207 protein-coding genes, 7 tRNA genes, 3 rRNA genes, 1 pseudogene and 1 riboswitch (1 of these 219 cut by a window edge) are annotated in these 229,066 nt (G+C 56.7%); of the genes and pseudogenes, 97 read left to right on the top strand and 121 right to left on the bottom strand.

Annotated features, from left to right (window positions below; all coding sequences use genetic code 11):
• The 6 genes from aceB to G7090_RS01065 all read right to left on the bottom strand — a co-directional run.
• A protein-coding gene (gene aceB, locus G7090_RS01090) for a malate synthase A (protein ID WP_166181251.1) crosses the window boundary here: on the bottom strand, positions 1 to 336 show its 5' portion. The gene continues 1,266 nt to the left of window position 1, outside the view; only the first 336 of its 1,602 coding nucleotides appear in the window; the start codon lies at positions 334 to 336; the stop codon falls past the left edge of the window.
• A gap of 269 nt (positions 337 to 605) precedes the next feature.
• Positions 606 to 1,535: a homoserine O-succinyltransferase gene (metA, locus tag G7090_RS01085; protein WP_106993899.1), complete on the bottom strand. Its 930-nt coding sequence runs from the start codon at positions 1,533 to 1,535 to the stop codon at positions 606 to 608.
• A 242-nt stretch (positions 1,536 to 1,777) separates the two neighbouring features.
• Positions 1,778 to 1,893: ribosomal RNA gene (gene rrf, locus G7090_RS01080) — 5S ribosomal RNA — on the bottom strand.
• Positions 1,894 to 1,989: 96 nt separating this feature from the next.
• A 23S ribosomal RNA gene (locus tag G7090_RS01075) occupies positions 1,990 to 4,896 on the bottom strand.
• A gap of 219 nt (positions 4,897 to 5,115) precedes the next feature.
• Positions 5,116 to 5,191 (bottom strand) — tRNA-Glu (locus G7090_RS01070).
• Positions 5,192 to 5,277: 86 nt separating this feature from the next.
• Positions 5,278 to 6,817: ribosomal RNA gene (locus G7090_RS01065) — 16S ribosomal RNA — on the bottom strand.
• The 16S, 23S and 5S rRNA genes sit together here with 1 tRNA gene alongside, the layout of an rRNA operon.
• 560 nt (positions 6,818 to 7,377) lie before the next feature.
• On the opposite strand from G7090_RS01065, the gene purH reads away from it, so the two are divergent.
• Together purH and purD are read left to right on the top strand one after the other, a co-directional pair.
• Positions 7,378 to 8,967 (top strand): bifunctional phosphoribosylaminoimidazolecarboxamide formyltransferase/IMP cyclohydrolase, encoded by a 1,590-nt coding sequence (gene purH / locus G7090_RS01060; protein WP_166181248.1) that lies wholly within the window; start codon positions 7,378 to 7,380, stop codon positions 8,965 to 8,967.
• Between the two features lie 15 nt (positions 8,968 to 8,982).
• A complete protein-coding gene (gene purD / locus G7090_RS01055; RefSeq protein ID WP_166181246.1) occupies positions 8,983 to 10,275 on the top strand; it encodes a phosphoribosylamine--glycine ligase in 1,293 nt (430 codons plus the stop codon).
• A 58-nt stretch (positions 10,276 to 10,333) separates the two neighbouring features.
• Here the strand turns inward: purD and G7090_RS01050 are convergent, their stop codons facing one another.
• From G7090_RS01050 to nudC, 6 genes are all read right to left on the bottom strand, one after another.
• Positions 10,334 to 11,026, bottom strand: coding sequence for a DUF1481 domain-containing protein (locus G7090_RS01050; protein ID WP_106996059.1), 693 nt, complete (start codon positions 11,024 to 11,026; stop codon positions 10,334 to 10,336).
• Positions 11,027 to 11,037: 11 nt separating this feature from the next.
• The gene (gene hupA, locus G7090_RS01045; protein WP_032615913.1) at positions 11,038 to 11,310 is read right to left on the bottom strand and encodes a nucleoid-associated protein HU-alpha; all 273 of its coding nucleotides are present in this window, start codon (positions 11,308 to 11,310) and stop codon (positions 11,038 to 11,040) included.
• A 186-nt stretch (positions 11,311 to 11,496) separates the two neighbouring features.
• Positions 11,497 to 12,087 (bottom strand): YjaG family protein, encoded by a 591-nt coding sequence (locus G7090_RS01040; RefSeq protein ID WP_106996058.1) that lies wholly within the window; start codon positions 12,085 to 12,087, stop codon positions 11,497 to 11,499.
• Between the two features lie 41 nt (positions 12,088 to 12,128).
• The gene (nfi, locus tag G7090_RS01035; protein WP_106996057.1) at positions 12,129 to 12,800 is read right to left on the bottom strand and encodes a deoxyribonuclease V; all 672 of its coding nucleotides are present in this window, start codon (positions 12,798 to 12,800) and stop codon (positions 12,129 to 12,131) included.
• A gap of 9 nt (positions 12,801 to 12,809) precedes the next feature.
• A complete protein-coding gene (hemE, locus tag G7090_RS01030; protein ID WP_166181244.1) occupies positions 12,810 to 13,874 on the bottom strand; it encodes a uroporphyrinogen decarboxylase in 1,065 nt (354 codons plus the stop codon).
• A gap of 42 nt (positions 13,875 to 13,916) precedes the next feature.
• Complete coding sequence (nudC, locus tag G7090_RS01025) at positions 13,917 to 14,690, bottom strand: NAD(+) diphosphatase (RefSeq protein ID WP_166181242.1); 774 nt, start codon at positions 14,688 to 14,690, stop codon at positions 13,917 to 13,919.
• Between the two features lie 95 nt (positions 14,691 to 14,785).
• On the opposite strand from nudC, the gene rsd reads away from it, so the two are divergent.
• The 9 genes from rsd to G7090_RS00980 all read left to right on the top strand — a co-directional run bounded on the left by rsd (position 14,786) and on the right by G7090_RS00980 (position 21,804).
• A complete protein-coding gene (gene rsd, locus G7090_RS01020; protein WP_166181240.1) occupies positions 14,786 to 15,283 on the top strand; it encodes a sigma D regulator in 498 nt (165 codons plus the stop codon).
• A gap of 53 nt (positions 15,284 to 15,336) precedes the next feature.
• Positions 15,337 to 15,445, top strand: a riboswitch (TPP riboswitch).
• Between the two features lie 76 nt (positions 15,446 to 15,521).
• Entirely contained in the window at positions 15,522 to 17,417 is a 1,896-nt protein-coding gene (gene thiC, locus G7090_RS01015; protein ID WP_166181238.1) for a phosphomethylpyrimidine synthase ThiC, read from the top strand.
• Positions 17,417 to 18,052 carry a thiamine phosphate synthase gene (gene thiE, locus G7090_RS01010; RefSeq protein WP_166181236.1) on the top strand — a complete coding sequence of 212 codons (636 nt, stop codon included), beginning with the start codon at positions 17,417 to 17,419 and terminating at the stop codon, positions 18,050 to 18,052. The genes thiC and thiE overlap by 1 nt, the downstream gene beginning before the upstream one ends.
• Positions 18,045 to 18,800, top strand: a complete 756-nt coding sequence (locus G7090_RS01005; protein ID WP_166181234.1) for a HesA/MoeB/ThiF family protein — start codon at positions 18,045 to 18,047, stop codon at positions 18,798 to 18,800. Before thiE ends, G7090_RS01005 begins: the two co-directional genes overlap by 8 nt.
• Complete coding sequence (thiS, locus tag G7090_RS01000) at positions 18,784 to 18,984, top strand: sulfur carrier protein ThiS (protein ID WP_166181232.1); 201 nt, start codon at positions 18,784 to 18,786, stop codon at positions 18,982 to 18,984. Before G7090_RS01005 ends, thiS begins: the two co-directional genes overlap by 17 nt.
• 1 nt (position 18,985) lies before the next feature.
• Entirely contained in the window at positions 18,986 to 19,756 is a 771-nt protein-coding gene (gene thiG / locus G7090_RS00995; protein ID WP_166181230.1) for a thiazole synthase, read from the top strand.
• Positions 19,753 to 20,886, top strand: a complete 1,134-nt coding sequence (gene thiH / locus G7090_RS00990) for a 2-iminoacetate synthase ThiH (RefSeq protein WP_166181227.1) — start codon at positions 19,753 to 19,755, stop codon at positions 20,884 to 20,886. The genes thiG and thiH overlap by 4 nt, the downstream gene beginning before the upstream one ends.
• A gap of 291 nt (positions 20,887 to 21,177) precedes the next feature.
• Positions 21,178 to 21,483 (top strand): PTS sugar transporter subunit IIB, encoded by a 306-nt coding sequence (locus G7090_RS00985; RefSeq protein WP_039028885.1) that lies wholly within the window; start codon positions 21,178 to 21,180, stop codon positions 21,481 to 21,483.
• Positions 21,484 to 21,486: 3 nt separating this feature from the next.
• Positions 21,487 to 21,804 (top strand): PTS lactose/cellobiose transporter subunit IIA, encoded by a 318-nt coding sequence (locus tag G7090_RS00980; RefSeq protein ID WP_032615888.1) that lies wholly within the window; start codon positions 21,487 to 21,489, stop codon positions 21,802 to 21,804.
• A gap of 157 nt (positions 21,805 to 21,961) precedes the next feature.
• Here the strand turns inward: G7090_RS00980 and rpoC are convergent, their stop codons facing one another.
• From rpoC to G7090_RS00915, 13 genes are all read right to left on the bottom strand, one after another.
• Positions 21,962 to 26,185 (bottom strand): DNA-directed RNA polymerase subunit beta', encoded by a 4,224-nt coding sequence (gene rpoC / locus G7090_RS00975; protein ID WP_106996046.1) that lies wholly within the window; start codon positions 26,183 to 26,185, stop codon positions 21,962 to 21,964.
• A 76-nt stretch (positions 26,186 to 26,261) separates the two neighbouring features.
• Positions 26,262 to 30,290: a DNA-directed RNA polymerase subunit beta gene (rpoB, locus tag G7090_RS00970; RefSeq protein ID WP_106996045.1), complete on the bottom strand. Its 4,029-nt coding sequence runs from the start codon at positions 30,288 to 30,290 to the stop codon at positions 26,262 to 26,264.
• A 317-nt stretch (positions 30,291 to 30,607) separates the two neighbouring features.
• Complete coding sequence (gene rplL / locus G7090_RS00965; RefSeq protein ID WP_106996044.1) at positions 30,608 to 30,973, bottom strand: 50S ribosomal protein L7/L12; 366 nt, start codon at positions 30,971 to 30,973, stop codon at positions 30,608 to 30,610.
• Positions 30,974 to 31,039: 66 nt separating this feature from the next.
• Positions 31,040 to 31,537: a 50S ribosomal protein L10 gene (rplJ, locus tag G7090_RS00960; RefSeq protein WP_166181225.1), complete on the bottom strand. Its 498-nt coding sequence runs from the start codon at positions 31,535 to 31,537 to the stop codon at positions 31,040 to 31,042.
• 291 nt (positions 31,538 to 31,828) lie between these two features.
• Entirely contained in the window at positions 31,829 to 32,533 is a 705-nt protein-coding gene (rplA, locus tag G7090_RS00955; RefSeq protein ID WP_006176745.1) for a 50S ribosomal protein L1, read from the bottom strand.
• A gap of 3 nt (positions 32,534 to 32,536) precedes the next feature.
• Entirely contained in the window at positions 32,537 to 32,965 is a 429-nt protein-coding gene (gene rplK / locus G7090_RS00950) for a 50S ribosomal protein L11 (protein WP_032615878.1), read from the bottom strand.
• A 156-nt stretch (positions 32,966 to 33,121) separates the two neighbouring features.
• A complete protein-coding gene (gene nusG, locus G7090_RS00945; RefSeq protein ID WP_106996043.1) occupies positions 33,122 to 33,667 on the bottom strand; it encodes a transcription termination/antitermination protein NusG in 546 nt (181 codons plus the stop codon).
• A 1-nt stretch (position 33,668) separates the two neighbouring features.
• Positions 33,669 to 34,052: a preprotein translocase subunit SecE gene (secE, locus tag G7090_RS00940; RefSeq protein WP_003862342.1), complete on the bottom strand. Its 384-nt coding sequence runs from the start codon at positions 34,050 to 34,052 to the stop codon at positions 33,669 to 33,671.
• A 231-nt stretch (positions 34,053 to 34,283) separates the two neighbouring features.
• Positions 34,284 to 35,468, bottom strand: a complete 1,185-nt coding sequence (gene tuf / locus G7090_RS00935) for an elongation factor Tu (RefSeq protein ID WP_166181223.1) — start codon at positions 35,466 to 35,468, stop codon at positions 34,284 to 34,286.
• A gap of 118 nt (positions 35,469 to 35,586) precedes the next feature.
• A tRNA-Thr gene (locus tag G7090_RS00930) sits at positions 35,587 to 35,662 on the bottom strand.
• Between the two features lie 6 nt (positions 35,663 to 35,668).
• A tRNA-Gly gene (locus G7090_RS00925) sits at positions 35,669 to 35,743 on the bottom strand.
• Between the two features lie 117 nt (positions 35,744 to 35,860).
• A tRNA-Tyr gene (locus G7090_RS00920) sits at positions 35,861 to 35,945 on the bottom strand.
• An 8-nt stretch (positions 35,946 to 35,953) separates the two neighbouring features.
• Positions 35,954 to 36,029 (bottom strand) — tRNA-Thr (locus G7090_RS00915).
• 336 nt (positions 36,030 to 36,365) lie between these two features.
• Here G7090_RS00915 and coaA point away from each other — a divergent pair.
• Positions 36,366 to 37,316, top strand: coding sequence for a type I pantothenate kinase (gene coaA / locus G7090_RS00910; protein ID WP_106995519.1), 951 nt, complete (start codon positions 36,366 to 36,368; stop codon positions 37,314 to 37,316).
• A 52-nt stretch (positions 37,317 to 37,368) separates the two neighbouring features.
• On the opposite strand, the gene dppF is transcribed toward coaA, so the two are convergent.
• The 9 genes from dppF to G7090_RS00865 all read right to left on the bottom strand — a co-directional run bounded on the left by dppF (position 37,369) and on the right by G7090_RS00865 (position 47,970).
• Complete coding sequence (gene dppF / locus G7090_RS00905; protein ID WP_106995518.1) at positions 37,369 to 38,382, bottom strand: dipeptide ABC transporter ATP-binding subunit DppF; 1,014 nt, start codon at positions 38,380 to 38,382, stop codon at positions 37,369 to 37,371.
• Positions 38,379 to 39,362, bottom strand: a complete 984-nt coding sequence (gene dppD, locus G7090_RS00900; RefSeq protein WP_106995517.1) for a dipeptide ABC transporter ATP-binding protein — start codon at positions 39,360 to 39,362, stop codon at positions 38,379 to 38,381. The genes dppF and dppD overlap by 4 nt, the downstream gene beginning before the upstream one ends.
• 10 nt (positions 39,363 to 39,372) lie before the next feature.
• Complete coding sequence (gene dppC / locus G7090_RS00895; protein ID WP_106995516.1) at positions 39,373 to 40,275, bottom strand: dipeptide ABC transporter permease DppC; 903 nt, start codon at positions 40,273 to 40,275, stop codon at positions 39,373 to 39,375.
• Between the two features lie 9 nt (positions 40,276 to 40,284).
• Positions 40,285 to 41,304, bottom strand: a complete 1,020-nt coding sequence (gene dppB / locus G7090_RS00890) for a dipeptide ABC transporter permease DppB (protein WP_166181221.1) — start codon at positions 41,302 to 41,304, stop codon at positions 40,285 to 40,287.
• Positions 41,305 to 41,481: 177 nt separating this feature from the next.
• On the bottom strand, positions 41,482 to 43,089 hold the full coding sequence (dppA, locus tag G7090_RS00885; RefSeq protein WP_106995514.1) for a dipeptide ABC transporter periplasmic-binding protein DppA: 1,608 nt from the start codon (positions 43,087 to 43,089) through the stop codon (positions 41,482 to 41,484).
• Between the two features lie 646 nt (positions 43,090 to 43,735).
• Positions 43,736 to 43,812 (bottom strand) — tRNA-Pro (locus tag G7090_RS00880).
• Positions 43,813 to 43,903: 91 nt separating this feature from the next.
• Positions 43,904 to 45,595, bottom strand: a complete 1,692-nt coding sequence (eptB, locus tag G7090_RS00875; RefSeq protein WP_106995512.1) for a kdo(2)-lipid A phosphoethanolamine 7''-transferase — start codon at positions 45,593 to 45,595, stop codon at positions 43,904 to 43,906.
• Between the two features lie 265 nt (positions 45,596 to 45,860).
• Positions 45,861 to 47,063, bottom strand: a complete 1,203-nt coding sequence (locus G7090_RS00870) for an MFS transporter (protein ID WP_106995511.1) — start codon at positions 47,061 to 47,063, stop codon at positions 45,861 to 45,863.
• Between the two features lie 205 nt (positions 47,064 to 47,268).
• Positions 47,269 to 47,970 (bottom strand): autotransporter domain-containing protein, encoded by a 702-nt coding sequence (locus G7090_RS00865; protein ID WP_106995510.1) that lies wholly within the window; start codon positions 47,968 to 47,970, stop codon positions 47,269 to 47,271.
• A gap of 180 nt (positions 47,971 to 48,150) precedes the next feature.
• On the opposite strand from G7090_RS00865, the gene tag reads away from it, so the two are divergent.
• Both tag and G7090_RS00855 read left to right on the top strand, forming a co-directional pair.
• The gene (tag, locus tag G7090_RS00860) at positions 48,151 to 48,732 is read left to right on the top strand and encodes a DNA-3-methyladenine glycosylase I (protein ID WP_106995509.1); all 582 of its coding nucleotides are present in this window, start codon (positions 48,151 to 48,153) and stop codon (positions 48,730 to 48,732) included.
• Positions 48,710 to 49,156 carry an N-acetyltransferase gene (locus G7090_RS00855; protein ID WP_106995508.1) on the top strand — a complete coding sequence of 149 codons (447 nt, stop codon included), beginning with the start codon at positions 48,710 to 48,712 and terminating at the stop codon, positions 49,154 to 49,156. The genes tag and G7090_RS00855 overlap by 23 nt, the downstream gene beginning before the upstream one ends.
• On the opposite strand, the gene G7090_RS00850 is transcribed toward G7090_RS00855, so the two are convergent.
• Positions 49,119 to 51,446, bottom strand: coding sequence for a molybdopterin guanine dinucleotide-containing S/N-oxide reductase (locus tag G7090_RS00850; RefSeq protein WP_166181219.1), 2,328 nt, complete (start codon positions 51,444 to 51,446; stop codon positions 49,119 to 49,121). The two genes, G7090_RS00855 and G7090_RS00850, sit on opposite strands and share 38 nt — an antisense overlap.
• A gap of 168 nt (positions 51,447 to 51,614) precedes the next feature.
• Between G7090_RS00850 and G7090_RS00845 the strand changes: the two genes are divergently transcribed.
• The 6 genes from G7090_RS00845 to ghrB all read left to right on the top strand — a co-directional run bounded on the left by G7090_RS00845 (position 51,615) and on the right by ghrB (position 57,648).
• Positions 51,615 to 52,277, top strand: a complete 663-nt coding sequence (locus G7090_RS00845) for an OmpA family lipoprotein (RefSeq protein WP_106995506.1) — start codon at positions 51,615 to 51,617, stop codon at positions 52,275 to 52,277.
• 169 nt (positions 52,278 to 52,446) lie between these two features.
• On the top strand, positions 52,447 to 53,463 hold the full coding sequence (locus G7090_RS00840; RefSeq protein ID WP_166181217.1) for a substrate-binding domain-containing protein: 1,017 nt from the start codon (positions 52,447 to 52,449) through the stop codon (positions 53,461 to 53,463).
• Between the two features lie 101 nt (positions 53,464 to 53,564).
• Positions 53,565 to 54,314, top strand: a complete 750-nt coding sequence (locus G7090_RS00835; protein ID WP_166181215.1) for a sugar phosphate isomerase/epimerase — start codon at positions 53,565 to 53,567, stop codon at positions 54,312 to 54,314.
• Positions 54,315 to 54,318: 4 nt separating this feature from the next.
• A complete protein-coding gene (locus G7090_RS00830) occupies positions 54,319 to 55,257 on the top strand; it encodes a sugar kinase (protein WP_166181213.1) in 939 nt (312 codons plus the stop codon).
• A gap of 108 nt (positions 55,258 to 55,365) precedes the next feature.
• Positions 55,366 to 56,646 carry an MFS transporter gene (locus tag G7090_RS00825; RefSeq protein WP_166181211.1) on the top strand — a complete coding sequence of 427 codons (1,281 nt, stop codon included), beginning with the start codon at positions 55,366 to 55,368 and terminating at the stop codon, positions 56,644 to 56,646.
• A 27-nt stretch (positions 56,647 to 56,673) separates the two neighbouring features.
• Positions 56,674 to 57,648, top strand: a complete 975-nt coding sequence (gene ghrB, locus G7090_RS00820; RefSeq protein ID WP_166181208.1) for a glyoxylate/hydroxypyruvate reductase GhrB — start codon at positions 56,674 to 56,676, stop codon at positions 57,646 to 57,648.
• Between the two features lie 55 nt (positions 57,649 to 57,703).
• On the opposite strand, the gene cspA is transcribed toward ghrB, so the two are convergent.
• Positions 57,704 to 57,916 (bottom strand): RNA chaperone/antiterminator CspA, encoded by a 213-nt coding sequence (gene cspA, locus G7090_RS00815; RefSeq protein ID WP_032615822.1) that lies wholly within the window; start codon positions 57,914 to 57,916, stop codon positions 57,704 to 57,706.
• Between the two features lie 269 nt (positions 57,917 to 58,185).
• Positions 58,186 to 58,896 carry a DUF3053 domain-containing protein gene (locus tag G7090_RS00810; RefSeq protein ID WP_166181206.1) on the bottom strand — a complete coding sequence of 237 codons (711 nt, stop codon included), beginning with the start codon at positions 58,894 to 58,896 and terminating at the stop codon, positions 58,186 to 58,188.
• Positions 58,897 to 59,227: 331 nt separating this feature from the next.
• On the opposite strand from G7090_RS00810, the gene G7090_RS00805 reads away from it, so the two are divergent.
• A complete protein-coding gene (locus G7090_RS00805) occupies positions 59,228 to 59,518 on the top strand; it encodes an HTH-type transcriptional regulator (protein WP_106995499.1) in 291 nt (96 codons plus the stop codon).
• Between the two features lie 41 nt (positions 59,519 to 59,559).
• Here the strand turns inward: G7090_RS00805 and G7090_RS00800 are convergent, their stop codons facing one another.
• The 4 genes from G7090_RS00800 to G7090_RS00785 form a co-directional block, all read right to left on the bottom strand.
• Positions 59,560 to 61,179: an ABC-F family ATP-binding cassette domain-containing protein gene (locus G7090_RS00800; RefSeq protein WP_166181204.1), complete on the bottom strand. Its 1,620-nt coding sequence runs from the start codon at positions 61,177 to 61,179 to the stop codon at positions 59,560 to 59,562.
• A 254-nt stretch (positions 61,180 to 61,433) separates the two neighbouring features.
• On the bottom strand, positions 61,434 to 63,503 hold the full coding sequence (gene glyS, locus G7090_RS00795; RefSeq protein WP_166181202.1) for a glycine--tRNA ligase subunit beta: 2,070 nt from the start codon (positions 63,501 to 63,503) through the stop codon (positions 61,434 to 61,436).
• Between the two features lie 9 nt (positions 63,504 to 63,512).
• Positions 63,513 to 64,424, bottom strand: a complete 912-nt coding sequence (gene glyQ / locus G7090_RS00790) for a glycine--tRNA ligase subunit alpha (protein WP_003860141.1) — start codon at positions 64,422 to 64,424, stop codon at positions 63,513 to 63,515.
• 159 nt (positions 64,425 to 64,583) lie between these two features.
• Positions 64,584 to 64,871 (bottom strand): YsaB family lipoprotein, encoded by a 288-nt coding sequence (locus G7090_RS00785; RefSeq protein WP_371811847.1) that lies wholly within the window; start codon positions 64,869 to 64,871, stop codon positions 64,584 to 64,586.
• Between the two features lie 198 nt (positions 64,872 to 65,069).
• On the opposite strand from G7090_RS00785, the gene G7090_RS00780 reads away from it, so the two are divergent.
• The gene (locus tag G7090_RS00780) at positions 65,070 to 66,065 is read left to right on the top strand and encodes an acyltransferase (RefSeq protein ID WP_106995495.1); all 996 of its coding nucleotides are present in this window, start codon (positions 65,070 to 65,072) and stop codon (positions 66,063 to 66,065) included.
• 79 nt (positions 66,066 to 66,144) lie between these two features.
• Here the strand turns inward: G7090_RS00780 and xylB are convergent, their stop codons facing one another.
• Positions 66,145 to 67,599 (bottom strand): xylulokinase, encoded by a 1,455-nt coding sequence (gene xylB, locus G7090_RS00775; RefSeq protein ID WP_166181198.1) that lies wholly within the window; start codon positions 67,597 to 67,599, stop codon positions 66,145 to 66,147.
• A 58-nt stretch (positions 67,600 to 67,657) separates the two neighbouring features.
• Complete coding sequence (gene xylA, locus G7090_RS00770; RefSeq protein WP_106995493.1) at positions 67,658 to 68,980, bottom strand: xylose isomerase; 1,323 nt, start codon at positions 68,978 to 68,980, stop codon at positions 67,658 to 67,660.
• Positions 68,981 to 69,352: 372 nt separating this feature from the next.
• Here xylA and xylF point away from each other — a divergent pair, with 372 nt between their 5' ends.
• The 4 genes from xylF (at position 69,353) to xylR (ending at position 74,338) form a co-directional block, all read left to right on the top strand.
• Positions 69,353 to 70,345, top strand: coding sequence for a D-xylose ABC transporter substrate-binding protein (gene xylF / locus G7090_RS00765; protein ID WP_106995492.1), 993 nt, complete (start codon positions 69,353 to 69,355; stop codon positions 70,343 to 70,345).
• 71 nt (positions 70,346 to 70,416) lie between these two features.
• Positions 70,417 to 71,958 (top strand): xylose ABC transporter ATP-binding protein, encoded by a 1,542-nt coding sequence (locus G7090_RS00760; protein ID WP_166181196.1) that lies wholly within the window; start codon positions 70,417 to 70,419, stop codon positions 71,956 to 71,958.
• Positions 71,936 to 73,117: a xylose ABC transporter permease XylH gene (xylH, locus tag G7090_RS00755; RefSeq protein ID WP_166181194.1), complete on the top strand. Its 1,182-nt coding sequence runs from the start codon at positions 71,936 to 71,938 to the stop codon at positions 73,115 to 73,117. The genes G7090_RS00760 and xylH overlap by 23 nt, the downstream gene beginning before the upstream one ends.
• Before the next feature lie 42 nt (positions 73,118 to 73,159).
• Positions 73,160 to 74,338, top strand: a complete 1,179-nt coding sequence (gene xylR, locus G7090_RS00750) for a D-xylose utilization transcriptional activator XylR (protein ID WP_106995489.1) — start codon at positions 73,160 to 73,162, stop codon at positions 74,336 to 74,338.
• A gap of 37 nt (positions 74,339 to 74,375) precedes the next feature.
• Here xylR and G7090_RS00745 read toward each other — a convergent pair whose 3' ends face one another.
• Positions 74,376 to 75,200, bottom strand: a complete 825-nt coding sequence (locus G7090_RS00745; protein ID WP_106995488.1) for a protein bax — start codon at positions 75,198 to 75,200, stop codon at positions 74,376 to 74,378.
• A gap of 313 nt (positions 75,201 to 75,513) precedes the next feature.
• Between G7090_RS00745 and G7090_RS00740 the strand changes: the two genes are divergently transcribed.
• Together G7090_RS00740 and avtA are read left to right on the top strand one after the other, a co-directional pair.
• Positions 75,514 to 77,544: an alpha-amylase gene (locus G7090_RS00740; RefSeq protein ID WP_166181192.1), complete on the top strand. Its 2,031-nt coding sequence runs from the start codon at positions 75,514 to 75,516 to the stop codon at positions 77,542 to 77,544.
• A 176-nt stretch (positions 77,545 to 77,720) separates the two neighbouring features.
• The gene (avtA, locus tag G7090_RS00735; protein WP_166181190.1) at positions 77,721 to 78,977 is read left to right on the top strand and encodes a valine--pyruvate transaminase; all 1,257 of its coding nucleotides are present in this window, start codon (positions 77,721 to 77,723) and stop codon (positions 78,975 to 78,977) included.
• Positions 78,978 to 78,981: 4 nt separating this feature from the next.
• Here the strand turns inward: avtA and G7090_RS00730 are convergent, their stop codons facing one another.
• Positions 78,982 to 79,452, bottom strand: coding sequence for a 4Fe-4S binding protein (locus G7090_RS00730; RefSeq protein ID WP_166181188.1), 471 nt, complete (start codon positions 79,450 to 79,452; stop codon positions 78,982 to 78,984).
• Between the two features lie 127 nt (positions 79,453 to 79,579).
• On the bottom strand, positions 79,580 to 80,398 hold the full coding sequence (locus tag G7090_RS00725) for a helix-turn-helix domain-containing protein (RefSeq protein ID WP_166181186.1): 819 nt from the start codon (positions 80,396 to 80,398) through the stop codon (positions 79,580 to 79,582).
• A gap of 226 nt (positions 80,399 to 80,624) precedes the next feature.
• Here G7090_RS00725 and G7090_RS00720 point away from each other — a divergent pair, with 226 nt between their 5' ends.
• On the top strand, positions 80,625 to 82,025 hold the full coding sequence (locus G7090_RS00720) for an MFS transporter (RefSeq protein WP_166181184.1): 1,401 nt from the start codon (positions 80,625 to 80,627) through the stop codon (positions 82,023 to 82,025).
• A 10-nt stretch (positions 82,026 to 82,035) separates the two neighbouring features.
• Positions 82,036 to 83,991, top strand: a complete 1,956-nt coding sequence (locus G7090_RS00715) for a glycoside hydrolase family 127 protein (RefSeq protein ID WP_166185048.1) — start codon at positions 82,036 to 82,038, stop codon at positions 83,989 to 83,991.
• Positions 83,992 to 84,042: 51 nt separating this feature from the next.
• Here the strand turns inward: G7090_RS00715 and G7090_RS00710 are convergent, their stop codons facing one another.
• The gene (locus G7090_RS00710; protein ID WP_166181182.1) at positions 84,043 to 84,783 is read right to left on the bottom strand and encodes a MipA/OmpV family protein; all 741 of its coding nucleotides are present in this window, start codon (positions 84,781 to 84,783) and stop codon (positions 84,043 to 84,045) included.
• Positions 84,784 to 84,902: 119 nt separating this feature from the next.
• On the opposite strand from G7090_RS00710, the gene G7090_RS00705 reads away from it, so the two are divergent.
• Complete coding sequence (locus G7090_RS00705; protein ID WP_166181180.1) at positions 84,903 to 85,865, top strand: LysR family transcriptional regulator; 963 nt, start codon at positions 84,903 to 84,905, stop codon at positions 85,863 to 85,865.
• On the opposite strand, the gene aldB is transcribed toward G7090_RS00705, so the two are convergent.
• Entirely contained in the window at positions 85,862 to 87,400 is a 1,539-nt protein-coding gene (gene aldB, locus G7090_RS00700) for an aldehyde dehydrogenase AldB (protein WP_106995478.1), read from the bottom strand. The two genes, G7090_RS00705 and aldB, sit on opposite strands and share 4 nt — an antisense overlap.
• Positions 87,401 to 87,566: 166 nt before the next feature.
• On the opposite strand from aldB, the gene G7090_RS00695 reads away from it, so the two are divergent.
• Positions 87,567 to 88,454 carry an ROK family protein gene (locus tag G7090_RS00695; RefSeq protein ID WP_166181178.1) on the top strand — a complete coding sequence of 296 codons (888 nt, stop codon included), beginning with the start codon at positions 87,567 to 87,569 and terminating at the stop codon, positions 88,452 to 88,454.
• On the opposite strand, the gene selB is transcribed toward G7090_RS00695, so the two are convergent.
• The 5 genes from selB to G7090_RS00670 all read right to left on the bottom strand — a co-directional run bounded on the left by selB (position 88,451) and on the right by G7090_RS00670 (position 93,989).
• Positions 88,451 to 90,307, bottom strand: coding sequence for a selenocysteine-specific translation elongation factor (gene selB / locus G7090_RS00690; protein WP_166181176.1), 1,857 nt, complete (start codon positions 90,305 to 90,307; stop codon positions 88,451 to 88,453). The genes G7090_RS00695 and selB overlap by 4 nt on opposite strands.
• Positions 90,304 to 91,689, bottom strand: a complete 1,386-nt coding sequence (selA, locus tag G7090_RS00685; RefSeq protein ID WP_166181174.1) for an L-seryl-tRNA(Sec) selenium transferase — start codon at positions 91,687 to 91,689, stop codon at positions 90,304 to 90,306. The genes selB and selA overlap by 4 nt, the downstream gene beginning before the upstream one ends.
• A gap of 102 nt (positions 91,690 to 91,791) precedes the next feature.
• A complete protein-coding gene (locus G7090_RS00680) occupies positions 91,792 to 92,400 on the bottom strand; it encodes a glutathione S-transferase (RefSeq protein ID WP_166181172.1) in 609 nt (202 codons plus the stop codon).
• A 93-nt stretch (positions 92,401 to 92,493) separates the two neighbouring features.
• Positions 92,494 to 93,630, bottom strand: coding sequence for an HlyD family secretion protein (locus tag G7090_RS00675; protein ID WP_106995473.1), 1,137 nt, complete (start codon positions 93,628 to 93,630; stop codon positions 92,494 to 92,496).
• Between the two features lie 2 nt (positions 93,631 to 93,632).
• Positions 93,633 to 93,989: a DUF3302 domain-containing protein gene (locus tag G7090_RS00670; protein WP_166181170.1), complete on the bottom strand. Its 357-nt coding sequence runs from the start codon at positions 93,987 to 93,989 to the stop codon at positions 93,633 to 93,635.
• A 660-nt stretch (positions 93,990 to 94,649) separates the two neighbouring features.
• Here G7090_RS00670 and G7090_RS00665 point away from each other — a divergent pair.
• The 8 genes from G7090_RS00665 to trmL all read left to right on the top strand — a co-directional run bounded on the left by G7090_RS00665 (position 94,650) and on the right by trmL (position 103,281).
• Positions 94,650 to 96,563 (top strand): PTS mannitol transporter subunit IICBA, encoded by a 1,914-nt coding sequence (locus G7090_RS00665; protein ID WP_106995471.1) that lies wholly within the window; start codon positions 94,650 to 94,652, stop codon positions 96,561 to 96,563.
• 108 nt (positions 96,564 to 96,671) lie between these two features.
• A complete protein-coding gene (mtlD, locus tag G7090_RS00660; protein ID WP_166181168.1) occupies positions 96,672 to 97,820 on the top strand; it encodes a mannitol-1-phosphate 5-dehydrogenase in 1,149 nt (382 codons plus the stop codon).
• Complete coding sequence (gene mtlR, locus G7090_RS00655; protein WP_106995469.1) at positions 97,817 to 98,407, top strand: mannitol operon repressor MtlR; 591 nt, start codon at positions 97,817 to 97,819, stop codon at positions 98,405 to 98,407. The genes mtlD and mtlR overlap by 4 nt, the downstream gene beginning before the upstream one ends.
• Before the next feature lie 59 nt (positions 98,408 to 98,466).
• The gene (locus tag G7090_RS00650; RefSeq protein WP_106995468.1) at positions 98,467 to 98,829 is read left to right on the top strand and encodes a YibL family ribosome-associated protein; all 363 of its coding nucleotides are present in this window, start codon (positions 98,467 to 98,469) and stop codon (positions 98,827 to 98,829) included.
• A gap of 270 nt (positions 98,830 to 99,099) precedes the next feature.
• Positions 99,100 to 100,755 carry an L-lactate permease gene (gene lldP / locus G7090_RS00645; protein WP_166181166.1) on the top strand — a complete coding sequence of 552 codons (1,656 nt, stop codon included), beginning with the start codon at positions 99,100 to 99,102 and terminating at the stop codon, positions 100,753 to 100,755.
• The gene (gene lldR, locus G7090_RS00640; protein ID WP_166181164.1) at positions 100,752 to 101,525 is read left to right on the top strand and encodes a transcriptional regulator LldR; all 774 of its coding nucleotides are present in this window, start codon (positions 100,752 to 100,754) and stop codon (positions 101,523 to 101,525) included. Before lldP ends, lldR begins: the two co-directional genes overlap by 4 nt.
• Entirely contained in the window at positions 101,522 to 102,709 is a 1,188-nt protein-coding gene (gene lldD / locus G7090_RS00635) for an FMN-dependent L-lactate dehydrogenase LldD (RefSeq protein WP_166181162.1), read from the top strand. Before lldR ends, lldD begins: the two co-directional genes overlap by 4 nt.
• A 101-nt stretch (positions 102,710 to 102,810) precedes the next feature.
• A complete protein-coding gene (gene trmL / locus G7090_RS00630) occupies positions 102,811 to 103,281 on the top strand; it encodes a tRNA (uridine(34)/cytosine(34)/5-carboxymethylaminomethyluridine(34)-2'-O)-methyltransferase TrmL (RefSeq protein ID WP_106995463.1) in 471 nt (156 codons plus the stop codon).
• 38 nt (positions 103,282 to 103,319) lie between these two features.
• Here the strand turns inward: trmL and cysE are convergent, their stop codons facing one another.
• The 5 genes from cysE to G7090_RS00605 form a co-directional block, all read right to left on the bottom strand.
• Positions 103,320 to 104,138: a serine O-acetyltransferase gene (cysE, locus tag G7090_RS00625; RefSeq protein ID WP_106995462.1), complete on the bottom strand. Its 819-nt coding sequence runs from the start codon at positions 104,136 to 104,138 to the stop codon at positions 103,320 to 103,322.
• 79 nt (positions 104,139 to 104,217) lie between these two features.
• On the bottom strand, positions 104,218 to 105,237 hold the full coding sequence (gene gpsA, locus G7090_RS00620) for an NAD(P)H-dependent glycerol-3-phosphate dehydrogenase (RefSeq protein WP_106995461.1): 1,020 nt from the start codon (positions 105,235 to 105,237) through the stop codon (positions 104,218 to 104,220).
• Positions 105,237 to 105,704 (bottom strand): protein-export chaperone SecB, encoded by a 468-nt coding sequence (secB, locus tag G7090_RS00615; protein WP_166181160.1) that lies wholly within the window; start codon positions 105,702 to 105,704, stop codon positions 105,237 to 105,239. The genes gpsA and secB overlap by 1 nt, the downstream gene beginning before the upstream one ends.
• Before the next feature lie 32 nt (positions 105,705 to 105,736).
• Positions 105,737 to 105,988, bottom strand: a complete 252-nt coding sequence (gene grxC, locus G7090_RS00610) for a glutaredoxin 3 (RefSeq protein WP_032615744.1) — start codon at positions 105,986 to 105,988, stop codon at positions 105,737 to 105,739.
• A gap of 14 nt (positions 105,989 to 106,002) precedes the next feature.
• Complete coding sequence (locus G7090_RS00605; RefSeq protein WP_106995459.1) at positions 106,003 to 106,434, bottom strand: rhodanese-like domain-containing protein; 432 nt, start codon at positions 106,432 to 106,434, stop codon at positions 106,003 to 106,005.
• Positions 106,435 to 106,682: 248 nt separating this feature from the next.
• Between G7090_RS00605 and gpmM the strand changes: the two genes are divergently transcribed.
• From gpmM to G7090_RS00590, 3 genes are read left to right on the top strand one after another with little or no spacing between them, the layout of a single operon-like run.
• The gene (gene gpmM / locus G7090_RS00600) at positions 106,683 to 108,230 is read left to right on the top strand and encodes a 2,3-bisphosphoglycerate-independent phosphoglycerate mutase (RefSeq protein ID WP_166181158.1); all 1,548 of its coding nucleotides are present in this window, start codon (positions 106,683 to 106,685) and stop codon (positions 108,228 to 108,230) included.
• Between the two features lie 33 nt (positions 108,231 to 108,263).
• Positions 108,264 to 109,523 carry a murein hydrolase activator EnvC gene (gene envC / locus G7090_RS00595; protein WP_242685391.1) on the top strand — a complete coding sequence of 420 codons (1,260 nt, stop codon included), beginning with the start codon at positions 108,264 to 108,266 and terminating at the stop codon, positions 109,521 to 109,523.
• A gap of 3 nt (positions 109,524 to 109,526) precedes the next feature.
• The gene (locus G7090_RS00590) at positions 109,527 to 110,471 is read left to right on the top strand and encodes a divergent polysaccharide deacetylase family protein (protein WP_166181156.1); all 945 of its coding nucleotides are present in this window, start codon (positions 109,527 to 109,529) and stop codon (positions 110,469 to 110,471) included.
• A gap of 8 nt (positions 110,472 to 110,479) precedes the next feature.
• Here G7090_RS00590 and G7090_RS00585 read toward each other — a convergent pair whose 3' ends face one another.
• The 3 genes from G7090_RS00585 to kbl all read right to left on the bottom strand — a co-directional run bounded on the left by G7090_RS00585 (position 110,480) and on the right by kbl (position 113,651).
• The gene (locus G7090_RS00585; RefSeq protein ID WP_166181154.1) at positions 110,480 to 111,280 is read right to left on the bottom strand and encodes a glycosyltransferase family 2 protein; all 801 of its coding nucleotides are present in this window, start codon (positions 111,278 to 111,280) and stop codon (positions 110,480 to 110,482) included.
• A 139-nt stretch (positions 111,281 to 111,419) separates the two neighbouring features.
• Entirely contained in the window at positions 111,420 to 112,445 is a 1,026-nt protein-coding gene (gene tdh / locus G7090_RS00580; protein WP_106995454.1) for an L-threonine 3-dehydrogenase, read from the bottom strand.
• 9 nt (positions 112,446 to 112,454) lie between these two features.
• Positions 112,455 to 113,651: a glycine C-acetyltransferase gene (gene kbl, locus G7090_RS00575; RefSeq protein WP_106995453.1), complete on the bottom strand. Its 1,197-nt coding sequence runs from the start codon at positions 113,649 to 113,651 to the stop codon at positions 112,455 to 112,457.
• A 215-nt stretch (positions 113,652 to 113,866) separates the two neighbouring features.
• On the opposite strand from kbl, the gene rfaD reads away from it, so the two are divergent.
• From rfaD to G7090_RS00550, 5 genes are all read left to right on the top strand, one after another.
• Positions 113,867 to 114,847 (top strand): ADP-glyceromanno-heptose 6-epimerase, encoded by a 981-nt coding sequence (rfaD, locus tag G7090_RS00570; protein WP_166181152.1) that lies wholly within the window; start codon positions 113,867 to 113,869, stop codon positions 114,845 to 114,847.
• Between the two features lie 79 nt (positions 114,848 to 114,926).
• Positions 114,927 to 115,973 (top strand): ADP-heptose--LPS heptosyltransferase RfaF, encoded by a 1,047-nt coding sequence (gene rfaF, locus G7090_RS00565; RefSeq protein ID WP_166181150.1) that lies wholly within the window; start codon positions 114,927 to 114,929, stop codon positions 115,971 to 115,973.
• 3 nt (positions 115,974 to 115,976) lie between these two features.
• The gene (gene rfaC / locus G7090_RS00560; RefSeq protein WP_166181148.1) at positions 115,977 to 116,963 is read left to right on the top strand and encodes a lipopolysaccharide heptosyltransferase RfaC; all 987 of its coding nucleotides are present in this window, start codon (positions 115,977 to 115,979) and stop codon (positions 116,961 to 116,963) included.
• Positions 116,956 to 118,059 carry a putative lipopolysaccharide heptosyltransferase III gene (gene rfaQ, locus G7090_RS00555; RefSeq protein WP_166181146.1) on the top strand — a complete coding sequence of 368 codons (1,104 nt, stop codon included), beginning with the start codon at positions 116,956 to 116,958 and terminating at the stop codon, positions 118,057 to 118,059. Before rfaC ends, rfaQ begins: the two co-directional genes overlap by 8 nt.
• Positions 118,056 to 119,165 carry a glycosyltransferase family 4 protein gene (locus G7090_RS00550; RefSeq protein WP_166181144.1) on the top strand — a complete coding sequence of 370 codons (1,110 nt, stop codon included), beginning with the start codon at positions 118,056 to 118,058 and terminating at the stop codon, positions 119,163 to 119,165. Before rfaQ ends, G7090_RS00550 begins: the two co-directional genes overlap by 4 nt.
• On the opposite strand, the gene G7090_RS00545 is transcribed toward G7090_RS00550, so the two are convergent.
• On the bottom strand, positions 119,144 to 120,247 hold the full coding sequence (locus G7090_RS00545; protein ID WP_166181142.1) for a glycosyltransferase family 4 protein: 1,104 nt from the start codon (positions 120,245 to 120,247) through the stop codon (positions 119,144 to 119,146). The genes G7090_RS00550 and G7090_RS00545 overlap by 22 nt on opposite strands.
• A gap of 257 nt (positions 120,248 to 120,504) precedes the next feature.
• On the opposite strand from G7090_RS00545, the gene G7090_RS00540 reads away from it, so the two are divergent.
• From G7090_RS00540 to coaD, 7 genes are all read left to right on the top strand, one after another.
• Positions 120,505 to 121,875, top strand: coding sequence for an O-antigen ligase (locus tag G7090_RS00540; RefSeq protein WP_166181140.1), 1,371 nt, complete (start codon positions 120,505 to 120,507; stop codon positions 121,873 to 121,875).
• A 124-nt stretch (positions 121,876 to 121,999) separates the two neighbouring features.
• Entirely contained in the window at positions 122,000 to 122,983 is a 984-nt protein-coding gene (locus tag G7090_RS00535; RefSeq protein ID WP_166181138.1) for a glycosyltransferase, read from the top strand.
• Positions 122,984 to 122,991: 8 nt separating this feature from the next.
• Positions 122,992 to 123,963 (top strand): glycosyltransferase, encoded by a 972-nt coding sequence (locus tag G7090_RS00530; RefSeq protein ID WP_166181135.1) that lies wholly within the window; start codon positions 122,992 to 122,994, stop codon positions 123,961 to 123,963.
• Between the two features lie 18 nt (positions 123,964 to 123,981).
• A complete protein-coding gene (locus G7090_RS00525) occupies positions 123,982 to 125,616 on the top strand; it encodes a sulfatase-like hydrolase/transferase (RefSeq protein ID WP_166181133.1) in 1,635 nt (544 codons plus the stop codon).
• Between the two features lie 153 nt (positions 125,617 to 125,769).
• Complete coding sequence (waaA, locus tag G7090_RS00520) at positions 125,770 to 127,044, top strand: lipid IV(A) 3-deoxy-D-manno-octulosonic acid transferase (protein ID WP_166181131.1); 1,275 nt, start codon at positions 125,770 to 125,772, stop codon at positions 127,042 to 127,044.
• The gene (locus G7090_RS00515) at positions 127,044 to 127,814 is read left to right on the top strand and encodes a glycosyltransferase family 2 protein (protein ID WP_166181129.1); all 771 of its coding nucleotides are present in this window, start codon (positions 127,044 to 127,046) and stop codon (positions 127,812 to 127,814) included. Before waaA ends, G7090_RS00515 begins: the two co-directional genes overlap by 1 nt.
• 3 nt (positions 127,815 to 127,817) lie before the next feature.
• Positions 127,818 to 128,297 carry a pantetheine-phosphate adenylyltransferase gene (coaD, locus tag G7090_RS00510; RefSeq protein ID WP_077226466.1) on the top strand — a complete coding sequence of 160 codons (480 nt, stop codon included), beginning with the start codon at positions 127,818 to 127,820 and terminating at the stop codon, positions 128,295 to 128,297.
• A gap of 46 nt (positions 128,298 to 128,343) precedes the next feature.
• Here the strand turns inward: coaD and mutM are convergent, their stop codons facing one another.
• The 4 genes from mutM to radC all read right to left on the bottom strand — a co-directional run bounded on the left by mutM (position 128,344) and on the right by radC (position 130,534).
• A complete protein-coding gene (gene mutM / locus G7090_RS00505) occupies positions 128,344 to 129,153 on the bottom strand; it encodes a bifunctional DNA-formamidopyrimidine glycosylase/DNA-(apurinic or apyrimidinic site) lyase (RefSeq protein ID WP_166181127.1) in 810 nt (269 codons plus the stop codon).
• A gap of 72 nt (positions 129,154 to 129,225) precedes the next feature.
• Entirely contained in the window at positions 129,226 to 129,393 is a 168-nt protein-coding gene (gene rpmG / locus G7090_RS00500; protein ID WP_003024094.1) for a 50S ribosomal protein L33, read from the bottom strand.
• Between the two features lie 22 nt (positions 129,394 to 129,415).
• Positions 129,416 to 129,652 (bottom strand): 50S ribosomal protein L28, encoded by a 237-nt coding sequence (rpmB, locus tag G7090_RS00495; protein WP_002436699.1) that lies wholly within the window; start codon positions 129,650 to 129,652, stop codon positions 129,416 to 129,418.
• Between the two features lie 216 nt (positions 129,653 to 129,868).
• Positions 129,869 to 130,534: a DNA repair protein RadC gene (gene radC / locus G7090_RS00490; RefSeq protein WP_166181125.1), complete on the bottom strand. Its 666-nt coding sequence runs from the start codon at positions 130,532 to 130,534 to the stop codon at positions 129,869 to 129,871.
• A 174-nt stretch (positions 130,535 to 130,708) separates the two neighbouring features.
• Between radC and coaBC the strand changes: the two genes are divergently transcribed.
• The 3 genes from coaBC (at position 130,709) to slmA (ending at position 133,070) form a co-directional block, all read left to right on the top strand.
• Entirely contained in the window at positions 130,709 to 131,920 is a 1,212-nt protein-coding gene (gene coaBC / locus G7090_RS00485; RefSeq protein ID WP_166185045.1) for a bifunctional phosphopantothenoylcysteine decarboxylase/phosphopantothenate--cysteine ligase CoaBC, read from the top strand.
• On the top strand, positions 131,898 to 132,356 hold the full coding sequence (gene dut, locus G7090_RS00480) for a dUTP diphosphatase (protein ID WP_032615705.1): 459 nt from the start codon (positions 131,898 to 131,900) through the stop codon (positions 132,354 to 132,356). Before coaBC ends, dut begins: the two co-directional genes overlap by 23 nt.
• Before the next feature lie 117 nt (positions 132,357 to 132,473).
• Complete coding sequence (gene slmA, locus G7090_RS00475) at positions 132,474 to 133,070, top strand: nucleoid occlusion factor SlmA (RefSeq protein ID WP_106995437.1); 597 nt, start codon at positions 132,474 to 132,476, stop codon at positions 133,068 to 133,070.
• A gap of 49 nt (positions 133,071 to 133,119) precedes the next feature.
• On the opposite strand, the gene pyrE is transcribed toward slmA, so the two are convergent.
• Both pyrE and rph read right to left on the bottom strand, forming a co-directional pair.
• Entirely contained in the window at positions 133,120 to 133,761 is a 642-nt protein-coding gene (gene pyrE, locus G7090_RS00470) for an orotate phosphoribosyltransferase (protein ID WP_166181122.1), read from the bottom strand.
• 70 nt (positions 133,762 to 133,831) lie between these two features.
• Positions 133,832 to 134,548 carry a ribonuclease PH gene (gene rph / locus G7090_RS00465; protein WP_106995435.1) on the bottom strand — a complete coding sequence of 239 codons (717 nt, stop codon included), beginning with the start codon at positions 134,546 to 134,548 and terminating at the stop codon, positions 133,832 to 133,834.
• A gap of 124 nt (positions 134,549 to 134,672) precedes the next feature.
• On the opposite strand from rph, the gene G7090_RS00460 reads away from it, so the two are divergent.
• From G7090_RS00460 to G7090_RS00450, 3 genes are all read left to right on the top strand, one after another.
• The gene (locus tag G7090_RS00460) at positions 134,673 to 135,536 is read left to right on the top strand and encodes a YicC/YloC family endoribonuclease (RefSeq protein ID WP_106995434.1); all 864 of its coding nucleotides are present in this window, start codon (positions 134,673 to 134,675) and stop codon (positions 135,534 to 135,536) included.
• 174 nt (positions 135,537 to 135,710) lie between these two features.
• Entirely contained in the window at positions 135,711 to 137,648 is a 1,938-nt protein-coding gene (locus G7090_RS00455; protein ID WP_166181120.1) for an acyltransferase family protein, read from the top strand.
• Between the two features lie 165 nt (positions 137,649 to 137,813).
• Positions 137,814 to 138,431, top strand: coding sequence for a trimeric intracellular cation channel family protein (locus G7090_RS00450; RefSeq protein ID WP_106995520.1), 618 nt, complete (start codon positions 137,814 to 137,816; stop codon positions 138,429 to 138,431).
• Here the strand turns inward: G7090_RS00450 and ligB are convergent.
• Positions 138,428 to 140,098 (bottom strand): NAD-dependent DNA ligase LigB, encoded by a 1,671-nt coding sequence (gene ligB / locus G7090_RS00445; protein ID WP_166181118.1) that lies wholly within the window; start codon positions 140,096 to 140,098, stop codon positions 138,428 to 138,430. The genes G7090_RS00450 and ligB overlap by 4 nt on opposite strands.
• 251 nt (positions 140,099 to 140,349) lie before the next feature.
• On the opposite strand from ligB, the gene gmk reads away from it, so the two are divergent.
• Genes gmk through recG form a run of 5 tightly spaced genes read left to right on the top strand, consistent with a single transcriptional unit; the run spans position 140,350 to position 146,212 of the window.
• Positions 140,350 to 140,973 carry a guanylate kinase gene (gene gmk / locus G7090_RS00440; protein ID WP_166181116.1) on the top strand — a complete coding sequence of 208 codons (624 nt, stop codon included), beginning with the start codon at positions 140,350 to 140,352 and terminating at the stop codon, positions 140,971 to 140,973.
• 54 nt (positions 140,974 to 141,027) lie between these two features.
• Complete coding sequence (gene rpoZ / locus G7090_RS00435; RefSeq protein ID WP_032615688.1) at positions 141,028 to 141,303, top strand: DNA-directed RNA polymerase subunit omega; 276 nt, start codon at positions 141,028 to 141,030, stop codon at positions 141,301 to 141,303.
• A gap of 19 nt (positions 141,304 to 141,322) precedes the next feature.
• A complete protein-coding gene (gene spoT / locus G7090_RS00430) occupies positions 141,323 to 143,437 on the top strand; it encodes a bifunctional GTP diphosphokinase/guanosine-3',5'-bis pyrophosphate 3'-pyrophosphohydrolase (RefSeq protein WP_106995430.1) in 2,115 nt (704 codons plus the stop codon).
• 4 nt (positions 143,438 to 143,441) lie between these two features.
• Entirely contained in the window at positions 143,442 to 144,131 is a 690-nt protein-coding gene (gene trmH / locus G7090_RS00425; RefSeq protein ID WP_166181113.1) for a tRNA (guanosine(18)-2'-O)-methyltransferase TrmH, read from the top strand.
• A gap of 2 nt (positions 144,132 to 144,133) precedes the next feature.
• Positions 144,134 to 146,212 (top strand): ATP-dependent DNA helicase RecG, encoded by a 2,079-nt coding sequence (gene recG, locus G7090_RS00420; RefSeq protein ID WP_166181111.1) that lies wholly within the window; start codon positions 144,134 to 144,136, stop codon positions 146,210 to 146,212.
• Here the strand turns inward: recG and gltS are convergent, their stop codons facing one another.
• Entirely contained in the window at positions 146,213 to 147,415 is a 1,203-nt protein-coding gene (gltS, locus tag G7090_RS00415; RefSeq protein WP_166181109.1) for a sodium/glutamate symporter, read from the bottom strand.
• 223 nt (positions 147,416 to 147,638) lie between these two features.
• Here gltS and G7090_RS00410 point away from each other — a divergent pair, with 223 nt between their 5' ends.
• The gene (locus tag G7090_RS00410; protein ID WP_166181107.1) at positions 147,639 to 149,030 is read left to right on the top strand and encodes an NCS2 family protein; all 1,392 of its coding nucleotides are present in this window, start codon (positions 147,639 to 147,641) and stop codon (positions 149,028 to 149,030) included.
• A 118-nt stretch (positions 149,031 to 149,148) separates the two neighbouring features.
• The gene (locus G7090_RS00405) at positions 149,149 to 150,861 is read left to right on the top strand and encodes an AsmA family protein (RefSeq protein ID WP_166181105.1); all 1,713 of its coding nucleotides are present in this window, start codon (positions 149,149 to 149,151) and stop codon (positions 150,859 to 150,861) included.
• A gap of 92 nt (positions 150,862 to 150,953) precedes the next feature.
• On the opposite strand, the gene yicI is transcribed toward G7090_RS00405, so the two are convergent.
• Positions 150,954 to 153,272, bottom strand: coding sequence for an alpha-xylosidase (yicI, locus tag G7090_RS00400; protein ID WP_166181103.1), 2,319 nt, complete (start codon positions 153,270 to 153,272; stop codon positions 150,954 to 150,956).
• A 12-nt stretch (positions 153,273 to 153,284) separates the two neighbouring features.
• Positions 153,285 to 154,679, bottom strand: coding sequence for a glycoside-pentoside-hexuronide family transporter (locus G7090_RS00395; protein ID WP_166181101.1), 1,395 nt, complete (start codon positions 154,677 to 154,679; stop codon positions 153,285 to 153,287).
• Positions 154,680 to 154,962: 283 nt separating this feature from the next.
• Between G7090_RS00395 and G7090_RS00390 the strand changes: the two genes are divergently transcribed.
• The 3 genes from G7090_RS00390 to G7090_RS00380 all read left to right on the top strand — a co-directional run bounded on the left by G7090_RS00390 (position 154,963) and on the right by G7090_RS00380 (position 156,718).
• Positions 154,963 to 155,057, top strand: a tRNA-Sec gene (locus G7090_RS00390).
• Between the two features lie 222 nt (positions 155,058 to 155,279).
• Positions 155,280 to 155,837 carry a TIR domain-containing protein gene (locus tag G7090_RS00385; RefSeq protein WP_166181099.1) on the top strand — a complete coding sequence of 186 codons (558 nt, stop codon included), beginning with the start codon at positions 155,280 to 155,282 and terminating at the stop codon, positions 155,835 to 155,837.
• A gap of 44 nt (positions 155,838 to 155,881) precedes the next feature.
• Positions 155,882 to 156,718, top strand: coding sequence for a macro domain-containing protein (locus G7090_RS00380; protein WP_166181097.1), 837 nt, complete (start codon positions 155,882 to 155,884; stop codon positions 156,716 to 156,718).
• A gap of 2 nt (positions 156,719 to 156,720) precedes the next feature.
• On the opposite strand, the gene G7090_RS00375 is transcribed toward G7090_RS00380, so the two are convergent.
• Positions 156,721 to 156,912, bottom strand: a complete 192-nt coding sequence (locus tag G7090_RS00375; protein ID WP_166181094.1) for a toxin-antitoxin system HicB family antitoxin — start codon at positions 156,910 to 156,912, stop codon at positions 156,721 to 156,723.
• A gap of 125 nt (positions 156,913 to 157,037) precedes the next feature.
• Here G7090_RS00375 and G7090_RS00370 point away from each other — a divergent pair, with 125 nt between their 5' ends.
• On the top strand, positions 157,038 to 157,325 hold the full coding sequence (locus tag G7090_RS00370; RefSeq protein WP_166181091.1) for a SymE family type I addiction module toxin: 288 nt from the start codon (positions 157,038 to 157,040) through the stop codon (positions 157,323 to 157,325).
• Positions 157,326 to 157,445: 120 nt separating this feature from the next.
• On the opposite strand, the gene G7090_RS00365 is transcribed toward G7090_RS00370, so the two are convergent.
• The gene (locus tag G7090_RS00365; RefSeq protein ID WP_166181087.1) at positions 157,446 to 157,883 is read right to left on the bottom strand and encodes an acetyltransferase; all 438 of its coding nucleotides are present in this window, start codon (positions 157,881 to 157,883) and stop codon (positions 157,446 to 157,448) included.
• A gap of 103 nt (positions 157,884 to 157,986) precedes the next feature.
• On the opposite strand from G7090_RS00365, the gene G7090_RS00360 reads away from it, so the two are divergent.
• Positions 157,987 to 158,286: a helix-turn-helix domain-containing protein gene (locus tag G7090_RS00360; protein WP_166181084.1), complete on the top strand. Its 300-nt coding sequence runs from the start codon at positions 157,987 to 157,989 to the stop codon at positions 158,284 to 158,286.
• A 76-nt stretch (positions 158,287 to 158,362) separates the two neighbouring features.
• Here the strand turns inward: G7090_RS00360 and G7090_RS00355 are convergent, their stop codons facing one another.
• From G7090_RS00355 to galB, 4 genes are read right to left on the bottom strand one after another with little or no spacing between them, the layout of a single operon-like run.
• Positions 158,363 to 159,232, bottom strand: coding sequence for an NAD(P)-dependent oxidoreductase (locus G7090_RS00355; protein ID WP_166181082.1), 870 nt, complete (start codon positions 159,230 to 159,232; stop codon positions 158,363 to 158,365).
• The gene (locus G7090_RS00350) at positions 159,229 to 160,320 is read right to left on the bottom strand and encodes a 4-oxalomesaconate tautomerase (protein WP_166181080.1); all 1,092 of its coding nucleotides are present in this window, start codon (positions 160,318 to 160,320) and stop codon (positions 159,229 to 159,231) included. The genes G7090_RS00355 and G7090_RS00350 overlap by 4 nt, the downstream gene beginning before the upstream one ends.
• Before the next feature lies 1 nt (position 160,321).
• Positions 160,322 to 161,035: a 4-carboxy-4-hydroxy-2-oxoadipate aldolase/oxaloacetate decarboxylase gene (locus tag G7090_RS00345; RefSeq protein WP_166181078.1), complete on the bottom strand. Its 714-nt coding sequence runs from the start codon at positions 161,033 to 161,035 to the stop codon at positions 160,322 to 160,324.
• Entirely contained in the window at positions 161,032 to 161,772 is a 741-nt protein-coding gene (gene galB, locus G7090_RS00340) for a 4-oxalmesaconate hydratase (RefSeq protein ID WP_166181076.1), read from the bottom strand. Before galB ends, G7090_RS00345 begins: the two co-directional genes overlap by 4 nt.
• Before the next feature lie 127 nt (positions 161,773 to 161,899).
• Here galB and G7090_RS00335 point away from each other — a divergent pair, with 127 nt between their 5' ends.
• Positions 161,900 to 163,117 (top strand): LysR family transcriptional regulator, encoded by a 1,218-nt coding sequence (locus G7090_RS00335; protein WP_166181074.1) that lies wholly within the window; start codon positions 161,900 to 161,902, stop codon positions 163,115 to 163,117.
• Here G7090_RS00335 and G7090_RS00330 read toward each other — a convergent pair.
• The 4 genes from G7090_RS00330 to G7090_RS00315 all read right to left on the bottom strand — a co-directional run bounded on the left by G7090_RS00330 (position 163,114) and on the right by G7090_RS00315 (position 167,532).
• Complete coding sequence (locus G7090_RS00330; protein ID WP_166181072.1) at positions 163,114 to 164,373, bottom strand: gallate dioxygenase; 1,260 nt, start codon at positions 164,371 to 164,373, stop codon at positions 163,114 to 163,116. The two genes, G7090_RS00335 and G7090_RS00330, sit on opposite strands and share 4 nt — an antisense overlap.
• Before the next feature lie 13 nt (positions 164,374 to 164,386).
• A complete protein-coding gene (locus G7090_RS00325; protein WP_166181070.1) occupies positions 164,387 to 165,757 on the bottom strand; it encodes an aromatic acid/H+ symport family MFS transporter in 1,371 nt (456 codons plus the stop codon).
• Between the two features lie 158 nt (positions 165,758 to 165,915).
• The gene (locus G7090_RS00320; RefSeq protein ID WP_166181068.1) at positions 165,916 to 166,932 is read right to left on the bottom strand and encodes a class I SAM-dependent methyltransferase; all 1,017 of its coding nucleotides are present in this window, start codon (positions 166,930 to 166,932) and stop codon (positions 165,916 to 165,918) included.
• Positions 166,933 to 167,007: 75 nt separating this feature from the next.
• The gene (locus G7090_RS00315) at positions 167,008 to 167,532 is read right to left on the bottom strand and encodes a lipocalin family protein (protein ID WP_166181066.1); all 525 of its coding nucleotides are present in this window, start codon (positions 167,530 to 167,532) and stop codon (positions 167,008 to 167,010) included.
• Positions 167,533 to 167,647: 115 nt separating this feature from the next.
• On the opposite strand from G7090_RS00315, the gene G7090_RS00310 reads away from it, so the two are divergent.
• The 4 genes from G7090_RS00310 to G7090_RS00295 all read left to right on the top strand — a co-directional run bounded on the left by G7090_RS00310 (position 167,648) and on the right by G7090_RS00295 (position 171,181).
• On the top strand, positions 167,648 to 168,373 hold the full coding sequence (locus G7090_RS00310; protein ID WP_166181064.1) for a MerR family transcriptional regulator: 726 nt from the start codon (positions 167,648 to 167,650) through the stop codon (positions 168,371 to 168,373).
• Positions 168,374 to 168,472: 99 nt separating this feature from the next.
• Positions 168,473 to 168,886, top strand: coding sequence for a hydroxyisourate hydrolase (uraH, locus tag G7090_RS00305; RefSeq protein ID WP_106995614.1), 414 nt, complete (start codon positions 168,473 to 168,475; stop codon positions 168,884 to 168,886).
• A 102-nt stretch (positions 168,887 to 168,988) separates the two neighbouring features.
• The gene (locus G7090_RS00300; protein WP_166181062.1) at positions 168,989 to 169,948 is read left to right on the top strand and encodes a DUF523 and DUF1722 domain-containing protein; all 960 of its coding nucleotides are present in this window, start codon (positions 168,989 to 168,991) and stop codon (positions 169,946 to 169,948) included.
• Between the two features lie 144 nt (positions 169,949 to 170,092).
• The gene (locus G7090_RS00295; protein WP_166181059.1) at positions 170,093 to 171,181 is read left to right on the top strand and encodes an AAA family ATPase; all 1,089 of its coding nucleotides are present in this window, start codon (positions 170,093 to 170,095) and stop codon (positions 171,179 to 171,181) included.
• Positions 171,182 to 171,189: 8 nt separating this feature from the next.
• Here G7090_RS00295 and G7090_RS00290 read toward each other — a convergent pair whose 3' ends face one another.
• From G7090_RS00290 to G7090_RS00265, 6 genes are all read right to left on the bottom strand, one after another.
• Positions 171,190 to 172,152 carry a GlxA family transcriptional regulator gene (locus G7090_RS00290; RefSeq protein WP_166181057.1) on the bottom strand — a complete coding sequence of 321 codons (963 nt, stop codon included), beginning with the start codon at positions 172,150 to 172,152 and terminating at the stop codon, positions 171,190 to 171,192.
• A gap of 26 nt (positions 172,153 to 172,178) precedes the next feature.
• Entirely contained in the window at positions 172,179 to 172,958 is a 780-nt protein-coding gene (locus G7090_RS00285) for an MBL fold metallo-hydrolase (RefSeq protein ID WP_106995610.1), read from the bottom strand.
• Between the two features lie 138 nt (positions 172,959 to 173,096).
• Entirely contained in the window at positions 173,097 to 173,900 is an 804-nt protein-coding gene (gene nlpA / locus G7090_RS00280) for a lipoprotein NlpA (protein WP_166181054.1), read from the bottom strand.
• Between the two features lie 224 nt (positions 173,901 to 174,124).
• Positions 174,125 to 174,280 carry a PIN domain-containing protein gene (locus tag G7090_RS00275; RefSeq protein ID WP_242685390.1) on the bottom strand — a complete coding sequence of 52 codons (156 nt, stop codon included), beginning with the start codon at positions 174,278 to 174,280 and terminating at the stop codon, positions 174,125 to 174,127.
• Positions 174,281 to 174,291: 11 nt separating this feature from the next.
• Complete coding sequence (locus tag G7090_RS00270; RefSeq protein ID WP_106995605.1) at positions 174,292 to 174,552, bottom strand: antitoxin; 261 nt, start codon at positions 174,550 to 174,552, stop codon at positions 174,292 to 174,294.
• 117 nt (positions 174,553 to 174,669) lie between these two features.
• A complete protein-coding gene (locus tag G7090_RS00265) occupies positions 174,670 to 176,169 on the bottom strand; it encodes an MDR family MFS transporter (RefSeq protein ID WP_106995604.1) in 1,500 nt (499 codons plus the stop codon).
• 78 nt (positions 176,170 to 176,247) lie between these two features.
• Here G7090_RS00265 and G7090_RS00260 point away from each other — a divergent pair, with 78 nt between their 5' ends.
• Positions 176,248 to 176,907 carry a TetR/AcrR family transcriptional regulator gene (locus tag G7090_RS00260; RefSeq protein WP_106995603.1) on the top strand — a complete coding sequence of 220 codons (660 nt, stop codon included), beginning with the start codon at positions 176,248 to 176,250 and terminating at the stop codon, positions 176,905 to 176,907.
• On the opposite strand, the gene G7090_RS00255 is transcribed toward G7090_RS00260, so the two are convergent.
• On the bottom strand, positions 176,904 to 177,323 hold the full coding sequence (locus tag G7090_RS00255) for a GNAT family N-acetyltransferase (RefSeq protein ID WP_166181052.1): 420 nt from the start codon (positions 177,321 to 177,323) through the stop codon (positions 176,904 to 176,906). The two genes, G7090_RS00260 and G7090_RS00255, sit on opposite strands and share 4 nt — an antisense overlap.
• Before the next feature lie 321 nt (positions 177,324 to 177,644).
• On the opposite strand from G7090_RS00255, the gene G7090_RS00250 reads away from it, so the two are divergent.
• Complete coding sequence (locus tag G7090_RS00250; protein WP_106995601.1) at positions 177,645 to 177,941, top strand: YicS family protein; 297 nt, start codon at positions 177,645 to 177,647, stop codon at positions 177,939 to 177,941.
• A gap of 36 nt (positions 177,942 to 177,977) precedes the next feature.
• Here G7090_RS00250 and G7090_RS00245 read toward each other — a convergent pair whose 3' ends face one another.
• Complete coding sequence (locus tag G7090_RS00245) at positions 177,978 to 178,925, bottom strand: LacI family DNA-binding transcriptional regulator (protein ID WP_166181050.1); 948 nt, start codon at positions 178,923 to 178,925, stop codon at positions 177,978 to 177,980.
• Positions 178,926 to 179,219: 294 nt separating this feature from the next.
• On the opposite strand from G7090_RS00245, the gene G7090_RS00240 reads away from it, so the two are divergent.
• The 6 genes from G7090_RS00240 (at position 179,220) to G7090_RS00215 (ending at position 185,199) form a co-directional block, all read left to right on the top strand.
• Positions 179,220 to 179,534, top strand: a complete 315-nt coding sequence (locus tag G7090_RS00240; protein WP_032615638.1) for a PTS sugar transporter subunit IIB — start codon at positions 179,220 to 179,222, stop codon at positions 179,532 to 179,534.
• Positions 179,535 to 179,546: 12 nt separating this feature from the next.
• On the top strand, positions 179,547 to 180,872 hold the full coding sequence (locus G7090_RS00235; RefSeq protein WP_106995599.1) for a PTS sugar transporter subunit IIC: 1,326 nt from the start codon (positions 179,547 to 179,549) through the stop codon (positions 180,870 to 180,872).
• Positions 180,873 to 180,889: 17 nt separating this feature from the next.
• The gene (locus tag G7090_RS00230; protein WP_166181047.1) at positions 180,890 to 182,275 is read left to right on the top strand and encodes a glycoside hydrolase family 1 protein; all 1,386 of its coding nucleotides are present in this window, start codon (positions 180,890 to 180,892) and stop codon (positions 182,273 to 182,275) included.
• An 11-nt stretch (positions 182,276 to 182,286) separates the two neighbouring features.
• On the top strand, positions 182,287 to 182,589 hold the full coding sequence (locus tag G7090_RS00225; RefSeq protein WP_072250852.1) for a PTS lactose/cellobiose transporter subunit IIA: 303 nt from the start codon (positions 182,287 to 182,289) through the stop codon (positions 182,587 to 182,589).
• Positions 182,590 to 182,750: 161 nt separating this feature from the next.
• Positions 182,751 to 184,130, top strand: a complete 1,380-nt coding sequence (locus G7090_RS00220; protein ID WP_166181044.1) for a carbohydrate porin — start codon at positions 182,751 to 182,753, stop codon at positions 184,128 to 184,130.
• A gap of 163 nt (positions 184,131 to 184,293) precedes the next feature.
• Entirely contained in the window at positions 184,294 to 185,199 is a 906-nt protein-coding gene (locus G7090_RS00215; RefSeq protein ID WP_106995596.1) for a DMT family transporter, read from the top strand.
• A 111-nt stretch (positions 185,200 to 185,310) separates the two neighbouring features.
• Here the strand turns inward: G7090_RS00215 and nepI are convergent, their stop codons facing one another.
• Together nepI and G7090_RS00205 are read right to left on the bottom strand one after the other, a co-directional pair.
• A complete protein-coding gene (gene nepI / locus G7090_RS00210) occupies positions 185,311 to 186,501 on the bottom strand; it encodes a purine ribonucleoside efflux pump NepI (RefSeq protein ID WP_106995595.1) in 1,191 nt (396 codons plus the stop codon).
• A 166-nt stretch (positions 186,502 to 186,667) separates the two neighbouring features.
• Positions 186,668 to 187,120 carry a DUF1198 domain-containing protein gene (locus G7090_RS00205; protein ID WP_106995594.1) on the bottom strand — a complete coding sequence of 151 codons (453 nt, stop codon included), beginning with the start codon at positions 187,118 to 187,120 and terminating at the stop codon, positions 186,668 to 186,670.
• Between the two features lie 100 nt (positions 187,121 to 187,220).
• Here G7090_RS00205 and G7090_RS00200 point away from each other — a divergent pair.
• Positions 187,221 to 187,334 (top strand): annotated as a pseudogene (locus G7090_RS00200) (LysR family transcriptional regulator); the annotation flags it as partial.
• An 87-nt stretch (positions 187,335 to 187,421) separates the two neighbouring features.
• Positions 187,422 to 188,222 (top strand): MBL fold metallo-hydrolase, encoded by an 801-nt coding sequence (locus G7090_RS00195; RefSeq protein WP_166181042.1) that lies wholly within the window; start codon positions 187,422 to 187,424, stop codon positions 188,220 to 188,222.
• Positions 188,223 to 188,355: 133 nt separating this feature from the next.
• On the opposite strand, the gene G7090_RS00190 is transcribed toward G7090_RS00195, so the two are convergent.
• The 8 genes from G7090_RS00190 to rbsK all read right to left on the bottom strand — a co-directional run bounded on the left by G7090_RS00190 (position 188,356) and on the right by rbsK (position 197,838).
• A complete protein-coding gene (locus G7090_RS00190; protein WP_166181040.1) occupies positions 188,356 to 189,360 on the bottom strand; it encodes an alpha/beta fold hydrolase in 1,005 nt (334 codons plus the stop codon).
• Positions 189,361 to 189,523: 163 nt separating this feature from the next.
• Entirely contained in the window at positions 189,524 to 190,915 is a 1,392-nt protein-coding gene (gene uhpT / locus G7090_RS00185) for a hexose-6-phosphate:phosphate antiporter (protein ID WP_166181037.1), read from the bottom strand.
• 143 nt (positions 190,916 to 191,058) lie between these two features.
• Entirely contained in the window at positions 191,059 to 192,378 is a 1,320-nt protein-coding gene (locus tag G7090_RS00180; RefSeq protein ID WP_166181035.1) for an MFS transporter, read from the bottom strand.
• Positions 192,371 to 193,876 (bottom strand): signal transduction histidine-protein kinase/phosphatase UhpB, encoded by a 1,506-nt coding sequence (gene uhpB, locus G7090_RS00175; RefSeq protein WP_106995590.1) that lies wholly within the window; start codon positions 193,874 to 193,876, stop codon positions 192,371 to 192,373. The genes G7090_RS00180 and uhpB overlap by 8 nt, the downstream gene beginning before the upstream one ends.
• Positions 193,876 to 194,466, bottom strand: coding sequence for a transcriptional regulator UhpA (uhpA, locus tag G7090_RS00170; RefSeq protein WP_106995589.1), 591 nt, complete (start codon positions 194,464 to 194,466; stop codon positions 193,876 to 193,878). The genes uhpB and uhpA overlap by 1 nt, the downstream gene beginning before the upstream one ends.
• Positions 194,467 to 194,549: 83 nt before the next feature.
• Positions 194,550 to 195,560: an aldose 1-epimerase family protein gene (locus tag G7090_RS00165; protein ID WP_166181033.1), complete on the bottom strand. Its 1,011-nt coding sequence runs from the start codon at positions 195,558 to 195,560 to the stop codon at positions 194,550 to 194,552.
• Positions 195,561 to 195,571: 11 nt separating this feature from the next.
• A complete protein-coding gene (fucP, locus tag G7090_RS00160) occupies positions 195,572 to 196,888 on the bottom strand; it encodes an L-fucose:H+ symporter permease (RefSeq protein ID WP_166181031.1) in 1,317 nt (438 codons plus the stop codon).
• Between the two features lie 29 nt (positions 196,889 to 196,917).
• A complete protein-coding gene (gene rbsK / locus G7090_RS00155; protein WP_106995586.1) occupies positions 196,918 to 197,838 on the bottom strand; it encodes a ribokinase in 921 nt (306 codons plus the stop codon).
• A 322-nt stretch (positions 197,839 to 198,160) separates the two neighbouring features.
• Here rbsK and G7090_RS00150 point away from each other — a divergent pair, with 322 nt between their 5' ends.
• A complete protein-coding gene (locus tag G7090_RS00150) occupies positions 198,161 to 198,952 on the top strand; it encodes a DeoR family transcriptional regulator (protein WP_106995585.1) in 792 nt (263 codons plus the stop codon).
• Between the two features lies 1 nt (position 198,953).
• Here the strand turns inward: G7090_RS00150 and ilvN are convergent, their stop codons facing one another.
• The 3 genes from ilvN to ivbL all read right to left on the bottom strand — a co-directional run bounded on the left by ilvN (position 198,954) and on the right by ivbL (position 201,132).
• Entirely contained in the window at positions 198,954 to 199,241 is a 288-nt protein-coding gene (ilvN, locus tag G7090_RS00145) for an acetolactate synthase small subunit (protein WP_039032259.1), read from the bottom strand.
• A gap of 3 nt (positions 199,242 to 199,244) precedes the next feature.
• Positions 199,245 to 200,933 (bottom strand): acetolactate synthase large subunit, encoded by a 1,689-nt coding sequence (ilvB, locus tag G7090_RS00140; RefSeq protein ID WP_166181029.1) that lies wholly within the window; start codon positions 200,931 to 200,933, stop codon positions 199,245 to 199,247.
• A gap of 100 nt (positions 200,934 to 201,033) precedes the next feature.
• Positions 201,034 to 201,132, bottom strand: coding sequence for an ilvB operon leader peptide IvbL (ivbL, locus tag G7090_RS00135; RefSeq protein WP_106995583.1), 99 nt, complete (start codon positions 201,130 to 201,132; stop codon positions 201,034 to 201,036).
• A gap of 524 nt (positions 201,133 to 201,656) precedes the next feature.
• On the opposite strand from ivbL, the gene tisB reads away from it, so the two are divergent.
• The 4 genes from tisB (at position 201,657) to dsdA (ending at position 204,988) form a co-directional block, all read left to right on the top strand.
• Positions 201,657 to 201,746 carry a type I toxin-antitoxin system toxin TisB gene (tisB, locus tag G7090_RS00130; protein ID WP_039032257.1) on the top strand — a complete coding sequence of 30 codons (90 nt, stop codon included), beginning with the start codon at positions 201,657 to 201,659 and terminating at the stop codon, positions 201,744 to 201,746.
• A 64-nt stretch (positions 201,747 to 201,810) separates the two neighbouring features.
• Positions 201,811 to 202,257: a GNAT family N-acetyltransferase gene (locus G7090_RS00125; RefSeq protein ID WP_166181027.1), complete on the top strand. Its 447-nt coding sequence runs from the start codon at positions 201,811 to 201,813 to the stop codon at positions 202,255 to 202,257.
• Between the two features lie 186 nt (positions 202,258 to 202,443).
• A complete protein-coding gene (gene emrD / locus G7090_RS00120) occupies positions 202,444 to 203,628 on the top strand; it encodes a multidrug efflux MFS transporter EmrD (protein ID WP_166181025.1) in 1,185 nt (394 codons plus the stop codon).
• Between the two features lie 61 nt (positions 203,629 to 203,689).
• Positions 203,690 to 204,988 (top strand): D-serine ammonia-lyase, encoded by a 1,299-nt coding sequence (gene dsdA / locus G7090_RS00115; protein ID WP_166181023.1) that lies wholly within the window; start codon positions 203,690 to 203,692, stop codon positions 204,986 to 204,988.
• On the opposite strand, the gene G7090_RS00110 is transcribed toward dsdA, so the two are convergent.
• From G7090_RS00110 to G7090_RS00095, 4 genes are all read right to left on the bottom strand, one after another.
• Positions 204,985 to 206,097 (bottom strand): anaerobic sulfatase maturase, encoded by a 1,113-nt coding sequence (locus G7090_RS00110; RefSeq protein WP_166181021.1) that lies wholly within the window; start codon positions 206,095 to 206,097, stop codon positions 204,985 to 204,987. The genes dsdA and G7090_RS00110 overlap by 4 nt on opposite strands.
• Positions 206,094 to 206,456, bottom strand: a complete 363-nt coding sequence (locus G7090_RS00105; RefSeq protein ID WP_166181019.1) for a DUF202 domain-containing protein — start codon at positions 206,454 to 206,456, stop codon at positions 206,094 to 206,096. Before G7090_RS00105 ends, G7090_RS00110 begins: the two co-directional genes overlap by 4 nt.
• On the bottom strand, positions 206,446 to 206,793 hold the full coding sequence (locus G7090_RS00100; RefSeq protein ID WP_106995577.1) for a YidH family protein: 348 nt from the start codon (positions 206,791 to 206,793) through the stop codon (positions 206,446 to 206,448). The genes G7090_RS00105 and G7090_RS00100 overlap by 11 nt, the downstream gene beginning before the upstream one ends.
• 181 nt (positions 206,794 to 206,974) lie before the next feature.
• On the bottom strand, positions 206,975 to 208,390 hold the full coding sequence (locus tag G7090_RS00095) for an aryl-sulfate sulfotransferase (RefSeq protein WP_166181017.1): 1,416 nt from the start codon (positions 208,388 to 208,390) through the stop codon (positions 206,975 to 206,977).
• A gap of 474 nt (positions 208,391 to 208,864) precedes the next feature.
• Between G7090_RS00095 and G7090_RS00090 the strand changes: the two genes are divergently transcribed.
• From G7090_RS00090 to G7090_RS00080, 3 genes are read left to right on the top strand one after another with little or no spacing between them, the layout of a single operon-like run.
• Complete coding sequence (locus G7090_RS00090) at positions 208,865 to 210,190, top strand: PTS sugar transporter subunit IIC (RefSeq protein ID WP_166181014.1); 1,326 nt, start codon at positions 208,865 to 208,867, stop codon at positions 210,188 to 210,190.
• A 28-nt stretch (positions 210,191 to 210,218) separates the two neighbouring features.
• Positions 210,219 to 210,542 carry a PTS sugar transporter subunit IIB gene (locus tag G7090_RS00085; RefSeq protein ID WP_106995575.1) on the top strand — a complete coding sequence of 108 codons (324 nt, stop codon included), beginning with the start codon at positions 210,219 to 210,221 and terminating at the stop codon, positions 210,540 to 210,542.
• A 9-nt stretch (positions 210,543 to 210,551) separates the two neighbouring features.
• Complete coding sequence (locus tag G7090_RS00080; protein ID WP_166181011.1) at positions 210,552 to 212,036, top strand: sulfatase; 1,485 nt, start codon at positions 210,552 to 210,554, stop codon at positions 212,034 to 212,036.
• Here G7090_RS00080 and G7090_RS00075 read toward each other — a convergent pair.
• From G7090_RS00075 to ibpA, 3 genes are all read right to left on the bottom strand, one after another.
• Complete coding sequence (locus tag G7090_RS00075; RefSeq protein ID WP_166181009.1) at positions 212,033 to 213,694, bottom strand: putative transporter; 1,662 nt, start codon at positions 213,692 to 213,694, stop codon at positions 212,033 to 212,035. The genes G7090_RS00080 and G7090_RS00075 overlap by 4 nt on opposite strands.
• A gap of 194 nt (positions 213,695 to 213,888) precedes the next feature.
• A complete protein-coding gene (ibpB, locus tag G7090_RS00070; RefSeq protein ID WP_166181007.1) occupies positions 213,889 to 214,317 on the bottom strand; it encodes a small heat shock chaperone IbpB in 429 nt (142 codons plus the stop codon).
• A gap of 137 nt (positions 214,318 to 214,454) precedes the next feature.
• Positions 214,455 to 214,865 (bottom strand): small heat shock chaperone IbpA, encoded by a 411-nt coding sequence (gene ibpA, locus G7090_RS00065; protein WP_106995571.1) that lies wholly within the window; start codon positions 214,863 to 214,865, stop codon positions 214,455 to 214,457.
• A gap of 311 nt (positions 214,866 to 215,176) precedes the next feature.
• Between ibpA and G7090_RS00060 the strand changes: the two genes are divergently transcribed.
• Entirely contained in the window at positions 215,177 to 215,509 is a 333-nt protein-coding gene (locus G7090_RS00060) for a YceK/YidQ family lipoprotein (protein ID WP_166185041.1), read from the top strand.
• Here G7090_RS00060 and G7090_RS00055 read toward each other — a convergent pair whose 3' ends face one another.
• The 11 genes from G7090_RS00055 to dnaA form a co-directional block, all read right to left on the bottom strand.
• Entirely contained in the window at positions 215,510 to 216,736 is a 1,227-nt protein-coding gene (locus G7090_RS00055) for a DUF3748 domain-containing protein (protein ID WP_207630091.1), read from the bottom strand. It abuts the gene before it with no gap.
• 51 nt (positions 216,737 to 216,787) lie between these two features.
• Entirely contained in the window at positions 216,788 to 218,125 is a 1,338-nt protein-coding gene (locus G7090_RS00050) for an MFS transporter (RefSeq protein WP_166181002.1), read from the bottom strand.
• A 179-nt stretch (positions 218,126 to 218,304) separates the two neighbouring features.
• The gene (gene dgoD / locus G7090_RS00045; protein WP_103793431.1) at positions 218,305 to 219,453 is read right to left on the bottom strand and encodes a galactonate dehydratase; all 1,149 of its coding nucleotides are present in this window, start codon (positions 219,451 to 219,453) and stop codon (positions 218,305 to 218,307) included.
• On the bottom strand, positions 219,450 to 220,067 hold the full coding sequence (locus tag G7090_RS00040; protein ID WP_166180999.1) for a 2-dehydro-3-deoxy-6-phosphogalactonate aldolase: 618 nt from the start codon (positions 220,065 to 220,067) through the stop codon (positions 219,450 to 219,452). The genes dgoD and G7090_RS00040 overlap by 4 nt, the downstream gene beginning before the upstream one ends.
• Positions 220,051 to 220,929, bottom strand: a complete 879-nt coding sequence (locus tag G7090_RS00035) for a 2-dehydro-3-deoxygalactonokinase (protein WP_166180997.1) — start codon at positions 220,927 to 220,929, stop codon at positions 220,051 to 220,053. The genes G7090_RS00040 and G7090_RS00035 overlap by 17 nt, the downstream gene beginning before the upstream one ends.
• Entirely contained in the window at positions 220,926 to 221,615 is a 690-nt protein-coding gene (gene dgoR, locus G7090_RS00030) for a D-galactonate utilization transcriptional regulator DgoR (RefSeq protein WP_106995566.1), read from the bottom strand. The genes G7090_RS00035 and dgoR overlap by 4 nt, the downstream gene beginning before the upstream one ends.
• 250 nt (positions 221,616 to 221,865) lie before the next feature.
• Positions 221,866 to 222,678 (bottom strand): sugar-phosphatase, encoded by an 813-nt coding sequence (gene yidA, locus G7090_RS00025; protein WP_166180994.1) that lies wholly within the window; start codon positions 222,676 to 222,678, stop codon positions 221,866 to 221,868.
• Between the two features lie 162 nt (positions 222,679 to 222,840).
• The gene (gene gyrB, locus G7090_RS00020; RefSeq protein WP_166180992.1) at positions 222,841 to 225,255 is read right to left on the bottom strand and encodes a DNA topoisomerase (ATP-hydrolyzing) subunit B; all 2,415 of its coding nucleotides are present in this window, start codon (positions 225,253 to 225,255) and stop codon (positions 222,841 to 222,843) included.
• A gap of 28 nt (positions 225,256 to 225,283) precedes the next feature.
• On the bottom strand, positions 225,284 to 226,357 hold the full coding sequence (recF, locus tag G7090_RS00015) for a DNA replication/repair protein RecF (RefSeq protein WP_106995563.1): 1,074 nt from the start codon (positions 226,355 to 226,357) through the stop codon (positions 225,284 to 225,286).
• Positions 226,357 to 227,460 (bottom strand): DNA polymerase III subunit beta, encoded by a 1,104-nt coding sequence (dnaN, locus tag G7090_RS00010; protein ID WP_106995562.1) that lies wholly within the window; start codon positions 227,458 to 227,460, stop codon positions 226,357 to 226,359. The genes recF and dnaN overlap by 1 nt, the downstream gene beginning before the upstream one ends.
• A gap of 4 nt (positions 227,461 to 227,464) precedes the next feature.
• Complete coding sequence (gene dnaA, locus G7090_RS00005; protein WP_106995561.1) at positions 227,465 to 228,865, bottom strand: chromosomal replication initiator protein DnaA; 1,401 nt, start codon at positions 228,863 to 228,865, stop codon at positions 227,465 to 227,467.
• Positions 228,866 to 229,066 lie beyond the last annotated feature (201 nt).

Here is a 229,066-nt window from a genome sequence, read left to right as displayed (position 1 = left end):
TTTCACATTGGCATTCAGCGCATTGATCACCATTTTGCGCTCTACCGGGCCGGTGATCTCGACGCGTCGGTCCTGCAGATCCTGCGGAATGCCGCGGATCGCCCAGTCACCTTCACGAATGGAATCGGTTTCCGAAATAAAGTCAGGCAGCTTTCCATTATCAATGTCTTGCTGCTGCTGGATACGTGCCGCCAGTAACTTATTGCGTTTTGGCGTGAAGCGGGTCACCAGCTCGGTAAGAAATTCAACGGCATCGGGCGTCAGAACCTGCTGTTCCTGCTCCCCATGCGGTTGGTTAAAGGCCAGTTCATCGATAATGGTTGCCTGTTGATTCATTTTACTGCTCCTCGTCGTTGATCCGAATTCACTTCCCCCACGCGAACGAAGATCGTTGTGTAGTTTTCGTTCAGCAAAATTAAGACTATCTGGATTTATCGTAAAATCAAAAACTATTTCCATTTTTAATTTTAAATGCATGTAATGCATTGATATTGATAAGTTTAAAAATCATTCACCAGGCGGAGGGAATTTCGGAAATAAAAAAGGCACCCGAAGGTGCCTTAACTGGAGAGCTGAAACGCTACAGGATGAGGATCCTCAGAGGATTACTCCAGCGTCGGATTCATGTGGCGCAGATCGTATGGCGTGATCTGGTAGACGTAATAGTTGAGCCAGTTAGTAAACAGCAGATTGCCATGGCTGCGCCAGGTTGCCCGCGGTTTGTTCTGTGGATCGTTTTGCGGGAAATAGTTGTACGGCACGTCCGGGTTCAAACCCGCTTCGACATCACGGAAATATTCGCTCGCCAGGGTGTCGGGATCGTATTCCGGATGGCCGGTGACAAAAGCAATACGCTTGTCTTTGCTGGCGAACAGGTAGGCATCACCCTCTTCGCTCTCGGCGAGGATCTCCAGATCGGTGTAGTCGCGGATCAGTGCAGCCGGGAAATCGGCATAGCGTGAATGAGGGGCCAGGAAGGAATCATCGAAGCCACGCGTCAACAATGCATGGGGATGCAGAATATGGTGCTCATAGACGCCCGACAGTTTTTCGCTACGGGTCTGCTTAGGTATGCCGTAAAGAATATTGAGTGCAGCCTGCACTGCCCAGCAGACAAACAGCGTGGAGGTGACATGATCTTTAGCCCACTCCAGTACCTGTTTGATTTGTGGCCAGTAGGCCACGTCGTTGAACTCTACCAGGCCCAGTGGTGCGCCGGTGACAATCAGGCCATCGAAATTCTCGTCGCGGATATCATCGAAGTTGCAGTAGAAGTTATTGAGATGCTCTGAAGGTGTGTTGCGGGACTCACGCGCATCAATACGCAGCAGCTGAATATCGACCTGCAGCGGGGAGTTAGAGAGCAAACGGAGGAACTGGTTTTCCGTCTCAATCTTCTTTGGCATCAGGTTGAGGATAAGCACCTTCAGAGGACGAATTTCCTGACCTGTAGCGCGCGATGCCTTCATCACAAAGACATTTTCATCACGCAAGAAATTGACGGCTGGTAGCTCGTCCTGCACCCGAATCGGCATAACCTTAAATCCTCAAAGCATACGTATAAACGTTTAGACATCCAGATAGCTGACAATAACCAGGAATCAGGCAAATGTCGAGTCTGCATGTGAAAGGTGAGAAAGTTTCAAGGAAGAGGGTTGGGTGCGGCTGGTGTTGCCCGGTGGCGCTACGCTTACCGGGCCTACAGGCCCCGTAGGCCGGGTAAGGCGCAGACGGCAAAAAACCCCGCACCTTGCGGTACGGGGTTTCTTTAATTGATGCCTGGCAGTTCCCTACTCTCGCATGGGGAGACCCCACACTACCATCGGCGCTACGGCGTTTCACTTCTGAGTTCGGCATGGGGTCAGGTGGGACCACCGCGCTACAGCCGCCAGGCAAATTCTGTTGTTCACCCCGCCCGCAGGCGTGATGAGTAATCTGTATCAGCTGAAAATCGCCTTCTCAAGTCCGCCGAAACAGCTTCGGCGTTGTAAGGTTAAGCCTCACGGTTCATTAGTATCGGTTAGCTCAACGCATCGCTGCGCTTACACACCCGACCTATCAACGTCGTCGTCTTCAACGTTCCTTCAGGACCCTTAAAGGGTCAGGGAGAACTCATCTCGGGGCAAGTTTCGTGCTTAGATGCTTTCAGCACTTATCTTTTCCGCATTTAGCTACCGGGCAGTGCCATTGGCATGACAACCCGAACACCAGTGATGCGTCCACTCCGGTCCTCTCGTACTAGGAGCAGCCCCCCTCAATTCTCCAGCGCCCACGGCAGATAGGGACCGAACTGTCTCACGACGTTCTAAACCCAGCTCGCGTACCACTTTAAACGGCGAACAGCCGTACCCTTGGGACCTACTTCAGCCCCAGGATGTGATGAGCCGACATCGAGGTGCCAAACACCGCCGTCGATATGAACTCTTGGGCGGTATCAGCCTGTTATCCCCGGAGTACCTTTTATCCGTTGAGCGATGGCCCTTCCATACAGAACCACCGGATCACTATGACCTGCTTTCGCACCTGCTCGAGCCGTCACTCTCGCAGTCAAGCTAGCTTATGCCATTGCACTAACCTCCTGATGTCCGACCAGGATTAGCTAACCTTCGTGCTCCTCCGTTACTCTTTAGGAGGAGACCGCCCCAGTCAAACTACCCACCAGACACTGTCCGCAACCCGGATCACGGGTCCACGTTAGAACACCAGCCATTAAAGGGTGGTATTTCAAGGTTGGCTCCACGCAGACTGGCGTCCACGCTTCAAAGCCTCCCACCTATCCTACACATCAAGGACCAGTGTTCAGTGTCAAGCTATAGTAAAGGTTCACGGGGTCTTTCCGTCTTGCCGCGGGTACACTGCATCTTCACAGCGATTTCAATTTCACTGAGTCTCGGGTGGAGACAGCCTGGCCATCATTACGCCATTCGTGCAGGTCGGAACTTACCCGACAAGGAATTTCGCTACCTTAGGACCGTTATAGTTACGGCCGCCGTTTACCGGGGCTTCGATCAAGAGCTTCGCGTTGCCGCTAACCCCATCAATTAACCTTCCGGCACCGGGCAGGCGTCACACCGTATACGTCCACTTTCGTGTTTGCACAGTGCTGTGTTTTTAATAAACAGTTGCAGCCAGCTGGTATCTTCGACTGATTTCAGCTCCACGAGCAAGTCGCTTCACCTACCATCAGCGTGCCTTCTCCCGAAGTTACGGCACCATTTTGCCTAGTTCCTTCACCCGAGTTCTCTCAAGCGCCTTGGTATTCTCTACCTGACCACCTGTGTCGGTTTGGGGTACGATTTGATGTTACCTGATGCTTAGAGGCTTTTCCTGGAAGCAGGGCATTTGTTGCTTCAGCACCGTAGTGCCTCGTCATCACACCTCAGCGTTAACAAGATTCCGGATTTACCTGGAACCTCCGCCTACATGCTTAAACCGGGACAACCGTCGCCCGGCCAACATAGCCTTCTCCGTCCCCCCTTCGCAGTAACACCGAGTACAGGAATATTAACCTGTTTCCCATCGACTACGCCTTTCGGCCTCGCCTTAGGGGTCGACTCACCCTGCCCCGATTAACGTTGGACAGGAACCCTTGGTCTTCCGGCGAGCGGGTTTTTCACCCGCTTTATCGTTACTTATGTCAGCATTCGCACTTCTGATACCTCCAGCAGACCTCACAGTCCACCTTCGACGGCTTACAGAACGCTCCCCTACCCAACAACGCATAAGCGTCGCTGCCGCAGCTTCGGTGCATGGTTTAGCCCCGTTACATCTTCCGCGCAGGCCGACTCGACCAGTGAGCTATTACGCTTTCTTTAAATGATGGCTGCTTCTAAGCCAACATCCTGGCTGTCTGTGCCTTCCCACATCGTTTCCCACTTAACCATGACTTTGGGACCTTAGCTGGCGGTCTGGGTTGTTTCCCTCTTCACGACGGACGTTAGCACCCGCCGTGTGTCTCCCGTGATAACATTCTCCGGTATTCGCAGTTTGCATCGGGTTGGTAAGCCGGGATGGCCCCCTAGCCGAAACAGTGCTCTACCCCCGGAGATGAGTTCACGAGGCGCTACCTAAATAGCTTTCGGGGAGAACCAGCTATCTCCCGGTTTGATTGGCCTTTCACCCCCAGCCACAAGTCATCCGCTAATTTTTCAACATTAGTCGGTTCGGTCCTCCAGTTAGTGTTACCCAACCTTCAACCTGCCCATGGCTAGATCACCGGGTTTCGGGTCTATACCCTGCAACTTAACGCCCAGTTAAGACTCGGTTTCCCTTCGGCTCCCCTATACGGTTAACCTTGCTACAGAATATAAGTCGCTGACCCATTATACAAAAGGTACGCAGTCACCTAACAAGTAGGCTCCCACTGCTTGTACGTACACGGTTTCAGGTTCTTTTTCACTCCCCTCGCCGGGGTTCTTTTCGCCTTTCCCTCACGGTACTGGTTCACTATCGGTCAGTCAGGAGTATTTAGCCTTGGAGGATGGTCCCCCCATATTCAGACAGGATACCACGTGTCCCGCCCTACTCTTCGAGTTCACAGCAGGTGTATCTTCGTGTACGGGAGTATCACCCTGTACCCTGCGACTTTCCAGACGCTTCCACTGACACACATGCTGATTCAGACTCTGGGCTGCTCCCCGTTCGCTCGCCGCTACTGGGGGAATCTCGGTTGATTTCTTTTCCTCAGGGTACTTAGATGTTTCAGTTCCCCTGGTTCGCTTCGTTAAGCTATGTATTCACTTAACGATAGTGCAACGGATTGCACTGGGTTTCCCCATTCGGAAATCGTCGGTTATAACGGTTCATATCACCTTACCGACGCTTATCGCAGATTAGCACGTCCTTCATCGCCTCTGACTGCCTAGGCATCCACCGTGTACGCTTAGTCGCTTAACCTCACAACCCGAAGATGTCTCTTTCGATTCATCATCGTTTTGCGAAAATTTGAGAGACTCGAACACACCTTCCTCTGCTCTTATTACGGAGAGCAGACACAGTGTGTCGTTTCAATTTTCAGCTTGATCCAGATTTTTAAAGAGCAAATATCTCAAACGTAACTCAGAGAGTTAGTTTTGAGATATAAAGGCAGGTGACTTTCACTCACAAACCAGCAAGTGGCGTCCCCTAGGGGATTCGAACCCCTGTTACCGCCGTGAAAGGGCGGTGTCCTGGGCCTCTAGACGAAGGGGACACTAAAGTCTGCTTCGGCAAGACGCCTTGCTTTTTACTTTTCATCAGACAATCTGTGTGAGCACTGCAAAGGCAGATTCTTTAAGGTAAGGAGGTGATCCAACCGCAGGTTCCCCTACGGTTACCTTGTTACGACTTCACCCCAGTCATGAATCACAAAGTGGTAAGCGCCCTCCCGAAGGTTAAGCTACCTACTTCTTTTGCAACCCACTCCCATGGTGTGACGGGCGGTGTGTACAAGGCCCGGGAACGTATTCACCGTAGCATTCTGATCTACGATTACTAGCGATTCCGACTTCATGGAGTCGAGTTGCAGACTCCAATCCGGACTACGACGCACTTTATGAGGTCCGCTTGCTCTCGCGAGGTCGCTTCTCTTTGTATGCGCCATTGTAGCACGTGTGTAGCCCTACTCGTAAGGGCCATGATGACTTGACGTCATCCCCACCTTCCTCCAGTTTATCACTGGCAGTCTCCTTTGAGTTCCCGGCCTAACCGCTGGCAACAAAGGATAAGGGTTGCGCTCGTTGCGGGACTTAACCCAACATTTCACAACACGAGCTGACGACAGCCATGCAGCACCTGTCTCAGAGTTCCCGAAGGCACCAAAGCATCTCTGCTAAGTTCTCTGGATGTCAAGAGTAGGTAAGGTTCTTCGCGTTGCATCGAATTAAACCACATGCTCCACCGCTTGTGCGGGCCCCCGTCAATTCATTTGAGTTTTAACCTTGCGGCCGTACTCCCCAGGCGGTCGACTTAACGCGTTAGCTCCGGAAGCCACTCCTCAAGGGAACAACCTCCAAGTCGACATCGTTTACGGCGTGGACTACCAGGGTATCTAATCCTGTTTGCTCCCCACGCTTTCGCACCTGAGCGTCAGTCTTTGTCCAGGGGGCCGCCTTCGCCACCGGTATTCCTCCAGATCTCTACGCATTTCACCGCTACACCTGGAATTCTACCCCCCTCTACAAGACTCTAGCCTGCCAGTTTCGAATGCAGTTCCCAGGTTGAGCCCGGGGATTTCACATCCGACTTGACAGACCGCCTGCGTGCGCTTTACGCCCAGTAATTCCGATTAACGCTTGCACCCTCCGTATTACCGCGGCTGCTGGCACGGAGTTAGCCGGTGCTTCTTCTGCGAGTAACGTCAATCGATGAGGTTATTAACCTCACCGCCTTCCTCCTCGCTGAAAGTACTTTACAACCCGAAGGCCTTCTTCATACACGCGGCATGGCTGCATCAGGCTTGCGCCCATTGTGCAATATTCCCCACTGCTGCCTCCCGTAGGAGTCTGGACCGTGTCTCAGTTCCAGTGTGGCTGGTCATCCTCTCAGACCAGCTAGGGATCGTCGCCTAGGTGAGCCATTACCCCACCTACTAGCTAATCCCATCTGGGCACATCTGATGGCAAGAGGCCCGAAGGTCCCCCTCTTTGGTCTTGCGACGTTATGCGGTATTAGCTACCGTTTCCAGTAGTTATCCCCCTCCATCAGGCAGTTTCCCAGACATTACTCACCCGTCCGCCACTCGTCACCCGAGAGCAAGCTCTCTGTGCTACCGTTCGACTTGCATGTGTTAGGCCTGCCGCCAGCGTTCAATCTGAGCCATGATCAAACTCTTCAATTTAAGTTTGATGCTCGTGAATTAAACTTCGTAATGAATTACGTATGTTCACTCAGAGACTTTGGTATTCATTTATCGTCTTGCGACGTTAAGAATCCATGTCACTTTGAGTGCCCACACAGATTGTCTGATAAATTGTTAAAGAGCAGTGCAACGCGGCTTTCGCTCACCGTTGCGAGGTGGCGTATATTACGCTTTCCTCTTTCAGAGTCAAGCGTTTATTTTCGCTTTTCTCTTCAACCGACCCGGCTGTTTATGTGAAGTGATTCACATCTGCCGTGTCGATGGAGGCGCATTATAGGGAGTTCTCCCGGAGCCGCAACCCTTAAATGACAGAAAAATGACTGACTGCTGCATTCCCCAGCAAAACCCCGCCTTATACCTGATTACTCACAGACTTATCCACAATGCGACGAAAAAGTGAAAATGTGCGAGCGTTGCGCAAACGTTTTCGTTAAAATGCTCGCGCTAAATAAAGTGGCCCCGCCAGGTGTGTTAGTTGAGTTTTTATGTAGAAAACTCACCTAACGCTCTCTGTAATCGTCAAATCCAGGGGATTTACCATGCAACAACGTCGTCCAGTCCGCCGCGCTCTGCTCAGTGTTTCTGATAAAGCCGGTATCGTCGAATTCGCTCAGGCACTTTCTGCACGTGGTGTGGAGCTGCTGTCCACTGGCGGTACTGCCCGCCTGTTAGCAGAGAAAGGCCTGCCGGTAACCGAAGTGTCCGATTACACCGGTTTCCCGGAAATGATGGATGGACGTGTCAAAACCCTGCACCCGAAAGTTCACGGTGGCATCCTGGGTCGTCGCGGACAGGATGACGGCATTATGGATCAGCACGGGATCGCGCCAATCGATATGGTTGTCGTTAACCTCTATCCATTCGCCCAGACCGTTGCCCGTGAAGGCTGCTCGCTGGAAGACGCCGTAGAGAATATCGATATCGGCGGCCCAACCATGGTGCGCTCCGCCGCCAAGAACCATAAAGATGTCGCCATCGTCGTGAAGAGCAGCGACTACGACGCCATCATTAACGAGATGGATGCCAACGAAGGCTCCCTGAATCTCGAAACCCGTTTTGACCTCGCGATTAAAGCCTTCGAACATACCGCCGCCTACGACAGCATGATTGCCAACTACTTCGGTAGCCTGGTACCTGCCTATCACGGCGAAAGCAGCGAACCATCCGGTCGCTTCTCTCGTACCTTAAACCTGAACTTCATTAAGAAGCAGGATATGCGTTACGGTGAGAACAGCCACCAGCAAGCAGCCTTCTATATAGAAGAAGAGGTAAAAGAAGCCTCCGTTGCAACAGCGCAGCAGGTTCAGGGCAAAGCGCTCTCCTATAACAATATCGCGGACACCGACGCGGCGCTGGAGTGCGTGAAAGAGTTCAGCGAGCCAGCCTGCGTGATCGTCAAGCACGCTAACCCATGCGGCGTGGCGGTCAGCACCTCGATTCTGGATGCTTACGATCGCGCATACAAAACCGACCCGACCTCTGCGTTCGGCGGCATTATCGCCTTCAACCGCGAGCTGGATGCTGAAACCGCTCAGGCAATCATCTCCCGTCAGTTCGTTGAAGTGATTATCGCCCCTTCTGCTACTGAAGAAGCCCTGAAAATCACCGCCGCGAAACAGAACGTGCGCGTGCTGACCTGTGGCCAGTGGGCGGAGCGCGTTCCGGGCCTGGACTTCAAACGTGTGAACGGCGGTCTGCTGGTTCAGGATCGTGACCTGGGTATGGTGACAGAAGCCGACCTGCGCGTGGTCAGCAAGCGTCAGCCGACCGAACAGGAACTGCGTGATGCCCTGTTCTGCTGGAAAGTGGCGAAGTTCGTGAAATCCAACGCCATCGTCTATGCGAAAGAGAACATGACCATCGGGATAGGCGCAGGCCAGATGAGCCGCGTCTACTCCGCGAAAATTGCCGGTATCAAGGCAGGTGATGAAGGGCTGGAAGTGAAAGGTTCTGCCATGGCCTCTGACGCCTTCTTCCCGTTCCGTGACGGTATCGATGCGGCGGCAGCGGTAGGCATCACCTGCGTGATCCAGCCTGGCGGTTCTATCCGCGATGACGAAGTCATTGCCGCGGCTGACGAACACGGCATCGCGATGATCTTCACCGACATGCGTCATTTCCGCCATTAATTCCCGGAGCAGAGAATGAAAGTATTAGTGATTGGTAACGGCGGGCGCGAGCACGCCCTGGCGTGGAAAGCGGCGCAGTCTCCGCAGGTGAAAACCGTCTTCGTGGCCCCGGGTAACGCCGGTACCGCGCTGGAGCCCGCCCTGCAGAACGTCGCCATCGGCGTGACCGATATCCCGGCGCTGCTGAGCTTTGCCCAGAACGAGAAGATCGATCTGACCATCGTCGGCCCGGAAGCGCCGCTGGTGATTGGCGTGGTGGATGCCTTCCGCGCTGCGGGCATGACCATCTTCGGTCCGACCGAAGGTGCCGCCCAGCTGGAAGGCTCTAAAGCCTTCACCAAAGATTTCCTCGCGCGTCACAACATCCCGACCGCGGAATACCAGAACTTCACTGAAGTCGAGCCAGCCCTGGCTTACTTACGTGAAAAAGGTGCCCCGATTGTGATTAAAGCCGACGGTCTGGCTGCCGGTAAAGGGGTGATCGTGGCGATGACCCTCGAAGAAGCCGAAGCCGCGGTTCAGGATATGCTGGCGGGTAACGCTTTTGGCGATGCTGGCCACCGTATCGTGATCGAAGAGTTCCTCGATGGGGAAGAGGCGAGCTTTATCGTGATGGTCGACGGCGAGCACGTGCTGCCGATGGCCACCAGCCAGGACCATAAGCGCGTTGGCGATGCGGATACCGGTCCGAATACCGGTGGGATGGGGGCTTACTCCCCTGCGCCGGTGGTGACCGATGAAGTTCACCAGCGCACCATGGACCGCATCATCTGGCCAACCGTGAAAGGCATGGCAGCGGAAGGCAATACCTACACCGGCTTCCTCTATGCGGGCCTGATGATCGACAAACAGGGCAACCCGAAGGTGATCGAGTTCAACTGCCGCTTTGGCGATCCGGAAACTCAGCCGATCATGCTGCGCATGAAATCCGATCTGGTGGATCTGTGCCTGGCGGCCTGCGAAGGCAAGCTGGACAAGAAAACCTCCGAGTGGGACGAGCGCGCATCGCTGGGCGTGGTAATTGCAGCGGGCGGTTATCCGGGCAACTACAGCACCGGGGATGAAATCCACGGCCTGCCGCTGGAACAGGTAGAAGGCGCGAAGGTGTTCCATGCCGGCACGACGCTGTCTGATGACGATCGCGTGCTGACCAACGGGGGCCGCGTCCTGTGCGCCACCGCGCTGGGTCATACCGTCGCAGAAGCACAGCAGCGTGCCTATGCCCTGATGGCGGACATTCGCTGGAACGGCAGCTTCAGCCGTAGCGATATTGGTTATCGTGCGATTGCGCGGGAGCAAGGGGAGTAGGTTTTCCCCTCACCCTGGCCCTCTCCCCACAGGGGAGAGGGAACCGATCGCGGCCCCATCAAAAGCTTTTCTCTGTCGGCTGCCAGGTACAGAAATCTTCGTTCGCCACCAGCAGCAGTTGTGATCCTTCCGGCGCTTCCAGCCACGCGACGCTCACTTCCATGGAGGAGTGGCTCTGACGGCGTCCGATATGTTCCGTCGCCCAGCTATCAAGATCCGGTTTCAGGGTCTGGCCTTCGCAGGTGGTCACTGTGCCATCGGCATGCCAGCGCCCCTGATGCAGCACTACCCGCCCCTGTCGCAGCGCGTCACTGGTCTGACGAACCTGGTCGGCACGGTAGCGGTAGAGGTCAATTTGGTCGGTTGAGAGTTGCTGCTTATGACCGCCGATTTCGCGCTGCATAAAGCTCAGCTCACCGTGGTCGTCAAAACGCACCCGCACATGCTCGGGCACCTTACTGTAGATATTCACGTCGATAAGGGTAAGCGTATCACCCTGCCAGCTGTACTCGCTGGTCGTGGTACTGCCGCTGTGCCAGGGACTAAAGGCGGAGAGCAGATGGACTTCATCGTCGGTGTCTTTACGCCAGATACGTACCGCACCCTGATTGTCAGCGTAACCGCTGGCAGTAAAAGGCGGCAGAGAGGCGTCATGGCTGCAGGCCGACAGCAAAAGTATGCCTGCCAGCGCCATTGCCTGGCGCCAGACAGACAAAAGGGGCGAAACCGCCCCCTCGATAAAACTGTTCACTGCTACGCGGCTTACTTAACTGCGTCTTTCAGTGCTTTGCCAGATACAAATGCTGGCACGTTAGCTGCAGCGATTTTGATCTCGTTACCGGTCTGCGGGTTGCGGCCAGTACGCTCAGCGCGGTGGTTCACTTTGAAGGTACCGAAACCTACCAGTTGTACAGCATCGCCTTCTTTCAGAGACTCAGTAATAGCAGCCAGGGTGGATTCCAGAGCAGCTTTAGCCTGCACTTTAGACAGATCAGCCTTGTCCGCAATTACATCAATCAGTTGAGTCTTGTTCATAAGTTATCCTTTCAATGTGTTTATCGCTTGCTAAGCATCGAGTGCGACGAAAATGCCAAAAAAGCACTCTCCTGCATACACGCACCGATAGCCACTTTTTTTCGCCCCCCAAATGTAGACCAGACGGGGGGCAGAAGGGAAGAGTACAGGTATGACAAAACAGGCGTAAAATCACGTTTTATTGTTTCACTGGTGAAGATTTATACCAATGTTACTCTCGCCAGCCTCACGCAAGTCTGCACGCAGACCTTTGATCAGCTCGATATCGCGTTCTTCGCACTCTGCCAGCAAACGGAATATTTCCCACTGAATGTCCCATTCCTGCTCAACAGCCGGGTTTAAACGGAGCTCTTCATCGGTCATTTCCCGACCTTCCTGGGTCATCTCCAGCATCGCCACTGACGTAATTGAAGCCTTACTGACTTCGATGGCATGTTCGAGCGTTTCGCCACTCAGGCGCGAGTGAATCAGTTCACTTAATGCCACGCAGGCATCAATCGCCGGATAGACGCCATAGACATCATAGTCATCAGCCGCCGGGATCGCCTCTTCCAGCTTATCGAGCTGAGAATCGAAGTTCACCTTCGCATCTTTGACCGTCAGCGTCTCCCACACCAGATCGAGAATACGGCGATACAGCTGGCCGTCACCAAATTCGGTCTGCTTGCAGAACATGGCGTAGTTCGGGTACATGCGTTCGCACAGACAGGCCATAAAGGTGACATGCTGCCAGCTTTCCAGCTTCTCGAGGCGCAGGTGAATCGGGTTTTGTAACATGATGAAGTCTCGAATCGAAAATTAGCCGCAGTTTACCTGAATCAGCGCTGAATTTCCTGCCATCGAACAAAAGCCGGACGCCCGGAAGCCACCGCATCGGCCCAGCGGGTCGGCTCCGGTAATCGATAGCCTTTCATGCAGCGTTGCACCCACGCCAGGGCGGTGTCGGTACTGACGCGATGGCCGGTGGCGATGAACAGCGGATTACAGCGCGCCTTGCTGCGCCAGACCCAGGCCAGCTGCTCGCCTTTATCCATCAAGGGTGCCAGCGCGCCGGGTTCGGCCGACAGGGGTTCAAACTTACCGCAGAGGCGCTTTTTCGCCACCCCGATGGTCGGGACATCTACCAGCATGCCAAAATGGCTGGCGACGCCGAGACGGCGCGGATGGGAGATCCCGTGGCCATCTACGAACAGCAGATCGGGTCTTCGGGAAAGCTGATCCCACGCCGCCAGCAGCGCGGGATATTCACGAAAAGAGAGGAAGCCGGGGATATAGGGCATGGTGGTGGCAATGCGCGCCACCTGGTACTCCACCAGCTCCAGCCCGGGCCAGGTCAGGAGCACTATCGCCGCCCGCGTCACCTCTCCACCCTGCTCAAACCCGACATCCGCCCCGGCAATCAGCGCGGGTGGGTCTTTATCCAGCCGGTCTTCACGAGAGACCGACGCAGCCAGTTTAAGTTGTTGAGCGCGAAGTGATGCAAGATCCATAACGACTCCTTAGAGGTGATACTGGGCAGAAAGTCGGTGCACCGCCTCCACAAACACGCCTGCATGTTCTGGCGGTACATCCTGATGAATACCGTGCCCCAGGTTAAACACATGGCCCTCGCCCTGACCGAAGCCCGCCAGAATGGTCGCGACTTCTTCTTCAATACGGGCGGCCGGAGCATACAGCATAGACGGATCCATGTTGCCCTGCAGGGCGACTTTGTCTCCTACGCGGCGGCGAGCATCGGCAATATCGGTGGTCCAGTCGAGGCCCAGCGCATCACAACCGGTTGCTGCCAGGGCTTCCAGCCACTGACCACCGCCTTTGGTGAACAGGGTTACCGGCACGCGACGGCCTTCGTTTTCACGCAGCAGGCCATCGACGATTTTATGCATGTAGTAGAGCGAGAATTGCTGATAGTCGCGACCCGTCAGCACGCCACCCCAGGTATCGAAGATCATCACCGACTGGGCGCCCGCTTTGATCTGCGCGTTCAGGTACAGGGTGACGCTTTTCGCCAGCTTATCCAGCAGGGCATGCAGCGCCAGCGGATCGGCATACATCATCTTCTTGATGACGGTAAAGGCTTTGCTGCTGCCGCCTTCGATCATGTAGGTCGCCAGCGTCCACGGGCTGCCGGAGAAGCCGATCAGCGGCACCTCGCCTTTCAGCTCGCGACGAATGGTGCGCACCGCATTCATCACATAACCAAGCTCCTGCTCCGGATCCGGGATCGGCAAGTTGTCGATATCCGCTTTGCTCTTAATCGGCGAGCTAAAGCGCGGGCCTTCGCCGGTCTCAAAGTACAGGCCCAGCCCCATGGCGTCCGGGATGGTCAGGATGTCAGAGAAGAGGATCGCCGCGTCCAGCGGATAGCGGCGCAGCGGCTGAAGGGTCACTTCACAAGCCAGCTCCGCGTTTTTGCACAGCGACATAAAATCGCCCGCCTGCGCGCGCGTGGCTTTGTACTCCGGCAAATAGCGGCCCGCCTGGCGCATCATCCATACCGGGGTGACATCAACGGGTTGGCGCAGCAGCGCACGCAGATAACGATCGTTCTTCAGTTCGGTCATTTTTGCAGTTCCTTAAGCGACTTATCTCCAGTGTAACATGTCTCACACATCGTCAGCCCGACACATTGCCACCGTATCTTCTATCAGCCGGCGCGCCACGGTACCGGGCGGTGGCAGCAGCGGCAAATCGTCGTAGCGATACCAGTCGGCGGACAGCAACTCTTTCGGGTCGATGACGATCTCGCCGCTGTCGTACTCGGCCATAAAGGCGGTCATCAGCGATTGCGGGAACGGCCACGGCTGGGAGGTGACATAGCGCAGGTTCTTCACCTTGATGCCGCTCTCCTCCATCACTTCCCGCGCCACGGCCTGCTCGAGGGTTTCGCCCACTTCGACAAACCCGGCCAGTACGGTATGTACCCCGTTGCGATGACGAGTGTGTTGCGCCAGCAAAATGGAATCATCCCGGCGGATGGCGACGATGATGCACGGGGCGATTTGTGGGTAATAACGTTCGCGGCAATGGCTGCAGAGCATCGCCCACTCGGTTTTGCTCGGGTGCATGGTGTGGCCGCAGTAGCCGCAGAATTTATGCGAGCGATAAAACTCGGCCAACTGCACTGCACGCCCCGCCAGCTGGAACAGGCCAACCTCGAGATCGAGCACCTGGCGCACCGATCCCATATCGTGACGGCGATTTTGTTGGATCAACCACACAGAATCGCCTTTCCACTCACCAATATTTAGTGCGTGTTGCCCCGCAAGATCGAAATTTCCGGCCTCGCCATATGGTAATTCACCACCGGGCAACCATAATTTTTGTTCATGGCTGACTAACCACCAGCCGCGATCCGATTTTTCAATTATACGATCCATATCTATTGCACTACCTTTGCTTCACAGGCATGTTGGTAACATTACTATTACATTTTGGGTGGGCAGCTTTTAATCTTAACCTTGCGGAGTCAAACATGCTAAACCAGCTAGAAAACCTGACAGAGCGCGTTGGCGGAAGTAACAAACTGGTCGATCGCTGGCTGCACGTGCGTAAACATCTGCTTGTTGCCTATTACAATCTCGTTGGCATTAAGCCTGGCAAAGAATCTTATATGCGCCTGAACGAAAAAGCGCTGGATGATTTTTGTCAGAGTCTGGTCGATTACCTTTCTAACGGGCATTTCAATATTTATGAGCGCATTATCCGTGACCTGGAAGGTGATAGCCCGCAGTTAGCCACCACCAGACTCTATCCCCTGCTGGAAGCCAATACTCAGCAAATCATGGATTACTACGACTCCACGCTCGAAAACGCCATCGATCAGGATAACTATCTGGAATTCCAGCAGGCGCTTTCCGATATCGGCGAGGCGCTGGAGCAACGCTTCACCCTGGAAGACAGCCTGATCGCCCTTGCGCTGGATCACAATCTCAAAGCGAGCAACGAAGATAACGTCGCCCGACTGGCTTGAGTTATTTCTCGTTAACGCGTAGTTTACCTTCACTGCTCCCGCTGTAGGGGAGCATATTCTTGTCGGAGTGCCCAGTGCGAAAGCCGGGCTGAGACCGTTAATTCGGGATCCGCGGAACCTGATCAGGTTAAGACCTGCGAAGGGAACAAGAGTCAATTTATTGTATCGCCCAAGGGCGATCCTCTCTTGCTTCATCCGTCGTCTGACAAGCCACTTCCTGAACTTACTGGAACGAGCTATGTCTGCCACAAAAATGACCCGCCGCGAACAGCGCGCACACGCCCAACACTTTATCGACACTCTGGAAGGCACCGCTTTCCCTAACTCGAAACGCATCTATCTGACGGGTTCGCAGGATGATATCCGCGTGCCAATGCGCGAGATCCAGCTCAGCCCGACGCTGATCGGCGGCAGCAAAGAGAACCCGCAGTTTGAAGAGAACGAAGCGGTACCGGTCTACGACACCTCCGGGCCTTATGGCGATCCGGCGATTGCCATTAACGTCCAGCAGGGGCTGGCCAGGGTGCGCCAGCCGTGGATCGACGCCCGTAACGACTGCGAAGCCCTGAACGAGCAAAGCTCGGCCTATACCCGGGAGCGGCTGGCCGACGACGGTCTGGACGAACTGCGCTTCACCGGCCTGCTGACGCCGAAGCGTGCCAGAGCGGGCAAGTGCGTGACCCAGTTGCACTACGCCCGCCAGGGGATCGTGACGCCGGAGATGGAGTTTATCGCCATCCGCGAAAACATGGGCCGCGAGCGCATTCGTGGTGAAGTGCTGCGCCATCAGCATCCGGGCGAAGGCTTTGGTGCCCGCCTGCCGGAGAACATCACCCCGGAATTTGTCCGTGACGAAGTGGCCGCGGGTCGCGCCATTATCCCGGCCAACATCAACCACCCGGAATCAGAGCCGATGATCATCGGGCGTAACTTCCTGGTGAAGGTGAACGCCAACATCGGTAATTCGGCAGTCACCTCCTCCATCGAAGAAGAGGTAGAGAAACTGGTCTGGTCCACCCGCTGGGGTGCGGACACGGTGATGGACCTCTCTACCGGGCGCTATATTCACGAAACCCGCGAGTGGATCCTGCGTAACAGCCCGGTGCCGATCGGGACGGTACCTATCTACCAGGCGCTGGAGAAGGTAAACGGCATTGCGGAAGATCTCACCTGGGAAGCGTTCCGCGATACCCTGCTGGAGCAGGCCGAGCAGGGCGTGGACTACTTCACCATTCATGCAGGCGTGCTGCTGCGCTACGTGCCGATGACCGCTAAACGCCTGACCGGCATCGTCTCCCGCGGCGGGTCGATCATGGCGAAATGGTGCCTCTCCCATCATCAGGAGAACTTCCTGTATAAGCACTTCCGCGAGATCTGCGAAATCTGCGCCGCGTACGACGTCTCCCTGTCGCTGGGCGACGGCTTGCGTCCGGGCTCCATTCGCGACGCCAACGACGAAGCGCAGTTTGCCGAACTCCATACCCTGGGCGAGCTGACCAAAATCGCCTGGGAGTATGACGTCCAGGTGATGATTGAAGGTCCGGGCCACGTACCAATGCAGATGATCCGCCGCAACATGACCGAGGAGCTGGAGCACTGCCACGAAGCGCCGTTCTACACCCTCGGACCGTTGACCACCGATATCGCACCGGGCTATGACCACTTCACCTCCGGGATTGGCGCGGCGATGATCGGCTGGTTTGGCTGCGCCATGCTTTGCTACGTCACGCCGAAAGAGCATCTTGGCCTGCCGAACAAAGAGGATGTCAAACAGGGGCTGATCACCTACAAGATTGCTGCCCATGCCGCCGACCTGGCGAAGGGCCATCCGGGTGCGCAAATCCGCGATAACGCCATGTCGAAAGCGCGCTTCGAATTCCGCTGGGAAGATCAGTTCAACCTCGCCCTCGACCCGTTCACTGCCCGCGCCTATCACGATGAAACCCTGCCCCAGGAGTCGGGCAAAGTGGCGCACTTCTGCTCCATGTGTGGACCGAAATTCTGCTCGATGAAAATCAGCCAGGAGGTGCGCGATTACGCTGCGGCGCAGACCATCGAAGTGGGGATGGCTGACATGTCGGAAACCTTCCGCGCCCGGGGCGGCGAGATCTATCTCAAGAAAGAGGAGGCGTAATGTATCAGCCCAACTTTCCTTCGGTGCCCTTTCGTCTCGGGCTTTATCCGGTGGTCGACAGCGTGGCCTGGATCGAACGTCTGCTTGCTGCGGGCGTAAAAACTATCCAGTTGCGTATCAAGGATAAGCAGGATGATGAGGTGGAGGCCGATATCGTGGCGGCCATTGCCCTGGGGCGTCGCTACGACGCCCGCCTGTTTATCAACGACTACTGGCGGCTGGCGATCAAGCACCAGGCTTACGGTGTGCATCTGGGTCAGGAGGATCTGGAAACCACCGATCTTGCGGCCATTCGCGCCGCCGGATTACGCCTCGGCGTCTCGACCCATGACGACATGGAGATCGACGTGGCGCTGGCGGCGCGTCCCTCCTACATCGCCCTGGGGCACGTTTTCCCCACCCAGACCAAGCAGATGCCTTCCGCCCCTCAGGGGCTGGAGCAGCTGGCCCGGCATATCGAACGCCTGGCGGATTACCCTACCGTCGCCATCGGCGGTATCAGCCTTGAACGCGCCCCGGCGGTGCTGGCGACCGGGGTGGGCAGCATTGCGGTGGTCAGCGCCATCACTCAGGCCGAGGAGTGGCAGGCGGCAACGGCACAGCTACTGCAACTGGCGGGGGTGGGCGATGAATGACCGTGACTTTATGCGCTACAGCCGTCAGATCCTGCTGGAGGATATCGCCATTGACGGGCAGCAGAAGCTGCTCGCCAGCCGGGTGTTACTGATCGGCCTTGGCGGGTTAGGTGCCCCGGCGGCGCTTTACCTGGCCGGGGCCGGGATCGGCACGCTGGTGCTGGCCGACGATGACGAGGTGCATCTGAGTAATTTGCAGCGCCAGATTATGTTTACCACCGACGATATCGCCCTGCCGAAAGCGCAGGTGACGCAGCGCCGCCTGCAGCAACTCAATCCGGATATCCGGCTGATTGCCCTGCAGACTCGCCTGGAAGGCCAAGCCCTGCAGGAGGAGATCGCCCGCGCCGACGTGGTGCTGGATTGCACCGATAACATGGCCACCCGCCAGGCGATCAACGCCGCCTGCGTAATGCTCAACACTCCGCTCATCACCGCCAGCGCCGTCGGCTTTGGCGGGCAGATGATGGTGCTGACGCCGCCCTGGACGCAGGGCTGCTACCGCTGCCTGTGGCCGGAAGACGACGAGCCGCAACGCAACTGCCGCACCGCGGGTATCGTCGGGCCGGTGGTGGGCGTGATGGGAACCTTGCAGGCGCTGGAGGCGATCAAGCTGCTCAGCGGCATCGAGTCCCCGCGCAATGCGCTGCGCCTGTTTGATGCCCGGGCAGGAAGCTGGCGGCAGCTGGCCCTGCAGCGTGCCAGTGGCTGCCAGGTGTGTGGAGGCCAGCATGCGGATCCTGTTTAACGATGAACCGATGCAGTGTGTGGACGACTTAACCGTCGCCACCCTGCTCCACCAGCTGCGCCAGTTAAAACCCGGGGTCGCACTGGCCCTGAATCAACAGATCCTGCCGCGCGAGCAGTGGGATGAACAGCAGGTTCGAGAAGGCGATCAGATCCTGCTCTTTCAGGTGATTGCCGGAGGCTGAAATGTTACGTATTGCGGATAAAAGCTTTGATTCTCATTTATTTACCGGCACCGGCAAGTTCGCCTCGCCGCAGCTGATGGTGGACGCCATTCGTGAGAGCGGCAGCCAGCTGGTGACCCTGGCGATGAAGCGCGTCGACCTGCGCAATCACAATGACGCCATTCTGGCCCCGCTGCTGGCGGCAGGCGTCACTCTGCTACCCAATACTTCCGGGGCCAAAACCGCGGAGGAAGCCGTGTTCGCCGCCCGGCTGGCGCGCGAGGCGCTGGGGACGCACTGGCTCAAGCTGGAGATCCACCCCGATGCCCGCTGGTTGCTGCCCGATCCCATCGAGACGCTGAAAGCGGCGGAGATGCTGGTCAAAGAGGGGTTCACGGTGCTGCCCTACTGCGGGGCCGATCCGGTGCTGTGCAAACGGCTCGAAGAGGCGGGCTGCGCGGCGGTGATGCCACTCGGGGCGCCGATTGGTTCCAACCAGGGGCTGGAGACCCGTGCGATGCTGGAGATCATCATTCAACAGGCGACCGTGCCGGTAGTGGTGGATGCCGGGATCGGCGTGCCCAGCCATGCCGCGCAGGCGCTTGAGATGGGGGCCGATGCGGTGCTGGTTAACACCGCCATTGCGGTTGCGGACGATCCGGTGATGATGGCCCGGGCGTTTCGTCTGGCGGTGGAGGCCGGCGTATTGGCCCGCCAGTCAGGCCCCGGCTCCCGCAGCCTTGAAGCTCAGGCCACCAGCCCGTTAACCGGGTTTCTGGAGGCCTTCTCATGAATACCTTTACCGATCGCTGGCGCCAGCTCAACTGGGACGATATTCGCCTGCGCATCAACAGCAAAACCCCGGCGGACGTTGAGCGCGCCCTGAGTGCCCGGCAGCCGACGCGCGAGGACATGATGGCCCTGCTCTCCCCCGCCGCCAGCGCGTATCTGGAGCCGATGGCCCAGCGTGCCCAGCGCCTGACCCGCCAGCGTTTTGGCAATACGGTGAGCTTTTATGTCCCGCTCTATCTCTCCAACCTGTGCGCCAACGACTGCACCTACTGCGGCTTCTCAATGAGTAATCACATCAAGCGCAAAACGCTGGATGAAAATGAGATTGCCCGGGAGTGTGCCGCGATCCGCGAGATGGGCTTTGAGCATCTGCTGCTGGTTACCGGCGAACACCAGACTAAGGTCGGAATGGACTATTTTCGTCGCCATCTCCCGACCATTCGCCGCCAGTTCGCCTCGTTGCAGATGGAGGTTCAACCCCTGTCAGAGGCCGAGTATGGCGAACTGAAAACGCTGGGACTGGATGGCGTGCTGGTCTATCAGGAGACCTACCACGAGGCGGTGTATGCTCAGCACCACCTGAAAGGAAAAAAGCAGGACTTCTTCTGGCGGCTGGAGACCCCGGATCGGCTGGGTCGCGCCGGGATCGACAAGATCGGCCTCGGGGCATTAACCGGGCTCTCTGACAGCTGGCGGGTCGACAACTTTATGGTGGCGGAACATCTCCTGTGGTTGCAGCAACACTACTGGCAGAGCCGGTATTCCATCTCCTTCCCCCGACTGCGCCCATGTGCTGGTGGGATCCAGCCAGCGTCGATCATGGATGAACGTCAGCTGGTGCAGACCATCTGCGCGTTTCGTCTGCTGGCGCCGGATGTGGAGCTCTCCCTGTCTACCCGGGAGTCGCCAGCGTTTCGCGATCGCGTCATTCCCCTGGCGATCAACAACGTCAGCGCCTTTTCCAAAACTCAGCCCGGCGGTTATGCCGACGACCATCCCGAGCTGGAGCAGTTTGCGCCGCACGATAACCGTCGCCCGGAAGAGGTGGCCGGGGCGCTCAGCCAGCAGGGATTGCAGCCGGTATGGAAAGACTGGGATAGCTGGCTGGGACGCGCCTCGCAGTCAGGCTGAAAGAGAGTGTAAGCCGAAGAAGTTATTACGAGGCTTCACGTAACTTCATCAACGGGCCATTGCCAGCCTGGGTATCTATTTTTTACGCTTATTACGTCAGCAGGGGATGCTGACCAGGGCGGAAAGCTTCTTCCTCGTTTCGCCCTGCCTTCCCTGCTCTGTAACAGTTGTAACCGGTTTCAGAAAATGCGGGTTTCTTTGTGATGACTCACACACAATCGCGGTAACGCGGTTGTCGAAGCGAGCTGCGCGGGATAATTATCAATAAACACATGTACATTGAGGCTGACTATGAAGAACATCGTTTTATGCTGTGCAGCGGGAATGTCCACCAGCATGCTGGTCCAACGCATGAAAGACGCCGCGCAGAAAAAAGGGGTCGAAGTAACCATCAAAGCTGTACCGGTTGCTGAGTTTAAAGATGAAATCGCCGCAGCCGACATTGTGTTGCTTGGCCCGCAGGTCAAATACGAACTCAATAATCTCCAGGCACAGGCAGAACCGCTGGGTAAAAAAGTCGCCGTTATCGACATGATGGATTACGGCATGATGAAAGGCGATGCCGTTCTCGAAAAAGCCCTCAAACTGCTGGAGTGACCCATGGAAGATTTAGAAACCATCATTATGGAGCTGCTGGTGAATGCCGGTGCAGCCCGTAGCTCAGCACTAACCGCATTGCAGATGGCGCGCAAAGGCGATTTTGCCGATGCGGAAAAGGCGATGGAAGAGTCGCGCGAATTTGTTAAGCATGCGCACACCATCCAGACGAAGCTGATTGGTATGGATGAAGGAACCGGCAAGCTGCCGGTTAACCTGATTACCGTTCACTCTCAGGACCACCTGATGAACGCGATGGTGATTCAGGATCTGGCGGGCGACATGATCGAGCTGTATCGCCGGTTGCCGCTGGTGAACTAACACGCCCGGTGGCGCTACGCTTACCGGGCCTACAACGGCCCCGAACCGTAGGCCGGGTAAGCGCAGCGCCACCCGGCAATAGCAGCACCGAACCCCAGCCGGATAAGCGCAAAAAAAAACCCGCCGAAGCGGGTTTTTTTATGGGCTGACGTAACGATTACTCGTTGTCAGAACCGCCCAGGCCTGCGTTCAGCAGCTCTGCCAGGCTGGCAGATGCATCTTCAGCAGTCACCTGTGGTGCCGCAGGGATTTCGCCCGCTGCGCGACGGCGCATACGATCCTGGTGGTACGCATAACCGGTACCGGCCGGGATCAGACGACCCACGATAACGTTCTCTTTCAGACCGCGCAGTTCGTCGCGTTTGCCCGCAACGGCTGCTTCGGTAAGCACACGAGTGGTCTCCTGGAACGATGCCGCGGAGATGAAGGACTCGGTTGCCAGAGACGCTTTGGTGATACCCAGCAGGTCACGTGCGAAGGTCGCACTGAGCTTGCCATTCGATTCCAGATCGCGGTTAGCAATCTTGACGCGAGAGTATTCAACCTGCTCACCTTCGAGGAAGTCGGAGCTACCGGCATTCACGATGGTGGCTTTACGCAGCATCTGACGAACGATAACTTCGATGTGCTTATCGTTGATCTTAACGCCTTGCAGACGGTAAACGTCCTGTACTTCGTTGGTGATGTAACGCGTTACCGCGTGGACGCCACGAAGACGCAGAATGTCGTGCGGTGCTTCCGGACCGTCGGAAACCACGTCACCACGTTCTACACGTTCACCTTCAAACACGTTGAGCTGACGCCATTTTGGAATCATCTCTTCGTACGGATCGCTGCCATCCAGCGGCGTGATCACCAGACGGCGCTTCCCTTTGGTCTCTTTACCGAAGGAAATGATACCGCTGATTTCAGCCAGGATTGCCGGCTCTTTCGGACGACGTGCTTCGAACAGGTCCGCAACGCGTGGCAGACCACCGGTGATATCTTTGGTACCGCTGGATTCCTGAGGAATACGCGCCAGAGCATCACCCGCACCGATCTGAATACCATCTTCCAGCTGAACAATCGCTTTACCTGGCAGGAAGTACTGAGCCGGCATGTCGGTGCCCGGGATCAGAACGTCGTTGCCGTTAGCATCAACGATTTTCAGTGCTGGACGCAGATCTTTACCACCCGCGGTACGTTCTGCAGAATCCAGAACAACCAGGGAAGAGAGACCGGTCAGGTCGTCGGTCTGACGAGTAATCGTCTGGCCATCGATCATATCGGTAAAGCGAATGAAACCAGCCACTTCGGTGATTACCGGCATGGTGTGTGGATCCCAGTTCGCTACGGTTTCGCCGCCAGCAACCTGTTCGCCATCGCCTTTCGCCATAACAGCACCGTAAGGCACTTTATAGCTCTCTTTGGTACGACCGAATTCGTCGATCAGCTTCAGCTCGGTGTTACGGGAAGTCACTACCAGTTTACCGGCAGAGTTTACAACCGACTTCGCGTTGCTGAGCTTGATGCTACCTTTGTTCTTCACCTGGATGCTGGATTCAGCAGCCGCACGAGATGCCGCACCACCGATGTGGAACGTACGCATCGTCAGCTGTGTACCCGGCTCACCGATGGACTGTGCCGCGATAACACCGATCGCTTCACCTTTGTTGATGATGTGGCCACGCGCCAGGTCACGACCATAGCAGTGCGCACAAACACCAAAGTCGGTGTCACAAGATACGACAGAACGTACCTTCACGGAGTCAACAGAGTTCGCTTCCAGCAGGTCACACCAATGCTCGTGCAGCAGCGTGTTGCGTGGAACCAGAATGTCTGCGGTACCCGGCTTCAGAATGTCTTCTGCAGTCACACGGCCCAGAACGCGATCGCGCAGCGGCTCTTTAACATCACCACCCTCGATAACCGGGGTCATGGTGATACCTTCGAGGGTGCCACAATCGTCTTCGGTCACAACCAGATCCTGCGCAACGTCTACCAGACGACGCGTCAGATAACCGGAGTTCGCAGTTTTCAGTGCGGTATCCGCCAGACCTTTACGCGCACCGTGAGTGGAGATGAAGTACTGGAGTACGTTCAGACCTTCACGGAAGTTCGCGGTGATTGGCGTTTCGATGATGGAGCCATCTGGCTTCGCCATCAGACCACGCATACCTGCCAGCTGACGAATCTGTGCTGCAGAACCACGCGCACCGGAGTCGGCCATCATGTAGATGCTGTTGAAGGAAACCTGCTGCTCTTCGACGCCGTCACGGTTAATAACGGTTTCGGTCTGCAGGTTGTCCATCATCGCTTTGGATACACGATCGTTCGCCGCTGCCCAGATATCGATAACTTTGTTATAGCGTTCGCCCGCGGTAACCAGACCAGACTGGAACTGCTCCTGGATCTCAGCAACTTCGGCTTCCGCTTCAGAGATGATCTCGTATTTCTTCTCTGGGATGACCATGTCATCGATACCAACAGAGGCACCTGAACGCGCTGCATAAGCAAAGCCGGTGTACATTGTCTGGTCAGCGAAGATAACGGTCGGCTTCAGGCCCAGGATGCGGTAACAGGTGTTCAGCATCTTGGAGATCGCTTTCTTGCCCAGCGCCTGGTTGACGATGGAGAAAGGCAGACCTTTCGGTACGATCATCCACAGAATCGCACGGCCAACGGTCGTGTCGATCAGGCTGGTTTTCGCAACGAGTTCGCCGTTTTCAGCTTTTTCATACTCGGTGATACGCACTTTTACACGCGCATGCAGAGAGGCCAGGCCAGCGCGATAAATACGCTCAGCTTCTTTAGGGCCAGTCAGCACCATGCCTTCGCCTTTGGCGTTAACACAGTCACGGGTCATGTAGTACAGACCCAGTACAACGTCCTGAGAAGGAACGATAATTGGTTCACCGTTCGCTGGGGACAGGATGTTGTTGGTAGACATCATCAGCGCACGCGCTTCGAGCTGGGCTTCCAGCGTCAGCGGTACGTGTACTGCCATCTGGTCACCATCGAAGTCGGCGTTGTATGCCGCACAAACCAGCGGGTGCAGCTGGATAGCTTTACCTTCGATCAGTACTGGCTCAAAGGCCTGGATACCCAGACGGTGCAGGGTTGGTGCACGGTTCAGCAGTACCGGGTGTTCGCGGATAACTTCGTCCAGGATATCCCAAACGACAGCTTCTTCACGCTCAACCATTTTCTTCGCGGCTTTGATGGTGGTGGCCAGGCCACGCAGTTCCAGCTTGCCGTAAATGAACGGTTTGAACAGCTCCAGTGCCATTTTCTTCGGCAGACCGCACTGATGCAGACGCAGGTATGGACCTACGGTGATTACAGAACGACCGGAGTAGTCAACACGCTTACCGAGCAGGTTCTGACGGAAACGACCCTGTTTACCTTTGATCATGTCGGCCAAAGATTTCAGAGGACGCTTGTTAGAACCGGTGATCGCACGACCGCGACGACCGTTATCCAGCAGGGCATCTACCGCTTCCTGCAGCATACGTTTTTCGTTGCGTACGATGATATCTGGCGCAGCCAGATCCAGCAGACGCTTCAGACGGTTGTTACGGTTAATGACGCGACGATACAGATCGTTCAGGTCAGATGTCGCGAAACGACCACCATCCAGCGGTACCAGCGGACGCAGATCTGGCGGCAGAACCGGCAGAACGGTCAGGATCATCCACTCTGGTTTGTTACCAGACTGAACGAACGCTTCCAGCAGTTTGATACGCTTGGTCAGCTTTTTACGCTTGGTTTCGGAGTTGGTTTCGTTCAGCTCTTCACGCAGAGTTTCACACTCTTGCTCCAGATCCATGCTCTTCAGCAGGGCCTGGATCGCTTCCGCACCCATCTTCGCGTCGAATTCGTCACCGAACTCTTCCAGCGCGTCGAGATACTGTTCTTCGGTCAGGATCTGGTTACGTTCCAGATTGGTCATGCCGCCTTCGATAACGACATAAGATTCGAAGTACAGAACACGTTCGATATCGCGCAGCGGCATATCCAGCAGCAGACCGATACGGGACGGCAGAGATTTCAGGAACCAGATGTGGGCAGTCGGAGACGCCAGCTCAATGTGGCCCATGCGCTCACGACGCACTTTAGTCTGGGTCACTTCAACGCCGCACTTCTCACAGATCACACCACGGTGTTTCAGGCGCTTGTACTTACCGCACAGGCACTCGTAATCTTTTACTGGCCCGAAAATACGCGCACAGAAAAGGCCGTCACGCTCAGGTTTGAACGTACGGTAGTTGATGGTTTCTGGCTTTTTAACTTCACCAAAAGACCATGAACGGATCATGTCTGGCGAGGCCAGAGCAATTTTGATCGCATCAAACTCTTCGGTTTTAGTTTGCGCTTTCAGAAACTTTAATAAGTCTTTCACGGATTTGCTCCCGTCGGAGTTAGCACAATCTGGTGCCGGAAACTACTCCGGCACCAGTGACCTGTTTGAGCGAGAGTTACTCGTCTTCCAGTTCGATGTTGATACCCAGCGAACGAATCTCTTTCAACAGTACGTTGAAGGACTCTGGCATGCCCGGTTCCATCTGATGGTTGCCGTCCACGATGTTTTTATACATCTTGGTACGACCGTTCACGTCATCAGACTTAACGGTGAGCATTTCCTGCAGGGTGTATGCTGCGCCATATGCTTCCAGCGCCCACACTTCCATCTCCCCGAAGCGCTGACCACCGAACTGCGCCTTACCACCCAGCGGCTGCTGAGTAACCAGGCTGTAAGAACCGGTAGAACGCGCGTGCATCTTGTCATCAACCAGGTGGTTCAGTTTCAGCATGTACATGTAACCCACGGTTACCTGGCGCTCGAACTGCTCACCGGTACGACCGTCGAACAGTGTGATCTGACCAGAACTTGGCAGGCCACCCAGCTGTAACAGTTCCTTGATTTCAGACTCTTTCGCACCATCGAAGACTGGCGTTGCGATTGGCATACCTTTTTTCAGGTTCTCAGCCAGACGCAGCACTTCTTCATCGCTGAAGGTGTTCAGGTCGACTTTCTGACGAACATCAGTACCCAGATCGTACGCACGCTGGATGAATTCGCGCAGTTTCGCGACTTCTTCCTGCTGCTTCAGCATGGCGTTGATCTTATCGCCGATACCTTTCGCAGCCATACCCAGGTGAGTTTCGAGGATCTGACCAATGTTCATACGAGACGGTACGCCCAGCGGGTTCAGTACGATATCTACCGGCGTACCGTTAGCATCGTGCGGCATATCTTCGATCGGGTTGATCTTAGAGATAACACCCTTGTTACCGTGACGACCTGCCATCTTATCACCAGGCTGGATCTGACGTTTAACGGCCAGATAAACCTTAACAATCTTCAGCACGCCTGGTGCCAGATCGTCGCCCTGAGTAATTTTACGGCGTTTCGCTTCGAGTTTTTTCTCGAACTCGTGTTTCAGTTCGTCGTACTGCTCAGCCAGCTGTTCCAGCTGATTTTGTTTCTCTTCGTCGGCCAGGCCCAGTTCCAGCCAGCGGTCGCGTGGCAGTTTGTCGAGCTTCTCAGCTTCAACACCACCGGCAACCAGCACCGCGTAGATACGACTAAACAGGCCAGCTTCGAGGATCTGCAGCTCTTCAGACAGGTCTTTCTTAGCCTGCTTCAGTTGCATCTCTTCGATTTCCAGCGCACGTTTGTCTTTTTCTACGCCATCGCGAGTAAAGACCTGAACGTCAATAACCGTACCGGAAACACCGTTCGGCACACGCAGAGAAGAGTCTTTAACGTCAGACGCTTTCTCACCGAAGATCGCGCGCAGCAGTTTCTCTTCTGGCGTCAGCTGGGTTTCACCTTTCGGCGTAACCTTACCAACCAGAATGTCGCCGCCGGTCACTTCTGCACCGATGTAGACGATACCGGATTCATCCAGTTTGGAGAGCGCAGCTTCACCCACGTTCGGGATGTCAGCGGTGATCTCTTCTGGCCCCAGCTTGGTGTCACGGGACACACATGCCAGTTCCTGGATGTGAATAGTAGTGAAACGATCTTCCTGAACCACACGCTCGGAGACGAGGATGGAGTCTTCGAAGTTGTAACCATTCCACGGCATGAACGCTACGCGCATGTTCTGACCGAGCGCCAGTTCACCGAGGTCGGTGGACGGACCGTCAGCCAGCACGTCGCCGCGCTCAATTGGCTCACCCAGAGAAACACATGGCATCTGGTTGATACAGGTGTTCTGGTTAGAACGGGTGTACTTGGTCAGGTTATAGATGTCGATACCCGCTTCGCCTGCATGCATCTCGTCTTCGTTAACTTTGATAACGATACGGGAAGCATCGACGTACTGAACAGTACCGCCACGTTTAGCAACTGCAGTAACACCGGAGTCAACGGCAACAGCACGTTCCATACCGGTACCAACCAGCGGCTTATCAGCGCGCAGAGTTGGAACCGCCTGACGTTGCATGTTCGCACCCATCAATGCACGGTTGGCGTCATCGTGTTCCAGGAACGGGATCAGGGACGCACCGACGGAAACCACCTGTTGGGTGGAAACGTCCATGTAGTCAACCTGGTCACGACTGAACAAGCTCGATTCACCTTTGCTACGGCAGGTTACCAGGTCTTCTTCAAAGTGGCCTTCGTCATCCAGGTTGGAGTTCGCCTGAGCGATGACGTAGTTACCTTCTTCGATAGCAGACAGGTAGTGAATTTCGTCGGTTACAACACCGTCAGTCACTTTACGATACGGGGTCTCAAGGAAACCGTATTCGTTAGTCTGTGCGTACACGGACAGGGAGTTGATCAGACCGATGTTTGGACCTTCAGGCGTTTCGATAGGACATACGCGACCGTAGTGAGTCGGGTGTACGTCTCGAACTTCAAAGCCTGCACGTTCACGGGTCAGACCGCCTGGGCCGAGGGCAGAGATACGACGCTTGTGCGTGATCTCAGACAGCGGGTTGTTCTGGTCCATAAACTGAGACAGCTGGCTGGAACCAAAGAACTCTTTCACTGCTGCGGAGATCGGCTTGGCGTTGATCATATCCTGAGGCATCAGGGTATCCAGATCGCCCAGAGACAGACGCTCTTTCACCGCACGCTCTACACGCACGAGGCCAACGCGGAACTGGTTTTCCGCCATTTCGCCTACGGAACGGATACGACGGTTGCCGAGGTGGTCGATATCGTCCACTTCGCCTTTGCCGTTACGGATATCGATGAGCTTCTTCATCACTTCGATGATGTCTTCTTTGCTCAGGATTCCTGAACCTTCGATCGCATCACGCAGCAGAGAACGGTTGAACTTCATACGACCAACCGCGGAGAGATCGTAGCGGTCTTCGGAGAAGAACAGGTTCTCAAACAGGCTTTCAGCCGCTTCGCGAGTTGGTGGCTCACCAGGACGCATCATGCGGTAGATTTCTACCAGCGCGCTCAGACGATCGGTGGTCGGGTCGACGCGAATCGTTTCCGACATGTATGGACCGTGGTCCAGATCGTTAGTGAACAGCGTTTCGATACGCTTGTGGCCAGACTGGCTCAGCTTAGCCAGCAGATCCAGGCTCAGCTCCATGTTAGCCGGGCAGATCAGCTCGCCAGTGGATGCATCAACGTAATCTTTTGCAGCTACTTTTCCAGCAATGTATTCAACCGGGACTTCGATGTGTTTGATATCATCTTTTTCCAGCTGACGGATGTGGCGCGCGGTAATACGGCGGCCTTTTTCCACATACACTTTGCCGTCGGCTTCGATGTCGAACGACGCGGTATCACCACGCAGACGCTCAGGCACCAGCTCCATTTGCAGCTTGTTGTCGCGAATTTCAAAGACAACTTTCTCAAAGAACAGATCAAGAATCTGCTCAGTGGTGTATTGCAGAGCACGCAGAATGATGGTCGCAGGCAGTTTACGACGACGGTCGATACGGACAAACAGGTTGTCTTTCGGATCGAACTCGAAGTCCAGCCAGGAACCACGGTAAGGAATGATACGTGCGTTATACAGTACTTTACCGGATGAGTGCGTTTTACCTTTATCGCTGTCGAAGAAGACGCCCGGGCTACGGTGCAGCTGGGAAACGATAACACGCTCAGTACCGTTGATTACGAAAGTACCGTTGTCGGTCATGAGCGGAATTTCGCCCATGTAGACTTCTTGTTCTTTAATGTCTTTAACGGTGCCTTCCGGCGCTTCGCGCTCGTAGATCACCAGACGCAGCTTAACGCGCAGCGGTGCCGAGTAGGTCACGCCACGGATTTGACATTCCTGAACGTCAAATACCGGTTCGCCAAGGCGGTAGCTGACGTATTGCAGCTCGGAATTACCGCTGTAGCTCTTAATTGGGAACACGGAACGGAAGGCGGCTTCCAGACCGTACTGCCCTTCAGGATCTTGCTCGATAAACTTCTGGAACGAGTCAAGCTGGATAGAAAGGAGATATGGAATGTCCAGAACTTGTGGACGTTTACCAAAATCCTTACGAATACGTTTTTTCTCGGTATAGGAGTAAACCATAGGGTTCCTCAGCTCGCTGACAAGTCGACGCATCTGTCCATTGACGGACAGTTTGTGCAACACCATTTTGTTGATCGGAAAATCGAACACTTTCCGCAATGCCTGTTGCTATCACGCTTAAACCATTTCATTGCGATTTACCCAGAGCGAGCACCCTGTCGCAGTATATTAAGTCGTCGATAGAAACAAGCATTGTCAGGACAGCCAGCAGTCAAACAGTGTGAAACGCTACTGGCGCCTTACAGCGCAAAAAGGCTGGTGACTAAAAGTCACCAGCCATCAGCCTAATTTCTCAGGCTGCAACCGGAAGGGTTGGCTTATTTAACTTCAACTTCAGCGCCAGCTTCTTCCAGAGATTTTTTCAGTGCTTCTGCGTCATCTTTGCTCACGCCTTCTTTCAGCGCAGCTGGAGCAGATTCTACCAGGTCTTTAGCTTCTTTCAGACCCAGGCCAGTTGCAGAACGTACTGCTTTGATTACGGCAACTTTGTTAGCGCCAGCAGCTTTCAGAATTACGTCGAATTCAGTTTTTTCTTCAGCTACTTCAGCCGGGCCAGCAGCTACAGCTACAGCAGCAGCAGCGGAAACACCGAATTTTTCTTCCATTGCAGAGATCAGTTCTACAACGTCCATTACGGACATAGCTGCAACTGCTTCAATGATTTGATCTTTAGTGATAGACATTTAAATTGTTCCTGAAAATCAGAATAAGTTTATACGTAAGCGAATACTTGATAAAGATGACTGCTATTAAGCAGCTTCTTTCGCATCGCGAACAGCAGCCAGAGTGCGAACCAGTTTGCCAGCCGAAGCTTCTTTCATGGTTGCCATCAGGCGTGCAATTGCTTCTTCGTAGGTCGGCAGGGTTGCCAGGCGATCGATTTGCGATGCCGGGATCAACTCACCTTCAAAGGCTGCAGCTTTAACCTCAAATTTTGCATTCGCTTTCGCGAAATCTTTGAACAGACGAGCAGCAGCGCCCGGGTGTTCCAGAGAATATGCAATCAAGGTTGGACCAACAAACGTGTCTTTCAGGCACTCGAACTGAGTACCTTCAACTACGCGGCGCAGCAGGGTGTTACGAACAACACGCATGTAAACGCCAGCTTCACGACCTGCTTTACGCAGTTCAGTCATTTTATCTACAGTAACGCCACGGGAATCCGCAACTACTGCAGACAGCGCGCCTTTGGCTACTTCGCTGACTTCAGCAACAATCGCTTGTTTGTCTTGAAGATTTAAAGCCATTAGCTTTGCTCCTGGATGTTTGCCGGAACTCATGTTCCGGAACTCACTTCACTCAGTCCAACGGAAAGAGCGTCTTAATACGGTGAGCAGAAACAAGCCAGAGTATCCAAAAATAATCTTAGCGTTCTGTCACCGTCTACGCAGGGGATTAAGTCTCTTGCGAAACACCTGCGGTCTTCGACGGAGGCCTGGATTAGGCCAGGCTCCAACGAACAAATCTTTTAGCCGCTAACTATTGTTAGCAAACGTGGGGGTAAGATTGTAGACAAATCCACCGCCCACGTAAAGGCATTAGTTTGCAGCAGCGCTCAGGCCAGCCTGGTCAACTGCAACACCTGCACCCATGGTGGTGGAGATGCTAACTTTCTTGATGTACACGCCTTTCGCCTGAGTTGGTTTTGCTTTTTTCAGCGCAACCAGCAGAGATTCCAGGTTTTCTTTCAGTTTGTCAGCGTCAAAGTCCACTTTACCGATGGTGGTGTGGATGATGCCGTTTTTGTCGTTACGATAACGAACCTGACCTGCTTTAGCGTTCTTAACTGCTTCAGCAACGTTAGGAGTTACAGTACCAACTTTCGGGTTTGGCATCAGGCCGCGTGGACCCAGAACCTGGCCGAGTTGGCCAACAACGCGCATTGCATCCGGGGAAGCAATAACAACGTCAAAGTTCATTTCGCCTTTCTTGATCTGATCAGCCAGATCTTCCATACCTACCAGTTCAGCGCCGGCAGCTTTAGCAGCTTCAGCGTTTGCACCCTGAGCAAATACAGCTACGCGTACGGAACGGCCAGTACCGTGTGGCAGTACAGTTGCGCCACGAACGTTCTGATCGGATTTACGAGCATCGATGCCCAGGTTAACAGCAACGTCAACGCTTTCAACGAACTTAGCGGTAGCCAGTTCTTTCAGCAGAGCGATAGCTTCGTTGATGTCGTACTGTTTGGTCGCATCAACTTTGTCACGGATCACGGACATGCGCTTGGTCAGTTTAGCCATTTCTTAGTCCTCCACTACCAGGCCCATGGAACGTGCAGTACCTTCGATGGAGCGAGTCATCGCTTCAACGTCGGAACCAGTCATGTCGGCAGCTTTGGTCTGCGCGATTTCCTGCAGCTGAGCGCGGGAAATTTTACCAACTTTATCTTTGTTCGGCTTACCGGAACCAGACTTGATACCAGCCGCTTTTTTCAGCAGTACTGCTGCCGGCGGGGTCTTGGTAACGAAAGTGAAAGAACGGTCAGCGTAAACAGTGATTACGACTGGGATTGGCAGACCTTTTTCCAGGGATTCGGTTTTGGCGTTGAACGCTTTACAGAATTCCATGATGTTCACACCTTGCTGACCCAGAGCTGGACCAACTGGTGGACTTGGGTTCGCCATACCAGCTGCAACCTGCAGCTTGACGTAGGCTTGTACTTTCTTAGCCATTCTAAAATCCTCTGATTGGGTAATAGCGCCTCAAGGAGGCTCCCCGTGAATAAAAATCGTTTTACAGGCCGGGGCCCATAAAAACAAAAGGCGCGAAATTGTATTCCAATCTCGCGCCCTGTGCAACGATTAAATCGTCGCTTTTTTGATCGCTGCTTAGGCTTTTTCTACCTGGGCAAAGTCCAGCTCTACCGGGGTCGCACGACCGAAGATAGAAACGGAAACTTTCAGGCGGGACTTCTCGTAGTCCACTTCTTCAACCACGCCGTTAAAGTCAGCAAACGGACCGTCATTAACACGAACCATTTCACCCGGTTCAAACAGCGTTTTCGGACGCGGCTTATCCCCAACCTGCTGCAGGCGGTTCATAATCGCATCAACTTCTTTATCGCTGATTGGCGCCGGACGGTCAGACGTGCCGCCGATAAAGCCCATTACGCGCGGTACGCTGCGCACTAAGTGCCAGCTTGCATCGTTCATCACCATCTGAACAAGCACGTAACCCGGGAAGAATTTGCGTTCGCTTTTGCGACGCTGGCCGCCACGGATCTCGACCACTTCTTCGGTCGGAACCATAACATCGCCAAACAACTCTTCCATATTGTGTAATTTGATATGCTCACGCAGCGACGTAGCTACGCGGCCTTCAAAACCGGAAAACGCCTGAACGACGTACCAGCGCTTTTTAGGGGCTTCAGACATCTCAGAACCTCAGGCCAGTGATAAAGGATACCAGGCGAACCAGAATACCATCCAGTCCCCACAGGATCAGTGACATTACAGCGGTAACCGCAGCTACAATCAGCGTGGTGTGCAATGTTTCCTGGCGAGTCGGCCAAATGACCTTACGGACTTCGGTTCTCGCTTCGCGGGCAAAAGCAACGGTCGCTTTACCTTTGGTCGTCAACAGCGCGACACCACCCGCTGCAGCAATCAGAATTACCACTGCCAGCGCGCGTAGCGGCAGCATCATGTCGCGATACAGGTAGTTGCCCACGATTGCTACGATCAACAATACGGCTACTACTACCCATTTCATCGCTTCCAGGCCGCGCCCGCTCCCTTGAGCTTCGGTATTCGCACTCATAAACCAACCTGTCAGAAGTATTCTACAAACATTTTCACCCCGCGATAGCGAGGCGAACCAAACCGAAATGCTCTGTTGCGTTTCGGACTAAAAACGCCCTCTTCAGAGCCTGTCTCAGCAATGATTATGACAAATAAAATCACTGATGAGCCAGGTTCTGGTTCGAAAGCGTGCAAAAAGGGCATCAAATGATGCCCTTTTCATGCGCATTGCGTCAAATGTTATCAGCAATTAGCCGAGAACTTTAGCAACAACGCCCGCACCAACGGTACGGCCACCTTCACGGATTGCGAAACGCAGACCGTCATCCATCGCGATTGGGTGGATCAGGGTAACAACCATCTTGATGTTGTCGCCTGGCATTACCATCTCAACGCCTTCTGGCAGTTCGATGGTACCGGTCACGTCAGTAGTACGGAAGTAGAACTGTGGACGGTAGCCTTTGAAGAACGGAGTATGACGGCCGCCTTCGTCTTTGGACAGGATGTACACTTCAGATTCGAACTTGGTGTGTGGCTTGATAGAGCCTGGCTTAGCCAGAACCTGGCCACGCTGGATCTCTTCACGCTTGATACCACGCAGCAGAACGCCGCAGTTCTCGCCTGCACGACCTTCGTCCAGCAGTTTGCGGAACATTTCAACGCCGGTACAGGTTGATTTCGCAGTATCTTTGATACCAACGATTTCAACTTCTTCACCCACTTTGATGATGCCGCGCTCTACACGACCGGTAACAACAGTACCACGGCCGGAGATAGAGAATACGTCTTCGATAGGCAGCAGGAACGGCTTGTCAATCGCACGCTCTGGCTCTGGGATGTAAGAATCCAGGTAGCCAGCCAGTTCGATGATTTTCTCTTCCCACTGTGCTTCGCCTTCCAGCGCTTTCAGTGCAGAACCACGAACGATTGGGGTGTCGTCGCCCGGGAAGTCGTACTGGGACAGAAGTTCACGAACTTCCATCTCAACCAGTTCCAGCAGCTCTTCGTCATCAACCATGTCGCATTTGTTCAGGAACACGATGATGAAAGGAACGCCTACCTGACGACCCAGCAGGATGTGCTCACGGGTCTGAGGCATAGGGCCGTCAGTCGCAGCAACAACCAGGATCGCACCGTCCATCTGCGCAGCACCGGTGATCATGTTTTTAACATAGTCGGCGTGGCCCGGGCAGTCTACGTGTGCGTAGTGGCGAGTCGGGGTGTCATATTCAACGTGGGAAGTGTTGATGGTGATACCACGAGCTTTTTCTTCTGGTGCGTTATCGATCTGATCGAATGCGCGAGCAGAACCACCGTAGGTTTTTGCCAGAACGGTAGTGATTGCAGCGGTCAGCGTTGTTTTACCATGGTCAACGTGGCCGATAGTACCGACGTTAACGTGCGGTTTTGTACGTTCAAACTTTTCTTTAGACATCGATTGTCCCTCTAAGACACGGATAAATCGGTGATATCACCACATCAACCAGGCGAAATGCCTGAACTGTTGAATTCATTTAAATTGAAACAGAGAGAAACGGGAGGGAGAAGTGAAGTGGTGCTGATACCCAGAGTCGAACTGGGGACCTCACCCTTACCAAGGGTGCGCTCTACCAACTGAGCCATATCAGCACGTATTGGAGCGGGCAGCGGGAATCGAACCCGCATCATCAGCTTGGAAGGCTGAGGTAATAGCCATTATACGATGCCCGCATCCTGAAACTCGGCTACCCAGTTCTTTCTGTAACAAAAAAAGAGATTTCTCTCTTTTTAAGTTCGAGCTGGCTAATTTTTTCAACCAGCTCCGGCGGCGTTAACGCTGCCAGAAAGTGGTGGTGGGGGAAGGATTCGAACCTTCGAAGTCTGTGACGGCAGATTTACAGTCTGCTCCCTTTGGCCGCTCGGGAACCCCACCGGACTTGATGGTGCCGACTACCGGAATCGAACTGGTGACCTACTGATTACAAGTCAGTTGCTCTACCTACTGAGCTAAGTCGGCATCAAGTAGCGCGCATTTTAGGGAGACCCGCGGGTTCATGCAACTAAAAATTTGCATAAATCGTTCTTTCGCTCACATTTTGTGCGAGGAGAGCGAATAACGCTGTAATTCCAGGCAAATGCGGGCAAATATTCAGCATTTACCGCCCTGAAAAGGGGGCAAACCCGGTCTGTGACGATTCCCGCTTAACGCAACACTGGGCCATATTTTTTCTTATTATTCGGCTCATCTGGTGTTAACCTCCTGCGCATTGTCCAAAATTAACTATTATGTGATGTGCCTTCCCCCGCATGGCTAGCCTCTGATGTGGGATAGACGCCTCACTCAAGCATGCTTATGAGCAAAAAAGAGCAAACGTTAATGACGCCTTATCTCCAGTTTAGCCGCAGCCAGTGGGCTGCTCTGCGTGACTCCGTTCCTATGACCTTAACGGAAGGCGAAATCGCACGGTTAAAAGGGATAAACGAAGACCTGTCGCTTGAAGAAGTGGCCGAAATATATTTGCCTCTATCGCGTTTGCTGAATTTCTATATCAGTTCCAACCTTCGCCGGCAGGCCGTACTGGAGCAGTTCCTCGGTACTAACGGGCAGCGCATTCCTTATATCATCAGTATTGCCGGTAGCGTCGCCGTGGGTAAAAGCACCACCGCGCGTGTTCTGCAGGCGCTCCTGAGTCGCTGGCCGGAACATCGCAGCGTGGAGCTGATCACCACCGACGGCTTTCTGCATCCGAACGAGGTGTTAAAAGAACGCGGTCTGATGAAGAAGAAGGGCTTCCCCCTCTCTTATGATATGCACCGTCTGGTGAAATTCGTGTCGGATCTGAAATCCGGCGTGCCGAACGTGACGGCCCCGGTCTATTCACACCTGATTTACGACCGTATCCCTGATGGGGATAAAACGGTGGTGCAGCCGGACATCCTGATTCTGGAAGGGTTAAACGTTCTGCAGAGCGGAATGGATTATCCTCACGATCCGCATCATGTATTTGTGTCTGACTTTGTTGATTTCTCTATCTATGTGGATGCGCCGGAAGATCTGCTGCAGAACTGGTATATCAACCGCTTCCTGAAGTTCCGCGAAGGGGCGTTCACCGATCCGGACTCTTACTTCCATAACTACGCCCAGCTCTCGAAAGAAGAGGCTATTAATGTAGCCACCTCGCTGTGGAATGAGATCAACTACGTGAACCTGAAAGAGAACATCCTGCCGACCCGCGAACGCGCCAGCCTGATCCTCACCAAGAGTGAGAAACACGCTGTCGACCATGTGCGTTTACGAAAATAGTCTTTCATCATCCCAATAAAAAACCGGCGATTATCGCCGGTTTTTTTATGGCTTACGCCTGGGGCTTCTCGCCGTTTTCATCCTGATCGACCGCAAAGCAGGCCACCAGTTGACCGCCGTAGTCTTTTAACTGCGGTTGCAGCTGGGTGCACGGCCCAAAGCGACGACGGCAGCGGGCGTTGAAGGCACAGCCCGGCGGTGGGTTGAGCGGGCTCGGCAGCTCACCGGTGAGCTTAATACGCTCCCGACGTTCATCCGGATTCAGACGCGGTGTCGCAGAGAGCAACGCCTGGGTATAAGGGTGGCGCGGGTTATTAAAGATCTGGTCTTTCGTCCCCTTCTCCACACAGCGTCCCAGATACATCACCATCACTTCATCAGCGATGTGCTCCACCACCGACAGGTCATGGGAGATGAAGACGTACGACAGGCCTAAATCCTGCTGCAGATCCATCATCAGGTTCAGTACCTGTGCACGGACGGAAACGTCGAGTGCGGAGACCGGTTCATCGGCGATCACCACATCCGGGTCGAGCATCAGACCACGGGCGATAGCGATACGCTGACGCTGGCCGCCGGAGAACATATGCGGATAACGATCGTAGTGCTCGGTCTTGAGCCCCACTTTCGCCATCATCGCCAGCGCCTTCTCGCGACGCTGCTCTTTGCTCAACGTGGAGTTGATCTGCAGCGGCTCCTCCAGAATCTGTCCCACTTTCTTACGTGGGTTCAGAGAACCGTACGGGTTCTGGAACACAATCTGGATTTTCTGGCGACGCAGCTTCTGCGCGTCGGGATCGTGCTTGAGCAGATCCTGCCCCTGATAGTACAGCTCGCCCCCGGTCGGGGTTTCAATCATGGTCAGCAGACGGCCGAGGGTGGATTTCCCGCAGCCGGACTCCCCCACCACCGCCAGCGTTTTGCCGCGCTCCAGGGTAAAGGAGACGCCATCCAGCGCTTTCACCAGGCGTTCCGGAGCAAACAGCCCCTTCTTCACCGGGTAGTGTTTTTTCAGGTCGATAGCCTGCAACAGCGGCTGTTGCAGGGTGGCCTCTTGCGTACTCATAGTGTGGGCCTCCCGGCGTCATCGAGTGGGTAGTGGCATTTAGACTGGCGGCCATCGCTGAGGGTATAGAGATCCGGCTCATCGATACGGCATTTGTCCGTGGCATACGGGCAGCGCGGGTTCAGCAGACAGCCGGTCGGGCGGTCATATTTACCCGGTACCACGCCCGGCAGTGACGCCAGACGCGCCTTGTCCTGAGCAAACTCCGGCAGGGCGCGCAGCAGGGCCTGGGTATACGGATGACGCGGCGCGCGGAAGATATCGTGCGAGTTGCCGGTTTCAACCACCTGTCCGGCGTACATCACGATAATTTTGTGCGCTGCTTCGGCCACTAACGCCAGGTCATGGGTGATCAGGATCAGCGCCATGTTCTCTTTCTGCTGCAGCTCCAGCAGCAGCTCGATGATCTGCGCCTGAATGGTCACATCCAGCGCAGTCGTCGGTTCGTCGGCAATCAGCAGCTTCGGACGACAGGCAATGGCCATGGCGATCATCACGCGCTGGCTCATCCCACCGGACAGCTGGTGCGGATACACATCCAGACGCGAGGCCGGATCGGGAATACCTACCTGGTTCAACAGGTCAATTGCCCGCTGACGACGGGTTTGCTTATTCCCACCCTGATGCACCTTAATCGCTTCCATGATCTGGAAACCGACGGTGTAGCACGGGTTAAGGCTGGTCATCGGGTCCTGGAAGATCATCGCCACTTCGGCGCCAACCAGGTTGCGACGCTCTTTTTCAGAGATACGCTTCAGATCCTGGCCGTTGAACTCCAGGCTTTCCGCCATTACGCGGCCGGGGTAATCAATCAGCCCCATGATCGCCAGCGAGCTTACCGATTTACCGGAACCTGACTCACCGACAATGCCAACCACTTCACCCTGATTTACGCTGTAGCTAACCCGATCTACGGCGCGAAACTCGGAGCCCACTTCACCGAAGTGCACCGATAATTTATCTACATTTAATAACGCCATCTCGTGCCTCTTACTGCTTCAGTTTGGGATCAAGTGCATCACGCAGACCATCACCCATCAGGTTAAATGCCAGCACCGTCAGCAGGATCGCCAGACCCGGGAAGGTCACGACCCACCAGGCGCTCTGCGCGAACTGCAACACGTCGGAGAGCATGGTGCCCCACTCCGGTGTTGGCGGTTGCGCACCCATGCCAAGGAAGCCAAGAGCAGCCATATCGAGAATGGCGTTAGAGAAACCGAGCGACGCCTGAACAATCAGCGGCGCAAGGCAGTTTGGAAGAATGTTGACGAACATCTGACGCATTGCCCCCGCACCCGCTACGCGGGAAGCGGTCACATAGTCGCGGTTAACCTCGACCAGTACGGCCGCACGGGTTAAGCGCACATAGTGCGGTAGCGCAACAAACGTCAGGGCAAGGGCGGCGTTGCCGATGGATGGCCCAAAGACCGCCACCAGCACCAAAGCCAGCAGCAGGCTTGGCAGCGCCAGCATGATGTCGACAACACGCATAATGATGTTATCAACCAGACCGCCGAAGTAGCCCGCCACCAGACCGAGCACCACGCCCATGATCAGCGACAGTACCACCACCAGACAGCCCACCAGCAGCGACAGACGCGCGCCGTACATCAGACGAGACAGCACATCGCGGCCTACATCGTCTGTACCCAGCAGATGCGACAGGGTACCGCCGTCCTGCCATGCAGGTGGCGCAAGCAGCGCATCACGGAACTGCTCCGCCGGGTTGTACGGCGCAAGAAAGTTCGCGAACACCGCGATCAAGATCATGATGACAACATACGCCAGCCCGACGACTGCGCCTTTGTTGCGTTTGAAGTAGTGCCAGAACTCCTGCAGCGGCGTCATTGGCACCGGTGCAGCGACCACTTTATTTTCAGAAACGTGTGACATGATGGCCCCTTACTTCTTATGACGAATACGCGGGTTCACCACGCCGTACAGCAAATCGACCAGCAGGTTGACGAGGATAATCATCGTCGCCACCAGCAGTACACCGCCCTGCACCACCGGATAATCACGGCGTTGCAGCGCGTCAATTAGCCAGCGTCCCAGACCCGGCCAGGAGAAGATGGTTTCGGTCAGGATCGCCCCTGCCAGCAACGTCCCCACCTGCAGCCCGATAACGGTCACTACCGGGAGCATGGCGTTACGCAGGGCATGGACGATGATCACCCGCATGCGGGTCAGACCTTTGGCACGGGCGGTACGGATGTAATCCTCGCCCAGCACTTCCAGCATTGACGAACGGGTCATACGCACGATAACCGCCAGTGGGATCGTTCCGAGCACCATGGCCGGGAGGATCATGTGCGCCAGCGCATCGATAAAGTTGCCCTCTTCGCCCCAGATGGCCGTGTCGATCAGCATAAAGCCGGTCAGCGGGTTGGAATCGTCGAGGAAGACCATGTCGCTGACGCGTCCCGAGACGGGGGTCAGGTTCCACTGCACCGACACCAGCATAATCAGCATCATGCCCCACCAGAAGATAGGCATTGAGTAGCCGGTCAGCGCCAGGCCAACGGCCGTATGGTCAAAGATAGAGCCACGTTTCACCGCAGCCAGCACGCCCACCGGAATACCCACGGCGACGGCAAAAATCATGGCGCAGACGCCAAGCTCAAGCGTAGCCTGAAAGCGCGGAACGAACTCTTCCCACACCGGCAGACGGCTTTTCAGCGAAATACCCAAATCACCATGCAGCACGCCCCAGATATAGTGGAGATACTGCTGCCACATAGGCTTATCCAGCCCCAGTTCAGCCAACAGTTGTGCATGACGTTCAGGAGAAATTCCACGCTCGCCCGCCATAATCATTACCGGGTCACCGGGGATCATATGGACGAAGGCAAAGGTGAGAAGGGTGATACCGATAAACGTGGGGATAACAAGTCCCAGACGTCGGAGGATGAACTGCAACATAACCCGGATTCTCTCTAATGACGTACGCCTGGAGGCGCGACGTCTGTATTGCTCACAAATCTTATTCCCTCCCCTTTCAGAGAGGGAATAAAGCACTGCTGCCGGGTGGCGCTACGCTTACCCGGCCTACATACCGTAGGCCAGTGCAAGCGCAGCGCCGCCTGGCATTGCTTTTAATTATTCAACAGAAACGTTTTCGAAGTGGTGTTTGCCCAGTGGATCAACCACATAGCCTTTAACTTCTTTACGCACTGGCTCGTACACGGTGGAGTGAGCCACGATCAGCGCTGGCGCCTGGTCATGCATCACAACCTGAGCCTGTTTGTACAGTTCGATACGCTTGTTGTGGTCGTCGGTGGCACGTGCCGGCTGAATCAGATCTTCAAACGGCTTGTAGCACCAGCGAGAGTAGTTAGAACCTTGTTTGGCTGCATCACAGCTGAACAGGGTCGCGAAGAAGTTATCTGGATCCCCATTGTCACCGGTCCAGCCCATCATCACTGCCTGGTGCTCACCTGCTTTAGCACGCTTCAGGTACTCGCCCCACTCGTAGGTCACGATCTTGGCCTGAACGCCGATTTTTGCCCAATCAGCCTGAACCATCTCGGCCATACGGCGCGCGTTCGGGTTGTAAGGACGCTGTACCGGCATCGCCCACAGCTCAACGGTAAAGCCTTTATCCTGGCCCGCTTCTTTCAGCAGTGCTTTCGCTTTCTCAACGTCATAGGTGTAATCCTTAACGTCGTCGTTGTAGCCCCACATGGTTGGTGGGATCAGGTTCTTCGCGGCAACGCCAGCGCCCTGATAAACGGCCTTGATGATCGCATCTTTGTTCACCGCGTAAGTCAGCGCCTGACGAACTTTCACGTCATCAAACGGTTTCTTTTCGGTATTGAAGGAGAGATAGCCGACGTTCAGGCCCGCCTGCTCGTGCAGAGTGATGTTCTTGTCCTGCTTCATGCGCGCGATATCAGCCGGGTTCGGGTACGGCATCACCTGGCACTCGTTCTTCTGCAGTTTGGCGTAACGCACGGAGGCATCAGGCGTGATGGAGAAGACCAGACGGTCGATCTGCGGCTTGGTGCCCCAGTAACCTTCGAACGCTTTGTACAGAATACGGGAGTCTTTCTGGTACTGCTGCATCTGGAATGGACCGGTACCGATTGGGTTCAGATCCACTTTCTCCGGCGTACCGGCTTTCAGCATGTTGTCCGCATATTCTTTTGACAGAATAGAGGCGAAGTCCATGGCCAGGTCAGCCAGGAATGGCGCTTCCGGACGGCTCAGGACGAACTGAACGGTGTTGTCGTCCACTTTTTTGATTTCGCTGATCAGGTCTGGCAGACCCATCCCTTCGAAGTACTCATAGCTGCCACCAGAAACTTTGTGATACGGGTTCTGGGCATTTTTCTGACGGTCGAAGGAGAACACCACGTCGTCGGCATTCAGTTCACGCGTCGGTTTGAAATCTTTGCTGTCCTGCCACTTCACGCCCTGACGCAGGTGGAAGGTATAGGTTTTACCGTCTTCGCTGACTTCCCACTTCTCAGCCAGACCCGGAATAACTTCCGTGGTACCGATTTTGAATTCAACCAGACGGTTATAGATTGGTACAGAGCTGGCGTCGTACGTCGTACCAGAAGTAAAGAGCTGTGGGTTAAAGCCTTCCGGCGAGCCTTCAGAACAGTAGACCAGGGTTTTTGCCTGTACGCCTGCTGCGACGGTCATAGCCACCAGGCTCAGACCAAGCTTCAGCATCCCTGACTTCTTCAAGGAAATACTCATTGTTATTCTGCTCCAATGTGATGTTTTTTGTTGTGTTACTCCGCCTGACCTTTAATTTATTTTTTACCCGGTCCGGTCGGTGTTGCCCTGAGGCGTTATAAGGGATGGAGATTCCTTTCAGAAGAGCGACTGAGTTGCAGCGCAGATCCTCCCTGAAGTGCCCCTCGTGCCCTACAATCTGTCAACAGAATGTGAAAACGTCAATACAGGTGACGGGGATTTACGCTAAGTGTGAGAATTGGCAAACAAAGATTAAAAAAACTACCGGAGCGTATTTTCAGCAGGGAAATTTATGCTACCCGCCATGATGCAGCACAACTCTCTACGCAATCTGCTACAACCAGTGATTAACATTTATTCAACCGGGGTAAATTTTCTTACGGAATGGCGATTATCTGCGCACTAAATGCCATGAACGTTAAAACGCACAGGGGAAAATGCTGAGGTTATCCATAAGCAACGCGAAAAAAGATCAATCCAAAGATAAAAAAATACAATGGAATATGTCACAAAAACGTTAGCAGGCAGGGCTAAACAGAGGTAAGGCGTATTTTAGTGAGTTAAGAGAAGTAAGTCTTGCGGGGAATTAATTTCGGCGGACGATAAATGCAAAAAACCCCTGCTCTAAGAGCAGGGGTTTCGAATGTGGTCGGCGAGAGAGGATTCGAACCTCCGACCCACTGGTCCCAAACCAGTTGCGCTACCAAGCTGCGCTACTCGCCGTTTGCGGAGCGCATCTTACTGCTACGCCCCACCTCCGTCAATCCCTTATTTTGCAAAAGCCTTTCAATCGGCTATAAAGTCGCCAGGCCTGTTACTTTGCGGCTTTTGCAGCACCGTCCGGCACTTTACACCAGTTGTTATTCTCGTTAATCCCGCCGTCTGGCGAGGTGTAACCGAGGCAACCGAGAATAGTGTCATACAGCTCCACATGACGACGCGCCACTTTCATATCCGCCTGCTCTTTCAGATGAGCGAACATTTTGGCTTTATCCGGGTTCTCCAGATATTTGTCAGACATCCACACCATCATCGGCACGCGGAACTGCTCCGGTGGTGCCATCTTGCGCGGTGTACCGTGCAGGTGCTCTTTCTCGTTAATCGACTCACCATGGTCGGCGGCGTAGAAGACGATCGCCTTCTTATCACGCACCTGATCAATCACGCTGTCGATAAAGTGATCCACGTAGGTCACCGAGTTGTCGTAAGAGTTGATCAGCTGCGCTTTGGTACAGTCTTTATCCACGCCCTTACATTCCGGCGTCCATTTGGCAAAGCTGCGCGGATAACGCTGGGTGTAGTTAAAGTGTGACCCTTTGGTATGCAGGATGATCATGTGCTTACCGTTCTGGTTGCCCTGCAGGGAACGCTGCATCTCATCGATCAGCAGCATATCGTCCACGCTCTTACCGCGGTTACGCGGCTCGGCGCCAATCTGCTCGCGGTAGGCGATGTTGTTGGCCATGGTGTTGCTGTAGAACCACATCTCGCTCTGCATCGCGTAGAGGTCGGAGCTAAAGCCAAGCTGACGCAGTACCGAAAAGACGTTCTGCTCTTTCAGCGTCCGCTGTGGGTTATCGCTCGCCCCACCCTCACGCACAAACATGCAGCGCAACGAGAGCTTGGTGGCGGTATCGCAGGAATAGCCGCGGAAGGCGACGAGGTTTTTCTCCTGCGCCAGCTTCGGCGTAGTATCCCGCTCATAGCCCAGCATGCCCATATGATCCCAGCGCGTGGTTTCACCAATAATGAACACCACGTAGGTATCGTCGATATCCGTCGGTGCCTGATAGGTGAATTTCTTCGCCGGGTTCATCAGCGATTTATTATCGGAGGACTCATCCACTTGCGCCCAGGCATATAACCCCAGCGCGGAGATCCAGTTGGACGGCAGATAGGAGTTCGCCACCACGCCGCCGTAGCTCGGCATATCCACGCCGGAGGTACGCTCAACGTTTTTCTGTTGCAGGTCGAGCAGGCGAATTGGCCCCCAGACCATTAATCCTGCCAGCACCACTACCGCGGCGCTGCGGATGCGCTGCCCTGGCGTACGCAGCTGGCGCAATAAGGTATAGCGGCAGCGGTTGTTCCAGATAAGCAGCAGAGGCAGAATGCTGACGCAAACCAGCCAGAGAATAAAGTGCAAACCGACCACCTCTTTCGAGAGGTCGATATCCGTGGTCATCACCGAGGCAATAATGCCGTAGCCAATCACCACGTTCATAAAGGTCATGTAATAGCTGGCACCGGCCGAGCACAACACCACCAGCGTGGCGAGTACGCGCCAGATCCGCCGTCCAAACAGCGACAGCAAACGCAGCAGAAAGAAGGTAACCAGCACCGTGGCAACCAGTTCGACGACCGCAGCGATTCCTTTCCAGGCGGTAAAGTCTTGCGCATAACCATCAAACCGACGGAAAAAAACCGCGCCATTCATAAACAGACCGATGTACAACGCGAGCAAAAAACTGAGCTTTTGTTGCGTCATCGCTTTGATATATTTCATTAATGCAACCTGGAGAAAGGTAAATAGAACCGTTTCACTTTTGGTCAAAAAGTGAACAGGATAATTCATTGCTCAGGGGACCGTTATCGGAAACGTCTTTAAGCGCGGTAAGTAGACCACAGGGAAAAGAAAAAGTGGCAGCAGAGAATGTGATCCCTGCAAATATTTACAAAAAAACAAGTCCGATGACATACCTGCGACCTGCTCTTTACCTATTACAGAAACAAAAAAGGCCGGAATATCCGGCCCTTAGGGTGAGTTTTAATCAGGCATGCGCTTCGTTAAATATTTCACGCTGCGGCTGGCGAATAGTGGTGGAAAGCGCCAGGGAGAGGATCAGCAGGGCAAATATAACGCAGAAGGTGACATAAAAGCCGCCGAACAGCGAAGCAATAAGCGAACCGCAAATACTGCCGATACCAAAGCCTAAATAAATAACACCGTAGTTTTTCGCCAGGTTATTCAGACCGAAGAATTCACTCACCAGCGACGGGAATACGGTAATGGTGCCGCCGAAGTTAAATGCCACGCAGGCGATGGCGGCAAAGAAGGTCACTTCATTGAGCGGGGCGAATAACAGGGCCGCCATCCCCACCAGCGATACCACCTGGCCGATCGTGATCACGCGGATACGGGCGATTTTATCTGAGAGGATCCCCAGCACCAGGCGGCCAGAGAGGTTAGCGATGGAGATAATGGTGACCGCGTTGGCTGCGGTTGCGGCATCCAGCTTCACCATCCCCTGGGCGATATCTTTCGCCACACCAATTACATACAGACCACTCATGCAGGCGGTCAGGAACATCACCGCCAGCATCCAGTACTGCGGTTTACGCATGGACTGGGCCAGAGTGAAGTCGTTCTCCACCACGCCGTTAACGGATTTCACTTCCTGCTGCGGGGCATCTTTCATCAGCGTCGCCCCGAACAGGATCATCACCAGCACGATAGCGCCCCAGATCATGAAGGTCTTTTCCAGGCCGACGGTGGCCAGCAGATGGCTGTCGATGAATTTGAAGCCCAGGCTGCCGAGACCATAAGAACCAATGGCGAAGGCGGAGATCAACCCTTTACGCTCCGGGAACCACTTCACGCAGTTGGACAGCGTTAACAGGTAGCCTGCGCCATCTGCCAGCCCCACCAGCACCCCGGCGCTCAGCCACAGCATCATCAGGTTGCTGGAGTGGGCGGTCAGGAAGAAGCCGACCCCCAGCAAAATCCCGGAGGCCATGGTGACGCGTTTCACGCCGAAGCGTTCCTGTAATTTACCGGCGATAGAGGATGAGAGGGCCAGACCGAGGCTCAGCAGGCCAAAGGAGAAGGCCACCTGGCTGACCGGAGCATTGAGTTTATCGGAGAGGGCGCTGTTAAACAGACTCCAGGTATAGACTGAACCCAGAGCAAACTGGGTCACGATGGTGCCGATAAGGGTTAGCCAGCGGGTGCGGTTATACGTTGAGGTATTCATGGCAGTTGTCCTGCAGCAGAAAAAAGGGAAGTTCACTGCTGACAACGATAACCAAAACCCTACATGAGCAGGGGTAAAACGGCATGAAATGCAGACGGGACGGAATGAAATGCCAGAAATCAGGAATGAATGACCTGGACTATCGTCTGAACCTGCCCCGGATAAGCGAACTCCCGGTGCCGACCAGGTCACTCATGCACTGAATTCAGAACCTCGCGCTGACGCCGAGGGTATAGAGATAATCTTCTCCGGTGGTCATGTTTTCGGCCTGCGACATTGAGGCATAGGCCGCCATGTACGGGTTGAGCAGCATATCCGCCCCGACGGTGACATCCATCCAGTTGCCGTACTGCGTCGAGGGTGCCAGCCGCCCCAGGCCGGACTGCATCTTCCACTGATTATCACCGAACTGCTGGTTATAGCTGATTTGCGCCCAGGGCCGCACATCCCCCAGTCGGGTATCGACGCGCCAGCCCAGGGTGCTGACGCTGGCATGCCATAGCGGGTCGGTCAGCGATTGGGTATTCACGCTGTCGCCAAACTCGTTAACCATATTGGGCGTGGAGCCATCGTAATGCCAGGCGGCAACCGGTCCGGTGGTGAAACGGCGGGCAACGGGAATACTCCACCCCACGCTCATTGAACTGGTCGCATCCGTCGGGGACGAATCGGGCAAATTCAGCGCCAGACCGGGCGTATTCTGCGAAGAGAGGATCCGCTCTTTGAGAATGTCCTCATAACGCGGTTGGTGATCGTCGTCCCATGTATAACGCTCAGTGGTATTACTTTTTGTATCCGAAACGATATATTCCTGTTGCCAGGCATTTGCTGTGTTGCCTGTCAGCAGACAGGCTAAGAAACTCACCAGGCCCGGGGCATGGCGGCCACTTATTTTTTTTATAATCATCAAAGCGACTCCAGAGAAGAGCCGAATTCGGCGATATTTGTGATTGTTTATAGTGAGGCTACGCGGCGACATGAAGAATGTTGCGTATCAGCCTGTATTAACTATTGTCTCTTTAGGTGACACGTCAAGCCGGGTCGATTGAAATTTTTGCGATTTCATGAGCAATAAGGGAGAGAACCGATGCAACGTTGTGGCTGGGTTAGCCAGGATCCGCTCTACATCGCCTATCACGATAAAGAGTGGGGCGTGCCGGAAACTGACGGAAAGAATTTGTTTGAGATGATCTGCCTTGAGGGTCAGCAGGCCGGATTATCCTGGATCACCGTGCTTAAAAAGCGGGAGAACTATCGCCAGGCCTTTCATCAGTTCGACCCGGTTCTGGTCGCCGGGATGACCCCTGAGGATGTCGACAGGTTAGTGCTGGATGCGGGCATTATTCGCCATCGCGGCAAAATCGAAGCCATTATCGGCAACGCCCGGGCTTATCTGGCGATGGAAGAGCACGGCGAGCGCTTTACCGATTTCGTCTGGTCTTTTGTCGACAACACCCCGCAGGTGACCCGGGCGGCGACGCTGGCAGAGATCCCCACCTCCACGCCCGCCTCAGACGCGCTGTCGAAAGCGCTGAAAAAGCGCGGCTTTAAGTTCGTCGGCACCACCATCTGTTACTCCTTTATGCAGGCCTGCGGGCTGGTCAACGATCACGTCACCGTCTGCCATTGTCATCCCGGAGGTCAACATGATCCGCAAATGGCTCAATGAGGAGCTCGAACCTCTGCTGGCTCTCTGGCTTGAAAGCACCACCGTCGCCCATCCGTTTATCGACGCGCAGTACTGGCAGGAGAGCGAGGCGGTCGTGCGAGAGGTTTACCTCCCGTCGGCAGAGACCTGGGTGTGGGAAGAGGATGGTCAGCTTCGGGGCTTCATCAGCGTGATGCAGTCAGTCTATGTCGGCGCGCTGTTTGTCGACCCGGCGTATGCCGGACAGGGGATCGGGCATGCGCTGATCCACCATGTGCAGCAGCGCTACCCGTCATTAAGCCTGGAGGTTTACCAGAAGAACAGCCGGGCGGTGAATTTCTACCATGCTCAGGGCTTTCGGATTGAAGACAGCGCCTGGCAGGAAGATACCCAACACCCGACCTGGCTTATGAGCTGGCAGGCGGATCAAACGCCGTTAGCGTAAGCGTCGGCCCCTGATATTTTTCCAGCCATGCCAGCGCGGTATTCCCCGCACAGCCGTTCCCCAGCTTCGAGCTGGGGAGATCTTTGGTCAGCACGTTGACCGCCCCGTTCTTACAAATTCCGCCATTATCACCATCCAGATCCGGCCATGCTCCCTGATGAATACAGATCACCCCAGGCTTAATGCCGTCGCTGACCACCGCCCCGGCCAGCACCTGACCGCGATGGTTCCAGACGCGGACCACGTCGCCATCGGCAATGCCGCGCGCCTTCGCGTCATCCGGGTGCAGCGTCACCGGCTCGCGCCCGGCCACCGCGTATTGCTCACGCAGGGAAGAGTAGTTCAACTGGCTGTGCAGACGGTGCGCCGGATGGGCAGAGAGGATCTGCAGCTGCTGCGGCTCGGCATTGCCATGCCACTCGTCCGGCTCCAGCCACATCGGGTGCGGCGGACAGTCGGCATAGTTGTAGCTGGCGATACGCTCAGAGTGGATCACAATTTTACCGCTCTCGGTTTTCAGCGGATGGCTCGCGGGATCGCGACGGAAATCGGCGAAGCGCACGAACGTCGCGTTCTCCTCGGACTCCGGCATTTCAACGATCGCATTGGCCTCCCAGAACTCGGCAAAGGGCGCTAACGTCACCCCCTGTGCTGCGCCGCGCTGCCCGGCGATCTGGTAGAAGGTCTCCAGCCACTCGAGATCGGTTTTACCCTCGGTAAATCGCTCGCGCCCGCCCTGCTCCCAGCGTTCGCTCAGCTCGGCAAATACCTCCAGGTCATCCCGCGCTTCATCCCGCGGCGCCACGACCCGCTTCATCGGCACCATATGCTGGTTGCTGTAATCCCCGGTCATGGTCATGTCATTACGTTCAAACGAGGTGGTCGCCGGCAGCACGATATCGGCATGCTTCGCCGCCGCGGTCCAGAAGCACTCGGAGATGACAACCAGCTCCGGCTTTTGCCAGGCGCGGATCAGTCGGTTAGTGTCCTGATGATGGGTAAAGTTGGCACCACCCGCCCACCAGACGAAGCGAATATCCGGGAAGTGGCGATCCAGCCCGTTGTGCTGATAGAAGCCGCCCGGATTTTCCAGCGCCTCGACAATCCGGGCGACCGGGAATTTATCCACCGCGTCCGTACCGCCCTTGACCGACCCCTGCATGGAGGCCAGTACCGCCGCGCGCCGCGTTGGGTTGCCGCCGTTGGCAAAGTGGTATGAAAGACCAAAGCCGCCGCCCGGGGTGCCAATCTGACCGAGCATCGCTGCGAGGGTGACCAGCATCCAGTGTTTCTGCTCGCCAAACTGCTGGCGCTGCATGCCCCAGCCGGACATCAACATGGTGGTGTTACTGTGGAATAACGCCGCCAGCTCGCGGATTTTATCTGCCGGAACGCCGCAGATGTCGGCAGCCCACTCGGCAGTTTTGGCGATACCGTCGGTCGCGCCGAGAAGGTAATCGGCAAATTTTTGATAGCCGCTGGTACAGCGGGCGAGGAATTCCTCGTCCTGCCAGCCGTTCTCCACCAGCGTATGGGCGATGCCGAGCATCATTGCCACATCGGTCCCCATATGCGGGGCGATCCACTCGGCGCTTTCGCCAAAGAAATCCATGGTTTCGGAGCGCATCGGATCAATACAGATCAGGCGCTTGCCGCTTTTACGCAGCGCGTCGAAATACGGGATCCCCTGCTCATCGCTGGCGTTCCAGGCAATTTTCAGGGTATTGAGCGGGTTGGCGCTCCATAGCACCACCACGTCGCTGTGCTCCAGCACCAGCGGCCAGCTGGTCTGCTGCTGGTACACCTCGTTGCCGCCCATCACATAGGGCATGATGGCCTGCGCCGCACCGGTGGAGTAATCCCCCAGATGACCGGTGTAGCCGCCCGCCAGGCTCATATAGCGCTGAAGCAGGGTCGCGGCCTTATGCAGCACACCGTTCGAGCGCCAGCCGTACGACCCGGCAAAAATGGACGACGGACCATAGTTCTCACGAATACGTTTATGCTGCGCGTCGATAAGATCCAGCGCCTGATCCCAGCTGACGCGCACAAACTCATCCTGCCCGCGCACCCCCTGTGGGTTATCCGGCGACGCCAGAAAGCCTTTACGGACCATCGGCCAGCGCACGCGGGTTTTGCTGTGCACCTGGTCGCGCACTGCGGTTTGCAGAGAGTTAGGGTGCTGCGTCGGCAACGCGCCACGGGACGAGATCACCGTGTCGCCGTCGGTTTCGACCAGCATGGGCCCCCAGTGGGCTGCCGTCAGAATGGTTTTTGTAGAAGTGGTCACAGCGTGTGCTCCTGGATTGCCGGTTGCAGGTTTTCTCAGCCTTCATTGAGGCTGTTTATGATTCGTCACAAATTTAAGAGTTATCCCCGGAATTTTCTCCGTAACTGCACGTCATAATCAACCGCCACGCCCGTCGTGGCAAAGAATAAAAAAGCTTAAGGAAAGAAGATGAAAAAAAGCGCACTTATGATTGCCGCCGTAGTCAGCGGCGCACTGGTTGTTTCAGGCTGCACCACCAACCCTTACACCGGCGAACGCGAAGCGGGTAAATCGGGCATCGGCGCGGGCATCGGCTCCCTGGTCGGCGCAGGCGTTGGCGCACTCTCCTCCTCGAAGAAAGATCGCGGCAAAGGCGCTCTGATTGGTGCCGCAGCAGGTGCCGCGCTGGGCGGCGGGGCCGGTTATTACATGGATGTGCAGGAAGCGAAGCTGCGCGACAAGATGAAGGGAACCGGCGTGAGCGTCACCCGTAGCGGCGATAACATCATTCTGAACATGCCGAACAACGTGACCTTCGACAGCAGCAGCGCGACGCTGAAACCTGAAGGTGCCAACACCCTGACCGGCGTGGCGATGGTGCTGAAAGAGTACGAAAAAACCGCGGTGAACGTGCTGGGCTATACCGACAGTACCGGTAGCCAGGATCTGAACATGCGTCTCTCCCAGCAGCGTGCCGACGCAGTAGCCAGCGCCCTGATCACCCAGAACGTCGCGGCAAACCGCATTCGCACCAGCGGTATGGGCCCGGCCAATCCGATCGCCAGCAACAGCACGGCGGAAGGTAAAGCGCAGAACCGCCGCGTGGAGATCACGCTTAGCCCGATCCAGTAGGTAAAAGCAAAACGGCAACCTGGTTGCCGTTTTTAGTGTTTGCACCCTCTCCCCGTGGGAGAGGGCCGGGGTGAGGGCATCAGGCCGCACAAACCCCAGGCCCGGTAAGCGTAGCGCCACCGGGCATTTTCGCGCTAAGGTGTACGCACCAATAGCAAGGAAATCAGCGATGAGCAAATCAACACGGTCCACCATCAGCGACGTGGCGAAAGCCGCAAAAACCGGTAAAACCAGCATCTCCCGTTATCTCAACGGCGAAAAACACCTGCTGTCCGACGCGCTGCTGGCCCGCATTGAACAGGCTATCGCCGACCTCGACTATCGCCCGAGCCTGATGGCCCGCGGTCTGAAACACGGCAAAACCCGTCTCATCGGCCTGATCATCGCCGATATCACCAACCCCTACTCTGTTAATGTCCTCAGCGGCATCGAAGCCGCGTGCCGGGAAAAAGGGTTTACCCCGCTGGTGTGCAACACTAATAACGAAGTCGACCAGGAGCTGCACTACCTCGATCTGCTGCGCAGCTATCAGGTGGAGGGCATCGTGGTTAACGCCGTGGGCATGCGCGAGGAGGGGCTCAACCGCCTGCAGCAGTCGGCCCTGCCGATGGTGCTGATTGACCGCAAAATCCCGGACTTCGCCTGCGATGTGGTGGGACTGGATAACACTCAGGCTGCGACCACCGCCACCGAACACCTTATCGAACAAGGCTTTGAAGCGATCCTGTTCCTGAGCGAACCGCTGGGGATGGTCAATACCCGCCGCGAACGCCTGAGCGCCTTTCGCTCCACTCTCGCCCGCTATGCTGGCGTAGTCGCTGAAAACGTCGAGATCCCACTTCACGAGTCTGAGCAGTTGGACAACGCCCTGCGCCAGTTTCACACCCGCCATCGCGGGATGCGCAAGGCGGTGATCTCCGCAAATGGCGCGCTGACACTGCAGATTGCCCGAGCGCTGAAGCGCATTGGCCTGCACTGGGGCAGCGACATCGGCCTGCTGGGTTTTGACGAGCTGGAGTGGGCGGAGCTGGCAGGCGTCGGCATTACCACCCTCAAACAACCCACCTGGCAGATTGGCTTCGCTGCCGTCGAGCAGGTGGTCCGCCGGATCAACGGTGCCGATGAGGCCGTGCGCGAGCAGGTCTTCTCCGGCGAGCTGATCGTCCGCGGTTCCACGTCACGTTAACCCCCTTCGTGATGGCGATCATAAATCCAGCATCCTGAACTTTTCTTTGGAACCGGTTCCATCTAGCGTAAAGAGTATCAGCTACGTGATGGAGTCCGCCAATGGGCAGAAAAATTATTGTTGTCACCGCCGCGTATGGCGCTGACAAGGTACGTGAAGCAGGTGGCCAGCGCGCCATGCTGCACGTGATCGCCGGTGCGGGTGCCGACGGGGTCGAGATCCGCCGGGAGTTATTCAGCGACGCCGAACTGGCGTCCTTACCCACGCTGGCCGGGTCCATTGAACTGCTCGGCCTGCTGGCCTGCTACTCCGCCCCCGATGCCCTCTTTACCCCGGACGGCAATCTCAATCCCATGCTGCCCCGCTACCTTGCCGAAGCCGCGACGCTTAATGCCCTGTGGCTTAAGGTCTCCCTCGGCCATTTCAGCGATAAGCAGCAGCTCGATGCGCTGCGCGCCCTGCTCGATGAAACCGGCATGACGCTGGTGGTGGAAAACGACCAGACGCGCTGCGGCCAGCTGGCGCCGATGCAGCGTTTCAAGGCAGCCTGCCGGGTGATGAACCTCCCGGTCACCCTGACCTTTGATATGGGCAACTGGCTGTGGGTGGGTGAATCCCCGGAGGAGGCCGCAAAGCATCTGGCGCCTGCGGTGAGCTATATCCACGTCAAAGCCGCCGTTCCCCATCAGCAACAGTATCGCGCCGTGCCGCCGGACAACGACAGTGCGCGCTGGCAGGCGCTGCTGGATCAGCTTCCTGCCGACGCTCCACGCGGAATCGAGTTTCCGCTGGAAGGGCCAGACCTGACGGCGGTCACCCGTCACTACATTAATTTGCTGCGCGAGGAGTAACGACATGCCACACGCTCTGGATGTCATCACCATTGGCGAAGCCATGGCCATGTTTGTCGCCACAAATACCGGCGAACTCAGTACCGTCGACCACTTTATCAAGCGCGTTGCTGGGGCAGAACTGAACGTCGCCACCGGCCTGGCGCGCCTTGGCCTGAAGGTGGGCTGGGTGAGCCGCGTCGGCAATGACAGCTTCGGTCAGTTTGTGCTCGATACCCTGAAAAACGAGGGGATCGAGACCGCAGGCGTGACCCTGGATGGCCGTTATCCGACAGGCTTTCAGCTCAAATCGAAAGTCACTGATGGAACCGATCCCATTGTGGAGTACTTCCGTAAAGGCTCGGCGGCCAGTCACCTGTCGGTAGAGGATTTCAATCCAATCTGGTTTACCGCAGCACGGCATCTGCACCTGAGCGGCGTGGCGGCGGCGTTGTCCGCCAGCTCATACGCCCTGCTCGATCATGCCGCAGGCGCAATGAAAGCCGCGGGCAAGACGATCTCCTTCGATCCGAACCTGCGCCCGGTGCTGTGGAAAAGCGAAGCGGAGATGGTGGAGAAGCTCAACCACCTCGCCTTCCAGGCCGACTGGGTATTACCCGGTGTGAAAGAGGGCCAGATCCTGACCGGAGAAAAAACGCCGGAAGGGATCGCTGATTTTTACCTGAACCGCGGCGTGAAGGCGGTGATCCTGAAGACCGGGGCCGACGGCGCCTGGTTTAAAACCGCCGATGGTGAGCAAGGTGCCGTGGCGGCGGTCAGGGTTGAAAATGTCGTCGATACCGTTGGGGCGGGAGACGGTTTTGCCGTCGGCGTGGTCAGCGCCTTGCTCGAGGGGAAAACCCTGCAGCAGGCCATCACCCGCGGCAATATCATCGGCTCGCTGGCGATCCAGGTTCAGGGCGACAGCGAAGGATTACCGACCCGGCAACAGTTAGGGGAGTAAATCCCCTCACCCTGCCCCTCTCCCCAGAGGGGAGAGGGAATAAACAAACAGACCACCCTGCACCCTACAGACAGCGGCGGTCATTTCCTCAACCACAGAGGCAAGCCTATGAACAGTGCAACAAATGCAGTAAAACGCTGGTGGTACATCATGCCTGTCGTGTTCATCACGTACAGCCTGGCGTATCTCGATCGCGCGAACTTCAGCTTCGCATCCGCCGCAGGCATCACCGAAGATCTGGGGATCACCAAAGGCGTCTCCTCGCTGCTGGGTGCCCTGTTCTTCCTCGGCTATTTCTTCTTCCAGATCCCCGGCGCGATCTACGCCGAACGCCGCAGCGTGCGCAAACTGATCTTCATCTGCCTGATCCTGTGGGGCGCCTGTGCCTCCCTGACCGGGATGGTGAATAACATCCCGGCGCTGGCGGCCATTCGCTTTATCCTCGGCGTAGTGGAAGCGGCGGTAATGCCTGCGATGCTGATCTACATTAGCAACTGGTTTACCAAATCCGAACGCTCGCGCGCCAATACCTTCCTTATTCTCGGTAACCCGGTCACGGTGTTGTGGATGTCGGTGGTCTCCGGGTACCTGATCCAGTCCTTCGGCTGGCGCGAGATGTTCATTATTGAGGGCGTTCCGGCGGTGATCTGGGCCTTCTGCTGGTGGGTGCTGGTGAAAGACAAACCGGCGCAGGCCAAATGGCTGTCGGAAGATGAAAAAGCAGCCCTGCAGGCGCAGCTGGATAAAGAGCAGCAGGGGCTGAAAGCGGTGCGTAACTACGGCGAAGCCTTCCGGTCACGCAACGTGGTGCTGCTGTGCATGCAGTACTTCACCTGGAGCATCGGGGTTTATGGTTTTGTCCTGTGGCTGCCGTCCATCATTCGTAGCGCGGGCGATAACCTCGGTATGGTCGAAGTGGGCTGGCTGTCATCCGTGCCGTATCTGGCAGCAACCATCGCGATGATCGTGGTCTCCTGGGCGTCGGATAAACTGCAAAACCGTAAGCTGTTCGTCTGGCCGCTGCTGTTAATTGCTGCCTGCGCCTTTATCGGCTCGTGGGCGGTTGGCGCCAACCACTTCTGGGTTTCCTATACCCTGCTGGTGATCGCCGGTGCGGCAATGTATGCCCCATATGGTCCGTTCTTTGCCATCATCCCGGAAATGCTGCCGCGTAACGTGGCGGGCGGCGCGATGGCGCTGATCAACAGCATGGGTGCGCTGGGCTCGTTCTTTGGTTCGTGGTTCGTGGGGTATCTGAATGGCGCAACCGGCAGCCCGTCGGCCTCGTACATCTTTATGGGGGTGGCGCTTTTTGCCTCGGTGTGGCTTACTTTAATTGTTAAGCCTGCTAATAATCAGAACCTTCCCGTCGGCGCACGCCACGCCTGAACCCTTTTAACATCAACGGAGATTAGCATGAAGCCGTCCGTCATTTTGTATAAAGCCCTGCCTGATGCGTTACAGCAGCGCCTTGAAGATCATTTCACCGTTACCCGGGTCAACAACCTGAGCCCGGAGACGGTGCAGCAGCACGCTGACGCCTTCGCCGGTGCCGTCGGGCTGCTCGGCTCCAGCGAAAAAGTGGACGCCGCGCTGCTGGAGAAAATGCCTGCGCTTCGTGCAACCTCGACCATTTCAGTGGGCTATGACAACTTTGATGTCGACGCGCTGAATGCCCGTAACGTCCTGCTGATGCACACCCCAACCGTACTGACCGAAACCGTGGCCGATACGGTGATGGCGCTGGTACTCAGCAGTGCGCGCCGGGTGGTGGAAGTGGCCGAGCGCGTGAAAGCCGGGGAATGGACCAAAAGCATCGGCCCGGACTGGTTTGGCACCGACGTACACGGCAAAACGCTGGGTATCGTTGGGATGGGCCGCATCGGCCTGGCGCTGGCGCAGCGCGCACACTTCGGCTTCAACATGCCGATCCTCTACAACGCACGCCGCCAGCATAAGGAAGCCGAGGAGCGTTTCAACGCCCGCTACTGCGATCTCGATACCCTGTTGCAGGAGGCGGACTTCGTCTGCCTGATCCTGCCTCTGACCGATGAGACGCATCATCTGATGGGCAAAGCGCAGTTTGAGAAGATGAAGAAATCCGCCATCTTTATTAATGCAGGTCGTGGACCGGTAGTGGATGAGCAGGCGCTGATCGCGGCGCTGAAAAACGGTGAGATCCATGCGGCCGGGCTGGACGTGTTCGAGCAGGAGCCGCTGCCTCGCAGCTCAGAGTTGCTGCAGATGCCTAACGTCGTGGCACTGCCGCACATTGGCTCTGCGACGCACGAGACGCGCTATAACATGGCGGCATGTGCGGTGGACAACCTGATCGACGCCCTGCAGGGCAAGGTCGATAAAAACTGCGTGAATCCGCAGGCCAAACCCTGAACGAAAAAAACCCGCCAGAGGCGGGTTTTTAAATTCTTTTAGCTGAGTTGGAAGCTTACAGGCTTACAACGTTACCAGCTGCTGGGCCTTTAGCGCCGCTTTCGATGGTGAAGGAAACTTTCTGACCTTCGTCCAGAGATTTGTAGCCATCGTTCTGGATAGCAGAGAAGTGTACGAACACGTCTTTTGAGCCATCGTCAGGAGTGATGAAGCCGAAACCTTTATCAGCGTTGAACCATTTTACCAGACCAGTCATTTTACCAGACATAGAAATTACCTTTTAAAAATTTGTTTTGCCTTCCGGCGCGATGATGGAATGTGTTACAGATTTTTAAGCGATGAAGGAAGGGTCACTACGAAGGGTATCTAAGGATAACGCATCTGGACTGCTTAACTAAACTGCTTTAGGTCTGTGTAACAAACCGACGAGGACTATTAAACATAGTTACGGCATCAAAGACAAGCTTTATTTTCTACCTTAATAAAAAAACCCGCTTTGCAGCGGGGTTTTTATACGGCCAACGTACGCGTCTGACGCTACTCCGTTGCGGCCATCGCCGCGCCCCAGGCCTGACTAAACGCCTGATGCTGCGCTGCCAGCGGCCCAATCAGCGTATTGTACTGGCTGGCCTGCTGCGAGGTCGGGAACTGAATGCCGTTGGAGACAAAGCTCACCTGGGTGCCCTGCTGCGAAATATAATCCGCCACCTGTACCAGCTGCTGAGTAAAGATCTGCGCGGCTGGAATGAGCGGCTGCAGCGCATCGGCAGGTTTGGTCACCACTTTTTCATACGCTTTGTCGAACACAGGTTTCAGGTCGTCGCCCTGTTTCAGCGCAGAGCGTGCGCCATCAGCCTGCATTTTAGCATTCTGTAGCTGCTGGCCCAGCACACCCAGCGCACCGTTTGCCTGGCTCAGCGGCTCACGCTGGGTCACATAGTCCTGTGGGACGCGAATCGCATTCACGCTGTCCACTACCGGACGTAGACCGGCGTCCATCGCCTGATTCACCTGCTGTGAATAACCATACAAAATGGCATAGTCGGAAACGAAGGGACCAAACTGTTTTTTCTGATCCGCAGTCAGCGTTGGCAAACGCTCACCACTGCGCATCGCAGTATTTTGCAGGAAATCGATAAACGCTTTGCGCTGATCGCCTTCCTTATCGAAACACCCACTCAGGCTCAATACCATTAACAACGCCGCAAGCGGCGCAAACCAGCGAGAGCAGAGCTTTCCTGTCGCCATTGTTATTACTCCTTTCACCCAAAAAAGCGCACCCCGGCACACGCGTGCCCAACGCTGCCAAGAATAGTCCAGGTCAGGCCTGCAAGATACTCTTTTCATGTAAAACGGCTATTGCCATATAAATTCTTACGATTTACAAAAATATACCTGATGCTAAGGCGCTACTGATTAATCAAGTCATTAGCATAGTTACTCACCCCGAAAACAAGCGAGCGAAACGTATCTCCAACAATTAATCACGCACGTTACGATCTCCTGTCAGTTTTACCGACTATTCTTAAATTGCTCTCTATGTTCACGATCCCGCAGTGTGATTTAAGAGGAGTTCTCAATGGAATTAAAAGATCCTATGTTCGATCTGCTAAGCAGTCTGGAACAGATTGTTTTTAAAGATGTACCGCAGACGGTGACCCGTTCGCAAAAGTCTAACCCCTTTACGGAATTTGAGCGCTTACGCAAAGGGACAGGGATGAAAAACGATGATTTCGCGCGAGCTATGGGTGTCAGCGTGGCAATGGTTCAGGAGTGGGAATCGAAAAGAGTGAAGCCCTCCATGACCGAGCTGAAGCTGATGAGCCTGATTCAGGCTAACCCGGCCCTCCGTAAGCAATTGACTGAATAACATTGTTTTAGCCCCCGCATTTGCGGGGGTTTGTGTTTTTGTTACCGCCGTTCACCGCACCACTCCCCGTCCCGCCATACCAGGTCATGCGTCAGGTTAAGCCCCTCCAGAAAATGCTCGTCATGCGATACCACCAGCAGTGCGCCGGGAAAGCCTGCCAGCGCCGCCTCGATGGCCTGCATTGAGGCCAGATCCAGGTGATTGGTCGGTTCATCAAGCAGTAACAGCTGCGTCGCCTCTTCCCGCCACAGAACGCAGGCCAGCGCCGCTTTTAACCGCTCGCCGCCGCTCAGCTCTGCCAGCGGGAGCGTAACCTTATCGGCCCCCAGCTGCAGCTGCGCCAGGCGACTGCGCAGCACCCCCTCCTCCAGCGGCGTGTTATGCAGATTGAGATGGCTGATAACGGACTGCGTCAGATCCAGCTGCGACAGATGCTGGTCGAGATACGCCACGTTGACCGACACGCGACAGGCACCGTCGACGGGCGTGCACTCGCCGAGGATCGTTTTCAGCAGGGTGGATTTCCCGCTGCCGTTCGCCCCCCGCAAGGCCACCCGCATCGGCCCGTCCATACGCCAGTTGAGCGGCGACATCGTGACATAGGGCAGCACCAGCTTGTCCAGGACCAGCACCTGTTTACCCTCCGCAAGCTGGCTGCCCGGAAGAGTAAACATCACCGGACACTCCTCTTCGACCCGTTCCCGCGCCTGATTGACCGCCGTATTTAACGCATCCTGTTGCTCATGATGCTGTTTGCGCCACGAGCCCGGACGCTCCTTTGCCGCGCCTTTGTATTTAACCCGCTCAAACGAGGCGATGTTGAGCGAATCTACCGTGCGCAGGGTTTTAGCCGAGCGGCGCAGGCTGTTGTCATGCTCTTTCTGCATACGGACGCGGGTGCGCTTGCGCTCGGTTGCCGCGTGCTCCAGCGCTGCGCGGGCAGCCTGCTGCTCGGCATCCCGCTGACGCTGATAGTCGGCGTAATTGCCGCCATAACTGTGTAAAGCGGAGGGGCTGAGTTCCAGAATGCGCGGCACCTGCGCCAGCAACTCACGATCGTGGGACGCCACCAGCACACCGCCGGAATACCGCGCCAACCGGGCATAAAACCACGCCCTTCCCTGTTGGTCGAGGTGGTTGGTGGGTTCATCCAGTAGCAAAAAGTCCGCATTGGCCGTAAACGCGCCGCATAGCAGAGCGCGAACCCGCTCTCCACCACTCAGCTCAATTGCCAGCCTGTCTGGCGCAAACGCCGGAAGCTGAGCTTCCCTGAATGCCTCGCTCAGCCGCTCACCGATATCCCAGAAACCGTCGAGGCGCTCCAGATCCTCAGGCTGGTACTCGCCGGTGTCGATCCGCTTGCGGGCAGCAAAGATGGCTTCATAGCCAAGCAGTTGGGCCAGCGTAGTGTGCGGAGAAATATCGTGCTGTTGCGCAACGTAAGCGTGCGTGCCGAAACGTTCGATATGGCCGCTGGCGGGCTCGTCCAGCCCGGCCAGCAGGCGCAGGAGCCGGGTCTTGCCGCTGCCGTTGCGGCCAACGAGGGCGCACAGCGACGGCTCAAGAGAGAAATTCAGCGGACCAAAAAGGGTATCGCCCGTCGCAAACTGACAGGTCACCTGATGCAAAATAAAAGAAGGGGATTGCGCAAAATGAGCCATAAGCACTCCTGAATGAAATCAAAACATCCCCTGCCGACGCGGTGGCGTTTAGCAAGGATCGAAATTCATCAGTCGTGGTTGTTCATTTTTGGGGGGCGCTCCTGGGGGAGAAAGTTAACGGGAGAAAGGATAACGGGTTTTAAATGACCGTTTCAAGATTAATTTTTACGCAACTTATTATAAAAAACCCGCCGAAGCGGGTTTTAAACAACTGTAGGCCCGAGCAAGCATAGCGCCGCCGGGCAATGGGCGCATTACTGCAGCAGGGAAATGTCCGCCACGCGCAGGAACAATTCGCGCAGTTTTTCGAGCATCGACAGACGGTTGATACGCAGATCTTTATCTTCAACGTTCACCATCACTTTCTCGAAGAAGGCGTCGATCACGTCGCGCAACTCAGCCAGTTCCACCAGCGCTTCCTGGTAGCGACCTTCCGCAAAGACCGGTTCCAGCTTGTCGCGCAGCACTACAACCTGCATCGCCAGGGCAATCTCTTCCGGCTCTTTCAGCGTCGCGGCGTTAACACGCTCGTTCAGCTTCTCATCGGACTTCGCCAGGATGTTGGAGACACGCTTGTTGGCCGCAGCCAGCGCAGATGCCGCTTCCAGGGTCCGGAAGTGGGACACCGCCTTCATACGGGCATCGAAATCTGCCGGACGGGTTGGACGACGCGCCAGAACCGCCTGAATGGTGTCAACGGTGTAGCCTTCGTCCTGATACCAGGCGCGGAAACGGCCCAGCATAAAGTCGATAACCTCATCCACCACGTTAGTGTTGGTCAGCTTGTCACCGTACAGACGCACCGCTTCTTCGGTCAGGGTCTGCAGATCCAGGTTCAGGTTCTTCTCAACGATGATACGCAGCACGCCCAGCGCAGCACGACGCAGCGCAAACGGGTCTTTGTCACCTTTCGGATGCTGACCGATACCGAAGATACCCGCCAGGGTGTCCATCTTATCGGCAATCGCCACCGCACAGGCTACCGGGTTAGACGGCAGATCGTCACCGGCAAAGCGCGGCTGATACTGCTCGTTCAGGGCCACGGCCACATCTTCCGCTTCGCCATCGTGGCGCGCGTAGTGCATACCCATCACGCCCTGGGTGTCGGTAAATTCGAACACCATGTTGGTCATCAGGTCGCACTTGGAGAGCAGGCCTGCACGGGTCGCGTGATTGACGTCAGCACCGATTTCACGAGCGATCCAGCCGGACAGCTCCGCGATACGGTCAGTCTTGTCGCGCAGCGTCCCCAGCTGTTGCTGGAACAGCACGGTTTGCAGGCGCGGGAGGTGATCTTCCAGACGCTTTTTACGGTCGGTATTAAAGAAGAACTCGGCATCCGCCAGACGCGGACGCACCACCTTCTCATTACCGGAGATGATCTGAATCGGATCTTTCGATTCGATGTTGGCCACAAAGATGAAGTTCGGCAGCAGTTTGCCGTCGTTGGCATAGACCGGGAAGTACTTCTGGTCGCCCTTCATGGTGTGAACCAGTGCTTCTGCCGGCACCGCGAGGAATTTCTCTTCGAACTTCGCGGTCAGGACTACTGGCCACTCCACCAGCGAGGTCACTTCTTCCAGCAGGCTGTCGCTCAGATCGGCGTTACCACCAATCTTACGTGCCGCTTCTTCCGCGTCCGCTTTGATACGGGCTTTACGCAGTTCGTAGTCAGCAATGACTTTACCGCGCTCCAGCAGAATTGCAGGGTACTGATCGGCATTGTCGATGGTGAACTCCGGCTCGCCCATAAAGCGGTGGCCGCGGATCACGCGATCGGACGCCACGCCCAGAATGGTGGCAGGGATGACGGTGTCGCCCAGCAGCAGGGTGACGGTGTGAACCGGACGCACGAAATGCACGTCGCTTGCGCCCCAGCGCATCAGTTTTGGAATAGGCAGTTTGGCCAGCGAAGTGGCGATCATGTTCGGCAGCAGCGCTTCTGCGCTCTCGCCCTTCACATGGGCGCGATAGAGCAGCCATTCGCCTTTGTCGGTGGTCAGACGCTCGGCCTGGTCAACGGTGATACCGCAGCCACGCGCCCAGCCTTCTGCCGCTTTGCTCGGCTTACCTTCGGCGTCGAACGCCTGGGAAATGGCCGGGCCGCGCTTTTCTACTTCGCGATCTTGCTGAGCCGCCGCAAGGCTCGCCACTTTCAGCGCCAGACGGCGCGGAGCAGCAAACCATTCAATTTTACCGTGAGCGAGGCCAGCGTTATCCAGCTCGGCAGTCACGTTCGCAGCAAAGGACTCCGCCAGGCTGCGCAATGCTTTTGGTGGCAGCTCTTCGGTGCCAATTTCCACCAGGAAAGTTTTCTCAGACATGGCCGCCTCTTATTTGTTTCGGTTGCACATCGGGAAGCCAAGGGCTTCACGGGACGCATAGTAAGCTTCTGCAACGGCTTTGGTCAGGGTACGAATACGCAGAATGTAGCGCTGACGTTCAGTGACGGAGATCGCTTTACGGGCGTCGAGCAGGTTGAAGCTGTGGGCGGCCTTCAGAATACGCTCGTAGGCTGGCAGCGGCAGCGGAGTCTCCAGCGCCAGCAGCTGCTGGGCTTCTTTCTCATACTGCTCGAAGCAGGTGAACAGGAAGTCCACGTCCGCGTATTCGAAGTTATAGGTGGATTGCTCCACTTCGTTCTGATGGAACACGTCGCCGTAGGTGGTTTTACCCAGCGGGCCGTCGCTCCAGACCAGGTCGTAAACGCTGTCTACGCCCTGAATGTACATGGCCAGACGTTCCAGACCGTAGGTGATTTCACCGGTGATCGGTTTACATTCCAGACCGCCAACCTGCTGGAAGTAGGTGAACTGCGTCACTTCCATGCCGTTCAGCCACACTTCCCAGCCCAGACCCCAGGCACCCAGCGTTGGGTTTTCCCAGTTATCTTCCACGAAACGGATGTCGTGGATGGTCGGATCCATACCCAGCTCTTTCAGCGACCCGAGGTACAGCTCCTGAATATTGTCCGGGGACGGCTTAATGACCACCTGGAACTGATAGTAGTGCTGTAAGCGGTTCGGGTTTTCGCCGTAGCGACCATCGGTCGGACGACGGGATGGCTGCACGTAGGCGGTCGCCATTGGCTCTGGCCCCAGCGCGCGCAGGCTGGTCATCGGGTGTGAAGTGCCGGCGCCAACTTCCATGTCCAAAGGTTGAACAATGGTGCAGCCCTGGCGAGCCCAGTAATCCTGTAAGGTCAGGATCAGGCCCTGGAAGGTCTTAGTATCGAACTTTTGCATAGTATTTCGTGCTGGATACGTGTGGTTTTGAATGGAAGGGATCAGTATACCCGTCGGATGCAAGATATACAGTACGAAACGGGTTTGTTTAGGGAAAATTGGGAAATAAGCAGTGCTGACAACACCCTCCAGGCGCAGCCAGCTCATTACGCGGCAGCCTTAACGCATCGAAAGATGTAAAAAATGGCCCTCTGCGTCAAAAGAACAGATGAAACTCTCATTGCGGGCAGTGAAACCCTGCAATTCATAGCTACCCTGGAACTGTTCGAATGCGGTGACGTCGATTTTTTGCGCACCGGTATTGTAGCGCTCGGCCGCCCGATCCTTACACAGCTGCTCCATGTCCAGCGAACGCACCGGGCTGACTTTCTTCGTTTGCGCGTTTTGCGCCGGGGACGTCTCCTGAGCCGCGCAGCCGGCCAGTAACGCGGAAAGCAGGATCCACATCGCGCGTATCATCATTTTTATTACCGCCCTTTGCTGTGGCTGTTATTTTTAAACTCTAAACTTTATAGATTATCGCCCGGCATTCTGCGAACCTCACCGGCCCGGCACAAGCAGGGTGATGCAAACTCAGAATTTTCCAGTGAGCGTCTGTAGCAATACCACAGTCAGACTCTTTTTAACGCATAAACAGAGGGATGGATGCAGGAAAAAATTAACTGGATTGATAATCTGCGGGGAATAGCCTGTTTAATGGTGGTGATGATCCATACCACAACCTGGTATATCACCAATGCCGCAAGCATCAGCCTCGTTAACTGGGATATCGCCAACGTTCTCAACTCCGCCTCGCGCGTGAGCGTGCCGCTGTTTTTCATGATCTCCGGCTATCTCTTTTTTGGCGAGCGCAGCGCGCAGCCGCGCCATTTTTTACGCATCGGTCTGTGCCTGCTGTTTTACAGCACCGTGGCGTTCCTCTATATCGTGCTGTTTACCTCGATCAACAGCGAGCTGTCCCTGAAATACCTGCTGCAAAAGCCGGTGTTCTATCACCTGTGGTTTTTCTTCGCCATTATCGTCATTTATCTGCTTTCTCCGCTGCTGCAGGTGAAAAGCGCGAACGGTAAAATGCTGCTGGCGCTGATGATCGTGATCGGCATCGTGGCCAACCCCAACACGGTTTCGCAGAAAATTGATGGATTTGAATGGCTGCCGATCAACCTGTATATCAACGGCGACACCTTCTATTACGTGCTGTACGGCATGCTGGGTCGCGCCCTTGGGATGATGGATACTCGCAAACGCTGGTTGAATGGTATTTGCGCCGCGCTCTTTATTGCTGCGGTCGCGATTATTTCCCGTGGGACGCTGCATGAGCTGCAGTGGCGCGGCACCTTCGCCGATACCTGGTATCTCTACTGCGGCCCGATGGTCTTTATCTGCGCGATGTCATTATTTACCCTGGTAAAAAACACGCTCAATGCACGCCCCCTGCCGCTGCTGGGGTTAATTTCGCGTAACTCGCTGGGGATATATGGTTTTCACGCGCTGGTGATCCACGCTCTGCGCACGCGCGGGGTGGAATTAAAGAGCTGGCCGCTGCTGGATATCGTCTGGATCTTTACGGCCACGCTGGTGGTCAGTTTGCTGCTGTCGATGCTGCTGCAGCGGATTGATACGCGCAGGTTTGTGAGTTAAGCACGGCTTGCTTGCCCGGCGACGCTTCGCTTGCACGGGCCTACAAGGCTGTGCAAACGAAACGCCACCCGGCAACGTTTCACGACATCAATGGCAGAAGCTGCTGATAGATCTTGCGGAAGACTTCGCGTTGCCCGGCATAGCGGGCATGACGCGCGGCATCAGGGATATGCTGCTGTTCCAGCGCCAGCTGTGGCAGCAGTGCCGACAGCGGTTTATCCGGATTCATCGCGATCTGCGCCAGTCGCGCCGCGCCGAGCGCAGGTCCGACGTCACCACCGGTACGGTAATCCAGCTGCTGACCGCTGATATCCGCCAGCATCTGACGCCAGTACGGGCTGCGCGCCCCACCGCCGATCAGCGTAATGCTGGTTGGTTTGAGCCCGCACTCATGCACCACATCCATGCCATCGGCCAGGGCATAGCCCACCCCTTCCAGCACCGCGCGCGCCAGTTCGGCCGGACCGTGCTGATGGGTTAAACCAAAGAACACCCCTTTCGCCTGCGGATTGTTATGCGGGGTGCGCTCGCCGGAAAGATAGGGCAGGAACCAGAGGGTACCCGCATTATCATCGGCCTGCTGTGCGGCATCGAGCAGGGCCGGAACGCTGTCTAATCCGGTCAGTTTTGCCGCCCAGTCCAGGCAGGACGCCGCGCTGAGCATCACCGACATCAGATGCCATTTGCCGGGTAACGCATGGCAGAAGCTGTGCACCGCGCTGTCAGGATTGCTGCGATAGCCGTCGCTCACGGCAAAGTAGACGCCGGAGGTGCCCAACGACAGCATCGCCTGTCCGGCATCGGCCATCCCTACGCCGACCGCACCCGCGGCGTTATCCCCGCCCCCCGCCACGACCGGAACGGCTGGCATATTCCATTGCTGCGCGATCGACGGCAGCAAGGTGCCGGTCTGCTCACAGCCTTCAAACAGGGCGGGCATATGGTCGCGGGTGAGATGGCAGGCGTCGAGCATCGTCTCGCTCCAGTCGCGTTTAGCAACGTCGAGCCACATGGTACCTGCCGCATCCGACATATCACTGGCGTACTCGCCAGTCATACGCAGACGCAGATAATCTTTTGGCAGCAGTACCTTCGCCACCTGGCTAAAAATCTCGGGTTCGTGGCGCTGAACCCACAGCAGTTTTGGTGCGGTAAAGCCCGGCATCATCAGGTTGCCGGTGATCTCCCGCGATGTCGGCACGCGCGCTTCCAGCAGGGCGCACTCTTCGCCGCAGCGGCCGTCGTTCCATAAAATGGCCGGGCGCAACACGCGGTTGTCCTTGTCCAGCAGCGTGGCGCCGTGCATCTGTCCGGCAATCCCCAGGGCTTTAACTTCCCGCAGCGAGTGCTGCTCGCCAAGTGCCTTCAGAGCGCGATCCGTTGCCAGCCACCATGCTTCGGGATCCTGTTCAGACCAGAGCGGGTGTGGCCGTGAAACGTGCAGTTTTTCTGTTTGCGTTGCCAGCACGTCGCCCTGCTCATTCAACAGAATGGCTTTCACACCCGATGTGCCAAGATCGATCCCGATAAACATATCGTGGGTTCCTTAAAAATGTAGGCCGGGCAAGCGTAGCGCCGCCCGGCGATCCCCGTTACTTGTCGAAAAGGTAATGATTCACCAGGTTTTCCAGCAGCTCCTGATGACCACTCTGGTGCTGCGGCGCCAGGTTATGCTGTTCAGCGTACTTCGCCAGCTCGGTCAGGGATAACTGACCTTTCAAAATTTGCTGACCCAGCTCACTGTTCCAGCCGCCATAGCGTTTCGCCACGCGCTTATCCAGCTCACCGTCTTCAATCATGCGGGCAGCCACTTTCAGCGACAGCGCCATGGTGTCCATCGCCCCAATATGACCATAGAAGAGATCGTATTTATCGGTACTCTGACGGCGCACTTTGGCGTCAAAGTTCAGGCCGCCGGTGGTGAACCCACCCGCTTTGATGATTTCGTACATCACCAGCGCGTTCTCTTCCACGCTGACCGGGAACTGATCGGTATCCCAGCCCAGCTGCGGGTCGCCGCGGTTGGCATCCACGGAGCCAAAAATGCCCAGCGCGATAGCGGAGGCGATCTCGTGGTGGAACGAGTGGCCAGCCAAAGTGGCGTGGTTGGCTTCGATATTCACTTTGATCTCTTTTTCCAGCCCGAACTGCTTGAGGAAACCGTACACCGTCGCCACGTCGTAATCGTACTGGTGCTTGGTCGGCTCCTGCGGTTTTGGTTCAATCAGCAGCGTACCCTGGAAGCCGATTTTGTGTTTATGCTCCACCACCATCTGCATGAAGCGGCCAATCTGCTCGCGCTCCTGGCGTAAATCGGTGTTGAGCAGCGTTTCGTAGCCTTCACGTCCGCCCCACAGGACGTAGTTTTCGCCGCCCAGCTGATGGGTCGCGTTCATCGCCGTCACCACCTGGGTGGCCGCCCAGCTGAACACTTCCGGATCCGGGTTAGTGGCAGCCCCTGCGCCATAGCGCGGGTGGGTAAAGCAGTTGGCGGTGCCCCACAGCAGCTTCACGCCGCTCTGCTGCTGTTTTTCGGCCAGCACGTCGACCATCTGCGCGAAGTTATTCAGGTACTCTTTCAGCGAAGCGCCTTCCGGGGAGACGTCCACATCGTGGAAGCAGTAGTACGGCACGTTCAGCTTGTGGAAGAACTCAAAAGCAACGTCCGCTTTGCGTTTCGCCAGCTCCAGCGCTTCGCCCGGCTGCTGCCATGGGCGATCGAACGAGCCCACGCCAAACATATCGGCCCCATTCCAGCAGAAGGTATGCCAGTAGCAGGCGGCAAAACGCAGGTGATCTTCCATGCGCTTACCCAGCACCAGCTCGTCCGGGTTGTAATGACGAAACGCTAAAGGATTAGAGGATTTCGGGCCTTCATAACGAACGCGATCGAGTTGATCGAAATAAGCTTGCATATTGAACTCCATAATCAGGGGTGCGGCGAAAAGAAGATACTGGAGTAATACTGAATAGTGATCGCAGGTTGCTCAATTACGTTATTTCACACTGCTATTGAGAGAATGCACAAACGTGCGCTGGCTCGCAAAAACAATTTGCAGCCGAACGAATTTCACAGCATAAATTCCAGATTCATGTGTAATTAATAAGTTATGTAATTTAAAATCAGATCACGGTCATAAATTCGAAAATAAACCAAATATCATAACGAGAAGATAAAAATCTGTAATTGCCAGTCTGCCGTTCCCCGTTAAGAATTTGCTACGTCTCTTGCAATGATTGTTTCTTTTATCTCAGCAACCTCACCCTACAAAAGGCAAAAAAAAATTATGAAGATAAAGAACCTGTGCCTCACTCTCTGTGCATCGCTGCTGCTGGCGAGTACGGCGAGTCATGCAAAAGAAGTCAAAATCGGCATGGCGATTGATGACCTCCGTCTGGAGCGCTGGCAAAAAGATCGCGATATTTTTGTCAATAAGGCAGAAGCATTGGGTGCAAAAGTTTTTGTCCAGTCTGCCAATGGCAATGAAGAAACCCAAATGTCGCAAATCGAAAATATGATAAACCGCGGCGTCGACGTGCTGGTTATTATTCCGTATAACGGTCAGGTTTTAAGTAATGTGGTAAAAGAAGCCAAACGCGAAGGGATTAAAGTGCTGGCCTATGACCGCATGATTAATAATGCCGACATCGATTATTATATTTCCTTCGACAATGAAAAGGTCGGTGAATTACAGGCGCAAAGCCTGGTGGCGAAAGTGCCGCAGGGTAACTATTTCCTGATGGGTGGCTCGCCGGTAGACAACAACGCTAAATTGTTCCGCGCCGGGCAGATGAAAGTACTGAAGCCGTACATCGACGAAGGCAAAATCAAAGTGGTGGGCGATCAGTGGGCGGATGGCTGGCTGCCAGAAAACGCGCTGAAAATCATGGAAAACGCCTTAACCGCCAACAATAACAAAATTGACGCCGTGGTGGCCTCCAACGATGCTACCGCAGGCGGCGCGATCCAGGCACTCAGCGCTCAGGGGCTGGCAGGAAAAGTGGCGATCTCCGGGCAGGATGCGGACCTTGCCGGGGTGAAGCGTATCGTAGCCGGTACCCAGACCATGACGGTCTATAAACCGATCACCGAACTGGCCACCACCGCCGCAGAAATTGCCGTTGAGCTGGGCAATGACCAGCAGCCTAAAGCGGATGCCAGCTTAAACAATGGCCTGAAAGATGTGCCGTCCCGACTGCTGACCCCTATCGAAGTCAATAAAGAGAACATTGACGCCACCGTTGTGAAAGACGGTTTCCATAAAAAGAGCGAACTGTAATCCATCATCGCCCCTGCCTGGCGGGGGCGCATCGACTTGTACCGTTTTCCTTCGGGTCATGTGGGGCAGTTATGTCTTATCTTCTTGAAATGAAAAATATTACTAAGGCGTTTGGCGCGGTGAAGGCCGTGGACAACGTCAGCCTGCGCTTAAATCCCGGCGAGATCGTCTCGCTGTGCGGTGAAAATGGCTCGGGCAAATCCACGCTGATGAAGGTGCTGTGCGGCATTTATCCTCATGGCAGCTATGACGGTGAAATCGTCTTTGCCGGCGAAACCCTGCAGGCCACGCACATCCGCGACACCGAGCGCAAAGGTATCGCCATCATTCACCAGGAGCTGGCGCTGGTGAAGCACCTCACCGTTCTGGAGAACATCTTCCTCGGGGCCGAGATTAGCCGTCACGGGGTGCTGGATTACGACACCATGACCCTGCGCTGCGAAAAGCTGCTGGCGCAGGTGAGCCTCGCGATCTCCCCCGACACGCGGGTGGGCGATCTCGGCCTTGGGCAGCAGCAGCTGGTGGAGATCGCTAAAGCGCTCAACAAACAGGTGCGGCTGCTGATCCTCGATGAACCGACCGCCTCGCTGACGGAACAGGAAACCGCGGTATTGCTGGACATCATTCGTGACCTGCAACACCACGGGATTGCCTGCATTTACATCTCCCACAAGCTCAACGAAGTGAAAGCCATCTCTGACACCGTCTGCGTCATTCGTGACGGACAGCATATTGGCACCCGCGACGCGCAGGGTATGAGCGAGGATGACATCATTACCATGATGGTGGGTCGCGAACTGACCGCCCTCTATCCGAATGAGCCGCATACCCTCGGGGAAGAGATCCTGCGGGTGGAACATCTCACCGCCTGGCACCCGGTGAATCGTCATATCAAACGGGTGAACGACGTCTCCTTCTCCCTGCATCGCGGGGAGATCCTTGGCGTGGCCGGGCTGGTCGGCGCCGGGCGTACTGAAGCGGTGCAGTGCCTGTTTGGAGTCTGGCCCGGGCGTTGGGAAGGCAGCGTATTTATCGACGGGCAGCCGGTCGACATTAAAAACTGTCAGCAGGCCATTGCCCACGGCATCGCGATGGTGCCGGAAGATCGGAAAAAAGATGGCATCGTGCCGGTGATGGCAGTGGGTAAAAACATCACTCTCGCCGCCTTAGATCAGTTCAGCGGCAAGCTGAGCAGCCTGGACGACGCCGCCGAACAGCACTGTATTTTGCACTGCCTGCAGCGCCTGAAGGTCAAAACGTCCTCCCCGGACCTCGCCATTGGTCGTCTTAGCGGCGGTAACCAGCAGAAGGCAATCCTTGCCCGCTGCTTGTTGCTCAACCCACGTATTCTGATCCTTGATGAACCGACGCGCGGGATCGATATCGGTGCGAAATACGAAATCTACAAGCTGATCAACCAGTTGGTCCAGCAGGGTATCGCCGTGATCGTGATCTCCTCGGAACTGCCTGAAGTGCTGGGTCTGAGCGACCGGGTACTGGTGATGCACGAAGGAAAACTGAAAGCCAATCTGATTAACCAGAACCTGACGCAGGAACAGGTAATGGAAGCCGCATTAAGGAGCGAACGCCATGTCGAAAAGCAATCCATCTGAGTTAAAAGCCGCGGCGCCCGCACCGGGTCTGTTTTCAGGGTTAAAAGCGCTTAATTTGCAGGTTTTTGTCATGATTGCCGCCATTGTGGCGATCATGCTGTTCTTTACCTGGACCACCGACGGCTCGTACCTCAGCGCCCGTAACGTCTCTAACCTGCTGCGTCAGACCGCCATTACCGGCATTCTGGCGGTGGGGATGGTGTTCGTCATTATCTCGGCGGAGATCGACCTCTCTGTGGGCTCGATGATGGGCCTGCTCGGCGGCATGGCAGCCATTTTCGATGTCTGGCTGGGCTGGCCGCTGCCGCTGACTATCGTGGTCACCTTGCTGCTCGGCTTGCTCCTCGGAACCTGGAACGGCTGGTGGGTGGCCTACCGCAAAGTGCCGTCGTTTATCGTCACCCTGGCGGGGATGCTGGCCTTCCGCGGCATCCTGATCGGCGTGACTAACGGCACCACCGTCTCCCCCACCAGCGCCTCCATGTCGCAGATTGGTCAGAGCTATCTCTCCAGCGGAGTCGGTTTTAGCCTCGGCGCGATTGGCCTGATGGCATTTGTTGCCTGGCAGTGGCGGAGCAGAATGCGTCGTCAGACCTTAGGATTAGCCACGGCACCGTCTACGTCGGTTGTCGGACGCCAGGCGCTGACGGCGGTGATTGTCCTTGGGGCGATCTGGCTGCTGAACGACTATCGCGGCGTGCCGACACCGGTCCTGCTGCTGGTTCTGCTGCTGCTGGCCGGGATGTTTATGGCAACCCGTACCGCCTTTGGCCGCCGCATTTATGCCATTGGCGGCAATCTCGAAGCCGCACGCCTGTCCGGTATCAACGTTGAGCGCACCAAGCTTGCCGTCTTTGCCATCAATGGCCTGATGGTCGCCGTCGCCGGGCTTATCTTAAGCTCGCGCCTGGGGGCAGGCTCGCCGTCGGCGGGGAACATTGCCGAACTCGATGCTATCGCCGCCTGCGTTATTGGCGGAACCAGTCTGGCAGGGGGGATCGGTAGCGTTGCCGGGGCGGTGATGGGTGCCTTTATTATGGCGTCGCTGGATAACGGAATGAGTATGATGGACGTCCCGACATTCTGGCAGTATATCGTCAAGGGTGCGATTCTGCTGCTGGCGGTATGGATGGATTCCGCGACCAAACGGCGCGCCTGAGGATGCTTTATCGTCTGTCACTGATTCTGGAAAAATAGCGCCATGTTTGAGAAGCGTCACCGCATTACGTTGTTATTCAATGCCAATAAAGCCTATGACCGTCAGGTTGTAGAGGGTGTGGGTGAATACTTGCAGGCGTCGCAGTCCGAGTGGGATATCTTCATCGAAGAAGATTTCCGTACGCGCACCGATAATATCAAAGAGTGGCTGGGCGACGGCGTCATCGCGGATTTTGACGATGCCGTTATCCAGCAGCTGCTGGTGGATGTCGACGTGCCCATCGTCGGCGTCGGCGGCTCCTTCCATAAGCCGGAGAACTACCCGCCCGTTCACTATATCGCGACCGACAACCACGCCCTGGTAGAGAGCGCGTTTCTCCACCTGAAGGAGAAAGGGGTGCACCGCTTCGCCTTTTATGGCCTGCCCGTTTCCAGCGGCAAAGGCTGGGCGGCAGAGCGTGAGTATGCCTTCTGTCAGCTGGTAGCAAAGGAGAAGTATCGCGGCGTTGTCTATCAGGGGCTGGAAACGGCTCCGGAGAACTGGCAGCACGCGCAGAATCGTCTCGCCGACTGGCTGCAAACCCTGCCGCCGCAGACCGGGATTATCGCCGTGACCGATGCCCGCGCCCGACACGTGCTCCAGGTGTGCGAACATCTGCATATTCCGGTGCCGGAAAAGCTGTGCGTGATTGGCATCGATAATGAAGAACTTACGCGTTACCTGTCACGGGTGGCGCTGTCGTCGGTGGCGCAGGGAACCCGGCAGATGGGCTACCAGGCAGCCAAACTGCTGCACCGTCTGCTGGATAACGAAAACCTGCCCCTGCAGCGCCTGCTGGTGCCGCCGGTGCGCGTGGTGGAGCGACGCTCAACCGATTACCGCTCGCTGAACGATCCGGCGGTGATTCAGGCGATGCACTACATTCGTAACCACGCCTGCAAAGGCATTAAAGTGGATCAGGTCCTGGATGCGGTAGGGATTTCACGTTCAAATCTGGAGAAGCGGTTTAAGGAAGAGGTGGGCGAGACGATCCATGCGGTGATTCACGCCGAGAAGCTGGAGAAAGCCCGCAGCCTGCTGATTTCAACCTCGCTTTCCATTCACGAGATCTCACAGATGTGCGGTTATCCGTCGCTGCAGTATTTCTATTCGGTATTTAAAAAAGAGTATGACACCACGCCGAAAGAGTATCGCGATCGCTACAGTGAAGTGCTGGTTTAAATAAAAAAAGCCTTCCGCAGGGAAGGCTTTTTTAATATTACATATGGGCGGCGATTAAGCGCTGGTTATCCTGGTACATCGCAAACAGATAATTGTTATAGCGTTGGCCCTGGGTTGAGTAACCTTTCAGCTTATGGATCATGGTGCTGGCCGTCACTTCCTGGTCCGCTTTACGCAACTGCGCGCGCGACTTGCGGAAGGACTTATACGCCGGATGCGTATTCAGGTTCACAACATAAGCGTTCACGGAATCTTTTACCGATTCGAACTGTGAGTAGCCTTTCACTTTACCCGGTGCATTGTTACAACGACCTTTCGCACATTTCATGCCGAAGAGGTTGTTATTACTGCGCGCAAGCTTCGAGGTACCCCAGCCACTTTCGGCTGCAGCCATCGTTGCGACCATGCTGCCTGGAATAATATCCACGCGCTCTAACAGTGAGTTCCACGGCACACGTCGCGTGTTTCCGTTCCAGCTCACCTTATAGCGTTTTGAAATTTCTTTCAGACGCGTGCGCTCAGATGGCGACCAACGGCTATCGTACTGCTTGGAAATAAGCCAGTTACGATCCGCCGTAATCGCGGCATTTTGACTTGTAATATAAGGCATTACCGTCCGGAGAAACGCTTTTTTCCTTGGTGTTCCGGAAGGGTATTTTCGCAAATCAGGAAGTGAACTACTCTTTGCACTATTGCGAGAATACTCTTGTTTACTGCTAACCTTATTACTTGTCGTCTTTATGACGTGGGCCTTTTTACTCGTCGTATCCGTGTGCGTCTTCGCAAGCACCTCACCAGAAATTGCCATGGTGAGTAACATGAGTATCGCGGCCCCATATCGTCGAATGGGAGTCGATATCATTAAGTCTCCTGGTCGGATAGAAACATTCCAACACCTTATTTTTTTCGTAAAATGAGAAGTGAATCTCAGATCCTAGCAAAAATAGACGAGAAGAGCATTCAAAGAAATAGTCTAAATCCGAAACCCTGTCATCCAGAAATCGCGCGCTTAAGCATCATTTTCATCAAAATGTGCTCAATATCGCAGTTAAACAGCGCTATAAGCGTGAGATCACTCACCCTCATTGCTCCTCCCTGTGCGATAGCGCCAGGGGATGAGTTAGCCCTCTACAATAGATGGCAAACTGAACAAAATGCTGTGACAGGAAACCGGTATGAAACGTTCCGCTCTCGCTCTTCTCCTCTTACCTGCTATGGCCAGCGCCGACTGGTCAGCCCCGGGTTTTCCGGCCTTCACTGCTGAAGGATCGGGGGTGTTCACAGCACAGGCAAAGCTGACGAAGGGTACCCGCCCGCTAACAGTGAGTTTTGACAAGACGTGCTGGCAGCCCACAAATGCGATAAAACTCAATGAGATGATGTCTCTCAAGCCGTGCGAAGGGGATCCGGTGCAGTGGCGTCTGTTCCGCGACGGCGATTATCAGGCCCGGATTGATACGCGCTCCGGTACGCCAACCCTGATGTTGACTGTCGCCAGCGAGAGCGAAAAGGCGGTGACCAGCGTGGTGCGCCAGTGCCCGAAATGGGACGGCAATCCCCTGACGCTCGACGTCAGCAACACCTTCCCGGAAGGGAGCGTGGTGCGTGATTTTTACAGCAAACAGACCGCCACCGTGCAGCAGGGCAAAATTACCCTGCAACCCGCGCCGGGCAGCAACGGCCTACTGTTACTGGAGCGCGCCGGGACGGACAAACCCGCCCCGTTCAGCTGGCAAAACGCCACCGTCTATTTTGTCCTGACCGATCGGTTTGAGAACGGCGATCCGGCCAACGACAGCAGCTACGGACGCCATAAAGATGGCATGCAGGAGATCGGCACCTTCCATGGCGGTGACCTGAAAGGGCTCACCAACAAGCTGGATTACCTGCAACAACTCGGCGTCAACGCCCTGTGGATCAGCTCCCCGCTGGAGCAGATCCACGGCTGGGTCGGCGGCGGCACCAAGGGTGATTTTCCCCATTACGCCTATCACGGCTACTACACCCAGGACTGGACCCGGCTCGATGCCAACATGGGTACGGAAGACGATTTACGCCAGCTGGTGGACGAGGCCCATCGTCGGGGGATCCGCATCCTGTTTGATGTGGTGATGAACCACACCGGCTATGCCACGCTGGCCGACATGCAGGAGTACCAGTTCGGCGCCCTCTATCTGCAGGGTGACGAGCTGAAGAAAACCCTCGGTGAACGCTGGACCGACTGGAAGCCTGGTGCCGGGCAGAGCTGGCACAGCTTTAACGACTACATCAATTTCAGCGATAAAGCCGCATGGGAAAACTGGTGGGGCAAAAATTGGATACGCACCGATATCGGCGATTATGACAATCCCGGTTTTGACGATCTGACCATGTCGCTGGCCTTCCTGCCGGATCTGAAAACCGAATCTACCACCCCGTCGGGCCTGCCGAATTTCTATCGCCATAAACCCGACACCGGGGCAAAAGCCGTCGATGGCTATACGCCCCGGGACTACCTCACCCACTGGCTGAGCCAGTGGGTGCGGGATTACGGCATCGACGGTTTCCGCGTTGATACCGCTAAGCACGTGGAGCTGGCGGGCTGGAAGCAGCTGAAGGACCAGGCCAGCGATGCGTTAAAAGCCTGGAAGCAGGCCAACCCGGAGAAAAAACTCGACGATGCGCCTTTCTGGATGACCGGTGAATCCTGGGGTCACGGAGTGATGCAGAGCGATTACTACCGCCACGGCTTCGATGCGATGATCAATTTTGATTATCAGGAGCAGGCGGCGAAAGCGGTGGATTGCCTGGCCAACATCGACCTGACCTGGCAGCAGATGGCGGAGAAACTGCAGAGCTTTAACGTCCTGAGCTACCTCTCCTCGCACGATACCCGCCTGTTCCGCGAAGGTGACCAGCGTGCGGCAGAGCTGCTGTTACTGGCGCCGGGCAGCGTGCAGATATTTTATGGCGATGAGTCCGCCCGGCCATTTGGCCCGACGGGCTCCGATCCGCTGCAGGGAACGCGCTCAGACATGAACTGGCAGGATATCAGCGGCGCGCAGGCCGCCACCGTCGCCCACTGGCAGTTGCTCGGGCAGTTCCGCGCCCGCCATCCGGCGGTGGGCGAAGGGACGCAAACCACGCTGACGATGCCTCAGGGCTACGGCTTTGTACGTGAGCATCAGGGCGACAAGGTGATGGTGGTCTGGGCGGGTAATCGCTGATCGTTACGTTCTGAATCCCTCTCCCACCGGGAGGGGGATAATTCAGAACAATTCGCTACCTTATGGCAAATTGATAACACAAAACAATTATTCCGTCTTTCCACGCTGATTTGCACCCGCGCAGCTGTAGCGTTATGGTGAGCCACTCTTAGAACAAGCCCGACAGAACACCTGCTATGACTTTTTCACTTTTCGGCGACAAATTCACCCGCCATTCAGGCATTACCCGCCTGATGGAGGATCTCAACGACGGGCTGCGCACACCGGGCGCCATCATGCTCGGCGGCGGTAACCCGGCACAAATTCCGGAGATGAACGCCTATTTTCAGACGCTCCTCGCGGACATGCTGGAAAATGGCAAAGCCACTGATGCACTGTGCAATTACGACGGCCCACAGGGGAAAACCGAGCTGCTTACCGTCCTGGCGGAGATGCTGCGCGACACCCTTGGCTGGGAGATCGGGCCACAGAATATTGCACTGACAAACGGCAGCCAGAGCGCGTTTTTCTACTTGTTTAACCTCTTCGCAGGCCGACGCGCCGACGGCACCACCAAAAAGGTGCTCTTCCCGCTCACCCCGGAGTACATCGGTTACGCCGATTCCGGGCTGGAGGAAGACCTGTTCGTCTCTGCGCGCCCGAACATCGAACTGCTGCCGGAAGGCCAGTTCAAGTATCACGTCGATTTTGAGCATCTGCATATTGGCGAAGAGACCGGCATGATCTGCGTGTCGCGGCCTACCAACCCCACCGGCAACGTCATCACCGACGAAGAGCTGATAAAGCTGGATGCGCTGGCGAACCAGCACGGTATTCCGCTGGTGATTGATAACGCCTATGGCGTGCCCTTCCCGGGCATCATCTTCAGTGAAGCACGCCCGCTGTGGAACCCGAACATTGTCCTGTGCATGAGCCTCTCCAAGCTCGGTCTGCCGGGCAGTCGCTGCGGGATTATCATCGCTGATGAAAAAATCATCACCGCCATCACCAATATGAACGGCATTATCAGCCTGTCACCGGGCGGGATTGGCCCGGCGATGATGTGCGAGATGATCAAGCGCAACGATCTGCTGCGCCTGTCGAATGAGGTGATTAAGCCGTTCTATTATCAGCGTGTTCACGAGACGATCGCCACGATTCGCCGCTACTTACCGGAAAATCGCTGCCTGATCCATAAACCCGAAGGAGCGATTTTCCTCTGGCTGTGGTTTAAGGATCTGCCGATCACCACCGAACTGCTGTACCAGCGACTGAAAAAGCGCGGGGTGTTGATGGTGCCGGGGGATTACTTCTTCCCGGGGCTGGATAAACCCTGGCCGCATACTCACCAGTGCATGCGCATGAACTACGTGCCGGACCCGGACAAAATCGAAGCCGGGGTGAAAATTCTGGCCGAAGAGGTTGAGCTTGCCTGGCGTGAAAACGGCCAGTAAGGATTTACGCCAGATAACGCAGCCGTTCGGCGCGTAATCTGGCAGGATCGACGCAGCTTAACGCGTAAGTGGGACAGGCCTCCACGCAGGCCGGTCCCGCTTCGCGATGTGCACAACGGTCACACTTCAGGGCCTGAACCTTTTCAGCACTTCCCGTCACCTGCATCGCCCCGAACGGACAGGCGAGCATACAGCTTTTACAGCCGATACAGCGCGCCTGATCCACCTGCCACACTCCCGCCTGACGCTGAATGGCCCGGGTCGGGCAGACGTTGGCGCAGGGCGCATCTTCACACTGATGACAGGTGACCGCCGTGGTGAAGTTGTTACCTTTTACCACCCGAATGCGCGACATAAAGGTGCCTGGCGTCACCGCCGCACAGTCCTGCTCGTCCTGATGCGACACCACGCAGGCCACTTCGCAGGTGCGACAGCCAATACATTTCGCCGGGTCGGCAACAATAAAGGGATTCATCGCCTGCTCCATCCTTGCTGAAAAAAGTCAGGTTGCCAGAGCGATCGGGGCCAGCGCCTTGATCCGACAGGGTAAAAGAGCCGATTTGTGTGCCCTGCCGTGAAAACTGGCCATCTGCCACAGGACCTCAGGCGGAGTTGATGTGCTCTTTGCAGTAGCGACGTTTCCAGACCCCGGGGGTCAACCCCGTATGCTTGCGAAAGATTTGCCGGAAGTAGCCCACATCGTTAAAGCCGCAGCGAACCGCCACCTCTTTCAGCGATACGGCATCGTTGAGCAGCAGCTTTTCTGCAGCCCTGACGCGCTGGCGGTGGATCGCCTCGGTCAGGGTCAGATGGAAGACCCGCCGAAACACCCGCCCCAGGTAGTCCGCGTTGCAGTGCAGCTCTTTGGCCAGCGAGGAAGTGGAGATCGGCAGGTGAAACTGAGTGCCGATCAGCTGCCGCGCCTTCCACGCTAGGTTTACTCCCGCCTCATCCGGCGGCAGTTCCTGCCCCGCCACCTGGGAGAGCTGCTGGAGGATCAGCAGCAAGATAAATTCCAGCGCCGGGCTGCGCTGAAGCTTCTCCTGCTCGGTCAGAAACTGGCGGAATAGCGCAACCATCGCCTGCGGGTCGCCGCTTTTCCCGTGCTGCTGAACCGACAGCAGCGTGCTCCAGGCGGAAGGCGCACTCTGCTCGTCGACCTCAAAATGCAGCCAGTAAAAGCGTAACTCGGCAGGAAAATCCTCGATGCCCTTATGCCGACGGTGCGGCCAGAGCAGCAGGCTCTCCCCGGCATGCACTTCGAAAACGGTTCCCTCCTCCTGGATCGTTAATGTCCCCTTTTCGACAAAGATCACCTCCCAGGAGTCGAGCTTGCGCGCCGGATGTCGCCCTACGCCCCGGGAGATGAAATAGCCGCCATTCTGAACCCTGATCGGAAGTGCTATGGATATTTCGAGCATTGCTATTCACTTTCCCGCTATTAACAGACAATTTATGACGCTTTATCACTGATTATTAACAGATAATTGCCTTTCGTCCCGATCGAAATCACACTTTGAGCACGAGGTCGGAATCCTCACCTTTTTATACTTTTCCCTTCCCTTGTTGAGACCGGGTAACAGTGCAAAATTAATCGGGTACCTGACAAAACAACATAAAAAATCCGCTAACCCGAGGAGTTACCTCATGACTTCCACTCCGATTACACAAACAGAGATTGCCCGGCAGGCTGTCAACGATCGCCTCTCGATGCGAGAAAAAATCGGCTACGGCCTGGGTGATGCGGGCGGGACGGTCATTACCTGCCTGATCATGAATTTTCTGACCTTTTTCTATACCGATGTCTTTGGCTTAACCCCGGCGCTGGTCGGCACGCTGTTTATCGCCCTGCGCATTTTCGACGCCATCTCCGACCCGGTGATGGGGATCATTGCCGACCGTACCCAAAGCCGCTGGGGACGCTTTCGCCCATGGCAGCTGTGGGTCGCCCTGCCGATTGGCGTGATTGGGGTGCTGACCTTTACCGTGCCGGATGCCGGGATGGGGGTCAAAATCGCCTGGGCGTTCGGCACCTACCTGCTGCTTTCAGTGGGCTATACCGCTATCAACGTGCCGTATTGCGCGCTGATCAACACCATGACCACCCGCCACAGCGAGGTGCTCTCCTGCCAGTCCTGGCGCTTCGTGCTGTGCGGCGTGGCCGGTTTTCTGGTGTCGGTCGGCCTGCCGTGGCTGGTCTCGGTGCTCGGTCAGGGCAACACGGCCCAGGGCTATCAGCTGGGCGTGGGGGTGCTGTGTGCCATTGCGGTGGTGATGTTCCTGTGCTGCTTCTTCTGGGTGCGCGAGCGCGTCCCGCTGGCGATGATGGGCAAATTCACCCTGAAAGAGCACCTCGCCGGTCTGCGTAACAACGACCAGCTGCTGCTGATGCTGGTGATGTCCTTCCTGCTGATCAACGTCTTTAACATCCGTGGCGGCGGCTACATGTATTTCATCACCTACGTGCTGGAAGGCAGCACCGCCTATACCTCACTGTTCTTCACTATGGTGACCTTTGCCGCCATTCTCGGGGCGGTGATCGTCAACCTGCTGTCGCGCCGCAGCGACGCGGTCAAACTCTACTACTACACCAACCTGATGCTGGCGGTACTGGCAGCGGGGATGTGGTTCCTGCCTAGTGGTCCGGCGTATCAGACGCTGTGGCTGATCGTTATCCTGGCGAATGGGGTGATCCTCGGCTTTACCCTGCCGCTGCACTTCGCGTTAATGGCCTTTGCCGATGATTACGGCGAGTGGAAAACCGGCGTGCGCTCTTCCGGGATGAACTTCGCCTTTAACCTGTTTTTCATCAAGCTGGCCTGGGCCTCCAGCGCCGGGATCATCAGCCTGGTGTTCATTTTTGTCGCCTATCAGCCGGGTGCAGGCAACCAGACCGCTGCCTCGCTGCAGGGCATCACCACCATGGAAACCTTATTGCCCGCCCTTTTCCACCTGCTGCTGGCGCTGGCGATCCGCAAGTGCCGACTCAATAATCCGATGATGGCGCGCATTGCCACCGACCTGCGCCAGCGTCACGCTCACTCCTGAGGAGAACATGATGTCCATAATGGAACCCGACCTGCATAAACTGAAAATCAGCGACCCGTTTCTCGGCCAGTATCAACAGCTGGTGCGCGATGTGGTTATTCCCTACCAGTGGGATGCCCTGAACGATCGCATCACCGAGGCCGAACCGAGCCATGCGATCGCCAACTTCCGCATTGCGGCAGGCCAGCAGAGCGGTGAATTTTACGGGATGGTCTTTCAGGACAGCGACGTAGCGAAATGGCTGGAGGCGGTGGCCTGGTCGCTGTGCCAGAAACCCGACCCGGAGCTGGAAAAGACCGCCGACGAGGTGATTGACCTGGTGGCCGCCGCGCAGTGCGACGATGGCTACCTGAATACCTACTTCACGGTCAAAGCCCCGGAGGAGCGCTGGACGAACCTGGCGGAGTGCCACGAGCTCTACTGCGCCGGGCACATGATTGAGGCGGGCGTGGCCTACTTCCAGGGCACCGGCAAACGCCGTCTGCTGGAGGTGGTCTGCAAGCTGGCCGACCATATCGACAGCGTCTTTGGTCCGGGCGAGCAGCAGCTGCACGGCTATCCGGGTCACCCGGAGATTGAGCTGGCGCTGATGCGCCTGTTCGATGTCACCCAGGAGCCGCGTTATCTGGCACTGGTGAAATACTTTGTCGAGCAGCGCGGGACTCAGCCGCACTTCTATGACATCGAGTATGAAAAGCGCGGCAAAACTTCGTACTGGAACACCTACGGCCCGGCGTGGATGGTGCAGGATAAAGCCTACAGCCAGGCGCATCAGCCGCTGGCCGAACAGCAAACGGCCATCGGCCACGCGGTGCGCTTCGTCTATCTGATGGCCGGCGTCGCGCACCTGGCCCGCCTGAGCCAGGACGACGGCAAACGCCAGGACTGCCTGCGCCTGTGGAACAACATGGCCCAGCGCCAGCTGTATATTACCGGCGGGATTGGCTCCCAGAGCAGCGGCGAAGCTTTTAGCAGCGATTACGATCTGCCAAACGACACCGTCTATGCCGAAAGCTGCGCCTCGATCGGCCTGATGATGTTTGCCCGGCGGATGCTGGAGATGGAGGCCAACAGTCAGTATGCCGACGTGATGGAACGCGCCCTCTACAACACCGTGTTGGGCGGTATGGCGCTGGACGGGAAACACTTCTTCTACGTCAACCCGCTGGAGGTGCATCCGAAGTCACTGAAGTTTAACCATATCTACGATCACGTGAAGCCGGTTCGCCAACGCTGGTTCGGCTGCGCCTGCTGCCCGCCGAATATCGCCCGGGTGCTGACCTCGATCGGTCACTACATCTATACCGTCCGTGAGGATGCCCTGTTTATTAACCTCTATATCGGCAACAGCATGGCCTTCCCGGTAGGTGATAAAGAGTTGCAGGTGCGGATCAGCGGCAACTACCCGTGGCAGGAGCAGGTCAACATCGAGATCACCTCCCCGGTGACGATCGACCATACCCTGGCCCTGCGTCTGCCGGACTGGTGCGACAACCCGCTGCTGACGCTGAATGGTGAAGCGGTCACCGGCGAGGTACGCCAGGGTTATCTCTATCTGACCCGCCGCTGGCAGGAGGGCGACAGGCTGCAGTTAACCCTGCCGATGCCGGTTCGTCGGGTATACGGTAATCCGCAGGTGCGCCAGCAGGCCGGAAAAGTGGCGCTTCAGCGCGGGCCGCTGGTCTACTGTCTCGAAGAGGCGGATAACGGCGCCGGGCTACATAATCTGACCCTGCCTGCGGATAGCGAATTTAAGCTCGTGGAAGGGAAGGGAATTTTTGCCCACAAAATGCTGATTCAGACCCAGGGTTATGCCCGCCACGCTGCGAACGCAGAACAGCAACCGCTGTGGCAGTACGATCGCGCCCCGGTCACGCAGCAGGCGCAGACCCTAACCTTTATTCCGTGGTTTAGTTGGGCGAACCGCGGTGAGGGGGAGATGCGGATCTGGGTGGATGAGGCGTAAGCAGAAAACGAGTGAGGCTGCCCTCGTCCCTGAGGGCAGCTTTTTGGACTCTTAAAACGTCCAGGAAAGCCCGGTCATCAGCGCGAAGCTGTCGTCACGGTCGATCATCGGGCTGTTTTTCACCTCGTCAGGCAGCACGGTATAGATTGCGCTGGCGTTCAGATAGAGGTTCTGCGTCAGCTGATACTTCGCCGCCACACCCACATACGGGGTCACGGTTTCGCCGGCGGTGTACTGCTGCAGGCCGCTGCGACGGGACTCTTGCTGCGAGACGCCGTAGTAATAATCGTTGAAGCTTTCGTCGTGGAAGAATACGCCCAGCGACGGGGTCAAAGTCAGGCGCTCCATGCGAATCGGACGGAAGTAAGACAGCTCGCCCATCACGCCGCCGCTCTCGTCCATCGCATCCGCCGCCAGCGCAACTTTCAGGCTCCCCCAGCTTTCGTGACGATAGTACGCGCCACCCAGCATCGCGGAGGCTTTACGCTCATCCAGCTGGCTCATGGCACCATCGTCGTTATCGTCCGGGTCGAAGTGCAGCGGCATCCAGGAGGCGGTCAGGCTGAGTTCGTTTTTGCCATCTTTCCAGACAATCCAGCCGCCGGTGGTCTGACGCACGTAGAAGTGCTCGCCTTCGTAGCTCATTAACGGGACAGCGGAGACGTTGTCGTTATAGCCTTTATAGGGTGATTCATTAAACACTGCACCAGCGCCAACTGAAAAATCATCGGCCATTGCGGATGTCGCCGTAAATAAAGCGACCGCAATAAGTAAATTCTTTTTAAACGTCATTGTTTGTAATCCATTAAATGTCATACGACGCCGCGCATAATAATGGTTACAAAAATCGCGATGCAATGCGGTTATTTGTATAATATTATATATAAATTCATATAGATGGATGTCAGGCAATGAACAAGTTGCAAATCAAACCGCGAGAATTAAAGATTGTTTCCGTCATTGCCGCGACGCACAGCATTGGTGATGCAGCGGCATTGCTGGGGATGGCCCAGGCCAATGTCAGTAAATATCTCGCTGATTTTGAGGCGCGCGTTGGGCTGAAGGTGTTTGAACGCACCACCCGCCATCTGGCGCTGACCCAGTTTGGTGAATCGCTGCTGCCGTTTATCGATGCATCGCTGGGAAAAAACGAGCAACTCATTAATTTCATTGCTGATTACAAACACGAAAAACGCGGCAAGGTCACCCTTTATGCCCCCTCAGGGATCGTCACCTACCTGGCTCGCCACGTCATTCATGAGATCGAAAATATTGGCGATATCCGTATTAGCCTGAAAACCTACAACCTGGACCGGAATGAGTTTTTTGAAGGGGTTACTTTTCCCGATGACTGCGATATTTTAATTACCTATGCCCAACCCAAAGATGAAAGTCTGGTCGCCAGCACCTTAACCAAATATTCTGTTACGGCTTTCGCCACACCGGAATATATAAAAAAACACCCCATCAACAAACCCGACGATCTTATTAATCACTCCTGCATTCTTATCGACTCAATGATAATCGACGATGCTAACATCTGGCGTTTTCGCGCAAATAATAGCGAACAGGTGCTCGATTATAAAGTCTCGGGTAACTATATTTGCGACAACACCCAGACGGCGCTGGAGCTGGCCCGCAATCATCTGGGGATCGTCTTTGCGCCGAAGGAGAGTCTGCTTCAGGAGATCGAACAGGGCTTGATGGTGCCCTGCTTCACCCATCAAGAGGAGTGGTGGCTGGATCTGGTGGCCATCTTCCGCAAACGTGACTATCAGCCGTGGCGGGTGCAGTTTGTCCTGGATGGGGTGCTGAATACCCTGCGTAAACAGATTGAGCAGACTCCCCTGGGGCGGCCTGCTCTCAGAAGTTAGAACAGGCCCAACGGTTTATCGGAGTAGCTCACCAGCAGGCATTTGGTCTGCTGGTAATGTTCCAGCATCATCTTGTGGGTTTCGCGGCCAATACCCGACTGTTTGTAGCCGCCAAACGCAGCATGGGCCGGGTAAGCATGATAGCAGTTGGTCCAGACGCGTCCGGCCTGGATCCCACGCCCCATCTGATAAGCCAGATTACCGTTACGGCTCCAGACCCCGGCCCCCAAGCCATACTGCGTATCGTTGGCCAGCTCCAGCGCCTCCGCCATGGTTTTGAAGGTGGTCACCGCCAGCACCGGGCCAAAGATCTCCTCCTGGAAGACACGCATGTTGTTTTTGCCGGACAGAATAGTCGGCTCGAGGTAATACCCCTCTTTCAGCTCGCCGTCCAGCTGCTTACGCCGACCGCCGGTTAAGATCTCGGCCCCCTCATTTTTACCGATATCGATATAGTTGAGGATGGTCTCCAGCTGCCCGTGGGACACCTGCGCGCCCATCTGAGTGACGCTGTCCAGCGGGTTACCGCTGCGGATCGACTCCACGCGACGAATGGCGCGCTCCATAAAGCGCTCGTAGATCGACTCCTGCACCAGCGCCCGGCTTGGGCAGGTACAGACTTCGCCCTGGTTGAAGGCAAAGAGAGCAAACCCTTCCAGCGCTTTATCAAAGAAGGCATCTTCTTCATCCATGACGTCGGCGAAGAAGATGTTCGGGGATTTGCCGCCGAGCTCCAGCGTCACCGGAATGATGTTCTGGGTGGCGTACTGCATGATCTGCTGGCCCACTTCGGTGGAGCCGGTAAAGGCCACTTTGGCGATCCGTTTGGAGGTCGCCAGATATTCCCCGATTTCCCCCCCGGCGCCGTTGACCACGTTTACTACCCCCGGCGGGAGCAGGTCGCCTACCACTTCCATCAGCAGCAGGATCGACAGCGGCGTTAAGCGCGCCGGTTTCAGCACCACGCAGTTCCCGGCTGCCAGCGCAGGCGCCATTTTCCAGGCGGCCATCAGCAGGGGGAAGTTCCACGGGATGATCTGCCCGACCACGCCCAGCGGCTCATGGAAGTGATAGGCGACGGTGTCCTTGTCCACCTCGCTGATGCCGCCCTCCTGGGCGCGAATACAGGAGGCAAAGTAGCGGAAGTGGTCGATTGCCAGCGGCACGTCGGCGGCCATGGTTTCGCGGATCGGTTTCCCGTTGTCCCAGGTCTCAGCCGTAGCCAGTAGCTCCAGGTTCTGCTCCATACGATCGGCAATTTTGAACAGGATCGCGGCACGATCCTGCACCGAAGTGTGGGCCCATTTCTCTTTTATCTTGTGGGCCGCATCCAGCGCCAGATCGATATCGCGCTTCCCGGAGCTGGCGATTTCGCACAGCGGCTGGCCGGTTACCGGGGTGAGATTCTGGTAATACTCGCCGTCGGCCGGAGGAACCCAGTCGCCGCCGATAAAGTTGTCATAACGGGCTTTCAGTTGGAGGGGGAAACCATATTCGCCGGGCAGGATACGTGCTGAGGGAGGGTTATTCGTCATGACTGTCTCCTTGCGTGAAGTGTCCTTCAAAGGTAGACCCCGGCGGTGAAAATATCGCCAGTTGTCGCCTGCTTTGCGAGCCCCTTCACGCATTACCTTACTTTACGTTTGGTTTCCTGCCCTGAGCCATACTTAAGACGCACAACTCTGGCAGAAGGAAGGATAAATGCGGCTTTTTATCGGCTTCGACGTGGGCGGAACCCACATTAAACACGGCGTGATCGACGAGGACGGAAACGAACTCACTACCGATCAGTTTGATACGCCGGAGGATGAAGAGAGCTTTAAGCAGAAGTGGCGCGAGGTGGTCGAGGCTTACCAGAACGAACATGAGATTGCCGCGATCGGGGTAAGCATCCCCGGCCACATTAATACCCATACCGGCGAAGCGGCGAAGGCTGGCGCGCTGGAGTATCTGGATAACGTCAACCTGTATGAACTCTTCGCAGAGCTGACCGACCTGCCGCTGGTGGCCGACAATGACGCCAGCTGCGCCGCTCTCGGTGAACGCTGGTGCGGCGCAGGGCGCGAGTATGAGAATTTTGTCTGCATGACGCTCGGCACCGGGATCGGCGGCGGGATTGTGCTCGGGGGCGATCTCTATCGCGGCTCACACTACCGCGCCGGGGAGTTCGGGGTTATCCCGGTCGGCAAAAAAGGCGAAGGGATGCATGAGGTGGCCTCTGCCAAAGGGCTGATGGAGACCTGCCGCCGGGCGCTGGGAGTCTCCGGGGACGATATGCCGAAAGGGGAAGAGCTGTTCGAGCGGATGGAGAACGATCTGCACCTGCGCGAAGCCGTAGAGGAGTGGGCCCTGTTCCTCGCCCGCGGCGTCTACAGCGTGATCTCGATGTTCGACCCGCAGGTCGTACTGATTGGCGGCGGCATCAGCGAGCAGGAGAAAATCTATACCCTGCTCGACAAACACCTGCAAACCTTTGAAGAGTGGGACTCGCTGCAGGTGCCGATCCTGCCCTGCCAGCTGGGGAACCAGGCGGGCAGGCTGGGCGCCGTATGGCTGGCGAAACAGAAGTTCGCCAGCAAAAAGGATTAACCCTGCTGCCTCTCGTCGGCAAAGAGCAACGCATCCCGCAGGAGATGATCGTTACCGCGGCGGCGGGTAAAGCCAATGCGGTTGAAGTACTCGAGGATCTGGATCGCCAGTTTACGTCCGACGTTCAACCGGTCGCGGAAATCCGCCGCGCAGGTGGAGCCACGCTCCTGGTCCAGCTCTCGGATCAGGTTGGCAAAGGTGACAATCCGATCGTGGCGGTAATAACGATCTTTGACGATCGCGGTAATCAACCCCTGCTGCGCCGCATGCTTCAGCACCTGACGCATGGTCTGCTCGTCGGTGGCGGTTTCACGGGCCAGATCGCGCACCCACCAGGGTTCGTCGCCTAACAGCAGGGTCGCTTTTTCCCACACGGCCTGCTGCGCCGGGGTAAAGCCCGCCTTGTGATCCGGCAGGTGCAGCCAGCCGTGGTAGCTGTGCAGCTCCCCGCTCTCGCGCATCCGCTCGATCAGCAGCAGAACCAGGGCCTCGTCTTCCATCGGCAGGGCCATGCGCCGCAGGCGTTCCCGCCCGGGGCCAGGTTCATCCTGATGCTGCTGATGATAGGTCGCCAGCACCTCCAGAATTTTACGCTGCCAGCGCGCCGCGACAGCGGTGTTTAACAGACCGGAACCGGCCTGGATAAACCCCGGCTGTTGGGTCAGCTGACGCAGCCCTTCCCCGCTGAGCTGGCGTGCCCAGCCAAACGCCTCCAGATTTACCGCCCCGCGTTCGAGATGTACCAGCAATGCAGCATGGTCATCCGTCGCCGGTGCCAGCGTGGCCAGCCACTGCAGGTACTCCGGCTTGCGCTTCCCGCGACGCGGCGGGTTAAGGGTAACCACCCGCGCCCCGGCCAGGGTGACGCGGGCTGAGATATCGCGCAGCACCAGCCGATCGTTGTCGGCCAGCCATAACGGGGCATCAAAGACCAGCTCCGCCAGCGCCCCCTCCAGCAGCGAGACGCGGCCAGTGACGTGGCTGGCGGCATGGTGAATATGCAGCGGCTGCCACTGCGCCAGCGGCACATCGCCTTGCAGCGTGACGATCGCTCGCGTGATGGGTTCCGGCGGGGCGTCCGCCAGTAGCCAGTCCCCGCGGTTCAGCGCCGCTTTTTCCGCGTCGCCCACCAGGTTCAGGGCAATGCGCTGTCCGGCGTGAGCCTGCTCAGCAGGCTGGTTTTGTGCGTGCAGCCCACGAATGCGCACCGGCTTATTGACCCCGGTCAGCCACAGGCTGTCGCCTACCCTCACTTCGCCCGACAGCGCCGTGCCGGTGACCACCAGACCGGCCCCTTTCACGGTGAAGGCGCGGTCGATGGCCAGACGGAAGCGGTGATGATCCGCATGGGCGCGGGCCGGAAGCTGTTGCAGGTGATCGCGCAGGGCATCAATGCCCCGCCCCTCGGTGGCTACGGTGACAAACAGCGTCGCGTCGGCAAAGCCATACTCCCCCAGGGTGGCGAGCACCTCGGCGCGCACCGCCTCTACCCGGGCGTCGTCGACGCGATCGGCTTTGGTCAGGGCCACTGTCAGCTGCGGGTTGCCGGTCAGCTGGAGGATCTGCAGGTGCTCGCGCGTCTGCGCCATCACTCCGTCATCGCAGGCCACCACCAGCAGGGCGTGGTCGATCCCGCCGACCCCGGCCAGCATGTTGGACAAAAACTTTTCGTGCCCCGGCACGTCGATAAATCCCAGCACCCGGCCATCCGGCTGGGGCCAGTAGGCATAACCCAGATCGATGGTCATGCCGCGCTTTTTCTCTTCCGGCAGGCGGTCGGCGTTGACGCCGGTGATCGCCTGCAGCAGGGTGGTTTTGCCGTGGTCAACATGACCGGCAGTGGCAATAATCATCTCAACAACATCTCCAGAAACTGTGCTTCATCTTCCAGACAGCGTAAATCCAGCCACAGACGCCCGTCCTTTATCCGGCCAAGCACCGGCACCGACAGGGATCGCCAGCGTAACGCCAGCGCCTCCAGCTGAGCGCCGCGGCCGTCGCGCGGGGTAAAGGTCAGGGCCGCTCCCGGCAGGCGATCCACCGGCAGCGATCCGCTACCCGGCTGTGACAGGCACGCTTCCACGCGAACCTCAAAATCAGGATAGTGCGGCGCGACCAGGGCCTGCAGCCGCTCCCCCTGACGCTGGATCGCAGCGGCGTCGCGGCTCAACAGGCGCAACGTCGGCAGGCGTTCGGCCAGCGTCTCCGGATGGAGATAGAGGCGCAAGGTGGCCTCCAGCGCGGCGAGGGTCATTTTATCCGCGCGCAGGGCGCGTTTCAGTGGGTGCTGTTGCAATCTGGCGATCAGGTCGCGCTTGCCGACGATGATCCCCGCCTGCGGGCCGCCCAGCAGCTTGTCACCCGAGAAGCTCACGAGACTGACGCCGGCGGCAATTAACGCCTGCGGCATCGGCTCTTTCGGCAGGCCATAGCGGCTGAGATCCACCAGCGAACCGCTGCCGAGATCGACCACCACAGGCACGTCTCTCTCCTGGCCGATGCGCACCAGATCCGCCTCGTCAACGGCATGGGTGAAGCCTTCAATATGGTAATTGCTGGTATGGACCTTCATCAGCAGGGCGGTATTGTCATTGATGGCCGCGGCGTAGTCCCGCTCGTGGGTGCGGTTGGTGGTGCCCACTTCCCGCAGCTGGCACCCGGCCTGGATCATCACGTCCGGGATGCGAAACGCCCCGCCGATCTCCACCAGCTCACCGCGGGAGACCACCACCTCTTTCCCGCTGGCGGTCGCGGCCAGCATCAGCAGCACCGCCGCAGCGTTGTTATTCACAATGCAGGCATCTTCCGCGCCGGTGAGCTGGCACAGCAGCGCCGCCAGGGGCCGATCGCGATGCCCGCGCCCGGCGCCGTCAAGATCGTACTCCAGGGTAACCGGCGTTTGCATCGCCTGGGTAACCGCAGCCACCGCCTCCTGAGCCAGCAGCGCGCGCCCCAGATTGGTGTGCAACACCGTTCCCGTCAGGTTGATGACCGGGCGCAGGCCCGGCGCGTCTTCCGTCGCCAGCCGTTTTTCGGTCTCCTGAGCCCAGTCGTCACACCACGCCGGCAGGCGGTTATCGGCGCGGATCCCGGCGCGGGCTTCGTCCTGCAACAGGCGTAAGGTCTCGACCGTTCGGCTGTGGCCGAAGCGGGCAATAACGGCGGAAAGACGGGCGTCGCGAAGCAGACGATCGGTCGCGGGAAGTTGGCTATAGAGTGCGTGCTGAGTAGTCATGGAAGCGCCTGACGGTTGGGTATCTTCCCCCCTCCCGACGGGAGAGGGAGTCAATGTCAGGGCGATTGTACCGCGTCCGGCAAGGAAGTGTTATCGACGACATCAAGCCTTTGGCGGTTCGGTGCGGGCGAAGCTTTCGCGCTGGAAGAGGGTTTCTGCCAGTTTGACCAGCATCGGACGATCCACGCACCAGCCCGGCGAGACGCGACGGAAGTTCAGGTAGCCGATGGCGCAGGCAATGGCGATGGTCGCCAGGTTGACGCTGTCGGTAGCAATTTTCCCGTCGCGGATCAGCTGTTCACAGTGATCAAGGCTGCGGAGGATTTTCTCGCGCTGACGCAGCAGCTCGGTCTCCGACTGCTGTGCCGCCGGACGCGCCTGCTCACGCACCGAGGCCAGAGCCGCATCCATGATCCCATCCGCCAGCGCCTCAATTTGTCGGATAGCCAGCGCGGCTTTGGGGTCGCGGGGGATCATCGCCGGGGCAATATCCAGCAGCTCGATATAGCTGGCAATAATCGGCGAATCGAACCAGTGCTCCCCATCATCGGTCACCAGCGCCGGGACTTTCCCCAGCGGATTGTAGTGCGCGACACCGTTGTCGGCCTGATAGGGCTGCTCGTTTACAAATTCGAAGGTGATGCCTTTCTCCAGCAGGAGAATGGAGATTTTACGCACGAAGGGACTGGTATAGCTGCCGATGAGTTTCATTGCCTGCTCCTTATTCGCCAACAAAAGGATAAGTATGGCCCAGGCAAAGAAAAAAGGCAGGCTATGCGTATCGCATACCTGCCTGTGAAAGAATTAATGGTCGAGATAGAGGTAGTGCATCCAGCTGGTCATACGCAGCAGCACTTTACGCATCACCGAGACGTGCGAGAAGTGGTCGGAGTAAACCGCGACCTGGGCGTAGATGCCGTCAGGCAGCGCGTCCACGTCGGCGTTCGGCTCCAGCTCGATGGTGCCAATTACGCCATCCGTGCCCGGAACTACCGTCAGCGCCTGCAGCACGCCCTGAGCCTGGTAGGAGCCGCCCGGCACTACCGGCAGAATGCTGGTGAGCTTACCGGAGAAGACCTGCCCTGGCAGGGCATTAAACACCACCTCCGCTTCATCGCCTGGTTTCAGACGCAGCAACGAGTTCTGGCGGAACTGCGCCACGATCTGCCGTTTCTGCTCAGGGATAAACACCATTACCGGGCGCAGCGGCAGAGAGGCCGCGTAGGTCCCCGGGCGAATCAGCACCTGAGTGACATAGCCGTTGCTTGGCGCACGGATAATGGTCTGATCCAGGTTGTATTGCGCTTCTGCTAACTGGGCGCGCAGCGAGGCGATCTGCGACTGCTCGCCGTTAGACATGCTGTCTAACTGGCTCTGGATCTGGGTTTGTTCCGCCACTGAGCCTTTCACCATGGCATCCTGCGCCAGGTAGTTTTGCCGCGCGTTATCGATATCGCTTTCAGAGAACGGATTGACCTTCGCCTGGCTGCCTTTTAAATAACGCTGATAGTCTTTAAACAGACGATCGCGCTCGGCAGAGACGCGGGTGGTATTTGACTGGGCTTCCGCAAGCTGTGCTTTCAGTACCTTGATATTGTGCGTCGCGGTGACCAGGTCAGCCTGCAGACGATCGACGCGGGCCTGATAGCGGCTCGGATCGATTTTAAATAACACGTCGCCCTTTTTAATAAGCTGGTTATTTTTATCCGTAACTTCACTCACCACCCCCGTGACCTGCGGAGTAATAGGAATAGAAATAACCGCTTTCTGCGCCGTAAACGTATACGGGTGGTTATAGTTCATTAATAAAATAAGCCCGGCCACAATAAACACGCCGCCTAAGGTCGCGGTGGCTAACGTCCACTGGTTTACCGGAATACGGAATATTTTAAAGATCGCCCATGCAAACGCGACATAGGTCAGGATGATCAACAGATCCATGATTAGCGCTCCGACGTGTTCTTATCAGCAGTGGGTTGCACTGCGGCCAGTTTGTGTTCCAGCTCGGCTACGCGCTTTGCCAGCGCATCGACGTCGGGGCTGCGTTCGGGCGGCTGTATGTGGTTCTGCATCCCCCAGCCACGCTCTGGCTGGTAGAGGGTGGCCCAAATCCACAGAAACGGCCAAATGGCATGCAGTGTAAACAGGCTAATCCATCCCGCGGTATGGATCGCATCGGCATGGGGATGATTGCGCTTTTTGGCCATATTATACGGAATGTCATGGATAGCGATGATTCCATAAAAAAGAACCAGGAAGACAAAAATCAATACACCCAGCGCAAAATAGTTGAGAAACATATTTGCCTCACTAAATAAATCGTAAACTCATTAAAATAATTAAATGGTAAGCAGCCAAATTAATTGTTGGTTAAGCACACGAATGTGTACTTATTATTTCAGAGCCGGGGAGTATGATTTTTTCTTATATCTCCATGCAAGTTTAGAAGCGTGACAAAATATATCCTGAATAATAATAGACTTAAGTTTACAGTATGAGCTTAATCCAGCTTAGCGCTTTTCGCCATACCATATTCTGGTACTATTTTTTTAGCGATAAGTGTTGCTTACTTACATCCTGGCGCTGCTGGGTTAAACAGATGTTGCCGTTGATCACATCCAGAGAATTCCGTATAAAAATATTTTGTGGAATCGATCACACTCCGGAAACAAACTCACGACAACGAAATGTGATTTATTTCACATTTTAGCCGTCAAACTGCCGCTTTTGCGGCCATTGTATTTTTTTTACACTTCATTTTTGTGACGAAGATCACCTCAATCATTATCACACCCCCTATATTTACGTGATCTAAATCACACTATTTTGCCCTGTCTGGACAGGTAAACTATTAAGTGCCAAATTTCACCTCATCAGAACAGGGCTGGGCAACCTCTGCCACCGCATTAACAACAAACCTCGGGCTCTAAGCCTGCGTTAACAAAAAGAAGGGGTGTTTTATGTCATCCGATTTCAAGATCAAAGTTCAAAGCTTTGGTCGATTCCTCAGCAACATGGTGATGCCAAATATCGGCGCGTTTATCGCGTGGGGTATCATCACTGCGTTATTTATTCCGACAGGGTGGTTGCCTAACGAAACGCTGGCGAAACTTGTTGGCCCAATGATCACCTATCTGCTGCCGCTGCTCATCGGTTATACCGGTGGTCGTCTGGTGGGCGGAGACCGCGGTGGCGTGGTCGGTGCGATCACCACCATGGGCGTGATTGTCGGTGCCGATATGCCAATGTTCCTCGGTGCCATGATTGCCGGTCCTCTGGGCGGCTGGGCGATTAAGAAGTTCGACGTCTGGGTTGATGGTAAAATCAAATCCGGCTTCGAAATGCTGGTGAACAACTTCTCTGCCGGCATCATCGGCATGATCCTGGCGATTCTGGCGTTCCTCGGCATTGGCCCGGCAGTTGAAGTGCTCTCCAAACTGCTGGCGGCGGGCGTTAACTTCATGGTTGCCCACGACATGCTGCCGCTGGCGTCCATCTTTGTTGAACCGGCGAAAATCCTGTTCCTCAACAACGCCATCAACCACGGGATTTTCTCCCCGCTGGGTATTCAGCAGTCCCATGACCTCGGCAAATCCATCTTCTTCCTGATTGAAGCGAACCCGGGTCCGGGTATGGGCGTGCTGCTGGCGTATATGTTCTTTGGTCGCGGTAGCGCTAAGCAGTCTGCTGGCGGTGCGGCTATCATCCACTTCCTCGGTGGTATCCACGAAATTTACTTCCCGTACGTGCTGATGAACCCACGTCTGATCCTCGCCGTTATCCTCGGCGGTATGACTGGCGTGTTCACGCTGAGCGTGCTGGGCGGCGGTCTGGTCTCCCCTGCTTCCCCGGGCTCTATCCTGGCGGTACTGGCGATGACCCCGAAAGGTGCCTACTTCGCTAACATCGCGGCTATCTGTGCGGCCATGGCGGTCTCCTTCGTGGTCTCAGCTATCCTGCTGAAAACCAGCAAAGTGAAAGAAGAAGACGATATCGAAGCGGCAACCCGTCGTATGCAGGACATGAAATCCCAGTCTAAAGGTGTTGCTGCAACGCCACTGACCGCGGGTGATGTCTCTAACGACCTGAGCCACGTGCGTAAAATCATCGTTGCCTGCGACGCCGGTATGGGTTCCAGCGCCATGGGTGCAGGTGTACTGCGTAAGAAAGTAGCGGATGCCGGTCTGTCTCAGATCTCCGTTACCAACAGCGCTATTAACAGCCTGCCGCCGGATGTTGACCTGGTCATCACCCACCGCGACCTGACCGAGCGTGCGATGCGCCAGGTTCCGCAGGCGCAGCACATTTCGCTGACCAACTTCCTCGACAGCGGTCTGTACACCAGCCTGACCGAACGTCTGGTAGCCGCACAGCGTCACGAAGATAACGAAGTGAAAGTACGTACCAGCCTGCAGGACAGCTTCGACGAGAGCAACAGCCACCTGTTCCGTCTGGGTGCGGAGAACATCTTCCTTGGCCGTACCGCGAGCCATAAAGAAGAAGCGATTCGCTTTGCCGGTGAGCAGCTGGTGAAAGGCGGCTACGTGCAGCCGGAATATGTTGAAGCAATGCTGGAACGTGAAAAACTGACCCCGACCTACCTGGGCGAATCCATTGCGGTGCCGCACGGTACGGTAGAAGCGAAAGATCGCGTTCTGAAAACCGGCGTAGTGTTCTGTCAGTACCCGGCAGGCGTGCGCTTCGGTGAAGAAGAAGATGACATCGCCCGTCTGGTGATTGGTATCGCCGCTCGCAACAACGAGCACATCCAGGTGATTACCAGCCTGACTAACGCTCTGGACGATGAGACCGTTATCGAACGTCTGGCAAATACCACCAGCGTCGAAGAAGTCCTGGCGCTGTTGAACAAGTAAGTCTTTCCCTTCCCTCTCCCCGTCGGGGAGAGGGCTAGGGTGAGGGGAAATTCGCGTGGTTCCTCACCCCAGCCCTCTCGGGTAACAACATTGATGAAGGTTAATACGATGAAAGCATTACATTTCGGCGCAGGTAATATCGGTCGTGGTTTTATCGGCAAACTGCTGGCAGACGCGGGCATTACGCTGACATTCGCGGATGTTAATCAGACGGTACTGGATGCCCTGAATGCCCGTCATAGCTATCAGGTGCATGTGGTAGGCGAAAACGAGCAGGTCGAAACCGTAACCGGCGTGAACGCGGTCAGCAGCATTGGCGACGAGGTTATTGACCTGATCGCCAGCGTTGACATGGTCACCACCGCGGTCGGCCCGGTCGTGCTGGAGCGCATCGCCCCGGCCGTCGCCAAAGGGCTGGCAAAACGTAAGGCCCAGGGTAACGACACCCCGCTGAACATTATCGCCTGTGAGAATATGGTGCGCGGCACCACCCAGCTGAAAGGTCATGTCATGGCCGCGGTGGCTGACGAAGATAAAGCCTGGGTTGAAGAGCACGTGGGCTTTGTCGATTCCGCCGTGGACCGCATTGTTCCGCCGTCGGCCTCCTTGACCCACGATCCGCTGGAAGTGACCGTAGAGACCTTCAGCGAATGGATCGTCGACAAAACCCAGTTCAAAGGCGCGCTGCCTGAGATCGCCGGGATGGAATTAACTGATAACCTGATGGCATTTGTCGAACGTAAACTCTTCACGCTGAACACCGGGCATGCTATAACCGCCTACCTCGGTAAATTAGCCGGTCATCAGACCATTCGTGACGCCATTCTCGATGAGAACGTTCGCGCCGTGGTAAAAGGTGCAATGGACGAGAGCGGCGCGGTACTGATTCAACGCTACGGTTTTGATGCCGATAAGCATGCGGCATATATTCAGAAAATCCTCGGTCGTTTTGAAAACCCGTATCTGAAAGATGACGTTGAGCGCGTGGGTCGCCAGCCGCTGCGTAAGCTGAGTGCGGGCGATCGTCTGATCAAGCCGCTGCTCGGTACGCTGGAATATGGTCTGCCGCACACCAGCCTGGTCAAAGGCATTGCCGCCGCGATGCACTACCGCAGCGAAGAAGATCCGCAGGCGCAGGAGCTGGCACAGCTGATTGACGAGCAAGGTCCACAGGCCGCACTGGCGCAGGTATCCGGTCTGGATGCCAACAGCGACGTGGTGGTGGAGGCGGTAAAAAACTACAACGCAACCAAATGATGCAGGAACTGGCGCAGGTCATCCTGCGCCCGGAATATAGATTGTCAGATATGCAGGCAATAATGGAACAAACCCAGGCCTTTGAAAACCGTGTGCTGGAGCGTCTGAATGCTGGCAAAACCGTTCGAAGTTTCCTGATATCTGCCGTCGAGTTGTTAACCGAGGCGGTGAATATCCTGGTGCTTCAGGTGTTTCGCAAAGACGACTACGCGGTGAAATACGCAGTTGAACCGTTACTCGACGGCGACGGCCCCTTGGGCGATTTATCCGTGCGTCTGAAACTGATCTATGGCCTTGGCGTTATCAGCCGTCATGAGTATGAAGATGCCGAACTGCTGATGGCGCTGCGTGAAGAGCTGAATCACGACGGCAACGAGTATGGGTTCACCGACGACGAGATCCTCGGCCCGCTTGGGGAGCTGCACTGCGTGACCGCCCTGCCCCCGTCGCCGCATTTTGATATCAGCGACCCGGAGCTGTACGCGATGCAGAAGCAGCGTTACCAGCAGATTGTCCGCTCCACCATGGTCCTGTCCCTGACTGAGCTGATTTCCCGAATCAGCTTAAAAAAAGCGTTTCAGAAGTAAGCCTGCGCACATTGGTGTATCCTTCCCTGTAATCTCCCCTGTTTTTAGAGCTATTTGTGATGAAAGAAGTCGAAAAGAACGAAATTAAACGCCTGAGCGACCGCCTGGATCTGATCCGCCACCAGCAGGCCAGCCTCTCGCTGGTTGAGGCCGCCGAGAAATACGCCGAGCTGGAAAAAGAGAAAGCGACGCTGGAAACCGAAATCGAGCGTCTGCGCGGCGTGAAAGAGCAGAAGCTGAGCAAAGAAGCGCAGAAGCTGTCAAACCTGCCGTTCCGCCGTGCGATCACTAAAAAAGAACAGGCCGATATGGGCAAGCTGAAAAAAAGCGTGCGCGGCCTGGTGGTTGTCCACCCGATGACCGAGCTGGGCCGTGAGATGGGCCTGAAAGAGATGACGGGTTTCAGCAAGACCGAGTTTTGATTTTTAGCCGGGTGGCGCAATGCTTACCCGGCCTACCGCTTTACTCCCCGTTAAAATTGGCCCAACCAATTCCGCAACCAACCCTTTGCTGGTTCACAATTCCATAATCTTTGCTCACAAACACATTGCCGACCAATAACATTTGGTTAACCATTTGTTGTCATTAACCCTACATCACACTATTGGCAGGACCACTTTTACACGCAATGTGACGCCGAGATGAGCACAGACTCACCGCGTTGCAGCAGTGTGGTCCTCGGGAGACCTGCAATGAGCCTCTGGCAACAAAACTACGATCCGGCGGGAAATATCTGGCTGTCGAGTCTGATCGCCTCGCTTCCTATCCTGTTCTTCTTCTTCGCGCTGATTAAACTCAAGCTGAAGGGCTATCTCGCCGCGACGTACACCGTCGCCATCGCCCTGCTGGTGGCCCTGTTCTTCTATAAAATGCCGGTGGATCGCGCCCTGGCCTCGGTGGTGTATGGCTTCTTCTATGGTCTGTGGCCGATTGCGTGGATCATCATCGCCGCGGTCTTTGTCTATAAAATCTCGGTAAAGACCGGGCAATTCGACATTATCCGCTCGTCGATTCTTTCGATTACGCCGGACCAGCGTCTGCAGATGCTGATCGTCGGCTTCTGTTTTGGCGCCTTCCTGGAAGGGGCGGCCGGATTCGGTGCGCCGGTGGCGATTACCGCCGCGCTGCTGGTCGGGCTGGGCTTTAACCCGCTGTATGCCGCTGGCCTGTGTCTGATCGTCAACACCGCGCCGGTGGCCTTTGGCGCGATGGGCATTCCGATTCTGGTGGCCGGGCAGGTGACCGGGCTGGACAGCTTCGAGATCGGCCAGATGGTGGGCCGTCAGCTGCCGTTCCTGACCATTATCGTGCTGTTCTGGATCATGGCGATTATGGACGGCTGGCGTGGCGTGAAGGAGACCTGGCCTGCGGTAGTGGTGGCGGGTGGCTCTTTTGCTATCGCCCAGTACCTGAGCTCCAACTTCCTCGGCCCGGAACTGCCGGACATTATCTCCTCCCTGGTCTCGCTGGTCTGTCTGACTCTGTTCCTGAAACGCTGGCAGCCGGTGCGTACCTTCCGCTTTGGCGATATGGGCGCATCGCAGGTGGATATGACCCTGGCCCGCACCCGCTACACGCCGGGACAAATTATCCGTGCCTGGTCGCCGTTCCTGTTCCTGACCGCCACGGTCACCCTGTGGAGTATCCCGCCGTTTAAAGCGCTGTTTGCCCCGAACGGCGCGCTGTACGACATGGTGGTAAATATCTCCGTGCCGTTCCTCGATAAAATGGTTGCCCGCATGCCGCCAGTGGTCCACGACGCCACGCCGTATGCTGCGGTGTACAAATTCGACTGGTTCTCTGCCACCGGCACGGCCATCCTGTTTGCCGCTATCCTTTCTATTGTGTGGCTGCGGATGAAACCCGCGGCGGCGGTACAGACCTTTGCCAGTACGCTGAAAGAGCTGGCGCTGCCGATTTACTCCATCGGGATGGTGCTGGCCTTCGCCTTTATCTCTAACTACTCCGGGCTGTCATCGACGCTGGCCCTGGCGCTGGCGCATACCGGCTCCGCGTTTACCTTCTTCTCGCCGTTCCTTGGCTGGCTGGGGGTATTCCTGACCGGGTCGGATACCTCATCGAACGCCCTGTTCGCCGCCCTGCAGGCGACCGCCGCCCAGCAGATTGGCGTCTCGGACGTGCTGCTGGTCGCCGCTAACACCACCGGCGGCGTGACCGGGAAGATGATCTCGCCGCAGTCCATCGCCATTGCCTGTGCGGCGGTAGGCCTGGTGGGCAAAGAGTCGGATCTGTTCCGCTTTACCGTGAAGCACAGCCTGATATTCACCTGCATGGTGGGGGTGATCACCACCCTGCAGGCTTACGTCTTAACCTGGATGATCCCATGATAGTGATGCCCAGACGCCTGTCCGACGAGATCGCCTCTCGCGTGCGGGCGCTGATTGAAGAACAACAGCTGGAGGCGGGCATGAAGTTGCCCGCCGAGCGCCAGCTTGCCGCCCAGCTTGGCGTGTCGCGCAACTCGCTGCGCGAAGCCTTAGCGACCCTGGTCAGCGACGGGGTTTTGCTGAGCCGTCGCGGCGGCGGGACCTTTGTGCGCTGGCAGCAGGAGGTGTGGTCAGAACAGGCGATCGTCCAGCCGCTGAAAACCTTAATGGCCAACGACCCGGACTACAGCTTCGATATTCTCGAAGCCCGTCACGCCATCGAAGCCAGCACCGCCTGGCATGCGGCCATGCGGGCGACAGAAGCTGACAAAGAGAAGCTCAAAGCCTGCTTCGAGGCAACACAAAGCAGCGATCCGGATATCGCCTCGCAGGCGGATGTGCGTTTTCATCTGGCGATTGCCGAGGCCTCGCACAACGTTGTTCTGCTCCAGACCATGCGCGGCTTCTTCGATCTGCTGCAATCCTCCGTCAAGCAGAGCCGCCAGCGTATGTATCTGGTGCCGCCGGTTTTTGCGCAGCTAACCGAGCAGCACGAGGCGGTGCTGAACGCCATTCTTACCGGGGATGCCGAAGCGGCCCGTCAGGCGATGATGGCGCATCTGGGCTTCGTGCATACCACCATCAAACAATTCGATGAAGATCAGGCCCGACAGGCGCGTATTACCCGTCTGCCTGGCGACAACGCTATTTCCAGGGAGAACAAAGCATGATCATTTCCGCAGCCAGTGACTATCGCGCCGCCGCGCAGCGCATCCTGCCCCCGTTCCTGTTTCACTACATTGACGGCGGGGCTTACTCGGAATACACCCTGCGCCGCAATGTGGAAGATCTGTCCCAGGTGGCCCTGCGCCAGCGCGTCCTGAAAAATATGTCCGACCTGAGCCTTGAGACGAAGCTGTTCAACGAAACGCTCTCCATGCCGGTAGCCCTCGCCCCCGTCGGGCTGTGCGGCATGTACGCCCGTCGCGGTGAAGTGCAGGCAGCTGCGGCCGCCGATGCCAAAGGCATCCCCTTTACCCTCTCCACCGTCTCGGTCTGCCCGATTGAAGAGGTCGCCCCGACCATCAAGCGTCCGATGTGGTTCCAGCTGTACGTTCTGCGCGATCGCGGCTTTATGCGTAATGCCCTGGAGCGCGCCAAAGCAGCGGGCTGCTCCACGCTGGTGTTTACCGTCGATATGCCGACCCCCGGCGCACGCTATCGCGATGCCCATTCCGGGATGAGCGGCGCGAACGCGGCGATGCGTCGTTACTGGCAGGCAGTGACCCATCCACAGTGGGCGTGGGATGTCGGGCTCAACGGCCGCCCGCACGATCTGGGGAATATCTCTGCCTATCTGGGTAAACCGACCGGGCTGGAAGATTACATTGGCTGGCTGGCGAATAACTTCGATCCGTCGATCTCGTGGAAAGACCTGGAGTGGATCCGTGAGTTCTGGGATGGCCCGATGGTGATCAAGGGGATCCTCGATCCTGAAGATGCACGCGACGCGGTGCGCTTTGGTGCCGACGGCATCGTGGTGTCGAACCATGGCGGCCGCCAGCTGGACGGTGTGCTCTCCTCAGCCCGCGCCCTGCCCGCCATTGCCGATGCGGTTAAGGGCGATATCGCGATTCTGGCGGACTCCGGGATCCGCAACGGTCTGGACGTGGTGCGTATGATTGCCCTCGGCGCCGATACCGTCCTGCTGGGCCGGGCTTATCTCTATGCGCTGGCGACCCACGGTCAGGCGGGGGTGGCGAATCTGCTTAATCTGATCGAGAAAGAGATGAAGGTGGCAATGACGCTGACCGGGGCGAAATCCATTCCCGAGATCAGCAAGGAGATGCTGGTGCAGGAGCTGAGCAAGATCCCTGCCGGGCTGGCACCGCTGGCACAGGGGGACGCGGCGTAGATTGGTGCGGTCTGATCCCCTCACCCTAACCCTCTCCCCAAAGGGGAGAGGGGATGATAAGCTGCCCCCCGCAATTTCAGAGCCTAATGAAATGGGGCAGCATGCTTAACATCGTACTATTCGAACCAGAAATTCCACCCAATACCGGCAATATCATCCGCCTGTGCGCTAATACCGGGTTCCGTCTGCATATTATTGAGCCGATGGGCTTTACCTGGGATGACAAGCGCCTGCGCCGCGCCGGGCTGGATTATCATGAATTTACCGCCGTGGTCCGCCATCAGGACCTGGGCGCATTTATGGACACGGAAAAGCCGGAGCGGATTTTTGCCCTGACGACCAAAGGTACGCCTGCGCACAGCGCGGTGAGCTATCAGGAAGGCGACTATCTGCTGTTTGGCCCGGAAACGCGCGGCCTGCCAGCCACCATTCTCGATGCCCTCCCTGCCGAACAAAAAATCCGTATTCCGATGATGCCGGACAGCCGCAGCATGAACCTGTCAAATGCGGTGTCGGTGGTGGTGTATGAAGCCTGGCGCCAGCTGGGGTATGCCGGCGCGATATTACGGTAGAGCCAGGCCCGGTAAGCGTCGCGCCACCGGGCGTTTACTTAAATGCCGTCGCCATACTCAAAGGTATGGTGGCCGTTGAAGAACTGATCCATATCCATCGCCGGTTTATCGCTGTCCGGCCTGCCGACAATACGCGCCGGAACGCCTGCGGCGGTGGTATGCGGCGGTACAGGCTGCAACACCACTGAACCGGCGCCAATTTTCGCCCCGCGCCCGACTTCGATATTGCCCAGAATCTTCGCGCCCGCGCCAATCATCACCCCTTCACGGATTTTCGGGTGGCGATCGCCGCTGGTTTTGCCGGTCCCGCCCAGGGTCACCGACTGCAGGATCGAGACGTCGTTTTCAATCACCGCCGTCTCACCCACCACAATCCCGGTGGCGTGGTCGAGCATGATCCCGCGACCAATCTTCGCCGCCGGGTGGATATCCACCTGGAAGCTCACCGAGACCTGATTTTGCAGGAAGATCGCCAGCGCGCGGCGGCCTTCGTTCCACAGCCAGTGGCCGATACGGTAGGACTGCAAAGCGTGGAAACCTTTCAGATAGAGCAGCGGCGTCGAGTATTTGTCCACCGCCGGGTCACGATTGCGTACCGCCTGGATATCATACGCGGCGGAGGCGATCATTTCCGGGTCGGCCGCATAGGCCTCTTCCACCACTTCACGAATGGCGATGGCTGGCATGATCGGGGAAGCCAGTTTGTTGGCGAGCATATAGCTCAGGGCGCTGCCGAGGTTTTCGTGCTTGAGTAGCGTCGCGTGGTAGAAACTGGCGAGCATCGGCTCACAGTCGGCCAGAGCCCGGGCTTCGGCTTTAATATTGTTCCAGACGATATCCAGTTCTTCACACGGCATTGCTTACTCCAGACGTAATGATAATGACCGGCCAGTTCTTTGCCGGCCGGGTCATTCAGGTGATAACGCTTTCCTGCAGTTAATTGCTGCTACGCTCGTCCTTGCGTGCACGACCTAATAAGGTCAATGCTGCCTCGCGCGCATTTTTTCCGCAATACAATACCTGATAAATTTCCTCGGTTATTGGCATTTCGACACCAAAGCGGTGTGCCAACTCGCGGACTTCCTTGGTATTACGGTAGCCTTCCACCACCTGGCCGATCTTCTCCTGCGCGCCGATAACATCCATGCCCTGTCCGAGCATCATGCCAAAACGGCGGTTACGCGACTGGTTGTCGGTACAGGTCAGCACCAGATCGCCTAACCCTGCCATCCCCATAAAGGTGGCCGGATCGGCACCCAGCGCCGCGCCCAGACGAGACATTTCGGTCAGGCCACGGGTAATCAAAGCCGTACGCGCGTTCGCGCCAAAGCCGATACCGTCAGACATGCCCGCACCGATCGCGATAACGTTCTTCACCGCACCGCCCAGCTGAACGCCGATAAAATCGGGGTTGCTGTAGACACGGAAGCTTTTACCGCAGTGCAGCAGCTGCTGCAGATCGTCAGCAAAGGTCTCGTCGGTCGAGGCCAGTGAAATGGCCGTCGGCAGCCCTGCCGCCAGCTCTTTCGCAAAGGTCGGGCCGGAGATCACCGCCAGCGGAATGGCATCACCCAGCGCTTCGCGGGCGACATCCTGCAGCAGGCGGCCGGTCTCGGCTTCCAGCCCTTTGGTGGCCCAGACCACGCGCGCATCATCACGCATCAGCGGTTTAATCTGTCGCAGCACCTGGCCAAACACGTGGCTCGGCACAACGATCAGAATATTACGGCTGGCGGCCAGCGCGGTTGCCAGGTCGCTTTCAAGATGCAGTGAGTCAGGAAAAGGCACATCAGGGAGGAACGCAACGTTGCAGCGATCGGCTTCTAACGTCGCGATATGTTCAGGATTGTGGCCCCAGAGAACCACTTCGTGACCATTTCTTGCCAGCGTGATAGCAAGAGCGGTGCCGTAAGAGCCGGCACCGATCACAGTCATTGACGCATTGACAGTACTCATCAGGCATCCTGATGTTGTTCAGTACCTTCGCCAGCTTGCTGCTGCAGATAGTTCATGAACAGCGCATCGAAGTTCACCGGCGCAAGGTTCATTTGCGGGAACGTACCACGGGAAACCAGGCTGGTGATGCATTCGCGGGCATACGGGAACAGGATGTTCGGGCAATATGCACCCAGGCAATGCGCCATCTGATTACCTTCGATGCCGCCGATGGAGAAGATGCCGCCCTGCTGTACTTCGCACAGGAATGCAGTCTCTTCGCCCAGAGAGGCGGTTACGGTAACACGCAGCACGACTTCATACACATCATCCGCCAGCTGGGTGGATGCGGTATCCAGATCAAGTTTAACCTCTGGCTGCCAGTCTTTCTGGAAAACATGCGGCGCATTTGGTGCTTCGTAGGAGACGTCTTTGGTGTAAATGCGCTGGATCTGGAAAGTCATCTCGGTGTTGTTTTGTTCTGACATGGAAATACCCTTTTTAATTGTCCTAAAACGCCTTAGCGCAGCAGGGGATCGAGTCCACCGCGCGCGTCAAGCGCATACAAGTCATCACAGCCGCCAATGTGCTGCGCATCGATAAAAATCTGCGGAACCGTCGTACGGCCACTACGTTTAATCATCTCTTCGCGCTTCGCAGCGTCGCCATCAATAGGCAGTTCCTGGAAGGCTACGCCTTTGCTGTCCAGCAGCGCTTTCGCACGATGGCAGAACGGGCAGGTCGCTTTGGTATAGATTTCGATATTGGCCATGTTCAGTCTCCTGTTTACTTACCGCGAACCAGAGGCAGATTCTCACCGCTCCAGCCAGAGATGCCGTCTTTCAGGACAGTGACGTTTGCAAAGCCTGCTTTGACGAGGGTATTTGCTGGCTCCTGAGCCTGCATCCCGGTGCCGTCGACGACAATAATGGGTTTGTCTTTATGCTTTTCCAGTTCGCCAAGGTTATTGGCTTTGATTTCGGCTGGCAGCAGGTTAATCGCGCCTGCAATGTGGCCTTTGCGGAAATCGTCACGCTGACGCAGATCGACAACCACTGCCTCTTCTTTATTGATAAGACGCGTGGCTTCGCCGCGGGTGATCACCTTCACTTTAGAGGTGAGGCCTTTGAACGTGGTGAAAAGTACTGCTGCCAGTAGACCAATCCACGCGATACAAAGTATGGGGTGGCGGCTGACAAATTGCATAATTTCTTGCATGGGGGGTAACGACTCCCGACTGAGTGAATAAAAAACCAGGACAGGAGTATACCTGTGCGTTGTGGCAAATACAGCCAGCGACAATAAGCTAATCCATTTTCTGCGTGCTGCCACGAAAAAAAAGACCGAAATTCCCCTGTCCTTACCCTTACCTCCGTGGTTTCTTTGATCTTCTGCGGCTATTTGATCGATTCAGCTGTAGTAAAATTACGCAAATTTTTTGTCTTTTGAGCAAAGAGGTTGTCGCAATGTCGGTTTCTAAAAAACCTATGGTACTGATGATTCTGGATGGCTACGGTTATCGCGAAGATCAGCAGGATAACGCCATTTTCAACGCTAAAACCCCGGTCATGGATGCACTGTGGGCCCAACGTCCTCACACGCTGATTGATGCGTCCGGTCTGGAAGTGGGTCTGCCCGATCGCCAGATGGGCAACTCCGAAGTTGGACATGTCAACCTGGGTGCCGGGCGCATTGTTTATCAGGACCTGACCCGTCTGGATGTTGAAATAAAAGAACGCACCTTCTTTGCAAACCCGGTGCTGACCGGCGCGGTTGAGAAAGCTGCCGCCGCAGGCAAAGCGGTACACATTATGGGGCTGCTCTCCGCCGGTGGCGTCCATAGCCACGAAGATCACATCATGGCGATGGTAGAGCTGGCCGCGGAAAAAGGCGCAGACAAAATCTATCTGCACGCCTTCCTTGATGGCCGCGATACCCCACCGCGCAGCGCTGAATCCTCCCTGAAAGCCTTTGAAGACAAGTTTGCCGCTCTCGGCAAAGGCCGTGTGGCGTCCATCATTGGCCGCTACTACGCCATGGATCGCGACAACCGCTGGGATCGCGTCGAGCAGGCCTACAATCTGCTGGTTGAAGCCAAAGGCGAGTTCCAGGCAAATACCGCCGTTGCTGCGCTGGAAGCCGCTTACGCCCGTGATGAAAACGACGAATTCGTGAAAGCGACCGTGATCCGTGCCGAAGGCCAGGCCGATGCCGCGATGGAAGACGGCGACGCGCTGATCTTCATGAACTTCCGCGCTGACCGCGCCCGCGAAATCACTCGCGCCTTCGTCAATGCTGACTTCGACGGCTTCGCCCGTAAAAAAGAGGTCAAGCTGGGCGATTTCGTGATGCTGACCGAATATGCCGCCGACATTAAAGCGCCGTGCGCCTATCCGCCGTCATCGCTGGCCAATACCTTCGGCGAGTGGATGGCGAAGCACGACAAGACCCAGCTGCGCATCTCCGAAACCGAGAAATACGCACACGTCACCTTCTTCTTTAACGGCGGTGTGGAAGAGTCGTTTAAAGGCGAAGACCGCATTCTGATCAACTCCCCGAAAGTGGCGACCTACGATCTGCAGCCAGAGATGAGCTCTGCCGAGCTGACCGAGAAGCTGGTCGCCGCCATCGAAAGCGGCAAATACGACACCATCATCTGTAACTACCCGAACGGCGACATGGTTGGCCATACCGGGGTGATGGAAGCGGCGATCAAAGCCATTGAAGCGCTGGATGAATGTATTGCGCAGGTCACCAAAGCTGTGGAAGCCGCTGGCGGCCAGATGCTGATCACCGCAGACCACGGCAACGCCGAACAGATGCGCGATCCGGCCACCGGCCAGGCGCACACCGCGCATACCAACCTGCCGGTCCCGATGATTTATGTCGGTGATAAATCAGTTAAAGCAGTGGATGGCGGTAAGCTTTCAGACGTTGCCCCGACCATGCTGACCCTGATGGGTATGGAAATCCCGAAAGAGATGACTGGCAAGCCGCTGTTCATCGTGGAATAATCCTTCCCCATGAGGGGAAAGGCGATTGTTTCAATCACATGGGTCGTGAAGCCGTTACGGTTATCAGTCAGGCCTTTACTTTACGCCAGCGTGCTCAGCGCTGGCGTATTGTTGTGCGCGGCATCCGCCCAGGCGGACGAGCGCGATCAGCTCAAAACCATTCAGGCAGATATCGCCGCTAAAGAGCGGGCGGTACGCCAGCAACAGCAGCAACGCTCCTCTCTGCTCGCGCAACTCAAAAAGCAGGAAGAGGCGATCTCCGCGGCGGCACGCCAGCTGCGCGAAACCCAGAACACCCTCACCCAGTTGAATAAGCAGATAGACGAGATGAATGCGTCTATCGCCAAACTTGAACGCCAGCGTGCGGCTCAGGAGCGCAATCTTGCCGCACAGTTAGATGCTGCCTTCCGCCAGGGTGAACACACCGGCGTCCAGCTGATCCTCAGCGGCGAAGAGAGCCAGCGCGGTCAGCGTCTGCAGGCCTATTTCGGCTACCTTAACCAGTCCCGCCAGGAGACCATCGCCCAGCTGAAGCAGACGCGGGAAGAGGTCAACACGCAAAAAGCGGAGCTGGAAGAGAAGCAGAGCCAACAGCAGACCCTGCTTTACGATCAGCAAGCGCAGCAGGCCAAACTGGAGCAGGCGCGCAACGAGCGTAAGAAGACCCTTGCTGGCCTCGAATCCTCCATTCAGCAAGGCCAGAGCCAGCTGAGCGAAATGCGCGCCAACGAATCCCGCTTACGTAACAGCCTTGCCCGCGCAGAAGCAGCGGCGAAGGCCCGCGCCGAACGTGAAGCCCGTGAAGCACAGGCCGTACGCAATCGCCAGCAGGAAGCCTCCCGCAAAGGCACTACCTACAAGCCAACAGAAAACGAACGCTCGCTGATGTCGCGCACCGGCGGTCTGGGCTCGCCGCGCGGCCAGGCTTACTGGCCGGTACGGGGCTCAATTCTGCATCGCTATGGCGAACAACTGCAGGGTGAGCTACGTTGGAAGGGGATTGTTATCGGTGCATCGGAAGGTAGCGAAGTCAAAGCTATTGCCGATGGCCGGGTGATCCTTGCTGACTGGCTGCAGGGTTACGGCCTGGTGGTGGTGGTTGAGCACGGTAAAGGCGACATGAGTCTTTACGGCTACAACCAGAGCGCCCTCGTCAGCGTCGGCACTCAGGTACGCGCCGGTCAGGCTATCGCCCTCGTGGGCAGCAGTGGCGGTCAGGGCCGCCCGTCACTCTATTTCGAAATTCGTCGCCAGGGTCAGGCGGTCAATCCACAGCCGTGGTTGGGAAGATAAGTTTTGCTTCAATTTCGTCGTATGGTTCTCCCCCTCGTCAGCGCACTGGCGCTGGCGATGCCGGTTTACGCAGGTAAACTCGCTATCGTCATTGATGACTTCGGTTATCGTCCACACACAGAAAATCAGGTCCTGGCGATGCCATCCGCCATCTCCGTCGCCGTGCTGCCGAATGCGCCACACGCGCACGAAATGGCCACCAAAGCTCATAAAAGCGGCCATGAAGTGTTGATCCATCTGCCGATGGCCCCGCTCAGCAAACAGCCGCTGGAAAAAGATACCCTCCGCCCGGAGATGAGCAGCAACGAGATCGAGCGCATCATCCGCGAGGCGTACGGCAAAGTGCCTTACGCCGTGGGGCTGAATAACCATATGGGCAGCGCCATGACCTCCAGCCTGTTTGGCATGCAGAAGGTGATGCAGTCCCTGGCGCGCTACAACCTCTACTTCCTCGACAGCATGACCATTGGCAACAGCCAGGCGATGCGCGCCGCGCAGGGCACCAGCGTGAAGGTGATTAAGCGTAAAGTGTTCCTCGATGACACACAAAACGAGGCCGATATCCGCGTCCAGTTTAACCGCGCCGTGCAGGTGGCCCGCCGCTCAGGCTCGGCGATCGCCATTGGTCATCCTCATCCATCCACCGTTCGCGTGTTACAGCAGATGCTGCCCACACTGCCTGCGGATATCACCCTGGTGCCGGCGAGCAGCCTGCTCAACGAGCCGCAGGTGGATACCTCTCACCCGGTGAGCCCGCCACCAACTGGCACCGCGCCTGGCACTAAACCGCGTAACCCGTTCCGCGGCGTAACGCTTTGTGCGCCGAAACAGCCGCCAGAGCCGGTCTACGTGACCCGCTACTTCTCGGTGATTGGGGAGAGCATCAGCCAGAGTTCGCTGGTGAAGTATGTCCAACTGCAGTGGCAGGGCTGGGGTAAAAAAAGCTGATACCCGCCTTACTCAATAACATGAGAGTCTGCGCGCTTTTTGCCTGCAGACTCCTTCTGTTCCTGCCGCTGATACCAGGCTTTGAAGTATTTCAGGAAGCTGTAAAAAGTGGCGTAGAGACCGGTCACCACCCCCACTCTCCCCTGGCGCCACGCGCCGCTGAACAGATACCACTTGAAGAACGCGCCGATGGCGCTAATCACCCCGCGCGCAATCGAAGGGCGTACGGTCTGGTACTTCACCAGACGGCTGGTGTAACTGTTTAGCTTGTTGAAGACCTCATGCAGCGAATAGAAGGTGTCATGGCGCACCCGGCCCGGAATTTTAACCGACTGGATCGCCCCTTCCACTTTGTCATCCACCGGACGCTGATTAAACCGCGCCTGGGTACGGTTAAAGAGCCGTACCGGAAAATCGGGCGAGGAGACGGGATAGATCGTCCGCACCTCTTCCCCTAACACATGCCAGTAGCGGGCAATGCGCCATGCCTGCTGCGGATGAGGTTCGTCACCCGCCTTCAGGCGCAGGATAAAATCAACGGTTTCTGCATCGAGGATCTCATCGCTGTCCATGCAGAGCACCCAGTCATTGCTCGCCAGTTCGATGGCGTGGTTCATCTGTACGCCATGCATGGTATAGGGCTGATGATGGGGGGTGATGCCGTATTCCTGGCAAATCGCTAACGTAGCGTCGTGACTACCCGAGTCGAGGACGATGATCTCATCGGCAACAACGATCAACGGAGGCAGGACTTCACGCAGCAGTCGTGCTGAGTTACAGGTCAATAAACAAACGGTGAGCTTGAACATAGGCGCTGTAAAGTTGAGTAAACCTGAACAGACTCTATAAGCGAAGGCTGAAAAAAGCGAAGAAAAGCGGATAACTATCCGGTTGTGGACCGAAAAACGTGAGGCCTGCGGAAAAAAGCGCCCGCAGGCGCTTTTCATTTTAATCCCAGCTCAGGATCACTTTCCCGGACTGGCCTGAACGCATCGCGTCAAAGCCTTGCTGGAACTCATCGATGGAGAAGCGATGAGTAATGAGTGGCGACAGATCCAGACCAGACTGGATCAGGGCTGCCATCTTGTACCAGGTTTCGAACATCTCACGGCCATAAATGCCCTTGATAAACAGGCCCTTGAAGATCACTTTGTTCCAGTCGATGGACATATCAGACGGCGGAATACCCAGCATCGCGATACGGCCACCGTGGTTCATGGTGTCGAGCATAGTACGGAATGCCGGCGGCGCGCCGGACATCTCCAGACCGACGTCAAAGCCTTCGGTCATCCCCAGCTCTTCCATCACGTCGGCCAGATTCTCTTTCGAGACATCCACCGCACGGGTGACGCCCATTTTGCGCGCCAGTGACAGACGATATTCGTTCACGTCGGTGATCACCACGTTGCGGGCACCCACGTGCTTCGCCACCGCAGCCGCCATGATGCCGATCGGGCCTGCGCCGGAGACCAGCACATCTTCGCCTACCAGGTCGAATGACAGCGCTGTGTGCACTGCGTTGCCGAACGGGTCGAAGATCGACGCCAGATCGTCGGAGATATTGTCCGGGATTTTGAAGGCGTTAAACGCCGGGATCACCAGATATTCTGCAAAGCTGCCCGGACGGTTAACGCCCACGCCGACGGTATTACGGCAAAGGTGAGTGCGTCCGCCGCGGCAGTTACGGCAGTGACCGCAGGTGATATGGCCTTCGCCGGAGACGCGATCGCCAATTTTAAAACCTTTCACTTCCTGACCAATGCCAACCACTTCGCCGACATATTCGTGGCCGACAACCATCGGCACCGGAATGGTCTTCTGCGACCACTGGTCCCAGTTGTAGATGTGAACGTCCGTGCCGCAGATGGCGGTTTTACGAATTTTGATCAGCAGATCGTTATGACCGACTTCCGGCTCCGGAACGTCGGTCATCCAGATGCCTTCTTCCGCTTTCAGTTTGGATAATGCTTTCATTACGCGTCCTCAGGCAATTACGCCCAGCTGTTTGCCGATGCGGGTGAAGGCTTCAACCGCACGCTCAATTTGTTCAGGGGAATGCGCCGCCGACATCTGGGTGCGAATACGCGCCTGACCTTTTGGCACCACCGGGAAGAAGAATCCGGTGACGTAAATCCCCTCTTTCTGCAGCTCGCGGGCAAAGTTCTGCGCCACTACGGCATCGCCCAGCATCACCGGGATAATGGCGTGATCGGCACCGGCAAGGGTAAAGCCCGCCGCGGTCATTTTTTCGCGGAACAGACGGGCGTTTGACCACAGACGGTCGCGCAGATCGGCACCGGACTCCACCATCTCCAGCACCTTGATGGAGGCGGAAACAATGGCCGGGGCCAGGGAGTTGGAGAACAGATACGGACGGGAACGCTGACGCAGCCACTCCACCACCTCTTTGCGCGCCGCGGTGTAGCCGCCGGATGCGCCGCCGAGCGCTTTGCCCAGCGTGCCGGTGATGATGTCCACCCGGCCCATCACCTCACAGTATTCGTGGGAGCCACGACCATTCTCGCCGACAAAGCCGACCGCGTGCGAGTCATCGACCATCACCAGCGCATCGTATTTGTCCGCCAGATCGCAGACGCCTTTCAGGTTGGCGATCACGCCGTCCATCGAGAACACGCCATCGGTGGCGATCAGCACGTGACGCGCCCCGGCCTCGCGAGCCTCTTTCAGACGGGCCTCCAGCTCAACCATGTCGTTGTTGGCGTAGCGGAAACGCTTCGCTTTACACAGACGCACGCCGTCAATGATCGACGCATGATTCAGGGCATCGGAAATGATGGCATCTTCCGCACCGAGCAGGGTCTCAAACAGACCGCCGTTAGCGTCGAAGCAGGAGGAATACAGAATCGCATCTTCCATGCCGAGGAACGCAGCCAGCTTGCTCTCCAGCGCTTTATGGCTGTCCTGGGTGCCGCAGATGAAGCGCACGGAGGCCATACCAAAACCGTGGGTGTCCATGCCTGCCTTCGCGGCAGCGATCAGCTCAGGGTGATTCGCCAGACCTAAATAGTTGTTGGCACAGAAGTTAATCACATGGCTGCCGTCGGCAACGGTGATATCTGCCTGCTGAGCAGAAGTAATGATCCGCTCTTCTTTGAACAACCCTTCCGCACGCGCGGTTTCCAGGTCACTGTTTAACTGTTTGTAAAAATCACCACGCATTGCAATTCTCCAGACTCGGCAAATTTCGGCACATATTACCCAAAGCTATACCCCGATACGAGATGACGCATTAACAGTTCTCGTTTTTGCAGCATAAATCACGTGTACCCCTGCGGGATGTCGGTGAATGGCTGATGGGGAGTCATACTAATGATATGATATGACTATTAGTGTCCGGGATTGTCCCCGGACTCCACACTTCAAAGGTTACAGCTATGATCATCGTTACCGGCGGCGCGGGCTTTATCGGCAGCAATATTATTAAGGCCCTCAATGACAAAGGCATCACCGACATCCTGGTGGTGGACAACCTGAAAGACGGCACCAAGTTCGTTAACCTGGTGGATCTGAACATTGCCGATTACATGGATAAAGAAGATTTCCTTATCCAGATTATGGCGGGTGAAGAGTTCGGTGAGATCGAGGCCATCTTCCATGAAGGTGCATGCTCCTCCACCACCGAGTGGGACGGCAAGTACATGATGGATAATAACTATCAGTACTCCAAAGAGGTGTTGCACTACTGCCTGGAGCGTGAAATTCCGTTCCTGTACGCCTCTTCCGCAGCGACCTACGGCGGGCGCACTTCAGACTTTATTGAATCCCGTGAATTTGAGCAGCCGCTGAACGTTTACGGCTACTCCAAGTTCCTGTTCGACGAATACGTGCGCCAGGTGCTGCCAGAAGCCAACTCGCAGATCGTTGGCTTCCGCTACTTTAACGTCTACGGACCGCGCGAAGGTCACAAAGGCAGCATGGCGAGCGTGGCATTCCACCTCAATACCCAGCTGAACAACGGTGAAACCCCGAAATTGTTCGAAGGCAGCGATGGCTTCAAGCGTGACTTCGTCTACGTGGGTGACGTGGCAGCAGTGAACCTGTGGTTCTGGGAAAACGGCGTCTCCGGCATCTTCAACCTGGGTACCGGCCGCGCAGAGTCCTTCCAGGCGGTAGCCGATGCTGCGCTGGCGTATCATCAGAAAGGCAGCCTCGAGTACATCCCGTTCCCGGACAAGCTGAAAGGCCGCTACCAGGCATTTACCCAGGCGGATCTGACCAACCTGCGCGCCGCCGGCTATGACAAGCCGTTCAAGACCGTTGCCGAAGGCGTAACGGAGTATATGGCCTGGCTGAACCGCGACCGCGATATCAGTTCACAAAATCATTCGAGCGGTATCAAGGCGGCAACTAAGTGAATCTCCAGGAGCTTACAAAAGTAAGTGACTGGAGTGAACGCAGGCAGCCAACGCAGAGACAGCTTGAAGGATGAAGTGAATGAAAATACTGGTGATTGGCCCGTCATGGGTGGGCGACATGATGATGTCGCAAAGTCTCTATCGCACGCTCAAGGCGCGCTATCCCCAGGCGATAATTGACGTGATGGCACCCGCGTGGTGCCGTCCGCTGTTATCGCGGATGCCGGAAGTTAACGAGGCGATCCCGATGCCGCTTGGTCACGGGGCGCTGGAACTCGCAGAGCGCCGCAAGCTCGGCCATAACCTGCGCGACAAGCGCTACGACCGCGCCTACGTCCTGCCTAACTCCTTTAAATCGGCATTAGTGCCCTTCTTCGCCAGCGTGCCGCACCGCACCGGCTGGCGGGGCGAGATGCGCTACGGCCTGCTGAATGACGCCCGGATCCTGGATAAAGAGGCCTGGCCCCTGATGGTGGAGCGCTACGTAGCGCTGGCCTACGACAAAGGCGTAATGCGCAGCGCGAAAGATCTGCCCCAGCCGCTGCTGTGGCCGCAGCTCCAGGTCCACGAGGGTGAAAAATCCCAGACCTGTAACGCCTTTGGCCTGTTACCCGATCGGCCGCTGATTGGCTTCTGTCCTGGCGCGGAATTTGGCCCGGCAAAACGCTGGCCGCACTATCACTATGCTGAGCTGGCGAAGCAGCTGATCGACGAAGGCTATCAGATTGTGCTGTTCGGCTCGGCGAAAGATCATGAGGCGGGGAATGAAATCCTCGCCGCGCTGAGCATTGAGCAGCAGACCTGGTGCCGCAATCTGGCCGGGGAAACCCAGCTGGAGCAGGCCGTTATTCTGCTCGCCGCCTGTAAGGCCGTGGTCACTAACGACTCCGGCCTGATGCACGTTGCCGCGGCGCTGAACCGCCCGCTGGTGGCGCTGTACGGCCCGAGCAGCCCGGACTTTACCCCGCCGCTGTCGCATAAGGCGCGGGTGATCCGTCTGATCACTGGCTACCACAAAGTACGTAAGGGTGACGCCGCCGAAGGCTATCACCAGAGCCTGATCGACATTACCCCGCAGCGTGTCCTCGACGAGCTTAACGAGCTGCTGTTGAGCGAAGAAGGGTAACGGATGCGGGTAATGATCGTTAAAACCTCCTCGATGGGCGACGTGCTCCATACGTTGCCCGCGCTCACCGATGCCATGCAGGCCATTCCGGGTATCCGTTTTGACTGGGTGGTGGAAGAAGGCTTCGCGCAGATCCCGGGCTGGCATCAAGCCGTAGACCGGGTGATCCCGGTGGCGATCCGTCGCTGGCGCAAAGCCTGGTTCTCCGCACCGATTAAAGCCGAACGTCAGGCCTTTCGCGAGGCGGTTCAGGCTCAGCATTATGATGCCATCATTGACGCCCAGGGGCTGGTCAAAAGCGCGGCGCTGGTCACCCGACTGGCGCACGGCGTGAAGCACGGTATGGACTGGCACAGCGCCCGCGAACCGCTGGCGAGCCTGTTCTATACCCGCCGCCATGCAATCGCGAAGCAGCAGCACGCAGTGGAACGCACCCGGGAGCTGTTCGCCAAAAGCTTGGGCTATGCGAAACCCGACATGCAGGGGGATTACGCGATTTCCCGGCACTTCCTGCACGATTCAGAACCCAAAAGCGCGCCTTATCTGATTTTCCTGCACGCCACCACCCGGGATGATAAACACTGGCCGGAAGCCCACTGGCGCGATCTTATCGGCCTGCTGAGTAATACAGGGCTGCGCATTAAGCTCCCGTGGGGCGCCCCGCACGAAGAGGCGCGGGCGAAGCGTCTGGCAGAAGGCTTTGATTACGTGGACGTCCTGCCGCGGATGAAGCTGGACGGCGTGGCGCAACAGCTGGCAGGCGCCACGGCGGTAGTGTCGGTGGATACCGGCCTCAGCCACCTGACGGCGGCGCTGGATCGTCCTAATATTACGCTTTACGGCCCGACGGATCCGGGTCTGATTGGCGGCTATGGCAAAAATCAATATATCTGCCGCCCGGAACATTCATCGCAGCTGAGCGACCTGTCCGCCGCTGCGGTATTTGCGCAATTAGAGCCGTTGCTGGCAGCAGAGAGAGCCTATGTCTGATTTTTTCTCAGCGGAGCGCCCACCGAAGCGCGTGCTGATCGTTAAGCTGCGTCACCACGGTGACGTCCTGCTGACCTCGCCGGTCTTTACGGTGTTGAAAAAGAACTACCCCGATGTCGAAGTGGATGCCCTGGTGTATGACGACACCCAGGCGATGCTCACCAGCCACCCGTATATCGACCAGGTGCATACCATTGGCCGCAACTGGCGCAAAAAAGGCTGGTTCGCGCAGTTCCGCCTGTACCGCGCCCTGCTGAATACCCTGAAGGCGCGGCAGTATGACGTGCTGATCAACCTGACCGAACACTGGCACGGCGCGCGGCTGGCGCGTCGTCTGAAACCGCGCGTGTCCGTCGGCTTTAAGCCCGATAAACGCGGCGGGCTGGCACGTCGCCGCTGGGTCAAATCCTTTACCACCCTCTATCCCGCGATTCAGGATAACAGCCGCCATATGGTGGAGGTGAATCTGGATGCGCTGCGGCGGATCGGTATTCATCCGCAGACCGATGCCGACAAACATACCCTGTTTGTGCCGGGCGATGCGGCGGAAGCGTCGATTGCGGAGAAACTGGCCGGCTTCGGGCTGACGAGCCAGTCCTACATTCTGGTGCACCCGACGTCGCGCTGGATGTTTAAGGCCTGGGATATCAACAAGCTGGCGGCGACCATCGATAACCTGGCGGCCCGCGGCCTGCCGATTATCCTCTCTGCGGCACCGTCAAAAGAAGAAACCGCCTACATGGATGCGCTGCGTGCCGCGCTCACCCAGCCGGTGTTTGATTTAAGCGGCCAGTTAAACCTGAAAGAGCTGGGCGCGCTGATGAAGCACGCGCGGGTCTACTTTGGCGTCGATTCGATGCCGATGCACCTCGCCAGCGCGGTGGGAACCCCGACCGTCGCCATCTTCGGCCCGACCGGGGCGATCAAGTGGGCCCCGTGGGGGGTGAACTACAGGGTGATCGTTGCTGGCTTTACCTGTCAGCCCTGCGGTAAAGCGGGCTGCGGCGACAGCGGCGTCTCCGACTGCATTACGGCGATCACCCCGCAGATGGTGCTGAGCGCCATCGATACCCTACTGCTGGAAAACCCGGCATGAAGCTGGCTATCGTCCGACAGACCTATAACCCCAACGGCGGCGCGGAACGTTTTGTCTCCCGCGCGCTGAACGTGTTGGCGCAGGATACGGCCCTGGACGTGACGCTGATCGCCCGTCAATGGGAAGATGCCGCAGGCTGGAAAACCCTGACGGTCAACCCGGCCTTCCGCAACCGACTCGATCGCGAGTCGGGTTTTGCCGACGCTGCGGCGGCGCAGTTTGCCCAGTTCGATATCGTGCAGAGCCACGAACGCATTCCAGGGGCGACCATCTTCCGCGCCGGGGATGGCGTACATGCCACCTGGCTTGCGCAGTACAATCGCATCCAGTCGCCGCTGGCGCGCTGGGCGCAGTCCCTGAGCCGCTACCATCGCTATATTTTGCAGGCGGAAGCGCAGATGTTTACCCATCCTGCGCTGCGCAACGTGATCTGCAATTCGAAAATGGTGCGGGATGATATCGCCCGCCGTTTTGGCCTGCCGGACGACAAGCTGACGGTGATCTACAACGGTGTGGATACTGCCCACTTCAGTCCTGAGGTGCGCTCGCTCTCCCAGCGTGATGCGCTGGGGATCCCCCAGGCAGCACTGGTGCTGGCCTATGTCGGCTCCGGGTTCAGTCGTAAAGGGGTGGCGACGGCGCTGCGCGCCATTGTTCCTCACCCTGATGTCTGGCTGCTGATCGCCGGGCGCGACAAGCATGCGCGCAAATTCGAAAAGCTGGCCCAGACCCTCGGCGTGGCGTCCCGGGTGCGTTTTCTGGGGCCGGTTGCAGATGTCCGCCAGGTGTACGGCACCGCCGACGCGCTGATCCTGCCGACGCTTTACGATCCCTTCCCGAACGTCTGCGTCGAAGCGCTGGCCTGTGGCCTGCCGCTGCTCACCAGCCATGGCTGCGGCGCGGCGGAGTGGATTGAAGAGGGTGTTAACGGCTGGGTGCGCGACGCGCTCGACAGCGACGGGTATCAGCAGGTGATAAGCCTCTGGCTTCAGGGCCGTGAACAGGGTGTTGATTATTCAGCAGCGGCACGCGCCACTGCTGAGCCTTATACCCTGGAGCGGATGGCGAAAGAGCTGCAGGCGCTTTACCGTGACCTGCTGCGCTGAGCCGCGGTGGAAAAGACCTTTTCCATCGCCTCCAGCATGCACTCGCGGGTAAAATGGCTGCACAGGTAATCGTATCCCTGCTGCGCCAGCTTTTCGCGCAGCGCGCCGTCGTCGTATAACTGCACAATCGCCTCGCGCAGCGCCGTTTCGTCGCGCTGCGCAATCAAAATCCCGGTCTGGCCGTTAATCACCGCATCAGCCGTGCCGCCCGCGTCGGTGGCAATGGTCGCAATACGCGAGGCCAGCGACTGCAGTACCCCCTGCGGGACGCCTTCCATATCGTGCGAAGGGCTGAGTGCGACATCAAAGGCCGGGAACCAGCGCTCTGGATCGCTGCGATGCCCCGCCATCACCACTCGCTCCTGCAATCCCAGGTCGATAATCTCCTGCTCCAGCGTCATTTTATGCGGCCCTTCGCCGACGATCGCCAGTCTGATGTGCGGGTTATCAATGCTGGCCAGGGCACGCAGCAGTACGCTATGGCCCTTGTTAGGCCGCAGGTGCGACACCACGCCCAGCCAGAAATCGGCCTGCGACAGGCCACAGTGCTCTCGGGCGGCTTGTTTATCCGCCGGGTGAAAACGTTGGGTATCTACGCCGCTCGGTACGGACGTGCTCTGGGCCATCGGCACGCCGATATCCGCCATCTGCTGGCGCAGCGCTTCCCCGGTAGTCACGATATGGGCGCAGGCTTTGCGAAACAGCCAGCGGGTGGTCCAGTTATTGCGCGGCACGCCGGAGGCATGACGGGTACGCACCAGCGGAACCGGGTCCGACAGGGTGAGGTTGGCCAGCGCCACCAGCCAGGTATCGGCAGAATTGTGACTGTTGATGACATCAACGGACTGGCGGTTCTCTTTCAGCCAGCGGCGCAGCAGCTGTAGGTTTTTCAGGTTCTTACGTCGTAGCGGCATCGTTACGACCGTTAACCCGGCATCGCGTGCCAGACCGTGTAGCGGTGCACTCTCCGGACAAAGTATGGTCACCTGATGGCCGCGCTGAATCATCCCTAAGGACTCATTAATGATGCGTAATGGCTGACCGCCCTTACCACCGTCTGCTTCAGTGTGAACGATATGCATACTTTTCCTGTTTATTGTGCAAGAACTTGCCGTAGCAGCAAATTATAACCGTTACGGCCTGGGTAATACATAAAGCCTGGTGCCGGAAAGCGCGTAACGGATTATTCTTGCTTACAAACATTGTCCTTCTGTAGGTCAGGCATTTGTGATAGTTTTCTCTGGCTTTTTATTTCCCACGGAAAAACCGTGGAGATGGCTCACAGCGTTGTTAACCAGCCGGTCAAGAACCGAAAAAATCCTTAACCAGCCCAAAATATATGACAAATACTCGTAACATTCTGACAGGCCTGTTAGTCCTTGCTGTACTGGCTTTATGTTTTATCTGGCCTATTCCCAACGATCAGCTGCCGTTTCATCGCAATGGATTGATTTATCCCATTGTCGCCGTGGCACTTGGCCTGTTTTTTAGTGGGATAACAACCAGACAGCGGCTGGATTTAAGCAAAATTAAGTTCGTTCTTATTGTTATATGGGCGTTAACTTTCTTTATTCTGATTAATGGTTTTTTTGTCGCCCCGGACATAAAAGAAATGGTTTCTGCCTGGAGTGGCCAGTGGTTACGCCCGGTATTACTGTTCTGCGCTGGCCTGGTATTATTGCCGGCGATCCAGAGAACTTTCCCCTCCATGTCCGCCGCCCGCTTCTTCACGCTGGTGATCCTCTTCTTCTGGGGCGTAGTCTGCGTACATTTGCTGGATTCAGTCTGGCTCTACTGGCGCGATGGGTATATTCACTGGGGGGATACGCGGATCGTCTATAACCGCACCCGCATGAGCTTCCAGGTCAATATGATCACCGGCTTTATTCTGGCCGAGTTGCTGGCGCGCGGTCTGTTACATCAACGCTTCCTGCGCCTGAATACACCGATGCTGGCATTAATACTGTTAAGTAACCTGCTGTGTACCGCGCTGGTGGATACCCGTTGGGGCACTATCGGTCTGGTCGGTAGCCTGTTCTCAACCTTTATCCTGTTGAGTCTGCACAGCATGCGCCGCAGTCGGGTCGTCGTCACCGGTGGCATTCTGGTTGGTCTTATTATTGTTTCTGCACTGCTTGGTTACGCCTCATGGAAAACCGATCCGCGCTGGCAAACCCTTGAAAGTGATGCCATTGCTGGATGGAACGCCCCCTTCACAAGCTTTTGTTATAATAAAACAGGCGGAACGGAACCGATTAACAGCCTGGGTGTACCGATGAACCACTCCAACGGCTGTCGGGCCAGCTTCTTCCATCAGGGCTGGAATCTGATTGCCGAACATCCGGCAGGCGTAGGGGCTAAAAAAGAGGCCTTCCGCTACGTGCTGCGCCGGGATACCCAGGATAACCGGATTAATATTCCTCACAGCCACTACGGCCTGATTGAATTTGGCATTCAGAACGGTGTTGTTGGCATCGTGGGCTGGCTGATCCTGCTGGTGGGCTGCTGGTATATCGGCTGGCGGGAGTTCCGTCGTGGCAATATGATGGTGGGGATGTTCCTGCTGCTTTTCACCATCGGCTTCTTCTCCCGAACCATGGTCGATCACAACCTCAAGGATCACTATCTGGAGCAGTATATGTTACTGACCGGTTTGCTGGTTGGCATGTGCGCCCTACGCCCTGCAAACATCGAAAAGCAAATGTCCTGACCAATCTGACGCGCCAGGGGAATAATCACCCTGGCGCGGAACGCTTTAGCCTGTCGGCTGTCGAATTGCCAGCAAATGGCCTCGTTATACCCTTTTTATTGCTGCGTATTTTTACGGAGAAAGCATGTCTGAAACGCCTCAATTAAGCCTCATCGTTGCCGTTTTTAATGGCGAAAAATTCCTGAGCGCTTTTTTTGACAGCATTAAACAGCAGAATTTATCGAGCCTGGAACTCATCATTGTTAATGACGGCTCAACGGATCGCTCAGCGGAAATCATTGCTGGCTATGCCGACAAATTTAGCCATTTCCGCATAATCGATCAGCCTAATGGCGGCGTATCGGCCGCACGCAATACCGGTCTTGCCCTGGCGACGGGTCAATACGTCGCGTTCCCCGATATTGATGACGTTATTTACCCAGGCATGTATCAGCGCCTGTTGGATATTGCTTTCGCAGGCCAGCTCGATGTGGCGACCTGCAACGGTAATTATATTTATGACGATGGACGCCCGTCGAAAAAGATTTTCCCGTCAGACAAACTGGCCTCGACCGGCGTGCTGGACGGCCCGGAGTGGCTGCAGATGGCGCTGGCCTCGCGCAAATTCTTGCATGTTACCTGGCTGAATATCTATCGCCACGCCTTTATCAAAGCGCAGGGTTTTACCTTCGAACACGGCCTGCGTCATCAGGATATTCCCTGGACCACGGAAGTGCTGCTGACGGCCAAACGCGTACAGTATGTGGATGAAGTCTATTACGACTATCTGATCCACTCTGCCTCGGTATCGCACACGCCAGGCACCGACGACACGCGGATGCGCTCGTCACGCCACTATATGAAAATCCTCGAAATGCTGGATGCCATCAATAAACGCTATCCGGACCAGGTGAAGCGTGTTCCAGCCTGCCGGTGGCAGATTGCCAAAGAGGGGTTGGGTATTCTGCACAGCATTAACAATATCGAAGACAGCGCGAAAAAACGCGAAATCACCCAGGAACTGTTCGATCGCGGCATCTGGTCGATGATCTGGCAAAACGCGCGGGGTTTGCGTCAGCGCTGGCGTCTGGGACGTCGTTACTTCCGCCTTAAAAAAATCATCGGCTAACGAATATTATGAGCAAACTTAAATTACACGCGGTCTCCCGCGCTGATTTCATCGCCAAAAACTATGCAGACTTCCAGACGCTGCTGGATAACCGCGTCAATCCGGATACCATCCCGGAGCGTTTTTACTGCGGCGGTCGCGGCGGCTGGACGTTCCAGACCACCCTGGCGCTGAAACACTATTACGGAGATGACATCGAGTGTTCATTTGGATCGGAATGTCGCCCGGATGCCATCAACCTGATGCATAACGATGATTTTGGATCGCGCGTCAAACCCTGGCGTGGCGTGACTGTCGTTGCCCGTGCCGACCGCCCACCGGTGATTGGCGCGGACGTGGTGGTGGATCAGAACCCGGAAGCGGATAACCGTAGCAATGGCGTTTTTGTTCCCTACTGGCCGCAGCCGGGGGTGAAACCGCGTGAGCGTACCGATGAAACCGTCAAAACCGTGGCCTTTTTTGGCCGTGTGGACAGCTTCCCGGAAGCGTTTCGCAGCGAGGCCTTTAAGCAGCGCCTTGCTGAGCAGGGCATCGATCTGCGTATCTCTTTCGATAACTGGACTAATTACCAGGACGTGGACGTCTGTATCAGTTTCCGCAAATCACACGACCACAAACTGGCGCGCAAACCTGCCAGCAAGCTGATTAACAACTGGCTGGGTAAAACGGTGATGATCTGCGACGACGAGCCTTCTTACCGCGCGATCCGCGAAAGCGAGTTCGACTACCTGATCGCCAAAACACCGGATGAAGCTTTCGACGCCATCATGCGGCTGAAAAACTCCCCTGAACTCTATCGTCAGATGCGCGAGCAGGGTGACAAACGTCTGCAGGTTTATTCCCGCGAAGCGGTTGCCGCGCGCTGGTTGAGCCTGTTTGAGGATATCTGGCGTAAAGGACTGCATAAACGCCCAACCCTGGTTCGTGCATTGCGCTTTGGTTTCGGTAAAGCCATTCGCCCGCTGACTAAAAAGTTTTAAGTAACCTTGAGTCCGTTCATGTTTAAAACATCCTCACAATCGTCACTCACGCCGCGCCGCAATATTCTGCGCACCGTGATACTCACGCTGGCTTTCCTGGTGCTGTTTTCACTGTGTGAAATCATCATCCTGCTGAAAGACCATGTCTATCAGCCGAAATCCAGCGACATGTCGCTGTATCTGATTATTTCCCTGCTGGCTGCCGTCAGCGCCCGCTATTTCCTGACCCGTCTGCTGCTGGCGGTCACCTTTATCGTGCAGATATCGGAAGCGGTGTATTACCAGTTCTACGGCCAGTTTTATGGCCCGAGTGAAGTGTGGCTGGCCTTTGTCGAAACCAAAGATATCGCCAGCGGCATCACGGACAGCCTGGGATCGCTTGGGATCTACTTTGCCATCATGGCCGTCGCGGTGATCTTTGCGCTGGTCTTTACCCGTCGTCTGGCGCCGCAGTGGCATAAGTGGGTGGCGATGCCGTGCCTGCTGGCTATCGTGGTGATGTTTGCGGGTCAGTTCTATAAAGCCATCGACGGACAGATGTATAAATTCAACCCGGATCTGCGCCACTCCTTACTGCGCAATGGTCTGTCGGCCATGAGTTACAGCGCTATTCGCCTGATCCCGGAAGCCCTTTCCGGTGAAAACCAGAGCGTCACGCACTATGAACCGTATAAGGTCACACCGGTAGAGGGCAGCCACGCCGGGAAATACTCTATCATCCTGGCGATTGGCGAAAGCCTCAACCCGCATCATGTCAGCGCCCTGGGCTACGAGCGCGACACCACGCCAGAACTGAAAGCCCTGATGGAACAGTATCAGGGGACGGGCCGACTGATCGTCTCGAACGCGGTTTCAACCCGCGTGGCGATCCCGATGCTGGTCAACAACCTGCGCGAGCCGGACAACTACGCCGCCTATAAGTCAAAATCGACCAACATCTTTACCAATGCCAAAAAGCAGGGCTACCAGACGGCGTTTATCTCTGCCCAGGGTCTGGAAGGGCTGAGCAACTGGATTGGTATCCACGATATCGACCTGTGGGAAGATACGCAGATCCGCCCTGCGCCGGACGTGGGTGCCGATGTGGTGCTGACCCCTTCCGTTGAGCAGGCGAAGCTGGACTGGAACAAACCTTTCCTGATGGTGCTGAACAGCCGTGCGCCGCATATTCCTTATGAGCGCAACATCCCGCAGGGCTTCGCGAAATTCTCTACCCCACGCCTGAGTGACGACGTGGCGCAGAAGAAGAATGAGTACGATGATGCCGTGCGCCTGTACGACAAAGAGCTGGCCTCGGCGATCCGTACCGCGATGGCGAAATCAAAACTGCCGGTGCTGGTGTTTGTTACCTCGGATCACGGCGAACGCGTCGGTGATGGCGGGCTGTTCGGCCACTCGATTGTTGAGATGCCGATTGCTCAGGTGCCGTTCCTCTACTTCAGTAACGATCCGGCTTATGCGATGAGCGCTATCAGCCAGCAGGTCCCGCTCAACCATTACCAGATGGCGACGCTGATCAACAAGATGCTGGGGTACGCGGTCAGTAACCCGAACCAGAAGGACGATAGCTACTACATCACCGGGGGTGATATTCGCGGCCTGTCGGAGCGCGTCACCTACCATCTGAACGAACTGCCGGAAGCGGAACGTTAAGCAGAAATCATTAAACGGGCATCTGATGCCCGTTTTTTTATCTGCGAACGCACGTAACGCAGGCAAATGGCTGAGCAAAAGCGCCAAAGGGATAGCTTTAAACGGCCTAAATGCTTAGAATTTGCCCGCCGAAACTGAAAAACGGATAATCGCTTGGAATTGTTGTATACCGCTCTGCTCTATATTATTCAGCCACTGGTGTGGCTACGACTGCTGCTACGTAGCCGTAAAGCGCCTGCCTACCGTAAACGCTGGGCTGAACGCTATGGTTTCTGCCGCAACAAAGTTGCGCCGGACGGTATCCTGCTCCACTCCGTGTCCGTGGGTGAAACGCTGGCGGCCATTCCGCTGGTCCGCGCCCTGCGCCACCGTTATCCGTCGTTGCCGATCACCGTCACCACCATGACGCCAACCGGCTCCGAACGCGCCATGTCCGCCTTTGGCAAAGACGTTCATCACGTCTATCTGCCTTACGATTTACCCTGCGCCATGAACCGTTTCCTCAATACCGTGCGCCCTAAGCTGGTGATCGTGATGGAAACCGAACTGTGGCCGAACATGATTTCCGCCCTGCACAGCCGTAAAATTCCGCTGGTGGTGGCCAATGCCCGTCTGTCGGAACGTTCTGCGAAGGGATACGGCAAGCTGGGCAAATTTATGCGCCGCCTGCTGAGTAAAATCACCCTGATCGCGGCCCAGAATGAAGAGGACGGCGCGCGATTCCTGTCGCTGGGCCTGAAGCGTAATCAGCTGGCGGTCACCGGTAGCCTGAAATTTGATATCTCTGTCACCCCGGAGCTGGCTGCCCGGGCGATTACCCTGCGTCGCCAGTGGGCGCCGCGCCGTAAAGTGTGGATCGCCACCAGCACCCACGACGGCGAAGAACAGATTATCCTCCAGGCGCATCGCCAGCTTCTGGAAAGCTTCCCGGATCTGCTGTTAATTCTGGTGCCACGTCACCCTGAGCGTTTTAAAGATGCCCGCGACATGGTGCAGAAAGGCGGATTCAGCTTCATTATGCGCAGCAGCGGTGAAATCCCGTCGACCAGCACCCAGGTGGTGATTGGCGATACTATGGGCGAGCTGATGATGCTGTACGGCATTGCCGATCTGGCCTTTGTCGGTGGCAGCCTCGTAGAGCGCGGCGGGCATAATCCGCTGGAGCCGGCAGCGCATGCTATTCCTGTGCTGATGGGACCGCACACCTTCAACTTCAAAGATATCTGCGCCAAGCTGCAGCAGGCTGACGGGCTGATTACCGTTAACGATGCCAACTCGATCGTGAAGGAAGTTTCCACCCTGCTGACTGATGAAGACTATCGTCTGTGGTATGGCCGTCACGCTGTCGAAGTGCTGCACCAGAACCAGGGGGCGTTGACCCGCCTGCTGCAACTTCTGCAACCTTACCTGCCCGTACGGAGCCATTAATGTCTGCGCGTCTGTCGGTCGTGATGATCGCCAAAAACGCCGCTGACCTGCTGCCGGATTGCCTCGCCTCCGTAACCTGGGCCGATGAGATCGTCCTGCTCGATTCCGGCAGTACTGATGCCACGGTTGAGGTCGCCCGCGCGGCCGGTGTGCAGGTCTATAGCAACCCCGACTGGCAGGGTTATGGCATTCAGCGCCAGCGTGCACAACAGTTCGCCACCGGCGATTATGTGTTGATGATCGACACCGACGAGCGCGTTACCCCGGAACTGCACCAGGCCATCCAGCGCGTGCTGGCTGCACCTCAACCCGATGCCGTCTACAGCATTGCCCGACGTAACTACTTCCTGGGTCGCTTTATGCGCCACAGCGGCTGGTATCCCGATCGGGTGATGCGTCTCTACCCGCGCACGCGCTATCAGTACAACGATAATCTGGTGCATGAGTCGCTGGACTGCGGCGGCGCGCATGTGGTTGCCCTCGACGGCGATCTGCTGCACCTCACCTGTCGTGATTTCGCCAGCTTCCAGCGCAAACAGCTTAATTACGCCACGGCCTGGGCTCAGGAGCGTCATCAGCGGGGTAAGACAACCTCGCTGGCGGGTATTTTCAGCCACACCGCAGGGGCGTTCCTGAAGACGCTGGTGCTGCGTGGTGGCGTGCTGGACGGTAAACAGGGCTGGTTACTGGCGGTGGTTAACGCCCAGTATACTTTTAATAAATACACCGAGCTGTGGGCGCTGAACCGCGGCTACTCAGAGAAAGCGTGAGCCATGAGCACAAAAGCGATCTATCCGGGTACCTTCGATCCCATCACCAACGGTCACATTGACATCGTCACCCGAGCCGCAAGCATGTTTGATACGGTGATTCTGGCGATTGCCGCCAGCCCCAGCAAAAAGCCGCTGTTTGACCTTGAGGAGCGGGTGGCCCTGGCAAAAGCCGCTACCGCGCACCTGCCTAATGTGGACGTGGTGGGCTTTAGCGACCTGATGGCGAACTTTGCCCGCGCTCAGCAGGCGAACATCCTGATCCGCGGCCTGCGTGCGGTGGCCGACTTTGAATATGAGATGCAGCTGGCGCACATGAACCGCCATCTGATGCCCGAGCTGGAGAGCGTCTTTCTGATGCCATCCAAAGAGTGGTCGTTTATCTCCTCTTCGCTGGTGAAAGAGGTGGCGCGCCACGCGGGGGATGTCACCCATTTCTTACCCGCGGTGGTTCATCAGGCGTTGATGGACAAGCTGAAGTAGTTCCTGCCTTCTTGCCGGGCGGCGCTGCGCTTGCCCGGCCTGCATATCACTTCTGGCACTGACGACAGTAGAAGGTGGCGCGCTGAGCGTGCTTGGTCGCCACAATCGGCGTACCACAGACCCGGCATGGGGCATCTTTACGGCCATAGACCTGCAGCTCCTGAGCAAAGTAGCCCGGCTTACCGTCGCTCTGCAGGAAGTCCTTCAGGGTGGTTCCGCCCTGCTCAATCGAACGCAGCAGCACCGCTTTAATCACCCTGACTAACAGCTCGCACTCTTGCGCAGAAAGTGAGGAAGCGAGGCGATCGGGATGGATTCCGGCGGCAAAGAGCGATTCACTGGCGTAGATGTTACCCACGCCGACCACCAGCTTGTTATCCATCAGCCAGGGTTTAATCGGGGTTTTCTTCTTCGCGCACTTCGCTTTCAGGTATTCCGCGTCAAACTCATCCGAGAGCGGCTCCGGCCCCAGATGCGCCAGCACGTTGTGCCCTTCCAGCTCTTTGGTCCACAGCCATGCGCCAAAGCGGCGGGGATCGGTATAGCGCAGCACTTTGCCGTTGCTCATCACCAGGTCAACATGATCGTGCTTTTCCGCGGGCAGCTCTTCAGTGAGGATACGCAGGCTCCCGGACATCCCCAGATGGATAATGATCCAGCCATCCGGCAGCTCGAGCAGCAGGTACTTCGCGCGGCGCTGGACGCTGAGAACGGGTTTGTCGCTCAGGGCGTGGATCTCATCAGAAACTGGCCAGCGGAGACGACCGTTGCGGACAACAGCGTGAAGAATGGTCGCACCGACCAGGTGAGGCTCAATGCCACGGCGGCTGGTCTCTACCTCAGGTAATTCAGGCATGGTTCCTCCGTTGAGATTCAGAATGCAAAAAACCCCGCAGTTGCGGGGTTTTTCAGTACAAGGATTCTAAAATTATTTAATTTTAGCTTCTTTGTACAGTACGTGCTGGCGTACAACTGGATCGAACTTTTTCAGTTCCAGTTTTTCCGGCTTAGTACGTTTGTTCTTCGTGGTGGTGTAGAAGTGACCTGTACCAGCAGAAGAAACCAGCTTGATTTTCTCACGAATACCTTTAGCCATGATTTATTTCCTCGTTAAGTACTTAGTACTTTTCGCCACGGGCACGCAGTTCGGACAGAACTGTATCGATGCCTTTCTTATCAATAACACGCATACCTTTAGCAGATACACGCAGGGTGACAAAACGCTTCTCGCTCTCAACCCAGAAACGGTGAGAGTGCAGGTTCGGCAGGAAACGGCGTTTAGTCGCGTTCAGTGCGTGGGAACGGTTGTTACCGGTCACCGGACGCTTGCCAGTAACTTGGCAGACTCGGGACATGTCTATTCTCCAAAAATCAAATTAGCTCGAGCTTCGTATGGGGTATCGGCGCCTCGTCAGGCTTTACAGCCCAGTCATCGCGATTCTAAGTGAACCATCGATTGCCAGGCCCAATTGCCAAACCCGAGATTCTCAAAGGTGGCGTAGTATACGCTGACTCGCGGATGTGCTCAAGTCCCGAACAGACAAAGATCCCGATGGATCGCGAGAAATGGCTTAAATCCACCCACGTTCGGCAAACGAAACGTACTCTCCGCGACCTATCACCAGATGGTCAAGAACACGAATATCCATGAATTGACAGCATTTCATGATGCGTGCGGTCACGTCTCTGTCGGCTTTGCTCGGTTCGGCGCGCCCTGAGGGGTGATTATGCGCGAGGATCACGCCAGCGGCATTCACTTTTATCGCTTCACGCACAATTTCTCGTGGATGCACCTCCACATGGCTCAGGGTCCCCGAAAATAACCGGGAATGTTGCAGTACCCGGTTTTGATTATCGAGGAAAATCACCATAAAAATCTCTCGCTCCTCTTCCGCCAGCTGGCTGCGCACAAATTCCCGGGTCATCTCCGGGTTCTCCAGCGGAGTTTCCCGCCTGATCCCCGAGCAGTAGTAACGACGGGCCAGCTCCGCAATGCCTCTGAGCTGGGCGAAGGTCGCAATACCGATCCCGTCGACCCGCCTGAACGCGGCCAGCTCGGCAGTCAGCAAGCCGTGCAACGAGCCGAAATGCTGCAACAGGTCTTTAGAAAGCGTGAACACACTTTTACTTCGCGTTCCGGTTCGCAGAAACAGCGCCAGAAGCTCATCGTCCGTCAGCGTCGTGGCGCCATCAGCGAGCATTTTTTCCCGCGGTAACTGCGGGGATGATGTCTCCATACACTCACCTCCTCCATAGTCAGGCTATGCTGCCACAGACAGTGGCCCCTCACGATGGCGGATTTCTTGTCTTGCGTAACGCCTCGCAAAGTGGCCGGTGGACAACATCCCGATGCATTTCGGATTGTGATAAAATGCCCGCCTCTCTGGTGAACCCAACAGGAAAGAATCATGATGAGCCTGGCCGGTAAAAAAATCGTTCTCGGCGTCAGCGGCGGCATTGCAGCCTATAAAACGCCGGAACTGGTGCGCCGTTTGCGCGAGCGCGGCGCGGACGTGCGGGTGGCAATAACCGAAGGGGGCAAAGCGTTCATTACCCCCCTGAGCCTGCAGGCCGTTTCGGGCTACCCGGTGTCGGACAGCCTGCTCGATCCGGCGGCGGAAGCCGCGATGGGCCATATCGAGCTGGGTAAGTGGGCAGATTTAGTTATCCTTGCCCCGGCCACCGCCGATCTTATCGCTCGCGTGGCCGCCGGTATGGCCAACGACCTGGTGACCACCATCTGTCTGGCCACCCCGGCGCCGGTCGCCGTAGTGCCTGCCATGAACCAGCAGATGTACCGCAACGCGGCCACCCAGCATAACCTGGCAACCCTGGCTTCCCGCGGTCTGCAGATCTGGGGGCCGGACAGCGGCAGCCAGGCCTGTGGCGATATCGGCCCGGGCCGCATGCTGGATCCGCTGGCGATTGTGGATCTGGCCGCCAGCCATTTTTCACCTGTCAACGATCTGCAACATCTCAGCATCATGATTACCGCGGGTCCGACGCGTGAGCCGTTGGATCCGGTGCGCTATATCACCAACCAAAGCTCCGGCAAGATGGGCTTTGCGATTGCCGCCGCCGCCGCGCAGCGCGGCGCCAGGGTCACGCTGGTCAGCGGCCCGGTGTCGCTGCCGACGCCGCCGCGGGTGCAGCGCATCGACGTGACCACCGCGCTGGAGATGGAAGCGGCCGTCCAGGCGCACGCGCAACAGCAGCAGATTTTTATTGGCTGTGCCGCCGTGGCGGACTACCGCGCAGCGGCCATCGCGGATGAGAAAATTAAAAAGCAAGGCAATGAAATCACAATAAAAATGGTGAAAAACCCGGATATCGTTGCCGGGGTCGCCGCGCTAAAAGATCGTCGGCCTTACGTTGTTGGGTTTGCCGCTGAAACGAATAATGTGGAAGAATATGCCCGGCAAAAACGTACCCGCAAAAACCTCGATTTGATTTGCGCGAACGACGTATCGCTGGCCACCCAAGGATTTAACAGCGACAGCAACGCACTGCACCTATTCTGGCAGGATGGAGATAAAGTCTTACCGCTTGAGCGCAAGGAACTCCTGGGCCAACTATTACTGGACGAGATCGTTACCCGTTATGATGAAAAAAATCGACGTTAAGATTCTGGACCCGCGTGTTGGTCAGGAATTTCCGCTGCCGACCTATGCCACTTCCGGCTCTGCCGGTCTTGATCTGCGCGCCTGCCTCGACGCCGCCGTAGAGCTGGCACCGGGCGCCACCACGCTGCTGCCGACCGGTCTTGCAATCCACATTGCCGATGCCTCTCTGGCGGCGGTGATCCTGCCGCGTTCCGGCCTGGGCCATAAGCATGGTATCGTGCTGGGCAATCTGGTGGGACTGATCGATTCTGACTATCAGGGTCAACTGATGGTCTCCGTCTGGAACCGTGGCCAGGACAGCTTCACCATCCAACCTGGCGAGCGTGTCGCCCAGATGGTATTCGTCCCGGTGGTACAGGCTGAATTTAATCTGGTAGAAGACTTTGACGCCACCGATCGTGGCGAAGGCGGCTTCGGCCATTCCGGGCGTAAATAAACCCGGCTAAACGCATTCCACAATCTAATAACGTATTAACAAACCGCAAACAGACGTTTGCGGTTGTTGTGTGGATGTCAGCCTGACAAGTGCTTATTTTCAGGGGTATTTTGTAACATGGCAGAAAAACAAACTGCGAAAAGGAATCGTCGCGAAGAAATACTTCAATCTCTGGCTCTGATGCTTGAATCCAGCGATGGCAGTCAACGCATCACCACCGCGAAACTGGCCGCCTCTGTGGGCGTGTCGGAAGCGGCGCTGTACCGTCATTTCCCCAGCAAAACGCGAATGTTCGACAGCCTGATCGAATTTATCGAAGACAGCCTGATCACGCGTATCAACCTGATCCTGAAGGATGAAAAAGACACCACCGCGCGGCTGCGTCTGATTGTCCAGCTGATCCTCGGTTTCGGAGAGCGCAATCCGGGGTTAACCCGTATCCTGACCGGCCACGCGCTGATGTTTGAGCAGGACAGGCTGCAGGGGCGCATTAACCAGCTTTTCGAACGTATCGAAGCGCAGCTGCGCCAGGTATTACGTGAAAAGAAGATGCGTGAAGGCGAGGGATACAGCATTGATGAATCGCTGCTTGCCGGGCAGGTGCTGGCCTTCTGTGAAGGGATGCTCTCCCGCTTTGTGCGCAGTGAATTCAAATATCGTCCAACGGACGATTTTGATGCCCGCTGGCCGTTAGTCGCCGCGCAATTGCAGTAGCGGAAACAGCATTCAGGCCCGGTAAGCACAGCGCCACCGGGCAATAAACTCAGACGCCGTACTCTTCGCGATAGGCACGCACTGCTGCCAGGCTCTCTGCCATCTCCGGCTTCTCTTCCAGATAGGCAATCAGGTCTTTCAGGGTGATGATTGAGGTCACCTTGCAGCTGTAGTCACGCTCCACTTCCTGAATAGCAGAAATTTCACCACGGCCACGCTCCTGACGGTCCAGCGAGATCAGCACGCCCGCCAGCGTCGCGTTGTTGGCCTGGATAATCTCCATCGATTCACGAATGGCGGTGCCCGCAGTGATCACATCATCCACCAGCATAACCCGGCCCTGCAGCGCGCTGCCGACCAGATTCCCACCTTCGCCGTGGGTTTTGGCCTCTTTGCGGTTAAAGCAGTAAGGCACATCGCGATCGTGATGCTCCGCCAGCGCCACGGCGGTGGTGGTGGCAATCGGAATGCCTTTATAGGCCGGGCCAAACAGCAGGTCGAATTCTATCCCGGAATCTACCAGCGCTTCGGCATAGAAGCGGCCTAACAGGGCCAGATCGCGCCCGGTATTAAACAGCCCGGCGTTAAAGAAATAGGGGCTCTTGCGCCCGGATTTCAGCGTAAATTCGCCAAACTTAAGGACCTGCTTGCTAAGCGCAAACTCAATAAACTGGCGCTGATAGGGTTTCATGGGTTTACTCCTCATCTGACTTTGCTTTTCTACGGACAAAAAAAAGGCGACTCATCAGTCGCCTTTAAAATCAATTTTCTAACGCCGCCTTCTGCGTCGTTACGATGGATTCGATTCCCTCTCGGGCTAACGCCAGTAGCGCCAGAAGCTCTTCATGGGTAAATGGCTCACCTTCTGCGGTGCCCTGAACTTCGATGATACGACCATCTTCGGTCATCACCACGTTCATATCGGTCTCTGCTGCAGAATCTTCAACGTACTCCAGATCGCACAGCGCTTCGCCCTTGACGATACCCACAGACACCGCTGCCACCATACCTTTCATCGGGTTAGTTTTCAGCTTACCGGCCGCAACCAGTTTGTTCAGGGCATCGGCCAGCGCCACACAGGCACCGGTAATGGAGGCGGTGCGTGTGCCGCCATCCGCCTGGATCACGTCGCAGTCGAGGGTGATGGTGAACTCGCCCAGGGTTTTCAGATCAACCGCAGCGCGCAGCGCACGAGCGATCAGACGCTGGATTTCCATGGTGCGGCCACCCTGTTTACCCTTCGCCGCTTCGCGGGCGTTACGGGTATGGGTGGAGCGTGGCAGCATGCCGTACTCGGCAGTGATCCAGCCCTGACCCTGGCCTTTCAGGAAGCGCGGCACGCCCTCTTCGATGGAGGCGGTGCACAGCACTTTGGTGTCACCAAATTCAACAAGCACAGAGCCTTCAGCGTGTTTTGTATAGTTACGGGTCAGGGTGACGGGGCGCACCTGGTTGGCGCTACGACCTGATGGACGCATGATGATATCTCCGGCTTGAAACGAATGTGGCTGCGCATTATACGGATTAAACGCGCTTATTCCTATCCTGAGAAAGCCCCGAAAGCTATAATCCCCCCATCTCTCCTCAAAAACGGAAATGTCTATGATCCGCAGTATGACCGCCTACGCCCGCCGTGAAATCAAGGGTAGCTGGGGCAGCGCTACCTGGGAAATGCGCTCGGTAAACCAACGCTATCTTGAAACCTATTTCCGTATGCCTGAGCAGTTCCGCAGCCTTGAGCCCGTGGTTCGTGAGCGTATCCGGTCTCGTCTGACGCGCGGTAAGGTTGAATGCAACCTGCGTTTTGAACCCGATGCGAGCGCGCAAGGGGAGCTGATCCTCAACGAGAAACTGGCTAAACAGCTGGTGAACGCCGCTAACTGGGTCAAAATGCAGAGCGACGAAGGCGAAATCAACCCGGTTGATATTCTGCGCTGGCCTGGGGTGATGGCGGCTGGCGACCAGGATCTGGATGCGATTACCGCTGAGATCCTTTCTGCGCTGGACGGCACGCTGGACGACTTCATCGAGGCCCGGGAAACCGAAGGCCAGGCGCTGAAAGCGCTGATCGAGCAACGCCTGGAAGGCGTGAGCGGCGAAGTCGTGAAAGTCCGTTCCCATATGCCAGAGATCCTGCAGTGGCAGCGCGAGCGTCTGGTTGCCAAGCTGGAAGACGCCGAAGTTCAACTGGAGAATAACCGTCTCGAGCAGGAACTGGTGCTGATGGCCCAGCGTATCGATGTTTCCGAAGAGCTGGATCGTCTGGAAGCGCACGTCAAAGAGACCTACAACATTCTGAAGAAGAAAGAGGCCGTCGGTCGCCGTCTCGACTTTATGATGCAGGAGTTCAACCGTGAATCGAACACCCTGGCATCGAAATCGATCAACGCCGATGTTACTAATTCTGCGATTGAACTGAAGGTGCTGATTGAACAAATGCGTGAGCAGATCCAGAACATCGAATAAGCATTAACAGACACCGATTTGTTATTAATGGTCCCACTCAGGGACCATTTTTATTTAATAGCCATAAGAATTTACTGTCTGCTTCAGGCGCATCAGAACATAAGCACTCTTTTCCTGATTTTGATAGAATGCAGGCCGCATTCCTTATTCAGATCGTCCTTTTCAGGAAACCTAATGGCAAACATCAACTTATCATTAGAGGGCGTATCCAGCCTCTCAGTTGACCGCGATTTCAGGCAGGACATCAACCTGCTGCGCGGAATAGCCATTCTTTCTGTTGTTTTTTATCACTTTACCGCCACCCTGCTGCCCGGCGGTTTCGCGGGCGTGGATGTGTTTTTCGTGATCTCCGGTTTTCTGATGACCAAAATCATCGCCACCGGCCTGGAACGCAACCGCTTTAACCTTATTCAGTTTTATGCCGCGCGCTGCAAAAGAATAATTCCCGCCCTGCTGGCGATGTGTTTGGTTATCGCCGTAGCGACCTTTTTCTGGCTACCGACAAATGAGTATAAAAAGCTCGGAAACTATATTGGCTATGCCGCTCTGTTTATTTCCAACCTGAAACTCAACAAAGAGACCGGGGACTATTTTGCCCTCGACTCGCATGAGAACTGGTTTTTACATACCTGGTCTTTGTCCGTTGAATGGCAATTCTACCTGGTATTGCCGTTTATTATGATGGGCTTATATCCCCTCAGGAAAAAGCTCAACACCGGCCTCTGTCTGCTGGTCCTCACCGTCGCGTCCTTTATGGTGAGCATGACACAAACCTCTACAAACCCGGCCACCAGCTTTTATCTGATGCCGTATCGTGCCTGGGAGATGCTGTGTGGCGGGCTGGTCTGGTACGCCGCACAGCGTTTTATCCTGCCGTTAAAGCTGCGGCCATTTACGGCGATCGCGGGTTACGCCATGATCCTGCTATCCCTCGTGTTCATCACGGCAGAGCAAGCCTGGCCTGGCCCGCTGACCTTACTCCCCGTCGCGGGTGCCATGCTGGTGATTTACAGCGACTACCAGCCGCTGGTGAGCCTGTTTGACCGCAATTTTCGCTGGGCCGGGCTGAGCTCATACTCCGTCTACTTATGGCACTGGCCCATTGCGGTATTCCTGATCTATTCCGGGCAACAGCATAATGGGCTGTGGGTGATGAGCGCGATTGCGCTCTCTTTTGCCGCCGGATGGCTCTCGTGGGTATTGATTGAGCAGCCCGGAAAAAACTACCTGAACCAGCGCTCGACCCGCGCTTTCTGGATAATCCTGTTTGCCTGCGTGGTCGTCGCCTGGCTGTTCAGCTATCTGGTGAAAAACAATTTTATTGTCAGCCAGCCCGATCCGTTGGTGAACAAAATCGCGCTGGAAGCCACCAACAAAAACTATGCTGCTAACCCGAAAACGCACTTAAGCACTTACGGTACGGGTAAGCCCGTCGCCATCATTATTGGCGACAGCCATGCGGAAGCCACAGCAACCGCCCTGGCAGAAGCCGCGCAGGGCAAGGGCTCGGTTATCGGTATCACCTATTCTGGCTGCCCGACGCTGGCGACGGGTGTACTGAGCGAGAACAACCGATGCGGCGCATTCAATCGCTCCCTCCCTTCACGGCTGCAGGATTATCCGTCAGATGTGCCGGTGGTGATCGTGAACCGCCTGACGCATTATGCTGAACAGCAGCTGGTGAAATTTGATACCCATTCGCCAGACAAGCAGGCGTACCTGCAACAGTATGCCGATGCGATTGTCGGGATGGCGTGCACCCTGAATCGCTCACATCCGGTCTGGCTGGTGAACCCGATCCCCGAGATGGCGCGTAACGTTCCCCGCACGTTATCCCATCGTCTGATGACCGGCAAAGCTACCCGCGATTTATCGGTTCCTCTGGCGGACTACGAGAAAAAGAACGCGGCCATTTTGCAGGCCCAGGCGCGGGCGGCAAAAGAGTGCGGCGTTCAGGTACTGGATCCCACCGCCTGGCTCTGTACCGCGAGTCGCTGTATGGGTAGTAAAAATCTCCAACCCTGGTACTTCGACGATAATCACCTCAGTGAAACCGGTAATAAAAAACTGGTACCGATGTTCCGCCAGGTTTTTAGCCGACCGCAGCAGTAAAGACCAAATAAATCTAATGTGATATCGGGTTAAAAAACCTGATATCGCACCTATCACGCCAATCATCCATTAGATAATCTAAGTGATGGTCACTCACACAAAAAAATCTAAATCGTGGGACAGCCCACAAAACGTTACCCTGACGGCCTTAATTTGGGGGGTAACATGCTGCTGCACATCCTGTATCTGATCGGTATCACCGCTGAGGCTATGACCGGAGCTCTGGCCGCCGGGCGTCGTCGTATGGACACTTTCGGAGTCATTATTATTGCCACGGCGACGGCGCTGGGCGGGGGCTCGGTCCGGGATATCCTGCTGGGCCACTATCCGCTCGGCTGGGTGCAGCATCCTGAATACGTGATTATTGTGGCCATTGCGGCCGTGCTGACCACCATCGTCGCCCCGGTGATGCCCCATCTGCGACGTCTGTTTCTGGTGTTGGATGCGCTCGGCCTGATCGTCTTCTCCATTATTGGCGCCCAGGTCGCGCTGGATATGGGCGAAGGCCCGGTTATCGCCACTATCGCAGCGGTGATCACCGGCGTGTTTGGCGGCGTCCTGCGGGACATGTTCTGCAAACGCATTCCGCTGGTCTTTCAAAAAGAGATCTATGCTGGGGTCTCCTTCGCTTCAGCGGTGCTGTACGTCGCCCTGCAGCACTACGTGAGCAACCAGGATGTGGTGATTATCTCCACGCTGTTGTTTGGTTTTACCGCCCGTATGCTGGCGCTGCGTTTAAAGCTGGGCCTGCCGGTCTTTTATTACCGCCACGACAGCCACTAAAACCCCTGCACGCCCTGCTTATTCAGCCAGGCGGTCAGGGCGTTAACGGTGGGGTGATGAACAAACTCCACCAGCCTGCGCGCTTTTTCCACGCCAATGCCCGGAACCTGCTGCCAGCCCAGCGGATCTCTGCTCTGCAACTGCTGCCAGTGGCCATCCCCCAGCGCGCGCATGGCCACCCTGGGCAGAGGCACGCCTAGCGCATCCAGCCAGCGGGTAAAGGGCTGACGGCGCGCCAGGTTGAACTGATGCCAGAGCCGCAGGCCGCGCTGTGCCGAAAGACCGGGCGTATGCTGAAGTTGCTCCTGGGTGAGCGCCAGCCACGAAAACAGGTGCTCAAAATGATGTGCCTGATGAAGCACCTGCCAACCAGCGTCACCCAGTCCTTCGATGTTTAACACCGACGACGAACTCAGCCAGGCCAGCCGGGCCATAAACTGTTCGTGGCATTCCGGTGAGGCATAAAAACAGGTCAGCGGCGTAAAGCGTGACGCTGGCGGCACCGGTTTTTTCCGTTCGCTCCCTCGCCAGACGACTTTATCCACCCGCGGGATCCCCTGGCCGGCCAGGCTGACCTGAACCTGATCGCCCGGCGCAATATCCAGTTCCTGCCAGCGCCTCACCGACCCCAGATTGACGCGCTGCACCCGTTTATCATCAAGCTGTACCGGCTCAAGTGTCGCGACCACCGCGATCCTGCCGGTACGCCCCACGGCGAAGGTGATAGCCCGAACCTCGGCGACACGGGCGGCCGGGGCATACTTCCACGCCACCACCCAGCTACCGTCTCCGGGCAACCAGTGCTTGCCCGCAGGCTCCTGCGCCGAGCGGATCACGATGCCATCGGTGACAAAGGGCAGCGGCGACTTCAGCCAGCGATCGCGTATGGTTTCAGCCTCCTCCACTGAACCGATCGGCTGCGTCCAGGGTTCGCTCAGGATGAAGCCCGCCCGGGTTAACGCCTGCAGACGCTCTCCCATCGGGGCAGGACCGTCCGGCCAGGCCCAGATAAAGATGCCGATGTGATCCAGGGCGGCGCTCTCATCCTGACGCATCATCGCCCCGGCGACTTTTGCCCGTGCATTCATGCCGCCCATCTGCTGCTGGATATGATTATCACGGAGCAAGAAGAGCTCCCCCTGTAACACGCTGTTGGCGAGCGGGCCCGTCACCCGGGCGGGCACCGAGGCCATACGCTTCACTTTTGCCGTCCAGTCTTCGCCTTTCAGCCCGTCGCCCCGGCTGGTGGCCTGCACCAGGTGACCCTGACGGTAGACCAGCGTCACCGCCACGCCATCCACCTTGGGCTGGATCCACAGATCGCGATGCGAATGCATCCACTGCCGAAGTGCCGCTTTGTCGGCTACCTTCGCCACCCCGGTATGGCTGACCGGATGCCTGATAGAACCACCCGCAGGCAACAGCGTATCTGTCGCCGACTCATCGCCAAAGCAGTGCCGCCACTGTTTCAGCCGCGCAGCCAGCTGGTCATATATTTCGTCGTTTACGTCGCTGACGCCCTGCTGCCAGTAGGCTTTATCCCAGCGGGCTATTTGCGCGCTGAGCCGGGCGATCTCCTGCTCTGCCTGCGCGGGTGACCAGACCGGGCATACCGCCAGGCCGCAACTGCTCCAGAGCAGCATGAGTACACCAAAACATCGCCACATCGTTATCCCTCCCTGTTTTACGGAGGGTATAACGCGGTATGACATCGCAGGCGACAGGCAAAAACAGACTTTACGAGCCGTCATCAGGACTTTGTTTCTGTTGCAGCAAACAGCGTAGAAAAGTGGAAAAGGGAGAGCAAAAATCAACTAAGAAGCGGAAAAAGTGTGACAAAGGCTACGTCACGAAGCGGCGACGTGTATAATAAGCCCGTATGTAGGACTTTCTTCGCTAACACATACAAAAGACTCTCATGGCTCAAGGCACGCTTTATATTGTTTCTGCCCCTAGTGGCGCGGGTAAATCCAGCCTGATTCAGGCGCTGTTAAAAACCCAACCGTTGTATGATACCCAGGTATCGGTTTCTCACACCACGCGCGCGCCGCGTCCGGGTGAGGTGCACGGTGAACACTATTTCTTTGTTGATCACGACGAATTCAGAGCGATGATTGGCAGGGATGCGTTTCTTGAACACGCGGAAGTCTTCGGTAATTACTACGGCACCTCACGTGAAACTATTGAGCAGGTGCTGTCGACCGGCGTAAACGTGTTCCTGGATATCGACTGGCAGGGCGCGGAGCAGATTCGCAAGAAGATGCCTGATTCGCGCAGTATCTTTATTTTACCGCCGTCGAAAGATGAGCTGGATCGCCGTCTTCGCGGCCGCGGCCAGGACAGCGAAGAGGTTATCGCAAAACGTATGGCCCAGGCAGTTGCGGAAATGAGCCATTACGCCGAATATGATTACCTGATTGTGAATGATGACTTTGACGCCGCCCTGAGCGATCTCAAAATCATCCTTCGCGCCGAACGTCTGCGCATGAGCCGCCAGAAGCAGCGACATGACGCATTAATCACCAAACTGTTGGCAGACTGAACCCACATTCAGTATCATGCCCAGTCATTTCTTCATCTGTGGAGCATTTTAAGTATGGCACGCGTAACTGTTCAGGACGCTGTAGAGAAAATTGGTAACCGTTTTGACCTGGTGCTGGTCGCCGCGCGTCGCGCTCGTCAGATGCAGTCAGGCGGTAAAGATCCACTGGTACCGGAAGAAAACGATAAAACTACCGTTATCGCATTGCGTGAAATCGAAGAAGGTCTGATCAACAACCAGATCCTTGATGTTCGTGAACGCCAGGAGCAGCAAGAGCAGGAAGCCGCAGAACTGCAGGCCGTTACCGCCATTGCTGAAGGTCGTCGTTAATTAAACCTGCGGGTCGCCCTTGTATCTGTTTGAAAGCCTGAATCAACTGATTCAAACCTACCTGCCGGTAGACCAGATTAAGCGTCTCCAGCAGGCGTATCTCGTTGCACGTGACGCTCACGAGGGCCAGACACGTTCAAGCGGTGAACCCTATATCACGCACCCGGTAGCGGTGGCCTGTATTCTGGCCGAGATGAAACTCGACTATGAAACGCTGATGGCTGCCCTGCTGCATGATGTGATCGAAGATACCCCCGCCACCTACCAGGACATGGAACAGCTGTTTGGCAAAAGCGTTGCCGAGCTGGTGGAAGGGGTCTCTAAGCTTGATAAGCTGAATTTCCGCGACAAGAAAGAGGCGCAGGCCGAAAACTTCCGCAAAATGATCATGGCGATGGTGCAGGATATCCGCGTCATTCTGATCAAACTCGCTGACCGTACCCACAATATGCGCACCCTGGGCTCGCTGCGCCCGGACAAACGTCGTCGCATTGCCCGTGAAACCCTCGAAATCTACAGCCCGCTGGCGCACCGTTTAGGTATTCATCACATTAAAACCGAGCTGGAAGAGCTGGGTTTTGAAGCGTTGTACCCGAACCGCTTCCGCGTGATTAAAGAGGTGGTGAAAGCCGCACGTGGTAACCGTAAAGAGATGATTCAGAAGATCCTCTCGGAAATCGAAGGACGTTTGCAGGAAGCGGGTATCCCCTGCCGCGTCAGCGGTCGCGAAAAGCATCTGTACTCCATCTACTGCAAAATGGTGCTCAAAGAGCAGCGTTTTCACTCGATCATGGATATCTACGCGTTCCGCGTAATCGTCCATGACTCCGACACCTGCTATCGCGTGCTGGGTCAGATGCACAGCCTGTATAAACCGCGTCCGGGTCGGATGAAAGACTATATCGCCATTCCCAAGGCGAACGGATATCAGTCTCTGCACACCTCGATGATTGGCCCGCACGGCGTGCCGGTTGAGGTGCAGATCCGTACCGAAGACATGGATCAGATGGCGGAGATGGGTGTTGCCGCACACTGGGCTTATAAAGAGCGTGGCGGCGAAAGCAGCACCACCGCACAGATCCGTGCCCAGCGCTGGATGCAGAGCCTGCTGGAGCTGCAACAGAGCGCCGGTAGTTCGTTTGAATTTATCGAGAGCGTTAAATCCGATCTCTTCCCGGATGAGATTTACGTTTTCACGCCAGAGGGGCGCATTGTCGAGCTGCCTGCTGGCGCAACCCCGGTCGACTTCGCTTACGCCGTGCATACCGATATCGGTCATGCCTGTGTCGGCGCACGTGTCGACAGGCAGCCGTACCCGCTGTCACAGCCGTTGACCAGCGGCCAGACGGTGGAAATCATTACCGCACCTGGCGCACGTCCGAACGCGGCGTGGCTCAACTTTGTCGTGAGTTCGAAAGCCCGCGCCAAGATCCGCCAGTTGCTGAAGAACCTCAAACGCGACGACTCCGTCAGCCTGGGACGTCGTCTGCTCAACCACGCGTTGGGCGGCAGCCGCAAGCTGGCTGAGATCCCGAAAGAGAACGTCCAGCGTGAAATCGAGCGCATGAAGCTCGCTACGCTTGACGATCTGCTGGCGGAAATCGGTCTGGGTAACGCGATGAGCGTAGTGGTGGCGAAGAACCTGCAGCAGGGCGAAACCTCTGTGCCGCAGCCGTCATCAACCAGCCACGGCCATCTGCCGATCAAAGGCGCCGACGGCGTGTTGATCACCTTTGCCAAGTGCTGCCGACCGATCCCGGGCGACCCGATTATTGCTCACGTCAGCCCGGGTAAGGGTCTGGTTATCCACCACGAATCCTGTCGTAACATCCGTGGCTACCAGAAAGAGCCTGAGAAGTTTATGGCGGTGGAGTGGGATAAAGAGACCGAGCAGGAATTCATCACCGAAATCAAGGTGGATATGTTCAACCACCAGGGTGCGCTGGCGAACCTGACGGCGGCAATCAACACCGCCTCCTCCAACATTCATAGCCTGAATACGGAAGAGAAAGATGGCCGCGTTTACAGCGCCTTTATTCGTCTGACCGCGCGCGACCGTGTGCATCTGGCGAACATCATGCGCAAAATCCGCGTGATGGCCGACGTAATCAAAGTCACCCGCAACCGAAACTAGCGTTATGAATTCAACACGTTATGCCCGGATCTGCGAAATGCTCGCCAGGCGTCAGCCCGATCTGACGGTCTGCATGGAGCAGGTTCATAAACCGCATAACGTGGCTGCTATCGTCCGTACCGCTGATGCCGTCGGTGTGCATGAAGTGCACGCCGTCTGGAAAGGGACGCGAATGCGTCCCATGGCCTCGGCTGCCGCAGGCAGCAACAGCTGGGTACAGGTCAAAGCCCACGACAATATTGGCGACGCCATTTCGCACCTGAAAGGGCGCGGCATGCAGATTCTGGCGACCCATCTTTCCGACAAAGCCGTCGACTTCCGCGAGATCGATTACACCCGCCCGACCTGCATTCTGATGGGTCAGGAGAAAACGGGGATCACCCAGGAAGCGTTAGATTTGGCGGATCAGGACATCATCATTCCAATGACCGGTATGGTGCAGTCCCTGAACGTCTCCGTGGCTTCCGCGCTCATTCTGTATGAAGCCCAGCGCCAGCGACAAAATGCCGGGATGTACAAACGCGAGAACAGCATGCTGCCGGAAGACGAGCAGCAGCGCCTGCTGTTTGAAGGCGGCTATCCGGTGCTGGCCAATGTGGCGAAGCAGAAAAAATTACCCTACCCCCACGTGAATATGCAGGGCGAAATTGAAGCCGATGCGACGTGGTGGGCCACCATGCAAGCGACGAAATAATCATGCAAGGCCGCCTGCTGGATGCCGTGCCGCTCAATTCCCTGACGGGCGTTGGCGCGGCCCAGAGCAGCAAACTGGCTAAAATCGGCCTGCATACCGTGCAGGATCTCCTCCTGCACCTCCCTCTGCGTTACGAAGACCGCACCCAGCTCTATCAGATTGGCGAGCTGCTGCCCGGCATTTACGCCACGGTTGAAGGCGAAGTCCTGAACAGCAACATCACCTTCGGCGGTCGCCGGATGATGACCTGCCAGATCAGCGACGGCTCCGGCATCCTGACGATGCGCTTCTTTAACTTCAGCGCGGCGATGAAAAACAGCCTCGCCCCCGGACGCAGAGTATTAGCTTACGGTGAAGCCAAACGCGGAAAATACGGCGCGGAGATGATCCACCCCGAGTACCGCGTGCAGGGCGATCTCAGCACCCCGGAGATGCAGGAGACGCTGACCCCGGTCTATCCGACCACCGAAGGCATCAAGCAGGCGACGCTGCGCAAGCTGACCGACCAGGCGCTGGAGCTGCTCGACACCTGCGCCATTACCGAACTGCTGCCGCCCGAGCTGGCGCAGGGGATGATGAGCCTGCCGGAGGCGTTGCGCACCCTGCACCGCCCGCCGCCAACATTACAGTTAAGCGATCTGGAGAGCGGGCAACATCCGGCCCAGCGTCGGCTGATTCTGGAAGAGCTACTGGCGCATAACCTGAGCATGCTGGCGCTGCGCGCCGGGGCACAGCGTTTTCATGCCCTGCCGCTCCCGCCCCAGGACGAATTAAAAGAGAGGCTGCTGGCCTCGCTGCCGTTTAAGCCTACCGGGGCGCAGGCCCGCGTGACCGCCGAGATCGAACGCGACCTGGCGCTGGACGTGCCGATGATGCGTCTGGTGCAGGGCGATGTTGGCTCCGGTAAAACGCTGGTGGCGGCCCTGGCCGCGCTGCGCGCCATTGCCCACGGCAGACAGGTTGCGCTGATGGCCCCGACCGAACTGCTGGCCGAGCAGCACGCGAATAACTTCCGCAGCTGGTTTGCTCCGTTGGGGGTTGAAGTGGGCTGGCTGGCCGGGAAGCAAAAAGGCAAGGCGCGACAGGCGCAGCAGGAGGCCATCGCCAGCGGTCAGGTGCAGATGATTGTCGGCACCCACGCCATCTTCCAGGAGCAGGTGCAGTTCCACGGCCTGGCGCTGGTAATCATCGATGAGCAGCACCGTTTCGGCGTGCATCAGCGTCTGGCGCTGTGGGAAAAAGGGCTCCAGCAGGGGTACCATCCGCACCAGCTGATCATGACCGCAACCCCGATCCCGCGCACCCTGGCGATGACCGCCTATGCCGATCTCGACACCTCCACCATCGACGAACTTCCTCCGGGCCGTACGCCGGTAACCACCGTCGCCATTCCGGATACGCGCCGCAGCGACATCATCGATCGCGTGCGCAACGCCTGTCAGGAAGGCCGTCAGGCCTACTGGGTCTGTACCCTGATTGAAGAGTCGGATCTGCTGGAAGCCCAGGCGGCGGAAGCCACATGGGAAGAGTTAAAGCTGGCCCTGCCGGAGCTGAACGTCGGTCTGGTGCATGGCCGGATGAAACCAGCCGAGAAGCAGGCGGTGATGCAATCCTTCAAGCAGGGCGATCTGCATCTGCTGATCGCCACCACGGTGATTGAAGTCGGGGTGGATGTGCCTAACGCCAGCCTGATGATCATCGAAAACCCGGAGCGTCTGGGACTGGCGCAGCTCCACCAGCTGCGCGGCCGCGTCGGACGTGGCGCAGTGGCCTCACACTGCGTGTTGCTCTACAAAGCTCCACTGTCGAAAACCGCCCAGAAACGTTTGCAGGTGCTGCGCGACAGCAATGACGGGTTTGTAATTGCGCAACAGGATCTGGAGATTCGCGGTCCGGGCGAACTGCTCGGCACCCGCCAGACCGGTAACGCCGAGTTTAAAGTGGCCGACTTGTTGCGCGATCAGGGCATGATCCCCGAAGTTCAGCGTCTGGCACGCCATATCCATGAACGCTACCCCGACCAGGCGGCAGCGTTAATCGAGCGCTGGATGCCAGAGACCGAGCGCTACTCCAACGCCTGATCAGCCAAACATCGGCAACATCAGATACAGCTTGATCACCAGCGCGTTGACGATATCAATAAAGAACGCCCCTACCATCGGCACCACCAGAAATGCCATGTGCGACGGACCGAAACGCTCGGTGATGGCCTGCATGTTAGCGATCGCCGTTGGCGTCGCCCCCAGACCAAAGCCGCAATGGCCGGCCGCCAGCACCGCCGCGTCGTAGTTTTTGCCCATCAGTCGCCAGGTCACAAACATCGCGTACAGCGCCATAAACAGGGCCTGTACCACGAGAATTGCCAGCATCGGCAGCGCCAGCGAGGCCAGCTCCCACAGCTTGAGGCTCATCAGGGCCATCGCCAGGAACAGGGACAGGCAGACGTTGCCCAGCACCGATACCGCCCGCTCAAAGACACGATAAAACCCCATCAGTGCCAGGCCGTTGCTGAGGATCACCCCCACGAATAGCACGCAGACAAAGGTCGGCAGTTCAAATGCGGACCCCGCCAGCAGTTGCGCAATGATTTTGCCCACCGTCAGGCAGATGGCGATCAGCGCAATGGTTTCGATCAGCACCAGAGAGGTGATCATGCGCCCGACGTCTGGCTTCTCAAACGCCGACGGCACCGCTTCATCTTCCGGGCAGCCGTTCGGCGTGGTGGAGTGTTTCACCAGATAGCGCGCCACCGGCCCACCGATCAGGCCGCCCAGCACCAGGCCGAAGGTGGCGCAGGCCATCGCCACTTCGGTGGCATTCTGGAAACCATAGCGCTCAATAAACAGCTTGCTCCACGCCGCCCCGGTGCCATGTCCGCCGGAGAGGGTAATGGAACCGGCCAGCAGGCCCATCAGCGGATCCAGCCCCAGCAGGGAGGCCATGCCGATACCGATGGCGTTCTGCATCACCAGCAGCCCGACCACCACAATCAAAAACACGCCCAGCACTTTGCCGCCTGCCCGCAGGCTGGCGAGGTTGGCGTTCAGGCCGATGGTGGCGAAAAAGGCCAGCATCAGCGGGTCTTTTAACGTCATATCAAAGTCGATTTCCCAGCCCATGCTCTTTTTCAGCACCAGCAGCGCAACGGCGGCCAGCAGCCCGCCCGCGACGGGCTCCGGGATGGTGTATTTTCTGAGAAGGGGGACACTGTGAACCAGTTTACGGCCAAGCAGTAAAACCAGCGTTGCCGCAACGAGGGTCGACAACGTATCGAGATGAATCATAGTGGGCTCCTAATATGACACGTGCTCCATGAAATGCGTGTTTTGCTGAACCCTTTGCGCGACTTAAGCGCAACCGGGAGCAGGAGTGTAATGAACTTTACCGTAGCGTGACAGAAAAGCCGTATTAAGCCGGTGGATTTCTCTGCTATTTTTGCGAGCAATCGTTTGCTTTTCTCACCCACTCGGCTAAAATGCCCGCTTTTCTTCCTGGGGATCGCAGCAGATGTCCGTAAACGCCGTAGAACAGCAAGATGCGCAACCGATTGCGCAGCCGCATAACAGTGAACTGATTTACCGTCTTGAAGATCGCCCCCCGCTGGCGCAGACCTTGTTCGCCGCCTGTCAGCATCTGCTGGCGATGTTTGTGGCCGTCATCACCCCTGCCCTGCTGATCTGCCAGGCGCTCGGTTTACCGGCGCAGGACACCCAGCACATCATCAGCATGTCGCTGTTTGCTTCAGGCGTAGCCTCCATCATTCAGATTAAAGCCTGGGGTCCGGTGGGTTCCGGCCTGCTGTCGATTCAGGGCACCAGCTTTAACTTTGTCGCCCCGCTGATCATGGGCGGCACGGCGTTGAAAACTGGCGGTGCGGATGTCCCGACGATGATGGCCGCGCTGTTCGGCACCCTGATGCTGGCCAGCTGCACCGAGATGGTGATCTCCCGCGTGCTGCACCTGGCGCGCCGCATTATCACCCCACTGGTCTCCGGCGTAGTGGTGATGATTATCGGTCTGTCACTGATTCAGGTGGGCCTGACCTCTATCGGTGGCGGTTACGCCGCGATGGCCGACCATACCTTTGGTGCCTCGAAAAATCTGCTGCTGGCGGGCATCGTGCTGGCGATCATTATTCTGCTTAACCGTCAGCGTAACCCGTACCTGCGCGTCGCCTCGCTGGTGATCGCCATGGCGGCAGGCTACCTCGCCGCCTGGGGGATGGACATGCTGCCGCAGTCTGCCGCTACGACCGACAGCCCGCTGATCGTGGTTCCGACCCCGCTGTACTACGGCCTGGGCATCGACTGGAACCTGCTTCTGCCGCTGATGCTGGTCTTTATGATCACCTCCCTGGAGACCATCGGGGATATCACTGCTACCTCCGACGTCTCTGAGCAGCCGGTCTCTGGCCCGCTGTACATGAAGCGCCTGAAGGGCGGCGTGCTGGCCAACGGCCTGAACTCCTTTGTCTCCGGCGTGTTCAACACCTTCCCGAACTCCTGCTTCGGTCAGAACAACGGCGTGATCCAGTTGACCGGCGTGGCCAGCCGCTACGTGGGCTTTGTGGTAGCGCTGATGCTGATCGTGCTGGGTCTGTTCCCGGCGGTCAGTGGCTTTGTGCAGCACATTCCTGAGCCGGTACTGGGTGGCGCAACGCTGGTGATGTTCGGCACTATCGCGGCATCAGGCGTACGTATCGTCTCCCGCGAGCCGCTGAACCGCCGTGCGATCATGATTATCGCCCTGTCGCTGGCAGTCGGTCTGGGTGTGTCTCAGCAGCCGCTGATCCTGCAGTTTGCCCCTGACTGGGTGAAAAACCTGCTCTCTTCCGGCATCGCTGCCGGCGGGATCACCGCTATCGTTCTGAACCTGATTTTCCCGCCAGAAAAGAATTAATCCCCTTTACGGCAGCAGGCAACTGCTGCCGTAACCCAGAATTCCGCCCTTCCAGCCTTGAGCATTGCGTATAAATCGTGCATAACTCCTCTATGTGCGTTTTACGTGATGGAAGACCATGAAATTTATTGGAAAGCTTCTCGTCGGTATTCTGGCCGTTCTGCTTATTGCGATCCTCGCGCTCTATATCCTGGTTCAGACCCGCTGGGGCGCGGCGCAGGTCAGCAGCTGGATCACGGTAAACACCGACTACGAACTCAATTTCGACCTGATGGATCACCGTTTCTCCTCACCGACGCACCTGGTGCTGAAAAACGTCACCTTCGGGCGCGACGGTCAACCCGCCACTCTGGTGGCGAAAATGGTCGATATCGGCGTGAGCAGCCGCCAGCTCACCGATCCACTGCACATGGATACCATCACCCTGTTTGACGGCACGTTGAACCTCTCGCCGCAGACTGCCCCCCTTCCCTTCCAGGCCGATCGTCTGCTGCTGAACAACATGGCGTTTAACAGCCCGAATACCGCGTGGGATCTGAGCGCGCAGAAGGTCACCGGCGGCGTACGTCCGTGGGATCCTGAAGCAGGCAACGTGCTGGGTAAAAAAGCCAATATCCAGATTAGCGCCGGGTCGCTGACCCTGAACGGCGTACCGGCCAGCAACGTGCTGATTGAGGGCGAGCTGACAGATAAAGAGGTGGTGCTGACCACCATCGGCGCCGACATGGCGCGGGGCTCGCTCACCGGTACCGCGCGACGCGATGCTAACGGCGGCTGGAAAGTGGACAACATGCGCCTGAACGATATTCGCCTGCAGAGCGATAAATCGCTGGCCGACTTTTTTGCCCCCATCACCACCCTGCCGTCGTTGCAGATTGGCCGCCTCGACGTGACCGACGCCCGCCTGCAGGGGCCGGACTGGGCGGTGACGGATCTCGATTTAAGCTTGCGCAACCTGACCCTGAGCCAGGGCGACTGGCAGAGCGAGGATGGTCGCCTGTCGATGAACGCCAGTGAATTTATCTACGGCTCGCTGCACCTGTTCGACCCGATCCTGAATGCCGAGTTCTCCCCGCAGGGGATCGCCCTGCGCCAGTTCACCTCGCGCTGGGAAGGCGGGATGCTGCGCACCTCCGGCAACTGGTTGCGCAGCGGTAAAGCGCTGGTGCTGGATGATGTCGCCGTCGCCGGGCTGGAATACACCCTGCCGGAAAACTGGAAAACGCAGTGGATGGAGACTCTGCCGGAGTGGCTGCACAGCGTCACGCTGCGCAAATTCGGCCTGAGCCGCAACCTGGTGATCGACGTGGATTCTACCTTCCCGTGGCAGATCACCGCCCTCGACGGCTACGGCACTAACCTGCAGCTGGCGAAAGATCGCCAGTGGGGCGTATGGGCGGGTACCGCCACCCTGAACGGCGCGGCGGCGACCTTTAACCGCGTGGACGTGCGCCGTCCGTCACTCTCCCTGACCGCTAACGCCTCGACCATTGCCATCAATGAACTGAGCGCCTTTACCGAGAAAGGGATTCTGGAAGCAAAAGCCAGCGTCTCGCAGACACCGGTGCGGCAGACCACCATCAACCTGACCGGGCGCGGCGTGCCGTTGAACGTGATCCAGCAGTGGGGATGGCCAGCGCTACCGATAACGGGCGATGGCAATATTCAGCTCAACGCCAGCGGTAACGTGCAGAAAGATTCGCCGCTGAAGCCGACGGTCAACGGCAGGCTGAACGCGGTAAATATGGATAAACAGCAGGTCACGCAGACGATGACCGGTGGGGCGGTGAGTACGGTTGAACAACAACCCTCACCCCTGCCCTCTCCCTAAAAGGGAGAGGGAGCAAACCCGTCCTCACCTGCTTAAAGATGGGCACTAACTATTCCCTCTCCCCTATGGGGAGAGGGTTAGGGTGAGGGGACTCAGAGATGAATCACCACCTCATCCCCCTCCGCTTTCACCACCACGCCCCACTCGCTTCCGCCATGTGATGCGCCTTTCACGCCGCTAATCTGATGCATATTGCGCAAACAGACCGACCAGTTCCGCGCCTCGCCGTTCCCTTTTAACGTCAGGGTATCGCCGCTGCGCGTCGCGGTCAGGGTAAAGGCCACGGCACCGTTGGCCGCCGGCACGTCGCTCACCGCCGTGGCGCCATCGTCCAGGTTAAATAGCTGGAAGGCGGTGCCCTCATTCCACGCATAGTCCGGCTTCTGCTCGTTGTTACCCAACGCCAGCAGGGTGTTGTCGCGCACGTAGACCGGCAGGCTGCGGAAATCGTGCTGCTGTTTGTGCCAGCGGCTGCCCTGAAGTTCGTCGTTATGCCACAGGTGCGTCCAGCGCCCTTCCGGCAGGTAGAACTGCACTTCGCCCGCCTCGCTGAACACCGGAGCCACCATCACCGAATCACCCAGCATGTACTGGCGGTCGAGATAGTCGCAGGCCGGATCGTCCGGGAACTCAAGCATCATCGCCCGCAGCATCGGGGTACCGAACTCACGGGCCAGCGCCGCCTGACGGTAGAGGTACGGCATCATCCGGCATTTGAGCTGCGTGAAGTGGCGCACCACGTCGCAGGACTCGTCGTCATACGCCCACGGCACGCGGTAGGATTTGCTGCCGTGCAGGCGGCTGTGGCTGGAGAGCAGCCCGAAAGCACACCAGCGTTTATAGACGTGCGCCGGGGCGGTGTTTTCGAACCCGCCAATATCGTGGCTCCAGAATCCGAACCCGGAGAGCCCAATCGACAGCCCACCGCGCAGACTTTCGGCCATCGACTCGTAGTTGGCGTAGCAGTCTCCGCCCCAGTGCACCGGGAACTGTTGCGCACCCACCGAGGCCGAACGGGCAAACAGCACCGCCTCCTCTTCTCCCACCGTCTCTTTCAACACGTTCCACACCAGCTCGTTATAGATGAAGGCGTAGTGGTTGTGCATCTTCTGCGGATCGGCCCCGTCAAACCACTGCACGTCGGTCGGGATTCGTTCGCCGAAGTCGGTTTTGAAGCAGTCGACGCCGATATCCACCAGGCCCTTCAGCTTGTCGGCATACCACTGGCACGCTTCCGGGTTGGTGAAGTCATAGATCGCCAGCCCCGGCTGCCACTTATCCCACTGCCACAGGGAGCCGTCCGGGCGTTTCAGCAGATAGCCCTTCTCTTTCAGCTCTTTGAATATCGGTGATTTCTGCCCGATGTACGGGTTGATCCACACGCAGACCTTGAGTCCTTTGTCCTTCAGGCGGCGGATCATCCCCTCCGGATCCGGGAAAGTCACCGGGTCCCACTCGAAATCGCACCACTGGAAGGCCTTCATCCAGAAGCAGTCGAAGTGGAAGACGTGCAGAGGCAGGTCGCGCTCCGCCATGCCGTCGATAAAGCTGTTCACCGTCGCTTCGTCGTAATTGGTGGTGAACGAGGTGGTGAGCCACAGGCCGAACGACCAGGCTGGCGGCAGCGCCGGACGCCCGGTGAACTGCGTATAGCGGTTGAGCACCTCTTTTGGCGTCGGGCCGTCGATGACGAAATACTCCAGATACTCGCCCTCGACGCTGAACTGTACCTTCGACACCTTCTCGGAGCCGATTTCAAAGGAGACGTTTTCCGGGTGGTTAACCAGCACACCGTAGCCGCGGTTGGTGAGGTAGAACGGGATATTCTTGTACGACTGCTCGGTGCTGGTGCCGCCGTCGCGGTTCCAGGTTTCCACCGTCTGGCCGTTGCGCACCAGAGCGGTAAAGCGCTCACCCAGGCCGTAGACCGTTTCGCCCACCCCCAGATCCAGACGCTCGAACATGTAGTTGCGATCGCTGTTGCCGTCCTGCACGTAGCCGTTGTTTTTCAACTGGCTGCCGGTGATGCGTTGGCCGTTACGCAGGAAATCCAGCGCCCAGAACTCGCCTTTGGTGACGCGGACGCTGACGTTGCCGCTTTTCAGTTCGGCAAACTCGGCGTTGTTTTCAATCTGTACGTTGACCTCTTTCAGGACGTTGAGCGGATAGTGTGGACCGTTATCCAGCGCGCCCTGGAAGTGCTCGATTCGCACCCCGACAATCCCCTCCTGCGGCGCAAACAGGCGCACCGTGAACATCAGGGTATCGAGCTGCCAGGTGCGCTCGCGCACGTCGCGCGGGGCGACATAGACCACCAGGTCGTTGCCCTGCTGCTCCACATCGAACACCTGCACCGGGTAGGTCACGTTCAGGCCCGGTTGGATAAGCCAGTTTCCGTCACTGATTTTCATGCTTTCGTCCTCTTAGTTCTGCAATTCTTTGCTGACCGGCAGGGTATTGAACGCCTGCTGATTACGACGCGCGCCCTGCGCCAGGTCGTTCATAATTTTCATCAGGAATGGTGTTTTCAGGCTGTAGTAGCGTTTAGCGATCACCGCGCTCAGCAGGTAGCACGCGGCCGGGACCAGGGTAAACAGGGCGATGATGATGCTGATGGTGGCGCCGTTCTGGGTTTTGGCTGCGGCATCGTAGCCGCCGCCTGCCAGCATCCAGCCGATTAACGCCCCGCCCAGGGCCAGGCCCAGCTTGAGCACGAACAGCGTGCCCGCAAAGCTGATGCCGGTGAGGCGTTTGCCGTTGGTCCACTCGCCGTAATCGACGGTGTCGGACATCATCACCCACTGGATCGGCGTCACCAGTTGGTGCAGCACGCCAATCACGAAGATAAAGCCGAACATGGTGATGCTGGCCTGCATCGGCACGAAGAACATCGCCACGCTCGCCACCGCCAGCAGGGCGTTGGTCCACCAGAAGACGCTGACTTTGCATTTCCAGTCGGTGAGCGGTTTCGCCAGCGCGGAGCCAATCAGGTTGCCGACGCAGTAGGTGGTGAGGAAGGCGACGAACAGCTCCGGCGAGCCGAGGATCCAGGTGACGTAATACATCATCGCGCCGCCGCGTACGCAGACCGCCAGAATGTTGAGGATGGTGAGCAGCCCGACGATGCGCCACTGATCGTTCTGCCAGATGTCGCGCAGATCTTCGCGCATGGAGGTGGTGCTCGGCGGCACCTGGATGCGCTCTTTGGTGGTGAAGAAGCAGAACGCCAGCATCAGGAAGGCCACCACCGACAGCACCGCGATGCCTCCCTGGAAGCCGAGCGCTTTATCCTCGCCGCCAATCATATTCACCAGCGGCATCATCAGCACCGTAGAGAGCATGCCGCCCGCCGTCGCCAGCACGAAGCGCCAGGACTGGAGGGAGATACGCTGCGTCGGGTCGTTGGTGATCACCCCGCCCAGTGCGCAGTAAGGGATGTTGACCACGGTATAGAGCAGGGTCAGCAGGGTGTAGGTGACGGCAGCGTAGATCATCTTGCCGTTCAGGCTGAGGTCCGGCGTGGTGTAGGCCAGCACGCAGACCAGACCAAACGGGATGGCGCCGAACAGGATCCACGGACGGAACTTACCCCAGCGGCTGCGGGTGCGGTCGGCAAGCAGCCCCATGCAGGGGTCGGAGATGGCATCCAGCGCACGCGCCAGCAGGAACATGGTGCCGACGAACCCGGCGGGGATACCGAAGATATCGGTGTAGAAGAACATCATGTAGAGCATGACGTTGTCGAAGATGATGTGACTTGCGGCGTCACCCATGCCGTAACCAATTTTCTCTTTGACGGACAAGACTTCGCTTTTCATTGTTATTCCTTCACGCGTAGGGCGCTGAGACCGGTTACAGTTTTTGTAAACCATTCACCTGCGGGCAGGTATTGCGTTTTCTGGTTACGTTTTTACGTTTCTTGTTTTTTGTGATCGCGGTAAAAGTGCGGCGGCGGAAAATGTAACCTGAGGATTTTCTTAAGGTTTAGGTTGGAGGGCTTAACACAGGTCAAGAAAGGGGTGAAATAGGTGTGGGAAAAGATGGGGTAAATGATTGAAAGTAGATATAATGCGCCCCGCCTCCATGTAGCAATCGAGGCGCGGAAGATCGTCATCTCCGGTGAGGTGGCTGGACTTCAAATCCAGTTGGGGCCGCCAGCGGTCCCGGGCAGGTTCGACTCCTGTGATCTTCCGCCAAAATGCCTCTCATTTATCCACTTATTAAGTACAAAAATCTCTACTTAGAATTTCAAGTATTTTAAACCAGTTCCTCTCTCATTATATTTTACTGTTACCTCTACGTCATTTTTACAAATAATCATTGCACGCCCTGTGGGTTAAGTGAATAATAATCGCTATTTATTTCTTCCCCACATCGAAAGTATCTTTACATTAGAGTAACACTTAAGGAAATTTAATATGTCCACATTGGGAAATTATTGTGCTTTTTATGTAGCAGAACCTTTTAATCCAAGTAGTCTTGGGGCACATGCAACTCGTGACTTTGTATATTACAATTTATTACGTAGCTGGAAGGGAAAGGATTCAAGTTTTCCATTTCATGATTCTCATAGTTCTACTTATAGTGTCCGTGATGGAAGCGATTGGGAAACGACCCTCAAACCCCGGCTTAGGCAAAGACTAAGAAACTCAAAAAATTTAATTTTATTTCTTAGTTCTTCAACAATAAACTCCAGAGCATTGCGTGAAGAAATTGATTACGCAATTAACAGTTTATATTTACCAATAATTGTTGTTTATCCGGAATTATCTACAAAAGAATCCCTTCGTTCTGGCGAAACTTTCTCAAAAAAAGTTAAAGATCTATGGAGTATTATTCCTGTTTTCCGTGATTCAAAAAAAGAAGTACCTGTGTTACATGTACCTATGGATAAAGAAATAATAAAAAAGGCTTTGAATAACACAAATTTCCAACTTGGAAGCCAAAAAGCACCAAATGATTATTTTTATAATTAAAAAATAGCCGCAATTATGTTGCGGCTATTGTAAATGGGTAATCTATGAGAAAAATTAAGTTTTTAGATGAGAGAGTAAGAAGTAAATTCTCAGGTTTTCTCTCTTATTTCAGCACGATATCTTCAATTGCATTAATTTTTTTTAACATTCCAGATAATATTAAAATTTATCTTTTCATTATATTTGCTATATGTTTAATATTATTTTACTTTAGACTATGGTCTCACTTAAATAATCTTAGAGAGATAGAACTTGATGTTGAAGGAAGTAAAGTTACAGTTAAATCTGGAGATCTATTTAAACAAGATGGATTAAAAGCAATAGCCTTCAATGAATATTTTGACACTCAAGTTGATGAGATCATCATATCTTCCAGATCGTTAAATGGAACTTATATAAAAAAATACTTCAGAAACACTACTAGCTTACTTGATGATAAAATTGAAAATTATGATTTTGATGAAAGCGAATATATTGAGATAAACAATAAACGAAAAAAAGGCAAGACAAAAAAATATTCACTCGGTACTATTTGCGTAGTTGATGACTTCATTCTCACTGCTTTTTCGCGCTTTGACGAAGATAATAAAGCTTATTTAACAATGCCTGACTATCTTTCTTTCCTAATAACATTCTGGGATAAGGTTAATAAAATTTATGCTCAGCGTGACGTATCAGTTCCAATTTTTGGATCTGGTATAACAAGAATTAAAGAACATAGGAACATCAGTGACGAAGAGCTTTTAAAAATAATGCTTTGGACTTTTAGAATAAGTGAAATGAGATTTAAATACCCAGCTCGTTTAACTATCGTAATAAGTGAAGATAAAATAGACACTATCAACCTTTTGGATATTAAATCAGCTAGGAATGGAATTTAATTTTATCCTTTAGGTTCTAACCCTTTACGTTTTAGTGCCTCTCTCGCCAGTTCCTTCAACCAGCTGGCGAGACTAACCCCCTCTTCCGCCGCCACAGCATCCAACTGCTCCTTCAATGCCGGATCAATACGCATTTTAAACTGCGGGGATTGTCCGCCGCCTTTTGGTTTTTTTTCGCGCGCTATGATTGACATGGGGCCACCTATCCATCTACTCTAAATCAAATTAGGAGGCCACCTAAACCTCCGTTTTTATCAACGCTCCAGTATGCTCGAACACACCGGAGCGTCTAACCTCACCAACTATCAAGGAGTTGATTATGGCTGATTCGCATTCTACCCCAGACACCACCGCAACCGGAACTGAGCGTACATTAATTGTGGGATATCGCCCGCAAGGTCTCGATCGCAGTACGCCAAACCTGATCCTTTCTGGCAAATGGCTGCGTGCGGCGGGGTTTGATACTGGGGATAAAGTCACAGTAAAAGTCATGGACGGCTGCATCGTTGTGATGGCGCATAGCCCACATGAGAAGAAGCTGTTAGACGAGTTAAAGCTGGCGCAGCAGAAGCTAAAAGGCGTTGAAGGCGCGCTCGCCGCTGCGTAACGTTCGCGCCATGCAGGTTTTGTAGGCCGGGTAAGGCGAAGCCGCCACCCGGCGTTGCGGTGTGTTTCCCCTCACCCCAGCCCTCTCCCCGAAGGGGCGAGGGGGCAGTATGTGCAGGCGTTAACCCTCGTACCGCATATGCAGCAACGGAAACGGATTACCCTGCCCATCCAGCTCCGATCGCCCAATCTGCACAAACCCCATATGCTGGTAAAACCCAACGCCCTGCGGGTTTTGCTCGTTGACGTCCACCTCGTTAGCGCCCAAATGGTCAATGGCATAAGTCAGCAAATATTTGCCAACGCCTTTTCCCCGGCTGGCATCGTCGACAAACAGCATCTCAATGCGGTTTTCATCCACGCCCAAAAAGCCATGAATGGCGCCGGTTTCATCCCGGGCAATAACAACGTTTAAATTTGGCAGATAAGCGTTGAGTAATAACGGGCGTAACGCCGCAATATCGCTCTCCTGCAGAAAGTGGTGAGTGGCACGAACGGAGGACTCCCAGATCGCGACGAGACGTTCAAAGTGTGAAGGAACTGCGGTTTCGATTTTCATAATGCGATCATGGTCGAAAAACAAATCTGCATCAAGCATAAGCACGTGCATTTATAAGCTGTAGCTTATACGATTCATGATTGGCAACAATGGAGACAAAAAATTGAAAACCCTGAATGAAGCGATCGCTTCGCGTTCCCCTGAAAGCCAAAAACGCATCAAAGAGATGGCCGACGAAATGATCCTCGAAACGGGTCTGCAAATGATGCGCGAAGAGCTGAAACTGTCGCAAAAGCACGTCGCTGAGGTGATGGGGATCAGTCAGCCCGCAGTCACTCAACTTGAACAGCGCGGGAATGAGCTAAAAATCGCTACGCTTAAACGCTATATCGAAGCCATGGGCGGGAAGCTGAGTCTGGATATTGAGCTTCCGACGGGGAAGCGCGTGGCATTTCACATATAGTGCAGCAAAACAAAAAATATCCTTAAAAAGGGGGACCGCCATCGCTTTCCCCCATAAAAAGTAAATAACCTGCGCCCTACCCCTTCACCTTCCCCGACAGCACCTGCCAGACAAAGGGGGCCAGCGCAGCATAACTCACCCCACGCGCCGCCATCTTTTCGGGTAACTGGCGTTGCGCCTGCACGGTCGCCTGGCTCATCACCCCATCGCCACCCGCATCTCGCAGGGTTTTGACCACCTCTTCCATCTCTTCGCTGCGGCGGATACCGTGCTCGGCGACGCGGCTGATCAGATACCCGGGGAACTCACCGTTCCAGCCCAGCGACGGGAAGCTGGCGTGCAGCGAGGCCAGCACCTCTTCCTCCACACCGTATTCACGGGCAGCGAACAGGCATTCAGTGGTAAGGGCTTCCAGTCCTTTGATCATCACGCTGCGACACATCTTGATTGCCGACACCTTACCGATCTCGTCTGCGCCAGAGCGGGCATTTAACCCCATCACGGTCAGTACCGGCGCGATCGCCTCTGCCTGCGGGCCGCCGACAAGCAGCGGTGTTTTACGTCGTGCAGGGGGAACCGGCGCCATTACCGCCACATCGACATACGCGCCGGGCAGGAAATGGTGAGCGGCATGGCGTTTGGTCTGAGGCGCCACCGAGTTGAGATCGAGAAAATATTGCCCTGCCGTTAATAACGGCGCGGCCTGCTGCGCCACATCCAGGGCAGAACCCGCCGTGACGGTCGAGAAGACCAGCGCCGCGCCCTCAAGGGCTTCCGCCAGCGATCCGGCGGCACGTACGCCAGCCTGACGGGCTTTAGCCAGCATCGGTTCGCGCTCTGCGCCGCTGAGCTTGCAGTCCCAGACGGTGACGGCATGATCTCGTGCCAGTTCGCTGGCGAAAATACCGCCCGCTTCGCCAAAACCAATAAACGTTATTGCCGTCATGTTGACTCCTTACACGGCCAGATATGGGTCGGGATACAGACCTCACCCGCAAACAGCAGGCGGGCAGTGCGCAACAGGCCGCAGCCTGCCAGCTCGCCCGCGGCGTTGCGTTGCAGCGCTACGCTGAACTCCCCGCTGGGATGTTCGATGCTTAGAACCGGCGCGTTTCCGCCAGCAACCTGCGCCAGCCCGGCGGTGATGCTGCCGGGGATCAGGCAGGCGCTGGCGACGCTCACCGCCCCAAAGACGCCAATCGAGGCGTGGCAGCGATGAGGAATAAAGGTGCGGCTGCTGAGTGCGCCTCCGGCACGCGGCTCTGCGATCAGCGTCATTTTGGGTACCGTGCGTTGCGACACATCGCCCAGGTTCATGCGCGGCCCGGCCTGCAGGCGGATGGACTCCAGACGCTGCTTCAGTTCAGGGTCATTATCCAGCTGCTCACGGGTTTCGTAGCCGCTGCGGCCCAGATCGCTGGCGCGCAGCAGCACCACCGGCATGCCGTTGTCGATACAGGTAACGTCGATGCCGTCAAAACGGTCAGTGGCCTTGCCGGTTGGCAGTAATGCGCCGCAGCTGGAGCCTGCCACATCCAGGAAGTTGAGGACGATTTTGCTGGCGGTACCCGGTACGCCATCAATACGGGTGTCGCCCGCATACTCCACGCCATCGTCACCACAGGGCACCTCGGCAATCGCTAGTTGCCCTGTGTTTTCCATATAGATCCGCACCTGAGTCAGGGGCGTGGCCGGTGCAATTAATCCGCGCTCGATGGCGAACGGGCCGACGGCCGCCAGGATATTGCCGCAGTTCTGGCCGTAATCGACCGTCGCACTATCGACATTCACCTGGGCAAACAGGTAATCGACGTCAGCATCCGGGCGGGCGGAGCGGCGAACGATCGCCACTTTGCTGGTCAGCGGATCGGCCCCGCCGATGCCGTCGATCTGCCGGGCATCCGGGGAACCCATTACCGCCAGCAGTACCGCATCACGCAGGGTGACATCTGAAGGCAGGTCATCCGCCAGGAAGCAGGCGGCCTTCGAGGTGCCGCCGCGCATCATCAGGCAGGGAATTCTGCGTTGCGCCATCTTAGCCCTCCACGTCATCCGCATTGTCGTAGTAGCGCAGCCCTTTTTCTGCCAGCCGCGGGCGCATGGCATAGATGTCCAGCCCCAGCTCGCCGTTGCGCATCCGCTCGCGTTTCGCCTCTTCATTAGCCATGCGGGTTTCCGCTTTCGCCAGCACCGATCGGGCTTCAACATGCGGTACCACCACCACGCCATCATCATCAGCAACGACCACATCGCCGGGGTTGACCAGTTGGCCGCCGCAAATCACCGGCACATTCACCGAGCCGAGGGTCTCTTTCACCGTGCCCTGGGCGTAGACCTGGCGCGACCAGACGGCAAATCCCATTTCGCGCAGGGTCTGCGAGTCGCGGATCCCGATATCACCCACCAGCCCGACCACGCCACGGGACTGCAACGAGGTCGCCAGCAGATCGCCGAAAAAGCCGTCGCCACAGGGCGAGGTTGGCGCCACCACCAGAATATCCCCCGGAAGGCACTGCTCTACCGCCACGTGGAACATCCAGTTATCGCCAGGCGTCACCAGTACGGTAACGGCATTTCCGGCGCGGCTTACCCCCTGCTGGATGGGGCGGATAGCCGGGTTCATCAGCCCCTGACGTTGATACGCTTCGTGCAGCGTCGCCACGCCCGCGGCGGCAAACAGGCGCAGGGTTGAGTGGTCATGGCGCGGCAGGTTACGCACCACAATCCCTTTTTTATTCAACAGGTTCATGCAAGGTTCTCCGTCACGCGTGGGAAGATGCTCTGGAAACCTTCGGCATGGACGATATCGCGCGCGGCGGTGATGCCGATATTACGTTTCGCCTGTACGCCACGCTGGAGCGCCACGCGGGTGTAGTATTCCCACAAATGCTCCTGGCCCTGCATGCACTGAATAGCCTGATATTTTTTCTCCCACACGCTGGTGATATCCAGCAGCACGTCCGGTTTCCAGTTGCACTGTTCCGGCTGATGCGGTTCAAAGCAGTACACCGGCGGTGCCTGAACGACCGTTTCTCCCGGGCGATAGCCTTCCGCCTGGGCAATGATCCGCGCTTCCTGGGCCAGATTCGACGCCAGGGGGTGATCGTAGTTGTAGGGATCGTGCATCGAGTGGGTCAGCACAAAGTGCGGCTGCACGCGGCGATAGACATCGGCCAGGCGGAACAGGGTGGCGTTGTCGGCGCGCAACGGATAATCGCCGATATCAAAAAACTCAATGCTGGCGCCGAGGATATCGGCGGCGGCCTGCGCCTCTTCCCGGCGGTGATGTTTCACCGTCTCTTCTGTCATGTTGCCTTTGCGCCACAGTTTGGCCGATTCCCCGCGCTCGCCAAACGACAGACACACCACATGAACCTGGTAGCCTTGCTGGGCATGCAGAGCAATCGCGCCGCCCGCGCGCCAGACGAAATCGGCAGAATGGGCACTGACAACAAGGGCACTTTTATGGTTAACCGGATGAGACATGATGACTTCCTCTGCTGTTTTTTTCAGAGTGTCATGTCCGGGCGCAGGCGGGTAATTCGTTAAGTTGCGAATGCTATGATTTTTATTTATGTTGTTGATAAATTCACATTTCGGGATCGGGCGAATCATGGCGGCAGAAAAACGCAATAACACGATAAATATCATGCAGCTGCGGTTTTTCTGCCGGGTAGCTCAGCGCGGCAGCGTCTCGCGGGCAGCCGATGATTTATTCCGTACTCAGTCGGCCATCACTCGGGCGATCCGTGACCTCGAAGAGAGCCTGAATGTCACCCTGTTTGAACGTCATCACAGCGGTATGGTCCTGACGGAATACGGCAAATGCATCCTGCCCCGCGCGCAGCGTGCCATTGACGATTTACAGGCCGTACCCGCGCTGATGCACAAGCTTAAGGCCCGTGCCACGGCTGTGCCGGATGCTGCCTGGCTGTTTAATACCCGACGGCTGGAGATTTTTATTCAGCTCTATCATGTCAATCATACCCAGACCGTTGCCACGCAGCTGGGCGTGACCCAGCCCGCCGTCAGTGCGGCGTTAAAAGTGCTGGAAAAGGGGGCCGATGCGGCGCTGTTTCGCCGTACCGCTGAAGGCGTACGCCCCACCCCGGCGGCGGATTTGCTCTATCCGCCTGTCAGCCGGGCGTTGAACGAACTGGAGAATATCTGGAGCGATCTGGCAGCGCGGCGCGGGGTGCTGGAAGGCAGTGTGCGCATCGGCGCGCTGCCGCTGAGCCGTACCCGGTTGTTGCCGGTAGCGATCGGCGCGTTTCTGGCTCGTCACCCGGGTATCCGGGTGATCACCAATGAAAGCCCGTATGAGTCCCTGGTGTCGGACATGCGGGCCGGTAATATTGATTTTATTATTGGTGCGCTGCGTCAGGATGAGGATCTGCCGGACCTCAGCAGCGAAGCGCTGTTTGAAGAAGATATGCTCATTTTGCTGCGTAATAACCACCCATTGCTGAACGATCCCGATCCGCGCAGCAAACTGGCCGATGCGCAATGGGTGTTACCGCGTTCTAATGCCCCCGCGCGTCATCTGCTGGATCGGGCCTTTCTGACCCTGCATTTGCCGCTGCCGCAACCGACCGTCGAAACCGGCGATGCCGCCATGGTGCGCGGGTTACTGCGTGATTCCGATATGCTGGCGGCGGTATCGGCCAGCCAGATGCGCTTTGAAATTGATAATGGTCTGCTCACCGTGCTGCCAGTGAGCCTGCCGGATACCACCCGCCGCATCGGGCTGACCTTCCGCGAAGGCAGCCTGCCCTCACCCGCAACCCAGGCGCTGCTGGGGTTTATCCATCAACAGGTGGCGCAGGGTTAGCGGCCCGCCACTGAGTATGTCACCTGCTGATTACGCGTCTGCTGAAAATCCTCCAGCGTCTGTCCGCGCATCGCCGCGTAAATGTGCAGGTTAGAAACACCGACCACCGCACCCATTTTCTCCAGCAGGAAGAAGCTGGCACCGTACTGGATCAGGCCGCGCCAGTCGCGGCTATCCAGCAGGCGTTGCTCCTGCTCGCTCAGACCCGCTTCGGCGTACAGCGCCTGCGGCTCATTCAGGAAACGTTCGCGCCAGGCCGGTTGCGTCAGCTGGTGCAGGAAGCTGTTCAACCGCAGGCCGTTCAGGCTCCGCTCGTGGGTAAACGGATAGGTGCCCGGTAAATTCTCCACTCCGGCAAGCTGCTGCGCCATATGCTGGCGGTGGCGGCTGAGGGTATCGACAGGCGGCGTGCGGGCGTTATTTTCGAGGATCAGGGTGGCGATACCGGTCATCGACGGCAGATAGTAATCGCGCCAGGTTTCGGTGACGTTCGCCGACAGCGCACCGCGCATCACCAGCCACATGATCACCTCTGAGCCCTCCATACCGCCAAGCACTGCGTATTCCCCGATCGTCATGTCAGCCAGTTTTTCCGGGTCGTTCACCAGCATATCGACAAACTGTGCGTCCCAGTCGGGATTGTTAAAACCGCAGCGCTCGCCATGCACCTGATGCGACAGGCCCCCGGTGGCGACGATCGCCACGTTAATGTCCTCCGGATAGCTCTCGATAGCCCGACGCAGCGCCTGGCCCAGCTTGTAACAGCGTCGGGCGCTGGGTACCGGAAATTGCAGCACGCCGATCTGCAGCGGGATAACCTTTGTCGGCCAGCCTGCTTCCTGCTCCCAGGGCATCAGGGCGGAGAGCGGCGAGAACAGCCCGTGATCGAGTTTTTTATTCATAAAGAACGACATATCAAACTCATCGGCCATCAGGCTGGCACCGATATGCCGCGACAGAGCCGCATCGCCTTTCACCGGCGGTAGATCGCGCGCGCCGCCGCCTTCATCCGCCACGCCATATTCGTGGTCAATCCCGAGAGTGAACGTGGAATAGTGATCAAAGAAAAAGGCGGTGACGTGATCGTTAAAGATATAGACCAGCGCATCGGGCTTTTTCTCGTCCAGCCAGCGCTTTAACGGTTCAAAGCTCTGGAAGATAGGCGCCCAGGCCGCCTCCTGCTGTTTATGATGATCGACGGCAAAGCCGATGGTCGGGGTATGCGAGACGGCGATCCCGCCGAGTATTCTGGCCATGAGTTTACTCCACTTATCGGTTATGCACGGTTTGCGACAGCGCGTTTAATTCCGCCTCTGTTTCCCGAGTCTTAATGCGGTTCATACGATGCAGTAAAATAGCGATCCCCGCCAGACAGGCCGGTAATGCCAGCACCAGAAAGATGGAAGAGTGCCCTGGCACCGCCAGCATAATCACTCCACCCAACGTTGAGCTGAGAATGGCCCCCGTACGACCGATACCGTGCATCCAGCTTACGCCGGTGGCGCGGATTTCCGTCTGGTAAAAGGCGGGGGAGTAGGCCTGCAGGCCGTTCTGTGCGCCGTTGATACACATGCCGCTGATAAAAATCAGTACCGCCAGCGCCAGCGACCCGAAGTCCATCAACCCTTGCGACAACAGACACAGACAGCCGAGGAAATAGGTTACAGCAATCACTTTCTTCGCGGCTGTGCGGTCCATCAGGTAGCCGACAATGATGCCGCCCAGCGGGCCGCCGAGCTGGAACAGACCGGTGATGATAGCCGCCTGCTGCAACGACAACCCACCTGAACGCAGGATAGTCGGCAGCCAGCCATTAAGCAGATAGATGACAAACAGCCCCATAAAGTAGGTCAGCCACAGGGCAACCGTGCCGCGCCCATAGCCGTTGCGGAACAGCTGCGCGACTTTACTGCGGCGGGAAATTTCCGGGGTATTGAGTTTAAACTGGGTGTCAGCCGTGAACGTCCCCCCCAGCCGGTTAAGCACCCGGGCAATCTGATCATGCGGAACGCGGCGCGCCACCATGCTCATCGCCGACTCCGGCAGCATGGCAAACATAAAGGGCAGCAGCACCAGCGGCAGCACGCCGCCAAAAATCAGTGCCGAATGCCAGCTGTAGTGCGACAGCAGCGCCGCAGCAATAAACCCACCCAGCCCGGAGCCAACGTTAAAGCCGCTGTACATCAGGGTGATCATCAACCCCTTGCGGCGCTCCGGCATATACTCCGCCACCAGCGTGACGCAGTTCGGCATAACGGCCCCCAGCCCCAGCCCGGTCAGAAAACGAATCAACGCGAGTTGTGCCGGGCTTTGCGCCAGCGCGGCGGCAAGGCTGAAAATGGCGAAGAGCGCCACCGACCACAACAGAACCTGTTTGCGGCCATAGCGGTCCGAGAGCGGTCCGGCGACCAGCGCGCCGATGGCAACACCGAACATCGCCGCCCCGAGGATAGGGCCGAGTGCAGAGCGGCTAATGCCCCAGTCTTCGATTAACGCTGGGGCGATAAACCCCATGACCGCGGCGTCATAACCATCAAGCATAATGATGACAAAACAGAGCAGCAGAACCTTCCACTGAAAGCGTGAGACAGGCCGGGCATCTATCCATGCCTTCACATCGACAACATGAGTCTGATTCATAGGGTGACTTCCTTAAGCAGGCGATACGAATGTTCTGGTTAGTGTTATGTGTTGAACGTTCGCAACCAACTTAAGGCAGACGAGGGGCGCTGTCCGGTTCAAAAAACCCGCGCTAGGTATGAGTTCTGTTTATATTGTGATGAGGCTTACGAAATGCCTCAGGCCTGAACCGCCTGGCCCACCCGCACCTCCATCACCGCATACACCCCGTCTTTCGGCACGATCACCGTGACGTTTTCCGCCGGGATCCCTGCCGCGAGGTGAATATCCTGCAGCTGCTGCAAGGTGCGCGGGAAGATGGGCGTCCAGCCGATACAGCGCAGGGCGAAATCAATCTGCGGGCTGCTGGTGAGCATGTTCGAGATAATCAGCGCTCCGCCGGGTTTAATCAGGCGCAGGACATGTTTCAGGAAGATTACCGCGTCGGTATCGTTGAAGTATTCGAAGATCCCCAGCGCGTCCACCAGCTCGACCTTACCTTCGCCCAGCTCCTGTATCAGTTTATCGCTGTGGATCAGGCTCTCTTTCAGATCGCGCTGCAATATCGTCACCTGCTCCCCGACGCTCAGCCCTTCGGCGGCGGCCATTTTCTCTGCCCAGCGCAGGGAGACGGGATCGTAATCCACGAGGGTTAAATGCACTTTTTGCCCGTCCAGATGGGCGCCGCGCAGCGCCTCCAGCACCGGGACGGCCGCCCCGCTGGCGAGGCTGACCCAGACGTTGTCGATGTCGTTATGCAGGTACTGTTCCGCCAGCACGGAGAGCACCTTCGCGCGGGAACGGATGCCGATGGCATCGTTGGCGTGGATAAACCACTGGCGGCTGCGGCTGTCCATCCGGGTGCCGTCAGGGAGATGTTCATCCAGCGGATTCTGGATGGCGTACAGGGCCAGGGCGGTGGGCACCAGCCGGGTACGCCAGGCGACGACCGCCGGGCGCGTCGCGAAGGCCTTTTCAGACCACTGATGCTGGCACTTTATCCTCTTCTCGCCACTGGCATTCTTCTCGATAACGGGCGGCATCAGCTGCGGGTCCGCTTTTAAGGCCCGATCGACGGCGTTCAGCTCGCGCGTCACTTCGTCTTTCATCGGCCAGTTGTCGCTGACATCGGGAAAGGACGCGCTGTAGAGGGTCATGGTGGTCGGCGCGGTGCCGCGAAAGGGTTGCCAGTGCATATGTCATCTCCCGTGTGCCCATGACGCAAGTCTATTCCCCTGCCCGCACATTTCCCCAGGACGAAAGCACGATCTTTACTGTTTCACCCATATCAGCTCATCCACCCGGAAGCCCAGGCTGCGCGCAGTATTGAGATAATCCTGTTTCACCGCATCCGGAATGGTTGGCGTACGCGACAGGATCCACAGATAGTCGCGATCCGGGCCGCTGACCAGCGCGTACTGGTAGTCATCGTCCAGCTTGATCACGTTATAACCGCCATAGAACGGGCCGAAGAACGACACCTTCAACGCTGCGGTGGTTGGCTCGCCGGTGTAATAGGCTTTACCCTCGCTCTCACTCCACTTGCGTTTCACCGGATCATAGCCCCGGTTAAGCACGCTGATCCCGCCGTCGCTGCGCTTGCCATAGGTGGCAGTCACCTGCTGCATACCGCGTTCGAAGCGGTTTTCCAGACGGGCGATTTCGTACCACTTGCCCAGATAGCGGCTGGCGTCAAAGTTCGTTATCGGCTGCACGCCCTTTGGCGGCGTAGGGGATTTGCAGGCCACCAGAGTCAGCGCAATGGCGACACCGGTAACAACGGGCCATAGTTTCATGAGAACTCCTGTCATTTTGCACGGTTGGAATTAAAGTGTAGTGCAGCGCTCTGGCGCTTCATCCCATCGGAAAATATTCGTAGAATATTGAGATTAATCCTCTTCGGACGCAGACATGGCATACTCCATTGGCGAATTCGCCAGACTTAGTGGGATCACCCCTACCACGCTGCGGGCGTGGCAGCGTCGCTACGGTTTACTCAAGCCGCTGCGCACCGAGGGCGGTCATCGCCAGTACAGCGACGAGGACGTCCAGCAGGCGTTAAAAATCCTCGACTGGGTGAAAAAAGGCGTCCCGATAGGCCAGGTAAAGCCGCTGCTGGAGCGTCCTGCCCCGGGCCGGACCAACAACTGGCAAACGCTGCAGCAGACCATGCTGGAGCGTCTGCAGGCCGGCAAAATCGAATCCCTGCGCCAGATGATTTACGATACCGGTCGCGAATATCCGCGCCCGGAGCTGGTCGTGAACGTGTTACGTCCCCTGCGCAGCCTGGTCTCGGCCAACGTTCCCGCCGCCATGACCCTACGCGAGATCCTCGATGGCATCATCATCGCCTACACCTCGTTTTGCCTTGAAGCCGATAAAAAAGCGCCGGGCGACAACCTCCTGCTCAGCGGCTGGCACCTGAACGACCCGTGCGAAATCTGGCTCGAAGCCTTAGCCCGCACCGGCCAGGGCCACCGCATCAACCTGCTGCCCATTCCCCCTGCCGCGCTGGCACCGGAGATTTTCCCGGACCGCCAGTGGCTGCTGGTCACCAGCGGTAAACTCACCGCCGCGCGCCGAAAACAGGTGGAACAGTGGCAGCAGCAGGTTGCCCTTGAGGTGATTATCCTCTGATTATTTTCTCCTGCGGGAATCTTCACGAAAAGTTGAATATTTTCCTGCGCGGCAAATGCTAACGTTTTCCTGTGACTTATCACTCCACAGGAAAACATGATGAAAAAGACTGCCCCTCTGCTGATCCTCGCCTCCATGGCCTTTGCCCCTGTCGCCTTTGGCGCCGCCCCTGCCGGCACCCTGAGCGTGCATATCCTTGACCAGCAAACCGGCACGCCACCGCCGGGCGTCACCGTTACGCTGGAAAAGCAGCAGCAGGATAAATGGACCCCGCTCGCCAGCGGCAAAACTGACCAGGACGGCCGTATCAAGTCGCTCTACCCAGCGGATCAGGATATGCAGCCTGGCGTCTATAAAGTGACCTTCAAAACGGCAGAGTACTTCCACGGCAACAAGCTGGAGTCATTCTTCCCGGAGATCCCGGTGCTGTTTACCGTCACCCGCACCAACGAAAAACTGCACATTCCGTTGCTGCTGAGCCAGTACGGTTACTCGACCTATAAGGGCAGCTAAAAGCTGCTGATATCTATACAAAATAAAAAATATATTCGTCAATACTTGGACAAAATAATCATTTTGTGTAACTTTTAGAGTATGACTCTGGAGGTGCGCATCATGACAACGAAACCTGTGCTGGGTATTAGCGGATGTTTGACCGGTTCCGCCGTTCGCTTCGACGGCGGGCATAAGCGTATGGGCTTTGTCATGGATGAGCTGGCCGAATGGGTCAATTTCCGGCCTGTGTGTCCGGAAATGGCGATCGGCCTGCCGACGCCTCGTCCGGCCCTGCGTCTGACGAAGACCGCCAGCGGTGAGACGCAGATGCGCTTCAGCAAAGCGCCTCATGAAGACGTTACCCAAAAAATGGCCGATTTTGCGGCGGGTTATGTGCCGAAAATGGGCGATCTCTGCGGATTTATTGTCTGCGCCAAATCGCCAAGCTGTGGCATGGAGCGCGTGCGGCTGTACGATGAAAAGGGTAACGCGGGCCGCAAGGAGGGTGTCGGGCTGTTCACCGCCGCCCTGCTTGAAAAATGGCCGTGGCTGCCGGTGGAGGAAGATGGACGCCTGCACGATGCGGTGCTGCGTGAGAACTTTGTCGAGCGGGTTTTTGCTCTTCATGAGCTGAATACGCTGCGGGCACAAGGCCTGACGCGCCGTGCGCTGCTGGACTTCCACAGCCGGTACAAACTCCAGCTGCTGGCGCACCATCAGGCGGGCTATCGCGAGATCGGGCCGTTCGTCGCCTCGCTGCACGAGTGGGAAGACCTGGACGCTTTCTTTGAGGTGTACCGCGAAAAACTGATGCTGATCCTCAGTAAACCGGCTTCGCGGAAAAACCACACTAACGTCCTGATGCATATTCAGGGCTATTTCCGTAACCAACTGAACAGCCGCCAGCGCGGTGAACTGCGCGACGTGATCCTGCATTATCGTGACGGATTACTGCCCATTCTCGCCCCGCTCACGCTGCTGAAACATTATCTGGCCGAATACCCTGACCGGTATCTGATGACGCAAAACTACTTTGATCCCTATCCTGACGATCTGGGTTTGCGATTGGCCGTAATCTGAATGTCAAACGCGAGGCCCCATTGACCCTGAGAGGCCCGAAGCACTACCCCGTTTAGACGACACCTCACTGTCGTCTTTTTTTTTGCACTTTGCCTGAAACACTGTAACTTTGTACAGGTTTAGTCCGCAAAAGTGGGTACGCCGATGATCAACACCCTGCACATTCAAAACTATCGCTCGATTCGCGACCTGTCGCTGGATCTGCAGCAGCTCAATATCGTTTTCGGCCCGAACGGCACCGGAAAATCCAATATCTACAAGGCGATCCACCTGATGCACAGCGCGGCGCAGGGGCAGTTTTCCCAGGCGCTGGCCAATGAGGGCGGGATTTTAAAGGTCTTCTGGGCAGGTAAAACCCGCAGCGACCAGCTCAGGCGCATGAACCTGGCGGTGGAAACAGAGACCTACGAATATGAACTGCAGGTGGGCTTTGTCGAGAAGCTGCCTTATCCCTCGCAGTTTCAGCTCGATCCGGTGATTAAAGAGGAGTCCATCTGGCTGAGCGGCCAGCACCGACGCCCGTCATCACAGCTGATGAAGCGCAAGAATCAGGCCGTGTTTCTCAATAACGTGCATCACGAAAAGGTGACCCACAGCGGCACGCTGTACGAGAACGAATCGGTGTTCGGGCAGTTGGGGGAGCCGCACCTCTACCCGGAGGTGTCGCAGATGCGCGAGTCCCTGCGTAACTGGCGCTTTTATCATGAGTTTTCCGTCTCATCCGGCTCGGCGATCCGTGCCCCGCAGGTGGGGTTCCGCTCCCCGGTGCTGGCCAGCGACGGTGCCAATCTGGCCGCGGCCTTTCAGACCATCGCCGAGATTGGCGACGAGCTGCTGCTGATGCGCATCCTCGACCAGGCGTTCCCCGGCTGCGTGTTTTACAGCGACAATACCGGTGGGCGTTTTCGCATGATGATGCAGCGCGAAGGCTTAAGCCGACCGCTGGAGCCCGCGGAGTTCTCCGACGGCACGCTGCGTTTTCTCTGTCTGGCTGTGGCGCTGTTAAGCCCGCGTCCGCCCGCGTTTATCGCCCTCAACGAACCGGAAAACAGCCTGCATCCGCAGATGCTGCCCGCGCTGGCGAGCCTGATTGCCGAGGCCAGCCGTTACTCGCAGATCTGGCTCACCAGCCACTCGCCGGAACTGGCGACGCTGATTGAAAAGCACCGATCGTTTTCGCTGTATCAGCTGTCGATGGTGGAAGGGGAAACGCGGATGGAGAAGCTGGGGTAAATGTTGCGCTACCCGGCCTGACTCTGCGTGCGGAAAGTTTTACGCCACTCCGCCGGGCTGACACCAAAGCGGGCCTTAAACTGCTGGCGCAGGGTCACGGCGGAAAGATACCCCACCTGCTCTGCCACCGCCTCAACGGGCAGATTGCTGCTCTCCAGCAGCAGCTGGCTACGCCGCAGGCGTTCGGCGGTGATCCACGAGACGACGCTCATTCCGGTGGCTTTCATAAAATGGCGGGTCAGCGTGCGGCGACTCATCGCCACGCTCTCTGCCAGCGCATCCAGGTTCAGCGGCTGGCTGATATTACGCTGGAGATAATCGATCAGGTTGTTAATCCGCGCATCACGGGTCGTTTCCGGCACCGGCTGGGCGATAAACTGCGCCTGCCCGCCCTCGCGGTGCGGCGGCACAATCATCCGCCGGGCAATCTGATTGGCGACCTCGCTGCCAAAGCGCTGACGGATGATATACAGGCAGCAGTCCAGCGCGGCGGCAGTGCCAGCAGAGGTGATAATGTTGTCGTCATCGACGTACAGGGCGTTGATATCCAGCTGCACCGCCGGGAACAGCGACTGGAACTGGCGCTCAAATTCCCAGTGGGTCGCCGCCCGTTTGCCGTTCAGAATGCCGGCGTATCCGAGAACAAACGATCCCAAGCACAGCCCGACGATTTCCGCCCCGTTGTCTCTGGCCTGCACCAGGCTGTCGAGCAACGTCTGCGGCGGGCGTTCAAGCACATGAGCCCAGTAAGGCACCACCACTATGTCGGCCTGCCTGATGGCGGAATAATCGTGCGTGGCATTGAGGGCGAAACCATCCCGGGAGGTTAATAACCCTGGGTTTTCGGCGCAGATCGTCACGTTAAAACGCTTTGTACCCGATACGCTATCGCCAAACAAAATGCAGGGCACGGAGTAGTGAAAAGGACTGAACCCGTCGACGGCGACAATCGCCACTGTTGTTAGCTTCACATTGTTCTCCTTTGCCCTGATGCTGTTCAGACTATAACGCTTTCCCCGTCCTGGGGAATGATCACCGCCTCACCCATCTGGTTGGCGTCCACATATTCCCGCAGTGCACTGCGCGTCAGCAGGCAGTGGTTGATCGCTTCCATATGGACGGCGACAAGTTTTGCCTGCGGCAGCAGGAAGTGCACATTCAGCACATCTTCCGCGCCCATAATGATAGGCCCGAAGCCGATCACATGCGCGTACCCGGCATTAAGCACCACCACATCCGGCTGCAGCTTTTGCAGTTCGTCGGCGACCTGCGGGCGCAAAATGGTGTCGCCTGCAATCAGCAGCGTTTTTTCTTCGGGATGGCGAAACACCACGCCGCACGCCTCACCGAGCATCTCCGCCAGCTCAGGCACCGCGTAAGCGCGGTCGGTGCCGTGCTGACCGCCGTGGGTTTTGCTCAACTGGATCGCGCCAAACGGGGTGTTGTCTGTCAAAACGGTCAAATTGCGGAAGCCCTGACTGCGCAGCAGCTGCGCGTCATCGTCGTGCTGGACAAAGATCGGCATCTCTTTGGCGATCCGCTCGATGGCGTGTTGATCCCAGTGATCGGCATGGGTATGGGTGACGATTACCGCATCGACATCCAGCAGGCTTTCCACCGCACAGGGCAGCTCCACCGTCGGGTTGCGGATCTCCGCCCGGGCAGTGCCGGGGAAACCAGGGTAAGCGTCTTTGGGTGCCAGCAGCGGGTCAATCAGAAAGCGTTTTCCGGCGTAGGTAATGAGCTGCGTCGCGTTGCGAATGTGGGTAATGTTCATGGGCTGTTCTCCGGTTAGTATGCGGAAAGCATAGCCGGAGGGCAGGCGACAGGATGTGGGCAAAAGGGCATTCAGCGATGGGATCGGGCCAATTTGTTCCTGGCCGCGACGAAAGATCTCGTCGCGGCACGATTAACGTTATTCCCAGCCCGGCACTGCCCCGCCGTTAAAGATCGTCTCTGCCGCCTTCGCCACTTCTGGTGACTGATACGACTGAATAAATTCCTTCACGTTTTCCGCATCTTTGTTGTCTTCCCGCGTCACGACAATATTCACGTACGGCGAGTTTTTATCTTCGATAAAGACACTGTCATGTACTGGAGACAACCCGGTTTGCTGGAGATAGGTAGTGCTGATAATCGCCACATCCACTTTCGGATCGTCCAGCACGCGCGGCAGCTGCGCCCCTTCCAGCTCCATAATGTTCAGCTTTTTCGGATTGGCGGTGATATCCAGCGCCGTTGGCAGCAAACCGACGTCCGGTTTCAGGGCGATCAGCTTTTCGTTTTGCAGCAGCAACAGCGCGCGGCCCAGGTTGGTCGGGTCGTTCGGGATGGCGATAGTTGCGCCGTCCTTCAGCTCCGCCACCGATTTGATCTTGCGGGAGTAGCCCGCCATCGGGAACACAAAGGTATTGCCGACGGCCACCAGCTTGTAGCCGTGGGCTTTATTGTCTTCTGCCAGGAACGGACGATGCTGGAAGACGTTGGCATCCAGTTCGCCGTGGCTTGTCGCATCGTTCGGCAGCAGCGAGCCGCTAAAGCCCACCAGCTCGACATCAAGGCCGAACTTCTCTTTCGCCACTTTTTTAGCGACTTCTGCCACGTCCTGCTCGGCGCCGTTAATCACGCCGACTTTGATATGTTTGGCATCGCTGCCGTTTTGATCGCAGCCCGCCAGCAGCAGGCCAGCGAGGAGAAGCGCACCCAATCGAAGTTTCACCCGTCATATCCTTTTGATAACTGTTTTATCGACTATATCGGCAACGCAGCGGCAGGCTAAAAAACGAAATGGCATCAATAAGAAGGATAAGTTATATGCGGGTATTGCCGGGTGGCGCTACGCTTACCCGGCCTACGTAATTACAGGGAAAACTACTGTAGGCCCGGTAAGCGTAGCGCCACCGGGCGTTGAGGTTCAGGCAGCGGTGGTCCAATCCTCGATAGTCAGTTCCTGCACCATCCCGAAGGCACGACGCCATAAAGCAGTTCAGCCTTCGTTACGCTTGATATACACATCTCTTCTGGTGCTATTCGGGAATAGTGATCGACCACGCCAGGATGTTGCCTCACGAGGTGACTTACTATGTTTGTGTCCAGCATAAGCAGCATTTCTATAATCCTTCAAAAGGATCTCTTGTCGTATAGCTCTGATTGCGCTCCTCCTTGCTCAGGAATGAATCAGGAACCTGCGTTTGCTTCAGCAAACGCAAAAAATTCTCCCTGTGCTTTTCTTTCTCTGACATTGTCCTCAAAACGACATTCCCCTCCTCATCCCGCCGGATCCAGACACTCTCCGTATCAAACGCGAACTCATCGGGCAGGATAACCGCCTGATTTCGCCCCTTTTTGAACAGTTTCGCTTTGCGTTCCATTGCAACCCCTGCTGGTTTATTGACCAGCCCAAAGCATGCGCCAGCAGCGTTAAGGAAGACAAGCCTGGCCGTTCAGATTCGGAAAGCGACTCGCAACAATTAGCGGAATCGCTAACCTTACGCCTCCCGCTTGCGCAGCGGCGTCTCGCGCAAAAACCACGACAGCACAAAGGCCAGCACCATAATCCCTGCGGCCATCAGGAATACCGCATGAATGGCGGAGCCAAAGGCGTCCAGATAGTCGAGACGCAGGGCGTCAGGCAGATGGTGAATCGCCACAGGGTTCAGCTCCCGCGGCAGTTCGGTGCCCTCGGGTATCCGCGCCATCAGGCCCGACTGCAGCACGTGGGTGAAGACCGCGCCAAACAGCGCCACGCCAATCGCCCCGCCAATGGAGCGGAACAGCGTTACGCCGGAGGTCGCTACCCCATACTGATCCGCAGACACGCTGTTCTGCACCGCCAGCACCAGGACCTGCATCACCAGACCCAGCCCGGCCCCCAGCACGCCGGTAAACAGGTAGAGCTCCCAGACCGGCGAATCAATGGTGATCCGGGTGAGCAACGTCATCCCGATCACGCCCAACAGGGTGCCGATGATTGGGAACAGGCGGTACTTCCCGGTGCGGCTGATAATACGGCCGCTGATAATCGAGGTCAGCAGCAGGCCGCCCATCAGCGGGATCAGCTGTAAACCGGCCTCGGTCGGAGTGGCCTCTTTAACAATCTGCAGATAGAGCGGCAGGAAGGTCACCGAGCCAAACAGCGACATACCGATAATAAAACCAATCAGGCTGCACAGCAGGAAGCTGCGATCCCGGAACAGCGACAGCGGAATAATCGGCTCCCACGCCAGACGCTCTTCGTAGATAAACCCGGCGATGCCCGTCAGGCCAAAGGCCAGAATGCACCACAGCTGCGGGTCGCTCCACTCGCGCACCGTGCCCCCTTCACTGGTAAACAGAATGATGCACAGCAACGCCATGCTGAGGTAAATCGCCCCCAGATAGTCGATCTCATGCTTATTGCGCTTCGCGCTGCCCTGGAAGACCGCGCCGATCACCAGCAGGGCAAACACCCCCAGCGGCAGGTTGATGTAAAAAATCCAGCGCCAGGAGGCGTGCTGCACCAGAAAACCGCCGACCAGCGGGCCGATCACCGTCGCGAGACCAAAGACCCCGCCGAACAGCCCCTGATAGCGGCCGCGATCCGCTGGCGGAATGACATCAGCCACCGCTGCCATGCTGATCACCATCAGCCCGCCGCCGCCAAGCCCCTGTAGGGCGCGCATCAGCACCAGCTGGGTCATGTTCTGCGCCAGCCCGCACAGGGCTGAGCCCACCAGAAACAGCACAATCGCGATTTGCAGTACGATTTTGCGGCCAAAGAGATCGCCAAACTTGCCGTACAGCGGCACCACGATAGTGGAACTCAGGATGTAGGCCGTCACCACCCAGGAGAGCTTATCCAGCCCGCCCAGCTCACCCACAATGGTCGGCAGCGCCGTGGAGACAATGGTCTGATCGAGGGCCGAAAGCAGCATCACCAGCAGGAGCGCGCTGAACAGCAGCCGTATGGAGGGCGCGTTTTTGGTTTGCGTTGTCGAATCGGACGCCATAAAACACCGCTTGAAATTAATTAATTGGGTAATTAATATTTAATGAAGTTATAAATCAGGTCAAGGGATCCTCCGCGCATGTCAGCACATAAAGATAATTCTGAGCCCACGCCACCGGCCCGCCGCCCGGGACGTCCGCGCGGGAGCAAACCCACCGCCACCAGTCGGGAACAGCTGCTGGATATCGCCCTGGATCTCTTTGCCCGTCAGGGGATTGCCCGCACCTCCCTCAACGCCATTGCCAAAGAGGCGGGCGTAACGCCGGCGATGCTGCATTACTACTTCAACTCCCGGGAGCAGCTGCTGGATGCAATGATCGAGGAGCGTTTTCTGCCGCTTCGCAGCGCCATCGCGACGCTTTTCAGCGCCCATCCGGACGATCCGGTCACTGCCCTGACGTTGATGGTGAAAAAGCTGGCGGATCTGGCCGTCGAGCATCGCTGGTTCGCGCCGCTGTGGATGCAGGAGGTGATAGGGGAAATGCCGGTGCTGCGGGCACATCTGCAGGCCCGGTTTGGCGATGAAAAATATCAGGCGATGCTGGAGACCATCGCCCGCTGGCAGCAGGAGGGAAAACTGAACCGCGATCTGGCACCCGAGCTGCTGTTCACCACCCTGTTAAGCCTGGTACTGGTGCCCTTTTCACGGATGCGTAATGACGAGAGGTTACACACCCTCTCGCCTGACAGCGTCGTACGCCATGCGCTGGCGGTGATCGGTAGCGGTATTGGCGCTTAAAGCGCCTTCGACAGGTAGTGGCGCTGGATCCCCGCATACGGGAAATCGTTCAGCGTCATCTCCAGCTGATAGCCCTGCTTCTCATAAAACGGACGCGCCTGGAAACTGAAGGTATCCACCAGCGCGTGGCGGCACCCCTGGCGTTTGGCTTCGCCTTCGGCGGCCTGCATCAGTTTGCGGCCAAGCCCGCTGCCGCGCTTTTCGTCGCTAACCCACAGGTATTTAATGTTCAGCCACTCACCCTGACGGTTGCCGATAAGCCCGCCGTGCATTTTGCCGCCCTCATCGCGGGCATACACGGCGATATCATTCCCCACGCGGGAAAAATCAATAAACTGGCTGTTATAGACCCGCAACTGCTGCTGTAACTCTTTCTGATCTTGTCCAGTAATGGTGTCGGTAATACTCAGTTGCATATCATTCTCCCGTTACGTTGCCCATCGACTATCCCACATTCTGCCGCCGATAAAAACATCAAAATCTGGCGTAACACGCGCTAAAAATTGTAAGTGCAATCAACGCTAAATTGCCTTTGCGAACAGCATCACCCTTTATTGCGTGGTTGTCGCCTGTCATCACAGATTTTTCTTTTGGTCTTGCCTGTCCGGCAAATTCTGCGGCTACGCTTATTCATACCTCAGCGCAACTATTGGCAAAATTAATACTTTCGGCTTGGGTCAAAAATTCGGATGTAACGATATATTTCATAAACGTGTGTGGTTTTCCCGGAGGTTTCCATGAAGTCAGCGCACCTGTTTTGCCTGGTAGTCTGCCTGCTTTTTGCCGCCTTCGTTCATGCTCAGGAACTGAACGACCCGGTAAAATTAGAACAGATGAAACAGTCGGTTTTGAAGGATGTGAAGAAAGCCTGTGCCCCGCAACGCAAGCAAAGTGATAAAGAGTGGCAGAAGATGATCATGGCCTCTGAGGCCAATCAGATGCTGGTCAAAAATGCGGTCGTGGCGATGGAGCGGAACAACCAGGAAGGTTACTGGGATGCCGTGAGCCAGGTGGACTGCATGGAGGATTACTGATTAGGCATTAAGGGGCTCTGCAGCCCCCTTAATTTTTTAGCGTCGCACATCCGGAATAATTAAATCCCCGCGCAGCACATACGAACCCAGCATCTGGGTCTTCTCGTTCAGCCAGGTGACGATACGTGCCGCCATGGCATCCATCGAGTATTCAATCGCTGGAATGGTCGGAATGCCCGGCAGATGCAGCGACCCCGCCAGACTAAAGACCATGATATCCCCCGGGACTGACCTGTTGAACGCCTGCAGCTGGGGGATTACCCGCTGTGCTTCCTGTTCGTCGGCCACCAGTAAGGCGTTGAAATTAACGGTGCTGGCGTTATTGAGCAGCTCCTGCAGGGCCACGGAGGATGACGTGGCGTCCATAAAGACCAGGTTGCGATTAAACGGCAGGAAGTTCTTTTCCAGCCCATGCTTGTAGCCCAGCAGCACCTGATCGGCAAAACCGCTGCCGTGCGGGTGGATCAGGGCAATCTGGCGTCGCCCCTGGCTGGCAAGGAAGTTACAGGCGGTTTCCGCGGCAAACGCATGGTCATACTGGATGCTGTTGACGTTGTTGGTTTCCATGCAATCCACCAGGATGACATTCTCCTGATCGATCTGCAGCGGAAAACGGGCGCCAATAATCAGAATGTCATCGCATAGCCCGCAGGAGAGTTCATCCAGCGCGCTCATGACTTCGGCTTTGGTGTTGGCGAAGCGAAGCAGCAGGTGCTTCTGGTGCTGGCTGAGGTGTTTTTCCAGCGCGTACAGGTAACCGGTGGTCTGGTTAATGTTGTCCTGGGCGCAAATGACGCCGATACAGCCGGTAGACTGGCTGAGCAGCGACTGGGCAATCACATTTGGCCGGTAGTTCAGCTCTTCCACTGCTTTCAGTACGGCCTGACGGCTGGCTTCCTTCACGCCGCGCGACCCGCTCAACACCCGTGATACCGTGGCTTTGGACACCCCGGCCAGACGTGATACATCGTTGATTGTAGACATCTTTATCCCCTGACAGGTCGCTCCAGGCCCCTGTAATTCCTGATTCCACTTCGGCTCATATTATAGCCACTCAGGAGTATATCTGTTTCCGTTTTCCATGGAAACCGATTTTCCGTTTCCACTCCATATGATGCAAAAGCAGCCAAAATTCGTGACCTGAATCTGATAATCAGGCCCCATAAGTAAGGGATCTTGATGGCTGTCACACTTCTGTCTTATATCAATGGAAACCGGTTTCCATATGTTATCCAATCATCTCCGCAATAACTATTTACATTTTGAGGATGGTTGTCGATGTTCAAGATAATGCTGTGCTGTTCTGCCGGGATGTCCACCAGCCTGCTGGTACGGAAAATGGTCGAAGCCGCGAACGAACGCGGTTTACCGGTCAAAATCGATGCGTACGGTGTTTCAGAATTTGATACACAGTTTCCGCAATACCAGGTCGTGCTTCTCGGACCCCAGGTCAAATACATGTTAAAAACGCTCTCAGACAAGGCTGCCACCCAGGGCATACCCGTACAGTCCATCGATACCATGGATTACGGAATGCAACGTGGCGATAAAGTGCTGGACTATGCTCTGTCGCTCATCGAAGCGGCACACTAAGAAGGTGTTCTCATGAGTTCGTTATATCAATCTATGGTTGCCGTCATTGAGCAGTCCATTGCGCCACTGGCAGGCAAACTGGGCCAGCAGAAGTATGTGATTGCTATCCGCGACGGCTTTACCGCCGCGCTGCCGTTTATGATCATCGGCTCGTTTATGCTGGTATTTATCTTCCCGCCGTTCTCTGCAGACACCACCAACAGCTTTGCCCGCGGCTGGCTCGATTTCTCCGAGACCTACCGCGAACAGCTGATGCTGCCGTTTAACCTCAGCATGGGAGTGATGACCTTCTTTATCTCCGTTGGGATTGGCGCCAGCCTTGGCCGTCAGTTTAATCTCGACCCGGTGATGTCCGGCCTGCTGGCCTTTATGGCGTTCCTGCTGGTAGCCGCCCCCTATGCCGACGGCAAAATCTCTACCCAGTATCTGTCGGGCCAGGGGATCTTCACCGCGCTGATCACCTCCATCTATGCCACCCGCGTTTACGCCTGGCTGAAGGATCATAAAGTCACCATCCGCCTGCCGAAAGAAGTGCCGACCGGCGTGGCGCGCTCGTTTGAAATCCTGATCCCGGTGGTGGTGATCATCGGTACGCTGCACCCGCTGAATCTGTTTATCGAAGCGCAAACCGGGATGATCATTCCGCAGGCGATTATGCACCTGCTGGAGCCGCTGGTTTCCGCCTCTGACTCCCTGCCAGCCATTCTGCTCTCCGTTTTGCTATGCCAAATCTTCTGGTTCGCCGGCATCCACGGCGCGCTGATTGTCACCGGCATCATGAACCCGTTCTGGATGGCTAACCTCTCTGCCAACCAGGCCGCGCTGGCTGCCGGCGCTGCGCTGCCGCACGTCTACCTGCAGGGCTTCTGGGATCACTACCTGCTGATTGGTGGCGTGGGCTCAACCCTGCCGCTGGCCTTCCTGCTGCTGCGCAGCCGCGTAACCCATCTGCGCACCATCGGTAAAATGGGCGTTGTGCCAAGTTTCTTTAATATCAACGAACCTATTCTGTTCGGGGCGCCGATCATCATGAACCCGATGCTGTTTATTCCGTTCGTGTTCGTGCCGATGATCAACGCCTGTCTGGCGTATACCGCCACCAAACTCGGCTGGCTGGCCCAGGTCGTCTCGCTGACGCCGTGGACGACTCCAGCGCCAATTGGTGCCTCCTGGGCGGCAAACTGGGCCCTCAGTCCGGTGGTGATGTGCGTCATTTGTATGGTCATGTCGGCGGTGATGTATTTACCGTTCCTGCGTGCTTATGAGCGTTCTTTAATGAAAACCGAAGAACAAAAAGCGCAGGCAACCGTAGGTGCAGCAGAGACCGTCGGGAATTAAGTCAAAGAGGACGTTTTATGAAATATGCATTTCCCGAAAACTTCTGGTGGGGTAGCGCCTGTTCTGCACTGCAAACCGAAGGGGAAAGCCAGGGCAGTGGCAAGGGATTAACCACCTGGGATCACTGGTTCGCGACCGAGCCGAATCGCTTTCACAATGGGGTAGGGCCGCAGAATACCTCCACGTTTTATCAGCACTGGAAAGCCGACATTCAGCTGTTAAAGCAGTTGAACCACAATAGCTTTCGCACCTCGATAAGCTGGGCGCGTCTCATCCCGGAAGGCACCGGTGAAGTGAACCAGGAAGCGGTTGCTTTCTACAATCAGGTGATCGACGAACTGATTGCCCAGGGCATCAAGCCGTTTATCACCCTGTTCCACTTCGACATGCCGATGGCGATGCAGGAGATTGGCGGGTGGGAAAACCGTGATGTGGTGGCGGCCTATGCCCGCTACGCAGAAACCTGCTTTGAGCTTTTTGGTGATCGGGTGATGCACTGGTTTACCTTTAACGAGCCGATTGTGCCGGTAGAGGGCGGGTATCTGTATGACTTCCACTACCCGAACGTGGTCGATTTCCGTCGTGCAGCCACCGTGGCCTATCACACCGTGCTGGCCCATGCGCAGGCGGTTCGCGCCTTCCGCGCTGGCCATTACCCTGGTGAGATTGGCATCGTACTGAACCTGACGCCGTCCTATCCGCGCTCGCAGAATCCGGCGGACGTGAAAGCCGCGCACCATTGCGACCTGCTGTTTAACCGCAGCTTCCTCGACCCGGTGCTGTGCGGTGAATACCCGGCGGATCTGGTGGCGATGCTGAAAGCACACGATCAGCTGCCTACCTGTCTGCCGGAAGACAGCGCTCTGATTGCCGACGGCAAAATCGACCTGCTGGGCGTGAACTACTATCAGCCGCGTCGGGTGAAGTGTCGTGATTCGGCCATCAACCCGCAGGCACCGTTTATGCCGGAGTGGTTCTTCGATAGCTACGAGATGCCGGGCCGTAAAATGAACCCGTATCGCGGCTGGGAAATCTACGAGCCAGGTATTTACGATATTCTCATTAACCAGCGCGATAATTACGGCAACCCACGCTGTTTTATTTCTGAAAATGGTATGGGCGTCGAAAACGAGCAGCGTTTTATTGAGAATGGTCAGATTAACGATCAATACCGTATCGAGTTTATTTCCGAACACCTTAAATGGCTGCATAAAGGTATTAGCGAAGGCTGTAATTGTCTTGGCTATCATATGTGGACATTTATTGATAACTGGTCATGGTGTAATGCATATAAAAACCGCTACGGTTTTATCCAGCTGGATTTAACCACGCAGCAGCGCACCATTAAAAAGAGCGGAGAGTGGTTTGCCGCCACCTCTATGAATAATAGTTTCGATATTTAGAGAAACCGATGATGATTGCCTTAGAAGAAGCCGTAATGGAAATCATCGTCAATGCTGGTCAGTCGCGCAGCCTGTGCTTTGAAGCACTGCATGCTGCGCGGCAGGGCAACTTTGACGAAGCGAAAAGCCTGCTGCGCGAAGCCGATGGCTACGCGCGCCAGGCGCACCATATGCAGACCAAACTTATCGAGCAGGATGCGGGCGAAGCCCGTCAGCCGATGACGTTAATTATGGTGCACGCCCAGGATCACTTAATGAACTCGCTGCTGGCCCGTGAATTATCCGAAGAAATTATTCACCTGTATCAGCGTTAATTAATTAAATATCAGTACTGGAGATATCGTTACGATAACAGTGTAAAGCCTCTGTATCCTAAAAAATAAAAATCAACCTTTTCTGATGATAGCGACATATTCTGTCAGTCCGGAACGGGGTGGTTATTGTCTGAATAAAATTTAAATATATTGAGATAACCATGAATATGATTAAAAAACTTCCATTAACAATGGCGGTTCTCGCCGCGCTTTGCCCGATTTCTGTCCTCGCGCAGGAATTTACGCAGGAGCAAATCGACGCCATTGTGGCCAAAGCGGTGGATAAAGCCCTGGCGGATCGCCAGGCAAAAATGGATGCCGCGGTGGCGAAAAAAGCCGACGTCATTAACGAACCCCAGAGCGCCGCCCAGTCCCCGGATATGGCGATCCCGTTCGGGATTAAATTTACCGGCTATGCCCGCTACGGCGCGCACTTCCAGGCCGCCGACCAGAAATACGTCGCGGTGGACGGCTCCTACAACGGCGCCTCGGCGATCGGCCGTCTGGGTAACGAAAGCAACGGCGGCGAATTCCAGCTCTCGAAAGCCTTTAAAGGCGAGAACGGGGCCATCTGGGACGTCAACGTGATGATCGACCACTGGGGCGACGAGGTTAACCTGAAAAAGGCCTACGCCGGGGTGACCAACATTCTGGAATCCAACCCGAACGCCTATCTCTGGGCAGGTCGTGACTTCCACCAGCGTCCGCAGCAGGGCATCAACGACTACTTCTGGATGAACCACGACGGCCAGGGTGCCGGGGTGAAAAACTTCGACATCGGCGGCGTGCAGTTTGACGTGGCCACCGTGGCGGCCGTGGAATCCTGTAGCCCGGAAGTGATGGATGACGAAGCCAACCCGTCACGCATCACCTGTACCGGCGGCTCCGGCACCGGCGACAAAGGCAACTACGCCGCCACCTCCAAAATTCACGGCATGAAGCTCGGCCCGATCGACCTGGAGCTGTACGCCAACTACGGCTTTGACTCGAAAGGCATCGACACCGATGAGCGGATGAACGCCTGGCAGGGCGGCGTGGTGCTGAGCCACACCAACGACAGCGGCGTCAACAAGGTGATCGCCCGCTACTCCGATAACTCGGACAACAGCGTGTTCAACAAAACCGAGGACCTGACCACGGTGTACGCCAGCTTCGAAGGGCTGCACAAGTTCACCCAAGCGACCCAGGTGGAGTACATTCTGGCCTTCCACGACTACGACAACAGCCGGGACAGCACCGACAACCGCAAGAACTACAACGCCATCGTGCGTCCAATGCACTGGTGGAACGACGTGCACTCCACCTGGCTGGAAGCGGGCTGGCAGCATGTGGATTACGACAACGGCGGGGATAACAAGGGCTGGAAGCTAACCCTGTCGCAGAACATCTCCATCGCGATGGGCCCGGAATTCCGTCCGATGCTGCGCTTCTACGCCACCGGCGGCAAGGTGGATAACGAGCGCACCGCGCGCGTGAACAACACCCGGGACGAAACGCTGGACGACTTCAACGTCGGCGCGATGTGGGAGGCGTGGTTCTAGGTAAAAGCAAAACGGCAACGCAACGTTGCCGTTTTTAGTGTGTGCGCCCTCGCCCCGTGGGAGAAGGTCGGGGTGAGGGCATCAGACCGCACCGCATCTTGCAGCGCCGCCGGGCAAGGCTCCCATGTTATGCTAGAAAAAAATCGACATAACAGGGGAGAACATGGGTTCCACACGTAAAGGGATGCTGAACGTCCTGATCGCCGCCATTTTATGGGGCAGCTCGGGGGTTTGCGCGCAGTACATCATGGAGAAAAGTCATATTTCCTCGCCTTATCTCACCATGGTGCGTCTGCTGTTTGCCGGGGTGATCCTGCTGACGCTCTCCTTCGTCCACGGCGACAAGATTTTCTCGGTCATCAAAAATCGCAAAGATGCCATCAGCCTGCTGATCTTCTCTCTGTTCGGGGCGCTGATCGTCCAGCTCACCTTCCTGGTGACGATTGAAAAATCCAACGCCGCCACCGCCACCGTGCTGCAGTTCCTCTCTCCGACCATTATCGTGGCGTGGTTCGCGCTGGCACGTAAAAAGCGGCCGGGCATTTTCGTGCTGGCGGCGATCATGACCTCGCTTGTCGGCACCTTTTTACTGGTCACCCACGGCGATCCGACCTCGCTCACAATCTCTCCAGCCGCGCTCTGCTGGGGCATCGCCTCCGCCTTCGCCGCCGCGTTTTATACCACCTACCCCTCCACGTTGATTGCCCGCTACGGCACTCTGCCGATTGTCGGCTGGAGCATGCTGCTGGCCGGGTTAATGCTGACCCCGTTCTTTGCCGGACGCGGCACTACCTTCGTGGTCGACGGCAGCCTGCTGCTGGCATTCTTCTACCTGGTAGTGATCGGCACGGCGGTGACCTTCAGCCTGTATCTGAAAGGCGCGCAGATGATTGGCGGGCCAAAGGCGAGCATTCTGAGCTGCGCCGAGCCGCTGAGCAGCGCCCTGCTGTCGGTGATGTTACTGGGGGTGGCGTTCACCCTGCCGGACTGGCTGGGCACGCTGTTGATTGTGTCGTCGGTAGTGCTGATTTCGATGGATTCGAGAAGAAGGGTGCAGACATCCGCGTAGCCTGATGTCCCCTCACCCTAACCCTCTCCCCATAGGGGAGAGGGGACGGCTCGGTGCAGGCTTTTCACCCTCGCCCCTTTGGGGAGAGGGCCGGGGTGAGGGGTAAATTGACTACTGCGCCTTCACCTTACCCGCCACCAGCAGCGCGGTAATCAGCATTAATGTGCCGGAAATCACCAGCGGTGACGTCAGTCCCAGATGGTCGAGCGCAATGCCGCCCACCGCCGCACCGCAGGTGTTCGCCAGCTGGATCACCGCCACCTGAATCGACCCGGCTTTTTCCGCCTGATCGGCCAGCGAGCGGGTGATCCACGTCGACCAGCCCACCGGGATCAGCGCAAAGGCAAAGCCCCAGATAATCGCAATCGCCGAGGCCACCCACTTGTCGCTGCCCCACAGGATCAGTACGGCAGCGCTGACTGCCAGCACCAGCGGCGCGCCTGCGAGAGCGAATTTCAGGGAGCGTTTCAGGAACTGCGCCGACAGCGAGGTGCCGACAAAGCTGGCGATACCGAAGCTCAGCAGTACCAGCGTCAGACCATCAACGTCAAACCCGGCCATGGTCATAAATACCGGGCGGATGTAGGTAAAGAAGGCAAACTGCCCGGCAAACGACATAAAGATGGCGATCATCCCCGCCATCACGCCGGGGCGTTTCAGCAGGCTGAACATGTTCTGTTTGTGGTGTGCAGCTTCGCCCGGCAGCGAAGGCAGCGCTTTCCAGACCCACAGAATACACAGCAGCCCCATCACGGCGGCACCGTTAAAGACGTTACGCCAGCCGATGATCCCCCCGAGGAAACTGCCCAGCGGCGCGGCGATCACCAGCGCGATGGAGACCGCGCCGAAGATGACGGAGAGCGCTTTCGGCACGGTACGCGCCGGCACCAGCCGCATGGTCAGCGAGGCCGACATCGCCCAGAATCCGCCCAGCCCCAGCCCGAGGCACGCGCGCCCCAACAGCAGCAACATAAAGTTATCGGCAAAGGAGACCAGCAGGCAGGAGAGCGTCAGCAGGACAGAAAAGAGGATCACCACCTTGCGGCGATCGGTGGTACCAATCGCCTGGGTGATAAACAGGCTGGCAAACATAGCAACAAAGGCGGTAACGGTGACCGACTGGCCCGCCAGCCCTTCAGAAATGCCCAGATCCTGCGCCATCGGCGTCAGCAGGCTGACCGGCAGAAACTCCACGGTAATCAGGCAGGCGACGCAAAACGCCACGGAAAAAACCGCCGACCAGTTTGGGCGGGAGACCGCTTTGGCATGGGGCGAAGGGGCGGATTGGATCTGTTCTGTCATGGCATCACCTGAGGAGAAAACGAGCGGGAAAGCCGTGCAGTTTAACAGTTAAAGTGTGATCTATTTAACGTTTAGACAACTTTTGGCACTTTTTGCCGGGCGGCGCTGCGCTTGCACCGGCCTACGGGTTTTGTAGCCCCGGTAAGCGAAGCGCTACCGGGGAATATCAATGCAGGAAAAAGACCCCCTCTTCCGGCAGGAAGAGCTGGTTATAGCGCAGCTGGAAAGCGTTAAACTCGTACGGATCGGGCTCCATATCGCGCATAAAGCCGAGCGCCATGCGGATCTGGGCATCGGTGATCGGCGCGGCAAGACGCGCCTTGCGCAGCAGGCGATACCAGCTTAGCAGGTTGTTTTCACTGCTGTCGACAATGCACACCTGCCAGATCAGCAGCACCTGGGCGGCATTCTGCAGGTGCGCTTCGTCCGGGCGCTCCAGGTAGCGGATAAACTCATTCCCGGCGCTTTTGCCAAACTGGTCGATCATCGATTCTACGGGAACCGGAGTGATGCCCAGACGCTCGCTGAGACGACGAATCGCGCGCCGGGGTCCCGACGTCATGACGCGAAAGCCCACCACAAATACCACCGCCAGCGTAGCCAGCATTATCCAGACCATGAACTCTCCTTACGGTTAGTCGAGCATGATATCGGGAAATGCAGCGCGTCGACAGCGGACAACGTCGTATTAATGCACTGAAAACAGATGGTAGAGAATAATGAAAACGGATATCCGCACGCTGGATCTGAATCTTTTGAAAACTCTGGATGCCCTGCTGGATGAGCGCAGCGTCAGCCGGGCGGCATCGCGTTTATCCCTGACCCCGTCAGCGCACCTGAAAAGGCGGGATATCAATGGTGTATTATGATGAACAACCGGACCGCCAGTAACGAATACTCACCTCAGGGAAAGAGAGAATATGCCCATAACAATCAGCGTCTTGCTGGAAAACCGACTTAACGCCAGCGCTCAAAATTCGCTACGTGCTAAAGCTGGGCTCAGTCTGTTGATACAGGATAAAAATGATTCAATTCTCTTTGATACCGGACCTGATGACAGTTTCCTGCATAACGCTGCCCTGATGGGGATCGACTTGCCCCCCCTGACCGCAGTCGTACTTTCACACGGTCACTATGACCATTGTGGCGGTGTTCCGTGGTTAGCCGAGAATTGCCGGATCGTATGTCACCCCCTGGTGGCCAAAAAACGCTACTCGGCAGTAAGGTTTTCAGGCTTTACCGCCAGAATAAAAAAATTGTCGCTGAATAATGATTATTCACGTTATCGCATGGAGTACAGCAGTACCCCACTTCATCTTGGGGAGCGTTTTATTTGGTCAGGAGAGATACCGGTAGCTCATCCGAGCGCGTACGGTGTTATCGGAGAGAAAAATGCGACAGTGGACTATGTAAAAGATGAAGGGGTGTTGATCTATAAATCTGATCGTGGCCTGGTCATTTTTATCGGCTGTGGACATCGGGGACTCATTGATATTGTGCATCACTGTCAGAGAATAACCGGCATAAATCATATTCACGCCCTGTTCGGTGGTTTTCACCTGCGTAGCGCGTCCCCTCGGAAGCTCTGGGCTATCAGACAGTTTTTGCACGACCTTAACCCCGATAAAATAATGGGCTGCCATTGTACCGGTAAATGGGGGAGCTTGTGGTTGCCGAATTCAGTTACCCCGGCAACAGGCGATGTTTATGTTCTGGGTTAGGATCTCAATAAATAAGGTTGTTATTACTGCAGTGCCACAAAGCAGCACCAACGAGCCGATTATTGTATAGCTGATGGCTATTCCACCGAATCCCCGCGCAGACGTGGCTGCGCGGGCTAATGCTGGAAACCAGTCAGCGAGCTTGAAGCCCTTTAAGCAGCGCTTCATGGAAACGCTGCGGGTCCTGCATCTGCGGCGCGTGGCCCATGTCGTTAAACTCCACCAGCGTGGCGTGCGGAATGCGTTTTGCCGTCTCCTGGCCCAGCACCGCGTAGTTGCCGAGCGTTTTACGCACCTCCGGCGGGGCGAGATCTTTCCCGATGGCGGTGTTGTCCTTCGTGCCGATCATCAATAATACCGGCATCTTCAGCTCGCTGAATTCATAGATCACCGGCTGGGTGTAGATCATGTCGTAGAGCAGCGCCGAGTTCCACGCCACACGCTCTTTGCCCGGCCCGTTATTCAGCCCGGCGAGCATAGTGACCCAGAGCTCGTACTCCGGCTTCCACTCCCCGGCATAGTAGGTGTTTTTCTCGTACTCGCGGATCCCGTCGGCGCTGACTTTCAGCTCACGCTGATACCACTGATCAACGGTGATATGCGGCACGCCGCGCGCTTTCCAGTCCTCCAGACCAATCGGGTTCACCATCACCAGCTGTTCCACCTGCTGCGGCCACATCAGCGCGTAGCGGGTTGCCAGCATGCCGCCGGTGGAGTGCCCGATAACCGTGACCCGATCGACGCCCAACGTTTTCAGCAACGCATGGGTATTGTCCGCCAGCTGCTGGAAGCTGTACTGATACTGTTCAGGCTTGGTGGATTTGCAAAAACCAATCTGATCCGGAGCCACCACGCGATAACCGCTGGCGGCGAGGGCCCGGATGGTGCCTTCCCAGGTTCCGGCACAGAAATTTTTACCGTGCATCAGCACCACGGTGCGGCCGTTGGCTTTTTCCGGCTTCACGTCCAGATAAGCCATATCCAGCGACTGATTTTGCGAGGTAAAGGTGAAATGTTTCACCGGCCAGGGGTAGTCAAAGCCTTCCAGCTTCTCGCCGTAGGTGGGGGTATCAGCAGCTATCGCGGGTGAGGCCAGCGCCACCAGCAGCGCAAGGCAGGACAATCGTCGGGTCAACATGCAAGCTCTCCGTTAGCAAAAGGGGCTAAGGCTGCGCGAAAGGCGGCAGCGAAATAACACTGTAGAGCATGGCGCGGAGCGGGTGTGTAAAGCGGGGTAAGGTAATCGGGGTACAAATGTAAAAAAGCCCGGCGTCACGCCGGGCAAAACGTCACCTGCACACTCAGGCTGCTTTCAATCGTTGCACACGTTTTTCGCGGCGAATTTTGCGCTCTTCCAGCACCGCGACCATCGCCATCAGGACGATACAGCCAATCGCTGCCGCATCCAGCGCCGCAAAGGTGCCTGCCCAGCCGGTCAAGCCGAAGATCGGCGTGCCGTCGGCAATCATCCCCAGCCCCAGCTTGGCGAAGCTGTCGCCGATCAGGTAGGCGAAGGTGCCCTTAATCCCATCGGCAGCGCCGATCGCTTTTTTCGGCACGAAGCCTACTGCGGCCACGCCGATCAGTAGCTGGGGACCAAACACCAGGAAGCCGAGGGCGAACAGGGATGCGAGATAGACGTACTGGTTGCTGGCGTGCTGGTAAACGCCCAGCGTGGCGATAATCAGCGCCAGCGCCACGCAGGCCACCAGTGCCCGCCGGCCATTGGCGAGATCGGAGAGCCAGCCCCACAGCAGAGTGCCGACCAGGGCGCCCACTTCAAACAGGGTGAAGCCCTGAATCGCCACCTCTTTGGAAAGTTTCAGCTCCTGGAAGGCATAGACGGTAGACCACTGGTCGATACCGATCCGCACCACGTACAGGAAGATGTTGGAGAAGCAGAGCAGCCAGATGACTTTGTTTTTCAGCACGTACTCAACGAAGATCTGCCATTTGGTCATCTCGTTCTCTTCGGTCTCTTTGTCCTCCTCGCTGATCTCCTCGTCAAACAGCTCTTCGGCTTTACCCAGACCGTAGGATTCCGGGGAGTCGCTGCCGTAGCGCAGGCCGATAAAGCCGACGATCAGGGCGATAATCGACGGGAAGATAAACATGCCGATCACATGGCCGTCGAACAGCACGTTGGCACCAAACAGCGCCACCCCTGCCGCACCCGCCCCACCGAGGTTGTGGGAGATATTCCACATCCCGAGATACGATCCACGCTTACGGCGCGGGGTCCATTTGGTGATGGTGGAGTAGCTGCACGACCCGCCGGTACTCTGGAAGAAACCGCTCAGGGCATAGAAGGCGATCATCATAAACAGGCTGACCGAGCCCGCACCCATGCTGGCGCTGAAGCCGAGCATACAGATGGCGGAGAGGATCAGCATAAACGGCAGGAACTGCTTGGTATTTTTGCCGTCGGCATAATAGGAAACCAGGGTTTTACCCACCCCGTAGGTGATGGAGAAACCGAGGCCAATCATCCCCAGCTGGGTCATGCTCAGCCCGTAGGTGGAGATCATGTCGTTCTGGGCGATGTTAAAGTTCTTGCGGATCAAATACATGGTCAGGTAGCCGATAAAGACCACCAGATAGGACTGCATGAAGGGTTTGAACCACATTTTGCGCCGCACATCGAGCGGCAGATCCAGGGTCGGCTTGCGCACCTGGTTGAGGAAGGTCAGCATGGTTTGCTCCTGAGCTGATTTTTTATACCTGCGAATGGCAGGCATTGTAAAAATCAGTCGCGAGCAACGCCTGAGACAGCGTCCAGGTGAAACCGGGAAAATATCTTAGTTTTGCCCCACTCGCGGCGAAAAGGTGAGGCGCATCACGCTTCGCTCACCTCACGCGGTGCCTGGGCGTTGAGGAACGGCAGCAGCAGCAGGGCCGAAATCCCCGCCGCGATGGCGATCACCGCAAAGAACCCGCTCCAGTGCCAGGTGTCGATCACCCGCGCCAGCGGCCAGCCGGAGAGCGATGCCCCGAGGTAGGCAAACAGCCCGACAAAGCCCGTCGCCGCGCCCGCTGCGTCCTTGTGCGAGCACTCTGCTGCCGCCATGCCGATCAGCATCTGCGGGCCAAAGACAAAAAAGCCGGTGGTAAAGAAGCAGGCCGCCTGCATCACGTAGCTGGCAAAGGGCATCAGCCACAGGGAGCCGACCGAGAGCAAAATCCCGGCGGCGAAGATCAGGTTCATCGGCCCGCGGTTGCCGTTGAACAGCTTATCCGACCCCCAGCCCGCCACCAGCGCGCCGATAAACCCGCCCAGTTCAAACATCGATACCGCCGAGTTGGCGGTCACCAGATCCACACCGAGCGTCTCGGACATATACAGGTTGCCCCAGTCGTTGATCGCCGCCCGCACCACGTAGACCAGCACGTAGCAGAGTGACAGCAGCCAGATCCAGGGATTTTGCAGCACGTATCTGGTGAGGATCTCTTTGCGGGTCAGCCCCGCACCCTCCTGCTGCTGGGCGATCTCCAGCGCGTCATGCCGCCAGTCGCCCACCGCAGGCAGCCCCACGGTTTGCGGCCGATCGCGCAGCCGCCAGCATAAAAACAGCCCGGCAACAATGGCCAGACTTCCGGCAATCATCATTCCCGCACGCCAGCCGTAGTGCAGCGCCGCCGCGCCCACCACGATGGGGATCAACGCCCCGCCGACGTTATGTGCCGTATTCCATATCGCCCACCAGCCGCCGCGCTCGTTGCGCGAATACCAGGCCGTGAGCAGGCGGGCGCAAACCGGCGCGCCCCAGCCCTGGAAAAAGGCGTTCAGCGCCCACAGCAGGGCAAAGGCCCACAGCGAGGTCGAAAAGCCGAACAGGATGTTCACTACCCCGGTGGCGATCAGCCCGATGCCCATAAAATAGCGGGCGTTGGAGCGGTCGCTGACGATGCCGGAGAAAAACTTCGACAGGCCGTAGGTGATGTAAAACAGCGTTGCCAGCAGGCCGATATCGGTGCGGGTCATTACTCCGCTGGCGAGGATCTCCGGCGCGGCGGCGTTAAAGCTTTTGCGGGTGAAATAGAACAGCGCGTAGCCGAGCCAGATGGTGATCAGGATATGGCGACGCCAGTAGCGATAGCGAGCGTCGATCTCGGCTTTGTCACCGATCGGGGCGGCGTTGGCGGGTGTTTTAAACATGATGTGTCCTTAGCGGCAAACTGACGCTGACGCGGGTGCCGTGGGTGCAGGAGATGGCCAGCGTACCGCCAAGGGCCGTGACGCGCTCGCGCATCCCCGCCAGGCCAAAGCCCTGCTGACCGGAGCCGGGCGGCAGGCCGCAGCCGTCGTCTTCAATCACCAGCATCAGGCGTTCATCCTGCTGCCAGCCCTGCAGCGTCACCGCGCTGGCGCTGGCGTGCTTCACGACATTATTCAGCCCCTCCTGACAGACGCGGAACAGGGTAACGCGCTGGCCTTCGCTCAGCGCCGTCTCGTCGATATGCCAGTCGAGATGGCTGACGATGCCGCGGCTCTCCAGCTCCATCTCGCGCATCAGGGAGCGTACCGCCTGCACCAGGGTCAGATCGTCCAGCTGGCGCGGACGCAGTCTGCCGAGCAGACGGCGCACCGAATCGTACACCCCCAGCGAGAGCTGTTCGATATGCGCCCCGCCCTGCTTCACGCCCGCGTTGTCGGGGGCCAGGCGCTGGACAATGCCCGCCTGGGTGCGGATAGCGGTGATGGTCTGGCCGATATCGTCGTGCAGCTCGCGGGCCACCTCGCGGCGGACATGTTCTTCGGTCTCCAGCAGCCGCTCGGCGAGACGGCGATTGCGCGCCAGCTCGGTTTGCAGGGACTGGTTTAGCTCGCGCAGGCGCTGGATGCCCGCCCCGAGCAGCAGCCCGGTCAGGCTCTGGGCCAGCAGAGAGAGGAGCAGATCCACCGGGTGATCGTGCCAGGTCTGGCTGGCGATCAGCGCAATAGCGTTCATCAGGGTCGCGATCAGCGCCCCCTGCCAGCCGTAGTGCCAGGCTAGGGCGATAATCGGCAGCGCCAGACAGAACGGGGTAAAGCGCGACAGCTCGGCGGGGAGGCCAAGCTGCAGCCACAGACTCACCACAAACAGCAGCAGATACCAGATGAGATGTCGGGCGCGCCAGTTCACCGGCTGGGAGACCAGCGCCGGGCCCAGCGGTTGCCAGACGGTGCTGGTGAGGTAGTGCCAGATCACCAGGCATGTGGGTGCCAGCGTCAGGCCGCCGGTCAAGGTGAGCAGCAGGGCATTAAGCATCTCCTTCTCGCCCACCCACGGCAGGGATTGCAGCAGCGCAGCGGCAATCAGCGCTGCCCCCTGGCGCAGCAGCGTGCGCCAGTCGCGCTGGTGACGATAGCGGGAGATCAGCGCCACGGAGATCAGCGTCAGCACGCTTCCGGTCATCAATAAGGGCAGATGGGCCAGCGCCACTTCCTGCGCCAGCCAGACCAGCATCAGCCATTCGGCCCCGAGCAGCACCGGCCAGTAGCCGCGCGGGCACTGCAGCATCAGCCCCAGCCGCAGGCCAAAGGGGAACAGCAGCACCGCCAGCTCCGGGCGCTCCACCAGGTGCAGGCTGATGCTCCACAGGCAGAACCACGCGGCGGAGAAGATAAAGAAGCTGGCGACCACCGCCACCAGCCGGGAGAAAAGCGTCTGCATTACCAGCCGTCAAACATACGACGCGCCAGCTCAACGTCGTTACTGACGCCGAGTTTTTCCATCAGGTTGGCGCGGTGAACGTGGACGGTTTTTGGCGACAGGCCAAGCTCAACGGCGATCTCTTTCACCGCCATCCCCTGGGCCAGCTTTTCCGCTACCTGGCGTTCACGTCGGGTGAGCGGATCCTGGCGTCCGGCCGCCAGCTTGATGGCGATATCCGGCGTCAGGTAGCAACCGCCGGTGGCGACGGTGCGCACAGCGGCAATCAGTTCGTCCGGGCTACAGCGTTTGGAGAGGAATCCGCGTGCGCCCGCGTTCAGCGCCTGCTCCACCAGCGCCGGGCTGTCGTGGACCGAAAGCATAATGGTCGCCATCCCCTTCGGCAGCTGGCTCAGCAGCTCCAGGCCGGAGAGATCCGGCATCGAGATATCGCAGATACAGACCTGCACCCCGCGCCCCGGCAGACCGGCCAGCGCTTCGCGACCGGAGCCGAACTCGGCCACCACCTGAAAATCGGGCTCCAGGCTCAGCAGCTGGGCAAATCCGGAGCGGACGATAAGGTGATCGTCGATAAGGGCGATGGTGGTCATGGTGAGATCCTGGCGGGATTAAAAAAACGCGCTTACCTTAGCGGCAAGCGCGTTGCTGTTCAAGCTATGAACGATTTACACCGTCAGAGGATGCCGGTGGTCACCGTAAAACTGCGCGTTTGCGCCGGAGCCAGAGAGATCAGGCTGCCGCTGCGCTCTGCCGCCAGGAACCCTTCCGGACGGCAGGTGGCCGGGAGCACGAAGGCGGCCACCTGCTGATCGCCGTTGTAGAGGATCCAACGGGTGGCATAGTTCAGCTCGGCACTGGCGAAACGGGTAATGAACGTGACGCCATCGGGCGCAATCATGCGGAATTCCGGGCTGTCGGTGTAGCGATCGAGCTGGTCGGCGAAAAAGACAATTTCCGGATCGTAAAATTGGGGTTCCGCGAGGGTGGTCAGCGTCGCTTCGCCCTGCTGCAGACGTCGGTTAAACGCCAGCCACTGTTCGGTCGGCTTCACGTGGGCCGGTATCGACTCGCGCAGCTGAATGGCCTTATCCGGTACGTTCTGGCTGAAGGTCGCGCCTTCCACGTAGGCATAGTTCATGTGGCACATGTACTGGAGCGGCATCGGCACCGCCGCCAGATTGGTCACCGACATGGCGATATCGAACAGGGCGCTCTCTTTATGCAGCATCACCGTCGGCTGGGCCTGATAATGATGACCGAATCCCATCACATATTCGTAGCGTCCGGCCACCCGCAGACTGTCGCCATCCAGCTCCAGCCAGGCGTCGTCCATCGACGCGCAGGGCATTTCGCCGTGCAGGGGATGGGTATCTTCCGGCGACGGGCAGCCGTTAGCCAGCAGCCCGGAGTGGAAGGCGAAGCAGCCATAGGTCTCGACCACCTCTTTTGCCGCTTTTGGCTGGCTGAACATATTGCGCATCGTCAGGTCACGACCATCGAACTCCGCATCCCAGATCATCTGCCCCAGCCAGGGCAGGATCACCAGGTGACCGCGGCTGTTTTGCACCCGCAGCCCCTCCACGCCGCTGGCGTAGCGAAACGCCGTCACCGTGAAGTCGTTATTTTCCAGTAAAGCACGCGGCTGTTCGGTAAAGAGCGCGCGCCACAGGGGAAGTTTCGTCATGGTGTTCCTCCTCAGGAAGCGGTGGCTTCGGTCAGGTTGCGGCGCACTTTGCTCTCACGCCAGAAGTAGACGCCCACGTAGACAAAGCACAGCATTGAGACCAGGAACGAGGCCTGTAACGAATGGAACAGGTCAGCAACATAGCCCTGCACCGCAGGCACCACTGCCGCACCGACAATCGCCATCACGATCACCGCCCCTGCCATCTCGGTATGCTCGTTGTCCACGGTGTCCAGGGTGCCGGCATAGATGGTGGCCCAGCAAGGTCCGAACAGAATGCTTACCAGCACCGCCGCATACACCGCACTGAAGCTCGGGGCCAGTGCAACGTAGACCAGCAGCAGCGCCCCGATCACCGAATAGAAGATCAGCACTTTTTCCGGGTTGAAGCGGGTCATCAGGATGTTGGCGACAAACTTGCCGATGAAGAAGCAGATGAAGCTGTAGACCATAAAGTTAGAGGCATCACGCTCGTTGATGTCTCCCAGCTCCAGCGCCAGTCGGATAGTGAATGACCACACCGCCACCTGCATCCCAACATAAAGGAACTGGGCCACAATACCGCGACGGAAGCGGGCGTTGCCGGCCAGATAGCGCAGGGTATCCATCGCCGACGGGCGTTTATGCTGCGGCGTTGCCGCCACTTTACAGGTCGGGAAGCGGGTCAGCAGGAATAGCACCATCACCACAACCAGCACCATAATCATGTACTTGTAGGGTTCGAGGGTGTTATCCAGCATCAGGATTTTGAAGTTATGGATCTGCTCGGCGTTCATCCCGGCCATCTGCTTCTCAAGGCTGTCGCCTTCGGAGAAGACCAGATATTTACCCAGCAAAATCCCGGCAACTGCGCCGATCGGATAGAAGGTCTGGCTGACGTTCAGACGCAGGGTAGCGTAGGCTTTCGGGCCGATCATCGAGCTGTAGGTATTGGCCGCCGTTTCGAGGAAGCTCAGACCAATGGCGATGGCAAAAATCGCCGCCAGGAACATGGTGTAGGTTGCCATGTGCGACGCCGGGAAAAAGAGCGTACAGCCCACGATATAGAGCGTTAATCCGATTAAGATCGCCACTTTATAACTGGTTTTTTTAATCACCAGCGAGGCCGGAATAGCAATAAGGAAATAACCGCCATAAAACGCACTTTGCACCAGCGCTGAGGCAAAATTACTGAGTGCAAAGACGCTTTTAAACTGCGTAATTAAAATATCATTTAAAGCAGCAGCGCATCCCCATAACGGGAATAAGCAGGATAACAAAATAAACTGGAACAGAGGGGTTTTATTCAGATAGCCGTCAGGCATCTGAATGATGTTTTTATCGTTCATAGTGCTACCTTTTATTTCGCAGGGTTTTATTATTCGTTCAATGCCAGATACTCATTGAATTGTTCAATGCTGGGGTAAGACGACTGGGTGCCTTTCCCGGTGACGCTGAAGGCGGCAAACAGGGCGGCTTTTTTCATGGCGGCTTCAACATCGCCGCTCTGGACGTAGTAATGGGCGAAGCAGCCGATAAAGGCATCACCGGCGCCGCTGGTATCGATGGCATTCACTTTAATTGCCGGAACCGTGACTTCCCGGTCGCGCGTCATCCACAGGGCACCTTTTTCGCCCATGGTGACAATAATATTATTCAGCCCTTTATCCACCAGCGATCGCGCCGCGAGGCAGATATTTTCGTAGGTATTTACCGGCATGCCGGTCAGAATTTCCAGCTCGGTTTCATTCGGCACAAAGAAATCACATTTGCAGGCATAAGACATATCTAATTCACGCAGTGCCGGAGCCGGGTTTAATAACACCTGAATACCGTGCTTTTTACCAAACTCAATAGCGTGATAAACCGTTTCGAGCTGCACTTCGAGCTGCAGAACAATAAGCTGACACTTTTTCAGATCGTCTGCCGCGCGATCGATATCTTCCGGTGAGAGGAATTTATTGGCGCCCTTCACAATCAGAATGCTGTTGCTGGAGTTGGCGTTAACAAAGATCGGTGCCACGCCGCTGCTGGTGCACGGCACTTTTTCCACATAGGTGGTGTTGATGCCCCAGGACTCCAGATTGCGGATGGTGTTATCGGCAAAAATATCGTCACCGACTTTGGTCAGCATCATCACCTTCGAATTGAGCTTGGCCGCCGCCACCGCCTGATTCGCGCCTTTGCCACCACAGCCAATTTTAAACGCCGGAGCTTCGAGGGTTTCGCCCTCTTTCGGCATCTGATTAATGTAGGTGATGAGATCCACCATGTTGGAGCCGATAACCGCGATATCCATGTTTACTACCTCTCTGAAACAATCACACAACAATGATATTATCGTAACATTACCATGTTATTTTCGTATCATTTGTGACTGCGATCGCGATTAGCGGATCCGCCACGCTGTTTACTGTTTGAGCGTTGCGCAGCGGCAAAAGTGTGATGGAACAGCGATATTTTAGAATATAGCTATTAATTACAGTAGTTTGGATAGTTAGCGCAGTTTGAGAAGTGGCTTTTCTTTCCTGCCGGGCGGCAGTATAGTATGGCGCAACAAGAATGTTCCCAACGCATCATAAATGTGGTTTAAGGAACATCACACGGTACGGAGAGGGTGAATGGAGACGAAGCAAAAAGAACGAATCCGGCGTCTGGTTGAGCTATTAAAGAAAACCGATCGCATTCACCTGAAAGATGCTGCCAGGATGCTTGAAGTCTCCGTCATGACTATCCGTCGCGATCTCAGCCCGGATAACCATGACACCGTGCTTCCCCTGACCCTGCTGGGCGGCTATATCGTGATGGTCAATAAACCGGCCACCGCACCTGCAACACCGGTGGTGCGCAGTCAGACTCACCATCCCGACGACCTGCCCATCGCCATTCTGGCGGCCGGCATGGTGGCGGAAAACGATCTGGTCTTTTTCGATAACGGCCCGGAAATGCCGCTGGTGATTAGCATGATCCCCGACGACATTACCTTCACCGGCATCTGCTATTCACATCGCGTGTTTATGGCGCTCAATGAGAAGCCCAACGCCACCGCCATTCTGTGTGGGGGCACCTATCGGGCTAAAAGCGATGCGTTTTACGACACCAGCAATCCGTCGGTGCTGGACTCCCTGAATCCACGCAAGGTGTTTATCTCCGCCAGCGGCGTGCATGAGCACTACGGCGTGACCTGGTTTAACCTCGACGACCTGGCCACCAAGCGCAAAGCGATGCAGCACGGCATCCGCAAAATTCTGCTGGCCCGCTACGCCCTGTTTGATGAAGTGGCCCCCGCCAGCATCGGGCCGCTGTCGGCCTTTGATGTGCTGATCAGCGACCGCCCGCTACCGGCAGACTATCCGGCCCACTGCCGGAACGGCTTTGTGAAGATCATTACCCCGGACGCCGCCGGGGAGTGATTTACTCGAAGAACACCGCAATTTTGTTAAACATGGTCGGATCGGACTGGTTACGCACCACTTTCACCACGTCCTCCAGCTTGTCGATCTGGGCCATCATCTGCTCCAGGCGCTGATCGTCATTCACCAGCAGCCAGATGCGGCTGTGCTCGCTCCCCTGAATCGGCAGACAGAGAATGCCCTCCACGTTGAACGCCCGGCGGGCAAACAGCCCGCAGACGTGAGTCATGACCCCGGGATGGTTGCGGACGGTAAGCTCAAGGATGACGTTATCATTTTGTTTTTGCATGGCTTATTCCCCCACCATTTCAGTATTGGCCGCACCCGGCGGGACCATCGGATAGACTTTTTGCTGTGGATCGATACGGACGTGGATCAGCGCCGGGCCAGGGCGCGAGATCGCCGCCTGCAGCGCGGCCTGCGCATCCTCTTCGGCATTCAGATCGCAGGTATGCAGGCCAAAACCGGCAGCAATCTGCATAAAGTTAATCATCCCCGGATAGGTGGCGGCGAAAACGCCCTGCTTGTAGAACAGGCTCTGCTGCTGATGCACCAGGCCCAGCGCTTCGTTGTTCATCAGGATGATTTTCACATCCAGCTGGTTTTCCGCCGCGGTGGCCATCTCCTGAATGTTCATCATCAGGCTGCCGTCGCCGGAGAAGCAGATCACCTTGCGGTCCGGGTTGGCCAGTGCCGCGCCCGCGGCCGCAGGCAGACCAAAGCCCATGGTCCCCAACCCGCCGGAGGTCAGCCACTGGCGCGGACGGTTCAGCGGATAGGCCTGGGCGGTCCACATTTGATGCTGACCGACGTCGGTAGTGATGATGGCGCTGTCGTCCACGCAGGCGGCCACGGCGTTAATCAGCCCGTAGTGGCTGAGCGGATCGCCTTCGGTCGGGATGGCGCCCGGGAATTCCTGCTGCAGGCCGGTCACCTGCTGATGCCACGCGCTGCGCGGTGTAGCGTCGATGTGCGGCAGCAGCTGGGCCAGCACCTCGTTGACATCGCCCTGGATCGCCACATGCGGCTGCTTGATTTTGCCCAGCTCGGCGCGGTCGATATCCACATGAATAATTTTGGCATTCGGGCAGAACTGCTCGGTTTTGCCAATCGCCCGGTCATCAAAACGAGCCCCGAGAACAATCAATAAATCAGCTTCTTGCAGAATAAAGTTGGTGCTGCGCGCGCCGTGCATCCCCAGCATCCCCAGCGACAGCGGGTGCGCTTTTGGCAGCATGCCCAGCGCCATCAGGGTCATGGTGGTTGGCAGGCTGGCTTTTTCCGCCAGGGTGCGCACCGCGTCAGGGGCATCGATCACCCCGCCGCCCAGATAGAGCACCGGACGTTGTGCGGCATTAATCATCGCCGCGGCCTCGCGCACGCTCTCAACGCTGAATTCTGGCGATGGCGCGCGGGTGCCCGGCTCCGGCAGCACCTCGATCTCAATTTCAGCAGTCTGCACATCCTTAGGAATGTCTATCCACACCGGGCCCGGACGGCCGGACTGGGCGATACGGAACGCATCGCTGATAACCTGCGGTAATTCGCTGATATCGCGCACTAAATAGTTGTGCTTGGTGATGGGGATAGAGATGCCGTAGGTATCCACTTCCTGGAACGCATCGGTGCCGATCATCGAGGCCGGCACCTGGCCAGTAATGCAGACTAACGGGATAGAGTCGAGACGCGCATCGGCGATGGCGGTCACCAGGTTGGTGGCCCCCGGCCCGCTACAGGCCATACAGACCGCCGGTTTGCCCTGGGTACGGGCCATGCCCTGCGCGATAAAGCCTGCGCCCTGCTCGTGACGCGCCAGCACGTGGCGGATTTGCGTGCTTTGGCTTAAAGCGTCATACAGCGGGAGTACCGTCCCGCCAGGAATACCCGCTACCGTGGTAATGCCCTGACGTTCCAGCAGATGAACGATTAACTGCGCGCCTGTAAAACGCGTCTTGTGTGATGTTGTGCCCGAACTTGCCATGCTCCAGTCCTTCTTATGGGCCGACTTTCCGGGGGGCTTTTAACGAAAAACCCCGCCGGTTTGCGCCGGCGGGGTTTGGAATCGTGTGTTGATTCAGTCCCTACGGCGCATTGCCGACGACCACCACCACACGCACGACGACCACTGCGGCTGGGTGCGCAGTTTTTAGTAGGGTCGAAGTCAGCAGGGAAGCGTTCATTAGGAACCTGTATCTGGAATCATTGAGTGGATTTATACAAGCACAGGTTTACAGGCGTGACAACGGAATTATTTTCATCTGCCTGAAAATGCGTCAGGGATCACGTTTCGCTTGTCGGATGATGAAAACAAAAAACCCCGCCGGAGCGAGGTTTTTTTTGCAGTGTTTGCGGCTGGTGACCGCAGAGCACACTGTGTTACGTCAACGCCCGAAGTATACGCGATCGCGCGGGAACGCGCAATTTACGGCACGGATTTTGACGCCTTTGAGTATGGATCGCCCTTCACGTTTTGTCCATAAATTACTGTTCATATATACAGTATTTATCTATACTGGGTGTGTTCACAGGGTGTGAGGGGAGCCGCTCGTAGTACACCGGCGCAACGAAGTCCTGGCTGAAACGGGTGGTGCCGTCAGCGCCTCCACTCCCCACCTGAGCACACTGTGTTACGTCAACAAAGGTGCTGGCCACAGGCGGCGGAAAGGTACGCCAGCATCGTGCTCCTTAACCAGAGGAGACGCGTATGAGCGTAGTGGATATGGTTGTACTTATCCTCAAACTCATTGTTGCAGCACTGCAACTGCTTGATGCTGTCCTGAAATACGTTAAGTAACTCAGGTTCAAGCCGCACCAAAGGGGGGCGGGAAACCGCCCCTCTTTAATAACGAGGGAATGCTATGTTGCGTTTATTAATTGAGCCTGTCACGCCGGACGAACCGGGGTATATCGCGCTTAAAACCGAGAGCACCGCGCTCAATTTCAATATGTTGCGCAGGCTGGAAGAGAACTGGGAGCGGGGTGAAAACCGCTTCAACGCCCCGGGTGAAAAGCTGCTGGGTGCGTTTCTGAACGGCAGACTGGTGGGGATTTGCGGGCTAAACCGCGATCCGTTCAGCCAGCAGCCGCGGGCCGGTCGTATTCGCCACCTGTATATCAGCGAAAGCTGTCGTGGGCTGGGTATCGGCAGGCAGCTGCTCGCCGTGGTGATGTCCGATGCCAGCGTCTGGTTCGATTTTCTCAATACCCATGCGCCGCACACTGCCTGGGCCTTCTACCAGCGAGCTGGTTTTACGCAGGTGGCGGATGAACCGCGCGTCACGCACCGGCTTTTTTGCGCGGTTTAAGCAGATGAATTAACGCTGGCAACATTCGTTGCCGCTATCGTTTAAAAATCCTGCCTTCTCGCCCCTTCCCGTTCTTTGGGTGGGTACTTATTTTGTCATTTCTCTGTGGTAGATTCCTCGCGCATTTATGGGAATGCGCAGTCACTTACTCTTTATTTATCACTTTTGGCAAAATTATTCAGCGACATGAAAAGACAGCGGAACGTTAATTTACTCCTGATGTTGGTATTGCTGGTCGCCGTCGGTCAGATGGCGCAAACCATCTATATCCCGGCTATTGCCGACATGGCGAAGGAACTCCTGGTACGCGAGGGTGCCGTCCAGAGCGTGATGGCAGCCTACCTGTTGACCTACGGCGTCTCGCAACTGTTCTACGGCCCGCTCTCGGATCGCGTTGGCCGTCGTCCGGTGATCCTGGTGGGGATGACGATATTTATGATCGCCACGGTGATTGCCATGACCACCCACAGCCTGAGCGTGCTGATTGCCGCCAGCGCGTTGCAGGGCGTCGGCACCGGCGTTGGCGGGGTGATGGCGCGTACCCTGCCGCGCGATATGTATCAGGGCACCCAGCTACGGCATGCCAACAGCCTGCTCAATATGGGCATTCTGGTCAGCCCGCTGCTGGCCCCGCTGATTGGCGGCCTGCTGGACACCATGTGGTCCTGGCGCGCCTGCTACGGCTTCCTGCTGGTGCTGTGCATCATCGTCACCTTCAGCATGGCGCGCTGGATGCCGGAAACCCGGCCCACCGAAGCGCCGCGCACCAAACTGCTCACCAGCTACAAAATCCTCTTCGGCAACGGGGCCTTTAACTGCTACGTGCTGATGCTGGTGGGCGGCCTGGCGGGTATCGCGGTATTCGAAGCCAGCTCTGGCGTACTGTTAGGTGCCGGGCTGGGTCTCAGCAGTATGGTGGTGAGTATTCTGTTTATCCTGCCGATCCCGGCGGCGTTTTTCGGCGCCTGGTTTGCCGGGCGGGCCAATAAACGCTTTACCACCCTGATGTGGCAGTCGGTGGTGAGCTGCCTGCTGGCGGGGCTGATGATGTGGATCCCGGGGCTGTTCGGGGTGATGAACGTCTGGACATTGCTGATCCCGGCCGCGCTGTTCTTCTTTGGCGCGGGGATGCTGTTCCCGCTGGCGACCAGCGGCGCGATGGAGCCCTTCCCGTTCCTCGCGGGCACCGCCGGGGCGCTGGTAGGGGGCCTGCAGAATATCGGCTCCGGCGCGCTGGCCTGGCTCTCGGCGATGATGCCGCAAAATGGGCAGGCGAGCCTCGGGCTGCTGATGACGCTTATGGGCCTGCTGATTGTGCTCTGCTGGCTACCGCTGGCCTCCCGCGCCTCGCATCACGAGCAGGCGGTGTAAGCGGATCTTGCCCTCAGGCTGGTTTCCTGTTTTCTTAAGGGGATACGCCTGAGAGGATCCTATGACGCCAGAACATCTGAAGTTAATCGCGCAGTACCCCCTGCTCAACGACCTGATTGCCCTGCAAGAGACCACCTGGTTTAATCCGAACGCCACGACGCTGGCCGACGGGTTACCCTGGGTCGGCCTGACCCAGGCGGACGTGGACGACGCCCATGCCCGCCTGACGCGTTTTGCCCCTTATCTGGCAAAAGCTTTTCCGGAAACCGCCGCAAACCACGGCATTATTGAATCCGATCTGGTCGCTATTCCGGCGATGCATCAGCGCTTGCAACAGGAAACAGACGTCACAATCCCCGGCACCCTGCTGCTGAAAAAAGACAGTCACCTGCCAATCTCCGGCTCGATTAAAGCCCGCGGCGGGATCTACGAGGTGCTGACTCACGCCGAAAAACTGGCTCTGGCCGCCGGGCTGCTGAGCGTCAATGACGATTACAGCATCCTGCTGGAATCGCGCTTCAAAGACTTCTTCAGCCAGTACAGCATCGCCGTGGGGTCAACCGGTAACCTCGGGATGTCCATTGGCATCATGAGCGCCCGCATCGGCTTTAAGGTGACGGTGCACATGTCTGCCGACGCCCGCGAGTGGAAAAAGGCTAAACTGCGCAGCCACGGCGTGATTGTGGTGGAGTATGAGCAGGATTACGGCGTGGCGGTAGAGCAAGGGCGCAAAGCGGCGGAAAACGATCCGAACTGCTTCTTTATCGACGATGAAAACTCCCGCCCCCTGTTCCTGGGCTATGCCGTGGCCGGCGAGCGCCTGAAAGCGCAGTTTGCCCAACAGGGCCGGGTGGTGGATGCGGAGCATCCGCTGTTTGTCTACCTGCCGTGCGGCGTGGGCGGCGGCCCTGGTGGGGTGGCGTTTGGGCTGAAGCTGGCCTTTGGCGACCATGTTCACTGCATCTTTGCCGAACCAACCCACTCGCCGTGCATGCTGCTGGGGGTCTATACCGGTCTGCACGATGAGATTGCGGTGCAGGATCTGGGGATCGATAACCTCACCGCGGCGGATGGTCTGGCCGTGGGTCGCGCCTCCGGATTTGTTGGCCGCGCGATGGAGCGCCTGCTCAACGGGTTCTATACCCTCTCCGATCAGAGCATGTACGACATGCTGGGCTGGCTGGCGCAGGAGGAGAACATTCGCCTTGAGCCGTCGGCGCTGGCGGGCATGGCCGGGCCGGTGCGCCTCGCCGCTTCCGGTTGCTATTCGCTGGAAAATGCGACCCACCTGGTGTGGGCCACTGGCGGCGGGATGGTGCCGGACGAGGAGATGGCGAAGTACCTGGCGAAAGGGCGTTAACGTGCCCGGTGGCTCTGCTGGAGCAGGGCCATCAGCTCGACAGGCGAGCGGTGATGGCGGATTAAATCGCGCATCACCCGCATATGCGGAGCGGAGTGGCGGAAGAACGCCTGATACCCTGCACAGAGCACGCTTTTGCCATCCACCCGATGTTTAGGGCAGTCGCCGTTGCACAGGTGACGCATCGGGCAGGCCTGGCATTCGGCAGATAAATCTGTTTGCTTACTCAGACCAAAAGCGATGGCCGCCTCACTCTGATTCAGCTCTGCCAGCGGCGTCTGATGGATATTGCCCAGTCGGTACTGGGGCCAGACGTAGTGATCGCACTGGAAGAGATCGCCATTGGCCTCCAGCGCAAAGGCGTGGCCGCAGGTGACGGCAAGGGAGCACATCTGCGACGGATAGCCGCACCACACCCCCAGCGTTGAGTCGAAGAGCTGGACATAGACGCGGCCAATATCCTCCCGCACCCAGACGTCAAACACCGTCGACAGGAACGCTCCCCACTGCGCATCGCTCACCGATTCCGGATTATCGTGCTCCTGCAGGGGAAGAAACTGCAGATAAGGTGTGCCCAGCGCGCGTAGATAGCGGTACAGGCGCTCCGGCTGGCGGCTGTTCTGCCGATTGACGACCGTCAGCAGGTTAAACGACACCTGATGGGCGCGCAGCTTCTCAATCGCCGCCAGCACCTTGTGATGGGTAGGATTGCCGCTGCGGCTGACGCGGTACGCATCATGCAGCGTCGCCGGGCCATCCAGGGAGATCCCCACCAGCCAGCCCTCCTCACGAAAGAACCGACACCAGGCGTCGTTAAGCAGGATCCCGTTGGTCTGAAAGGCATTGGTGATGCGCTTTCTCCCACCATAGCGGTGCTGTAGCGCCGCGACGCGGCGGAAAAAATCCAGCCCGCAGAGCGTCGGCTCCCCACCCTGCCAGGCAAACTGCACCTCCGGCCCCGGCTGGGCGGCGATATGCTGCTGGATGAAAGTCTCCAGCGTGGCGTCATCCATGATCGGCTGCTGGGGTTTATCGATGTAAAAACAGTAGCGACAGTCGAGATTGCAACGTGAACTGGCCGGCTTGGCCATGACCTGACATCCTGTCATGCATAGTCCCTGATAAAAATAATGAGATGGTGAACGTGACTAGCAGCAAACAGTAATGCGAGGGAGAACACTGCGAGGGAGATCAAAAATTTAATACGCACCGGTCGGGATGCTGAAAAGTCGTACAGCGAAACGTCCATCCGGGCGCGGTTGCGGGTGTACTGCCAGAGGATCAGCGCCACCATCGCCAGCACCGCCAGGGCGACCCAGAACAACGGGCCCGCCTGCTGCCAGTTGTGCCTGACCGCCAGCACCATCAACGCCCCGTAACCAAACAGGGTGCGCAACCAGGCAAGCGACGTGCGCTCCGGTTGCAACCCCGGATCGGCCAGGCGACGCGCTTTACGGCTATCCGCCATACAGCACCAGCCCCATCACAATCACCGCCACTATCATCAGGATCAGGCTGATAAGCAGCAGGCTGTGGGTGTAAGGCAGATCTTCTTTCAGGCGCATCGCCTTTTCATTACGCAACCAGCGCAGGTAGCCGTAGATCGCCAGCCCGCCAGAAAAAAGGCACAGCAGCAGCGCCAGCAGTTGGCGGATCACCGGCGTGGCAAAATCGGGCGCCAGCTGGTCGAGACCAACACCGGCCGCCAGAAAACCCAGCGCGGTGCGGATCCACGCCAGAAAGGTACGCTCGTTGGCCAGCGAGAAGCGATAATCCGGCGCTTCGCCGAGGCGGGAAATTTTCATGACGTCTCCTGTCTGACTCTCCGGTGTACAAAACTGCGGCAATAGTAACGTATCGAGGGGAGTAATTCCCACCAGCAGGATCCGGTGATGGCGGCGGTATAACGTCAGCCAGGGGAACAGCTTACAGGCACTGTAAAAGCGGCAAGTAACACGAGGTCTTATCTTGCCGCTGAGGGTATTTTTAAATTAATGAACACAGCTCATCGTAAGTGAATATTCTGCCGCGATAGCCTAAGCCGGTATCAATATCGTAAATCGATACCCCGATATTATTATCGGTATCAAAAACGAAGAAGGATTGTTCGGCTCCGAAATAGACATTGTAATACTCATTCCCGACATCAAATACCGATGACGTGAGCTCGCTGCGCTGGCCGGGGAAATGAAATTGATCCAGACGCTGAACCGTCGAGGCGGTTAAATCGATGGCAAGAATGGTGGGCAAAGAATCCAGTTCGGCGGCGGTATAGGTTACCGGGTCCGATTCAATCGTACGGACCAGGTCATTACCCTGTTCATCTGCGCAGGAGTTGTTATTGAACAGGGAGACAACGAACCTGTTGTCTCCCCGCCACGCCTGGTACCGGCTGTTGTGCGTGACAAATACAGCATGCTCGCCGTTGGGATAGCTAAAATTATCTGCATCCACCGCCTGCAGATTCAGGCCGCTATTCAGTACGGGGAAGGCCGGGTTATCAATAATCCACTCCGGCTCTCCGGACTCGCTATTGAGCCCCAGCACAGTACAGCTGGACCGGGAGTTGACCATCAGTTGCCCGGTCTCTGCGACATATTCCAGGCTGTTGAAATGCACATCGTTGGTGTCGGTATTGTCCAGTACCGTGGCACCCATAAATTCCTGTGAGTAGTCACGCTGCCAGAGCAATGCCCCGCTGGCGATGTCGTATTTATAGAGGATGCACTCCAGCTTTTGCTCGTCACTCCAGCCATCCAGCAAGGAGCCTAATACCCAGAGATTACCTTTTCCGTCGGTAGTAATGTCGTGATGAAAACCATACCCGGCAGGCGCGGTGTAGGATTGCGCGACCTTACCGGCGAGGTTAAAGCGGTATAACGTCGGCGCAAAGGCATGCTTGTCAGGATCCCAGGTTTCGCTGGCCAGCGCCGACCAGAGCGCGTTTTCGATAATTTTCAGATTGCCGTACATCCAGGGAAACAGGCCGGTAATACGCAGATCGCCATTGATGTCATAGCCATTCCACGCGCTGGTGACAAACCAGCCCTGCCCTAAGGTGCTCTCTGCCATCGCGCCATCAGTAATATTGATTGTCAGTGCCAGGGGCACATCTTCATAGTCCTGCCCCTGCGTTGATATCGATATAAGAAAGGTTTCGACGGCATTTTTCTCGGTGTAAAGATTCAGGGTGATAGTATTTAAATAATTGGCATACAAACCCACCACGGTGATTTCCGGATTAACGCTGTATTGATCGGTGTCGTAATGAAAGCTGGTGTTCGCAGTTTTACCCTGGACGGTGTAGTCAAACCTTACCGCCTCCGTACTATCGATTGTAATTAATGCGCTGAGTTTATTTTTATCGTAGGGATTGAGTTTCACAGTATAGGTTGCGTTCATTTTTCAGTCCTTTGCTTAATGTGGAGAAAGACTTATTGAGTGATGCAAAACTAAACCTATACCTCCACTTACATTAAATATGTGGTGAACGCCACAAAATAGAACTGTTATCACTAATTTATTTAACGAGTTACCCTAACAATCTTTATATCAATAATTAAAGCTAAAATATCGGGCTTTTATATATTTAACATTCCAACAATGACAAACTCCTTCATTCACCCGCTATTTTTTATATGTATAATTTATCGAATAAACCTTCGAATCATCGAAACAAATACCTCATTAATTTTGCAAATAGAATCACAAAAAATCACAATTAATCTTCTAATGACCAGATTTGATTATTAAAGTGATTCCGCTTTCAAAATACCTTACCAAATAAAGTATTAGTCGTTCCGTTATTAAATAAGAAGCAACACTCAGCTGGATTTTATTCATCCGGAAGCGAATATCACGGAGGTTGACTGCATTATGTTTTCTGACTTTATTTCAGTAATACAATCTTTTCTAACCGAACCCGCTATTTTAATTGGATTACTGGTGGGACTGGGTTATGCCCTCGATAAGAAATCGCCGATTAAAATTATTACCGGTATGGTTAGCGCCATGGTGGGATTAATGATGGTGCTCTTTGGCGGGTTTCAGTTTTCAGCCACCTTTAAGCCCGTCGCCGATGCGGTGAGCAAATCTTACGGTATTCATGGTTATTTAATGGATTCGTATGCCATGAAAGCGGCAACCCAGATTGCGCTCGGGGATAATTTCGGTTTTGTCGGTTATGTGTTTGTACTGGCCTTTTTTACCAACCTGCTGCTGGTCCTGTTTGGCCGCTACACAAAGGTGAAAGGCATTTTCCTGACCGGTAATACGGGGGTGTCTCACTCCCAGGCGGTGCTATGGCTGATCGTCTTCTGGCTGGGCTTTGGCTGGGTACAGTCGATTATTATCGCCGGGGTATTAACCGGTCTGTTCTGGGCCTTTGCCACCACCCTGATTGCCAAACCGGTCGCTAAAATCACCAATAATGCGGGCTTTACCATCGCCCATAACCAGATGCTGGGGATCTGGTTCTTCTCGAAATTCGCCCACCTGTTTGGCGACGCCGAGAAGCAGGATGCCGAGAACATGAAGCTGCCCGGCTGGCTGGCGATTTTTAACCATAACGTCACCTCCATCGCCATCGTGATGACGCTGTTCGTTGGCGGGTTCTTGCTGACCACCGGCATCGATAACGTTCAGGCCATGGCAAAAGGGAAGCCCTGGTATATCTATATTATTAACCTCGGCCTGCAGTTCTCCATGTATATGGTGATCCTGTTGCAGGGGGTGCGCATGATGGTCGGAGAAATTAATGCCTCGTTTAAAGGCTGGCAGGATCGTTTAATTCCGGATGCGATTCCCGCTGTCGATGTTGCGGCATTACTGCCCTTCTCCCCGAATGCTGCCACCCTCGGATTTATCTTCTGTACCTTTGGTACCATATTCTCGATGGGTATTCTGCTTCTTACTAACAGCCCTATTATGGTGCTCCCTGGTTTTGTGCCGTTATTTTTCTCGGGCGGCCCGATAGGGGTATTAGCCAACCGGCTGGGGGGTTATCGCGCCGTAATTATTTGTACTTTCCTGCTGGGGATTATTCAGACCTTCGGCACCGTATGGGCTATTCCCTTAACCGGGCTGGCAGCCGAAGGGGTGGGCTGGACCGGTATTTTCGACTGGGCGACCCTATGGCCTGCCATTTGTGAAGTACTTAAGTTTATTGCTTCAACGTTCCATCTCGGGCCTTACGCGGGCTAAATCATCTCATTGTGAAAAGGATATCGTCATGAAAGACAAAATTAATATTCTGTTTGTTTGCGGCTACGGTGTCGGCAGTAGCGTGATGTTGCAGACGGTGGTGAAAAAAGCGTTAGCGAAATATGACATTAATTTCGACATGGAGCATACCGCCGCAGGCGAGGTTGGTGGCTTTACCGACTGGGCCGATATTTACGCCATTTCGAAAAAGCTCATCGACGTGGTGAGCCTCGATCCGCGCCACGGGCAGTATCTGATCCCCATCGAAAATATTATGGACGGCGAGACCATCGGGAAGCAGATCTACGCGGTGATTGAAGAACATTTCCCGCACCTGATTCAGGCCCGTTAAGGAGCGACGATGAAAGCGATCATTCTGCTCTTCGACAGCCTGAATAAACACTATCTGCCACCTTACGGAGATATGATCACTCAGGCACCCAACTTCCAGCGCCTGGCGGCCCGCTGCGCCACCTTCAACAACAGCTATGTCGGCAGTATGCCCTGCATGCCCGCCCGCCGGGAGCTGCACACCGGACGGTATAATTTCTTGCACCGGGAGTGGGGGCCGCTGGAGCCATTTGACGACTCCATGCCGGAGCTACTGAAAAAAGCGGGCGTCTATACCCACCTGATCAGCGACCATCTGCATTACTGGGAGGACGGCGGCGGTAACTACCATAACCGCTACAGTTCATGGGAAATCATCCGTGGCCAGGAGGGGGATCACTGGAAAGGCAGCGTCGCCGACCCGGCGATCCCGGAGGTGCTGCGGGTACCGCAGAAACAAACCGGCGGTGGGGTCTCGGGGCTATGGCGACATGACTGGGTTAACCGCGATTACATTCAGCAGGAAGCGGATTTCCCGCAAACCCGGGTCTTTAACGCCGGATGCGAGTTCATCGACAACAACCATCAGCAGGACAGCTGGCTGTTGCAGGTGGAGACCTTCGACCCGCACGAGCCGTTTTACACCACCGAGGAGTATCTCGCGTTATATCAGGATCCCTGGGACGGGCCGCATTACGACTGGCCGCGCGGCAAGGTGGAGGAGAGCCCGGAGGCGGTAGAGCATATTCGCTGCCGCTATCGTGCCCTGGTCTCCATGTGCGATCGCAACCTGGGCCGTATTCTCGACCTGATGGACCACCACGATTTGTGGCGCGATACGATGTTGATTGTCGGGACCGATCACGGCTTTCTGCTCGGGGAGCATGGCTGGTGGGCGAAAAACCAGATGCCCTATTACAACGAGGTGGCGAATAACCCGCTGTTTATCTGGGATCCGCGCAGCGGCCATCAGGGAGTGCAGCGGGATGCGCTGGTGCAGATGATTGACTGGGCGCCCACGCTGCTGGAGTTCTTCAACCAGCCGATCCCGCCCGATGTTCAGGGTCGTCCGTTAGCCCGCATCCTGGAGGATGACACCCCGGTGCGTGATGCGGCCCTGTTCGGGGTTTTCAGCGGCCATGTTAACATCACGGACGGGCGCTATGTCTATATGCGCGCCGCGCTGCCCGGGCGGGAAAATGACATCGCCAACTACACCCTGATGCCGATCAAGATGAACACCCGCTTTACCCCGGAGGAGCTGGAGTCGATTGCCCTGGCGCCGCCCTTCCGCTTTACCAAAGGGGTCAAAACGCTGCGTATTCCGGCGCAGGAAAAATACCCGGGGGTGAATCGCGTCGGCAATCTGCTGTTCGATTTACACACCGATCCGCACCAGCAGTGCCCGATTGAAGATAAAGCCATCGAAGCGCGGATGATCGCCCTGCTGGTGCGTCTCCTGCAGGAGAGCGACGCCCCGGCAGAGCAGTTCGCCCGATTAGGGTTAGAGGGTTAACCCATCCCCCAGAACAGCACCGCCAGCAGCTGCGGTGTGATAATGCGCATAAACATCACCAGCGGATAGACCGTGGCGTAGGAGAGCGCCGCCGCACCGCTGGTGGCATGCAGGTTGTTGGCAAAGGCCAGCGCCGGGGGATCGGTCATGGAGCCGGCCAGCATGCCGCACAGGGTCAGGTAGTTCATCTTCGCCAACAGCCGCGCCAGAATGCCCATCGTAATCAGCGGGACGGCGGTAATAAGAATGCCATAGCCAATCCAGCTAACCCCGTCGCCGCGGGTCAGCGTCCCGACGAAATCCCCACCCGATTTTAGCCCCACCACCGCCAGAAACAGGACAATCCCCAGCTCGCGCAGGGCAAGGTTGGCGCTCGGGGGCATAAACCAGTAGAGCTTACCCACGCAGCCGATACGCCCGAGGATCAGGGCCATAATCAGCGGCCCGCCTGCCAGCCCCAGCTTGAGTGCCACCGGGAATCCCGGCACGTACAGCGGGATGGAACCGAGCAGCACCCCGAGACCGATGCCGATAAACACCGGCAGCATCTGCACCTGCTGCAGTTTTTGCTGCGCGTTGCCCACGATATTGGCCACGGCATCAATTGAGGCCGGACGCCCGACAAGATTGAGGATGTCACCAAACTGCAGGCTGGCCTCCGGGCTGGCCACCAGTTCAACCCCGGCACGGTTCAGGCGCGAGATCACTACGTCGTAACGCTCTTTTGCCTGCAAATCACGGATTTTCTTGCCTAATACCCGTTCGTTAGTGACCACCACCCGCTCGACGCGCATATCGGTGCCACGGGTGGAGAGCGAGGTGTCGACCTCCTGACCGATCACCAGTTGGGCGTTGTGCAGATCCACCGGTTGGCCGACCAGATGCAGCAGGTCGCCGGTCTGGAGCACCGTCCCGGGTAGCGGCACCATCAGGGTCTGCTCGCGCTTCAGACGGGAACAGATAATGTTGGCGCTGTTGAGGATCGGCACATCCTGGATCGCCAGGTTGTTGAGATTGGGGTTATCGACGCGGATATTGATGGTTTTAATCAGCGCCTGACCCTGGGTAAGAGTGGATTCGTGCTCCCGGGCTTCCTGTTCGACGTTGATGCGAAACAGAACGCGCATCAGCCACATGGTGAGCAGAATGCCGCAGATGCCGAACGGGTAGGCCATGGCGTAGCTCATGCCCATCTGATCCACGATGCCCGGTTCAATCCCCAGATCGCGCAGAATTTGCTGTCCGGCCCCCAGCGCGGGGGTGTTGGTGACCGCCCCGGAGAAAATGCCCAGCACCACCGGCAACGGGATGGCGAAAAGTTTATGCAGCAGGGCAGTGACCAGCCCGCCCATCACCACAATCCCCATCGCAAAAAGGTTGAGGCGCAGGCCCGATACGCGCAGCGAAGCGAAAAAGCCGGGCCCGACCTGAATGCCGATGGTGTAGACGAAGAGGATCAGGCCAAATTCCTGAATGAAATGCAGCATTTGCGCGCTAAGCGTGATGCCCAGCTGATCGGCAAGGTGGCCGACAAATATCCCGCCAAACAGCACCCCACCAATGCCGAACCCGACGCCGCGGATTTTGACATTGCCTATCCACAGCCCGACCACCGCAACCAATGCCAGAATACTGACCGTTAACGCTATATCACTCATGACGGCATCCCTGTGAATAACATTATTATTACCAGGGATTTTCGCAGAGCGCAGGCGGGTTGTATGGGCGATGGCGCACAAAAAAAAGGAGGTAAAAGCAAAACGGTCACCCGAAGGTGACCGTTTTTAGTGTGTGCGAGGGCATCAAACCCGTAGGCCCGTGCAAGCGCAGCGCCGCCGGGCACGCAACACCATTAACTGTTCAAGGCCGGGCGTTCGCTGATGGCGATCCGCTGCGGGGCAATTGCCTCCGGCACGTTGCGGGTGATATCGATATGCAGCAGCCCGTTAGTGAAGGTAGCACCCGTCACTTCCATATGTTCAGCCAGGGTAAAGCTCAGGCTGAACGGCTGAGTCACCAGCCCCTGATGCAGCCATTTGGTTTCGGTCTCCGGTTTTTCCGGCGTGCCTTTCACCGTCAGGCGCGTGCCTTCCAGCTGGATATCGAGGTTATCCTGGCTGAATCCCGCCACCGCGAGCGTAATGCGATAGTGGTTATCGTCGCTCTTTTCGATGTTATACGGCGGGAAGGTCTGGCTTTCGGTGGTGCTTTGCAGCGCGGTAGCCAGTTTGTCAAAACCGATCCACTGACGCAGCAGCGGGGATAAATCGTAGTTACGCATACTAAATCTCCTTCTGAGAAGCGAGTTCGGCACAGTTTAATTTTGTGCGCAGTTGTTCCTGCAAATCTTTATCGATTCGCATATGCTCCCGATATCGGCAAGCATTCCGGTATGGGCCGCCGCAGCGACCCGAATAATTAATTAATTTCGATACGGCGCGGTTTATTCGCTTCCGGAATTACACGTTCCAGATCGATATACAGCAGGCCGTTAACCAGGTTCGCGCCGTGAACGTGGATGTTCTCAGCTAACTGGAACTTACGTTCAAAGTTACGTTCCGCGATGCCCTGATAGAGGTAGGTACGTTCTTTCTGCTCGCCCGCATGCGCGCCTTTCACCACCAGCAGGTTGTCCTGCGCGGTGATCTCCAGTTCGCTTTCAGCAAAACCGGCCACGGCAATCGCGATGCGATAGTGGTTTTCGTCAACCAGTTCAACATTGTATGGAGGGTAGCCATTGCTCTGGCTTTGGTTGTTTTCTAAATGATTGAACAGACGATCGAAGCCAATGGCTGAACGATAAAGCGGAGAAAGATCAAAGTTACGCATACAGTTAATACTCCTGAAATCAGCAAGAATTGTCGCCTTCCACGGTGGACAGGCTGAGGTATCCCAAACGCCCCTCAGGCACGTTTGTTCATTGATACTCTCTTAAAATGGGTCTGCTTCCGTTCTTTTCAAGAGCAACCTGGTGAGAATTTTTTGCACTTTGCGGGTACTGGAATAGACTGGGACTACAGCACGGAAGGTTAAAATGCGATAGGTACCACAGAGCGGTACTTTTCAACTATTCATTTTAAGAGTGGACCGTTATAAACCCGGTTGCGGGTCTGTACTGGGCCATTGATGATGACTGACTGATAATGAAAAATGTTCTGATAAAGCTGACAATGTTCAGCGCGATAGTTTTGCTTTGCGGGTGTTCGAGCGTGATGTCTCACACCGGCGGTAAAGAAGGAACGTATCCCGGGACGCGCGCCAGCGCGAACATGCTGGCGGATGACGACACCAACTGGGGCACTAAATCGCTGGTGGTGCTGGATATGCCGTTTACTGCTGTTATCGATACCCTACTGCTGCCGTGGGATCTCTTCCGCACGGATAAATCCGTTCGCTCCCGCGTGGAGCAAAGCGAGGAGAAGACGCTGGCGACCAACGCCGTCATCCCGCCCGCCGAGATGCCCTCGCGCTGATTAGTACCCGGTTTCTGTTACCCATAGCTGACGGAAACCGTTGACCTCCTCCATCCAGGCCAGATAGCGCCCGTCAGGCGAGTAAACTACCGCATCCCCCGACGGCGGGTTGCCGTGATCGGACGTCAAAAACGTCACCGCACCCGAAGCGGCATCACAGCAGGCAATACGATTTTCCAGCACAAACCCCAGCGAATGGCCCGCCGGATGCCAGTTAAATGCCGACTGGATATCGCTGTCGTTATGGGTGAGCTGGCGGGGCTCTCCCCCTTCCGGGGCGATCAGCCACAGCTGCACCACGCCTTTATCGTCACGCATCAGAAACGCGATTTGTGTCGCCTGCGGGTTGCTGCGTACCCAGTGGCGCGGCACGTTCACCAGCCCCGGATAGCGATGGTCATGGGTAAAGGTTAAGCGGCGCTGCACCACCCCGGCAGGCGGCGCGGGCATACGATCCGCTGTGCCCTGAAGCGGTAAATCGCCAGCCTGTTTCCAGCCCTGCTCATCTTTCGGCAAATCAACGATAAACAGCTCCGGTACTTTTTCACCGCCAGCGGCAAGGGTGTCGCCGATAAAGGCCAGCCGGTTGTTGCCGACCCAACCCTCTTCATAGGCGCGGTTGATCTCGTCGCTGCCAGGTTTTGGCGTTGGGGTAGTACGGCTGACCAGCACGCTCCAGAACGAACCGGCATAGTTGCGCGGATGCTCGCCCTGCGGGATCACCGGGCCGAAGGGCGCAGCCACGCCCACGTTACGTAAATCGAGCTTAGGATCGTACTCGTGCAGCACGTGGTCGTTATAGGTAAAGCTGACGTACTGCCCGTCCGGGCTATACACATGGACATGGCTGCCGCCGCGCAGCGCGCCGGGGGTGAAAGGCGCGGTGATATCCATCGCATCGAGATTATTTATCTGCCCCTGTTCGGCAATCACCCCCTGGCGGTGGTGAAAATCGTACTGCCAGTGGGCATCAGGATGTTGCGGGCCGTGGATAGAGAGGTACTTATTTTCCGCAGGATGGACGGTCACCACCCCCACATGCGCGCCATTTGTGGCGCGATAAATCACCTCCACCTCACCCGTGTCGACATTAACCCGCTCGATGGTTTCGCCGGTAAAGGACGCCCCGGAAGGACGAACGTCAAAGACCAGCCACTGGCTGTCTGCGGTCCAGGTGCGGGTGTTGGTGAGCTGATGGTTGCGGGGAGCGAAAGTGATTTGTTTCATGAGGATACCCTGATGCGCGGATGTCGCATCAGGGTATAGCATTGCCGGGGATTAGCCTACCCGTTTAACGTCGCCTACCAGCAGGATGTAGGAGAGCGCGCCGATCAGCGCCACCGCTGAGATATAGACCAGCGCCGGGCCGAAACCATAGTCCTGCGCCAGGTAGCCGATCACCAGCGGTACGGTGATCCCGCCCAGACCGCCAACGAAGTTAAACACCCCGCCGGTCAGGCCGATCAGACGCATCGGCGCCAGGGACGACACCAGCGACCAGGTGATAGAGGCGAAGCCGTTACCAAAGAAGGCAACCGCCATCAGGGTCATAATCCACACTGGATCGTTGGTGTAGTTCGCGCCCATGATGCAGGTGGAGATCAGCAGTCCGCAGATGATCGGCGTTTTACGCGCGATGCCGAGGGAGTAGCCTTTTTTCACCAGCTTATCCGCCAGCCAGCCGGATAGCAGCACGCCAAAGAAGGCTGCCAGGAACGGCACCGTGGTCATAAAGCCCGCCTTCAGTGCAGTAATGCCTTTCTCCTGGGTCAGGTAGTTCGGGAACCAGGTGAGGAAGAACCACAGCGTCGAGGTCACCGCAAACTGCCCCAGGTAAACGCCCACCAGCTTACGGTGGAACACCAGCTTCCAGTCAGCTTTGGTCAGCGGCTGACGGGCCTCTTTTTTCACCGGTGCATCGCCATCCACCAGACCGCCGCCGTCACGAATATAATCCAGCTCGGCTTTGGTGATGCTTTTGGTCAGGCGTGGTGGCTGGTAGACCTTAATCCAGATAAACGACCAGATAATGCCGATCCCGCCGGTGACAATAAACACCCAGTGCCAGCTCAGCAGCTCCTGGATCCAGATCAGTAGCGGGGTCAGGAACGCCAGGCCGACAAACTGGCCGGAAGTATAGAACCCAACCGCAGAGGCGCGCTCATGCTCCGGGAACCAGCTGGTTACCATACGGTTGTTGGTCGGGAACGCCGGGGCTTCGAAAATCCCGGTGATAGCGCGCAGGCCAATCAGCGACATTAAGCCGGTGGCAAAACCCTGGAACAGCGTCGCCACGGACCAGCCGAAAATGGCGATAAAGTAGGTCAGGCGCGAGCCGACGCGGTCGAGGAACCAGCCGCCCGGGATCTGGCACAGCGTATAGAGCCAGGCAAAGGCCGAGAAGACGTAACCCATCTCCGCTTTGGTGATGCCAAACTCTTCCTGGATATGGGCCGAGGCCACGGCCAGGTTGGCGCGGTCAACATAACAGATGACCACGGTAATAAAGATCATCATCAGCGTCAGGTAACGGCGACGCCCGGTTTTTGTAGCAGTAACTGGAATATCCATCGCAATCTGTCTCCAGATTTTGAGCATAGCGAAGCCGCTCACCATGCCCTGTAAATTACAGAGGGTGTATTTGATTTTTTAATTAAAAACTTAACCAGAATGCGCTAAATAATTCGTGCTGGGGGAAGGCGGCAAGTTTTCGCATCCCCGGGAGCATACAAAAGTATGTGACCGGGGTAAGAAAGCGCAGCCAACGCATCACCAGCGCGAAGTATGACGCGCATTTACCACTCGGCTACGGAACCGTCTTCATGACGCCACAGTGGGTTACGCCAGTCCGGCGCATTTTTACTCAACTCAATGACTTTGGCTTCGTCGATCTCCACGCCAAGGCCCGGCTTGGTTAATGGTTTGAAGAAACCGCCTTCCATGTTGAAGTCCTCTTTGTTCTTCACAAAGTCGAGCAGCTCCGCGCCCTTGTTGTAGTGAATACCCATGCTCTGTTCCTGGAACACGGCGTTGCGTGAGACGAAGTCCACATGCAGACAGGCGGCCAGCGCAATCGGCCCCAGTGGGCAGTGCGGCGCCAGCGCCACGTCGTAGGCTTCTGCCATCCCGGCGATTTTGTAGCATTCGGTGATACCGCCCGCGTGGGAGAGATCCGGCTGCAGGATCGCAATACCGCCCGCCTCCAGCACACGTTTGAACTCGAAGCGCGAGAACATACGTTCGCCCGCTGCGATCGGAATATGGGTCTGCTCCGCCAGTTTCGGGTAGTACTCCGCCTGCTCGGCCAGCACCGGTTCCTCGATAAACAGCGGACGATACTGCTCCAGCTCTTTGATCAGCACTTTCGCCATCGGCGCGCTGACGCGGCCGTGGAAGTCCAGACCAAACTCAATCTCGTTGCCGAAGGCCTCGCGGATCTGCGCCACGGTATTCACGGCGCGATCGACCGCACGCGAGTTGTCGATAATACCCATCTCTTCGCAGCCGTTGAGCTTAAAGGTGTCGAACCCGATGCCGCGCAGCTTGTTGATACCGTCGATCACTTCTGCCGGACGGTCGCCGCCGACCCAGCTGTAGGCCTTAATTTTGTCGCGTACCAGGCCACCCATCAGCTGCCAGACCGGAGCATTCAGTACTTTGCCTTTGATATCCCACAGCGCCTGGTCGATACCGGCGATGGCGCTCATCATGATCGGGCCGCCGCGGTAGAAGCCCGCACGGTACATCACCTGCCACAGGTCGTTAATGCGGGCCGGATCCTGGCCAATCAGGTATTCGCCCAGCTCATGCACCGCCGCTTCGACGGTGCGCGCGCGGCCTTCAATGACCGGTTCGCCCCAGCCAACCACCCCTTCGTCGGTTTCGATTTTCAGGAACATCCAACGCGGCGGTAAACGGTACGTGGTGAGTTTGGTAATTTTCATTTCACTGCCTCTCGATACGCTTTCACAAATGCTGCCGCCTGCTGGGCGGTACGTTCTACGGACTGCCCGGCGCGATAGAGATCGCTGCCAAGACCCGCCCCGACACAACCAGCGTTCATCCACTGGGCAAGGTTTTCTGGTGTGACGCCGCCCACCGCAAAGACCGGCACGCTGGCGGGTAAGACCGCCTTCAGCGCTTTGATGTAATCCGGGCCGAAGGCCGAAGACGGGAAAATTTTGAGCGACTGTGCGCCCGCATCGAGGGCAGTAAAGGCTTCTGTTGCCGTGGCACATCCCGGGCAGACGGTCATGCCGTAGCCCACCGCGCGGCGGATCACCTCGGGGTTGATATTGGGCGTGACGATAAGCTTGCAGCCCATCTTCGCCAGCTGATCCACCTGCTCCGGTTTCAGCACTGTTCCCGCGCCGATCAGCGCTCTGTCGCCAAAGGCATCCACAACCGCCGGAATGCTTTTTTCCCATTCCGGGGAGTTGAGCGGGATTTCCACTGCGTCGAATCCGGCGTCAATTACCGCGCCAACGTGGGCTAAGGCCTCGTCAGGGGTGATGCCGCGCAGAATCGCGATAAGGGGAAGATTAGTTTGCCACTGCATGAGCGATGCTCCTTATTCCTGCCTGAAATGCCGTGTCGCCTTCTACCGCCGCCACGTCGCGCCCGATGGCGTGGAACGCCTGGCGGTAACGTGAAGTCAGCGATGAACCCGCGACGAGGGTGATGGACTGCTGCCCGGCGAACTGTTCGCTCAGGGTGGCGACTTCTGCGCCAATCAGCAGGCCCGATAAAAATTCGCTGACCTGCTCGCGGGGAAGCGTTCCCAGCACGTGCGAGGCGCGAACCTCAAAAAGCTGCGGCAAAACGGCGGGGGAAGCGATCCCGCGCTCAAGCCCGGCGGCAAACGCCTCTGGGGAGGTGGCTGGCTCAGGTAAACCGGCACCCACCAGCGAATGCTTAAGCAGCAAATGGTGCAATTCGCCGGTCATCACGGTGCGAAAATCGTGGATCTGCTGAGCATCGGCCTGCACCCATTTGCAGTGCGTACCGGGCATCACGTAGACAGAAGAAGGAGAGATCGTGCGGGCGCCGAGCAGCTGGGTCTCTTCGCCGCGCATCACGTTGTGGTTATCGTCGCGAGAGACGCACAGGCCAGGAATAATCCAGACATTGTCGCCAACGGACGTTAACTGCTCGCCAATGGCAGAGAAATGAGCAGGAACCGGCAGATAAGGGGCAACCTTCCAGCCCACGTTGCTACCGACCATTCCCGCCATCACCACCGGCGTGGCGCCGTCGCGCCAGTTTTGTGTCACCTCTGCTAACACCGCCTCGGGGGATTTACCGTTCAGACGCGTGACGCCTGCTTCTGATTGCCTGCTCTCCAGGCACTGCTCGCCCTGATACAGCCAGGCGCGCAGATTGGTTGATCCCCAGTCAATTGCGATGTAGCGAGATGTCATGTGATTTCCTTCAACCTTCGTGTTGAGCTGGCGATCATGGTCAACGCCGCCTGCTCTGCCGCATCGCTGTCCTGATGCCGTATCGCATCGAACAGCGCTTTATGTTCCTGGAGCGTCTTCGGCATGTTGGCCTCATCACCCATCCAGGTTCGTTCAAATACTGCTCGCTGTAGCGAGCTGATCGCCACGCTCAACTGCTGTAGCACCGGGTTATGCACCGACTGCAGCACCGCCTCGTGGTAACGGATATCCGCTTCGTTAAAGGCATCCCGGTCCTGGTTGTTGGCGATCATGTCGTTCAGGGCCGACTCAATCTGCGCCAGGTCGCCTGAGGTTGCGCGTTCCGCCGCCCAGCGGGCGATGGCCGGCTCTACCAGATTTCGCACCTCGCTCATCGCGCCGATCAGCCGTGGGTCGTAGTCGTTTTCCAGTACCCACTGCAGAACGTCAGTATCGAGGTAGTTCCACTGGTTACGCGGGGCGATAAAGGCGCCGCGATAACGCTTCATTTCAATCAGCCGCTTCGCCATCAGCGAGCGGAACACTTCCCGGATGATGTTGCGCGAGGTTTCAAACTCCTCACACAGTTCCGCCTCTGCAGGGAGCGGCGAACCGGGAACGTACTTGCCACCCACAATCTGAGTGCCCAGCGTAATGACGATGCGATCGGTTTTATTGAGAGTCATGGAGAGTCCTTGTGCTCTGTATGTCCATCACTACTTTACCGCGACCGCTGAATTTCGCCTCAATTTTGCAGTACAAACGTGATGCCATTCGTCATTGCCGTGGTCGTAATGTAGTACAATCACATTGCGTTGTACTACAATCTGGATCACAAAAAGAACAATCAGTGAAAGTAATGTTAAAGAAAGGTTCCTGCGGAGATAAAAAAACCCGCACAGGGTGCGGGTCAGGAAGTGCGGGTTTTACCGGGCTCTAATTCAGGACAAACTTCTCAATAGCGTACGCCACGCCGTCTTCAAGGTTGGATTTGGTCACGAAATTCGCCACCTCTTTCACCGACGGGATCGCATTCTCCATCGCCACGCCTAAGCCAGCATATTCCAGCATCGCAATGTCGTTTTCCTGATCGCCCAGAGTCATGATCTCTTCCGGTTTGATCCCCAGCGTGTCGGCCAGCGACTTCACGCCGGTACCTTTATTGACGCGTTTATCGAGGATTTCGAGGAAGTACGGCGCACTTTTCAGCACGGTGTATTTCTCTTTCACCTCTGCCGGGATGCGGGCAATGGCCTGATCCAGAATGGCAGGCTCATCAATCATCATCACTTTCAGGAACTGGGTGGCCGGGTCCATCTTCTCCGCTTCGCAGAATACCAGCGGAATGGTGGCAACGAAGGATTCATGCACCGTGTAGTAGCTGATATCGCGGTTGGCGGTGTAAAGCGTGTTGCGGTCGAGGGCGTGGAAGTGCGAGCCCACGTCGCGGGAGAGTTGTTCCAGATAGCGGTAATCTTCATAACTCAGCGCCGTTTGCGCCACCGTGCTGCCATCGGCCGCTTTCTGCACCAGCGCGCCATTGTAGGTAATGCAGTAATCACCCGGTTCATTCATGTGCAGCTCTTTCAGGTAGCTGTGAACGCCTGCGTACGGGCGACCGGTGCACAGCACCACGCTCACGCCTTTCGCACGGGCTGCGGCAATCGCGTCTTTAACGGCAGGAGAGATGGTGTGATCTGGCAGCAGCAGCGTGCCGTCCATATCGATTGCAATGAGTTTGATAGCCATGGGATCCCCGGTTGGAATGAGTCTGGGTTCATGCTAACGCGATTCCGTTCAAAAAACACGGCAAGAAAGGGGATAGGGACGGGAGAGGGAAATCCTCTTTTGCGGATAAAGAAAAGCCCGGTGGCGCTAGCGCTTACCGGGCCTGGAACGTGGGGCGTTACATTAGATATCGATGTTCGCCGCTTTCAGGGCGTTCTCTTCGATAAAGGCACGACGTGGTTCAACCGCATCGCCCATCAGGGTGGTGAACAGCTGGTCCGCTGCAATCGCGTCTTTAACGGTGACGCGCAGCATGCGGCGGCTTTCCGGATCCATGGTGGTTTCCCACAGCTGATCCGGGTTCATCTCACCCAGACCTTTATAACGCTGAATGGAGAGGCCACGACGGGACTCTTTCACCAGCCACTCCAGCGCCTGCTCGAAGCTGGCCACTGGCTGACGGCGTTCGCCACGCTCGATAAAGGCATCCTCTTCGATCAGACCGCGCAGCTTCTCGCCGAGGGTACAGATACGACGGTATTCCGCACCGGTCACAAACTCCTGATCCAGCGGGTAGTCGGTATCCACACCGTGGGTACGCACGCGGATCACCGGCTCGAACTGCTGCAGCTCGGTGTTCTCGTTGACGTCGAACTTCCACTGGCTGCCGTGCTGCTCGTTCTCGTTCAGATCGGTGACCAAGGTGTTCACCCAGCGGGTCACGGCCTGCTCGCTGCTGAGGTCAGCTTCGGACAGCGTCGGCTGATAGACCAGCGCTTTCAGCAGCGTGCGCGGGAAGCGACGCTCCATGCGGCCAATCATCTTCTGCGTAGCGTTGAACTCAGACACCAGACGTTCCAGCGGTTCACCCGCCAGCGCCGGGGCGCTTGAGTTGGCGTGCAGGGTCGCACCGTCAAGGGCGATAGCGATCTGGTACTGATCCATCGCTTCGTCGTCTTTGATGTACTGTTCCTGTTTGCCTTTCTTCACTTTGTACAGCGGTGGCTGAGCAATGTAGACGTGGCCACGCTCAACGATTTCTGGCATCTGACGATAGAAGAAGGTCAACAGCAGCGTACGGATGTGCGAGCCGTCGACGTCCGCATCGGTCATGATGATGATGCTGTGATAGCGCAGCTTGTCCGGGTTGTACTCGTCACGGCCAATGCCGCAGCCCAGGGCGGTGATCAGCGTTGCCACTTCCTGAGAAGAGAGCATCTTGTCAAAGCGCGCCTTCTCAACGTTAAGGATTTTACCCTTCAGCGGCAGGATCGCCTGGTTCTTACGGTTACGGCCCTGCTTCGCAGAACCGCCCGCGGAGTCCCCTTCCACGAGGTAGAGTTCGGACAGCGCCGGGTCGCGTTCCTGGCAATCAGCCAGTTTGCCTGGCAGGCCTGCTAAGTCCAGCGCGCCTTTACGACGGGTCATTTCACGGGCTTTACGCGCCGCTTCACGGGCACGCGCCGCATCGATAATTTTGCCGACCACGATTTTGGCATCGGACGGGTTTTCCAGCAGGTATTCGCTCAGCAGCTCGTTCATCTGCTGTTCAACCGCCGATTTCACCTCGGAGGAGACCAGTTTGTCTTTGGTCTGAGAGGAGAACTTCGGATCCGGCACTTTCACGGAGACAACAGCAATCAGGCCTTCACGGGCATCGTCACCGGTGGCGCTGACTTTCGCTTTTTTGCTGTAGCCTTCTTTGTCCATGTAGGCGTTCAGGGTACGGGTCATCGCCGTACGGAAGCCGACCAGGTGCGTACCGCCATCGCGCTGCGGGATGTTGTTGGTAAAGCAGTAGATGTTTTCCTGGAAACCGTCGTTCCACTGCAGTGCCACTTCCACGCCGATACCGTCTTTCTCGGTGGAGAAATAGAAGATGTTCGGGTGAATAGGCGTTTTGTTCTTGTTCAGGTACTCAACGAACGCCTTGATACCACCTTCGTAATGGAAGTGGTCTTCTTTGCCGTCGCGCTTGTCGCGCAGGCGGATAGAGACGCCGGAGTTCAGGAATGACAGCTCGCGCAGACGCTTGGCGAGGATCTCATATTCAAACTCGGTGACGTTGGTGAAGGTTTCATGGCTTGGCCAGAAACGGACCTGCGTCCCGGTCACGTCGGTTTCACCAGTCACCGCCAGCGGTGCCTGCGGTACGCCGTGGACGTAGGTTTGCTGATGCACTTTGCCTTCGCGGCGGATCAGCAGCTCCAGCTTCTGCGACAGGGCGTTAACCACCGAGACGCCCACGCCATGCAGGCCGCCGGAGACTTTATAGGAGTTATCATCGAACTTACCGCCTGCGTGCAGGACGGTCATGATCACTTCCGCCGCAGAGACGCCCTCTTCCGGGTGGATACCGGTCGGGATGCCACGGCCATCATCGGTTACGGAGACGGAGTTGTCGGCGTGGATGGTCACCACGATGTCTTTACAGTGACCCGCGAGCGCTTCGTCGATAGCGTTATCCACAACCTCAAATACCATGTGGTGCAGACCGGTGCCGTCATCCGTGTCGCCGATATACATACCCGGGCGCTTACGCACCGCATCCAGCCCTTTCAGGACTTTGATACTGGAGGAGTCATAAGAATTCGACATCAACGTTTCTCGCTCATTTATTCTTGGGTTAATCCGTTATTTTACCCTTTTCCACGGTGAACATCTTCGAATTTTTGTCCGACATGTCCATTACGTGTTCAGCGCTAATCGCACTGACGAAAACCTGTGACTGCGTGGCTTTTAAGCGGCTGGCAAGCAGTCCGCGCCGCGCGTCGTCAAGTTCCGAGGCAAAATCATCAATCAGGTACAGGCAGCGTCGCCCGCTTTCACGGGTTAAAAACTCACCCTGCGCCAGGCGCAGCGCGCACATCAGGAGTTTGAGCTGCCCGCGTGATAAGGTGTCTTCTACCGGCGCACCATCGGCACGAATGCGGAAATCAGCCTTGTGCGGGCCGTGCGCGGTGTAGGTCAACATGCGATCGCGCTCGAAGCTTCGCTCCAGCACCTCGGCATAGTCAGTCTCTTTCTCCCAGCCGCGCTGGAAGGAGAAACTCAGAGAGAACTCGGGTAAAAATTGTTGGCAGGTATCTGCCATGTCCTGGGCGATCCCCGCGCTGTACTCCGCGCGCCAGTGGCTGATCTGCTCCGCCAGTGGGATCAGCTCTTTATCCCACGCCCGCAGTTGGGCGTAGCGGGTCACCTGGCGCAGCGCGGCATTGCGCTGCTTGAGCAGCCGCTTAAGGTTGCTCCAGGCGGTAAAGAAGCCCGCTTCGTTATGGAAGCATCCCCAGTCGAGGAAGGCTCTTCTGTATTTGGGGCCGCCGTTGAGTAAAGTAAACCCCTCGGGGGTGATCAGCTGCATCGGCATCAGCAGCGCCAGCTCGGCCACTTTGTGCCCGTCGGTACCGTCGATGCGCACCTTGCTGTCGCCATGCTTGTCTTTGGTCAGGCCGATAGCGGTTTCATGCTCTGCGCCCTGCAGACGTCCATGCAGGATGAACGACTCCTGCTCGTGGCGAATAACGCGGCCAATCTGCAAACTGCGAAACGCCCGGCCATGACCGAGCGTATAGATGGCTTCCAGCACGCTGGTTTTGCCGCTGCCGTTGGCGCCAACCAGAAAATTAAAGCCGGGGGATAACGCAAGATCCGCGCTTTCGATATTGCGAAAGTCGCGGATCAACAGGCGGGTGAGCGACATTACAGTCTCATTGGCATGACAACATAGGCTGCCGACTGTGATGCGGCATCTTCAATCTGTACGCTTGATACGGAGTCCGTCAGCAGAATGCGCACGTTCTCGCACTTCAGCGTATTCAGCACATCCAGCACGTAGCTGACGTTAAAGCCGATTTCCATTTCGGTGCCCGCCGCATAGGTGACATCCAGAATTTCTTCGGCTTCTTCCTGCTCCGGGTTGTTAGCGGTGATTTTCAGCTGGTTTTCGCTGACATACAGACGCACGCCGCGGAACTTCTCGTTGGAGAGGATCGCCGCACGGGCAAACGCCTGTTTGAGAATATCGCAGCCCGCTTCCAGCGTTTTGTCCGGGTTCTTCGGCAACACGCGGCGATAGTCCGGGAAACGACCATCCACTAACTTGGACGTAAAGATGAAATCACCGACGTGGGCGCGAATGTTGTTGCTGCCAATCTGCACGCGCAGCGGGGTTTCGCCGCCGTCGAGCATACGCATCAGCTCAATCACGCCTTTACGCGGTACGATCACCGAATGGTTCGGCAGGCTCACGCCAATCGGCATGGAGCAGACCGCCAGGCGGTGGCCGTCGGTGGCCACGGTACGCAGCTCTTCACCTTCGGTTTCGAACAGCATGCCGTTTAAGTAGTAGCGAACGTCCTGATGCGCCATCGAGAACTGGGTGGCTTCAATCAGGCGCTTCATGGTCGCCTGCGGCAGGGTGAATTCAACTTCGCTCTGCCAGTCATCGAGGTTCGGGAAGTCGATAGCCGGGAGCGTGGAGAGCGAGAAGCGGCTGCGGCCGGAGCGCACCAGCATGCGATCGCCTTCCAGCTGCACGGCAATCTCTGCCCCTTCCGGCAGACCACGGCAGATATCAAAGAACTTACGCGCCGGAACGGTGGTGGCGCCCGCTTCGTGAGGCTGAGAAAGCGTCACGCGTGCGACCATTTCCATCTCGAGATCGGTCCCGGTCAGCGACAGCGTGCCGTCTGCGACCTGCAGCAGCAGGTTACCGAGGATAGGCAGCGTCGGGCGGCCGCCTAAGGGGCCACTCACCTGTTGCAGCGGTTTTAATAAGTGTTCACGTTCAACGGTAAATTTCATAGCGTCACGAAGATAATGTTCTGATTAAATTGGAGAAGTCTTCTTTAATGTCGTGGCTTTCTTCACGCAGCTGCTCAATCTTACGACAGGCGTGCAGCACGGTAGTATGGTCACGGCCACCAAACGCATCGCCGATTTCCGGCAGGCTGTGGTTGGTGAGTTCCTTTGCCAGCGCCATCGCCATCTGACGCGGTCTCGCCACCGAGCGGGAACGACGTTTGGACAGCAAATCCGCCACTTTAATTTTGTAGTACTCCGCCACCGTCTTCTGAATATTGTCGATGGTGACCAGTTTTTCCTGCAGCGCCAGCAGATCGCGCAGCGCTTCACGCACGAAATCGATGGTGATCGCCCGGCCGGTAAAGTTGGCGTTGGCGATAACGCGGTTCAGTGCGCCTTCCAGCTCACGAACGTTGGAGCGCAGACGCTTGGCAATAAAGAACGCCACCTCACCCGGCAGACGAATGTCGTTCTCGTCGGCCTTTTTCATCAGGATCGCCACGCGAGTTTCCAGCTCTGGCGGTTCGATCGCCACGGTCAGGCCCCAGCCGAAGCGGGATTTCAGACGATCCTCAACCCCGTTGATCTCTTTTGGATAACGATCCGAGGTCAAAATGATCTGCTGGTTACCTTCCAGCAGGGCGTTGAAGGTGTGGAAAAACTCTTCCTGAGATCGTTCTTTATTGGCAAAGAATTGAATGTCATCGATCAGCAGCGCATCAACGGAACGGTAGTAGCGTTTAAACTCTTCGATCGCGTTGTTTTGCAGGGCTTTAACCATGTCCTGAACGAAGCGTTCGGAGTGCATATACACCACTTTGGCATTCGGCTTACGCGCCACGATGCCATTGCCGACCGCATGCAGCAGGTGCGTTTTACCGAGACCGGTGCCGCCATAAAGGAACAGCGGGTTATAGGCACCACCCGGGTTATCCGCCACCTGACGGGCCGCCGCGCGCGCCAGCTGGTTCGATTTACCTTCGACGAAGTTATCAAAGGTATGTTTGACGTTAACGTTGGAGCGGTATGTCGGCTCCGCCGGGGCCGGAACGTTATCCCAACCAGAACGCGGCGCAGGGGCCACGCGCGGCATGTGAACCTGCGCGGTTTGCGCGGGTGCAGCGGCGACGTTAACGGTCTCTCTGAGGGTTTGGGTGACCGGCTTTGTGCCCACTTCGAAACGCAGCTGTGGGGCATCGGCACCGCAAAATTCGTTTAGCAGTCCATTGATGTTATTGAGGTATTTGTCCCTGACCCAATCGAGCACAAAACGGTTTGGCGCATACAAAGCCAGCGTGTTATCGCTCAGTTCCGCCTGCAACGGGCGGATCCACATACTGAATTCTGTGGCTGGTAACTCATCCTGCAATCGGGCAAGACACTGCTGCCAAAGCGAAAGTGACACGGCGGACTCCACTCGAACATAAAAAGAAAGCTATTGAATAGTCATGATTGTAGACACACGTCGAAAAGACCCGGCGTTTAAGGGGGACGTGCGAACCGCTCTTTGCGGTTTGTGCCCAACCAGGATCCTGGGATCCGATCAGGACCGCGGATCATAGCCTAAACTGAGCCAGAGATCTTCTGTTTCTCACAGTTTCTTCCC

The organism is Leclercia sp. 29361, assembly GCF_011290365.1.
In the GTDB taxonomy this organism is placed as follows: domain Bacteria; phylum Pseudomonadota; class Gammaproteobacteria; order Enterobacterales; family Enterobacteriaceae; genus Enterobacter; species Enterobacter tamurae.
The sequence above is the reverse complement of the archived record's forward strand: the minus strand, read 5'-3'. Positions and strand labels throughout refer to the sequence as shown.

What these genes read in the sequence shown, in the direction of transcription:
- metA (WP_106993899.1), bottom strand. Translation starts at nt 1,535, where the DNA reads ATGCCGATTCGGGTGCAGGACGAGCTACCAGCCGTCAATTTCTTGCGT.
- purH (WP_166181248.1), top strand. Translation starts at nt 7,378, where the DNA reads ATGCAACAACGTCGTCCAGTCCGCCGCGCTCTGCTCAGTGTTTCTGAT.
- purD (WP_166181246.1), top strand. Translation starts at nt 8,983, where the DNA reads ATGAAAGTATTAGTGATTGGTAACGGCGGGCGCGAGCACGCCCTGGCG.
- hupA (WP_032615913.1), bottom strand. Translation starts at nt 11,310, where the DNA reads ATGAACAAGACTCAACTGATTGATGTAATTGCGGACAAGGCTGATCTG.
- G7090_RS01040 (WP_106996058.1), bottom strand. Translation starts at nt 12,087, where the DNA reads ATGTTACAAAACCCGATTCACCTGCGCCTCGAGAAGCTGGAAAGCTGG.
- nfi (WP_106996057.1), bottom strand. Translation starts at nt 12,800, where the DNA reads ATGGATCTTGCATCACTTCGCGCTCAACAACTTAAACTGGCTGCGTCG.
- hemE (WP_166181244.1), bottom strand. Translation starts at nt 13,874, where the DNA reads ATGACCGAACTGAAGAACGATCGTTATCTGCGTGCGCTGCTGCGCCAA.
- nudC (WP_166181242.1), bottom strand. Translation starts at nt 14,690, where the DNA reads ATGGATCGTATAATTGAAAAATCGGATCGCGGCTGGTGGTTAGTCAGC.
- rsd (WP_166181240.1), top strand. Translation starts at nt 14,786, where the DNA reads ATGCTAAACCAGCTAGAAAACCTGACAGAGCGCGTTGGCGGAAGTAAC.
- thiC (WP_166181238.1), top strand. Translation starts at nt 15,522, where the DNA reads ATGTCTGCCACAAAAATGACCCGCCGCGAACAGCGCGCACACGCCCAA.
- thiE (WP_166181236.1), top strand. Translation starts at nt 17,417, where the DNA reads ATGTATCAGCCCAACTTTCCTTCGGTGCCCTTTCGTCTCGGGCTTTAT.
- G7090_RS01005 (WP_166181234.1), top strand. Translation starts at nt 18,045, where the DNA reads ATGAATGACCGTGACTTTATGCGCTACAGCCGTCAGATCCTGCTGGAG.
- thiS (WP_166181232.1), top strand. Translation starts at nt 18,784, where the DNA reads ATGCGGATCCTGTTTAACGATGAACCGATGCAGTGTGTGGACGACTTA.
- thiG (WP_166181230.1), top strand. Translation starts at nt 18,986, where the DNA reads ATGTTACGTATTGCGGATAAAAGCTTTGATTCTCATTTATTTACCGGC.
- thiH (WP_166181227.1), top strand. Translation starts at nt 19,753, where the DNA reads ATGAATACCTTTACCGATCGCTGGCGCCAGCTCAACTGGGACGATATT.
- G7090_RS00985 (WP_039028885.1), top strand. Translation starts at nt 21,178, where the DNA reads ATGAAGAACATCGTTTTATGCTGTGCAGCGGGAATGTCCACCAGCATG.
- G7090_RS00980 (WP_032615888.1), top strand. Translation starts at nt 21,487, where the DNA reads ATGGAAGATTTAGAAACCATCATTATGGAGCTGCTGGTGAATGCCGGT.
- rpoB (WP_106996045.1), bottom strand. Translation starts at nt 30,290, where the DNA reads ATGGTTTACTCCTATACCGAGAAAAAACGTATTCGTAAGGATTTTGGT.
- rplL (WP_106996044.1), bottom strand. Translation starts at nt 30,973, where the DNA reads ATGTCTATCACTAAAGATCAAATCATTGAAGCAGTTGCAGCTATGTCC.
- rplJ (WP_166181225.1), bottom strand. Translation starts at nt 31,537, where the DNA reads ATGGCTTTAAATCTTCAAGACAAACAAGCGATTGTTGCTGAAGTCAGC.
- rplA (WP_006176745.1), bottom strand. Translation starts at nt 32,533, where the DNA reads ATGGCTAAACTGACCAAGCGCATGTCCGTGATCCGTGACAAAGTTGAT.
- rplK (WP_032615878.1), bottom strand. Translation starts at nt 32,965, where the DNA reads ATGGCTAAGAAAGTACAAGCCTACGTCAAGCTGCAGGTTGCAGCTGGT.
- nusG (WP_106996043.1), bottom strand. Translation starts at nt 33,667, where the DNA reads ATGTCTGAAGCCCCTAAAAAGCGCTGGTACGTCGTTCAGGCGTTTTCC.
- secE (WP_003862342.1), bottom strand. Translation starts at nt 34,052, where the DNA reads ATGAGTGCGAATACCGAAGCTCAAGGGAGCGGGCGCGGCCTGGAAGCG.
- tuf (WP_166181223.1), bottom strand. Translation starts at nt 35,468, where the DNA reads ATGTCTAAAGAAAAGTTTGAACGTACAAAACCGCACGTTAACGTCGGT.
- coaA (WP_106995519.1), top strand. Translation starts at nt 36,366, where the DNA reads ATGAGCAAAAAAGAGCAAACGTTAATGACGCCTTATCTCCAGTTTAGC.
- dppF (WP_106995518.1), bottom strand. Translation starts at nt 38,382, where the DNA reads ATGAGTACGCAAGAGGCCACCCTGCAACAGCCGCTGTTGCAGGCTATC.
- dppD (WP_106995517.1), bottom strand. Translation starts at nt 39,362, where the DNA reads ATGGCGTTATTAAATGTAGATAAATTATCGGTGCACTTCGGTGAAGTG.
- dppC (WP_106995516.1), bottom strand. Translation starts at nt 40,275, where the DNA reads ATGTCACACGTTTCTGAAAATAAAGTGGTCGCTGCACCGGTGCCAATG.
- dppB (WP_166181221.1), bottom strand. Translation starts at nt 41,304, where the DNA reads ATGTTGCAGTTCATCCTCCGACGTCTGGGACTTGTTATCCCCACGTTT.
- dppA (WP_106995514.1), bottom strand. Translation starts at nt 43,089, where the DNA reads ATGAGTATTTCCTTGAAGAAGTCAGGGATGCTGAAGCTTGGTCTGAGC.
- eptB (WP_106995512.1), bottom strand. Translation starts at nt 45,595, where the DNA reads ATGAAATATATCAAAGCGATGACGCAACAAAAGCTCAGTTTTTTGCTC.
- G7090_RS00870 (WP_106995511.1), bottom strand. Translation starts at nt 47,063, where the DNA reads ATGAATACCTCAACGTATAACCGCACCCGCTGGCTAACCCTTATCGGC.
- G7090_RS00865 (WP_106995510.1), bottom strand. Translation starts at nt 47,970, where the DNA reads ATGATTATAAAAAAAATAAGTGGCCGCCATGCCCCGGGCCTGGTGAGT.
- tag (WP_106995509.1), top strand. Translation starts at nt 48,151, where the DNA reads ATGCAACGTTGTGGCTGGGTTAGCCAGGATCCGCTCTACATCGCCTAT.
- G7090_RS00855 (WP_106995508.1), top strand. Translation starts at nt 48,710, where the DNA reads ATGATCCGCAAATGGCTCAATGAGGAGCTCGAACCTCTGCTGGCTCTC.
- G7090_RS00845 (WP_106995506.1), top strand. Translation starts at nt 51,615, where the DNA reads ATGAAAAAAAGCGCACTTATGATTGCCGCCGTAGTCAGCGGCGCACTG.
- G7090_RS00840 (WP_166181217.1), top strand. Translation starts at nt 52,447, where the DNA reads ATGAGCAAATCAACACGGTCCACCATCAGCGACGTGGCGAAAGCCGCA.
- G7090_RS00835 (WP_166181215.1), top strand. Translation starts at nt 53,565, where the DNA reads ATGGGCAGAAAAATTATTGTTGTCACCGCCGCGTATGGCGCTGACAAG.
- G7090_RS00830 (WP_166181213.1), top strand. Translation starts at nt 54,319, where the DNA reads ATGCCACACGCTCTGGATGTCATCACCATTGGCGAAGCCATGGCCATG.
- G7090_RS00825 (WP_166181211.1), top strand. Translation starts at nt 55,366, where the DNA reads ATGAACAGTGCAACAAATGCAGTAAAACGCTGGTGGTACATCATGCCT.
- ghrB (WP_166181208.1), top strand. Translation starts at nt 56,674, where the DNA reads ATGAAGCCGTCCGTCATTTTGTATAAAGCCCTGCCTGATGCGTTACAG.
- cspA (WP_032615822.1), bottom strand. Translation starts at nt 57,916, where the DNA reads ATGTCTGGTAAAATGACTGGTCTGGTAAAATGGTTCAACGCTGATAAA.
- G7090_RS00810 (WP_166181206.1), bottom strand. Translation starts at nt 58,896, where the DNA reads ATGGCGACAGGAAAGCTCTGCTCTCGCTGGTTTGCGCCGCTTGCGGCG.
- G7090_RS00805 (WP_106995499.1), top strand. Translation starts at nt 59,228, where the DNA reads ATGGAATTAAAAGATCCTATGTTCGATCTGCTAAGCAGTCTGGAACAG.
- G7090_RS00800 (WP_166181204.1), bottom strand. Translation starts at nt 61,179, where the DNA reads ATGGCTCATTTTGCGCAATCCCCTTCTTTTATTTTGCATCAGGTGACC.
- glyS (WP_166181202.1), bottom strand. Translation starts at nt 63,503, where the DNA reads ATGTCTGAGAAAACTTTCCTGGTGGAAATTGGCACCGAAGAGCTGCCA.
- glyQ (WP_003860141.1), bottom strand. Translation starts at nt 64,424, where the DNA reads ATGCAAAAGTTCGATACTAAGACCTTCCAGGGCCTGATCCTGACCTTA.
- G7090_RS00785 (WP_371811847.1), bottom strand. Translation starts at nt 64,871, where the DNA reads ATGTGGATCCTGCTTTCCGCGTTACTGGCCGGCTGCGCGGCTCAGGAG.
- G7090_RS00780 (WP_106995495.1), top strand. Translation starts at nt 65,070, where the DNA reads ATGCAGGAAAAAATTAACTGGATTGATAATCTGCGGGGAATAGCCTGT.
- xylB (WP_166181198.1), bottom strand. Translation starts at nt 67,599, where the DNA reads ATGTTTATCGGGATCGATCTTGGCACATCGGGTGTGAAAGCCATTCTG.
- xylA (WP_106995493.1), bottom strand. Translation starts at nt 68,980, where the DNA reads ATGCAAGCTTATTTCGATCAACTCGATCGCGTTCGTTATGAAGGCCCG.
- xylF (WP_106995492.1), top strand. Translation starts at nt 69,353, where the DNA reads ATGAAGATAAAGAACCTGTGCCTCACTCTCTGTGCATCGCTGCTGCTG.
- G7090_RS00760 (WP_166181196.1), top strand. Translation starts at nt 70,417, where the DNA reads ATGTCTTATCTTCTTGAAATGAAAAATATTACTAAGGCGTTTGGCGCG.
- xylH (WP_166181194.1), top strand. Translation starts at nt 71,936, where the DNA reads ATGTCGAAAAGCAATCCATCTGAGTTAAAAGCCGCGGCGCCCGCACCG.
- xylR (WP_106995489.1), top strand. Translation starts at nt 73,160, where the DNA reads ATGTTTGAGAAGCGTCACCGCATTACGTTGTTATTCAATGCCAATAAA.
- G7090_RS00745 (WP_106995488.1), bottom strand. Translation starts at nt 75,200, where the DNA reads ATGATATCGACTCCCATTCGACGATATGGGGCCGCGATACTCATGTTA.
- G7090_RS00740 (WP_166181192.1), top strand. Translation starts at nt 75,514, where the DNA reads ATGAAACGTTCCGCTCTCGCTCTTCTCCTCTTACCTGCTATGGCCAGC.
- avtA (WP_166181190.1), top strand. Translation starts at nt 77,721, where the DNA reads ATGACTTTTTCACTTTTCGGCGACAAATTCACCCGCCATTCAGGCATT.
- G7090_RS00730 (WP_166181188.1), bottom strand. Translation starts at nt 79,452, where the DNA reads ATGAATCCCTTTATTGTTGCCGACCCGGCGAAATGTATTGGCTGTCGC.
- G7090_RS00725 (WP_166181186.1), bottom strand. Translation starts at nt 80,398, where the DNA reads ATGCTCGAAATATCCATAGCACTTCCGATCAGGGTTCAGAATGGCGGC.
- G7090_RS00720 (WP_166181184.1), top strand. Translation starts at nt 80,625, where the DNA reads ATGACTTCCACTCCGATTACACAAACAGAGATTGCCCGGCAGGCTGTC.
- G7090_RS00715 (WP_166185048.1), top strand. Translation starts at nt 82,036, where the DNA reads ATGTCCATAATGGAACCCGACCTGCATAAACTGAAAATCAGCGACCCG.
- G7090_RS00710 (WP_166181182.1), bottom strand. Translation starts at nt 84,783, where the DNA reads ATGACGTTTAAAAAGAATTTACTTATTGCGGTCGCTTTATTTACGGCG.
- G7090_RS00705 (WP_166181180.1), top strand. Translation starts at nt 84,903, where the DNA reads ATGAACAAGTTGCAAATCAAACCGCGAGAATTAAAGATTGTTTCCGTC.
- aldB (WP_106995478.1), bottom strand. Translation starts at nt 87,400, where the DNA reads ATGACGAATAACCCTCCCTCAGCACGTATCCTGCCCGGCGAATATGGT.
- G7090_RS00695 (WP_166181178.1), top strand. Translation starts at nt 87,567, where the DNA reads ATGCGGCTTTTTATCGGCTTCGACGTGGGCGGAACCCACATTAAACAC.
- selB (WP_166181176.1), bottom strand. Translation starts at nt 90,307, where the DNA reads ATGATTATTGCCACTGCCGGTCATGTTGACCACGGCAAAACCACCCTG.
- selA (WP_166181174.1), bottom strand. Translation starts at nt 91,689, where the DNA reads ATGACTACTCAGCACGCACTCTATAGCCAACTTCCCGCGACCGATCGT.
- G7090_RS00680 (WP_166181172.1), bottom strand. Translation starts at nt 92,400, where the DNA reads ATGAAACTCATCGGCAGCTATACCAGTCCCTTCGTGCGTAAAATCTCC.
- G7090_RS00675 (WP_106995473.1), bottom strand. Translation starts at nt 93,630, where the DNA reads ATGGATCTGTTGATCATCCTGACCTATGTCGCGTTTGCATGGGCGATC.
- G7090_RS00670 (WP_166181170.1), bottom strand. Translation starts at nt 93,989, where the DNA reads ATGTTTCTCAACTATTTTGCGCTGGGTGTATTGATTTTTGTCTTCCTG.
- G7090_RS00665 (WP_106995471.1), top strand. Translation starts at nt 94,650, where the DNA reads ATGTCATCCGATTTCAAGATCAAAGTTCAAAGCTTTGGTCGATTCCTC.
- mtlD (WP_166181168.1), top strand. Translation starts at nt 96,672, where the DNA reads ATGAAAGCATTACATTTCGGCGCAGGTAATATCGGTCGTGGTTTTATC.
- mtlR (WP_106995469.1), top strand. Translation starts at nt 97,817, where the DNA reads ATGATGCAGGAACTGGCGCAGGTCATCCTGCGCCCGGAATATAGATTG.
- G7090_RS00650 (WP_106995468.1), top strand. Translation starts at nt 98,467, where the DNA reads ATGAAAGAAGTCGAAAAGAACGAAATTAAACGCCTGAGCGACCGCCTG.
- lldP (WP_166181166.1), top strand. Translation starts at nt 99,100, where the DNA reads ATGAGCCTCTGGCAACAAAACTACGATCCGGCGGGAAATATCTGGCTG.
- lldR (WP_166181164.1), top strand. Translation starts at nt 100,752, where the DNA reads ATGATAGTGATGCCCAGACGCCTGTCCGACGAGATCGCCTCTCGCGTG.
- lldD (WP_166181162.1), top strand. Translation starts at nt 101,522, where the DNA reads ATGATCATTTCCGCAGCCAGTGACTATCGCGCCGCCGCGCAGCGCATC.
- trmL (WP_106995463.1), top strand. Translation starts at nt 102,811, where the DNA reads ATGCTTAACATCGTACTATTCGAACCAGAAATTCCACCCAATACCGGC.
- cysE (WP_106995462.1), bottom strand. Translation starts at nt 104,138, where the DNA reads ATGCCGTGTGAAGAACTGGATATCGTCTGGAACAATATTAAAGCCGAA.
- gpsA (WP_106995461.1), bottom strand. Translation starts at nt 105,237, where the DNA reads ATGAGTACTGTCAATGCGTCAATGACTGTGATCGGTGCCGGCTCTTAC.
- secB (WP_166181160.1), bottom strand. Translation starts at nt 105,704, where the DNA reads ATGTCAGAACAAAACAACACCGAGATGACTTTCCAGATCCAGCGCATT.
- grxC (WP_032615744.1), bottom strand. Translation starts at nt 105,988, where the DNA reads ATGGCCAATATCGAAATCTATACCAAAGCGACCTGCCCGTTCTGCCAT.
- G7090_RS00605 (WP_106995459.1), bottom strand. Translation starts at nt 106,434, where the DNA reads ATGCAAGAAATTATGCAATTTGTCAGCCGCCACCCCATACTTTGTATC.
- gpmM (WP_166181158.1), top strand. Translation starts at nt 106,683, where the DNA reads ATGTCGGTTTCTAAAAAACCTATGGTACTGATGATTCTGGATGGCTAC.
- G7090_RS00585 (WP_166181154.1), bottom strand. Translation starts at nt 111,280, where the DNA reads ATGTTCAAGCTCACCGTTTGTTTATTGACCTGTAACTCAGCACGACTG.
- tdh (WP_106995454.1), bottom strand. Translation starts at nt 112,445, where the DNA reads ATGAAAGCATTATCCAAACTGAAAGCGGAAGAAGGCATCTGGATGACC.
- kbl (WP_106995453.1), bottom strand. Translation starts at nt 113,651, where the DNA reads ATGCGTGGTGATTTTTACAAACAGTTAAACAGTGACCTGGAAACCGCG.
- rfaD (WP_166181152.1), top strand. Translation starts at nt 113,867, where the DNA reads ATGATCATCGTTACCGGCGGCGCGGGCTTTATCGGCAGCAATATTATT.
- rfaF (WP_166181150.1), top strand. Translation starts at nt 114,927, where the DNA reads ATGAAAATACTGGTGATTGGCCCGTCATGGGTGGGCGACATGATGATG.
- rfaC (WP_166181148.1), top strand. Translation starts at nt 115,977, where the DNA reads ATGCGGGTAATGATCGTTAAAACCTCCTCGATGGGCGACGTGCTCCAT.
- rfaQ (WP_166181146.1), top strand. Translation starts at nt 116,956, where the DNA reads ATGTCTGATTTTTTCTCAGCGGAGCGCCCACCGAAGCGCGTGCTGATC.
- G7090_RS00550 (WP_166181144.1), top strand. Translation starts at nt 118,056, where the DNA reads ATGAAGCTGGCTATCGTCCGACAGACCTATAACCCCAACGGCGGCGCG.
- G7090_RS00545 (WP_166181142.1), bottom strand. Translation starts at nt 120,247, where the DNA reads ATGCATATCGTTCACACTGAAGCAGACGGTGGTAAGGGCGGTCAGCCA.
- G7090_RS00540 (WP_166181140.1), top strand. Translation starts at nt 120,505, where the DNA reads ATGACAAATACTCGTAACATTCTGACAGGCCTGTTAGTCCTTGCTGTA.
- G7090_RS00535 (WP_166181138.1), top strand. Translation starts at nt 122,000, where the DNA reads ATGTCTGAAACGCCTCAATTAAGCCTCATCGTTGCCGTTTTTAATGGC.
- G7090_RS00530 (WP_166181135.1), top strand. Translation starts at nt 122,992, where the DNA reads ATGAGCAAACTTAAATTACACGCGGTCTCCCGCGCTGATTTCATCGCC.
- G7090_RS00525 (WP_166181133.1), top strand. Translation starts at nt 123,982, where the DNA reads ATGTTTAAAACATCCTCACAATCGTCACTCACGCCGCGCCGCAATATT.
- G7090_RS00515 (WP_166181129.1), top strand. Translation starts at nt 127,044, where the DNA reads ATGTCTGCGCGTCTGTCGGTCGTGATGATCGCCAAAAACGCCGCTGAC.
- coaD (WP_077226466.1), top strand. Translation starts at nt 127,818, where the DNA reads ATGAGCACAAAAGCGATCTATCCGGGTACCTTCGATCCCATCACCAAC.
- mutM (WP_166181127.1), bottom strand. Translation starts at nt 129,153, where the DNA reads ATGCCTGAATTACCTGAGGTAGAGACCAGCCGCCGTGGCATTGAGCCT.
- rpmG (WP_003024094.1), bottom strand. Translation starts at nt 129,393, where the DNA reads ATGGCTAAAGGTATTCGTGAGAAAATCAAGCTGGTTTCTTCTGCTGGT.
- rpmB (WP_002436699.1), bottom strand. Translation starts at nt 129,652, where the DNA reads ATGTCCCGAGTCTGCCAAGTTACTGGCAAGCGTCCGGTGACCGGTAAC.
- radC (WP_166181125.1), bottom strand. Translation starts at nt 130,534, where the DNA reads ATGGAGACATCATCCCCGCAGTTACCGCGGGAAAAAATGCTCGCTGAT.
- coaBC (WP_166185045.1), top strand. Translation starts at nt 130,709, where the DNA reads ATGAGCCTGGCCGGTAAAAAAATCGTTCTCGGCGTCAGCGGCGGCATT.
- dut (WP_032615705.1), top strand. Translation starts at nt 131,898, where the DNA reads ATGATGAAAAAAATCGACGTTAAGATTCTGGACCCGCGTGTTGGTCAG.
- slmA (WP_106995437.1), top strand. Translation starts at nt 132,474, where the DNA reads ATGGCAGAAAAACAAACTGCGAAAAGGAATCGTCGCGAAGAAATACTT.
- pyrE (WP_166181122.1), bottom strand. Translation starts at nt 133,761, where the DNA reads ATGAAACCCTATCAGCGCCAGTTTATTGAGTTTGCGCTTAGCAAGCAG.
- rph (WP_106995435.1), bottom strand. Translation starts at nt 134,548, where the DNA reads ATGCGTCCATCAGGTCGTAGCGCCAACCAGGTGCGCCCCGTCACCCTG.
- G7090_RS00460 (WP_106995434.1), top strand. Translation starts at nt 134,673, where the DNA reads ATGATCCGCAGTATGACCGCCTACGCCCGCCGTGAAATCAAGGGTAGC.
- G7090_RS00455 (WP_166181120.1), top strand. Translation starts at nt 135,711, where the DNA reads ATGGCAAACATCAACTTATCATTAGAGGGCGTATCCAGCCTCTCAGTT.
- G7090_RS00450 (WP_106995520.1), top strand. Translation starts at nt 137,814, where the DNA reads ATGCTGCTGCACATCCTGTATCTGATCGGTATCACCGCTGAGGCTATG.
- ligB (WP_166181118.1), bottom strand. Translation starts at nt 140,098, where the DNA reads ATGTGGCGATGTTTTGGTGTACTCATGCTGCTCTGGAGCAGTTGCGGC.
- gmk (WP_166181116.1), top strand. Translation starts at nt 140,350, where the DNA reads ATGGCTCAAGGCACGCTTTATATTGTTTCTGCCCCTAGTGGCGCGGGT.
- rpoZ (WP_032615688.1), top strand. Translation starts at nt 141,028, where the DNA reads ATGGCACGCGTAACTGTTCAGGACGCTGTAGAGAAAATTGGTAACCGT.
- trmH (WP_166181113.1), top strand. Translation starts at nt 143,442, where the DNA reads ATGAATTCAACACGTTATGCCCGGATCTGCGAAATGCTCGCCAGGCGT.
- recG (WP_166181111.1), top strand. Translation starts at nt 144,134, where the DNA reads ATGCAAGGCCGCCTGCTGGATGCCGTGCCGCTCAATTCCCTGACGGGC.
- gltS (WP_166181109.1), bottom strand. Translation starts at nt 147,415, where the DNA reads ATGATTCATCTCGATACGTTGTCGACCCTCGTTGCGGCAACGCTGGTT.
- G7090_RS00410 (WP_166181107.1), top strand. Translation starts at nt 147,639, where the DNA reads ATGTCCGTAAACGCCGTAGAACAGCAAGATGCGCAACCGATTGCGCAG.
- G7090_RS00405 (WP_166181105.1), top strand. Translation starts at nt 149,149, where the DNA reads ATGAAATTTATTGGAAAGCTTCTCGTCGGTATTCTGGCCGTTCTGCTT.
- yicI (WP_166181103.1), bottom strand. Translation starts at nt 153,272, where the DNA reads ATGAAAATCAGTGACGGAAACTGGCTTATCCAACCGGGCCTGAACGTG.
- G7090_RS00395 (WP_166181101.1), bottom strand. Translation starts at nt 154,679, where the DNA reads ATGAAAAGCGAAGTCTTGTCCGTCAAAGAGAAAATTGGTTACGGCATG.
- G7090_RS00385 (WP_166181099.1), top strand. Translation starts at nt 155,280, where the DNA reads ATGTCCACATTGGGAAATTATTGTGCTTTTTATGTAGCAGAACCTTTT.
- G7090_RS00380 (WP_166181097.1), top strand. Translation starts at nt 155,882, where the DNA reads ATGAGAAAAATTAAGTTTTTAGATGAGAGAGTAAGAAGTAAATTCTCA.
- G7090_RS00375 (WP_166181094.1), bottom strand. Translation starts at nt 156,912, where the DNA reads ATGTCAATCATAGCGCGCGAAAAAAAACCAAAAGGCGGCGGACAATCC.
- G7090_RS00370 (WP_166181091.1), top strand. Translation starts at nt 157,038, where the DNA reads ATGGCTGATTCGCATTCTACCCCAGACACCACCGCAACCGGAACTGAG.
- G7090_RS00365 (WP_166181087.1), bottom strand. Translation starts at nt 157,883, where the DNA reads ATGAAAATCGAAACCGCAGTTCCTTCACACTTTGAACGTCTCGTCGCG.
- G7090_RS00355 (WP_166181082.1), bottom strand. Translation starts at nt 159,232, where the DNA reads ATGACGGCAATAACGTTTATTGGTTTTGGCGAAGCGGGCGGTATTTTC.
- G7090_RS00350 (WP_166181080.1), bottom strand. Translation starts at nt 160,320, where the DNA reads ATGGCGCAACGCAGAATTCCCTGCCTGATGATGCGCGGCGGCACCTCG.
- G7090_RS00345 (WP_166181078.1), bottom strand. Translation starts at nt 161,035, where the DNA reads ATGAACCTGTTGAATAAAAAAGGGATTGTGGTGCGTAACCTGCCGCGC.
- galB (WP_166181076.1), bottom strand. Translation starts at nt 161,772, where the DNA reads ATGTCTCATCCGGTTAACCATAAAAGTGCCCTTGTTGTCAGTGCCCAT.
- G7090_RS00335 (WP_166181074.1), top strand. Translation starts at nt 161,900, where the DNA reads ATGGCGGCAGAAAAACGCAATAACACGATAAATATCATGCAGCTGCGG.
- G7090_RS00330 (WP_166181072.1), bottom strand. Translation starts at nt 164,373, where the DNA reads ATGGCCAGAATACTCGGCGGGATCGCCGTCTCGCATACCCCGACCATC.
- G7090_RS00325 (WP_166181070.1), bottom strand. Translation starts at nt 165,757, where the DNA reads ATGAATCAGACTCATGTTGTCGATGTGAAGGCATGGATAGATGCCCGG.
- G7090_RS00320 (WP_166181068.1), bottom strand. Translation starts at nt 166,932, where the DNA reads ATGCACTGGCAACCCTTTCGCGGCACCGCGCCGACCACCATGACCCTC.
- G7090_RS00315 (WP_166181066.1), bottom strand. Translation starts at nt 167,532, where the DNA reads ATGAAACTATGGCCCGTTGTTACCGGTGTCGCCATTGCGCTGACTCTG.
- G7090_RS00310 (WP_166181064.1), top strand. Translation starts at nt 167,648, where the DNA reads ATGGCATACTCCATTGGCGAATTCGCCAGACTTAGTGGGATCACCCCT.
- uraH (WP_106995614.1), top strand. Translation starts at nt 168,473, where the DNA reads ATGAAAAAGACTGCCCCTCTGCTGATCCTCGCCTCCATGGCCTTTGCC.
- G7090_RS00300 (WP_166181062.1), top strand. Translation starts at nt 168,989, where the DNA reads ATGACAACGAAACCTGTGCTGGGTATTAGCGGATGTTTGACCGGTTCC.
- G7090_RS00295 (WP_166181059.1), top strand. Translation starts at nt 170,093, where the DNA reads ATGATCAACACCCTGCACATTCAAAACTATCGCTCGATTCGCGACCTG.
- G7090_RS00285 (WP_106995610.1), bottom strand. Translation starts at nt 172,958, where the DNA reads ATGAACATTACCCACATTCGCAACGCGACGCAGCTCATTACCTACGCC.
- G7090_RS00275 (WP_242685390.1), bottom strand. Translation starts at nt 174,280, where the DNA reads ATGCTGGACACAAACATAGTAAGTCACCTCGTGAGGCAACATCCTGGC.
- G7090_RS00270 (WP_106995605.1), bottom strand. Translation starts at nt 174,552, where the DNA reads ATGGAACGCAAAGCGAAACTGTTCAAAAAGGGGCGAAATCAGGCGGTT.
- G7090_RS00265 (WP_106995604.1), bottom strand. Translation starts at nt 176,169, where the DNA reads ATGGCGTCCGATTCGACAACGCAAACCAAAAACGCGCCCTCCATACGG.
- G7090_RS00260 (WP_106995603.1), top strand. Translation starts at nt 176,248, where the DNA reads ATGTCAGCACATAAAGATAATTCTGAGCCCACGCCACCGGCCCGCCGC.
- G7090_RS00255 (WP_166181052.1), bottom strand. Translation starts at nt 177,323, where the DNA reads ATGCAACTGAGTATTACCGACACCATTACTGGACAAGATCAGAAAGAG.
- G7090_RS00250 (WP_106995601.1), top strand. Translation starts at nt 177,645, where the DNA reads ATGAAGTCAGCGCACCTGTTTTGCCTGGTAGTCTGCCTGCTTTTTGCC.
- G7090_RS00245 (WP_166181050.1), bottom strand. Translation starts at nt 178,925, where the DNA reads ATGTCTACAATCAACGATGTATCACGTCTGGCCGGGGTGTCCAAAGCC.
- G7090_RS00240 (WP_032615638.1), top strand. Translation starts at nt 179,220, where the DNA reads ATGTTCAAGATAATGCTGTGCTGTTCTGCCGGGATGTCCACCAGCCTG.
- G7090_RS00235 (WP_106995599.1), top strand. Translation starts at nt 179,547, where the DNA reads ATGAGTTCGTTATATCAATCTATGGTTGCCGTCATTGAGCAGTCCATT.
- G7090_RS00230 (WP_166181047.1), top strand. Translation starts at nt 180,890, where the DNA reads ATGAAATATGCATTTCCCGAAAACTTCTGGTGGGGTAGCGCCTGTTCT.
- G7090_RS00225 (WP_072250852.1), top strand. Translation starts at nt 182,287, where the DNA reads ATGATTGCCTTAGAAGAAGCCGTAATGGAAATCATCGTCAATGCTGGT.
- G7090_RS00220 (WP_166181044.1), top strand. Translation starts at nt 182,751, where the DNA reads ATGAATATGATTAAAAAACTTCCATTAACAATGGCGGTTCTCGCCGCG.
- G7090_RS00215 (WP_106995596.1), top strand. Translation starts at nt 184,294, where the DNA reads ATGGGTTCCACACGTAAAGGGATGCTGAACGTCCTGATCGCCGCCATT.
- nepI (WP_106995595.1), bottom strand. Translation starts at nt 186,501, where the DNA reads ATGACAGAACAGATCCAATCCGCCCCTTCGCCCCATGCCAAAGCGGTC.
- G7090_RS00205 (WP_106995594.1), bottom strand. Translation starts at nt 187,120, where the DNA reads ATGGTCTGGATAATGCTGGCTACGCTGGCGGTGGTATTTGTGGTGGGC.
- G7090_RS00195 (WP_166181042.1), top strand. Translation starts at nt 187,422, where the DNA reads ATGCCCATAACAATCAGCGTCTTGCTGGAAAACCGACTTAACGCCAGC.
- G7090_RS00190 (WP_166181040.1), bottom strand. Translation starts at nt 189,360, where the DNA reads ATGTTGACCCGACGATTGTCCTGCCTTGCGCTGCTGGTGGCGCTGGCC.
- uhpT (WP_166181037.1), bottom strand. Translation starts at nt 190,915, where the DNA reads ATGCTGACCTTCCTCAACCAGGTGCGCAAGCCGACCCTGGATCTGCCG.
- G7090_RS00180 (WP_166181035.1), bottom strand. Translation starts at nt 192,378, where the DNA reads ATGTTTAAAACACCCGCCAACGCCGCCCCGATCGGTGACAAAGCCGAG.
- uhpB (WP_106995590.1), bottom strand. Translation starts at nt 193,876, where the DNA reads ATGCAGACGCTTTTCTCCCGGCTGGTGGCGGTGGTCGCCAGCTTCTTT.
- uhpA (WP_106995589.1), bottom strand. Translation starts at nt 194,466, where the DNA reads ATGACCACCATCGCCCTTATCGACGATCACCTTATCGTCCGCTCCGGA.
- G7090_RS00165 (WP_166181033.1), bottom strand. Translation starts at nt 195,560, where the DNA reads ATGACGAAACTTCCCCTGTGGCGCGCGCTCTTTACCGAACAGCCGCGT.
- fucP (WP_166181031.1), bottom strand. Translation starts at nt 196,888, where the DNA reads ATGAACGATAAAAACATCATTCAGATGCCTGACGGCTATCTGAATAAA.
- rbsK (WP_106995586.1), bottom strand. Translation starts at nt 197,838, where the DNA reads ATGGATATCGCGGTTATCGGCTCCAACATGGTGGATCTCATCACCTAC.
- G7090_RS00150 (WP_106995585.1), top strand. Translation starts at nt 198,161, where the DNA reads ATGGAGACGAAGCAAAAAGAACGAATCCGGCGTCTGGTTGAGCTATTA.
- ilvN (WP_039032259.1), bottom strand. Translation starts at nt 199,241, where the DNA reads ATGCAAAAACAAAATGATAACGTCATCCTTGAGCTTACCGTCCGCAAC.
- ilvB (WP_166181029.1), bottom strand. Translation starts at nt 200,933, where the DNA reads ATGGCAAGTTCGGGCACAACATCACACAAGACGCGTTTTACAGGCGCG.
- ivbL (WP_106995583.1), bottom strand. Translation starts at nt 201,132, where the DNA reads ATGAACGCTTCCCTGCTGACTTCGACCCTACTAAAAACTGCGCACCCA.
- tisB (WP_039032257.1), top strand. Translation starts at nt 201,657, where the DNA reads ATGAGCGTAGTGGATATGGTTGTACTTATCCTCAAACTCATTGTTGCA.
- G7090_RS00125 (WP_166181027.1), top strand. Translation starts at nt 201,811, where the DNA reads ATGTTGCGTTTATTAATTGAGCCTGTCACGCCGGACGAACCGGGGTAT.
- emrD (WP_166181025.1), top strand. Translation starts at nt 202,444, where the DNA reads ATGAAAAGACAGCGGAACGTTAATTTACTCCTGATGTTGGTATTGCTG.
- dsdA (WP_166181023.1), top strand. Translation starts at nt 203,690, where the DNA reads ATGACGCCAGAACATCTGAAGTTAATCGCGCAGTACCCCCTGCTCAAC.
- G7090_RS00110 (WP_166181021.1), bottom strand. Translation starts at nt 206,097, where the DNA reads ATGACAGGATGTCAGGTCATGGCCAAGCCGGCCAGTTCACGTTGCAAT.
- G7090_RS00105 (WP_166181019.1), bottom strand. Translation starts at nt 206,456, where the DNA reads ATGGCGGATAGCCGTAAAGCGCGTCGCCTGGCCGATCCGGGGTTGCAA.
- G7090_RS00100 (WP_106995577.1), bottom strand. Translation starts at nt 206,793, where the DNA reads ATGAAAATTTCCCGCCTCGGCGAAGCGCCGGATTATCGCTTCTCGCTG.
- G7090_RS00095 (WP_166181017.1), bottom strand. Translation starts at nt 208,390, where the DNA reads ATGAACGCAACCTATACTGTGAAACTCAATCCCTACGATAAAAATAAA.
- G7090_RS00090 (WP_166181014.1), top strand. Translation starts at nt 208,865, where the DNA reads ATGTTTTCTGACTTTATTTCAGTAATACAATCTTTTCTAACCGAACCC.
- G7090_RS00085 (WP_106995575.1), top strand. Translation starts at nt 210,219, where the DNA reads ATGAAAGACAAAATTAATATTCTGTTTGTTTGCGGCTACGGTGTCGGC.
- G7090_RS00080 (WP_166181011.1), top strand. Translation starts at nt 210,552, where the DNA reads ATGAAAGCGATCATTCTGCTCTTCGACAGCCTGAATAAACACTATCTG.
- G7090_RS00075 (WP_166181009.1), bottom strand. Translation starts at nt 213,694, where the DNA reads ATGAGTGATATAGCGTTAACGGTCAGTATTCTGGCATTGGTTGCGGTG.
- ibpB (WP_166181007.1), bottom strand. Translation starts at nt 214,317, where the DNA reads ATGCGTAACTACGATTTATCCCCGCTGCTGCGTCAGTGGATCGGTTTT.
- ibpA (WP_106995571.1), bottom strand. Translation starts at nt 214,865, where the DNA reads ATGCGTAACTTTGATCTTTCTCCGCTTTATCGTTCAGCCATTGGCTTC.
- G7090_RS00055 (WP_207630091.1), bottom strand. Translation starts at nt 216,736, where the DNA reads ATGAAACAAATCACTTTCGCTCCCCGCAACCATCAGCTCACCAACACC.
- G7090_RS00050 (WP_166181002.1), bottom strand. Translation starts at nt 218,125, where the DNA reads ATGGTGAGCGGCTTCGCTATGCTCAAAATCTGGAGACAGATTGCGATG.
- dgoD (WP_103793431.1), bottom strand. Translation starts at nt 219,453, where the DNA reads ATGAAAATTACCAAACTCACCACGTACCGTTTACCGCCGCGTTGGATG.
- G7090_RS00040 (WP_166180999.1), bottom strand. Translation starts at nt 220,067, where the DNA reads ATGCAGTGGCAAACTAATCTTCCCCTTATCGCGATTCTGCGCGGCATC.
- G7090_RS00035 (WP_166180997.1), bottom strand. Translation starts at nt 220,929, where the DNA reads ATGACATCTCGCTACATCGCAATTGACTGGGGATCAACCAATCTGCGC.
- dgoR (WP_106995566.1), bottom strand. Translation starts at nt 221,615, where the DNA reads ATGACTCTCAATAAAACCGATCGCATCGTCATTACGCTGGGCACTCAG.
- yidA (WP_166180994.1), bottom strand. Translation starts at nt 222,678, where the DNA reads ATGGCTATCAAACTCATTGCAATCGATATGGACGGCACGCTGCTGCTG.
- gyrB (WP_166180992.1), bottom strand. Translation starts at nt 225,255, where the DNA reads ATGTCGAATTCTTATGACTCCTCCAGTATCAAAGTCCTGAAAGGGCTG.
- recF (WP_106995563.1), bottom strand. Translation starts at nt 226,357, where the DNA reads ATGTCGCTCACCCGCCTGTTGATCCGCGACTTTCGCAATATCGAAAGC.
- dnaN (WP_106995562.1), bottom strand. Translation starts at nt 227,460, where the DNA reads ATGAAATTTACCGTTGAACGTGAACACTTATTAAAACCGCTGCAACAG.